Below are 226236 nucleotides of genomic sequence, written 5' to 3'. Positions count from 1 at the left end.
TGGTGCCACGCCGTTGTCGGCGGCCGTCAGCATGCGCCAGGTCGATATCGTGTCGGCCCTGCTCGATGCCGGTGCGCAGCTGGAACACCGCCTGCCCGGCGGCGTAACCGTACTGATGCTGGCCTCGGCGCTGGGTCTGCCGGACATCGTGGCGCGCCTGCTGACCGCCGGCGCCGACGTACATGCCGGCGATGCCCAGCAGTTGGGGCCGCTGCACTGCGCGGCGCTGTACGGTTTCAGTGCACGCGATCGTTCGCGCCTGCTGGCCCTGCTGGATACGCTGCTGCTGGCCGGTGCCGAGCCGGACCAAGCCGCTGCCGGTTCGGTCACCCCGCTGCTGCTGCTGCTGGGCGCGCGCGCCGAGCCGGGCACGGCCTGCGACGAACAGGTGGTGATGGCTGCCGTGGAGCGCCTGCTGGATGAAGAGGTGAGCCTGGACGTGCGCGATCCGCGTGGTTTCGGCCCGCTGCATCTGGCCGCCCTGCACGGCCTGCCGCTGCTGGTGCAGCGCCTGCTGCGCGCAGGCGCCGACCCCGAAGCCCGCGACAGCTTGAACCGCAGCCCGCGCGAGATCGCGGTCATGCGCGGCTTCATCGACGTGGCCGGCGAATTCGAACCGCGCGTCCCCGGTGTGTCCTCCATGGCCCGCTTCCTGCGCGACAACGGCTGAGGCACTACGGTAGCGCCGGGCCACGCCCGGCGGCATCGCATGTGGGTGCCGACCGTTGGTCGGCACGTGGGGTCGGCCGACCCCAGTAGATCCACGCCATGCGTGGATGACCGCATCCGCAGCCAACAGCATCCACGCATGGCGTGGATCTACTTGTCGCGCTCGGCGTCGGCTTCGAACAGGTGCATCAGGTCGTTGGCTGAAGCGCGGGGTCGGATCCCTTTCCGCAGGAAAGGGCTCTGACCCCTGCATGGCGGCATGTCCGCTCATCCACGCATGGCGTGGATCTACTTGTCGCGCTCGGCGTCGGCTTCGAACATATGCATCAGGTCGTTGGCTGAAGCGCGGGGTCGGATCCCTTTCCGCAGGAAAGGGCTCTGACCCCTGCATGGCCGCATGCATGCTCATCCACGCATGGCGTGGATCTACTTGTCGCGCTCGGCGTCGGCTTCGAACATATGCATCAGGTCGTTGGCTGAAGCGCGGGGTCGGATCCCTTTTCGCAGGAAAGGGCTCTGACCCCTGCATGGCCGCATGCATGCTCATCCACGCATGGCGTGGATCTACTTGTCGCGCTCGGCGTCGGCTACGAACAGATGCATCAGGTCGTTGGCTGAAGCGCGGGGTCGGATCCTTTTCCGCAGGAAAGGGCTCTGACCCCTGCATGGCGGCATGCACGCTCATCCACGCATGGCGTGGATCTACTTGTCGCGCTCGGCGTCGGCTTCGAACAGGTGCATCAGGTCGTTGCGGGCATCGCGTGAGGTCTGGATCACCGCGGCTTCGTCGTCGTAAACCAGATACTGGTCACGCAGCAGCTGTTCGTCGTGCTCGCGGAAGCGCTGCACATGGCGCTCGGCCACATCCGGCGCCACGCCCAGCGCGGTCAGCACGCGGCCGCTCATCTCCAGGCTGGTGCCGAACACTTCGCGGAACGGCTCGGCCGACATGTCCATCAAGCGCCACGCATGCTGGCGGTTGCGCGCACGCGCCAGCACCTTCGCTTCCGGGTACAGGCGGCGCACCATGCGCACCGCGCGCAGGTTGGTTTCCGGATCGTCCACGGTGATCACGAACACATCGATGCGCTCGCCACCGGCCGCGCGCAGCATTTCCGGCCGGGTCGGGTCGCCGTAGTACAGCTGGTTGCCGAAGCGGCGCAGGTCGGCCACGGTGTCCGGGTTCGCTTCCAGCGCCACGAACGGCACCTTCTGCGCGGTCAGCAGGCGCGCGATCACCTGGCCGAAGCGGCCCATGCCGGCAATCAGCACCTTGGGCTGGTTGTCCGGCGCCACCTTGTCGGCCGGCGCGGCATCACGCGGCGCCACGCGCTCGCGTCCCAGCAGTTTCAACAGCGCAATCATCAACAGCGGGGTGATGGCCATCGACAGACCGACCACCGCCACCAGCCGGTCGTGGTTGGCATTGCCCAGCAGGTGCGCGCGCTGCGCTTCGTTGAACACCACGAAGGCGAACTCGCCGCCCAGCCACAGCACACTGCCCAGCAGCAGCGACTGCCGCGACGTCAGCCGGGCAACCCGGCCGATCGCATACAGCACGCTGAACTTCACCAGCAGCAGCGCGCCCACGCCGGTGGCGATCAGCCAGGGCTCGGCGGCAATGCGGTCCAGGTCGATGCCCATGCCCACGGCAATGAAGAACAGCCCCAGCAGCAGGCCCTTGAACGGCTCGATCTGCGCTTCCAGTTCATGGCGGAATTCCGAATCGGACAGCAGCACACCGGCCAGGAACGCGCCCAGGCTGGGGCTCAGCCCGGCTTCCTGCATGAACCAGGCGGTGCCCAGTACCACCAGCAGGGCGGTGGCGGTGAACACTTCGGGGCTGCGCGTGCGCGCGATGACGCCAAACACCCGCCGCAGCACCGGGCGCCCGCACAGGATCACCACCGCCAGCGCACCCAGCGCCACTGCCACATCTTCCCAGCGCAGGGTCTGGTTGCGCGCCCCGCCCAGCAGCGGAATGGCGGCCAGCAGCGGAATGGCGATCAGGTCCTGGAACAGCAGGATCGCAAACCCCAGCCGCCCATGGTCGCTGTTCAGCGCCTTGTGTTCGGACAGCAGCTGCAGGCCCACCGCCGTGGACGACAGGGCCAGCGCGATGCCCACCACCAGCGCGCTCTTCCACTGGAAATGGTCCAGCAGCAACAGCCCGCCCAGCAGCAGGCCGGACACGGCCACCTGGGCCGCACCGGCACCGAACACCGAGCGCCGCATCACCTTCAGGCGCGAGGGTGACAGTTCCAGCCCGATCACGAACAGCAGCATCACCACGCCGATCTCGGCCGCGCCCAGGATCCGGTCGGCATCCTGCACGAAGCCCAGCCCGTCCGGGCCCAGCACCACGCCGGCGGCCAGGTAGCCCAGCACCGCGCCGAAGCCGAACTTCTTGAACACCGGCACGGCGATCACCGCGGCCAGCAGCAGCACCAGTGCCAGTTCCAGACCACCGCTATGCATGGGAATACCTGGTCATCGCAGTGGCCGGGGCGCGTCCGTTCGGTTGGGGGAAGGGCGATGGAGTGCCCTGCGCGCATTATGCGCGCCTGCCCGTGCACGAACGACAACGGCACCGCAACCGGCAACCGGCCAGCGCCGCAACCGGGGTTGACCGCGGCAGTGGGCAGGTCCAGACTGCCCGCCGCTGCCGGTGTCTTGCGGCAGTACACCCATCCGGAGTCCCCAACCCATGTCCAGCGACAGTAGAAGTCGACCTCGTTCGACGCCAGCAATGGCAACCGCCTGACATCGGGACGGTCTGCCTGCGTTGGCGTTGCGCGAGGTCGCACCCACGAAAGGCAGATCCATGAACCAGAAGCAATTGCTGCGTCCGGTGGCCGATGCCGCCGCACTGGCCGCCCCCCTGGCCGACTACAACACCGCCGACGCGGTGGAATTCCTCAACACCCTGGAGCTCGAGCGCGCCGCAGACACGCTGGCGGCACTGCCGCTGCCGCGCGCGGTGAAGATGCTGGAAGCACCGGAACTGCACCGCAGCGGTGAACTGGTGGCCGCACTGCCGCCGGCGCGAGCAGCCGCGCTGCTGGGCCTGATGGCCGACGACCGTGCCACCGACATCGTGCACGAGCTGGACGAGGACGAGCGCGCCCGGCTGATTCCGCTGCTCGGCAGCGAAGCCCGCCAGGCCATCCAGACCCTGCTCAGCTACCCGCCGAACACGGCCGGTGCGCTGATGACCACCGAATTCGTGGCGGTGCCGGCCAGCTGGACCGTGGCCCAGACCCTGCAGCACATCCGCCAGGTCGAGCGCACCCGCGAAACCGTGTACGCCATCTATGTGCTGGACCCGGCCAGCCAGCAGCTGCAGCAGGTGGTGACGATGCGCCGGCTGATCACCGGCCTGCCGGAGGAATCGATCCTGGACGTGGCCCAGGTCAACCCGCCGGTCACCGTCGATGCCCTGCTGGACCAGGAAGAAGTGGCGCGGCTGATCCGCCGCCACGACCTGCTGGCCATTCCGGTGGTCGATACGCAGCAGCACCTGCTGGGCATCGTCACCGTCGATGACGTGCTGGACGCCCTGATTGAAGAGTCGACCGAGGACGCGCACAAGTTCGGCGGCATGGAAGCGCTGGACAAGCCGTACATGCAGATCGGCTTCTTCGAGATGCTGCGCAAGCGCGCCGGCTGGCTCAGCGTGCTGTTCCTGGGCGAAATGCTGACCGCCAGCGCGATGCAGCACTACGAGGACGAACTGGCGCGCGCAGTGGTGCTGACCCTGTTCATTCCGCTCATCATGAGCTCGGGCGGCAACTCCGGTTCGCAGGCCACCTCGCTGCTGATCCGCAGCCTGGCCCTGCGCGAGCTGCGCCTGCGCGACTGGTGGAAGGTGGCCCTGCGCGAAGTGCCCACCGGCATGGTGCTGGGCGCGATCCTGGGCTGCCTGGCGATCGTGCGCATCGTCATCTGGCAGCTGGGCGGCCTGCACGACTACGGCGAGCACTGGGTGCTGCTGGCCATCACCATCGGTGCGGCGCTGGTGGGCATCGTCACCTTTGGTTCGCTGTCCGGTTCCATGCTGCCCTTCATCCTCAAGCGCCTGGGCTTCGACCCGGCCAGCGCGTCGGCCCCGTTCGTGGCCACCCTGGTGGATGTAACCGGCCTGGTCATCTACTTCAGCATCGCCGCGATGATCCTGCACGGCACCCTGCTGTAGCTGCTCTGGTAGGTGCCCACCTTGGTGGGCACGCAAGGCTCTGGTAGGTGCCCACCTTGGTGGGCACGCAACGGTCACGCCGGGGTCAGAGCCCTTTCCTGCGGAAAGGGATCCGACCCCTTCACCACGGAATTTCGGTACCGTAGGCGCATGAGTACCTACCATCTGCAGTCCGTGTTCCGCCCGCAGTCGGTTGCGGTGATCGGCGGCAGCCCGCGCGAACGCTCGGCCGGCCGCGCGGTGATGCGCAACCTGCGTGGCACCGGCTTCCCCGGCAAGGTGGCGTGGATCAACCCGCGCCATGCCGAGATCGATGGCATCCGCACGGTGAAGCGGCTGAAGGACCTGGACTGGGTACCCGACCTGGTGGTGATCACCGCACCGGCGGCCATCGTGCCGCAGGTGGTGCGTACCGCCGCCGAGCGCGGCGTGCAGGCGGCCATCATCCTCACCGCGCACCTGGGCGAGGGCCCGGGCTCGCTGTCCGAACAGGTGGAAACGGTGGCGCGCAAGCACGGCCTGCGCATCCTCGGCCCGCACTGCCTGGGCGTGATCGCGCCGCACGCGCGGCTCAATGCCAGCATCGCCGCGCATTTCCCGCAGGCCGGCGACCTCGCGTTGATTTCCGAATCTTCGGCGATTGCCGCGGCGCTGGTGGAGTGGGGCGTGGCACGTTCGGTCGGCTTCTCCGCCGTGGTATCGCTGGGCGACACCCTGGACGTCGACTTCGGTGACCTGCTCGATTACTTCGCCACCGACTACCGCACCCGCGCCATCCTGCTGTACGTCGAACACATCAAGGACGCGCGCAAGTTCATGTCGGCCGCGCGTGCCGCTGCGCGTGCCAAGCCGGTGGTGGTGGTGAAGTCCGGCCGCGCCGAGCGCGTGCAGCCTGGCAGCGCCGATACCCACGTGCAGGCACTGGCACGCGCCGATGATGTCTACGGCGCCGCCTTCAACCGCGCCGGGCTGCTGCGCGTCAGTGCGCTGGACGAGCTGTTCACCGCTGCCGAAACCCTCGGCCGCCTCGGCACGTTCCCGGGCCGCCGGCTGGCCGTGCTCAGCAACGGTGGCGGCGTCGGCCGGTTGGCCGTGGACCAGCTGGTCGCCCTGCGCGGCACCCTGGCACAGCTGTCCGACAGCACGGTCGAAACGCTGGACAAGGTGCTGCCGCAGGGCTGGTCGCGCAGCAACCCGGTGGACATCGTGGTGGACGCCGATGGTGACCGCTACGCCGCCGCCATCGAGGCGCTGCTGGCCGACAGCGAAAACGATGCGGTGATGGTGGTCAACGTGCCCACCGCGTTCACCTCGTCGGCCGATGCAGCGCAGGCACTGACCCGCACCCTCGGCCTGCGCCCGCGCCACCACCGCGACAAGCCGGTGTTCGCCGTATGGCTGGGCAACGATGACCAGGCTACCGCCACGCTCAACGCCGCGCGCGTGCCGACCTACCCGACCGAAGCCGAAGCCGTGCGTGGTTTCCAGCACCTGGTGCGCTACCGCGAAGCGCAGAACGCGCTGATGGAAACGCCCCCCAGCCTGCCGCAGGATTTCAGCGTGGACACCGCGCGGGCGCGCGCCCTGGTCGAATCTGCACTGGGCAACGGCCAGCAGTGGCTCGATCCGCTGGCCACCCATGAACTGCTGAAGGCCTACGGCATTCCGTCGGCGCCGGTGCTGCATGCCCGCGATGCGCACGAGGCGATGGATCTGGCGCAGCCGCTGCTGGAGCGCGGCGCCACGGTAGCCCTGAAGATTCTTTCGCCGGATATCCCGCACAAATCGGAAGTGGATGGCGTGCGCCTGAACCTGGCCACGCTGCCGGCGGTGCAGAGCGCGGCCAACGCGATTCTTGCCCGCGCGCGCCAGCTGCGCCCCGATGCGCGCATTGACGGTCTGCTGGTGCAGCCCACCATCGTGCGGCCGAAGGCGCGCGAGATCATCGTCGGCATTGCCGATGATGCAACCTTCGGGCCGGTGATCGTGGTCGGGCGCGGGGGCACCGCCGTGGAAGTGATCAACGACAAGGCGCTGGCGCTGCCACCGCTGGATCTGCGCCTGGCGCACGAACTGATCGGCCAGACCCGCGCCTCGCGCATCCTGAAGGCCTATGGCGATGTGCCCGCGGCCGACGAACGCGCGCTGGCGCTGGCCCTGGTAAAGCTGGCACAACTGGCCGCCGACATTCCCGAAGTGCGCACGCTGGACATCAACCCCTTGCTGGTGGACAGCAAGGGCATCCTCGCCCTCGATGCGCGCGTGGCCATCGCACCCTCGCGCATCCTGCACAAGGGCCGTGGCCATCCGCGCTTCTCGGTGTTCCCGTACCCGAAGGAGTGGGAGCGCACCATCGATCTGTCCGATGGTGGCCGCGCCTTCGTGCGCCCGGTGCGGCCGGAAGACGACGCGCTGTTCCGCGCGTTCTTCGCCCGGGTCAGCGATGAAGACCTGCGCCTGCGCTTCTTCCAGTCGGTGAAGCATTTCAGCCACGAGTTCATCGCGCGCCTGACCCAGCTCGACTACGCGCGCTCGATCGCGCTGGTGGCCATCGACCCACGCAGCGGCGACATGCTGGGCGCGGTGCGCCTGCATGCCGATGCCGATTACCATCGCGGCGAGTACGGCATCCTGATCCGCTCGGACCTGAAAGGCCACGGCATTGGCTGGCGCCTGATGGCGATCATGATCGAGTACGCCAAATGGCTGGGCCTGGACGTAGTGGAAGGGCAGGTGCTGCGCGAAAACAGCACCATGCTGGCGATGTGCCAGAGCCTGGGCTTCAAGGCAAAGCTGGACCCGGATGACCCTACCGTGATGGTGGTGACCCTGCCGGTGCAGCAGGTTGAGATCGCAGCAGCCCCCCCGTAGCGTGGAGCAAGCTCGACTGCTCTGGATCTTCGTAGAGGCGAGCTTGCTCGACTGCTTTGGATCTTCGTAGAGTCGAGCTTGCTCGACTGCTTTGGATCTTCGTAGAGTCGAGCTTGCTCGACTGCTTTGCGCACAGCAGTCGAGCAAGCTCGACTCTACGACAGAGCGCAGTCGAGCAAGCTCGACTCTACCGTGCAATCGCCCGTTCCGGCATGGCCACGTCACCCAACCGGCGCGACAATACCCCCATGACCGAACGCATTCCCCTGCTGCTGTTGCCCGGCCTGCTCAACGATGCCGAGCTGTGGCGCGCGCAGCTGGCCGATCTGGCCGACATCGCCGACTGCACGGTGGGCGACCAGACCCGTGGTGAAACCCTGCAGGCGGTGGCCGAGGACGTGCTGGCGCAGGCGCCCGAGCGCTTCGCCTTGGCCGGCTTCTCCCTGGGCGGCTTCGTCGCCCAGCAGATCCTGCGCATCGCGCCCGAGCGCGTGCTGCGGCTGGCGCTGGTCGATACCTCGATCCATGCCGATTCGCCGGAGCGCGCCGAACAACGCCGCAGCCAGCGCGCCAGCGTACGCCTGCCGGGCAAGTTCCATGGGTTTGGCGATGCGCTGATGCGCAGCTACATCGATGCCTCGCGGTTGGATGACTACGTGCTGGTGCAGCGCGTACGTGACATGACCGCACGCCTGGGCGCCGAGGTATTCCTGCGCCAGAGCGGGCTGGAACGCCGCGATGGCCATGACGTGCTGGCCGCCTACCGCGATCCGCTGCTGATCGTCTGCGGTGCCAACGACCGCATCACGCCGTTGGCGGTGAGCGAGGAAATGCACGCGCTGGTGCCGCAGTCGCAGCTGGTGGTGGTGCCCGATTGCGGGCACCTGGCACCCATGGAAAGGCCGGACGAAGTGAGCGCGGCAATGCGCGGCTGGTTGCTGCAGAGCAGGGGCTGAACCCCGCTTCTGGTAGGTGCCGACCTTGGTCGGCACGCTGTTTCAGCTCAAGCGAGAATCCTGCCCGCCAGCCCCGTAATGCCGATAAAACTCGCGATCTTCCCAGTCGTCGCGGAAGGCTGCGGGAATGCGTGACGCGATGTCACTCACGGCCAACGCGCGATCCCCACTGAAGAAGCTCTGCATTCGGTCGTCTGCAATCTGCAGCAATTCGGGCCAACGCACTTCATGTGCGACGAGTTCAATCAGCTCGATCGGCAGGCTGCCAGAATCCAGCCGTTCCGGAGAGCGGAGAGACAGTGCAGAACGAACCTTTGAAACAAACACACTTCTCAAGCCGGGCTCTTCTCTCAAGATTCGAACGACCTCGAAGAACGACGCTTCCGCGGAGTTCACGCCAAAGCCAGCGGCCAGAATACGAAGAGCGTTCTCAATCAAGATGTCGAGAAGTTGAGATGACTTGAGTGGATTCATTGGAAAGCGTTCTCCGCTTTTTTCCAGTTGCGTCTGGCCCTTGGGCGGACCGGCCAATTATCACCTCGCCGGAGGTCTTGGCGACATAAGCGCGCTTTGGACCGCCACGGTGCACCGCTTCCGGTAGGTGCCGACCTTGGTCGGCACGCAGTTTCGTCGACCGACCAACGGCCAGTGCCGACCAAGGTCGGCACCTACCAATTCCAGTCCCTGACCGCAGTCGGGATCAATCCAGTGCGGCAATGCGCGGCTGGCTGTTGCAGAGCAGGGGCTGAACCCCGCTTCTGGTAGGTGCCGACCTTGGTCGGCACGCAGTTTCATCGACCGACCAACGGCCAGTGCCGACCAAGGTCGGCACCTACCGGTTCCGGTCTCCAACCGCAGTCGGGATCAATCCCAGGCCGGTGCAATGCCTTCGGGGTTGGCCAAGCGATGGCCGCGGTCCAGCTTGGCGATCTGCGCCATGTCATCGTCGGTCAGGCGGATCGCGGCGGCTTCCAGGTTGCCGGCCAGGTTCTCGCGCTTGGTCGATGAGGGAATGACCGCAAAGCCCTGCTGCAGCGCCCAGGCCAGCGCAACCTGGGCCGGGGTGGCCTGGTGGCGGCCGGCAATGGCCTGGATCACCGGGTCCTTCAGCACTTCGCCATAGGCCAGGCTCATGTAGGCGGTAATGCGGATGCCGTTGTCCTGCAGGAACTTCACCAGCAGGCGGTTCTGCAGGTACGGGTGGATCTCGATCTGGTTGGTGGCGATGGCATCGGCGCCCAGGATCTCGATCGCCTTGCGGGTCTGGGCGATGGTGAAGTTGGAAATGCCGATCTCGCGGGTCAGGCCCTGCGCCTTGGCCTCGGCCAGTGCCGGCAGGTATTCCTCCATCGGCACATCCACCTTGTCGTTCGGCGAAGGCCAGTGGATCAGTGCCAGATCCACATGGTCGGTGCGCAGCTTCTGCAGGCTGGTGCGCAGGCTGGCCAGCAGCGCGTCGTGCTTGAACTCGCTGATCCACACCTTGGTGGTCAGGTAGATTTCCTCGCGCGGCACGCCGGATTCGGCGATCGCCTGGCCGACTTCGGCCTCGTTGTCATAGATCTGCGCGGTATCCACGGCGCGGTAGCCGACGTCCAGTGCGTTGCGCACCGAATCGATCACGGTCTGGTCTTTCAGGCGGAAGGTGCCAAGGCCAAAGGCGGGGACAGTCATGGGAAGCTCCAACGGGGGGAAAGGAGTGAACAGGAAGGGTAGGGCAGCGGCCGTATGCATGCCGGCAACGGTGCATTGCATCGCCGGTCAATGTGCGGCGGCGGTAATGCCTTCGGCGCGGTGGTCTACGCCATCGCGGCGGTCCAGGCGGCCGCTGAGTGCGGTCAGTGCATAGGCGGCCATCACCACCAGCGCACCCAGCCACGGCGTGTGCATCAGGCCGATGTGCTCCACCACCAGGCCACCCAGCGAAGCGCCCAGGGCGATGCCGATGTTGAACGCGGCGATGTTCAGGCCCGAGGCCACGTCGGTCGCCTGCGGTGCATAGCGCTGCGCCTGCTTGACCACGTACACCTGCAGGCCCGGCACGTTGCCGAAGGCGACTGCACCCAGCGCCAGCACGGTCAGCAGCATCAACCAGGTGTTGTGGGCGGTGAAGGTCAGCACGAACAGCACCAGCGCCAGCAGGGCGAAGATGCGCTTCAGTGCGGGCACCGGGCCCAGCCGGTCGGCCAGGCGGCCGCCCCACAGGTTGCCGATCGCCACCGACACGCCGTACACCAGCAGCACCAGGCTGACCGCGTTGGCCGAAAAGCCGGTCACGTCTTGCAGGATCGGCGCCAGGTAGGTGAAGGCCAGGAAGGTGCCGCCGTAACCCAGTGCAGTCATCGCATAGACCAGCAGCAGGCGCGGCTGCGCCAGCACGCCCAGTTGCTGGCGGAAGCTGGCCGGCGCGCTCTGCGGCACCGTGCGCGGCACGAACAGCAGCGCGCCCAGCAGGGCGACCACGCCCAGTGCGGCCACGGCCAGGAAGGTGGCACGCCAGCCCAGGTGCTGGCCGATGAAGGTGCCCAGCGGCACACCGGTCACCAGCGCCACGGTCAGGCCGGTGAACATGATGGCGATGGCACTGGCGGCCTTTTCCTTCGGCACCACCGCGGTGGCGATGATCGAGCCGATGGAGAAGAACACGCCATGGGCCAGGCCGGTGAGGATGCGCGCGGCGATCAGCGAGGTGTAGCCCGGTGCCATCCAGGCAATCACGTTGCCCAGGGTGAACAGCACCATCAGCGCCACCAGCAGCTGCTTGCGCGGTACGCGCCCGGTCAGCGCAGTCAGCACCGGCGCGCCGATGGCCACGCCCAGCGCGTACAGGGAAACCAGCAGGCCGGCCGAGGGCAGGCTGACCTGCAGGTCGGCGGCAATGGTCGGAATGAGGCCGACGATGACGAATTCGGTGGTGCCGATGGCGAACGCGCCGAGCGTCAGCGCCAGCAGGGCCAGGGGAATGCCACGGGTCATGACAGGGTCCAGAGGAGGAGAAGGCGGGCAGTGTGCGCGGCCCACCTTTGCTGAAAAACCGGTCTTCACGCCAATCACTCTTGCCTGCTGGTCAATAATGGCGGCATGAAGACCACCCTCGACGAAATGCAGGCCTTCCTGGCGGTGATCGACAGCGGTTCGATCAGCGCCGCCGCCGAGCAGCTGGGGCAGACCCCTTCGGGGGTCAGCCGCGCGCTGGGCCGCTTGGAAGAAAAGCTGGGGACCACCCTGCTGACCCGCACCACGCGCCGGCTGCACCTGACCGCCGAAGGCGAGGCCTACCTGCGCCACGCGCGGGCGATCATCGATGCGGTGGAATCGGCCGAGGAGCAGATGGCCGCTCGCCGCGAGCGCCCGGTCGGGCGGCTGCGGGTGGATGCGGCGATGCCCTTCGTGCTGCACGTGGTTGCACCGCTGGTGGCCGGCTATCGTGCGCGCTATCCCGAGGTGCAGCTGGAGCTCAACAGTTCCGAGCGCTATATCGATCTGCTGGAGCGGCGCACCGACCTGGCCATCCGCATCGGCCCGCTGGCCGATTCAACCCTGCATGCGCGGCCGCTGGGCCGCTATCGGTTGCAGCTGGTGGCCAGCCCGGCCTACCTGGCCGCCCACGGCGAGCCCAGCAGCGTGGCGGCGTTGGGGCAGCACACGCTGCTGAGCTTCAACGAACCGGAGTCGCTGAATCGCTGGCCGCTGCCGGGCGATGCCGACGGGCAGTTGCTGGTGCGCCCGGACGTGGCCGTTTCCAGCGGTGAAACGCTGCGCCGTCTGGCGGTCGAAGGCGTGGGCATCACCTGCCTGTCCGACTTCGTGACCGCACGCGACCGCGCCGCCGGCACGCTGGTGCCGGTGCTGTCCGCGCAGACGCTGGATGTGTACCAGCCGATCCACGCGGTGTACTACCGCAACACCGCCGTATCGGCGCGCATCAGTTCGTTCCTGGATTACCTGGGCGAGGCGATGGCGCAGGGCCAGGACCCGCGCTGGTAGCGCCGGGCCATGCCCGGCGGAACCCTCACGCCGCGCGCGCCAACGCTTCCTTCGTCGCAGCGTCGCTCGACAGATCGAACACATCCACCGCGTCGATCAAGCGGTCGGCCTGCTGTTCCAGGCTGCGTGCTGCGGCACTGGCTTCTTCCACCAGCGCCGCGTTCTGCTGGGTGGTGCCATCCATCTGGATCACCGTCTGGCTGACCTGTTCGATGCCCGCGCTCTGTTCCTGCGACGCGGCGGAAATCTCGGCCATGATGTCGGTCACCCGCTGCACCGACGCCACGATTTCGGCCATCGTGTTGCCGGCCTGGCGCACGTGCTGCGTGCCCTGGCCGACCTGTTCCACCGATGCTTCGATCAGCGCCTTGATCTCCTTGGCGGCGCCGGCCGAGCGCTGTGCCAGCGTACGTACTTCACTGGCCACCACCGCAAAGCCACGGCCCTGGTCGCCCGCGCGCGCCGCTTCCACCGCTGCGTTCAGCGCCAGGATATTGGTCTGGAACGCAATGCCGTCGATCACGCTGATGATCTCGGCGATCTGCCGTGACGACGCTTCGATTGCATCCATGGTTGCCACCACCTGGCCGACCACCGCGCCGCCCTGCGAGGCCACGCCATGTGCGCCGATCGCCAGTTGATTGGCCTGGCGTGCGTGTTCGGCGTTCTGCCGCACGGTCGAGGTCAGTTCTTCCATCGAGGCAGCGGTCTCTTCAAGGTTCGCAGCCTGCTGCTCGGTGCGCCGTGACAGATCGTTGTTGCCTGCGGCAATTTCCGCCGCCGCGCTGTGAATGCTGCCCGAGGTGTGCTTGATGGCGGTGACGATGGTGGCCAGCTGTGCGGCGGTGGTATTGGCATCGCCGGCAATGCGGGCGAACACGCCCTGGAAATCGCCGTGCATGCGCGCACCCAGGCGACCATCGGCGATGGCGCGCAGCATGCTGGAGACCTCGCCCAGGTTGTGCTCGGTGGTCTGCATCAGGCGGTTCAGGCCTTCCACCATGCTGCGGAAGTCGTGCTGGAAACGGCTGCTGTCGCCGCGCTGGCTGAAATCACCTGCCGCCGCAGCTTCGGCCAGGCCGCGGATCTGCCCGTTGATCGCGCCCAGGTTCGCTTTCACTGCATCCAGGGCCTGGGTGATCACCACCTTTTCGCCCGGCAGGCGTTCCATGTCCTGGCTCAGGTCGCCAATGGCATAGCGCCCCATGATGGCGATGGCTCGCATCTTTACCTGGATGTGTGCGTCCACCAGTGCATTGGTGTCGGCCACCATGCGCCCGTAAGCGCCAGGGAAAGCGCTGGCATCCATGCGGTGGCTGATGGTGCCGGCCTCGTGCTGCTCGGCCATGCCGGCCTGCGCGGCCAGCACGCCACGCAGGGTGTTCTGCACGGCCTGCATGGCCTGCGCCAGGCGACCGATTTCGTCGCGGCTGCGGACCTGCACCGCGTGGTCCAGATCGCCAGCGGCGACCGCGCGTGCGGCGGCTTCCACCGCCAGCACCGGTTGCACCACCGCGCGTCGCAGCCACCAGCCCAGGGCCAGCAGCAGGGCGATGGCAGCGCCAATCGTCAGGCCACCGCTGACCACCAGCATGTGCCGCGCCGCCTGCGAACGCGCGGCCACCGCGGCCTCGGCTACCTTGGCCGTGTGGTCACCCAGCGCATCCAGCGCGGCGGCGACCGGGCGGTCCTTGCCGCGCACCAGAGTGTCACCGGCGGCCGGGTCGTACTGGGCCTCGGCAAAGGCCTGCAGCGCACCGTGGTAGGCCTGCTGCAGCTGCGTGTGCTGCGCGCTGAAGGCCTGCGCCAACGTGCGCGTACGCGCATCGGGGCTGGCCGCCACACGCTGCGCCAGCTCGGCCACCACGCGGCCCTCGCTGTCGAAGGCATCCAGATGGCGCTGCCGCAGCGCGTCGTCGTGGCCGCGCAGCAGCACGTTCTTCCACTCCTGCACCTGGCTGCGGAACTCGCGTTGCAGGCGCTCGGCATCGCGGCTGAGCGCGACCTCCGGCGGCACTTCGGTGGACAACTTCAGCCAGGCCGTGGCCAGACCGGCCAGGGCACACAGCAGTACGACAGCCAGACCAACAGAGACGGCACCGAGCAACTTGGACTGCAGTCGCGGCGCAGCGGACGACACGTTCATGGAAGGGGCTCACGGATGAATGGCGATGCGGTATCGACCGTTCTTGAGTCCCCTGAAGTGCGATTCAGATCACATTACCGTTCCGTTTAGGGAGGTGAAGATTGTGTTTCATAGGACAGATGTGTCCAGACGAGACGAAAGCGGACAGCAGACGGGCGGTTTAAATGTAACTATGGTTGTTACATGAAATCCGCCAATCCATTGTCCGACGCACTGCATGTCATGGCCCACCTGGTCGGCCAGCCGGGCCCGCGTACCTCCGAACAACTGGCCGCGTGCCTGCCCACCCACCCGGTGGTGATCCGCCGCCTGCTGGCGCAGCTGCACAAGGCTGGCCTGGTGCACAGCAGCCGCGGCCACGGCGGTGGCAGCCAGTTGGCCCGCGACGCGGCCGCGATCACCCTGCACGACGTCTACGTGGCGGTGGGCTCACCGCCACTGGTGCAGGTCGGTACGCGTGACAGCGGCGGCGGCTGCCCGATCCAGCAGCTGGTCAACCAGGCGCTGCTGGACGGCGCGCGCGAGGCCCAGCGCCTGCTGGAAGCCCGGCTGCAGGCCAGCACGCTGGACCAGCTGGGCGCCGACTTTGCCCGTCACCTTGCCCATCACCGTTCCCTGGAAGGCTCCCATGAATCCTGATGTCATCATCGTCGGCGGCAGCTACGCCGGCATCGCCGCCGGCCTGATCCTGGCGCGCGCACGGCGCCCGATCACCGTCATCGACAGCGGCCTGCCGCGCAACCGCTTCGCCAGCCACTCGCACGGCGTGCCGGGGCAGGACGGCATCAGCGGTGCCGAGCTGCTGAAGAACGCGCGCCAGCAGCTGCTGGATTACCCCACCGTGCGCTGGCTGCAGGGTGAAGCGGTGGATGCGCAGGCCGGCGCCGATGGCGTGCAGGTGCGCACTGCCGATGGACAGGTACTGGCCGCGCGCAAGCTGCTGCTGGCCACCGGCATCGCCGACCAGGTGCCGGATCTACCGGGCCTGGCCGAGCGCTGGGGCAGCACCGTGCTGCACTGCCCGTACTGCCATGGCTACGAGGTGGGCGGCGGCGCCATCGGCGTGCTGGGTGGCCATCCGCTGTCGGCAGGCAAGGCGCCGCTGTTCGCCGAATGGGGCAACGTGACCTTCTACAGCCAGGGCCTGCCGATCAGCGACGACGAGCGCGCGGCCATGCAGCAGCGCAACGTGCAGGTGGAAGACACGCCGGTGTTGGGCGTGCGCGGCGATCAGGACACGTGGCTGGAAGTGGAGCTGGCCGATGGCCGCCGCATTGCCCAGCGTGCGCTGTTCGTGGCCGCACCGCAGGCGATGGCGACGCCGCTGGTCCAGCAGCTGGGCTGCGCGCTGGTGGAACACCCGATGGGCGTGCTGGTGCAGGTGGATGCGATGAAGCAGACCAGCGTGGCGAACGTGTACGCCGCCGGCGATGCCACCACGGTGGGCAACATCACCCTGGCGATGGCCGAAGGCGTGCGCGCCGGCATCGGCGTCCACCACGCCTTGGTGGGCGAAGACAGCAGTGGGGTCGGAGCCGGGGTCGGATCCCTTTCGCAGAAAGGGCTCTGACCCCCGCATCCACACATGGCGTGGATCTACCAGCCCCGCATCCACGCATGGCGTGGATCTACCAGCCCCGCATCCACGCATGGCGTGGATCTACCAGCCCCGCATCCACGCATGGCGTGGATCTACCAGCCCCGCATCCACGCATGGCGTGGATCTACCACCCCCCGCATCCACGCATGGCGTGGATCTACCACCGTGCAGGGCGTGGATTCGATGTGCCGACCAAGGTCGGCACCCACCAGAGCGGTGGGAACCCTCAGCCCTTCACGCACAGCACCTGGCGCAGCGTGTGCACCACTTCCACCAGGTCCCGCTGCGCGGCCATCACATCATCGATCGACTTGTACGCCGCCGGTGATTCATCCAGCACGCCGCTGTCCTTGCGGCACTCCACGTGCGCGGTGGCTTCGCGGTGCTGGGCCAGGGTGATCTGCTGGCGCGCCGCACCCCGGCTCATCACCCGGCCGGCACCGTGGCTGCAGCTGTGGAAGCTGTCCGCGTTGCCCTTGCCGCGCACGATGTAGCTGCGCGTGCCCATGCTGCCTGGAATGATGCCCAGTTCGCCGGCACGGGCGCTGACGGCACCCTTGCGCGTCACCAGCAGTTCCTGCCCGGCGTGCGATTCCTTCTGCACGTAGTTGTGGTGGCAGTTCACCGCCATCGCCGCCAGCTTGAACTTCGGCAGACGCTGGCGCATCTCGGCCAGCACGCGCGCCATCATCGCCTCGCGGTTCTGCCGTGCGTAGTCCTGCGCCCACGACACCGCCTGCACGTAATCATCGAACAGCGGTTCGCCTTCCATGAAGAACGCCAGGTCCTTGTCGGGCAGATGGAAGCCGAGCACGCGGCGTTCCAGTTCACGCCGCGCCTGTTCGATGAAGTAGGTGCCGATCAGGTTGCCGGTGCCGCGCGAGCCGCTGTGCAGCATCACCCACACCGCATCGGTTTCATCGAGGCAGAGTTCGATGAAATGGTTGCCACCGCCCAGCGTGCCCAGCTGGCAATCCAGCTTGTCGGTACGGATCTTCCGGTGCTTTTCCTTGATGCGCTCCAGCCCCGCGGCCAGCCCCGACTGCACCAGCCGGGTGCCGATGCTGTCGGGCAGCCGCTGGTGTTCGCCGCCACGGCCGTTGCCGACCGGCACACTGCGCTCGATGCCGCTGCGCAGTTGGCGCAGGTCATCGGGCAGTTCGTTGGCGCGCAGCGTGGTGCGTACCGCCGCCATGCCACAGCCGATGTCCACGCCCACCGCGGCGGGAATGATCGCGCCCCGGGTAGGGATGACCGAGCCGACCGTTGCGCCCTTGCCCAGGTGAACGTCGGGCATGACCGCCACCCACGGCCCGACGAACGGGATCGCGGCGATGTTGCGCAGCTGCGCGTGGGCCTCGGCTTCCAGCGGAACGCCGTCCACCCAGCCCTTGATCGGCGTGCTGCCTTCGGCATGCAGCCATTGATAATTGTGTTGAATGTCCATGTCGTGATGAATGTCCTGCACAGGCCCGCACCACGGCGCGGCCGTGGGCATTTCCCTGTGGTTGCAGTGCGGGCACGAAGGCGTGCGCGGCGCAATGCCGATACGTGTGACGACGCAAACGAAAACGCCCCCGGAACTGCATTCCGAGGGCGTCGCCAAGCCTCGGAGATCGGGGCGACCGATCTCCGCAGCGCGGGTATCAGGCCGTTGTCAGCGGGAATTCCTTCACCGACGCACGGATCGCCACGTCCATGCGCAGGCATGGCAGCAGGTTGGCGATGGCGACGGCGGGTGTGTTCAAGGAAGGAATCCGGTAGCTGTTGAAACGTGGCGCGCACCATAAACCACGAACCCGTGGTGCGCAACCACGCAATGCACGGCGATTGGTCCGTTGCCTCAGCCTTCCGCGCTGGCGGCATCCAGCTGCGCAATGTCCTGCACGCTCAGGCCAAGGTTGGCCGCGGCCAGCAGATCGTGCAGCTGTTCAACGCTGGTGGCGCTGACAATCGGCGCGGTGATCGACGGCCGTGCGATCTGCCAGGCCAGTGCAATCTGTGCGGCACTGGCGTTGTGCTTGCTGGCCACATCATCCAGCGCCTGCAGGATGCGCAGGCCGCGCGGGTTCAGATAGCGCTTGACCACCATCTCGCCACGCGCCGGGCTCTTGGCCGCATCGGCGGCGGTGCGGTACTTGCCGCTCAGGAAGCCGCTGGCCAGCGCGTAGTAGCCGATCACGCCGATCTGTTCGCGCTGCACCAGCGGCTCCAGTTCGGTTTCATAGCCGGCGCGGTCGTACAGGTTGTATTCCGGCTGCAGGGTTTCGTAGCGCGGCAGCTTGTAATCGCTGGATACCTTCAGCGCATCGGCCAGGCGCGTGGCGCTGTAGTTGGACGCACCGATGGCGCGCACCTTGCCGGCCTCGATCAGCCGGCCGAACGCGGCCAGGGTGGCTTCCAGCGGGGTGGATTCATCGTCTTCGTGGGCCTGGTACAGATCGATCACATCGGTCTGCAGGCGGCGCAGCGAATCTTCCACCGCCGCGTTGATGTTGTCCGGGGTCAGGCCCGGGCGCTCGGCCCACTTGGCCACCTTGGTCGCCAGGATGACCTTGTCACGCTTGCCGCTGCGCGCGAACCACTTGCCGATCAGCGTTTCCGATTCACCGCCCTGGTTGCCCGGTACCCACGCCGAATACACATCGGCGGTATCGACCAGGTTGAAGCCGGCATCGACGAAGGCATCGAGCAGGGCGAAGCTGGCCTTTTCATCGGCGCTCCAACCGAACACATTGCCGCCGAAGGCGAGCGGACGTACATGCAGGCCGGAACGGCCGAGTTCGCGGGTTGCCGTCATGGACACGGACTCCTTGGGGGAAGTCCTCCAGCATAGAGCGCCACCTGTGACCGTGCTGCGGCGGTGACCACAAAACAGTGTTCCGCAACGCGCACGCCGCTAACGTTTTGTGAACACCTGCGGCGCGGCGACTGCTAGTCTCGCCGCATCTTCCGCTGGAGTCGTCCCGATGAATGCTGTTTCGTCCCTGCGTGGTTGCCGCCTGCTGCTTGCTTCGGCGCTGCTGGTAGCGGTTCCCGCCATCGCCGCGCCCGCTGCCGTCGTGGCGCCGGCCAAGATCCAGGTATCGCCGGCACTGGAAGCTGCGATCAAGGCGCCTACCCGCGATGCCAACAACGTAAAGCGTGACGGATACCGTCATCCTGCGCAGACGCTGGCGTTCTTCACCGTGGCACCGGAAAAGACCGTCATCGAAATCACCCCCGGCAACGGCTGGTACTCGGAAATCCTGGCGCCGCTGCTGCGCGACAAGGGCCATTACATTGCCGCGGTGGTCGATCCGCAGGCGGTGGCTGAAGGGCGTGGCCGCGATTACCAGCAGCGCAGCCGTGACGGCCTGGAAAAGAAGTTCGCCGGTGCCCCGGCGCAGTTCGACAAGACCGCCGTGGTGGCCTACGACCCGGCCAAGCCGGTGTTCGGCCCGGCCGCTTCGGCCGATGTGGTGCTGACCTTCCGCAACGTGCACAACTGGCGCAAGGCCGGCCAGGCGCAGGGCATGTTCCAGGGCTTCTTCAACGTGCTCAAGCCGGGCGGCGTGCTGGGCGTGGTCGAGCACCGTGCCAAGGCCGACGTGGCCGACGACGATGACACCGGCTATGTGGGCCAGCAGCAGGTGATCGCCATGGCCGAGGCCGCCGGCTTCAAGCTGGACGCGCGTACCGAAGTGAATGCGAACCCGCGCGATACCAAGGACCACCCCAATGGCGTGTGGACCCTGCCGCCGACCAACCAGCATGACAAGGCCGACGACGCCAAGTACCAGGCCATCGGTGAAAGCGACCGCATGACCCTGCGCTTCGTGAAGCCGTAAGAGGGTAGCGCCGGGCCACGCCCGGCGAGCGCGCAGTGCGGCGTGGGACAATAGCCCATCGCCGCCTGCCGCCCCCTGCAATGCTGATCGCCTTCAACAAGCCCTTCAACGTGCTCTGCCAGTTCACCGACCGCAGCGTGCCGCCGCGGCCGACCCTGGCCGGGTTCGGCCTGCCGCCGCGCGTGTATGCCGCCGGCCGCCTGGACCATGACAGCGAGGGCCTGCTGCTGCTGACCGACAACGGCACGCTGGCACACAAGCTCACCGACCCGCGGCACAAGGCCGACAAGACCTACTGGGTGCAGGTGGAAGGCACGCCCAGCGACGAGCAGCTGCAGCAGCTGCGTGACGGCGTGGTACTGAATGACGGGCCGACTCTGCCGGCGAAGATCGAGCGCCTCGATCCGGCGCCGGCGCTGTGGCTGCGCGATCCGCCGGTGCGGTTCCGCAAGACCGTGCCCGACAGCTGGCTGGCCATCACCATTCGCGAGGGCCGCAACCGCCAGGTGCGGCGCATGACGGCCGCGGTGAACCTGCCGACCCTGCGCCTGGTGCGCGTGGCGATGGGCCCGTACCGGCTGGACGACCTGCAGCCGGGGCAGTGGCGGCAGATCGGCTGAAACAAGAAGGGTCGGAGCCCTTCCTTGCGGAAGGGATCCGACCCTTGATCGGGGTCAGACCCCTTCCGCAGGAAGGGCTCTGACCCCTCTGATGGGGCTCAGGTATCGCTGCCGATGTCGCTGTGCTCGTCCACCACGGTGTCATTGCGGCGGTCACGCGCGTGGATGCGCTGCGCCTGGCCATTCACCACATGGCCATTGGCCGCCTTCTTCTTCTGCTGCTTGCGGTACAGCGCGTAGCCCAGCAGGCCCACGCCCACCGCTGCGGCGGCAATGGTCACCGCCGGGTTGCGGCGGGCGAACTTGGTGGCCACCTTGCCCCCGGTCTTCACCGCACCCAGCGCAGCGCCGGTCTTGATCCAGTCGCTGGCCTGCGGGCCCAGGTGGCGCAGGCTGCCGCCGGCACTCTTCAGGCCATCGCCAGCGCTGTGGGCCAGGTCCAGGGCGCGCTCCAGGGCGCGGTCGGTGATTACGGTCAACTTGCTCATGCGGGGGTCCTTTGCCTCGGGTCGAAGTCCAGTGTGTCGTGCTGCCTGTAAACGGTATGTCAGGCAGGCGGGCATGCGCCTTGACGCGACCGCCGCCGTTCAGCATCCGGCAGGCCGGGGTCGGATCCCTTTCCCTTGGGAAAGGGCTCTGACCCCGCTCGGTGAATATGGGGTCAGAGCCCTTTGCGTTGCAAAGGGATCCGACCCCGTCACTCAGGTACCGCGCGGTTTGGCGCGGTGGGTCGCGGTGGCCGTCCACGGGTCATCCGGCCACGGGTGGCGCGGATAGCGCCCCTTCATTTCCTTCTTCACCTCGGCATAGGTGTTTTCCCAGAAGTTGCGCAGGTCCTGGGTGACCTGCAGCGGGCGGCCGCCGGGCGACAGCAGGTGCAGGGTCAGCGGCACCCGGCCATCGGCAATGCGCGGGGTGTCGGCCAGGCCGAACAGCTCCTGCAGCTTCACCGCCAGCACCGGCGGCTGCGGCTCGCCGGTTTCACTGTCCAGGCCATAGGTGATCGCCCGCTCCAGCCCCGAAGGCACGCTGATGCGGGTGGGCGCATGGCGTTCCACCAGTTGCCGTTGCGCCCATTCCAGCGGCGATTTCAGCGCTTCGCCGAAACTGCTCTCGTCCAGCGCATCCAGCCGCGTCTTGCCGGCAAAGGCCGGTTGCAGCCATTGCGCGCGGCTGGCCAGCAGGGCCGCATCACTGCAGTCGGGCAGGCCCAGGTCGGGCATCCAGCGGCGCAGCGACTCCACCCGTGCCTGCCATTGGCGCAGGCCCTCGGTCCACGGCAATGCCTGCAGGCCCAGTTCGGCCACGGCATCGGTCAGCGCCTGCGCGGCGTGCTGCGGGTCCACCCGCCCGGCCGAACGGCTGTCCAGCACGATGCGGTCGAAGCGGGTCTCGCGCAGCGCCACCAGGGCACGCCGTTCGCTGTCCCAGCGTACGGTGTCCTCGGTCACGAAGCGCTGCGGCCAGGTGGCACGCAGATAGCCTTCGTCCACCGGCGCGGCGCGCAGCAGCAGTGCGTCGCGGGCCTCGAAGCGCAGTTCGCTGGCCACCAGCCACGGTTCACCGCGCAGGTCGCTCAGCTCGTGCAGGCGCGCGCTGCGGCCGTTGGCCAGCAGGTAGCGCAGCGGGTCGGACGGATGCTGGAACGCGATGCGGTCGGGGAAGGCGTGAGCCAGCAGATCGCCCAGTTCGTGCGCTTCGATGCTGGCCGGTGGCAGCGCATCGCAGCGCAGGCGTCGGCGCCACTGCTTGGCCGCTGCATCGATCGCGGCCAGGCCGCTGCGGTTGGCATCGGCCGGTGCACGGCCATTGCGGAACGCGGCCAGTGCGCGCCAGCGCGCCGCCAGCGCATCGCCGCCCTGGCGCAGCGGATCGCGTGCTTCCAGCAGGGCGGCCAGATCGGCGGCCAGCGCCTGCGCGCGCGCATCCGCGGCGGCCAGCAGCATCGCCGCCAGCCGCGGGTGGGTGCCCAGCGCCAGCACGCGCCGGCCCAGCGCGGTGATCGCCCCGCTGCTGCTGAGTGCGCCCAGCCGTTGCAGCAGCTCGCGCGCGGCGGCCATCGGCCCGCTCGGCGGGGTATCGACGAAGCGCAGATCGCTGCTGCCCCAGGCGGCCAGCTCCAGCGCCAGCCCGGCTAGTTCCACCTGTTCGATTTCCGCACGCCGCTGCGGCTCCAGCCGTTGCGACTGCGGCCACAGCCGCCAGGCCACGCCTTCGGCCACGCGGCCGGCGCGGCCGGCACGCTGGTCGGCCGAGGCCTGCGCGATCGCCACCACGTCCAGCCGGGTGAAGCCGCTGTTGGGGTCGTAGCGCGGTTCCCGGGCCTGGCCACTGTCGATCACCACGCGCACGCCGGGCAGGGTCACCGACGATTCGGCCACGTTGGTGGCCAGCACCACGCGGCGTCGGCCATCGCTGGCCGCCTGCAGCACGCGCGCCTGCTGTTCCACCGGCAGTTCACCATGCAGGGCCAGCACCTCCACGCTGCTGTCCAGCGCGTCCTGCAGGCCGGCTTGTACGCGCGCGATCTCGCGCTGGCCGGGCAGGAACACCAGCGCGTCGCCGGGGTGTTCGGCCAGGGCCTGCTGCACCGCGCGGCGCACCTGCAGTTCCAGGGTCTCGTCGCGCCGGGCCGGGAAGTGGCTGATCGCCACCGGGTAGCTGCGGCCTTCGCTGCTCAGTCGTGGTGCATCCAGGAAGCGCGCCAGGCGCTCACCGTCCAGGGTGGCCGACATCACCAGCAGGCGCAGGTCCTCGCGCAGCTGCGCCTGCACGTCCAGCGCCAGTGCCAGCCCCAGGTCGCCGCTCAGATGGCGTTCGTGGAATTCATCGAACAGGATCGCGCCCACTGTCTCCAGCATCGGGTCGTCCTGCAGCATGCGGGTCAGGATGCCCTCGGTGACCACCTCGATGCGGGTGCGCGCCGAAACCTTGTTCTCGAAGCGGATGCGGTAGCCCACCGTGCCACCCACGTCCTCGCCCAGTTGCCGGGCCATGAACAGCGCCGCGCTGCGTGCGGCCACCCGGCGCGGTTCCAGCAGGATGATCCTGCGGCCCTGCAGCCACGGTGCATCCAGCAGGGCCAACGGCACCTGGGTGGTCTTGCCGGCGCCGGGCGGGGCTTCCAGCACCAGGCGCGGGTGGTCGGCCAGGTGCTGCTGGATCTGCGGCAGCAGCGGCGAAATCGGGAAGAGCGGGGCATTCATGTGCAAAGGATAAGGGGCGCAGCGCGGCGCAGGTACAATGCGCGGGTTTTCCTGTCTCTGCTGCCCCCATGCACCTGATCGATATCGGCGCCAACCTCACCCACGATTCCTTCGATCGCGACCGCGATGCCGTACTGGACCGCGCACGCCAGGCCGGGGTGGTGCAGATGGTGATCACCGGCGCCAGCCGCGAGCATTCGCCGCTGGCCTTGCAGCTGGCGCAGCAGCATCCGGGCTTCCTGTACGCCACCGCCGGCGTGCACCCGCACCACGCGGTGGAATACACCGACGAATGCGATGCGGAAATGCGCGCGCTGCATGCGCATGCCGAAGTGGTGGCCGTGGGCGAATGCGGGCTGGATTACTTCCGTGATTTCTCGCCGCGCCCGGCGCAGCACCGTGCGTTCGAGCGCCAGCTGCAGCTGGCGGCCGACAATGGCAAGCCGTTGTTCCTGCACCAGCGCGACGCGCACGCCGATTTCATGGCGCAGATGAAGAACTTCGACGGCCGCCTGGGCCCGGCGGTGGTGCATTGCTTCACCGGCGAGCGTGACGAACTGTTCGATTACCTGGACCAGGATTGGTACATCGGCATCACCGGCTGGTTGTGCGATGAACGCCGCGGCGCGCACCTGCGCGAGCTGGTGAAGAACATTCCGGCCAACCGCCTGATGATCGAGACCGACGCGCCGTACCTGCTGCCGCGCACCCTGAAGCCGATGCCGAAGGACCGCCGCAACGAACCGATGTTCCTGTCGCACATCGTGGAAGAACTGGCCCGCGATCGTGGCGAAGACGTGGCGGTGACCGCAGCCAACGCCACCGCAGCCACGCGCACGTTCTTCCGGTTGCCCGACGCGGGTTGACCGCGAGGGTGGCGTGGCGAAACGCCACGCGTCGCGATGTCGAACGGACCGACATTGCGTCGTGATATCGAACCAATCGACCTTGCATCGTGATGTCGAACGAACCGACGTTTCGCCGTGATGTCGAACGCATCGATCATGCGCCGTAATGTCGAACGAACCGACATTGCGCCGTAGAGTCGAGCTTGCTCGACTGCTTCTGCCAACAGCAGTCGAGCAAGCTCGACTCTACGACCCTGGCAATCCGCGCATGCGTGCCATGAAAAAAACGCCGGGTCGTGCGGGCAATCCGCGCGCGCGTGCCATGAAACAACGCCGGGTCATGCGGGCAATCCGCGAATGCCTGGATCAATCAACGCCGGCAGCAGGTAGCGCCGGGCCATGCCCGGCGAGCGCAGCGGCCAGATCCTCCAGCCCCTGCCGGTAGGTGGCAAACCGCGGTGCCCACCCCAGCGCTTCGCGCGTGCCACGGCTGTCGATGCGCTTGTTGCTGGCATAGAAGCGGCGCAGCGTCGGGCTCACCGCCGGGTCGTCCCAGGCCACCGCCGGGGGCAGGGCGAAGCCCCCCAACTGCGCGGCATACGCCAGCACGTCCTGCGGCGGCGCCGGTTCGTCGTCGGCGGGCAGGTACAACCCCCCCGGCGTGGGCCGTCGCATCGCCGCGATGACCACCGCGGCCAGATCCTCCACGTGCAGCCGGTTGAACACCAGCCCGGGCCGCAGCACGTGGCGGGCGCGGCCTTGCGCCAACTGCAGCAGCGCATTGCGGCCAGCGCCATACAGGCCCGGCAGGCGGAACACCGCCGAATCGATGCCGCGCTCCCTCGCCAGCGCCTGCCATTGCGCTTCCGCACGCAGACGCTGCACACCCGCCGCCTCGGTGCTGTCGGCCACGCTGTGTGCATCCACCCAGCCACCGTCGCGGTCGGCATACACCGAGGTGGACGACAGATAGCCTACCCAGCGCAGCGCCGGGCTGGCCAGCAACGCCGGCTGCAGCACGCGCAGCGCCGGATCTCCGTCGGCATCGGGCGGCACGCTGCACAGCACGGCCTGCGCCTGCGAAACGGCCTCCAGCAGGGCCGCTGGCGGCGCCGCATCGGCATGCAGTGCGAACCGCTGCAGTCCGTCAGCGGGCGCGGCGGTGGGGTCACGCACCGTGCCTGCCACTGGCACCCCCAGCGCCTGCAGGCGGGCGGCCAGCACGCGGCCGCTCCAGCCCAGGCCCAGGATCAGTACTGGTGCGGGCACCGCCGTGTTCACGCCGCGCGCTGTGCCTGGTAGGCCTGCAGGCTGCTGTAGGCCACCTGCAGCAGCAAGGCTTCCTGGCCGGCGGTGCGTGCACGGGCCAGCATGTCGCCCACGATCTGCGCGGCCTCGACCTGCTGGCCGGCCTCCAGATCGCGCAGCATCGAGGCCTTCAGCGCCGAGCCGGCCTGGGTCAGGGTGCTGCGGGCAACGTCCTGTGCATCGTCGGGAATCGGTTCGCCCGCGGCTTCGGCCACGGCCAGGCATTCGTCGTACAGGCCGCGCACGATGGCCTGGCCATCGTCGGTGGCCACGATGGTGCCGATGTCCGCGCGCAGCAGGCAGGTGGCGGCGGCCAGCGCGGTCAGGAAGGTGTACTTGATCCACTGCTCCTGGCCGATCTGGCCGCTGGCCAGGTGGTCCACGCCGGCCTGCACGCAGGCGGCAGCGAAGGCCTGCACGCGCGGCGACAGGGCGCCGCCATCACGCTCACCGAAGGTCAGCTTGGCCGGCCGGCCCAGGTGCAGCACCGCGCCGTCGGCGGCCTTGGTGGCACTGATGAAACACAGCCCACCCAGTACCGCTTCGCGGCCGAAGCGCGCGTCCAGCGCACCGTAGTGGTGCAGTCCATTGAGGATCGGCAGCACTGTGGTACCGGCACCCACGGCCGGGGCGATGGCATCGATCGAACTGTCCAGGTCGTAGGCCTTGCAGCTCAGCATCACCAGGTCGAACGGCTGCGCGGTGGCCAGCGCGGGCAGGGCATCGGCGGTGACATGCTGCACCGGGAAGCGCGCATCGCCCAGCGGGCTCTGGATCACCAGCCCGTCGCGGTCGAGCTGGGCGGCGCGCGCGGGGCGCACCAGGAAGGTCACATCCACGCCGGACTGGGCCAGGCGGCCGCCGAAGTAACCGCCGGTGCCACCGGCACCAAGAATCAGGATACGCATCACACCTTCACCGCAGTTGGGGGGTCACCTGCAGATTGTGCCGGAGATCGCATTCCGTGGCCGTGCAGCCGGTGGCGGGTGAGGGGGAAAGACATCGCCGCTGACGGTGGTGGCCACTGCCACGCTCGGTGCAGCAGCAGAAAGAAAAGCCGGGCATGCGCCCGGCTCTTCAGCTGACGGCATCCACGCAGGGCGTGGATGATCCGCCACGGTTCAATTGATCGCGGTGATGAAGGCCGGATCCTTGATGGTCTGTTCGATGTTGAGCTTGATGGTCTCGTTCAACGAACCAAAGATGTTCACGAACTTGGACGTGTTGCGCTGCACGTTCTTCACCTGGTCGTAGACCACCTGGCCCTGCGGGTCGGTCACCACGTAGCGCACGCGCAGGGTCCAGTCCACGCTGTAGCCCAGATCGTCGATCAGGAACTCTTCCACCTTGCCGCTCAGGACATTGCCTTCCTTGTCCATCTTGATGCCGACCAGGCGCAGCTCGGAAAACACCGCATCGCGCATGATCGCATCCACGTTCTTTTCGAACAGGATGTTGCCCATGGCGGTGTTGCGCACCTGGTTGGGCTTGATCTCCCCGCCCTTGGCCGGCAGGTACTCGAACGCGGTCACATCCACCCGGCCTTCGGCGCTCAGCACCGAACTGGGGGCGTAGTTCAACGGAATGGGCCGGGAAGCGCAGCCGGCCAGAACGAGCAGGAACAGCGATGCAGCGACGAGCCGGGCAGGGCCGGCAGTACGACGGGTGAACATCTGGTTGGGTCCCCTGGTGCGTCCATGACATATGAAAAACCAGCCGGCCCGGGGGCCCGCTGGTCGGTCTGGTGAAGCGCACCGATTAGACGACCGAACCGGGCGCCAGGCAAGTGCCCTGGCGCCACCGGAACCGGTCCCCCCACGCAGGGGGGGGATTACCTCAGCTGCGCATGCCCACGCCGCGGCGCAGCAGCCACAGCGCAAGCGCGGTCAGCACCACCACGAACCCGATCATCAGGGCATAGGCCACCCACACCGGCACATCGCTGCTGCCCAGCAGGCCGTAGCGGAACGCGTTGACCATGTAGAAGATCGGGTTGGCATGGGTGGCCGCTTCGGCCCAGGTCGGCAGCAGCTTCACTGAATAGAACACGCCACCCAGGTAGGTCAGCGGGGTCAGGATGAAGGTCGGCACGATCGCCACGTCATCGAACTTCTTGGCGTACACCGCGTTGATGAAGCCGGCCAGCGAGAAGATGGTCGCGCCCAGGATCACCGTGCTCAGCGTCACCAGCGGGTGCGGGATGCGCACCGGGGTGAAGAACATGGCGATGATCAGCACGATCACGCCAACCATCAGGCCGCGCAGCACCGCACCGGCCACGTAGCCCCACAGGATCACCCAGTTCGGCATCGGGCTGACCAGCAGCTCTTCCACGTGGCGGCCGAACTTGGCGCCGAAGAACGAGGAACTGATGTTGCCGTAGCTGTTCTGGATCACGCTCATCATCACCAGGCCCGGCACGATGAACTCCATGTAGCTGTATTCGCCCATGTCGCCCACCCGCGAGCCGATCAGGCGGCCGAAGATGAGGAAGTACAGGGTCATGGTGATCGCCGGCGGCACCAGGGTCTGGCCCCAGATGCGCAGGATGCGCGCGACTTCCCGGCGCACGATGGTCATCAGCGCAATGCGGTTGCGCTGGCCGTCGGTCAGCTCGGTGGTGCTCATGCAGACGTCTCCTGGTTGCCGGTGAGGCGCACGAACAGCTCCTCCAGGCGGTTGCTCTTGGTGCGCATCGAACGTACGCGGATGCCGGCCTCGTTCAGCGTGGCGAACACGCGGTTGAGGTCCATGGCGCGCGGCATGTCGATGTCCAGCGTGTGCGCATCGGGTGCGGTCAGGGTCGCGCCCTCGATCACCGGCAGCTGCGCCGGCAGGTCACCGTCGATGTCCAGCAGGAAGCCTTCCACATCAAGTTTGGCCAGCAGGGTGCGCATTGGCCCCTGCTCCACGATCTGGCCGTGGTTGATGATGGCCAGGTTGCGGCACAGGTACTCGGCCTCTTCCAGGTAATGGGTGGTCAGGATGATCGTGGTGCCGGCGGCATTGATCTCCTTCAGCACCCGCCACATGTCGCGGCGGATCTCGATGTCCACGCCGGCGGTGGGTTCGTCCAGGATCAGCAGGCGCGGCCGGGTCATCATCGCGCGGGCGATCATCAGCCGGCGCTTCATGCCGCCGGACAGGGTGCGGCTCATCACCTGCGCCTTTTCCCACAGGTGGGCACGCTTCAGCTCCTCTTCGGCGCGCTGCTCGGCTTCCTCGCGGGCCACGCCGTAGAAACCGGCGTAGTTCACCAGGATATCGAAGGGCTTCTCGAACAGGTTGAAGTTGATTTCCTGCGGCACCAGCCCGATCAGGCGCATGGTGGCGCTGCGGTGCTGCACCAGGTCGCTGCCGAACACTTCCACCTTGCCCTGGCTCAGGTTGACCAGGGAGCTGATGATGCCGATCAGGGTCGATTTGCCGGCGCCATTGGGGCCCAGCAGGGCGAAGAAGTCGCCCGGGGCGACCTCCAGCGAGACCCCCTTCAGGGCCTGGGTGCCGTTGTCGTAGGTCTTGCGCAGGTCGCGCACGCGCAGGGCGGGCGCCGTTTCGTTCAGGGAAGCCAAGCTTGCAGCCTTCGCGCCCATGGGCTGGCGCAGGAGAGGGGCGGGGAGGGTCTATTATAGAAGACCCCGAGGGCTTGCCCCGGCTACACACTGTCCCGAAAAGTCGTGCCTGTCCAATTCCCCATCAAGCTGGTCGGCCGCCGCATGCTGGCGCCGACCATCGGCCACTACCAGTTCGTGCGTGATGACGGCCAGCCGCTGGATTTCCAGCCCGGCCAGTTCATCCAGGTCCATTTCGCCTACGCCGACGGCACCGAAACCAAGCGCAGCTACTCGCTGGCAACCATCCATGACCACGCCCTGGGCCCCGGCGAAGCGGTCGACATCGCCGTCAGCTTCGTGCCCGGCGGCGCCGCCACGGCGCTGTTCGAGGCGCTGGACATCGGCGGCCAGGTCAGCGCGTCCGGCCCGTATGGCCGCTTCTGCCTGCAGCCCGGCGACCACAATGCCCGCTACCTGCTGATCGCCACCGGCACCGGCGTCACCCCGTACCGGTCGATGCTGCCGCTGCTGGCAACGGCCATGGCCGAGCGCGGCGTGCAGGTGGTGCTGCTGCAGGGCGCACGCAGCCCCGGCGAACTGCTGTACAGCGATGATTTCTACAGCTTCGCCGAAAAGCACCCGAACTTCCGCTATGTGCCGTGCCTGTCGCGCGAACTGCCGGCCGAGCCGCACCCGGACGTGCACCACGGCTACGTGCAGCAGGCCCTGGCCAGCATCCAGCCGGACCCGGCCACCGACATCGCCTACCTGTGCGGCAACCCGGACATGGTCGATGCCTGCGCCGAGGCGCTGAAGGCCGCCGGCCTGGGCAACCCGCAGGTGCGGCGCGAGAAGTACGTCAGCAGCAAGTAAGGCAGCTGGAGGGCGCCCGGTTTTTCGACCGGCGCCCATCGCCGCCAGCAGCGTGCCCGTGTAAGTTGTCCCCTGCAGTTGGTCACATCCGCCGCGACCGCGCGTCGTGGTCGACAGGAACGTCCTCCAGGGGAAACACGCACGATGCAAAAGCACCCACTTGTACTGGCCGGGGTACTGGCCAGCCTGCTTGCCGCCGGCTGCAGCGCGCCGCCTTCCGCCGGCACCGCCGATGCCGGCGACAGTCCCAGCCGCCGTTACGGCCAGATCGATTTCCGTCCCTGCACGCTGTCCACCGTGGGCGCCAGCGCCAACGTGGAAGCACAGTGCGCCACCTTCAAGGTGCCCGAGGACCGCGCCAACCCGGCCGGCCGCAGCATCGACCTGCGCATTGCCCTGCTGGAAGCGGGCAACAGCGGTGCCGGTGCGCCGGACCCGGTGTTCTTCCTGGCCGGTGGGCCGGGCCAGGCCGCCAGCGAAGTGGCCGTCATTGTCGATACCGCCCTGCGCCAGGTGCGCAAGCAGCGCGACATCTTCCTGATCGACCAGCGCGGCACCGGCGGTTCCAACCCGCTCAGCTGCCTGGGTGCCGATGGCAAGGAACTGCAGCTGGACGAAGACGCTGCGCCCACCGAAGCGGTGATGCGCGACTTCGCCACGCAGTGCCTGGCCTCGCTGAAGGGCCGTGCCGACCCGCGCTTCTACACCACCACCGAAGCCATTGCCGACCTGGACGCCGTGCGCCAGGCGCTGGGCGCGGAAAAGCTGAACCTGGTGGGCGGCTCGTATGGCACGCGCGTGGCCCAGCGCTATGCCATGGCCTACCCGCAGCACACCCGCAGCATCGTCATTGACGGCGTGGTGCCCAACGACCTGGTGGTGGGCGGCGAGTTCGCCAAGACCTTCGACAACGCCATCACCCTGCAGTCGGCGCAGTGCCGCAAGGATGCCGCCTGCAGCAAGCGCTTCCCGGTCGATACCCGCGAACAGCTGCGCAGCGTGGCCGACACCCTGCGCCGTGCGCCGGTCACCGTGGATTACCGCGACCCCGGCACCAATGCGCCGCGCCAGGACGTGCTGTCCCCGGACAGCGTGGTCGGCCTGGCGTTCGCCTTCTCCTACGTGCCCGAATATTCATCGCTGCTGCCGCTGGTGCTGGATGAAGCGGCCCAGGGCCGTTACGCGCCGCTGGCCTCGCTGGTACGCGGTGCCACCCGCAGCATGGATTTCCAGATCAACCGCGGCATGCAGTGGTCGGTCATCTGCAGCGAAGACGCGCCGCGCTTCCAGGCGCCGCCGGAAAGCGATGACGCCCTGTTCGGTGCCGAAGCGGCACGCGCGTTCTTCGCCGCCTGCCCGGTGTGGCCGCACCAGCCGGCGCCGGCAGCGACCACCGCCGCGCTGAAGGGCGATCTGCCGGTGCTGCTGCTGTCCGGCGAACTGGACCCGGTCACCCCGCCGCGTTACGCCGACCAGGTGGTCAAGGGCCTGCCCAACGGGCGCGCCCTGGTCGCCCGCGGCCAGGGCCACGGCACCCTCAGCGCCGGCTGCATGCCGCGCCTGCTCGGCCAGTTCATCGACACCACCGACGCCAAGGCACTGGATGCCAGCTGCCTGGACACGCTGAGCTACGTGCCGGCATTCACCTCGTTCAACGGATGGGCCCCATGATCGTCGCCGAGAACCTGCACAAGGGTTTCGACACCCGCACCGGCCGCATCCAGGCCGTGGCCAACGTCGGCTTCACCGCTGCTGATGGTCGCATCACCGGCCTGCTGGGCCCCAACGGCGCCGGCAAGACCACCACCATGCGCATGCTGTACACGCTGATGACCCCCGACCAGGGCAGCATCACCGTCGATGGCATCGACGCGGCGCGCGATCCGGTGGAAGTGCGCCGCCACCTGGGCGTGCTGCCCGACGCCCGCGGCGTCTACAAGCGGCTGACCGCGCGCGAGAACATCGCCTACTTCGGCGAACTGCACGGCCTGTCGGCGCAGCAGATCCGCGAACGCACCGAGGTGCTGTCGCATGCGCTGGACATGGGCGACATCCTGGACCGGCAGACCGATGGCTTCTCGCAGGGCCAGCGCACCAAGACCGCCATCGCGCGCGCGCTGGTGCACGACCCGCGCAACGTCATCCTGGACGAACCCACCAACGGCCTGGACGTGATGACCACCCGCGCACTGCGCCGGTTCCTGCTGGGCCTGCGCGAAGAAGGGCGCTGCGTCATCCTGTCCAGCCACATCATGCAGGAGGTGGGCGCGCTGTGTGACCACATCGTCATCATCGCCAAGGGCACCGTGATGGCCGCCGGCAGCAGCGATGAACTGCGTGCGCAGGCGGGCGAAACCAATCTGGAAGATGCGTTCGTGAAACTGATCGGCAGCGAAGAGGGCCTGCACGCATGAGCATGATGTCGACCCTGATGACGGTGATGCGCAAGGAACTGCGCGATCTGTCGCGTGACCGCCGCACGCTGGCGCTGACCCTGCTGTTCGGGCCGCTGCTGTACCCGCTGCTGATCCTGGGCATGGGCAAGCTGTCGGAAAGCCGGGTGCGCACGCAGATTGAACAGCCGCTGCAGATTCCCACCATCGGCGCCGAACACGCGCCCAACCTGGTGCGCTTCCTGGCCGCACAGGGCCTGAATGCCACCACCGCACCGGCCGATCTGGCCGAGGCCATCCGTTCGCAGGAAATCGACGTTGCCCTGCGCATCAGTGCCGATTTCGGCAAGGACTGGGCCGACGGCAAGCCGGCGCTGGTGGAAGTGATCCGTGACAGCACCCGGCGCGCCGCCGAAGTGCCCAGTGCGCGGTTGCAGGCGGCGCTGGCCACCTACAACGGCCAAGTGGGGGCACTGCGGCTGATGGCACGCGGCGTGGATGCCCAGGTGGCACGCCCGCTGGATGTGGCCCAGCAGGACATGGCCAGCGCCGAAGCCAAGCGCGGCATGATGCTGTCCATGCTGCTGCCGGTGCTGCTCACGCTTACCTCGTTCATTGGTGGCGCCTACCTGGTGATGGATTCCACCGCCGGCGAGCGTGAGCGGCAGTCGCTGGAGCCGCTGCTGGCCACGCCCGGTTCGCGCAGTGCGATTGTCAGCGGCAAGATCGCCGCGGCCTGCGTGGTTGGCTTTGCCTCGCTGCTGCTCACGCTGGTGGCCTTCAAACTGAGCGCGCAGATCGCCCCCGGCAACGTCGGCCGGCAGTTGAACATGAACATCGTGTCCATGCTGCAGATGCTGCTGGTCATGCTGCCCATGCTGCTGATCGGTACTTCGCTGCTGACCTACCTGTCGGCGGCCGCCAAGAGCATGAAGGAAGCGCAGAGCCACATGACCTGGCTGGTGCTGCTGCCCATGCTGCCGGGCTATGCGCTGATGGCCTACCCGGTGAAGAGCGAGCTGTGGCAGTACGCGGTGCCGTTCCTGTCGCAGAACCAGATGCTGTTGAAGGTGATCCGCCACGAAGCGATCTCGCCGACGGTGTGGGGCATCTATCTGGGCGCCAGCCTGGGCCTGGCCGCGGTGCTGTGGTTCGCTGCCGTGCGCCGCTACCACAACGAGCGCCTGGCTATTTCCGGCTGAGCCGGGGCGCGCGCAGGGTGACCGCCGCCCCAAGGGTAGGCGGTCGCCGTGCCAGGGCCTCGATCGCGATGGCATCGGCATGCGCGGTGCCATCGCACAGGAAGGCGGCGTAGCGCAGCGCACGCTCCTGCGCATCTGCGCCCAGCGCCAGGTACTGCGGGTGCGCTGTCAGCAGCGCATCCTCGCGCAGCCCCAGGTTGCCGTGGATGCTGGACCAGGCGTGCTGTTCGGGGTGTTCCACCGCACGCGCATGCACCGGTCCCCGTTCCACATGGCGGTGCGCCCCCAGCAGATACGCCGGGTCCTGCACGGGCAGGCACTGCAGCCCGGTCTGCCACTGCGGCGGCGCGTGCCCATGCCGTTGGCTGAAGGCCCGGCTGTAGGCGGCGCAGCACGCGCGCAGCGCACGCACCACGCCATCACCTGTGCGCGGCGTGGCCAGCAGGTGCAGGTGGTCATCCATCACCACGTAGGCATGCAGCAGCAGCCCGTGCTTCAGCAGCGCGCTGTGCAGCAGGGCCAGCAGCTGGCGCCGGTCGTCATCGTCGACGAACAAGGTGGCCGGGTGGCGCGCGCGCTGCCGCACCAGGCAGGGCGGGTAGGGGGACAGTGGCGGATGGCGCATCGCGCGTGCCTGGCGCAGGGAATCCCCCAGCCTGCACGGCCCGCAACGGCGGCGCGAGCGGGTAACAGGCCAGCAAGGCCTGCGGCATGCCGACGGCGGCCGCCTCGCAGCCAGACGCGACAGGTTCCCTACCCACGGCAAGACACCCGCAACGCAACAGGGCCCGGATTGCTCCGGGCCCTGCAGGCAGCATGCCGTCGTGGCGGGTGGATCAACCGCCCGGAGCGAACACCAGCGTGCGGCGGGTGGTGACCGGTGCCCCCACCGGCTCGAAGCGCCAGCGCTTCACCGCGTTCAGTGCCTCGCGGTCGAACACGCGCGACGGCGTGGCGCGCAGCACGCGTGCATTGGTCACCGAACCGTCGGTGCCCACGGTGATTTCCACCAGCACTTCGCCAGACGTACCCGAGCGCAGCGCCTCAGACGGATAGCGCGGCGCCGGCGTGCTGACCGGGCGCAGGCTCGGTGCCGCGGTGGCAGCGGCCTGGCGCGCGGCCGTCGCGGCCTGGGCAGCCGCCTGCTGTTGCTTCTGCTCGGCCTCGCGGCGTGCGGCGGCCTGGCGTTCGGCATCCTGGCGTTCGCTGTCGCGGCGCGCCGCGTCCTGCTGGGCGGCAATCTGCTTGGCGGCCTCGGCTTCCTTCACCCGCTGGTCGGCCAGGCGCTGCTGTTCCACCAGCTGCTTGGCGCGGTCCTCGGCGTCCTTCTTGACCTTGGCGGTCTCGTCTTCGGTGCGCTTGGCGGCCACCTGCACGCCCTTGGTCATGCCTTCCTTCAGGCGCGGCAGGGCCGGGGCGGACGGGTCCACCTTCTCGATCAGCGCCACCAGCCGCTGGGCTTCGCTGAAGTCCTCGCGGCCCAGGTGCTGTTCGGCGGCAATCAGCGTGTACGGCAGCAGGTCGGTCAGCGCGCTCTTCACCGAGGCGTCGTCCGGGGTCTTGTCACGCAGGGCCAGGTAGTACTCGATGGCGTTGTCGCCGGCCGGCGCGTACATGCGGTTCTCGCGCAGGGCCTGGCTGGCGGCCTCGCGCAGCTGTTCGGTGCCCATCGACTGCACCTTGGCGGCGACCGCCGGTGCGGCGGCATCGGCCGGGGCCGTTGCGGCGGGCGCGGCGGCGCCGGGTGCGGCAGCGGCGGGTGTTTCTTCCTTGCCCGAGCAGGCCGCCAGGGCCAGCACCAGGGCAACCGGCATCCACCGGCGCGCGGCAGCGATCGTAGAGACGTGCGACATCCTGCTCCCCTTTAGAAGACGACGTTACGTAGTGCGTGTGGCTGCAGCGCCGGGATCGGGATCCGGGCGTGGTCGCCGGCGTTTCCCGACGCCGGCGCCGACTGCGGCGAGGGTGCAATCTAGCATCCCCGCCGCCATCGCGTACAAGGGCAGTGGCCGTGGCCGGCAGCAGCACGGGGCGGCTGCCGGCCCGCAGGGCTCAGTGCGCGCCGCTCTTGCCGTGGTTGTCGGCCTTGTCGTGGCCGTTGGACATCAGCTTGTCGGTCCAGGCAATGCCGATGGCCGACAGGATGAACACGCAGTGGATGATGGTCTGCCAGAGCACGCCATCGGCGGTCAGCATCGAGCACTTGGCGGCGCCGATGTTGGCGGCGGCCACGTTCATCTGTTCCGGGGTGCACAGCGGAATGCCGCCCAGCGCGCCGGTGGCGATGAAGGTCTTCAGCAGGTGGATGGAGGAAATGCCGATGATCGCCATCGCCAGCTTCACCTTCAGCACGCTGGCATTGACGTGGCTCAGCCATTCCGGCTGGTCCGGGTGGCCTTCCAGGCGCAGGCGCGACACGAAGGTTTCATAGCCACCCACGATCACCATCACCAGCAGGTTGGAAATCATCACCACGTCGATCAGGCCCAGCACGATCAGCATGATCTGCTGCTCGCCCATCGAGGCCGAGTGGGAAATCAGGTGCCACAGCTCCTTGCCGAACAGGAACACGTAGACGCACTGCGCCACGATCAGGCCCAGGTACAGCGGCAGCTGCAGCCAGCGCGAGGCGAAGATCAGCGAGGACAGCGGGGACAGGGGGCGTTGGGGGCTCATGCAGGACAGTGCGTTGCGGGGAAGCGGCGAGGTTACCGGCCCACCATGACGGTGCCAAGCCAACCAACGCACTAGACTGGCACTTTCCTGAACGACGCCGAGCCGACGCCATGATCGACCTGTATTACTGGCCCACCCCGAACGGCCACAAAGTGACCCTGCTGCTGGAAGAAACCGGACTGGATTACCGCGTACACCCGGTCAACATCGGCGCCGGCGACCAGTTCAAGCCCGATTTCCTGGCCATTTCGCCCAACAACAAGATGCCGGCCATCGTCGACCATGCCCCGGCCGACGGCGGCGCCGCGCAGAGCGTGTTCGAATCCGGCGCGATCCTGCTGTACCTGGCCGAAAAGACCGGCCAGTTCCTGCCCGCCGACCCGCGCGGGCGCATCGCCACCCTGGAATGGCTGTTCTGGCAGATGGCCGGACTGGGCCCCATGAGCGGGCAGATGGGCCATTTCAACGTGTATGCGCCGGAAAAGATCGGCTACGCCATCGAGCGCTACGACAACGAAGTGCGCCGCCTGCACGGGGTGATGGACAAGCGCCTGGCCGAGCACGCCTACCTGGGCGGTGCCGAGTACAGCATTGCCGACATGGCCAGCTACCCGTGGATTGGCGCCTACGACAAGATTCCGGTCGACTTTGCCGCGTTCCCGAACCTGAAGCGCTGGCACGAAGCCATCGCCGCACGCCCGGCCACCCAGCGCGCCTACGCCCTGCGCGACAAGGTGAACCCCAACGCCGGCAAGCCGCTGAGCGACGAAGAGCGCAAGCAGCTGTTCGGCCAGCGCTGAAGCTTGGCGAAACCGGGGTCAGATCCCTTTGCGCCGCAAAGGGCTCTGACCCCCGCTGGCCATGGGCAGAAGGTCATGCTGCCTTCGCGCACCGGCTTGGTTAGGATGGACACTGACGTTGCCCGGGATGTCCCATGCGCCACCTGTTCGCCTCGCTTGCCCTCATGATCGCCACCAGCACTGTTGCCCACGCCGAAAAGCTCACCCTGGAAGCCATCACCGGCCCGCTGCCGCTGTCCGGCCCCACGCTGATGAAGCCCAAGGTAGCCCCGGACGGTTCGCGCGTCACCTTCCTGCGTGGCAAGGACACCGACCGCAACCAGCTGGACCTGTGGAGCTATGACATCGGCAGCGGCCAGACCCGCCTGCTGGTGGATTCGAAGGTGGTGCTGCCCGGCACCGAAACCCTGAGCGACGAAGAAAAGGCCCGCCGCGAGCGCCAGCGCATCGCCGCCATGACCGGCATCGTCGATTACCAGTGGGCACCGGACGCGCAGCGCCTGCTGTTCCCGCTGGGCGGCGAACTGTATCTGTACGACCTGAAGCAGCAGGGTGCCGCTGCCGTGCGCCAGCTCACCCACGGCGAAGGCTTCGCCACCGACGCCAAGCTGTCGCCCAAGGGCGGTTTCGTCAGCTTCATCCGCGGCCGCAACCTGTGGGTGATCGACCTGGCCAGCGGCAAGGCCGTGCAGCTCACCCACGATGGCAGCGCGACCATCGGCAATGGCGTGGCCGAATTCGTGGCCGACGAGGAAATGGACCGCCATACCGGCTACTGGTGGGCGCCGGATGATTCGGCCATCGCCTTCGCCCGCATCGATGAAAGCCCGGTGCCGGTGCAGAAGCGCTACGAGGTCTACGCCGACCGCACCGATGTAATCGAGCAGCGCTACCCGGCCGCTGGCGATGCCAACGTGACCGTGAAGCTGGGCGTGATCGCGCCGGCCGCCGCTGCCGCGCCGCGCTGGATCGACCTGGGCAAGGAACAGGACATCTACCTGGCGCGCGTGGACTGGCGCGATGGCCAGCACCTGACCTACCAGCGCCAGTCGCGCGACCAGAAGCAGCTGGACCTGGTGGAAGTGGACCTGGCCGGCAAGGGCACGCGCACGCTGGCCCATGAAACCAGCCCGACCTGGGTGCCGCTGCACAACAGCCTGCGCTTCCTGCAGGACGGCAGCCTGCTGTGGTCGTCCGAACGCAGCGGTTTCCAGCACCTGTACCGCATTGGCAACGACGGCAAGACCACCGCACTCACCCAGGGCAACTGGCCGGTGGACGAACTGCTGGCCGTGGACGAAACGGCGGGCAAGGTCTATTTCCGCGCCGGCATCGACTCGGCACGCGAAAGCCAGATCTACGCCGTATCGCTGCAGGGTGGCGCGCCGCAGCGTCTGTCGCAGGCCCCGGGCATGCACAGCGCCAGCTTCGCCCGCAACGCCAGCGTGTATGTAGACACCTGGTCCAACAGCAACACCCCGCCGCAGATCGAGCTGTACCGCGCCAATGGCGAGAAGATCGCCACCCTGCTGCAGAACGATCTGGCCGACCCCAAGCATCCCTACGCGCGCTACCGCGACGCGCAGCGGCCGATCGAGTTCGGCACGCTTACCGCCGCCGACGGCAAGACCGCGCTGAACTACAGCATCATCAAGCCGACCGGCTTCGACCCGTCCAAGCGCTACCCGGTGGCCGTGTACGTGTATGGCGGCCCGGCCAGCCAGACCGTCACCGACAGCTGGCCCGGCCGTGGCGACCATCTGTTCAACCAGTACCTGGCCCAGCAGGGCTACGTGGTGTTTTCGCTGGACAACCGCGGTACCCCGCGTCGCGGCCGTGATTTCGGCGGCGCGCTATACGGCAAGCAGGGCACGGTGGAAGTGGCCGACCAGCTGCGCGGCGTGGCGTGGCTGAAGCAGCAGCCCTGGGTAGACCCGGCGCGCATTGGCGTGCAGGGCTGGTCCAACGGCGGCTACATGACCCTGATGCTGCTGGCCAAGGCATCGGACAGCTATGCCTGCGGCGTGGCCGGCGCACCGGTCACCGACTGGGGCCTGTACGACAGCCATTACACCGAACGCTACATGGACCTGCCCAAGCGCAACGACGCCGGCTACCGCGAAGCGCGCGTGCTGACCCACATCGATGGCCTGCGCTCGCCGCTGCTGCTGATCCACGGCATGGCCGACGACAACGTGCTGTTCACCAATTCCACCAGCTTGATGAGCGCGCTGCAGAAGCGTGGCCAGCCGTTCGAACTGATGACCTACCCGGGCGCCAAGCACGGCCTGTCCGGCGCCGATGCGCTGCACCGCTACCGCGTGGCCGAAGCCTTCCTGGAGCGCTGCCTGAAGCCCTGATCGCGACTGGGAAGGAGCCCGCCGATGCCGCTGCCACCGCCCGTCCCCGCACATGCCGCCCCCGCCACCGGCTGGTGGCGGCGCCACTGGCGCTGGGCCATGCCGCTGGCCGTGGTGCTGCTGCTGGCCAGCCTGGGCGGCGCCACCGCGTGGAGCCTGCTGCGCTGGAGCGAGGCCGCGCGTGACAGCGCACCCATGCGCGAGGCCATGCGCCGCGCCGGGTGCAGCATTGAACTGGTGCAGGCCTTCGGCGAACCGCTGCAGGCCGACGCAATGCCGGTGGGCAGCATGCAGACCGCAATCGACGGCCAGCGCAATGTTGGCCTGATCGTCGGCCTGCAGGGACCAGACGCGCGCGGGCGACTGTTCGTACAGGGCAGCCGTCGTGATGACGTCTGGGATTACCCGGTGATGTACGTGCTGGGCGAGGACGAACAGACCTTCGACCTGAGCGCGCTGGACGATTCGGAAGCCGCAGAGGAGTGTGCGCTGCGGGAGTGCCGTGCGCGGGGCGGCTGTGGGGTGGGGTTGGCGTTGTGATGGGGTGTCGCCAGGTCGCCCAAGATGCGCTAGATCTGCTCGAACACTCGCTACACCCGTAGAGTCGAGCTTGCTCGACTGAATCCAGCAGCATCCCATCACCAGAACCGATCCCGCTAAACCAACGCGCTCAACATCGAACGCACGGCACGGTACCAGTCCATCAGCCGGCCGCCAGATGACAACGCACACCGCTCATCCTTCGGCACCCGTGGCCCCGCCCGCCACCACGGGCGGGCCCGTCCATCAGGAATGCTGACACCCTCAATCTGGTTGAGCGCCATCAACTGCTGCAGATCCAGATACAGCGCCTCAGATTCCGGCGCACGCTGTAGAGCGTCTGCCGGCAGACGCAGCGCGACCGTCGGTTTTGTGCGCTCCACCCTCAGCACGGGAAAGCCTTTGCAGCGCACCTGGAAAGAGGGCGCAACGGCATCCGCCGGGTAGATCGTGAAGCCCGTTGCTCGGCGCGTGGAAACAAACTCGTGCGCACTGCCATAGAGCTTCTCGAACTCCGCGAATCCCATCTTCGGATAGACCCACTTCTGTTCGGCTGCGCTCTGCGGCCATGGCAGGCAGGCAATAGCGGCCAGCGCGGTGATGACCATCAGGCCAGACGCCAGGAACGACCTCACTCATGCCCCCGCGCCGAGCGGCCGCACGCGTTCCTGGATGAAGACATTGAGCGCGAGGCAGGCCATCGCCAAGCCTTCCATCACGCGGTCGCCCACGTCTTGGTCAGGATCTCCGTTCTGGCGGGCGCGCTCGGCGGCCAGCAGCAGTTCCTGCACCACGCGCTGGCCAGCCAAGGCGCAATCGGCATCGGCCAAGGCAATCTGCCGACTGCGAAGTGGATGGCGTTCCGGCCAGGGCTGGCCGTCGGCGGCGGCACCGGCGCCAATACTGCGCAGCAGATGGGTGAGCGTGTTGGGGTCTGGCGCGGGATCGGCTGCCGGCGGTTCCTGGATGGAATGCGGGGCAGGGGAGTAGGGTGCGGTCACGGCGGGCTCCTTGCGTGCAGGCAGAAGCCGCCACCGATTAAGGTGGCGGACGATGCGTGGTTCGAAACCCGGCGTTCGCGAAACCGGCAGGCACAAGGCCTCCACGCACCGCCCGCCATAGCCGGCCGACGGATTGCCAGCCGGCATCACACAGGGTGATGCCGGCTGGCAAGCGTTTACTTCTACGAACTAGCGGGGTTTCGAATCCCGGCCACCGATGCACGGTGGCATCGAAAGGAATACGCCCGGTCGTACGCGATGCCAAGGCAGTAGGGCCGATGCCGTCACTGCATTCAACATTTTCAGAATCGTTGCAAATTCCGCCGTGCGGCTGAGGCCTTGGTATGCAAGGCTATCGGCGGCATTGGTGGCTCAGACGCGTTTGCAGTTGCAGAGGTGCCTGAGGGGCCAAGGGCAGGGCAGATGCGACACCCCGATGCCCCGCCAGCGGATGCCAGCGGCCCTGCATCGCGACCCTGGTCTGTTCAATCCGGAGGGAAGTGTGGCTGCGCGCGCGGATGGTGCGATTGCTCTTGAACATGCTTTCCAGCTCTGAGCGTGGCTCATGACAGAGGGATGGACGATGAGGAAATCTGGTTTACTGCTGCTGATCGTTCCGGCCGTGTATCTTGTGGCGTGTTCGGGACTATCTGCAGTCAAGTCGCGTGCGTTTGACTCCATCAAACCAGGGGACAGTCGCACAGCCGTCGTGGAAGCTTTGGGTGATCCGGATGTGCGGGAACTGCCGGAGAGGCGCTTCGCACGTTATGCGAGCAAGCCGTGCAGTGGTGCGTGCAGGGAACGCCTGTGGTTCGAGAACACGCTGAGCTTGGACATTGAGGCCTGGTCTGTTGAACTGGATGAGAATGGCCACGTCATCAGTAAGGCGCATTGGCATTCGCCGTAACCCAAGGTGCCGCGCGATGACCGAAACCCGCGTGCGGTTGGGTGCATTGATCAGGCTTGGATGTCGAATCGATACATTTCGCCTCAGCGGCTGAGGGGGGCTGGTGCAAAGGCAAACAATGAAAAGCACAACGCGACGTTTGAACACATGCTTCGTCTGGGCTGCGCTCAATTTCATGACGTTGCTGTTGCCGCCACTTACAGGTTCGAATTTCTACCTCTTCATCACCACTGGGTTGATGCTGAACGCGGTAGTGGCGTGTATGGTCTTGAAGGGAGTTGCCCCCCTGAAGAATGCGGTCCAGCACGAAGTAAACGTCGCACTGATAAAGCGCTGGGTCACTGTTATCAGCGTAACTGGAACCCTGGCTGTTCTTGTGGCTGGATTTCAGGGCGCCTTGGAGAGGCAATCCATACCATTTGTTCTGAGTGGGTACGTGCTGCTGATGATCGTTCCTGGGAAGATCATGAGCTTGGCCGTTGCACGTGGAATGGACGAGGTTGAGGGCAAGTGAATCGAATCAAGTAACGTTGTCTGCGCCAAGTAATGCCAAGCCTCATGGCTGCCGGAACGCGCCGTCCGCATCTGTGAGGTGCATGGTATGGGCGCCAACGAGTCGTGGCAGACCTTCGTCCGAACCGTGTAGAAAGTTGATGGAAGACGATCCACTCGCTTCGGGCGGCTCGCACCGATGTCGGGATGGCTATGATCAGCGTGGGAACTGCGGCACGGAGGCACCATGGCAGCATCTGACCCTGCAACAGCGCCGTTCCACGGCCGCGTATGTCTTCGGGACTACGAGCATATCGGCAAGCTGAGTGTTGCCGAGATCACCCCGAGTGGCACGCTTCTCGTCTGCCGGGCCGGCGCGGATGCCCGCTTGGAACCGGTGCGGGGTGTCTTGGGGCAGGGCAGGTCCAACAAGGACGTCGTACCCATGGCTTACCTGTCTTGCGAAATCAATGATGCGCACGGCACGCCGGATTACGCCACGAATCTCATCTTGATGATTGATGGAAAAATGATGGGAGATGGCTTCTGCGCACCGAGAATTTCCTGGTCACGCACCCTTTTCCGTGGGTCCTTCAAGGTTCTGCTCGACGATGGCTGGTGCTTCGAGTCGAGATATCGCCGGCAAGTCCTGCGTGAAATGTGGTGGCGGCTCAATGTCGGTGGCACGTTGGACGACCAGCCCGTGGATTTCATCGAAAAACTGGTAACGATCGTGTCCGAAACACGGCCGCAATGGATCGCGGTAGACCCGTAAACGTTCCTGCTGGGCGACACCCGTAAAACCCACCCAGCAAGGCGCCCCCCATTGGCGCTCCCCCCCCCCACGCCCAGCCGTGACCTCCAGCCGATTGTCGCCATCGCCCCAACCGCGTAAGTTGCGGGCAACCCTTTGCTGGAGTGTCCCATGAAGCCCATCGCGCTGGCCGTTGCCCTGGCCCTGAGTGCCGCCCCGCTGCTGTCCGCACCGTCGGCCCTGGCCGCACCCGCCGCCAAGGCGGCTACCCCGGCCAGCCCGGCCTGGGTGGCGCGCAGCAACGCGCTGGCGCAGATCCTGCTGGACGCGCAGGGGCCGTTCCAGCCCGAGGAAACCGGCTTCTTCGGCGTGCCCGGCTATGACGATAAGGTGGCCGACCTGGGCCCGGACAACGGCCAGCGCTACCGCGCCGCCATGGCCAAGGCCCGCGACGAACTGAAGGCCAAGCTGGCCAGCGAGAAGGACCCCAACGTCCGCCAGGACCTGGAGATCATGATCGCTGCGGCCAACCAGAACATCGAAGGCAGCGAACTGAACGACAAGTACCTGCTGCCGTGGCGCGATGCGCCGCAGACGGTGTTCAGTGGCCTGAACCTGCTGCTGTCCGACCAGGTACCCGCCGAGCGCCGCGGCAAGGCGCTGGATCGCCTGAAGGCCTATGCCGGCCTGCAGCCGGGCAGCACCGCCTTCACCACCCTGGCCCGCCAGCGCTACGAAGAGCGCCTGAAGGACAGCAGCCTGCTGCAGCCGACCACGATTGAAGTGCAGCAGTCGCTGGACAACGTGCAGACCTACATCACCGGCATCGAGTCGCTGCTGAAGAAGTACCAGATTGCCGGTGCCGATGAAGCCATGCAGGCCCTGGCCGGGCAGATGAAGGACTACGCCGAATGGACCCGCAAGGAAGTGCTGCCCAAGGCCCGCACTGACGCGCGCCTGCCGGCGCCGCTGTATGCCTACCAGCTCAAGCAGGTGGGCATCGATATCGACCCGAAGCTGCTGATGCAGCGTGCCCAGTTGGAATTCATGGAAACCCGCTCGGCGATGCAGCAGCTCGCCCCGCTGGTGGCCAAGGAGAAGGGCCTGAAGGTGGCCGACCCGAGCGACCCGGTAGCGGTCATCCGTGCACTGAAGGCCAACAAGATTGCCAATGACCAGTTGGAAGGCCATTACCGCAAGGTGATCGATGCGATCGATCCGCTCATCCGCGAACACGCCATTGTCGATGTGCCCAAGCGCGCCATGCAGATGCGCCTGGGCTCGGCGGCGGAAAGCGCGGCCAGCCCGGCCCCGCACTTCCTGCCGGCGCCGCTGGTGAACAACACCGGGCAGCAGGGCACCTTCGTGCTGCCGCTGGGCAACCCGGCCGCTGGCGAGGGCGCGCAGTACGACGATTTCAACTTCGGTTCGGCCGCATGGACCCTGAGCGCGCATGAGGGCCGCCCCGGCCACGAGCTGCAGTTCACCGCCATGGTCGAGCGCGGTGTGTCGCTGGCGCGCACCATGTTCGCGTTCAATTCGGTGAACGTGGAAGGCTGGGCGCTGTATGCCGAGGCCGAGATGGTGCCGTACGAGCCGCTGGACGGGCAGATGATCGCCCTGCAGTTCCGCCTGCTGCGCGCGGCGCGCGCGATGCTCGACCCGATGCTCAACCTGGGCCTGACCGACCGTGCCACCGGCGAGCGCGTGCTGATCGATCAGGTGGGCCTGTCCAAGGCCATGGCCACGCAGGAGCTGGACCGTTACATGGTGCGCATGCCCGGCCAGGCCGGCAGCTACTTCTACGGTTACACCCGCATCCTGGAACTGCGCATGCAGACCGAACTGGCACTGGGCGCGAAGTTCGACCGCCTGGCGTTCAACAACTTCCTGCTCGACCAGGGCCTGCTGCCGCCGGACCAGCTGGCCGAAGCCGTGCAGCAGCAGTTCGTGCCGAAGTACCGGTAACGCCAGACCCGGGGTCGGATCCCTTTCCGCAGGAAAGGGCTCTGACCCCAGGGGTTATCGGGAAAGCCCATCCACGCATGGCGTGGATCTACCAGCCACCGGACCGGTAGCGCCGGGCCATGCCGGGCGAGCGCAGCGGAAAAGCCGCCGATTGGGCCAGGTAGCGCCGGGCCATGCCCGGCGCGCGCAGGAGCAACGCCGCCGGGCATGGCCCGGCGCTACCGTCGCATCAGCGTTGCGGGGTAATGGTCTGCGTCGGCAGGCGTGCCGGCGGTTCGGGGTTGGGCACCCAGATCGCCACGCCGGCCGCGCGCTTCTGCGTGGTGGGAATGCCGATGCCCACGCCGCCGCCCACGTGCGAGCCGTAGCTGCCGGCGCCCACCGACATGCCCACCGGCGAACCGCTGCTGCCCACGCCCATCAGGATCACGCCGTTGGCGCCCAGCGCGGCGGCTTCGCGCTTCAGCCGCGCCACCGCTGCATCGGTCTGGCCCTGGGTCCCGAAGCCCACCGCCGAAGACGATTCCAGCTGGGCGATTTCCAGCGAACCGGCCGGCGGGGTGGAATAGATCTGCACCAGGGCCGGGTCGATCGGCGCCCGCGCCCGGCCCAGCATGACTTTGGAGGTGCTGGCGCACCCGGCAGCGGCCAGCAGCATGGCCGCCAATGCGACCCAACGGATGTTCATGGCGTATACCCCTGTGGATTGCCTCGGATCATCGGACCGGCACTCTGAATAAGCGCCAACACCGGCATGCTGGCCCTGGCCGCATGCTGGCACGGCGGCGGTGATGCTGTCGCCAACACCGGTAGGCGGCCGCCCCGGGAACGGCTATGGTGGCGGCAACCAAGCACGGAGCGTGGCATGGGCGTTATCAGTCTGTTGTGGGGTGTGGTGGCGCTGCTGTGGATGATCCTGGCGCTGATCCCCCTTCTGGGGTGGGGCAACTGGTTCCTCATTCCCTTTGCGGCCGTCGGCGCGATCATCGCCGCCATCGGCATCCTGTTCACCCACCCCAGCAAGCGCGGCCGCGCCTGGGCCGGCCTGGTGCTGAACGGCATCGTGGTGGTGGTGGGCATCTTCCGCCTGGGCCTGGGCGGCGGGGTGATCTGAACACCCCGGGCGGGTGCGACCGGGCGTCGCAGGTGCGCGGTCGCGGCGCGGGCAGGGGCGTAGAATGGGCGGCTGCGCGAGCCCCCCGCGTGCCTGCAGGACCGCGTCCGCCGCGGTAGCCCCGATGATCATTCGCCCCCGGCCGCACGGCTGGCAATTGCTGTACATCCTGCGCGGTTCCATCGTTCCGGCGGTGGCGCCCAAGGTGCTGGCCATCCTGGTGCTGGCCATCGCCGTTGCCGCGGTGGTGGAACTGGCGCAGCCGCCCGGCATCGAGCGCGTCTCGGCCGCACCGTTCACCCTGCTGGGCCTGGTGCTGTCGATCTTCCTCAGCTTCCGCAACAGCGCCTGCTACGACCGCTGGTGGGAAGGCCGCAAGCTGTGGGGCCAACTGGTCTACGAATCGCGCTCGCTGGCGCGCCAGCTGCACCTGCTGCTGGCCGACGATGCGCCGCGCCGGCAGCGCGTCAGCTACCTCACCATTGCCTTCGCCGCCGCCCTGGCCGCGCGCCTGCGCCGCCGTGAGGTGGCCCTTGCGGCCGTGCCGTGGCTGGACGATGACCAGCGCACGCAGCTGGCCCAGCGCGAGAACGTGCCCGATGCGCTGCTGGCGATGATCGCCGCCGAACTGGCCCAGGCCCTGCGCGCCGGCACCCTCGATTCGATCCTGTACACGCAGCTGGAAGAACGCCTGCACGCCATGTCGTCCATCCAGGCCGGCTGCGAGCGCATTCTCACCACGCCGTTGCCGTTCGCCTACACCCTGCTGCTGCACCGCTGCGCGTGGATGTTCTGCGTGCTGCTGCCGTTCGGCCTGGCCAGTTCGCTGGGCTGGGCCACGCCGGTGCTGTCGGCGGTGCTGGCCTATGCGTTCTTCGGCCTGGACCAGTTGGGCGAAGAGATGGAAGACCCGTTCGGCCTGGAGCCGAACGATCTGCCGCTGGACGCCCTGGTGCGCACCATCGAAATCGACCAGCTGGATGCGCTGGGCGAACGCCCCCTGCCCGAACCCCTGCTGCCGCAGGGCTACCTGTTGCAATAGCCACTCCTCGGAGCCTGCCATGCCTCACCCCCATTACCGCCCACGGCGCATGCGCCATGACGAATTCTCGCGCCGCCTGATGCGCGAGAACACGCTGACCACCGACGACCTGATCTACCCGGTGTTCGTGCACGAGCCGGCCGGTCGCGTGGCCGTGCCGTCGATGCCCGGCGTGGAGCGGCTGTCGATCGAAGAGCTGCTGAAGGTGGCCGAAGAAGCACTGGAGCTGGGCATTCCGGTCATCGACCTGTTCCCGGTCATCGATGCCTCGCAGAAGACGCTGGACGCTTCGGCGGCCTGGGCCGAGGACGGCCTGGCACAGCGGGCGATCCGTGCGCTGAAGACCCGCTTCCCGGAACTGGGGGTGATGACCGACGTGGCCCTGGACCCGTACACCACCCACGGCCAGGACGGGATCATCGACGACAAGGGCTACGTGCTGAACGACATCACCGTGGAAGCCCTGGTGAAGCAGTCGCTGTCGCACGCCGAGGCCGGCGCCGACATCATCTCGCCGTCGGACATGATGGACGGCCGCATCGGCGCCATCCGCCGTGCGCTGGATGCCGACCACCACGTCAACGTGCGCATCATGGCCTACTCGGCCAAGTACGCCTCGGCCTTCTACGGCCCGTTCCGTGATGCGGTGGGCAGCGCCGGCAACCTCGGCAAGGCCGACAAGAAGACCTACCAGATGGACCCGGCCAACGGTGACGAGGCGCTGCGCGAGATCGCGCTGGATCTGGAAGAAGGCGCCGACATGGTGATGGTCAAGCCGGGCATGCCCTACCTGGACCTGGTGCGCCGGGTGAAGGAGAAGTTCGGCGTGCCGACTTTTGCTTACCAGGTCAGCGGCGAGTACGCGATGATGAAGGCCGCCTTCGCCAATGGCTGGCTGGACGAACGCGCCTGCGTGCTGGAATCGCTGCTGGGCTTCAAGCGCGCCGGCGCCGATGGCGTGCTGACCTATTTCGCCCCGCAGGTAGCGCGCTGGCTGCGCGAGCGCTGACAATAGCGCCCACGAACGCGTTCACGAACTAGGGAGACACAGGCGATGGCACCGGAACTGGGATGGATGCAGTGGTTGATCTGGATCGTGGGCACCACGATCTTCGGCGCCATCATCGTGTTCGTGTTCCTGGCCGCCCGCCGTGCCGCCCGGCGCGCGCCGGAACAGCCGTCCGCCGCGCGCCACGTGGCCCGCAGCCAGGCCCTGCCGGATGCGGTGGAAGCCGAGCTGGCCGCGTTGAACCAGCGCAAGGACAGCGGCCAGATCAGCGAAGCCGAGTACGAACAGCAGCGGGCCAAGGTGTTGTCGCGCTGAGCGGCGTGACCCGGGGTCGGATCCCTTTCCGCAGGAAAGGGCTCTGACCCCTTCGCGAGTGTGCCAACCAAGGTTGGCACCTACCGTGAGGTTCATCCACGCATGGCGTGGATCTACTTTACGCACCCGGCCACGGCCGCGATCTTCGGCACCGCCAACCGGTACACATCCACGCCACCGGCACGCGGCGCGCGTGCGGCGCTGCTGGCCACCAGCATCTCGCCGGGCTTGGCGTTGTCGATCACCGGTGCCGCGGTCCAGCCGCCGTTCTGGTTGAACGACAGCCCCAAGGGCTGCAGCGCCGCCCCGGTCCACGCGCAGCGGCTGGTCATCACCTGCGCCGCGGTGGCGCCCACGCGGCTGAACACCACCGCGCCATCCTGGCCCAGCCAGTCACCATCGGTCTCGTCGCCCGCGCTGTTCAGCGCATCCAGCGCCACCGCCGCGCCACGCGCGCCCTGCGCATCCAGCGGTGCCACGAACAGATCCCAGCCCGTCCCCCGGCCCTGGTGGCGTGCGAACAGCAGCCGGCGGCCATCGGCGCTCAGCGCCGGGCCACGCTCGGGGCGGGTCTTGCCGGTGCCGGCCAGCGCCTGCGCAGGGCCCAGGCTGCCATCGGCCGCCAGCGGCGCGCGGTACAGCGCCAGCGCGTCCTCGCGGCCGGCGGCAAACAGCAGCCAGCGCCCATCGCGGCTGAAGTACGGATCGACCACCTCGCCGGGCACCGCCACCGGCAGGGCCTGCGCCTGCTGCCAGCGCCCGTCCACCACCCGTGCCTGCCACAGCCCCCAGCCCGCTTCGCCGCGGCGGGCGAAGACGATGCGCTGGCCATCGGCACTGATCGTCGCGCGCCCTTCATCGGCCCGGGTCGATACCACCCCCATGCCTTCAATGCCGTACTCGTTCAACGCCATCGCCACGGGGGCAGAGAGTAGACTGGCGGCGAGCACCAGCAGGGTCGGGGTGATGCGCATCATCCAGGTCCGTGCACGAAAGAGCATCAGTCTAGCCAGCTTGAGGATTCCATGACCGACCGTTACGCCGTCTTCGGACACCCCGTCGCCCACTCGAAGTCGCCGCAGATCCACGCGACGTTCGGTCGCCAGGAAGGCATCAGCGTGGACTACCGCGCCATCGACCTGGCCCCGGACGCTTTCCTGGCCGGGCTGGAAGCCTTCGCTGCCGAAGGCGGCGTGGGTGCCAATGTCACCTCGCCGCACAAGGAAGCCGCGTTTTCCGTGTGCACCACCCTGACCGCACGTGCGCGCCGCGCCGGCTCGGTCAACACGCTGCTGCGCAAGGGCGACCGCTGGCACGGCGACACCACCGATGGCATCGGCCTGGTGCGTGACCTGACCGACCGCCACAGCCTGGACCTGCGCGGCCGCCGCGTGCTGCTGATCGGCGCCGGTGGTTCGGCGCGCAGCGTGGCACCGGCACTGCTGGATGCCGGTATCACCGAACTGGTGGTGGTGAACCGCACGCCGGAACGTGCCGACGAACTGATCGACGCGATGGGTGAACCCGGCCGCGCCATCAGCCGCTACTGGGAAGACCTGCGCGAGCTGGGCGATTTCGAACTGATCCTCAACGCCACCTCGGCCGGCCGCGACCGCGACGTCGAGTTCAAGCTGCCGCTGTCGCTGGTCAATTCGATGACCACCGCGGTGGACCTGAACTACGGCGAGGCCGCCATCGCCTTCCTGGCCTGGGCGCGCTCGGCCAACTGCCGCAACACCGTTGATGGCCTGGGCATGCTGGTCGAGCAGGCCGCCGAAAGCTTCCTGCAGTGGCATGGCGTGCGCCCGCAGACCGACGAGGTCTACCAGCAGCTGCGCGCCGGTGCCGGCACCTTCGCCGGGCAGGACTGAACCATGGATGCATCGGCCATGCTGATGAGCGTGCTCAGCCTGCTGGGCGTGCGCCTGCCGGTGCTGATCGCACTGTGCGTGGGCCTGGTGTGGGTGCTGGGCGCGCCGCGTGATGCGGCCCGCAGCGGCGCGCTGGCCGGCCTGCTGCTGTTGCTGGCCGCCAACCTGGGCAGCCTGGGTGCCAGCGTGGTGCCGCTGTGGCTGGTCAGCAGCGGCGATTTCAGCGCCGTTTCGGCGATGAGCGCGGTGCTGGGCGGGGTGCACTTCGTGCTGGCCCTGCTGGATGCCTTCGGCATCGTGCTGCTGGTCTGGGCGCTGGTGCGGCTGCTGCGCGCCCGCCCGGCGGCGTCGGCGCCGTAACGCTGGGCCACCGCGGCTGTTGGTAGTCGCCGACCTTGGTCGGCGCTGTGGGGGTGTGCCAACCAAGGTTGGCACCTACCAGAGCTGTGCCAACCAAGGTTGGCACCTACCAGGGCGGTGTGCCGGTGGCGCCATCTGCCTTGGCCGCAGGGCTGCGCCCGGCCCATGGCCGCCAACGGCCGACGCCGCTGACCCCGTTCAGCGCCGCCGCGCCGGTCCCGTCGGCCGGCCATGCGACAATGACCGGCCTGATCCAGCCACGGTAACTTCCGGCGTGACCGAAACTGTCGCCGCCCCCCGCAAGCTCGATGACGCCTTGAAGGACGCGATCCGCAAGGCCTATACGACGCTGCAGGCCAACACCCCCGGCTTCTCCACCCGCCGCTCGCAGAGCCAGATGATCGGCGTGGTGTCGCGCGCGCTGTCCACCAGCGGCGGCGTGGGCGTGGTCGAAGCGCCCACCGGCGTCGGCAAGAGTCTGGGCTACCTGACCGCAGGCGTGCCGATCGCGCTGGCCAGCAAGAAGAAGCTGGTCATCAGCACCGGTACCGTGGCGCTGCAGTCGCAGTTGGTCGAGCGCGACATTCCCAATTTCCTCAAGGCCACCGGCCTGGAAGCGACCGTGGCGCTGGCCAAGGGCCGCACCCGCTACCTGTGCACGCGCAACGCCGCCGAAGCGCAGGGCGAGGGCGCCCAGGGCGGCATGTTCGAAGACGAGGCGCCGCTGTACGACCGGCCGCTGGCGCCCATCGAAATGGATATCGCCAAGCGCCTGTCCGATGCCTTCACCAGCGGCAGCTGGGACGGCGACATCGACAACGCGCCGGAAACCATCAGCCCTGGCCTGCGCAGCCGCATCACCACCCCGGCCTCGGCCTGTGCCGGCCGTCGCTGCGCGTATTCGGCGCAGTGCGCGGTGCTGCGCTCACGCAACACCGTGCGCGATGCGCAGATCGTGGTGACCAACCACGCGCTGCTGCTGTCGGCCCTGTCCATTGGTGACAGCGACAACGGCCAGCCGATGATCGCCGCGCCGTCGGACATGCTGCTGGTGCTGGACGAAGGCCACCACATCGGCAACGTGGCCATCGACCAGGGCGCGGCCAGCCTGGCCCTGGACGACATGGCCAAGCGCGTCGGTCGCCTGCAGATCCTGATTGCCGGTGCGTACCGCGCGGTCGACAAGGACCGCCTGGGCAACCTGCTGCCGAACGAGGCCATCGACGTGGCCAGCAACGTGGCCAAGCAGCTGCGCGCCTTCCGTGACCACGTGGAAGCGGTGTGGATGCCGGCGCCGGCCGACGAAGAGCCGATGTGGCGCGCGGCCAACGGGCGCCTGCCCGAGGCCTGGCGCGAACCCATCGAAGCGCTGGCCGACGACACCCGCAGCCTCTACAACTGGGCCCACGCCGCCACCGCACAGGTGGCCAAGGGCAAGCCGGACGACGCTGCGCGCGAGCGCCTGCAGCGCAACCTGGGCATGGCCCTGGAAATGATCGAGCAGCAGTACAACCTGTGGCAGGCCTGGCGCCGCGAGGACAAGGACGGCGCGCCGCCCACCGCGCGCTGGGTCACCGCCACCCGCGATGGCGACCTGGTGCTGCACGGCTCACCGGTGTCGGCCGCGCACGTGCTGCGCAAGCTGCTGTGGGATGAAGTGGATTCGGTGGTGATGACCTCGGCCACCCTGACCGGCGGCGGTGATTTCCAGTCGCTGGCCATCGACAACGGCATTCCGCCGGAAGCGGAAATGGTCTCGCTGGCCTCGCCGTTCGACCTGCCCAACCAGGCCGAACTGATCGTGCCGAAGTTCCCGGTCACCCCCGACGACCGCGACGGCCACCCGCGCGAAGTCGCCCGTTACCTGGATACCGAGCTGGACTGGGCCAAGGGCTCGATGGTGCTGTTCACTTCGCGCTGGAAGATGGAAAAGGTGGCCGGCCTGATGTCGGCCGCGCGCCGCAAGCAGGTGCTGGTGCAGGGCGAAATGTCCAAGACCCGGCTGATTGACGAACACCTGCGCCGCGTGGCCGCCGGCGAAGGCTCGGTGCTGTTCGGTCTGAACTCGTTCGGCGAAGGCCTGGACCTGCCAGGCGAAGCCTGCACCACGGTGGTCATCACCCAGGTGCCGTTCGCCGTGCCCACCGACCCGCAGACCGCCACCCTGAGCGAATGGGTGGAAGCGCGGGGCATGAACGCCTTCAACCTGATCGCCATTCCGCATGCGCTGCGCACGCTCACCCAGTTTGCCGGCCGCCTGATCCGCACCTCCACCGACACCGGCCGGGTGATCATTCTCGACTCGCGCCTGCTGACCCGCCGCTACGGCAAGCGCATCATCGACGCACTGCCGCCGTTCAAGCGCGTGATCGGCTGAGTCGGGGTCAGAGCCGGGGTCAGATCCCTTCCGCAGGAAGGGCTCTGACCCCAGCCCGCCCTCAACCGCCTTCCGGGTTCCGGCAGGATTGGCTGCCCATCGCATCGTGGTAGTCGCGGTCAAAGCAGCGCAGGAAGCCATCCAGCACGTCCAGGTTGGGCGGCCACGGCGCATCCACCTGCTGCCCGCCGGCGGTGGTGAAGTGATAGCGCCCATCCTTCAGCGCCCCGGCGATCTGCTCGGGGGTGGGAATCGCGATCAGCGCTGCGCGCGCTTCTTCCAGCGCCGCACGGTCGCGCTGCAGGAAGGCGATCGTGCCGTCCACGTAGGCGTTCCAGTAGCCCGGATCGGTGTCCTTGGGCGCGTAGGTGCGTTGCATCAGCGCAATCGCCTGCGGGTACTGGCCTGCCTCGGCACGCATCTGGCCGGCGTGCCAGAGAATGATGTTCCTGCCAGCGGCTTTGGGCTGCGCGGCGTAGGCAGTCAGCAGGTCCGCCGCCTCGCGCTGGCAGCCGCGGTCGGCCAGCGGGCGCCAGCCACCTTCCAGGTCCTGGTCGAACGCATCCGGCTCCATCGCCAGCATGGCATCGCGGTCGTAGCTGCAATCCGGCGCGTTCGGCGGTTCCGGTGCCGCGCCCAGCGCAGCGGCAAGGGCAATGGAAAGCAACGTCATCACAACCTCCGTGTTGGTGTTGCGTCCTACCTTACCGGGGTCAGAGCCCTTTCTGCGAAAGGGATCCGACCCCCTGCCGCGATCCGGGGTCAGATCCCTTCCGCAGGAAGGGCTCTGACCCCCACGCAACTCAATCGCCCAGCAGGGCGGTGTTGCGCACGGCGCCCTTGTCGGCGCTGGTAGCCAGCAGGGCGTAGGCCTTCAAGGCGCTGGTGACCTTGCGCGGGCGTGCTTCGCGCGGCTTCCAGCCACGCGCGTCGGCATCGTTGCGGCGCTGGGCCAGGGTGGCTTCGTCCAGCAGCAGGTCGATGCGGCGGGCCGGAATGTCGATGCGGATGCGGTCGCCATCTTCCACCAGGCCAATCGTGCCGCCGCTGGCCGCTTCCGGTGAAACGTGGCCGATCGACAGGCCCGAGGTGCCGCCGGAGAAACGGCCATCGGTCAACAGCGCGCACTGCTTGCCCAGCCCCTTCGATTTCAGATAGCTGGTCGGGTACAGCATTTCCTGCATGCCAGGGCCGCCCTTCGGGCCTTCGTAGCGGATCACCACCACGTCGCCCGGCTTCACCTCATCGGCCAGGATGCCGGCAACGGCCGCGTCCTGGCTCTCGAATACGCGCGCCGTACCTTCGAACACGTGGATCGACTCATCCACGCCGGCGGTCTTCACTACGCAGCCATCGATGGCCAGATTGCCGCGCAGCACGGCCAGGCCGCCCTCGGCCGAGTAGGCGTGCTCGACGCTGCGGATGCAGCCTTCGGCGCGGTCCACGTCCAGCGTGGGCCAGCGCGTGGCCTGGCTGAAAGCCACCTGGGTGGGAATGCCGGCCGGGCCGGCGCGGAAGAAATCGTGCACGCTCGATTCGCCGCTGACTGCCACGTCCCAGCGTTCGATGGCGTCGGCCAGGGTGCGGCTGTGCACGGTCGGCACCGTGGTGTCGAGCAGGCCGCCACGCGCCAGTTCGCCCAGGATGCCGTACACGCCGCCGGCGCGGTGTACGTCTTCCATGTGGTACTTGGGCGTGTTCGGCGCCACCTTGCACAGCTGCGGCACGCGCCGCGACAGCGCATCGATGTGGGTCAGGTCGAAGTCCACCTCGGCTTCCTGTGCGGCCGCCAGCAGGTGCAGGATGGTGTTGGTGGAACCGCCCATGGCGATATCGAGGGTCATTGCATTGGCGAATGCGGCCTGGGTGGCGATGCCGCGCGGCAGCGCGCTCGCTTCCTCGCCGCCGTACCAGCGGTGGCACAGTTCGACGATCAGGCGGCCGGCGCGCAGGAACAGCTGTTCGCGGTCGGCGTGGGTGGCCAGGGTGGAGCCGTTGCCGGGCAGCGACAGGCCCAGCGCTTCGGTCAGGCAGTTCATCGAGTTGGCGGTGAACATGCCCGAACAGGAACCGCAGGTGGGGCAGGCGCTGCGCTCGAACTCGGCGACCTTTTCATCGCTGGCGCTTTCGTCGGCGGCGATCACCATCGCATCGACCAGGTCCAGCTTGTGCTCGGACAGCTTGGTCTTGCCGGCTTCCATCGGCCCGCCGGACACGAACACCACCGGGATGTTGAGGCGCAGCGCGGCCATCAGCATGCCGGGGGTGATCTTGTCGCAGTTGGAAATGCACACCAGCGCATCGGCGCAGTGCGCGTTGACCATGTATTCGACCGAGTCGGCGATGATCTCGCGGCTGGGCAGCGAGTACAGCATGCCGTCGTGGCCCATGGCGATGCCGTCGTCCACGGCGATGGTGTTGAATTCCTTGGCGACGCCGCCGACCTTTTCGATCTCGCGCGCGACCAGCTGGCCGAGGTCCTTCAGGTGCACGTGGCCGGGCACGAACTGGGTGAAGGAGTTGGCGATGGCGATGATCGGCTTGTGGAAGTCGCCGTCCTTCATGCCGGTGGCGCGCCACAGGGCGCGGGCGCCGGCCATGTTGCGACCGGCGGTGGAGGTGCGGGAGCGGTATTCAGGCATGGCTGGCGGAACGGGCGGGCCGTACAACGTGGGGGTTGCCCGATCATGGCGGAGTTTTTCGGTTGCTGCTGCAACCACCTTCGCCGCCTGCAGCGGCTTGGTGGTCCGCGCATTTCTCCTTATCCCCGCGCCTTCGGCGCGCCCCCTTGAACAACAAGGGGGCTCCTCGCCTGAGACGTGGGAGCGCTCGCCGGGCAGGGCCGGGCGCTGCGGCATGTGTGCCAACCAAGGTTGGCACCTACCGGAAAGGTGTGCCGGCCCGGCGAAAATGAAAACCCGTTCATCTTTCCTACTTTGCCGATTCCGGTTGTTGGTGTGAATTTGGCATCATTGGGGCATTGATCCGATTCCGAGGCATGACGCCATGAAGCGTTCCCGCACCACCGCGCTGCTGTTGATGAGCGCTGCACCCCTGCTGTTCACCGCTTGCCAGAAGGATGAACAGGTGCAGGTGCAGGAAGGCCTGTACACATCGGTGGAGGCCTGCACCGAGGCCACCGGCGACCCGTCGTCGTGCCGCAACGCCTTTGCCGAAGCGCAGCAGAAGGCGGCCGATGCGGCGCCCAAGTACGCCAGCAAGGAAGCCTGCGAGCAGGACTACAAGCCGGAACAGTGCGTGCAGCAGCACACCTCGGCCGGTACGTCGTTCATCGGCCCGATGATGATGGGCTTCTTCATGTCGCAGATGCTGAGCAACCGCGGCGGCCTGGCCCCGCAGGCGCCGGCGTCGGCACCGGCCTACCAGGACAAGAACGCGGGCTGGGCGCGCCCGGCACCGGGCGGCACCGGTGGCATGAACACCGCCAGCGGCATCGGTGGCGGCAAGGCCGGTCTGGCTCCGGTGACCAGCGAACCGAACCGCGCCGTGACCGCCAGCCGCAGTGGCTTTGGCAGCACCAGCGCGCGCCGCAGCGGCAGCAGCTTCGGCGGCTGATCGATCCATGCAGCGTATCCAGATTGCCGAGCGCGCCCACTGGCGGGCGCGCGCGGAGGAAGCCGGTTTCCGCTTCCACACCATCGACGGCCAGCCGTACTGGGACGAGCGCGCGTACTACGCCTTCACCCTGCGCCAGATCGAACAGGACATCGAAGACCCCAGCGCCGAACTGCACCAGATGGCGCTGGACCTCGTGGGCGATGTGATCGCCAGCGAGCGCCTGATGGACCAGTTGGCCATTCCGGCGCACTACCGCGACTGGATCGCCGAGAGCTGGCGCCAGCGCCAGCCGCACCTGTACGGGCGCCTGGACCTGGCCTACGACGGCACCGGCCCGGCCAAGCTGTACGAACTGAACTACGACACGCCCACCTCGCTGTTCGAGGCCAGCTTCTTCCAGTGGCAGTGGCTGGAAGACCAGCGCAATGCCGGCCGCCTGCCGCAGCACGCCGACCAGTTCAATGGCATGCACGAGGCACTGGTCGAGCGTTTCGGCGCACTGGCCGGGCAGTTGCCGCCGCCGTTGTTCTTCAGCGCGGTGGGCAGTTCCGAAGAAGACCGCGGCACGGTCGATTACCTGCGCGATTGCGCGTCGCAGGCCGGCCTGCATGGCCAGGCCATCGCCATTGAAGATATCGGCCTGTCCGAGGACGGTCGCTTCACCGCGCTGGATGACACGGTGATCGGCACGCTGTTCAAGCTGTACCCGCTGGAAGACCTGATGGCCGAGGAATTCGGCCGCGCGCTGCCCGGTTCGGGCATCCAGCTGCTGGAACCGGCGTGGAAGGCGGTGCTGAGCAACAAGGGCATCCTGCCGCTGCTGTGGCAGCGCAACGTGGGCCACCCGAACCTGCTGGAAGCGCATTTCGACGATGGCAGCGCGCTGGCCTCGGGCTGGGTGCGCAAGCCGCTGTTCTCGCGCGAAGGCGCCAACATCGAAATGCACCTGGCCGATGGCAGCACCCAGCGCAGCGACGGTCCGTACGAAGGGCCGGCGATCATCCAGCGTGCGCATCCGCTTACCCGTTTCGACGGCGGTTACCCGCTGATCGGCAGCTGGGTGATCGGCGACCACGCCTGCGGCATCGGCATCCGCGAGGATGACAGCGCGATTACCCGCGACAGTGCGCGCTTCGTGCCGCATGCGATCGTGGACGAGGCGCCGACGCGGATCTACGTCTGATGGCGGTGCGGCGCAACCGCGATCTGCGGCCGGCGCCGCTGCCCGGTCGCCACCTGGACGATGGCCATGGCCTGTGGCGGTATGCAGACCGCGTGGCCGTGCGCTGCCATCGTTGCGATACCCCGGGCTGGGTGGTGGGGCGGTCTGCAGCAGCGCGTTTCCGCTGCCTGGGCTGCAGCCTGGCGCTGGACGGTGGCAGCGGCAACGCCGGTGCCTGCACCTGTGGTCGCTGCAGCGCGGGCGATTGGGTTGGGCCGGTGCGCTACAGCGGGCATCGCGCCTGCGGCCACTGTGGGCACAAGTGGGTGAGCGCCGCGTTGTATCGCGCGCGTGCCGCAGCGCCGGTGCGCACCTTGATGGGGGATTGCGGCCAGTGTGGGCGCAGCAGTGAAGTGACGGTGAGCGTGTCGCGGGTGCGTGCGCACGAGGCCATCGACCCGCATCTGGGACTGCCGCTGCGGTTGGTGGAAAAGACGGCTGCCGGGGTGCTGTGGGCGTACAACGAAGCCCACCTGCAGGCCTTGCATGCATTTGCCGTGGCGCCGCTGCGCGAGCGCGCGGGCGTGGCCAATGCCTCGATGTTTTCACGCCTTCCGCAGTGGATGAAGCTGGCCCGTAACCGCGTGCTGCTGCAGCGCGCGGTGGAGCGGTTGCAACGGCGATTGCTGCAGGGGTGATGCCAAGCTTGGTCGGCGCTGTGGGTTTTGTGCCGACCAAGGTTGGCACCTACCGGGGCGTGAAGGGTGGTAGATGCCGACCTTGGTCGGCATTGTGGGTGTCGTGCCAACCAAGGTTGGCACCTACCGGGGCGGTGTGGCGGTTACAGCAGGCCTTCGCGCTTCACCGACAGGTAGCGTTCCACCAGGGCGGCGGGCAGGGCGTCGGCAGTGACGTCCAGCACCATTACTTTTTCGGCACGCAGGGCGTCGTGGGCCTGCGCGCGCTGTTGCAGGTACAGCGCGGTGGCGCCGGCCTGGGCGGCTTCTTCCAGCGTGTTCACTTCGCCGTCCAGCACCGCTTCCAGCTCGCGTTCGCGCAGGCTGGCCACGCACACCAGGTGGCGGCGCTGCAGCAGGCGCACGGCGGCCAGCAGGTCTTCGATATCTTCATCGCGCACATTGCTGACCAGCATCACCAGTGCGCGCCGCTGCTGGCGCAGCGATACCTCGGTGGCGCCGGCCAGGTAGTCGGTGGCCACCGGCTGCGGCTGCAGGTCGTAGCTGGCGCGCAGCAGGTGCTGCACCGTGCCCATGCCACGCTGCGGGGCCACCCAGCGGCGCTCGCCGCCAGCGGCGAACAGGCCCACCGCATCGCCCTGGCGCAGGGCCAGGTAGGCCACCACCAGCGATGCATTCAAGGCATGGTCGAAGTGCGAAAGCCCGCCCTCGCTGGCCAGCATGCGCCGGCCACTGTCCAGCATCAGCAGCAGCTGCTGGTTCTTCTCGTCCTGGTACTCGCGCGAGATCAGCTTGCGCGCGCGTGCGGTGGCCTTCCAGTCCAGCTGGCGCAGGCTGTCGCCGGTGCGGTACTCGCGCATCTGGTGGAAATCGGTGCCTTCGCCACGGCGGCGCTTCACGTGTGCGCCCACCAGCCGCGATGCCTGGTCGGCACTGAACAGGGCGAAGCGGGTGAGCGGCACGAAGTTCGGGTAGACCCGCACCTCCAGCGCCGGCGGCAGCGTGCGCTGCTGCCACCACAGTCGCCACGGTGAACGCAGTCGCAGGTGCACGCCATCGAAGCGGTAGCGCCCGCGCTGCGGCGGCTGCACGTGGTAGTGCAGGGTGCTGGCATGCCCAGCGCGAAGCTGCAGGCGCTGCGGCAGGTCTTCCACGGGCCAGCCGCCAGGCGCCAGGTCGAACACCTGCACGTACTGCGCGCGCGCGGCCTGCAGGCGCAGGCCCACCTGGCGGCGCACGCCCAGGGCCAGCGCTTCGGGCACCTGCCGTTGCACCTGCGGCGACGGCTGCCGGGCCACCCGCCAGGCATCCAGCAGGGCCAGCAGCAAAGCCGCCAGCCCCATCGCGGCCCAGCTCCAGCGCGGCAGCAGGCCGCCCAGCACCATGCCGCCCAGCGCAGCCCAGGCCAGCAGCACAGCCAGCAGCAGCGGCGCAGGCCTCATCGGCGCGGTGCTTCCACCTTGGCCAGCAGGGCGCCCAGCACGTCGTCCGGGCCCTGGCCTTCAATCTGCAGTTCCGGTGCCAGCGCAATGCGATGGCGCAGGGCAGGGCGTGCGATGTCGCGCACATCGTCGGGGGTGACGAAATCGCGCCCGGCCAGTACCGCCTGCGCGCGTGCGGCACGCACCAGGGCAATGCTGCCGCGCGGGCCGGCGCCAACCGCGATACCCGGCCAGGACCGGCTGGCGGCGACGATGCGCACGGCGTAATCAATCACTTCATCGTCCACGGTGATCGCCGCCGTGGCCTGCTGCAGCGCCAGCAGTTCGCCCGCGCCAAGGACGCGCGGCACCTGGCTCAGGTCGAAATCGCTGGCGGCACGGCCATGGGTGATCGCCGCCACCATGCGCTTTTCGTCGTCCAGCTGCGGGTAGTCGATCAGCACCTTCAGCAGGAAACGGTCCAGCTGCGCTTCCGGCAGCGGGTAGGTGCCTTCCTGTTCCAGCGGGTTCTGCGTGGCCAGCGCCATGAACGGCGGCGCCAGGGTGAACGCCTTGCCTTCGATGGTCACCTGGCCTTCCTGCATCACTTCCAGCAGGGCCGACTGGGTCTTGGCCGGCGCACGATTGATTTCGTCGGCCAGCAGCAGGTTGGTGAACACCGGGCCGCGACGGATCCGGAAGCTTTCGCTCTTGGGGTCGTACACCGCGTGGCCGCTTACGTCGCTGGGCATCAGGTCCGGGGTGAACTGCACGCGCCCGTAATCCAGTTCCAGCGCCTGTGCCAGGGCGCGCACCAGCAGGGTCTTGCCCAGCCCGGGCACGCCTTCGATCAGCACATGGCCGCCGGCCAGCAGGGCCACCAGGATCTGGTCCAGTACATCGCTCTGGCCGATGAAAGCGCGGCCTACCGCTTCGCGGATGGCATCGACGCGTTCAATCAGGCGGGCGGCGGCGGACGGAAGCTCAGGGGCATCGGTCATAGCAGGGATCTCATCTGGAGCAGCAAGCGGATGCGCTCGCGCAGGGCGGAGGAATCGTTGGCGGCAGGCACGGTCATCGCGCTGGCCACGCGTGTAACCGGCCAGCGCAGCAGTTCGGCAATGGCATGGTCGCGCGCGCTGCCGTCCAGCGCGGCGGCCACCGGCGCGCGCAGGCGCAGCCGGTGCAGGAACAGCGCCTGCACCGCGCGGTACAGGTGTGGCCCCTGGCCGAAGCGCAGCAGCAGTTCGCCGCTGGCGCGCACGTGTTCCAGCAGCGAGCGGCGTGCCACCACCGGCGAAGGTTGGGCACTGCCCAGGCGCTGCGAGCGCGCCCACAACCAGCCCAGGATCGCCAGCAGCAGCGGCAGCCACACCGGCCAGCCCTGCAGCACGATGCGTGCGAACAGCGTGGGCGGGCGCTTGCCGTAGACCAGCCAGACCGTGCCACGGCCGTAGTTCGGGTCCAGCAGGTAGCGGGTCAGGTCGCGGTGCGACAGGTCATGCAGGCCATCGCGCAGGCGTTCGCCGGCATTCAACACGCGACGTTCCGTGTTGGTGCCTGCGCCGGTGCCGCGCATGAATTCCATGTCGGCCAGCACATCGATGCGGCCCTTGCCGTGGCGCAGGCGCGCGAACACCAGGTCGCCGTCGTTGCCCCAGCGCCGTTCGGCAGTGGCGGCGGCGCGGAAGCCCAGCGAGAAACGGCGGCCTTTGCAGAACTCCACGTGGTCGGGATCATCGGCCACGTGGAAGCGCTGGCATCGGCTGTCGTGGAACAGGCTGTCCACGCCGATGCGGTCCAGCAGCGGACCTTGCGTGGTGCTGGTGGTGTCCTTGCGCCGGGCGGTGGCCGGTGGCGGCGTGCGCAGCAGCAGATGACCACCTTCGCCCACCCAGTCCAGCAGGGCCTGCGCGGTATGCGGCGCCAGATCGCGGGTGTCCTGCAGCAGCACCAGGGTATCGCCCGGGGCCAGCGCCATGTCGCGCAACCGCAGCTGCTGCCGTGTCTGCACCTGCAGGCCGTCGGCACGCAGCGCCTGGCCCAGCACGTACAGCGGGTTGAAGCTGGCCTCGCCCTGCGGCGGCAGCACCAGGGTCTGGCTCACTTTCTCGTGGGTGCGCAGGAACAGGATCGTCAGCGGCACGCCGAGCACGATCAGCGCGCCGAGCAACAGCGACCAGAACAGGCGCGGCTTCATGCCTGCCACCGGAACTGCTGCTGCAGGGCAGCCGACAGTGCGTCGAAATCACTGCGGGCGGGCAGGCGACCGCCGTAGGCGGCGAACTGCCACATGCGCACGATGCGCGCGAACAGCTCGCGGTCACTGGCTTCGGGCATGCGCCGCGAGGCGCGCAGGCACTGCGCTTCGGTGGCGCCGGGCGGCAGCACCACGCCGCTGCGGTCCACCACGGTGCCCACGCTGGCGCGATACAGGAGGGCCAGCGCCTGGCGCGGGCGGCCGTCGTCCCACAGCCGTGCGGCCTGGGTGGCCACGTCCGGCGGCAGGATGTCAGGCAGCACGATGCTGTCTTCGCGGATGGCCGGTGCCGTTCCACCCTTGCGCCGACCGCTGCCGCGCAGCCACGGCAGCCACAGCCGCGCGGTCAGCAGCAGCACCAGCACCAGCAATCCCAGGCCACCCCACAGGCCCCACTCGGCCACGCGCGCCACCCAGCGGCGTGCATCCTGGCGGGCCTTGCGCGCGCGCTCAGCGTCGGTGTCCGGCTGCAGTTCCTTCTTTTCCTTCTTTTCCGCGTCGTCGCGGTCGATCGGCTGCCATTGGCTGACCTCGCGCAGCGGCCGCTGCAGCGGATCTTCGTAGGCGCGGTTCACCGCCTGGCGGAAGCCGGCGGTGTCCACCGGCGCATCGCCGAAGATCACCGCCGGGGTGTTGGCCGGATCCTGCGCGGCGCTGGGGCGCTTGCGGGTGGGCTTGTCGCTCTGCTCCGTCGCGGCCGTGGCCGGGCGGGCATCGCTGTCCTGCGCGTGCGCCGGTGCCAGCGGCAACGCCAGGCACAGCAGCAGCACCAGCGACGACGCGGCCGGCAGCAGGCGCTCACGCAGCCGGCGCAGGGCCATTTCCACGTCCCAGGCTTCCATTTCCGTGCGCCGGTTCAGATACAGCCCGAAGCCGGCACCGACGTACAGCGGGCCGATCAGCGCCGACGCCAGCCAGCACAGCAGGTTGAACACCAGCAGCGCCCACGGCGGTGGCGCCACGCGCAGCATGTCCCACGCCGCACGCCACGAGTCGGGCAGCAGATCCAGCGGAATGAACAGGAATGCCGAGGCGATCGCGCCCAGCACCAGCACCAGTTCGAAGCCCAGGCACAGGCAGCACAGGATCAGGGCGGCGCCGCCCGCGCCGGACACCACCGCGCGCCGCCGTGGCCCGCGCTGTCCCGGTGCATTGCCTTCCAGCAGGTTCACCGGCAGGCACAGGCTGCGCAGCCCACTGAAGCGGCGCCAGCCCAGGTAACCCCAGAAGCCGCTGTTGCCCCACTGCCGCTGCGCACGCAGCGCCGCACGTGGCGCCACCTGTTCGCCGAAGATGCCGCGCGAGAGCACGTACAGCGGCGCGCGCTCGAACAGCGGCTTGCACCACCACATCAGCAGCCAGGCCCAGCCGAACGCATCCAGCCACCAGGCCAGCGCATTGAACAGCACGAACAGCGGTGCGCTGGCCAGCAGCCAGCTGCCCCACACGCTGCGTGCGTGGCGGCGGGCCAGGGCCATGCCCAGCTCCATCGCCTCCCAACTACTGCGGGCGCGCAGCGCGACGTTCAGATGTTCAATCCGCACGACTGCCCCCACGCCCACCGCGCCACAGCCACAGCAGCACGCCGGCCCACAACACGCCGGCCACGCTGAACTTCAGCCAGGCCGGAATGTCGGCAATGGACGACCAGAAGGCCTCCACGAAGGCGGCCAGCAGCAGCATGAAGGCCACGCCCAGGCACAGGCGTGCGCCGATGCGACCGCCTTCCACCAGCGCGTCCACGCGGCGCTGCCGGCCCGGTGCGAGCAGGCGCATGCCCAGCTGCAGGCCTGCACCGCCGGCAATCACGATGGCGGTCAGTTCGAAGGCGGCATGCCCGACCACGAAACGCCAGAACGGATCGCCATGGCCGATCTGTTGCAGGTGGCCGGCCACCGCACCGATGGTGACCCCGTTGAACAACAGCACCAGCAGCGTGCCCAGCCCGGCCAGCAGGCCGCTGGCGAAGGTGCGCAGGGCAATGCCGATGTTGTTCAGGATGTAGTAGCCGAACATCATCCAGTCGGTACCGCTGTCGCGGCCCAGGCGGTCGGCCGAGGGGTCGTACATGCGTTCCATGCTGGCGATCTGCGCGTTGTCCATCAGCAGGTACACGCTGTCCGGGTGCCACTGCACCAGCACGAAGCAGGCGATGGCCGGCACCGCGAACATGGCCAGTGCCGCCCACATGCTGCGCGCCTGGCTGCGCACCAGCAGCGGGAAGTCGGCCATCAGGAATTCCAGCGCACGCCGCCAGCGCGTGGGCGGCGTGCGGTACAGCACGTCGTGGCCCTGCTGCATCAGCCCCTGCAGGCGCTGAACCAGCTGCGGGCTGTAGCCGCGTTCGCGGGCAAGGGCCAGTTGCTGGCACAGCCGCCGGTAGCGCTGGGCGAAGGCGGTATCGCCGGGGTCTGCACTGCCCATGGCAGCGCGGCGCCGGCGCAGCAGACCCGCGCGCTGCTGCAGCCACTGTTCCAGCGCATGCCATTCCTGCTGGTGGCGGGCGACGAACTGTTCCTGCTTCATCGCCGGCCCAGCAGCCAGTTGGCCATGGCGTACAGGCGCAGCACACCTACCTGGCCGTTGGCGCCGGTAAGCGGCTGGGCCAACCCGGCCAGTTCCTGCTGGCGGGCCGGCGACAGCCGCGGCGCGCGTTCGGCGAAGGCCATCACGGCGGTCTGTTCTTCCGGCCGCAGCGGCTGCGCCGGGGCCAGCACGCTGTCGATGGTGACCGGCGGCGGCAGGTAGAACGGCGGCGCGTGCACCACCACGGTGCCGGCCACCAGATCGCCCAGGCGCCGCCCATGCGGATCGAACAGGCAGCTGACCAGGCCCAGCGCGTAGGCGAAGGGCAGCATGTCCACGGTGCGCAGCAGGTTGCGGGTGACCGCGCCGGCCCAGCCCAGCGGCGCGCCATCGCGCATCACCACGCGCAGGCCCAGCGCACGCTTGCCGGGGGTGCGGCCCCACAGCGCTTCGCAGACGATGGGGTAGGCCCACATCAGCAGGAACATGATGGCCAGATAGATGCCGCGGCCGAACTCTTCCAGCAGCGCCAGCGGAATGGCCAGCACGAAGCCGGTGCCCACGCGGATGCCCAGGTCGATCAGCCAGGCCAGCGCACGCGGCATCGGCCCGGCGGCCGGCAACTGCAGCAGCACGCCTTCGGGCGTGACCACCTCGCGGTAGGTATCGAGCATGGGCGCGGCCATCAGGGCGACGGTCGCGGGTGTGGGCGCTGGAGTCCTCTCCGGCGTGCTGCCACGGGCATGGGCGGGGTCTCGACGGTTCCTGGTCGGGCCCCGACTTTAGCAGAGCGTGGTGGCCGGCGAGGGGCTCAGCCCAGGTATTCGTTCTTCAGGCGTACGTAGTGGTCGGCCGAGTAGTGCAGCGATTCGATTTCCTTGTCGCTGAGCGTGCGTGCCGGCCGCGCCGGGTTGCCCACCCACAGTTCGCCTTCGCCCACCACCTTGCCCGGGCCGACCACCGCGCCGGCGCCGACGAAGGCGTGGCGGGCGATCTGCGCGCCGTCCAGGATGCAGGCGCCCATGCCGATCAGGCTGTAATCGCCAATGCTGCAGGCGTGGATGATGCAGCCGTGGCCGACGGTCACGCCTTCGCCGATCAGGGTAGGGTAGCCGGCCTTGTTGTAGGGGCTGTGGTGGCTGACATGGATGATGGTGCCGTCCTGCACGTTGGTGCGCGCGCCAATGCGCACGTAATTCACGTCACCACGGATCACCGTGCCCGGCCAGATCGACACGTCGTCGGCCAGCTCCACATCGCCGATGAGGGTGCATGCCGGGTCGATGTACACGCGTTCGCCGAGTACGGGCATCTTGTCGCGGAAAGGGCGCAGCGGGTTCATCGGTGTCTCCAGCATTCGGGGCATTCGCGACGATGATACGCGCGCCGCGCCGCGCCGCTGCGCTCGCCGGGCATGGCCCGGCGCTACCGCCTATGCCGGCGCGTGCGCGGCCAGCATCTGCCGGAACAGATCGTCCAGCCACGCCGCATCCCCATGCCCTGCGGGCAGTCGTGGGCCTTCGGCGCGCGCAGCCAGTTCCGTATCGATGTAATCACTGATGGCGGCGATGCGCGGCCCGGCGGCGACTTCGGCGCTGGCGCGCTTCACCACCAGCAGCGCATCGATGGCCTCACGCACCGGGCCGTGCGGCAGCAGCCGGTCCAGCAGGTCCTCGAAGGCCATCGGCGGCGGCGTCTGCTCGTGCTCGATCCATTGGCAGGCCAGCAGCGGTCGCAGCACGTACAGGTACTTCTTGGTGCGCACCGTGTCGCCACGCAGATAGCCGCGATGGTTGGAACGGGCCATGTTGAAGTAGTGCCACCAGGTGCCCAGCGGCGAGTAGAAGCGTTCAGCGGCCTGCCACAGCTGGGCCACGGCAGCGGCATCCTGCTGGTAGATGATCGGCGAGCGCAGCCATTCGATCAGGGTCGGGTTGGACTTGGACACCAGCCGCAATGCCTTGCGCAGGTCCCAGCCGCTCACGTCCAGCTCGTCGTCGATGGGCAGCTCGATCACATCGCGCTGCGTCTCACCGGGGCCGGTGGCTTCATTGACGCTCAGGTACCACGGCTGGCGGTGCACGTAGATGAAGCGTGCATCGTAGTCGCTGTCCGGCGACGAGAAGCCCCAGCCGCGGCTGCCCGATTCGCAGGCCAGCAGCACGCGCACATCATGCGCGCGTTCGATGTCGGCCAGGGTGGAAAGGATGGCGGCGCGCTTGTCCGGCGCGATGGGGTGGATGTCGTCCATGCAGAGCAGATTCGTAGAGTCGAGCTTGCTCGACTGTAACGCACGCGTGGCACACGCATGCGTGTCGACCAAGGTCGACACCTACCCACCGGTCCCGGTAGGTGTCGACCTTGGTCGACACGATCCCCGCTCTGGTAGGTGTCGACCTTGGTCGACACGCAGGCAGGGGGGGTTACGCCACGCGGCCGCGGCGGGCGCGTTCCAGGTGCACCAGCAGCAGCGAGATCGCTGCCGGGGTCATGCCCGGAATACGCTGGGCCTGGCCGATGGTCTGCGGACGCACGCGTTCGAGCTTCTGCAGCGCTTCGGCCGACAGGCCGCGCACTATCCCATAGTCGAAATCCTGGGCGATCGGCGTGGCTTCATGCCGCTGCTGGCGCTCGATCTCCTCGCGCTGCCGGTCCAGGTAGCCGGCGTACTTCACGCCGATCTCGACCTGTTCGGCCACCTTGCCATCGGCCACGGCCGGGCCCAGCGACGGCACCTGCATCAACTGCGCGTAATCCAGCTCCGGGCGCTTGATCAGGTCCAGCACGTTGGTTTCGCGGCTGACGGCCACGCCCAGCGTTTCCTGCACCTCGCGGCCCAGCGCGTTGGCCGGGGTGGCCCACAGCGCGCCCAGTCGCGCGCGCTCGGCGCTGACGGCGGCCTGCTTGGTTTCAAACGCGCTCCAGCGGCGGTCGTCGACCAGGCCCATCTCGCGGCCGACCGGGGTAAGCCGCTGGTCGGCGTTGTCTTCGCGCAGCTGCAGGCGGTATTCGGCGCGGCTGGTGAACATGCGGTACGGCTCGTTGGTGCCATGGGTGATCAGGTCATCCACCAGCACGCCCAGGTAGGCCTCGTCGCGGCGCGGGCACCAGCCATCCAGCCCGCGCACCTGGCGCGCGGCGTTCAGGCCGGCCAGCAGACCCTGCGCGGCAGCTTCTTCATACCCGGTGGTGCCGTTGATCTGGCCGGCAAAGAACAGGCCGTTCACCAGCTTGGTTTCCAGCGAGGCCTTCAAGCCGCGCGGGTCGAAGAAGTCGTATTCGATGGCGTAGCCGGGGCGGGTGATGTGCGCGTTCTGGAAGCCGACGATGCTGCGCACCATCTCCAGCTGCACGTCGAACGGCAGCGAGGTGGAAATGCCGTTGGGGTAGATCTCGACGATGCCCAGGCCTTCGGGTTCCACGAAGATCTGGTGGCTGGCCTTTTCGGCGAAGCGCACCACCTTGTCTTCGATGGACGGGCAGTAGCGCGGCCCGATGCCTTCGATCTGGCCGCTGTACAGCGGCGAACGGTGCAGCGCGTCGCGGATGATCTGGTGGGTCTGTTCGGTGGTGTGGGTGATCCAGCAGCTGACCTGCTGCGGGTGCTCATCCACCGAACCGAGGAAGGACATGACCGGCCGCGGCGTGTCGCCGGGCTGTTCGTCCATCACGCTGTAATCGAGCGAACGGCCATCGATGCGCGGCGGCGTGCCGGTCTTCAGGCGGTCCACCTGGAACGGGCGTTCGCGCAGGCGCGCGGCCAGCGTGGTGGCCGGCGGGTCGCCCATGCGGCCGGCGGCGTACTGGGTGGGGCCCACGTGGATCTTGCCGGCCAGGAAGGTGCCGGCGGTGAGCACCACGGCCTCGGCGTCGAAACGCAGGCCGGTCTGGGTGATCACCCCGCGCACGACATCGCCTTCGATGACCAGGTCATCCACGGCGGCCTGGAACACGGTCAGGTTCGCCTGGCCTTCCACAATGGCGCGGATCGCCATGCGGTACAGGTTGCGGTCGGCCTGGCAGCGGGTGGCGCGCACGGCCGGGCCCTTGGAGGCGTTCAGGGTGCGCCACTGGATGCCGGCACGGTCGGCGGCATGGGCCATGGCCCCGCCCAGCGCGTCGATCTCCTTTACCAGGTGGCCCTTGCCGATGCCGCCGATGGCCGGGTTGCAGCTCATCGCGCCCACCGTTTCGATGTTGTGGGTCAGCAGCAGGGTGCGCACGCCGGTACGGGCCGCGGCCAGCGCGGCCTCGGTGCCGGCGTGGCCGCCGCCAATGACGATGACATCGTAACGATGGAAGGACGGGTTCATAGGGGGCAGGTCAGCAAAGGGGGCGGGCGCGCCGAAGGCGGCCAGGGTGGCGATTTTAGCGCCATTCGGCGGGGGGCGACGGGGGGCGCCCGCACGCTTGGGTGAAATCAACCCTAAAGTTGGCAGGAAAGTTGCAGATAACCCGATAGCACCCATCGTGGCTGGCGCTCATGGCGTTGGTGACCGGATTGGAACAGGGGCCGGTACAGGCGCACGATGGGGAAGCAGGGGGCCGGTGGTCGGGGGACTGCCGGCCCCGTTTTTTTTCGGCCAAGGGTGGCGCTAGCCACGCATGGCGTGGATCTACCGGCAGCATCAAAAACGAACGGCCCCGCAGTGCGGGGCCGTTTGTCTTGCAGAGGTGCCGACATCCGACAGGGCCGGAACAGGGGGGATCCAGATGTTCCTGTCGGATATCGACGTAGAGCGTTTGGTCACGGCCCTAACGTTTTTGTCACATTGTGACGCGGGCCGTCACCACCTGCGTAGAGTGAGGCTTGAACCGGGGGAAATGCAAGATGGTTCAGGGCTCAACTGTGCGCTGCGTCCCACGATCGAGATTGCGCCAAGGGGAACCGTTCATCCTGGGTGCGGCCGGACGCGGCGGCGGACCGGCCGGCCGCGCCGGGCGGGCTGCTGGTGCCGGACGCTGGACTGCCTGCGGCGGGCGCTGCATCGAATCCAGGTTGCGCCAGGGCGAGCCGCCGTTGTTCTCGCGGGGCGGCCGCGGCGGACGGTTCTCACCGCCATTGCCCGGGCGCGGCGGCGGGCGATGGTTGTGCGGCGGGCGGTAGATCGGCCGCGAATAGTACGGGTTGCCATAGCCGTAATAGCCATAGCCGCCGTAGCCGCCGTAGTACGGGTAGCCCGAATCGTAGGGATAGCCGTAGGGGTAGCGGTACTCCGTCGAGGGCGCACCGTGGTAGTAGCCGCCACCGCGGCCACCGCCAACGTAATCGTAGGTAGCGCAGCCGGTCAGGGCCAACATCAGGCCACCGGCAAGCAACAGGCGCAGTTTCATGTGGAGTCCCCCCAAGGACGGGTGTAGTGCCAGCTTCGGGCGCGAGCGTTGAATCGCCCCTTAATCCCGCCGGCCAGAATGAATGGCGGTGAAGGGCAGCATGCTGGCACGGCAGCCGGCATCGCCGCCAGCGCGGGGGCTTACGTTAACCTTGCGTCATGAGCGATTCACTGTTGCCTACCCCCGCCGATGTACTGGCCGCCGCAGCGCGCATCGCGCCGCATGCCCATGTGACCCCGGTGCTGCGTTCGCACGCGCTGGATGCGCTGGCCGGAGCGTCGTTGGCGTTCAAGGCCGAGCACCTGCAGCGCGGCGGTGCCTTCAAGTTCCGTGGGGCATGCAATGCGGTGTGGTCGCTGCCGGAAGATCGGGCGGCGGCGGGCGTGGTGACCCATTCGTCGGGCAACCACGGTGCCGCACTGGCGCTGGCGGCGCGCACCCGCGGCATTCCCTGCCACGTGGTGGTGCCCGAGGGCGCGGTGGCAGCCAAACTGGCCAACATCGCCCGCCACGGTGCCACGCTGTGGCGTTGCCCGCCCACCATTGCCGACCGCGAGGCCACCTGCGCGCAGGTGCAGGCCGATAGCGGCGCGACCTTGGTGCACCCGTATGCCGACCCAGCCGTGATGGCCGGGCAGGGCACCGCGGCGCTGGAACTGCTGCACAGCGATGGCCCGTTCGATGTGCTGGTGGTGCCGGTCGGCGGCGGTGGCCTGGCCTGCGGCACCGCGCTAGCCCTGCAGCACGCCAGCCCGCACACCCGCCTGGTGCTGGCCGAACCGGCCGGGGCCGACGACACCGCGCGCTCGCTGGCCGCCGGTACCCGCCAGGGCCCGTTCACCCCGGACACGTTCTGCGACGGCCTGCGCACCCTGGTCGGGGTGCCCAACTTCGCCCTGCTGCAGGCCGCCGGCGCCGAGGTGATCGTGGTGGATGATGCCGCCACGCTGGCCGCCATGCGCCTGCTGTGGGAGGTGCTGAAGCAGGTGGTCGAACCGTCTTCGGCCACGGTGCTGGCCGCGGTACTGGCGCAGCCGCAGCGGTTTGCCGGCCTGCGCGTGGGCCTGGTGCTGTCCGGTGGCAACGTGGACCTGCCGGCACTGCGCTGGGAGGCGGCGTGAGCCGCGGCCGGCACCGTGCCCGCACCGGCCTGCTGGGCTGGCTGTGGCGGCTGTTCGTACTGGTGGTGGTGTGGTTGCTGGGGGTGACGGCGTGGATCGTCTGGGTGGGCGAGCGCGACCAGGCGGCCAAGGCCGACGCGATCATCGTGCTGGGTGCTGCGGCGTACGACGCCAAGCCGTCGCCGGTGTTCGAAGAGCGCATCCGCCATGGCCTGGATCTGTACCAGGCCGGCTACGCGCCGTTGCTGATCTTCACCGGTGGCTATGGTGGCAGCGGCGCGCGCTTTTCCGAATCACAGGTGGCGCGCCGTTACGCACTGAAGCATGGCGTGCCCGACGACGCGATCCTGATTGAGACCGCCTCGCGCAATACCGTGCAGAACCTGGTGGAAGCCAAGCGCCTGATGGAGCAGCGGCACCTGCAGCGGGTCATCATTGTCAGCGACCCGCTGCACATGGCCCGCGCGCTGCGCCTGAGCCAGGCGATGGGGATCGAAGCGCTGGCCTCGTCCACGCCCAGTACGCGCTTCCGCAGCTTCCATACCAGCTGGCGTTTCCTGCTGCAGGAGATCTACTTCTTCCACCGCGACCTGGTGCGCCCGCCGTTGAGTTCGCCGGGCAACACCTGAGCGGTTGCCGCCCGCTTCTGGTAGGTGCCGACCTTGGTCGGCACGATGTTGGCCGCGTCGTGATGTGATCGGTTGTGCCAACCAAGGTTGGCACCTACCAGAGCGGGCTGCAGGTTGCCGCGGCGCGCGCCGGCCGATATCTGCATTTGGTAGGTGCCGACCTTGGTCGGCACGATGTTGGTCGCGTCGCGATGTGATCGATTGTGCCAACCAAGGTTGGCACCTACCAGAGCAGACCGCGGGCGGGCATCAGGGCTGCTTGCGGCGGATCGGGATGGCCGACACCGGTACCGATGCGATGTCGTGGCCACCTTCGCGGATCGGTGCGCCGGGGTCCGGTGCCCAGGCGTGGGCGTAGATCACTTCCCAGCTGCTGGGCAGCTTGCCATCGTCGCGGCGCAGGGGTTCGTAGGCCGCCGCAGCGGCGGCGAAGCGGCCGCGCCCGGTCAGGGTATGGCGACGGTCCACGCGGGCGTTGGTGGCGCCCATCGCGCGCAGCTCGCGCATCAGCGCGGGCAGGTCGTCGTAGGTCAGGGTGAACAGATCGCGGTCCAGCACCGGGTCGCGGAAGCCGGCCATCATCAGTGCATCGCCGAACTGGGCGATCTGCGCGAAGCGACTCACGTGCGGACGGTCATCGGCGGCGGCGAACGCTTCGTTGAGCTCGATCAGCGTTTCCGGGCCGAAGGTGGAACACAGCAGCAGGCCGCCGGGCTTGAGCACGCGGCGGAAACCGGCAAACACCGCCGGCAGGTCGTCCAGCCACTGCAGGCACAGGTTGCTGAAGATCACATCGACGCTGTTGTCGGCCAGCGGCAGCGCGGCGGCATCACCGCACAGGCGCTGGAACGGCTTCCACCAGCCGGCCTGGCGCTTGGCCTGGCCCAGCATCGGCAGGGCCACGTCCAGCGCGATCACCTGCGCCTTCGGCCAGCGCTTCTTCATCAGCGCACTGGCGTGGCCGGTGCCCGAGCCAATGTCCAGCACCACCGCCGGCGTGCGTGCTTCCAGGTAATCCAGCGATTCGATCAGCCGCGACTGCACTTCGCGCTGCAGGGCAGCGGCGGCGTCGTAACTGCTGGCGGCGCGGCCGAAGGCGCGGCGGACGTGGCGGGCATCGAAGTGGGACGGCATTGCAGAAGTCTCTTAGAACGTACCGGGGTAGGCGCCGCCGTCGATCAGCAGGTTCTGCCCGGTGAGGTAACCGGCCTGTGCGCTGCACAGGAAGGCGCAGGCCGCGCCGAATTCGTCCGGCGTGCCGAAGCGGCCGGCGGGGATCTGCTGGCGGCGGCGCTCGGCCACGGCCTGGGCGTCGCCGTCCTGGCCCGCTGCATGGGCGAAGTTGGCGCGCAGGCGGTCGGTGTCGAACTGGCCGGGCAGCAGGTTGTTGAGGGTGACGTTGTGGCCGACGGTGCGCCGGGCCAGGCCGGCGACGAAGCCGGTCAGGCCACTGCGCGCGCCGTTGGACAATGCCAGCGTGTCGATCGGTGCCTTCACCGATGAAGAGGTGATGTTGACGATGCGGCCGAAGCCGCGCGCGATCATCGCGTCCACCGTGGCGCGGATCAGCGCGATCGGCGCCAGCATGTTGGCGTCCAGCGCGGCGATCCAGTCGTCGCGTTCAAACGTGCGGAAATCGCCGGGCGGCGGGCCACCGGCGTTGGTCACCAGGATGTCCACCTGCGGGCAGGCGGCCAGCGCCTGGGCGCGGCCGGCGTCGGTGGTCACATCGGCGGCCACCGCGCGCACTTCGCCCGCACCGGGCAGGGCGCGCAGTTCGCCGGCGGCGGTCTGCAGGGCGGCTTCGCCACGGGCCACGATCACCACGTTCACGCCCTCGGCCACCAGCGCACGCGCGCAGCCCAGGCCCAGCCCCTTGCTTGCGCCACACACCAGTGCCCAGCGGCCGGAAATACCCAGATCCATATGTCAGCCCTGCATCGTTCGGAAGGCGCTCATTGTCCGCCATCGGCCGGTGACAGGCCGGCAACGAAGTGTTGCAGGGCGGCGGCCACCTGATCGGCATGGCCCAGGAACGGCGCATGGCCGCCGTGGGCGATGGTCAGTGCCTGCGCGTTCGGCGCCAGCGCCGCGGCGGCCTGCATGGCGGCCGGTGATACCAGGCGGTCGCGCTGGCCGGCGATCCACAGGCTGGGTCTGCCCAGCGCCGGCAGGGCGCCGCGCAGGTCGGTGCTTTCCAGCAGGCGCAGGCCTTCCAGCAGGGCGCGCTCGGTCGGCGCGCCACGTTCCACCAGGCGCTGGCGCAGGGTGCGCAGTTCCTCGCGGGCGTGCGCCGAGCCCATCACGTCCAAGGCCAGGAAGCGTTCCAAGGTGCCGGCGAAATCGGTCGCCAGGTCACGCCCGAACAGCTCGAACACCGCCGGTTCCACGGCATGCGGCCAGTCGTCGCCGCGGACGAAACGCGGAGTGGCCGCGATCATTGCCAGCCCGCGCACCTTGGGCAGCGTCGCTGCGGCATGCAGGGCGAACAGCCCGCCCAGTGACCAGCCGCACCACACCGCCGGCGGGGTAGCCGCGGCAATCGCGTTCACCACGTAGGGCAGGCGCAGCGGCGTGGCGTCGTCGCGGCTGTGGCCGTGGCCGGGCAGGTCCACCACGTGCAGGGTGAAGTGGTCGGCCAGGCGTTCCAGCAGCGGCGCGAACACGCCGCCCTGCAGGGCCCAGCCATGGATCAGCACCAGGTCCGGCCCGCGGCCGGTGACATCGATATGCATGCGGGGCCCTGCGTGTTTCAGGCGATGGCGCGGTCGAACGGCAGCGACGGCGGCAGCGGATCGGGGGCAAGGGCGGCGCGGCCGACCTGGTCGCGCGCACTGGCGATGGCGTCCACCAGACCACGCACCTGTTCGGGCGTGTGCAGCGCCGACAGGGTGACGCGCAGCCGCGCCTTGCCTTCGGGCACGGTGGGCGGGCGGATCGCACCGACCAGCCAGCCGGCCTGTTCCAGCGCCTGCGACATCGCCACGGCGGTGTGATCGTCGCCGCACAGCAGCGGCTGGATCGGCGTTTCCGAGGCCATTACATCCAGCCCGTGGCGGCGTGCTTCGCCGCGGAACAGGGCAATCAGATCGGTCAGGCGCTCACGCCGCCAGTGGTCACGGCGGGCCAGGCGCACCGCTTCCAGCGCGGCGGCGGCCAGGGCCGGTGGCAGCGCCGTGGTGTAGATGTAGGGGCGTGCGGTTTCGGCCAGGTGTTCAATCAGGTCGTCGCGACCCAGCACCAGCGCGCCGGCACCGCCCAGCGCCTTGCCCAACGTGACCAGCTGCAGCGGCACATCGTCCACGCCCAGCCCGGCGCTGGCCACGGCACCACGACCATCGCCCAGCACGCCCACGCCGTGCGCATCGTCCACGTAGAACAGCGCCTGCTGCAGGCGCGCCACCAGGGACAGCGCACGCAGCGGCGCGATATCGCCGTCCATGCTGAAGACACCGTCGGTGGCCAGCATGGCCGCGCCATCGGGCGCGTGCTTGAGCTGGCGCATGGCGCCTTCCGGGTCCAGGTGCGGGTAGCGGCGCAGGCGTGCGCCGGCCAGCCGGGTGGCATCGAGCAGGCTGGCGTGGTTCAACTTGTCCTGCACGCAGACATCGTTCTCTTCGCTCAGCAGTGCCTGCTGCACGGCCAGGTTGGCGGCGAAGCCACTGCCGAACAGCAGGGCGCGCGGGTAACCCAGCCAGTCGGCAACTTCGCGTTCCAGTGCGTCGTGCAGCGCGTGGTGGCCGCAGACCAGGTGCGAGGCACCGGCACCGGCGCCTTCGCGCGCGGCGGCGTCCTGCAGCGCGTTGACCACGCTGAACTGCTGGGCCAGGCCCAGGTAATCGTTGCTGCAGAAGCCGGTCAGCCAGCGCCCGTCAATTTCCAGGCGCACGCCATCGCGGCGCGACACCGTGCGCCGGGGGCGGCGACGGCCTTGGGCATCGCGCAACGCGCGCTGGGCTTGAAGGCGGGCGGACAGGTCGGGGCGGGCCATGGTGGCTACGGGCGACGACGGGGCGGCTAGGGTAGCGCGTTGCCGCGGCGGCCGCTTGTGCCCCGCATCACGCGGCGCCGGCAGCGGCACAGACAGCGATATCGGCGTGCACGGTGCCGCCGTGGTCATGGCCCGCGGCGCCCACCTGCACCGGCATCGGCTGCAGGCCCAGGCGCGCGAACAGGGCCAGGTCGCGTTTGCTTTCCGGGTTGCCGGTGGTCAGCAGTTTTTCCCCGTAGAAGATCGAGTTGGCGCCGGCCAGGAAACACAGCGCCTGCAGTTCATCGCTCATGGCTTCGCGGCCGGCCGACAGCCGCACCATCGAACGCGGCATGACGATGCGGGCCACGGCAATCATGCGCACGAACTCGAACGGGTCCAGTTCGGCGCTGCCATGCAGCGGTGTACCGGGCACCTGCACCAGCTGATTGATGGGTACCGAATCGGGGTGGGCCGGCAGCGTGGCCAGCGCCAGCAACAGGCCGATGCGCTGCGCGCGCGTTTCGCCCATGCCGACGATGCCGCCACAGCAGGTTTTCAGTCCCGCATCGCGCACGTGGCCCAGGGTATCCAGGCGGTCCTGGTACTGGCGGGTATGGATGATCGAATCGTAGTAATCCGGCGCGGTGTCCAGATTGTGGTTGTAGTAGTCCAGGCCGGCCGCTTTCAGGGCACGTGCCTGTTCGGCGCTGAGCATGCCCAGGGTGGCGCAGGTTTCCAGGCCGAGCGCCTTCACCCCGGCAATCATCGCGGCCACCTTCGGAATGTCGCGTTCCTTCGGCGAACGCCATGCGGCGCCCATGCAGAAGCGCGATGCACCGGCGGCCCTGGCCTGGCGCGCCTTGGCCAGCACCGCCTCGGTGTCCATCAGCTTCTGCGCGTTCACGCCGGTGTTGTAGCGCTGCGCCTGCGGGCAGTACGCGCAGTCTTCCGGACAGCCACCGGTCTTCACCGACAGCAGGGTAGACACCTGCACCTGCGCCGGATCGAAATGCGCGCGATGCACGCTGGCGGCGCGGAACAGCAGTTCCGGCAAGGGCAGGTCGAACAGCGCCTGCAGTTCGTCGTGCTGCCAGTCGTGGCGGATGGCATAGGCCATGGCGGGACCTTGGAAGGGGTGGAACGAGGGCGGCAGTGTGGGTGGGTGGGTGAAGACTGTCAACTTCATGGTTTATTTGTAGGTTTACAGGCGGGAGTGCAGCAAGCCGCCGCCGCGGTGTAAGTTCATGGCTGCATAGGGAGTCGCGAGCATCTGCCATGGACAGTTCCCAGACTTACCCGATCCGCCGCGATGCGGTGCTGTGCAGCCTGGCCGAACTGCCGGACGGCGGCCTGCGCGTGGTCTTGGATGATCTGCGCCAGACCGATCCGCCTGGGCACTGGAAGCACCACGTGCTGGTGATCTTCAAGGACTACCCGGCGGGGCAGCTCGATCCGTCGGCGCTGTCGAACGAGGAACTGCAGGCATTCGGCCATTACGTGCTGGTTCGCCTGCTGGCCATCAACGGTTGCCTGCCTGCCGAGGAAGGTGCTGCCGAACGCGATGCGCCGCTTGCCGGCCCGTAGCGGCCGCAGGCACGACCGCGCCGCTACACTGGCCCGCCCAGCAACGGACCTGCCATGGAACTGCCGCACTTCGCCTACCACCCCGACCCGCTGGCCACCGGCAGCGTGATCGCCGCCGATACCGCATGCGTTTGCTGCGGGCAGTCGCGCGGCTACGTCTATGCCGGGCCGGTCTACGCCGAAGACGAATACGAACAGGCGATCTGCCCCTGGTGCATCGCCGATGGTTCGGCGCATGCGCAGCTTGGGGCTACCTTCACCGATGAAGAAGGCGTGGGCGGTGGCGGTGAATGGGACGAGGTGGACGAGACGATCATCGATGAAGTGGCGCAGCGAACGCCGGGCTTCAACGGCTGGCAGCAGGAGCAGTGGTGGACACACTGCGGCGATGCCGCCCAGTTCATCGGCCGCGCCGGTCGCGCCGAGCTGGAAGCGCTGGGCCCGGCCGCGCTGGCCGCGATCCAGGACAGCACCGGCTTGGACGATGGCCCGCAGTGGCAGCACTTCCTGGCGGCGCTGGACAAAGATGGATCACCCACGGCCTACCTGTTCCGCTGCCGGCACTGCGGCGAAGTGGGCGGCTACCAGGACTGCGACTGACAAGAGCCACGCCTACATGCAGGCACGCCGATACGCTCGTGTTTCCCGATGTGCCACTGCGGTGGCAAGCGCGCTGGCCTGCCTGCTTCCGCTGCAGAGCGGGGCGCAGCAAGCGGCGGCTACCGACATTCCCTACGCCACGCCCGACGCGGCCTTGACTGCCCTGCGGGCGCTGCCGCAGGTACGCGAGCGCCAGGACAACGACTGGGTGGTGCTGCACGACCTGCAGGGCCAGGTGTTCTGGTCGGTCACCCTGCCGGGCAATGGCTGGCATCCGTCGATCGTCCGCCGGCAACTGCGCGAGCAGCAGGGCGAAGTCCGTGTCGACATGCAGGTGCGCTGCGGCGCACCCAAGGATGACTGCGACCGCTTGGTGCAGGTGTTCCAGGCCAGCAACGAACATCTGCGTGCGGCGGCCAGGGCGATGGCCGAAGTGCCGGACAAGGACTGAGCCCACGATGTACGAATGGCAGCCCAATCGCCTGGGGCTGTAAGCCACTACAGCCCCGGCGTGCAGCGCAGCAGCCTCAGGCCGCCTTTGCCTGCTGGCGGGCGCGTGCGCGGCGCTCGATACTGGCGGCGAACAGCGGGGTTTCGCGGCCATTGTGATTGCCGCCGTCGCGCTGGCGTGCTTCGGCCGCTTCTTCGAACGGGGTGCCGTGCTCGGCGATGAAATCCAGGAATTCCTGGGTGGGGTGGGCGACCACGCTGTTGGTGTACTCGCAGGTGTTTTCGTCGATCTTCTTCACGCTCAGCGTCCAGATCACCTGTACGCGGGTGCGCCCATTCGGGGTGAAGGCATCGGACGTGGACACCATGCGGCACAGGCTGGGCGTGGCCACTTCGGCCACGTAGTGCTGCACCATCAGGGTCTTGCCGATCATTTCCACGTTGATGGACATGCGCGTGCCATCGTCGGTGGTGGTGCTGCCAGCGGAAATATGGTCGGGCGGGCAGCAGCGCTGGTACTCGGCTTCGGGCAGGTTGAACAGCCATTCGGCGATGTCCACCTGTTCGATCGGCAGGTTGATGATGGCGCTGTAGGCCGAGGAAGACAGCTGCTTGTCGCTGATGATGATGTCGGACATGTGCGGGCTCCGCAGCGGTGGGGGTGTGACCACTATCGGTTGCCGCTGCGCGCAGGGCAGCCAGCCATCGGTATGGGCGCCGCCATCCATCGGGGCGGCCTGCTCATACGAAGGTAGGCGCAATGCTGCCGGCAGGCCTTCAGCGGTTGCCGGGTGCGCGAGGGGCCGCAGCGACTGCATGCCGGCGCGCAGCGCGTCTGAATCCTCCATGTCACCCAGGCCGGCCTTCGCCAGCAGGGTGATCGCCTGGCCTTGGCGGCGGGCCATGTCCTGCACGGATTCGCCACTGGAATCGTTGCGCCACACCGTCCACAGCGCGCCCAGCCGGTCGTCGATACGCACCACCGCGGTATGGAACTCGTCAACGTCGCCCCCAAAGACTCTGGCCGGGCACAGCAGGATCGCGCCCTCCTTCTCTGAGGGAAGCCGCTGCCGCGGTTCGCCTTCCAGGCAGTTTGGAACGACGCGGCCGTCATGGGCCTGCAGCGCCTGCAGATCGACCAGGGTGAACCGCGCAGGCACCGCGCGGGCCGTGGCATCGGTGCCGTCCAGGCACGCTGCCCGCGCCCAAGGGCGTGCAAGCCGCTGGCACCGCGCTGCGCGATTGAGGCTTTCAGTTGACAGCGCGGGACTGCTAACCGCTACCTCGGCAGAGTCGAAGCGGATGGGCGCCTTGCTCTGCAGGCTGCGACGCTGCAGCGCCGACCGAAGCCTGTTGTCCTGCAGGCTGTCATCACGCGGGCCCAGAGAGAACTGGCTGCCGCGCTCGCCGTAACCCTGCAGGGCAGCGATGGGCAGCTCAAGGGTGTGTTGGCCAATCTCGATGCGTACCTGCGTGGCCAGCGTCTCCACGTCATCGTCCTCGCCGCGTGTCTGGCAACTGGCGGTCAGCACGATGGCTGCCAGCCACAGAACGTGTCGGCGTCTGCGCAGGTGCTGCGGCCGCTGTGATGCAACGGGCGCGGAAGACCTGATGAAGGTGTGAGGGGGCATGTGCGCGTCGACCGGTTGGGAGTGGGACGCAGCATGCCGGGCCTGGATGGTGCCATTGCGGGGCGAATGTGAAGTGGTGATGGAGTGCTTCGGCGCTTGCCGACAGGCGACGCCGATCTGCAACCCTTGCTCGCGCAGCGGCGCCCTACCAAGGCAGGGCGCCTGCAGGCCGTTGCCCGGTTACACCTGGGCCATGCCACCGTCGACGAACAGCTCGACACCGTTGATGAAGCTGGCCGCATCCGAGGACAGGAAGGCCACGGCATTGGCCACCTCCTGCGGTTCGCCCAGGCGTGCCAGCGGCACCTGCGCGGCCAGGTGGTCGAACAGACCCTGGCGGGCTTCATCGGGCACCAGGTCGCCCAGACCAGGGGTGCGGATGGGGCCCGGGCTGACCACGTTCACGCGGATCTTCCGGTCCTTCAGGTCCAGCGACCACGAGCGGGCAAAGTTGCGCACCGCCGCCTTGCTGGCGCTGTACACGCTGAAGTTGGCGGTGCCCTGGATCGACACGGTCGAACCGGTCAGCACGATCGAGGCGCCATCGACCAGCAGCGGCAGCGCCTTCTGCACGGTGAACAGCACGCCGCGCACGTTGGTGGCGAAGATGCGGTCGAAGTGTTCTTCGGTGATCGCCCCCAGCGGCAGCATGTCACCGCCGCCGGCATTGGCGAACAGGATGTCCAGGCGGCCGGCCTGGCGGGCAATCTGCGCGTAGACCGCGTCCAGGTCACTCGGCTGCGAGGCGTCGGCACGGATGCCGGTGGCCTGCGCACCGATGCTGGCCACGGCCGCATCCAGTTCCGGCTGGCGGCGGCCGGTGATGTAGACCGTTGCGCCCAGGCGGGCCAGGTGCTGGGCGGTGGCCAGGCCGATGCCGGTGGTGCCGCCGGTGACCAGGGCGATCTTGCCGTTGAAATCAGTGCTCATGGTGTTCTCCTGTAAGGGCTGCCGGGAGGGAGGTGGCAGCGGGTGGGAGAATGATGGGCGGCCCCGGTTTGGCGATAAATAATGCGCAATGACAATGACTATGCACCTGAGTGCATAATCGGCCGTATGAACCAGCTCAACGCCATCCATGCCTTCGCCCGCGTGGTCGAGACCGGCAGCTTCACCCGCGCCGCCGATTCACTGGACATGCCCACCACCTCGCTGAGCAAACTGGTGCGCGAACTGGAGGCGCACCTGGGCGTGCGGCTGCTGCAGCGGACCACGCGCCGGGTGGCGGTGACCGCCGAAGGCCAGACGTACTACGAGAAGGCCGGCCGCCTGCTGCGCGACCTGCAGGATGTCGATGCCTCGTTCAGTGCGGCACGCGGGACGCCGCGCGGCATGCTGCGCGTGGACATCGGCGGTTCCACCGCGCGTGACGTGCTGATTCCGCTGCTGCCGGCGTTCATGGCGCGCTACCCGGACATCCGCATCGAGCTGGGCGTGTCCGACCGCACGGTGAATCTGATCGGCGAGAACGTGGACTGCGTGATCCGCGGCGGCGCGCTGGATGACTCGTCGCTGGTCGCACGGCATCTGGGCGACGCGCGCCTGATCACCTGCGCCAGCCCGGCCTATCTGAAGGCGCATGGGGTGCCGGCGTATCCGGAAGAACTGCGCAATGGCCACCGCTTGATCAGCTATCTGCTGCCGTCGAACGGGCGCGCCGTGCCGTTCCGGTTCCGTGGCCCTGACGGTGCCTTCGAGATCAAGGCCGAGCACCGCCTGGGCATCAACGAAAGCAATGGCCATCTGGCCGCCGCGCTGGCAGGCCTGGGCCTGGTGCAGACCTTCGGTTATGCCGCAGCTTCCGCGCTGCAGAGCAAGGCGCTGGTGGAGGTGCTGCAGCCGTGGCGGCCGGCGGCCTACCCCTTCCATGTGGTGTACCCCGACAACCGCCATGTCAGCCCGCGGCTGCGGGTGTTCATTGACTGGCTGGTGGAGGTGATGCCGCCGTTGTTGGGGGGCTAGTGACCCGCTATGCGGGCAGCGCAGCGTCAGCTGCGTCGCGGCCGCACGGACACGTGGGGGTGGTCAGGAACATGCCAGCGCCACGGGAAGTCCGCCGCGCGGCTGATGCCGATGCGCGGTCCCACCACGGGCGACGCCGGCGGTGGCGTGCCATCGGAGGCGATGACGATGCCGCGGTCGGCGCCGACCAGGTCTGCACCATCCAGATCGCGGGTAATGCCGAAGGCCTGGGAAAGCTTGCCGGGCCCACTGGCAAGATCGCGCTCGCGCCTGGCAGCAGGCCGCGCCGCCTGCATGGCGCCCACGCCGGCCACGGGTTCGGCCGCCCTCAGCAGTACGCCGACGCCTTCGCCGATTTCCCCACACACCGCGTTGCTGCCCCAGTGCATGCCATAGGTGAAGTAGACATAGAGATGACCGGCCTCGCCGAACATCGTGGCGTTGCGCGCAGTCTGCCCTCGATACGAGTGTGCGGCCGGGTCTTCGCTGCCGGCATAGGCTTCGACTTCCACGATGCGCGCGGCGCGCCCGTCATCACGCACGAGCAGCTTGTTCAACAACTGGGGTGCAACCAGGGTGGGATGGCGCCGATAGAAATCGCGCGGCAGCACGTGCCATTGGGCGGGAAGCCAACAGAGGGTTGTTCCCGGCTTTTGTGTTGGTGCTGACATGTCACTGCATACGTTGCGCGATGGCCATCAAGCTAATCCGTCGTATGTGCAGTGCACGTGTCGGCTTGAGTGCGGCGCAGCGGTCAATCCTTACCGGACGGTGCAGCAGCGACTGATAGCGGACTGACGGCGTTGCGAGCATGTTCAAGCGCATGCACCTACGACGATTCCACAACGTCCTTACCCGCGTTACAAGACAGACACTGCAGCTGCTGCTTCCGCTGCGCTGTCTGGTCTGCGGCGAGCCCGGCCATGATGGCCTGGATCTGTGCGGCGCCTGTCTTTCCGATATCCCCTGGTCAGCCCGTGCCTGCCACCGCTGCGCGCTGCCGCTGCCCGATATCGCGCTGCCGGTGTGCGGTACCTGTCGCGACGAACCACCGCCGCAGGCGGCCACGCACGCCAGCCTGTTGTACCTGCCGCCGGTGGACCAGTTGCTGCTGCGCTTCAAGTTTCACCACGACCTGGCGGCCGGGCGACTGCTGGCCCAGCTGATGCTGCGGCATCCACCGGCGTGGACCTGTCCGACGCTGGCACCGGTGCCGCTGCATCGCCGCCGCCTGCGCCAGCGCGGCTACAACCAGGCCGGGGAGCTGTGCAGGTTTCTGCAGCAGCCAGTGTGGCGCGGGCTGCACCGCCGCCGCCATACCGCGCCGCAGTCAGAGCGCAGTGCCGAACAGCGCAGGGACAACCTGTTCGATGCCTTCGACGTGCGCGGACCGGTGCCGCCGCGGGTGACGCTGGTGGATGACGTGATGACCACCGGCAGCACGGTGCTTGAGATTGCCGAAACGCTGAAGCTGGTGGGCGTGGGCGAAGTGCGCGCCTGGGTCTGCGCACGGGTGCCGTGAGCGTGCCCACAGTGATGGATGCCAGTAGAGTCGACTGTCAGTCGACTATCGCGCGCAGCGCGGGATTTTTCGCGATCTGAAGGAAGGGCAGTCGACTGACAGTCGACTCTACCCAGTCGACTCTACCCAGTCGATTTGCCCGGTCGAGTTGCCCGGTCGAGTTGCCCAGTCGGTGGCCACGCCAGCGGGTCAGTGCGCGGATGCCATGACAGTGTCGTCATCGGTTCTGGCGCTAGGATGCAGGTTGGATCCTGATCGAAGGAGTGGTCATGCTGTCTCCGGACTCGTCCCGCCCGTCGCTGGTATCGGCCATTGGCCGCAGCTGGCCGATCCTGCTGCTGTATGGCGTGGTTGCGCTGGGGTTCGGCATCACCGCAGTGGGCTGGCCACTGTCGGCGGCCACCGCACTGGCCTGGGTGCTGGGCGTGATGGCCATTGCCGAAGGTGTGATCAGTCTGCTGGCGCTTATCACTGGCGGCAGTGGCGCACCGCGCGGCTGGCTGTTGCTGTACGCGTTGGCGTCGCTTGGCTTCGGCGTACTGGCGATCATCAATCCGCTGGCCACGGCCAGCGTGCTGGTGCTGCTGCTGGCCGTGTGGCTGCTGGTGGCCGGGCTGTACCGCATCGTGTTCGCCATTCGCGTGCGCAAGCAGATCCAGGGTGAGTGGCTGCTGATACTCAGTGGCGTGGTGGCCGTGGTGCTGGGCGTGCTGCTGGCCGCCAACCCGGTGACAGGCCTGGCAGTCACCACACTGTGGATCGGCATTGGCAGCCTGGTGTATGGGGTGTTGCAGATCGTGGTGGCATTGAAGCTGCGCAAGCTTACGTAGCGTCGAGCTTGCTCGACCAGGCGGGACCCCAGGTAGAGTCGAGCTTGCTCGACTGCAGTTCGCGGCAAGCCCGCGCGGCGCGCGATGGTCGACCAAGGTCGACCGCTACCAAGCGAAGCGGGGCCCGGTAGAGTCGAGCTTGCTCGACTGCAGTTCGCGGCAAGCCCGCGCGGCGCGCGATGGTCGACCAAGGTCGACCGCTACCAAGCGAAGCGGTGCCCGGTAGAGTCGAGCTTGCTCGACTGCTGTTGAATGGTCGACCAAGGTCGACCGCTACCAGACAAAGCGGGGCCCGGTAGAGTCGAGCTCGCTCGACTGCTGTTCGCGGCAAGCCCGCGCTGCGCGCGACGGTCGACCAAGGTCGACCGCTACCAGGCAAAGGGTCCAACCGCTTACCGGAAGTGCGCTTCGATCTCTTCCAGCGATTTTCCCTTGGTTTCCGGCAGCCACAATGCGGCCACCAGGAAGAACACGAACGTGCAGCCGGCCCAGAACAGGAACATGCTGGCGTAGCCATAGTGGCCCACCGTGGGCAGGAACAATGCCGCAATCGTGGTCGACACGAACTGGTTGATCAGCAGGGCAATGCTCATGCCGTTGGAGCGGATGCGGTTGGGCATCAGCTCGGACAACGCCAGCCACACGCACACACCGGGGCCGACGGCGAAGAAGGCGACGAACACCAGGATGCAGGCGGCCACGGCCCAGCCATGGGCAGGCGGCGGCACCGGGCCGATGCGTGCCTGTTCGATGCGCAGCGGCGCCTGCGCGGCGCTGGCCGGGTCGGCGAAGGGATTCAGGTGCAGGCGGCGGAAGAACGTACCGATCACGCTGTCCGGCTGCACGGTGCCGGCACGCTCGATGCGCAGTTCGCGGTCACCCGGGTTGTCGCTGCGCAACGCGCGCACGTTGGTGAAATCGCCGTAGGCGTAGGACACGGTCAGTTGCAGCGGCCGCCCTTCGCGGTCGATGCCCGCGCCCAATTGCTGCCACTGCGCGTCATCCAGTACCAGGCGCAGGTCATCGCCTTGCACCGCTGCGTGCAACTGCGGCTGCACATCGGCACGGCCGCGCTCGGCCTGGAAGAACAGCGTGGCGGCCGCCAGCAGGGCCACGCAGATGCCACCACTGCCGAGCATCAGCAGGAACTTGCGGCCCTTACGATCGACCAGCAGCAGCGCAGCCACGGTCATCAGTGCGTTGAGCAGCTTGATGGCCACGTCGGCACCATTGGCCACCGAACCCGACAGACCGGCCTGGTTGAGGATGTTCACCGCATAGGCCAGCACCGAATTGATGCCGGTGGCCTGGGTGCAGGCCAGCACCACGCAGGCCAGCAGGAAGGGCTTCACGTAGCGGCGGCTGAGCAACGGCTCGCGCTTGCCGTCGGCACTGCGGGTATCCGGTGCCTGGATCTGCGCCAGCGTGGCCTCCACCTGGTCGGGCGCCAGCACGCGCTGCAGGCTGCGCCGCGCGTCGTCCACGCGCCCACGCTGGACCAGCCAGCGCGGTGACTCAGACAGCCAGAACAGACCCACGCAGAACACGATGCCCGGGGTCAGGCAGCTCCAGAAAATGGTGCGCCAGGCATGGTCCTTGGCCGCGAACAGTGCCTGCGCCTGCTGTGCGTCGGGCAGGCGCCGCGCCGCTTCGGTGGCCGCATCCACCGCATGGGCCTGGTACAGACCGATCAACGCGGCCAGCACCAGGCCAATGGTCAACAGCAGCTGGAACATGGCCGCGCCACGGCCGCGCCGTTCCGGGCTGAGTACCTCGGCCAGGTACAGCGGCACCACCACGCCGATCAGGCCGCCGCTGATGCCCTGCAGCAGGCGCCCCAGCAGCAGCGGCGTATAGCCGGAAGCGAGCGCCATGATCGGAATCGAGGCGGTGAACAACACACCGGCCAGCAGCATGGCGCCACGGCGGCCGATCAGGTCGGCCACCAGCCCGGCGAAGAGCGAAGAGAGCACGCTGCCCAGCAGCACCGCCGCCACTACGAAGCCGAGCTGCTGGCTGCTCAGGTGCCAGGCCTGGCTGGCGGTGGCTTCCAGGTAGGGCAGGGCGCCGGCAATGATGCCGATGTCGATGCCGTACAGCAGGCCCCCCAGGCCGCCAATGAACAGCAGATAGCGAACGGGCCAGCGCGGAGCGGTACGTGCAGTCATCGACAGGTTTCCTGTGCGGCAATTCGGTGCGGGTTGCTTTCGTAGCGTCGAGCTTGCTCGACTGAGCGCGCACGGCGGGGCAGAGCAGTCGAGCACGCTCGACTCTACGAGAGGCGGAGAGCAGTCGAGCAAGCTCGACTCTACGAGAGGCGGTACGTCAGGCGTTTTCGGGTGCTACGAACGTGGTGCGTCAGGCTGGTGCAGCGTTGAGCTCAACCACGTGCCCACCCACCACCACCTGCTGCAGGCGCAGGCTGGCGTCGAGCACCACCAGGTCGGCCAGGGTGTCGGGCGCAATGCGGCCGCGATCCTGCAGGCCCAGGTAATCGGCCGGGAAGGTGGATACGCGCTGTGCGGCGTCGGCCAGGTCCAGGCCTACCTGCACCAGGTTGCGCAGTGCCTGGTCCATGGTCAGTGCGCTGCCGGCCAGCGAACCGCTGGCCAGGCGTACGCAGCCGCCGCATTTGTGCACGCGCTGTTCGCCCAGCGCGTATTCGCCATCGGGCATGCCGGTGGCAGCGGTCGCATCGGTCACCGCGTACAGGCGCGGAATCGCGCGCGCGGCCAGGCGGATCACGCCGGGGTGGATGTGCTGCAGATCGGGAATGATTTCCGCGTACTGCGCATGCGCCAGTGCGGCGGCGGCAATGCCGGGTCGGTAGTGGTCGACGCCGGTCATGCCATTGAACAGATGGGTGAAGCCCGAGGCGCCGGCCTGCAGTGCGGCCACGCCTTCTTCGTAGCTGCCGGCACTGTGACCGAGCTGCACACGGATGCCCATCTCCGCCAGCGCGGGAATCAGCGCGGTGTGCTCGCCGATTTCCGGTGCCAGCGTCATCACCCGGATCGGCGCGAGCGCATGCAGCCGCTGCACCAGCGCCAGCGTGGCCTCGATGGTGCGGTTGGGCTGTGCGCCCAATCGCTGTGGGCTGATGAAGGGCCCTTCCAGGTGCACGCCGGCAATGCGCGCGGCATCGGCCTGCGGCGCGGCCTGGGCCGCGGCGACGCCACGCAAGGCGTGTTCGATCTCGTCCAGGCCGGCGGTCATGGTGGTAGCCAGCAGGGTGGTGGTGCCGAACCGGGTATGGGTGCGGGCGATGGTGCGCGCCACGTCGCCGCCCTGCATCAGGTCCACGCCCGCCGCACCGTGCACGTGCAGGTCGATGAAGCCGGGCAGGATCACCGGCAGTTGCAGATCATCCGCGCCGCTGTGGTCATCCACCTGCAGCTGGCGCACGTGTGAATCGAAGTCGACATGGCCGCGCCGCCAGCCCAGCGGGGTCAGGATGCGGCCGTACAGGGAGCGTGTCGGGTTCATGGCGGTGTCTCGGCGATGATCACTTCGATGCCCAGCCGCTGCAGCCCCTCGCGGGTGGCTTCGTCAATGCCGGAGTCGGTGATGACGGCGTGGATCTGGTCCAGGCGGGCGATGCGGTGCAGGCTGACGCGACCGAACTTGGACGCATCGGTGAGCACCACGATGCGCCGCGCGCGTTCCACCATGCGGTGGTTGAGGCGCGCTTCGGCTTCGTCGTGGGTGGTCAGGCCGAACTGCAGGTCCAGGCCATCCACGCCCAGGAACAGGGTGTCGAAGCTGTAGGAGTTGAGGCTGGCCTCGGCCTGGCTGCCCTGCAGCGACAGCGACTGCTGGCGCAGCAGGCCGCCGGTCAGCAGCACGTTGATGCCCGGCGCGTTGGCCAGTTCCCAGGCGATGTTCAGGCCGTTGGTCATCACCGTTACATCGCGGTGGCCGCGCAGGTGGCGGGCCAGGGTCATGGTCGTGGAGCCGGAGTCGATGATGATGTTGTCACCGCCCTGCACCAGCCGCGCGGCGCGCGCGCCGATCGATTCCTTCAGCGGCAGGTTCAGCGCATCCTTTTCATGGATGTCCTGTTCCTGCGGCGGGGTGCGCACCAGGGTGGCACCGCCGTGGGTGCGGTTGGCCAGGCCCTGGGCCTCGAAGTGGGTCAGGTCGGCGCGGATCGTCACCGCAGACACGCCATAGCGCTCCACCAGGTCGGCCACCTGCACGGTGCCGTGTTCGATCAGGCGCTGCAGGATTTGTTGGCGACGGGAGCGGGTGTTGCGCATGGCCATCTCTCGGTTTCGTGTGAAAGGTAGAGATTAGCCGTTCGCAAGAACGCTGGCAGCAGAACTTGCGTTCTGCTTGCGGGCCCCGGCCTGGTTGCCGCTGCACGCACGCGCATATTCGCCCAGGCACTGGCCCACCCGATGCTGCGCCAGCGCGGCCGGCGTGTTGGCCAGCGTGCCGTCGCGCACCGCACGGTACTGCTCGGGCAGGTACTGGCTGAGCAGCACCAGCGGCGGCGCGTACTGTTCCAGGTTGGCGAACAGGGTCTGCACCGCCTGCACCAGCGCCGGTTCGCCCCAGTAGTAGCGGCAGCGGTCGCTGAAGGAGAACGCGCGCAGCAGGCGCAGCGCGGCGTCGTCACCCTGGTAGTACGACTGCCAGTACTTCGGCTGCGCCACCATCACCGCGTCCAGCACCTGCGGCAGGCGCGAACACTGTGCAGCCGGCAGCAGCTCGGCCTCGATCGCGGCCAGTGCGAACAGTGCTTCGCGATAGGCGAAGGTCGCCGCCGGGCCCACCTTGAGGATGGCGAAGTGATCGCGCACCAGCGCGTGCAGGCCGCTTTCGCGCTGGTAATCGGTGGAATGCGCTTCGAAGACGATGCGCGGCTGCTGTTCCAGGAAGTCGGCCAGCGCGCTGGCTGCCGCCGGGTCGTATTCGTGCACGCTGCTGTGGTCGAAGTCCACGCCCGGCTGCACCACCATGGCGATCACCCGCTGCCAAGCATCGCGCAGCTGCGGCGTATCGAAGGCGTGCTGGTGGATGGCCAGGGTCTGCGCGGCGGCCGCCGGCGTGGTCACCTGCAGGCCTTCGGCCAGCGAGGCTTCGCCGCCGGGAATCGGCACTTCGGTACCGATCACGTAGACCGGTGGCGGCAGGCCGTGCTCGGCGGCGGTGCGTTCGGCAATCTCGGCCAGCTCGGCCGAACGCGCGACCACGATGGCGTCGGGCAGCGGCACCGGGTCGTCGGCGCAGGACATGCTGCAGTCCAGGTGGATCTTGTGGAAACCGGCGGCCACGTAGGCTTCGATCAGCACGCGTGCATGGGTCATGGCTTCGGCGGCGGGGCGCTTCTGCCAGGCATTGGGCCCCAAGTGGTCACCGCCCAGGATCAAGCGCTCGCGCGGGAAGCCTTCTTCATCGGCCAGGGTGCCCACGTAGTCGCGGTACTGCGGCGGCGTCATGCCGGTGTAGCCGCCGAACTGGTCCACCTGGTTGGAGGTGGCTTCGATCAGCAGCACCGTGCCATGCGCCAGGGCCACGTGCATGGCCGCGCGCAGCACCTGTTCGTTGCTGCAGCAGACGCTGTACAGGCCAACATTGGCACCGGCGCGGTGGGAAGCAAGCAGGGTCTGCAGCGGGGACATGGTCAGGCTCCGGTCGATCAGGAAAGCGAGGGATGGCAGGCCAGCAGGGCGGCGCCGCGTGCACCACCGGCATCGCCGAAGCGTGGCGGCACGATGGGCGGCACCTGCACGCCGTTGAACAGATGCGCGGCGACGGCGGCGGGCAGCTGCTGGTACAGCGGCGCGTACTGCGACAGGCCACCGCCGAGCACGATCACGTGCGGGTCCAGCGCCAGCACCAGGGCGGCCAGGCTGTGGCCCAGCAGGTCGCGGTGGATATCCAGCGCCTGCCGTGCACGCGCATCGCCGGCTTCGGCGTTGGCGATCACGGCGCTGGCATCGGCGGCGCTGCCGCCCAGGTGGCGTTCGATCATGGCCAGGCCGCTGCCGGACACGTAGCGCTCCACGCAGCCCTGCAGGCCACAGGCGCAGGCGATCAGCGGCAGGCCGTGGCGCTGCAGCAGGTGGCCCGGCACGCTCCAGTGGCCCCATTCGCCCGCCAGGCCGTTGAAGCCGGACAGCAGGCGACCGTGCAGGCAGAAGCCGCCGCCGGCCCCGGTGCCGAGGATTGCGCCGAACATGCTGGGGTAGCCTTCGGCAGCGCCGCCGTGTGCTTCCGAAAGTGCGAAACACTGCAGGTCGTTGCCGAAGTGCAGCGGGCGCTGCAGGCGCGCCTGCAGATCGGCGGCTACGGTCTGCCCGGTCAGCGCCGGCACGTTCGCACTCAGTTGCCGGCCACTGCGACGGTCGCGCACGCCAGGCAGGGCAATGCCGATGGCCGCGGCGGGGCTGCCGAGCGCGGTATCGGCCTCGGCCACCAGGGCCGCCACCGCCTGCAGGAAACCGGCGTAGTCGCCCTGCGGCGTGGCCACGCGGCGGCGCCAGCTGACCTGCAACGTCGTATCGCAGGCCACCAGTTCAATCTTGGTGCCGCCGATATCGATGCCGTAGCAGGCGTGGGCGATCAGCTCAGCCATGGTGGATGGTGACGCCCTGCACGACGCGGTTGACGGTGCCGTCGGGGAACGGGTTGTCCGGGGTCAGGCCCAGCGCGGCCGAGCGCTGCAGTGCGTACAGCTGGGCAAAACCCAGCCACACCGGCGCCAACCACGGGTCATCCAGGGCTGGCACGCTGAGGGTGTAGTCATCATCGGCACCGATATCGGCATGCGGGCCGATGGCCAGCACCTGCCCGGCCACGCCGTCGCGGCGCAGCTCTTCCAGCAGATCCTGTTCGTAGCGGCGGGCCAGCGCCTGGCCGCTGCGCAGCACCACCACCAGGGTCTGTGCATCCAGCGTCGATTTCGGGCCATGGCGGAAACCCAGCGGCGTGTTGGCCAGCGCCAGCACGCGGCCGGCGGTCAGCTCCAGCACCTTCAGCGCGCTTTCGCGGGCCAGTGCTTCCAGCGGGCCGCTGGCCAGGTAGATCACCCGGTTGAAGGGGCGCTGCGCCAGTGCCGCCACCGCTGCATCCCAGGCGGCCAGGCCTTCGCGGCCCAGCGCGGCAATCTGCTTCAGGCGCGCGACGCGGGCATCCCACGGCGCGCGATCAAACACGGTCAGTGCGGCCAGCAGCATGCAGGTCAGGCTGCTGGTCATCGCAAACGCGCGGTCGCAGCTGGCCGAGGGCATCAGCAGGGTGCAGGTGTCGGCACGACCGGCGCCACGCCGGGCCAGTTCGCCATCGGCATTGCAGGTGATGTCCAGGAAGCGTGCCTGCGCCACGTCGCTGCGCACGCGGTCGACCGCAGCCACGCTTTCCGGGCTGGAACCGCTGCGCCCGAACGACACCAGCAGGGTGGGGCGGTCGCGCTGCAGGTACAGCGCCGGGTGGGTCAGCAGGCTGGTGGTGTGCACCACGCGCACCTCGGCCGGCCACTGCGCATTGATCGCATCGGCCACCATTTCGGCAATGAAGCCGGAGCTGCCGGCGCCGGTGAACAGCACGCGCTGGTTCGGATCGTTGAGGCTGTCGCCAAGGAAGGCCTGCAGGCGGTCGCGGGCACGCGACAGGTCCTGCGCCAGGGTTTCCCACAGCGCCGGCTGCTGGGCGATCTCAGCAGCGGTGTCGGCTCCGCCAAGGCGCTGCCAGGCGGACACATCGGAAAGCAGGGTGACGTCCATTCAGAGGTTCCAGTTGGGCCAGCGCACCATCTGCGTTTTCTTTCGAAATGTCAAATATCGAAAGTAAAAGAAAAGAAAATGGAGCGACGGGTTTGCCCTGCCAGTGCGTGGCATGCAGACGAAAGAAACGGCGGAATGCCGTATCGCACAACGCTTAATAGGCGCCTGCAAGCGCTTACACAAAGTATTGCGGCGCATCATCTTTCGTTTGGTGGAAATAAATCTTCCTTTTTGCTTTCAATTTATTGACATCTTTCGAATCGCTGCCCTAGAGTCGGCCCAACCGCTTTCGAAACGCCCGGTGAACGGGTTGGGAGTCTGTGTGGAGAACTGCGTTCGTCGCTCGCCGCTGCTGCTGGCGCTGCTGCCGGCATTGATGCTGGCAGCGACATCGGCCCGCGCCGAACCCGTGGGCAACCTGCGTTCGATCACCGCCAGCGACGGCCGCGAGGGCCTGCGCGCGTGGGACCTGCAGACCGACAACGGCACCCGCCTGCGCATTGAACTGCCGGCCGCCGACATCATCCGCGTGCAGGCCGGCCGCAACGGCACGCTCACTGGCGCCGGCGACAAGGCCGCGCCGATCGTGCTGCCGCAGCCCAAGGCGAACGTGCAGGCGCAGCTGGAAGAAGACGCGCAGGAAATCCGTGTGCGTACCGATGCGCTGGTGCTGCATGTGCAGCGCCAGCCGCTGCGCCTGCGCCTGGAACGGCTGGACAACGGCCAGCCCACCGCGCTGTGGCAGGAACTGCAGCCGCTGGACCTGGATGCCACGCAGAGCGTGCAGGTGCTGTCATCGCAGGCCGATGAAGGCTATTACGGGGGCGGCCAGCAGAACGGCCGCTACCAGTTCAAGGGCCGCGAGCTGGAGGTGTCCTATTCCGGTGGCTGGGAAGAGGGTGACCGCCCCAGCCCGGCGCCGATGCTGTTGAGCAGCCGCGGCTGGGGCATGCTGCGCAACACCTGGAGCGATGGCAGCTACGACCTGCGCCAGGCCGACCAGGCCACCCTGCTGCATCGCGAAGACCGTTTCGATGCCTACTACTTCGTCGGCGCCGACCTGCCCCGGCTGATCGAGCGCTACACCCAGCTGACCGGCCGCCCGAACATGGTGGCGCGCTGGGCGCTGTCCTACGGCGATGCCGACTGCTACAACGACGGCGACAACAGCAAAAAGCCCGGCACGGTGCCCGAAGGCTGGAGCGATGGCCCCACCGGCACCACGCCCGATGTGATCGACAGCGTGGCCAGGCAGTACCGCGAGCACGACATGCCCGGCGGCTGGATCCTGCCCAACGATGGCTACGGCTGCGGCTACAAGCAGTTGCCGGAAACGGTGAAGGGGCTTGCCGGCTACGGGTTCCGCACCGGTCTGTGGACCGAGAACGGCGTGGACAAGATCGCCTGGGAAGTGGGCAAGGCCGGCAGCCGCGTGCAGAAGCTGGACGTGGCCTGGACCGGCAAGGGCTACCAGTTCGCGATGGATGCCAACCGCCAGGCCTTCAACGGCATCCTCGACAATTCCGATTCGCGCCCGTTCCTGTGGACGGTGATGGGCTGGGCCGGCATCCAGCGCTATGCGGTGGCCTGGACCGGCGACCAGAGCAGCAGTTGGGACTACATCCGCTGGCACGTGCCGACCCTGGTCGGCTCGGGCCTGTCCGGCATGGCCTACGCCAGCGGCGACGTGGATGCGATCTTCGGTGGCAGCGCCGAAACCTTCACCCGCGACCTGCAGTGGAAAGCGTTCACTCCGGTGCTGATGGGCATGAGCGGCTGGTCGTCGAACGCGCGCAAGCATCCGTGGTGGTTCGACGAGCCCTACCGCAGCATCAACCGCGATTACCTGAAGTTGAAGATGCGCCTGACCCCGTACATGTACGGGCTGGTGCACGAGGCTGCGCAGACTGGCGCGCCGCCGGTCCGCGGCCTGATGTGGGACCACCCGCGCGATCCGCACGCGCAGGATGAAACCTACAAGTACCAGTTCCTGCTCGGCCGCGATCTGCTGGTGGCGCCGGTGTACCGCAGCCAGGCCGCCAGCCGTGGCTGGCGTCGTGACATCCACCTGCCGGCCGGCGGCTGGATCGACTACTGGGATGGCCGCCGCGTGCAGGCCGGGGCCGAGGGTCGCCAGCTCGACCGCCAGGTGGACCTGGCCACGCTGCCGGTGTTCGTGCGTGCCGGTGCGATCCTGCCGATGTACCCGTCCATGCTGTTCGACGGCGAAAAGCCGCTCGATGAAGTGACCTTCGACCTGTATCCGCAGGGCGATGCGCAGTACACGCTGTACGAAGACGATGGCAACACCCGCCGCTACCAGCAGGGTGAATCGAGCACGCAGCGGGTGCGCGTGCAGGCCCCGGCGCAGGGCAGTGGCCCGGTGCAGGTGCAGATCGATGCAGTGCAGGGCCAGTACAACGGCCAGCTGGCACAGCGCCGCTACGGCCTGCGCGTGCTCAGCCGACAGGCGCCGCGCGCGGTGCAGGCCGCTGGGCGCACGCTGCCCGCGCTGGCCGATGCGGCTGCGTTCAAGGGTGCAGCCGAGGGTTGGTACTTCGATGCCAACGAGCGCCGTGGCACCCTGCACGTGCGCACCGCCGCGCAGGATATCCGCCAGCCGCTGCAGCTGCAGCTGGACTTCGCCGTAGCGGCGGCGCCCGCCGACGATGCCTTCCCGGCCGCACCGGTGCTGGGCCGCGAACTGCCGGCCGACAGCCTGCTGGTGGTCAACCGTCCGGCTGAAGAACCCGGCCATGCACTGGAAAATGCCTTCGATGATGATCCGGGCACCTGGTTCCGCAGCGTGCGCAACCAGGCCGTGCGCACCGGTGCCCACGAGTGGGTGATCGGCTTCGGCGAGCGGAAGATGATCGATGGCATCGATATCGCGCCGCGCAACGACAAGAACTGGAAGCACGGCCAGGTGCGCGACTACGAGGTCTACCTGGGCGACAGCAACGGCGAGTGGGGTGAGCCCATCGCCCGTGGCCGCCTGCAGCTGAAGGAAGGCGTGCAGCGCATCGACTTCCCCGCCCATGCCGGCCGCCTGCTGCGATTCCGCGTGCTGAGCGTGCAGAACCCGGAAGGCGACGGCGCCAGCAGCACCGATCCGATGGTCACCGCCGCACAGGGCAGCGCCCGCGCCTTCGATGCCCTGCAGCCGCGCGATGTAGGCCCGATAGCCCTGTCCACCTTCCACATTCTTGAACACCCGACACCAGAACGGCCGGCCCAGCAGCGCTTTCTCTCGGAACTGCCGGTGCCGGCCGCCCTGGCCCAGCAGGTGCGCGCCGACCACGCCTTCCGTGGCGACGCTGGCATGCGCATGAACGGCCTGCAGTTCCGCCGTGGCCTGGGCGTGGCTGCCAACAGCCGTATCGACCTGCGCCTGCAGGGTGGCTGGCAGCTGCTGCGCGCCGACCTGGGCATCGACGATGCCTGCCGCAGCGCCGGTGGCCTGCAGTTCCAGGTCTGGGGTGACAACCACCTGCTGTATGACAGTGGCCTGGTGAAGGCGCCCGGCGTGGTCAAGCCGGAACTGGATATCCGTGGCCTTTCCACCCTGAGCCTGCGCACGCTGGGTGCGCAGGGCAGCCAACCCACCCAGGTCTGTGCGAACTGGGCCAACGCCGTGCTGATCGGCCAGGAGGGCGACTCGGCCAGCATCGTCGCCCCATGACCCCCACGTAACACCGCTCCTCCCCCGCCCATTCCGACTACGGCTTCCGAGCCGTGGCCCGGGAGCGTTTTGCCCGCCAATCGCTTTCGCGCCGCCCACCCGCCGCGCACCCCTGCCAGGAGAGAACCCCGATGTTGCCCGCCCGCCATGCTCGTCCGCCCTGTCGTTCGCTCGCCCCGTTGTCGCTGGCCATTGCCGGCGTGCTGCTGTCCATCGCCCTGCCTGCTGCCGCCCAGGACAGCAAAGACGCCGCCACGGACCTGGCCCGCATCGAAGTCACCGGCTCCAACATCCGCCGCACCGACGTGGAAACCGCCTCGCCGGTGCAGGTGATCAGCAAGCAGGACATCCAGAACATGGGCGCGCGCACCCTGCTGCAGGTGCTGGACAACCTGCCCGCCGCACGCCCGGCGCAGCAGGATTCGCGCTCGCTGTTCACCGGCTCCGATGGCGCATCGCAGGCGAACCTGCGTGGCTTGGGCGCGCAGGGCACGCTGGTACTGCTGAACGGCCGTCGCCTGTCGTACTACGGCGCGCCGGCGGGCTTCCAGACCCAGTTCGTCAACATCGACGCCATTCCTGCCGCCGCCATCGAACGCATGGAAGTGCTGACCGACGGCGCCTCGGCGGTGTACGGCACTGACGCGGTGGCCGGTGTCATCAACGTGATCACCAAGCGCAATTTCCAGGGCGCGGAAATCACCTTCAGCAACGACACCTCCTCGCGCATCGACTCCTATGGCGAACGCCAGGCCAGCATCACCGCCGGTTTCGGTGACCTGACCGAAAACCGCTTCAATGTGTACGGCGCGGTGAACATGTACCGCCGCGATGCCATTCCGCTGGCCGACTTCTATGACAAGCGGCCGGACCAGTTCTACGTCAACAACCCCAACTACCTGACCAACCTGCGCCTGGGCGTGGGCAGCAAGCCGGGCCAGTTCAACCCGGGTACCTATTTCGCCTTCGATCCAGTGACCGGCCGCCGCGTGCAGGAAGCTGCACCGGGCTGCCAGAACGTGCTGCAGGGCCAGGCCGCGGGCCCCAGCTGCGTCTGGGAAACCTGGATGAACAACGAGATCGACGCCGGCGCCAAATCCGAGCGCAACACCGCCTACCTCAACGGCACCTTCCTGGTCGGCGACAACACCGAAATCTTCGCCGAAGCCACGTACACCGACATCGATCTGCGCGCCAACGGTGGCACCCCGCGCACCTACGGCACCACCACCGGCAACCCCAGCAGCTGGTTCTCGCGCGATACTGGCACCACGGTGAACCAGTTCCTGTACCCCTACCTGGGCCCGAACAACGAGTACAACCACGCCAGCCCGGAACTGAAGGCGCTGATGGGCGGCGTGGTGGGTCTGAACTACCTGCTGCAGGACGCCGGCCCGAACTACTTCGGCCAGCGCAACACCGACCAGAGCTACCGCGTGCTGACCGGCGCGCGTGGCAACGTGGGTGACTGGAACTGGGAAACCGCGTTCGCCACCGCCGGTACGCACTCGGTCACCTACCAGACCATCAACGTGAACCTGAAGGGCTTCGAGAAAGCCTTCGGCCCGTACTCGGTGGACCCGGGCACCGGCCGGGTGATCATTTCCGACCACCCCGCCTACAAGTTCGGTGAAATCAGCGAGGCCAACGCGGCACTCATCCGCGAAGCCTTCCCGACCTTCGACATCCAGTCGTGGACGCGCCTGCATACCCTGGACGGCAAGATCGAAGGTCCGCTGGCGCAGCTGCCGGCCGGTGAAATGCGCGCGGCGTTCGGCTTCAACGCCAGCCGCGAAACCTTCTACACCCCCGGTAACCCGGATGCCGCTGCGGGCCTGATCACCCAGCAGGGCGGCTCGTGGTTCGATGGCGCGCGCAATACCTATGCGCTGTTTGCCGAAACGGTGGCGCCGATCACCGACAAGTTGGAACTGGACGCCGCGCTGCGCGTGGACAAGTACCCGAACTTCAAGGCCAACGTGGCGCCGAAGATCGGCTTCAAGTACCAGGCGTTCGACCAGCTGATGCTGCGCGGTACCTATTCCACCGGCTTCCGCGCACCCAGCCTGGCCGAATCGGGCAGCGGCGGCGTGTTCGCCCAGCTGGGCGGCTACCGTGACGATGTGCGCTGCGACGAAACCAACGCGATCGCCAACCTGCTGCTGAAATCGCAGCGCCCCGGCGATGTCGACCTGGGCAAGGGCCTGCTGAACGTGGATTGCAGCCGTACCGTGGCCCGCATGACCCAGCCCAACCAGGACCTGAAGCCGGAAAAGGCGAAGATCGCCACCCTCGGCTTCGTCTACGAGCCGGCCAGCTGGCTGTCGGTGTCGGCCGACTACTGGTTCATCTACCGTGACAACGAAATCGTCGCGCCGGATTTCACCAGGGACACCGACATCATCGCCTCCACCCGCTCGCCGATCACCGACGCCGACCGCGCCAACGTGGCCCAGCTGGCCGCCATGTGTGCCGACCCGGCCAGCGGCGTGGCCTGCCCCGGCGTGCTGCCCGGCTACAGCATGGGCAACGTGGCCAGCGTGGTGGGCCAGTACAAGAACCGCGGCAAGACCCTGGTCGACGGCTTCGACGTGGATGCGCGCAGCCGCTTCTCGCTGGGCGAATGGGGCGGGCTGAACATCGGCCTGGCCGCCACCATCGCCAACCGCAACCGCTACTACATGGATGAAGAGAGCGGCTGGTACTACGGCGATGTGGTGGGCTACTACAACAACCCGCGCCTGCGTGCCACGCTCAATGCCGACTGGACCTACAAGCAGGTGACCACCAGCATGTTCGTGAACTACGTGGGCGGCACCAAGTGGGCACGCGACCGGGTGGACGAAGTGGACAACAATGCGCAGACCTGCACCGCCGGCTTCCTGGCCCTGGAAAAGAGCAAGTGTGACGGCGCACCGTCGTGGTGGACCGCCAACCTGAGCGTGACCTGGCGCCCGGACGATGCCTGGAACCTCAGCTTCACCGTCAAGAACCTGTTCGACCGCCTGCCGTTCTACGACCCGAACAGCTTCCTGGGCGATTCCAGCGATTACGCCACCATCTTCGGCCGCGGCTACAGTGTCACCGTGGGCTACAAGTTCCAGTAAACCGATCGTGTGACCCGGCGCGCCGGCTGCGGCTGGCGCGCCTTCAAGAGGAGAGTAAGAGCCATGCAACGTAGGGAATTCATTGCGGCCGGTGCCGCCATCGCCGCCAGCAGCCTGCTGCCGCAGACCCCCGCCTGGGCACGCGGGCGCAAGGTGCGCCTGGCCCTGATCGGCACCGGCATGCGTGGCTTGGTGCTGCTGAAAGAGCTGGTGCGCCGCGATGACGTGGAGGTCGTCGCCCTGTGCGACATCGAACCGATCATGCTGGGCCGCGCCATGGACATGGTGGCCAAGGCCAGCAAGCCCGCGCCGAAGACCTACGGCCAGGACCGCGACAGCAACGCGTGGAAGCGCCTGCTGGAACAGAAGGGCATCGACGGCGTGATCATCGCCACGCCCTGGGAATACCACGCGCCGATGGCGATTGCCGCCATGCAGGCCGGCGTGGCCGTGGGCTGCGAAGTGGTGGCCGGCATCACCCTGCAGGACCACTGGGATGTGCTGAAGACGCAGCTGAGCACCGGCACCCCGTACATGCTGCTGGAAAACGTCTGCTACCGCCGCGACGTGATGGCCGCGCTGCAGATGGTGCGGCAGGGCCTGTTCGGCGAACTGGTGCACCTGCAGGCCGGCTACCAGCACGACCTGCGCGGGGTGAAGTTCAATTCCGGCGATCCCAACCAGCCCTACGACAGCGGCGTGGAGTTCGGCCCCAAGGGCTGGAGCGAAGCGCGCTGGCGCACCGAACATTCGGTGCAGCGCAATGGCGAGCTCTACCCCAGCCACGGCATCGGCCCGTGCGCCATGTATACCGGCATCAACCGCGGCAACCGCTTCACCCACATCAACGCGTTCGCGACCAAGGCCCGTGGCCTGCATGACTACACGGTGGCCAAGAGTGGTGGCACCACCCATCCCAGCACGAAGGTGAAGTTCAAGCTGGGTGACATCGTGACCACCACGCTGGCCTGCGAGAACGGCGAAACCATCCTGCTGCAGCACGACACCTCGCTGCCGCGCCCGTATTCGATGGGTTTCCGCGTGCAGGGCACCAAGGGCCTGTGGATGGATGTGAACCATTCGATCCACATCGAAGGCCGCAGCCCGCCGCACCAGTGGGAAGAGTTCAAGAAGTACCAGGACCAGTACGAACACCCGCTGTGGAAGCAGAATGCCGATACCGCGGCCAGTGCCGGTCACGGTGGCATGGACTGGTTCGTCATCCACGCCTTCGTGGAAGCGCTGAAAGCCAAGGCACCGATGCCGATCGACATCTACGACGCGGTGACCTGGAGCGCGATCACCCCGCTGAGCGAACAGTCCATCGCCAACGGCTTCCAGACCCTGGAATTCCCCGACTTCACCGCCGGCACCTGGAAGCAGCGCAAGCCGATCTTCGCCTTCGACGGCAACTACTGACCCGCTCTTGTAGAGTCGAGCTTGCTCGACTGCTCTGCAGGTAGCGCCGGGCCATGCCCGGCGCTGCTGCTGGCGCCTGCGCTACTCTGCACGCAGAAACCCAGGACCCCTCATCCCCATGGCATGGCAGAAGATCAGCGACCTTCCTGACCAACGATTCGTAGGCCCCTACGGCATCGAATACTGGCGAATCCACGAAGGCCAGGTCTTCCACCAGGGTCGCCTGCTGCGCAAGGCCGATGCGGCCACGTTCGAGTTCATTCCCGCCCACTACTTCATCGCGCGCGACGCGCATGCCGTCTACCACGCCTGGACCCGGCTGCCCGCCATCGACCGCGATAGTTTCCGCCAGTGCGGCGATTACTGGCTGGACAACCGCCATGTGTACTGCGAGTACGAAACATCGCTGAAAGCGCTGGCAGAAGCCGATTGCACCACCTTCCGCAGTCTGGGCGGTGCCTACGGCGCCGATGACCATGGCGGCTGGTATGGCGGCCGGCGCATGAAGCACTGCCTGCGCGGCGACCTGCTGCAGATTTCACCGCTAGACCCGCTATTCGCACTGGACGACACACATGTCTACTGCGATGGAAAGCCGCTGCCCGGCGTGGATCGCGCATGCTGGCGACTGCTGAACGATGGGTTCTCCCGCGACGACAGCCGCATTTACTACCTGGAACGGAAACTGCCGCGCGTGGATGCGGCGTCGTGGCGGCAGCTGCAGGGCAGCTGGTCGCGGGACCACAAGCACCTGTTCCATATGTTCATGATCGAGACCGACCCGGCGCTGCGTGCGCAGCATGGTTTCAGCGATGACGCGGGGTGACGCTGCAGTCGGTTACCGCGATACCTTGATCTGGGTCAGGCGTCCCCCCGAGGCCCTGGCGTGCGGTACGCGGAACATCGCGCCGGGTTGCACGAGTTCGGCCTGCTGCATCATCTTCGGCCACCACTCCAGAAGCCGCGCTGCGCGCTCGTAGTGGTTGGACGTGCTCCATCCCTTGGCCAGTACGAACACGGTCAGACCGAGGCGTGCGATGGCCTCGCGTTCTGCAGGCTTGCGATGGTGATGATCCTGGGTGACTTGTACGCGGATGCCACGCTGGGTGGCCGCGTCGAAGAGCTCCAGGTCGGTCGTGCCAGGTTTCACGAACTGCCTTACGTGGAAGACTTCATGTTCGTCCGCACCTGCAATGGCGTCGATGGCCCGGGCCAGCGCGGGCGGAAGATTCTCATCGATCTGCGCCTTCAAGGCGCGGCTCGATTCTCGAACTGCAGTGCTTTCTTCACTGCAGCCAGAGGCAGGTCATACAGTCGTGCCACGCGACGCTCGTCGCCACCTTCGGCCTGCATTGCCTCGACAATGGCGATGGTGGGAACGCCCGATTCGGAGAGGATGGGCTGACCAAAACTGCGCTGGGGATCAAACACCACCGCGCGGGAGCCCTTCAGTGGGAACCATCGTTCGGCACGATCATCGATGCCCAGCTCAATGCCCTCACGCAGTGACGGTGCGATGACTTTGCGCATCACGTCCTGGCGCTTCACCACATCCACCAGTGCGGCATCGCCGCTGTCGCCCACCAGTTCCATGAAAATGCGGCGCCCGTCGGTCTTGAAGCTGGTGCTGGTGAAGGGATACTCCTTACCGAGCCGTTCGTTCAGTTCGACAATGGTTCGCCGCACCAGGTTGAGTGGCACGCCACAGGCGACGAACGTGCGGACGAAGCGCAGCTCGATCAGATCGCGGAAGCCAATGCCGTCGATCTCTGAATCGGCCCATTGCGACTTCCACAGGGGAGGGTGGACCTCAGGATTACCGTGCTTCCGGCCCTGGTAGCCCTTCAGCCACCGGCGCAGCTCCGACGAGCTGCCGCCAATGAAGCGCGCTGCATCGGCGTAGGAATAGAGGCCGACGCCAAGGTTGTCCTGTGCTGGCAAGGCAATACCCATGGCAGCGAGTCTACTCAATGCGAAGGGAGCAGGAGTGCAGAGCCACATTCTGCGCCCTGCCGGACGCATGAACTGAGACGGGAGACATGCGGGGGGCAAATCTGCCCGCTGTTTGGCAGGCCGTAGCCGACACGAAGATGGCGCGCCCGGAGGGATTCGAACCCCCGACCAATGGCTTCGGAAGCCACTACTCTATCCGGCTGAGCTACGGGCGCGTTGTAGAACCGCCACACCGTCGGCCAGTGCCGGGGCGGGCATCGCAGCGCCATGAAGACGGTGCGGGAGGGGCATTCTATCCAGTTTCGCCGCACAAATCTCCCCCCGGCTGCAAAGTCGGCCGCAGGGCACAGGAGTATCCTAGTGCGATGGCTGATACCCCCCTTTCCGCGCCGCATTCGGCGCCGACGCCGCGCTGGCGTCATTACTGGTCCCTGATGCGCGCTGATCGCCCGATCGGCACGCTGCTGCTGCTGTGGCCCACCTGGTGGGCGTTGTGGCTGGCCGCTGGCGGCCTGCCGCCGCTGTGGACCCTGTTCGTGTTCACCGCCGGCGTGTGGCTGACCCGCTCGGCCGGGTGTGTCATCAACGACTACGCCGACCGCTGGCTCGACCCGCACGTGGAACGCACCAAGGCCCGTCCGCTGGCCACCGGGGCGATCAGCGGCCGCGCGGCGCTGGTGCTGTTCGCGGTGCTGATGCTGGTGGCGTTCGCGCTGGTGCTGACCCTGAACGGCCTGACCATCGGCCTGAGCTTCATTGGCGTGTTCCTGGCCGCCAGCTACCCCTACCTGAAGCGCTACACCCATCTGCCGCAGGTGTACCTGGGCATGTCCTTCGGCTGGGGCATCCCCATGGCGTTTGCCGCCGTGCAGGGCGAAGTGCCCACGCTGGCGTGGTTGCTGTACGCGGGCAACATCCTGTGGTCCACCGCCTACGACACCTGGTACGCCATGGTCGACCGCGAGGACGACCTGAAAATGGGCTCGCATTCCACCGCGATCCTGTTCGGCGAACTGGACCTGGTCATCCAGGGCGTGCTGTACGCGCTGTTCCTGGCCACGATGGCGCTGGTGGGCGTGCGCGGCGGCCTGGGCGGGTACTACCTGGCGGGCGTGGCGGTGGCCGCGGTGCTGGTGGCGTATGAATTCTGGATCTGCCGCAACCGCGAACGCGGGCCGTGTTTCAAGGCCTTCCTGCACAACAACTGGGTGGGCGCGGCCTTGTTTGCGGGTATCGCCGCCGATCTGGCGCTGCGTTGATGCCGCCCGCCGGGCATGGCCCGGCGCTACCGGTGTGGGTTTGCGCGGATGGCGCACGGCGCCGGCTTTCGTAGAGTCGAGCTTGCTCGACTGCTCTTCGCGGCCAATCGAGGGCAGTCGAGCAAGCTCGACTCTACGACCTACGACCAATAGGTGGCTGACAGCCCGCACCCTACCGCCCAGAATCGGGCCATCGAACCTGGGAGGGTAGGCGATGGCCTCGACGGCAGCAGTACAGGACGGCTGGATGGCGCGCGCAGCGCTGCGTTCGGCCGCCTGGGCGGAAAAGTGGTTCCCCGATGCGTACGTGTTCGCGGTGCTGGGCGTAGTCATCGTCGCGCTGGCGGCACTGGGCTTCGGCTCGACCCCGCAGGCCACCGCCAGCGCCTTCGGCGATGGCTTCTGGAGCCTGATCCCCTTCACCATGCAGATGGCCTTCGTGGTCATCGGCGGCTATGCGGTGGCCACCGCCCCGGTCGTTGCCCGCTTCATCGACTTCCTGGCGCGGGTGCCGCGCACCGGCCGTGGTGCGGTGGTGTACGTGGGCCTGGTCAGCATGCTGGCCTCGCTGCTCAGCTGGGGCTTCTCGCTGGTGTTTGGCGGCCTGCTGGTGCGTGCGCTTGCCCGCCGCAGCGAACTGCGCATGGATTACCGCGCCGCAGGTGCGTCGGCCTACCTGGGCCTGGGCGCGGTGTGGGCGATGGGCCTCAGCTCGTCGGCGGCGCAGTTGCAGGCCAACCCGGCCAGCATGCCGCCGGGGCTGGTGGAAATCACCGGCGTGCTGCCGTTCACCGAAACCATCTTCCTGTGGCAGTCGATCGCGCTGACCGCGGTGCTTATCCTGGTTTCGCTGCTGATCGCCTGGCTGACCGCACCGGCTGCCGGCAGTGCACGTACCGCCGAAGATTTCCCCGGCGCCGCGCAGGCCGAGCCGGAACCGCTGCAGCAGCGCACCCGCCCCGGTGAATGGCTGGAATACAGCCCGCTGCTGACCGTGCTGCTTTCGCTGCTGGCCTTCGGGTGGCTGTTCAACGAATTCGCCAGCAAGCCGGTGGTCACCGCCATCGCCAACCTCAACACCTACAACTTCCTGTTCATTTCGCTGGGCCTGCTGCTGCACTGGCGGCCGCGCAGCTTCCTCAACGCGGTGGCCAAGGCGGTGCCCAGCACCACCGGCGTGCTCATCCAGTTCCCGCTGTACGGCGGCATCGCGATGATCCTCACCCATGCTGCCGGCGGCGATGGGCAGACGCTGGCGCATCGCCTGTCCAGCCTGTTCGTGCACGTGGCCAGCACCGATACCTTCGCCCTGGTGATGGGCGTGTACTCGGCCGTGCTGGGCTTCTTCGTGCCCTCCGGTGGCGGCAAGTGGATCATCGAGGCGCCGTATGTCATGCAGGCGGCCAACGAACTGAAGGCACACCTGGGCTGGGCGGTGCAGGTCTACAACGCTGCCGAAGCGCTGCCGAACCTGATCAACCCGTTCTGGATGCTGCCGCTGCTGGGCGTGCTGGGGCTGAAGGCGCGCGATATCGTGGGCTTCACCTTCATCCAGCTGCTGGTGCACATCCCGCTGGTGCTGGGCCTGCTGTGGCTGCTGGGCATGACCCTGACCTACGCGCCGCCAGTGATGCCGTAGCAAGCCCGGGGTCAGATCCCCGCCGCAGGCGGGGCTCTGACCCCAACAACCCCCCGTAGAGTCGAGCCTGCTCGACTGCTTTGCGATCCTGCCCTTGTAGAGTCGAGCTTGCTCGACTGCTTTACGCGACCAAGCCAGAGCAGTCGAGCAAGCTCGACTCTACGACCGCGCCGCTTGCTTCTCGATCTCTGCCTTGCGCAGCAGGAAGCGCTGCACCTTGCCGCTGGGTGTCTTCGGTACCTGCGCCACGAACTCCACCTGGCGCGGGTAGGCGTGGGCAGACAGGCGCGAACGCACGTGCTGCTGCAGCTCCGTGGCCAGCCCTTCATCGCCGCTGTGGCCATCGCGCAGGATCACGAACGCCTTCACGATCTCGGTGCGCTCCGGATCGGGCACGCCGATCACCGCGGCCTCGGCCACGGCGGCGTGTTCCATCAGAACGCTCTCCACGTCGAACGGCCCGATGCGGTAGCCCGACGAGGTGATCAGATCATCAGAGCGGCCGATGAAACTGATCGAACCATCATCCTCCCACTCCACCGAATCGCCCGTGCGGTACCAGCCATCGCGCAGCGCCGGGGTCTCGGTGCCGTAGTAGCCGGTGAACCAGAGAATGGGCGACTGCTGCACATCCACCGCCAGGATGCCCGGCGTGCGCGGCGGCAGTACGTTGTCGTGCTCATCCAGCACCGCCACCCGGTAGCCGGGCATGGCAAAGCCGGACGACCCGGGCCGCACCGCGTGGGCCAGCGCGTGGTGGTTGTTCACCACCATGCCGGTTTCGGTCTGCCCGTAGTGGTCCAGCACCGTGGTCCCCAGGTGTTCGCGGAACCAGCGGGCGATTTCGGGATTCAACGGCTCGCCCGCACTGCTGACCACGCGCAGTTGCCCCTTGATGCCGGCGCTGGCCGCAGGGCCGGCACCGATGATCTGCCGGTAGGCGGTGGGCGAGCCCGCCAGGTTGGTTACCCCCAGCTGCTGGATGATCTGGTTCAGCCCGGCCACGCTGAAGCCGGCTTCGCTGAAGGTGGTGGCATGGCCCAGCAGCAGCGGGCCGGTAACCCCGTAGTAAAGCCCGTAGGCCCAACCGGGATCGGCAATGTTCCAGAACACATCGTCGGCGCGCAGATCCACCGCCAGTTCCATGTAACTGGCAAAGGCCAGCAAGGCGCGCAGCGGCACCGGCACGCCCTTGGGGCTGCCGGTGGTGCCCGAGGTGGACAGCAGGGCCATCAGGTCGTCACCGCGCAGCATCACCGGGGCCCGCTCGGCCGGTGCCTGGCGGGTGCGCGCCCGCCAGTCGATATCGCCGTCGGCCACGCGCTGCCCGGCGCTGGCGATGGTGGCTACGGTCGGGCAGCCGCCCACCCCGTCCAGCTTGCTGCGGTTGGCCAGGTCGGTCACCACCAGCGCGGTGCGCCCGGTGGCCAGCCGCGTTTCAATGGCCTTGGGCCCGAACGCGGTGAACAGCGGCTGGTAGATTGCGCCCAACCGCCAGGTGCCCAGGATCACCGCCAGCAGATCGGGCGTGCGCGGCAGCAGGCCGGCCACCACATCGCCACGGGCGGTGCCAGCGTCGGCCAGTACGTTCGCGGCGCGCGCAGCCGCCTCGCGCAGGTGTTCGAAGGTGTAGGTGTGCAGGTGCCCCTGCGCATCCACCCAGCGCAGCGCGGTGGCATTGCGCCCGCAGTGGCGGTCGCAGCATTCCACGCAGGCATTCACACCGGTCTGCAGATCGCCCTGCAGTCGCGCTTCCCACTGCGCCAGATCGAAGTCGGCCAGGGCCTGGTCGTAGGAAGGCCGTGCTGTGCTGTCGGGGGCCATGCGTGTCTCCGCCAAGGGTCTTCCCGACGATAGGCGCGGCCGGGGGCGGCTGCAAATCGGACCAAAGGCGTAGGCGGTCAGCCGGCGTCGTCTTCGCCGAAGCGCACGCCGTTGAAGGTATGCGTGCAGCAGGTGCACGAGGGCAGCATGTCCTTCGCCGTCAGCGCCGGTGCCACCCGCTGCAGCAGACCGGCCTCATCCACGTACAGCCCGCTGAAGTACGAGGCCTCGCCCACGCGCACCTGGTCGCGGCGCGGGGCATTGCCGGTGGCCGCGATCCAGGCGATGGGTTCGGGCGTATCCAGCCGCGCGCAGGCTTCCGAATGCACCGGCACCCAGGGCTGGCCCACCTTGGACAGCAGGAAGCGGAACAGCGGTGTGTAATCGCGGCCGTGGCGGTGCCCGCCATGCATCGAACCGCGCGTGGCCTCACTGGCCAGCGTGCCTTTGCGATGGCGCTCGTGGCGGTAGTCGCCGCCGTGCTCGCCGTGGCGGCTGTTGCGTGCTCGTGCATTCACCCGGCGGAACAAAGGGGCGGAACGGTCCATCGTTCACTCGGTGTAGAGAAGGGCATCGATTGTCGGGCGGCCCCGCGCAGCCAGCAAGCGCCGGCCCACCTTAATGGGCGCGGCACGCGGCCGGCATAAGCACATGCGCAACCCGCATGAATCCTTCATGCGCTTGCGGCACAAGGGCCTGCGCGTGTTCATTCACCGCCGTGCACGCGCCCGTAGCCGCGCTGCAACGCGTGGTTAACCTTCGGCTGCAGACCATGCGCACGTCCACCGCATTCCGCGCGTGGCATTTGGAGATCGGACATGGCACAGCAGAACCAGAACCCGAACCAGAAGCAGCAGGGCCAGCAGAACCAGCAGGATCAGCAGCAGGGGCGTGGCCGCGACCAGCAGCAGCAACAGCAGCAGGAACAGCAGCAGCGCAACCAGCGCAACCAGCAGCAGGGCGGCCATGACGAAGAAGAATGACCCGCGTGCAGCCCACGCGTGAACGGTGAAGCCCCGCCTGGTGCGGGGCTTCGCTTGTTACAACGGGCGTGTTTACAGCAGGCGTGTTTACAGCACGCCTATACGCTGCAGCGCGGGGGTGGCCGCCATGTCGTTGGGGTTGGTGCCGGGAAGATCCTGCGGCACCGCCATGCCCATGCCGGCATACAGATCCACCCAGTGCTGGGAAATCTGCCCCGTCTTTGGATTGCGGAAGTTCATCGGCTGCAGCGCGAACACATGGTGGGTGCGGAACGCGCGCTCAATGAAATCCGAACAGTAGTAGCTGTCCTCGTTCAACACATAGGCCGTGTTGTACGGCTTGCCCAGCATGGTGCGCGCCGTGGCGATGGCATCGGCCAGCACCTGCGGTGGCGCCGCGCGCAGGCGGTACACCACGATCTGCCGCTGCCTGTCCCGCGCATCCTGGCGGAATTCCGCCAGCGTCTGCTGCCGCGAGCCCTTTTCATCGGCGTGCAGCACCTGCAGTTCACCCGGCCCATCGGCCACCAGGGCCACGTGGTCGAAGCGGGTGCCGCCTTCGCGCGCGGTGGCATCATCAATGGCGGCGCTCAGGCCAGTCTGGCCGGCGCTGACGAACAGCAGATCGCCGGGCCGCGCTTCCACGGCCAGCGCAACGGCCGGCCACAGCGCGGGCAGCAACAGGCCAATCAACAGGAACAGGGCGCGCATGGCAGGGCCGGGGTCGGGAAAAACGCGATTGTACGGCGCAGGGTAGGATGGTGCGACCGAACCGGAATCAGGATGATCCCATGCGCTGCCGCCGTTCCCTTGTGCTGCTGGCCCCTGTCTTCAGTCTTGCCCTGGCCGCCTGCACCCAGGCCCCGCAGGCTTCGCAGCCGCAGCCGCAGCCCGCAGAAGCGGCGGCCCCTGCTGCACAGGCTGCCGCAGCCGCAGCCGCTACGCCCGCCGCTCCAGCCTGCCCGCACGAGCAGTTCGATACCTTCCTGAAGCACTTCGGCAATGAGATTGCGCTGCAGGAAACGGCCACTGCCGATCCGCTGCGCGACAGCTACGTCGATGCCGGTGCCGAGCCCGAGCCGAAGACCGTGGAAAAGCAGCTGCCGCTGGCCGAGGTGGAATGGCCGGTGATGCCGGATCCGGCCACGCTGGCCGGCCGTGGCCGCGAGATGACCGTCACCGCGCAGGCCGATGGCCAGATGCAGGTGCTGATGCGCACCCCCGATACCAGCGACCAGCAGGTCTACACCTTCGCCCGCACCCCGTGCTGGACGCTGGTGAGCCGGGCCGATGAATCGATCTGAGCCGGTGCGGAGGTCGGTGCATCTGGGGCGCGGCCTGTTGATGCTCCTGCTGCTGTGGCCCCTGCTGGCCTGGGCGCAGGTGCAGGTGCCGCCGCTGGATGGCCCGGTGGTCGACCCGGCCGGTGCACTGCGCCCGGCCACACGTGCCACGTTGGAACAGAAGGCGCGCGCGCTGCAGGCCCGCAAGGGCGGCGCGCAACTGCAGGTGCTGCTGGTGCGCAGTACCGGCCAGGAAAGCATCGAGGCCTACGCGCAGCGCGTGTTCGACCAGTGGCAGTTGGGTCGCAAGGGCGTGGATGACGGCGTGCTGCTGCTGGTGGCCGTGCAGGACCGGCACGTGCGCATCCAGCCCGGCTATGGGCTGGAAAGCGCCATTCCCGATGCCTACGCCAAGCGCATCATCGAAGACGCCATCCTGCCGCGCTTCCGCGAAGGCGATCTGGACCAGGGCGTGCTGGACGGCAGCGCGCTGCTGGCGGGGCTGGTGGACGGCGAGCCGTTGCCACCGCCGCGCAGCAACCATCTGCTGGATCTGGCCTGGCAGGGCATGGATACGATCCTGCTGCTGGCGTTGATGGCCGGGTTCGCGCTGGGCCGCTGGCAGGGGCGTGCGGCAGCCGTGCCGGTGCGACGGTGGTGGTACCGCCCGCTGCACTGGCTGGCGCTGATCGCGCTGGCCGGGCTGGCAACCGCGGCGTGGGCGCCGCGGCAGATCGTGCCGATGCTGTTCTTGCTGGCAATGGCCGTGCCACTGGCGTGGGTCTGCGGGCACCGGTGGCGGCGCAGCTCGTCGCTGCGGCGCACGCTGTGGGGCCTGCTGGTCGCCAGCATCGGTATCAGCGTGGCCGTGCTCGCCACGCGCGGGGTGTTCCCCGGGCTGTTCGTGCATGTGGCCCTGTACTTCCTGGCAGGCATCGCCGCAGTGGTGCTGTGGTTCCCGCTGACCCTGGGTCGCGACCGCTGGCAGGAAAGCCGGCGTGGCTTCGCCCTGCGTGTGCTGCTGCTTGGCACGGTAATGGGCGCGGGCCTGGTGTGGGCACTGCTGCAGCCGGACCGGTTGGATACCGAAGCGCTGCTGCTGGTGTTCGGCGCCGTGGGCTACATGGGCTGGGCCGTGGCCATGCTGGTGGGCACCGGCACACGCAGTGACGACGATGATGACGACCGCCGCGGTGGCTGGGGCAGCTCGTCGTCCAGTTCGTCCTCGTCCAGCGACTGGAGCGGTGGTGGTGGGCGCAGTGGCGGCGGTGGTGCCTCGGGTAGCTGGTAGATCAGACGGTGTGCACGCGCCATCCGCGCGCGTCGTCGTGCAGTTCGCCGTTGCCGGCCACCCCACCGATCTGCAGCACCAGGCCCTGTGCATTGGGCAGGTCTTTCTGTTCGGGGAACCAGCGGCGGTCGGCGGCCACCACGATCAGCAGGCCCTCGTCATCACCCATCGGCGCGAACTGCGCCGACGGCGGACTGAGCGGCTGTAGGCCGAAACGTGCACTGGCGTCGGCGCGTACCGCATCCACATCATCGCTGGCCAGGCCTACCTCGCTCAGGCACTGCAGTTCACTGCCGTGGAAGGCGCCGGTATGCGTACCGGCCGGCAGGCGCTTGCGCCCAATCAGTTCCAGGATCAGGCCGTCGGGCCCGGTGAAATACACCGACTGCGACTGCCAGTTGCTTTCCAGTGCGAAGTAATCGATGCCCTCGGGATTGCGCTGCAGCGGCGTGCGTTCGCGCAGCCACGCCATCGCTTCGGCGAAGCGGTTGTCGGGCACGTTGAAGGCCAGGTGCACGCCGCCCGTGGCGTGGCTACCCGCTTGTTGCAGGTCGATCGTGCTCCAGCCGATATGCACATGGTGCCCGACCACGCGCTGCTGCAGCACATCGCGGAAATAGTCCGCCACGGTTTCGACGTTCGAGACCGGCAGGGTGAGATGCAGCAGGCGCATGCGTGATCCTCCATGAAGCACTGGGGCGAGTGTAGCGCCGCGCACCTTTCGCCAGCGTCATCGCCCGCGCAACGAATCGTTACGCCGCCACCGCACGCTCTGGTAGGTGCCAACCTTGGTTGGCACTCTCCGTCCACAACCGCGCCCCGCCGCACGCTCTGGTAGGTGCCAACCTTGGTTGGCACAAGCCGTCCGCAGCCACGCGTTGCGACAGGGGCTTGCACTGGCGGCCACAACCGCAACAATGCACCGCTCAAGGACGTCTACAGGAGAAGCGCATGCAGGGTCTTATGGCAGAACACCGCGCCGCGGGTGAAACCGCATGGCCATGATCCTGGCGCTGGTGCTGCTGGCACCGCTGCTGCCATTGGCCCTGCTGGTGCTGATGTGGCGGCGTGCGCCGCGCTGGCAGGGCAACCCGTGGTTGTATCGGGCGGGCTTCGCCTTCCTGGCCGCGCTGCTGTCACCCACGCTGCTGATGGCCGGCCACGGCGGCCTGCCGTGCCCCACCTTCGGCGGCCTGATACTGGTGTTCATGCGGCTGGAATGGATTGGCGACCTGCACCTGAACCTGATCGCGTTCGGCAGCAACGATGCCGCGATCCTGTCCGCACCGTTCCTGGTGGTGTTCGCCGCCGCACTGTTCATCCCGCTGCGCACCGCCCGCCGCGCCAGCCTGACGTTCGATTGATCGCGCCCCCATCGGGCGCCCATCAGCCTGGTAGGTGCCAACCTTGGTTGGCACGAACCGTCCGCGCCAAACATGCGATCTGCCTCTGAAGGACTACAGATGGTCAGCAAAGACCCAACCAGCGAAGGCCCCGTGGATGCGGCATTCCGCCCCGTCCTGACCTGGATGGCCAACGAAATCGCAGCCGGCCGCCCGCCGCAGACGGCAAACGTGTACCTGCGCACCGCCGATACGTGGGAGGCCATCACCGGCATCCTTCAGGACTACGGCGAAACCCTGGTGCCGCTGCCGGAGACGAGCTGGGAATCCTCGGTGTGCCAGTGGTATGGGAAGCACTGGCAGGTCCTTGTCGATCTGTACACGGAGGGAGAGGGGCGAAGCGATCTGGTGATGCATGTCGACATCACCGAAGCCGAAGGCGGCTTCGCGTACACCCTGCACCTGGTCTATGTTCCCTGATCACACGCAGCCGTAGAGTCGAGCTTGCTCGACTGCTCCGGCCCTTCGTAGAGTCGAGCTTGCTCGACTGCCGTAGCCAAGAGCAGTCGAGCAAGCTCGACTCTACCAAAGCCAAGCAGCCACGCATCGCCCGGCATTCCAAGCCAAGCACCCACGCAGCGCCCGGCATGCCAAGGCCAAGCAGCCCCGCACCGCCCGGCTCGGCCCATGCACGCATGGCGTGGATCCACCGGTGTGCGCCGGGCCTGTCCCGGCACATCCATCCAAGCGCGGCGTGGCCCCAGCCGCCATCATCGCGTTGCCTCCCGGCCGCTTGTGCTACTACGGCCCGTGCAGTCCTTCCCCCTTCGGAGCACGACCATGGTCAACCCCGTCGCCCAGGCCCATCGCGGCCCGGGCACCACGCTTTTCAGCCTGCTGAATCCCATACCGTTCGGCTTCTTCGTTGCCGCGCTGATCTTCGACATCCTCTACCTCAACACCGCCGAGGTGATGTGGGGCAAGTCCGCCGCCTGGCTGATCACCTTCGGCCTGCTGATCGCCATCATTCCGCGCCTGATCAACCTGTTCGCGGTGTGGCGCCGCAACGGCACCGCCACCGGCGTGGACCGTGTGGATTTCGTGCTGAACCTGCTGGCCATCGTGCTGGCCATCTGGAACGCCTTCGTGCACAGCCGCGACGCCTATGCGGTGGCCGTGCCGGGCACCGTGCTGTCCGCGCTGACCGTGGCCCTGATCGCGATCGGCTACATCCTGTTGTCACTGCAGGCCCCGGTGCTGCAGGGAGGTCGTCATGGCTGAGCGCATCCTGCCCACGCTGGGCATCCTTTCCCTGGCCGTCATGCTCGCCGCCTGCGCCGGCAAGGCCGAATATCACCCGGCCGACCAGTCCGGTCCGCAGCCGCCGCTGCCCAAGCCGGCCAACTTCCTCATGCCGCCCATGCAGGTGCCCAAGGGCGTGGGTTGGGCCGAAGGCCAGGCGCCGGCCGTGGCCGAAGGCCTGAAGATCGAGCGCATTGCCGCCAACCTGCAGCACCCGCGCCGCCTGCTGACCCTGCCCAATGGCGATGTGCTGGTGGTGGAAGGCAATGGCCCCGGCGAAGAACCGGTCACCACGCCCAAGCAGTGGATTGCCGGCAAGGTGAAGGCGCGCTCGGGCAAGGCCGGCAAGGGCGGCAACCGGGTCACCCTGCTGCGGCGCACGCCGGGCACCGATACCTGGACCCAGCACGTCTACATCGAAGGCCTGCATTCGCCGTTCGGCATCCAGTTGATCGGCAACACGCTGTACGTGGCCAACACCGGCAACATCATGCAGTACCAGTACGTGCCGGGCGCCACCCGCATGGCCGACAAGGGCCATGAGTTCACCGATCTGCCCAGCACCATCAACCACCACTGGACCAAGGAACTGCTGGCCAGCCGCGATGGCGGCAAGCTGTACGTGGGCGTGGGGTCCAACAGCAACATCACCGAAAATGGCCTGGCCGTTGAATACCGCCGCGCCGTGGTGCTGGAAGTGGACGTGGCCACCCGTGGCAGCCGCATCTACGCATCGGGCATCCGCAACCCCACCGGCCTGGACTGGGAGCCGAGCACCGGCGCGCTGTGGGCGGTGGCCAACGAGCGCGATGAAATCGGCGCCGACCTGGTGCCCGATTACCTCACCTCGGTGAAGGAAGACGGCTTCTACGGCTGGCCCTACAGCTATTACGGCCAGCACGTGGACGAGCGCGTGCAACCGCAGCGGCCCGATCTGGTGGCCAAGGCGATCAAGCCCGACTACGCCATCGGCTCGCACGTGGCGCCGCTGGGCCTGCTGTTCTACACCGGCCAGTCGCTGCCCGCGAAGTACCACGGCGGCGCCTTCATCGGCGAACACGGCAGCTGGGATCGTTCACCGCTGAGCGGCTACGAAGTGGTGTACGTACCGTTCAAGGACGGCAAGCCGACCGGCCGCCCGCAACCGGTGGTGACCGGGTTTGCATCGAAGGATGAAAAGACCCTGATGGGCGCCCCGGTGGGCATGGCGATGGACGCCGACGGCGCCCTGCTGGTGGCGGATGACGTAGGCGACGTCGTCTGGCGGGTCTCGGCAAAGTAACGGAATTGTAGAGTCGAGCCATGCTCGACTGCTTTGGCCGTGGCCGTGGCCGTGGCCGTGGCCGTGGCTGTGGCTGTGGCCGTGGCTGTGGCTGTGGCTGTGGCTGTGGCTGTGGCTGTGGCTCTGGCTCTGGCTGTGGCTGTGGCTGTGGCTGTGGCTGTGGCTCTGGCTGTGGCTCTGGCTGTGGCTCTGGCTGTGGCTGTGGCCGTGGCTCTGGCTGTGGCTCTGGCTGTGGCTCTCGCTCTGGCTCTGGCTCTGGCTCTGGCTCTGGCGTTTGTAGAGTCGAGCTTGCTCGACTGCTTCTGCCAACAGCAGTCGAGCAAGCTCGACTCTACGAAAAGCGAAAGGCGAAGCGCAGCCAAGCATGGCTTGGCTCTACAGTTCGGCGGCGCTCGCGCGCAGCCCGCTGAACACCGATTCGGCGGCAAACCCCACGCCGCCCAGCAGTACGCCGAAGTACACCATCGTGGCCACCACGAAGGCATACCCGGCCGCCACCGCGGCGCCATCGCGCTGGATGAAGCCAATCGCAAACGACATCAGTGCCAGCGCGGGCAGCGTATTGCTGAAGGGAATCGGCCCGGCCGGGGCCATCAGCAGCAGCGTGGCCACCACCAGCGCCACGTTGTTCACGCGCATCATCTTCTTCGAGCGCACCATCACCGCCAGCCGCATCGGCTGCGACAGGCGCTCCATGCGATGCACCCACTTCAGGGCCCGGCCCAGATTGGCGCGCAGCTTTTCAGTGGCCACTTCCTTCTGCGCCAGGCGCTGCGGCACCCACAGCGGCCGGTCGCGCACGCGGCTCAGGCCAATCAACAGAATGGACGCACCAAACACCGTGCTCAGGCCGGGAATGGATACCGGAATCAGGAAAATGGCCGACAGCAGGATCACGATCAACATCAGCCCCTCATCGCCCAGGGCCTGCAGCAGGGTGCCCACGCGGATGTGCTGGCCGGGCAGGCCGTCAATCAGGTCTTCAATCTGCTGTGCCAGCGGGGCGGTGTCGGTGGCCTCGGGGGCGCGGTAGGTCATGCGTCTGGATCTCCAGGGTAGGGCGGTCAGGGGGCCGTCCTGCGGTGGGGCGCACAGGCTTGCCGAGTATGGCCGCCAACGGCTGCGCGCGGCTGAACCGCACATGAGAACGGCAGCCGCCGCCGGCCTGGCCTAAAATGGAGGGCCCCGCGCTGGAAATGAAACTGATGGACATGGGCCGCAGGCAATCGACCATCCAACTGGTCGCCATCGATATGGATGGCACCCTGCTGGACCCGGCGCACAAGCTGACCGCGCGCGCCAAGCAGGCCATTGCGCAGGCGCGCGCGCTGGGCGTGCATATCGTGCTGACCAGCGGCCGCCCGGTGTCCGGGCTGGCGCCGTTCCTGCAGGAACTGGGCATCACCGGCAATGACGATTACTGCATTGCCTGCAACGGCGGCCTGGTGCAGCGCATCGGCACGCGCGAAACAGTGGTGGAGTTCCCGCTCAGCTTCGATGACTTCGTGTACTGCGAACAGGTTTCGCGGCAGCTGGGCGTGCATTTCCAGGCGCTGGACGGCCAGCGGCTGTACACCACCAACCAGGACATCAGCCGCTACACCGTCATCGATTCGCACCTGTCCCACGTGCCGCTGTCGTACCGCCGCGTGCAGGACATGGAGCCGTCAATGTCCTTCATCAAACTGATGATGATCGACGAACCCGACGTGCTGGATGCAGCCATCACCCGCCTGCCGGCCGAACTGACCGAACGCTTCGCCGTGTTGAAGAGCGCACCGTTCTTCCTGGAAGTGTTCGACCACCGCGCTGGCAAGGGGCCCAGCCTGCAGCGCCTGGCCGAACACCTGGGCATCGACCGCGCCAACGTGATGGCCATTGGCGATCAGGAAAACGACCTGACCATGCTGCAGTTCGCCGGCACCAGCGTGGCCATGGGCAACGCCATCGACGCAGTGAAGGCGGTGGCGCGTTTTGAAACCGCACCGAACACCGACGAAGGCGTGGCCCGCGCGATCGAGCGCTTCGTGCTGCAGTAATCACGCGCCCCGGCTCTGGTAGGTGCCAACCTTGGTTGGCACATGGCCCGGGGTCAGATCCCTTCCGCAGGAAGGGCTCTGACCCCACGGGCAATGTTCCCGGTACCTAAAAGCATGCCAACCAAGGTTGGCATCTACCAGATCGCGGGGCCGGCAGTAGATCCACGCCATGCGTGGATGCCGTTCGCAACCGGGGTCAGAGCCCTTTGCTCCGCAAAGGGATCCGACCCCTTTACGCGTCGCCACCAACCACGCGGCTATCCCCGCGTATATCGCCGCTGTACCACGGCGCGATGGCAACCGCGGGCCACCGATGCAAGAATTTCGCACGTCGAAATCACGCCCTTGAACCCCGCCGCAGATGATCGTCCTTCTCTGCAGCTGACCGGCGCGCACAGCGCCTGAACCCCCAAACGCAACCGCACCGCCAGCCAGGTCGTCGCCCGCCGCGCCGCACCGTGCTGGACGTGCGCCTGCGCCATTTTCCCAACGCAGCTGGATTCGCCCATGAACACGCCACCCACGCAGCGCCTTGCGCTGGCCATTGCCCTGTCCATTGTTTCGTCGGCGCACGCCATCGAAGCCCCCGACACCGCCCACGACACCCCGGTAACCCTCAATGCTCTGCAGGTGATCGCCACGCCCCGCGGCGCCGCCACTGCACCCACGCAGGTGGTCGGCCCCAACCGCTACGTCATCAACGCCAGCGATCTCGATGCCATGGTGACCGGCAACAACGGCCTGGCCATGCTCAAGCAGGTGCCCGGTGCCAGCTACACCGCCACCGACGGCCTGGGCCTGGATATTTCCGCCACCAGCCTGTTCGTGCGCGGCTTCCGCATGAATGAAATGGGCATCACCTTCGAAGGCGTGCCACTGAACGACAGCGGCTTTCTCTCGCTTACCGGCACAAGTGTGGTGAACGTAGGCGTGCCCGATGGCATCGGCGCCATCACCGTCAGCCCGGGTGGCGCACCGGTGCACGTGTTTTCCAGCAGCGCCAACGGCGGCAGCCTGGAATACCGCCTGCGCGATCTGCAGGACACCGCCAGCCTGCGGGTGAAGCAGGGCGTGGGCAGCAACCGCACCTTCGTTACCACGGTTTCCGCGCAGAGCGGGCAACTGGGCGAGCACGGCCCCAAGCTGATGGTGGACCTGCAGCGTGTGTCGGCCGACAAGTACCAGGGCGCCGGCACGCAGGATTTCCTGCGCGGCAATCTGAAGGCACAGCAGGACGTGGCCTGGGGTGACGTCACCCTGTTCGTGTCAGACAGCAGGGCCAAGGTCTGGGGCTACAACAACATTTCCTTCGACATGATCCGCAAGCTGGGCTGGAAGGCCGACAGCTTCTACCCCGATTACGCCTGGGCGTACCGCGTGGCCTCGCCGGAAAACGCGGAAGCATCCTGCGGCGCCTATACCTGCGGCGAACTGTCCGAACTGATTCCCTACGACACCGGCCAGATCACCCGCGACCGCATTGCGTCCATCAACCACCGTTTCCAGATCACCCCGGCACTCAGCGGCAACGTGCAGCTGTACAACGCCAACAGCCATACCCAGGCCACCCTGGCCGACCCCACCGTGCCTTCGCCCAATGGCGCGCCGTTCTCCGAGCAGGTGCAGACCCCGCGGGTAAACCGTCTGGGCGGCATGGCCAATCTGCAGCTTGAAGCCGGCGCACACACGTTCACCGCTGGCGTCTGGCAGGAACAGAGCAAGGCCGCGGCCCGCACCGATTGGTACCAGCAGCCGCTGCTGGGGCAGGGCGCACCGCTGAAGGCGACCGGCCCGTTCGATGTGTACGGCCCCGCATTCCAGACCGACAACGCCTCGCGCTGGGTCACCCGTTCGCGGCAGCTCTACCTGCACGATGACATCGCGCTGCGCGACACCTTGAGGCTGGGCGTGGGATTCAAGGCGGTGGATTTCCGCACCGAAGGCGGTGGCCTGGGTGACGCCCCGGACCGCCCGGTGTACGGCGCGCTGCGCGCCAAGAGCAACTTCCTGCCGCATGTCTCGCTGTTCTGGAGCCCCAGCGCAGCAACCGACGCGTTCATCGATCTGGCCAGCGGCATGAACGGCTACCGCGTGGCCCAGCGCGGCAACATCGGCTACACCGCCTCGGCATGGACCGTGACCGACCAGGAAGAATTCGACCGCATTGCTGGCAGCCTGCGGCCGGAAAAGAACTGGAACCTGACCGTGGGCGCCACCCATCGCTTCGAGCGGCTCACGCTCAACGGCGATGTGTTCTACAGCGATATCCGCAACCGGCTGCTGTCTGCGGCCGTCGGCACCCAGTTCGCGCAGATCAACACCGTGCGGCTGATGCCGAAGATGCACGTGATCGGCGCGGGCCTGGGCATCACCGCCGATCTGGGCGATCACCTGCAGTTCTACCAGGGCGTGGCGGTGGCCCGTTCGTACTACGACAGCGATTTCGTGGTGGGCGATACCGTGTATCCCATCAAGGGCAATGCGCAGCCCGGTTACCCGCAGGTGTCGCTGGTAAGCGATCTGTCGGCGCACTTTGGTGACTGGCGCGTGGGTGCTACCAGCACCTCGTACCTGCGCCAGCCTTTCACGTACCAGAACGATATCCGCGTGCCCACCTTCTGGCAGGTAAACACCTATGCCGCCTACACGCTGGGGCAGGGCAGCGTGCTGCCCGGTCTGGAACTGCGCGTGGACATCAGCAACCTGTTCAACCGCAACAACATCGGCACCGCCACCATCGCCGGCTCGTCGTTCTCGGGCGATTACCAGACCCTGCAGCGCAGCGCCCCCCGGCAGGTGATGTTCAGCACCGCCATCGCGTTCTGAACGGACGGGGTCAGATCCCTTCCGCAGGAAGGGCTCTGACCCCACGCGCAATGTTCCCTGCACCGAAAAGCATGCCAACCAAGGTTGGCATCTACCAGATTGCGGCGCCGGCAGTAGATCCACGCCATGCGTGGATGCTCTTCGCAACCGGGGTCAGAGCCCTTTGCTCCGCAAAGGGATCCGACCCCTCACGCGTCGAATCGCGGGCAGTAGATCCACGCCACGCGTGGATGCTCTTCGCGACCGGGGTCGACCGGGGTCAGAGCCCTTTGCTCCGCAAAGGGATCCGACCCCTCACGCGATCGGCCGCACCCACGCAAGGTTCCCACAATGTTGCCGGCGCATGCTGTCCGCATGGCCCAGCCCGACCCCGTGTTCCTGCCCACCCGCCCGCGCGCCCACGGACGCCCGCGTCCGGTGCCTTATGCAGCCCCGCAGGTCGATCTGCAGACCGAGTACCAGTTCTGGCAGGCCTACGAGCGCCTGGTGCGGCCCTTGCCCGGCGGCGGCCTGCGCCTGGCCTGGCTGGTGTTCCAGCAGGTCTACCGCGCCCGCCAGCGCCACCCCCACGACAGCCACGCCAACGCCCTGGGCCGCGTGCTGTTCGGCAGCAACATGACCGCCGAACGCGCCGCAGAACTGCAGGACTTATACGGCCTGGTCAGCCGCCGCCTGGCCGCGCTCGCCAGCCGGGGCGCCACCCGGGGTCAGATCCCTTTTCGCAGAAAAGGGCTCTGACCCCGAAGCGCCGACATCCACCCCAAACACACACCGCGCATCATCCGGCACCCCTCGCTGCATGCGCAGAATCCGCGCCTGCACCCACGAGGGCTCGCCAGCGCCCACCACATCACCCGGCGCGATCCCCAGCCACCGTTGGAAACGCCGATGCAGCTGCGCGATATCCGGCGCGCGCCACAGCGCATCGGCTGGCATGCGAATCAGCACCAGCGGCGGGGCATTCTGCACATCCATCACCACCACGCCCTTGCAGCGCACCTGGAAAGCCGCAGCGCCACCATCCTCGGTATGGAAGTCGAACCCCTGCCGGCCCTTCGCCGTGGCCAGGCCGCGTGCATCGCCTTCCAGCAGCGAGTAATCGAAGTCCTGCAAGGTGGTGTAGGCGTGCACCTGGTCCTCGGGCGGCGCGGGCCACTGCCACCACACCGTGGCCGCCACCACGCCGCACGCGGCCACCGCGGCAAGCAGGCGCGCCCTCATTGCGGCCGCACCCGCTCCTGGATGAAGCTGTTCAACGCCAGCGCTGCCATCGCCAGACCTTCCATCACGCGGTCGCCCACGTATTGGTCAGGATCTCCGTTCTGGCGTGCGCGCTCGGCGGCCAACAGCAGTTGCTGCACCACGCGTTGCCCGGCCAGGGCGCAGTCGGCGTCGCACAGGGCGATCTGCCGGCTGCGCAGCGGGTGGCGCTCCGGCCACGGCTGGCCGTCAGCGGCAACGCCGCCGTCCACGCTGCGCAGGATGGCCAGCAGGCTGGTGGGGTCCGGGGCGGGTTCGGCCGCTTCCTGGATAGGGCGCGGGGGAGGGCAGTGCGGTGTGGTCATGGCAGGCTCCGTGCAAGCAGGCAGAAGCCGCCACCGATAAAGGTGGCGGACGATGCGTGGCTCGAAAACCGGACTAGGGACGCAACCGGCGGGTACATGACCCCCACGCACCGTCCGCCATAGCCGGCAGACGGATTGCCAGCCGGCACCACGCGCGGTGATGCCGGCTGACAAGCGTAAACAACGTCCCTAGAACTCGGGTTTTCGACGCCCGGCCACCCGTTGTCGGTGGCGCTACCAGAGTTGCCTGATGCTGTTGGGAATGCCAAGGGCTGCGGGGCAAACCCGCCAATGGCAGAGACGTTTTCAGAATTGTTGCATAGTGCGATTGCGCGGTGAGAAGTTTGGGGCGCAAGGCTTTCAGCGGTTCATCGGGAAACTGGAGCGCTTCACGATTTGAACGTTCTTTCCGTGGCATTCGCGACATTGCCTCGCAAGCGGTAACGCAAGCGCCTAACGACCTAGGCGCTGCCTCGCAATGATCGGTCTATCGACGACACCAACTTTCAGCAGTGTTGCCGGGGAGGCACGAAGTGCGAGCCAAGTCACAGCGGGTATTTGAACCCGCAGACATCATCTGGGGCATGCAAATGCCGTGCTAGATTCGGGAGACGTTGGACTTGTGCCCGACGCACTTTCATGGATACATGGCTCGAGAAGTGCTCTGTTAATCAACGGGCGGAACTATGAATCACATCTGGACCGCAGCGGGTCGCTGCTACTTCGTGGCTTCATCGGTCGTGGCATTGGCAGCCTGCTCAACCGGCATGACTCCGGCCTCAACGGATCATCCGAATCAATGGCAATCTGTCGAATCAAGGAGTGAATTGGGAATGGATCGATTCAAGCACGACATCGAGCGGTTGTCTGCCACGCGCCTTGACGATTTCGAGGCGTTGGGCAAGCAGCTTCAAACGAAGCTGGGAGATGTGAGGCGTGAGGGTCTAAGGGATGAGCGAACAGCAGAGCGTGGAGCGCTGGGCACGCTCGAAATCCGGAACATCTCACTGCGAAGCGCAACTGATGAACCTAGCCATGCGAACCTCACGTTCGACGTCGCGCTGCCGAGCATTGTCCTGGATGGCCCCCTGTGGGATGGCTTCACAATGTATCCGGCCCGCCCTGATGCGCCCGATTCGCGACCCTACTGGTCAGCAAATGTGAGTGGTGCGAAGGTAGTTCTTGGTCTCGCGTCCGACCATAAGACGGTGACCTATGTGTCGGTCAGCAGGCGCTGAACCACTTTCTTCCATGGCGAAGGAATCGCAGCATGAATCGTAGTGAAGAATTTGGACTGCCGCAGCAGCAGGAAGACGGTCGCCCGGAAGCCGCATCCCGCCCGGCATCTCCTCTCGCTGATCCCTCGTTGGTGTCGCTACTGGCCAAATCAGCGACCCTTAGAGAAGGTCTCGCGCAGGTCGAACGCGACGGTTTGGAAGTCGTTTGGGGACGTTCCGGTGGCGGTACCTACCTGGTGCCTGGTGAGAAGATTGTCATTGATGAGGATGCAATCGGACAGGGCAACAGAATTGCCCGCTCTCTTTCTCATGAAGTCGGACACCATAACTTTTCCGAGCATCTCGATCCAACTTCCAAGCGGGCCTACGTGAATACCCTGTTGCGGGGCGAGGCTGCTGCAACTCTCAGCAATGTGCAAGTTCAGCGGGAGATTGTCGCAGCCGGCGGCGCCGACATTGGCGTGTCAGGCACCGGAGATAGGCCTCGGCAATACGGGGCCATCGCCGCAGAGCTGCAGGCTGGGCGGATCAATCGTAACGAAGCGCTTGATCAGATCGCTCAGGTGTTCAAGACCGAGGTGCCATCTGTGGGCCCTCATGCGAACTATGAGCTTTACTACGGTGCGCACTATGATCAACACGTGGCGCCAAGGCAGCGTCGCAGACCGGAGCCGGAGCCGGACATCGGACGTGGTGAAGTCGCGGAAGGAGCTGGCACTGTCACCGAGGGAATCGGTTCACGCCAACAGGGAATTGCTTCAGTGAAGGAACTTGGGTCCGCGGATAAAGCTCTGTATCTGCAGATCAAAGAGGGTGTGGAACGCCTGGATGCAGAACATGGAAAATCATGGGACGAGTCGAGTCAGCGAATGTCAGCGAGTCTTCTAGTGCTCGCTAAGGAAGAGGGTCTTTCTCGGGTTGACCATGTCGCGCTGAACAACCCAACAGAAAGCATGGCGCGCGGTGAGCGGGTGTTCGTAGTGGAAGGCACAATGAATGATCCCTCCCATCGTCGCGCCGGAATGAGTACGTTGGATGCGCTTCGCGCACCTGAAGCTGAGTCGCTTCTTCGGGTTGATGGGTTAAGTCAATCTCAATCTACGCGAATCGAACAACAGCCGGAGCGACAGGTTCAGGGGCAAGACGGGCCATCGCTCTCTCGATAGTTCCTACCTAGGGTCCAACTCGTCCGTCAAGCAAGCGCTGCAATGCAGTTGGGAGACGTTCCCGAACCAGGCCGCAGCTGATGCAGACCCAATGACTGAGCTTACATTCCGCATGCTCAGCCTGCTGACCCTGATTGCCACCGTGGGCGGCATCGTGTTCAATGAGATTGGTGCCAGACAGCTACCGAAGGTGTTGCAGGAAGAGCGGCTCAGAATCAAGAATCGAGTGGTTGCGTACAGCAAGGCGCACCCCATGTGTGGGCTCCTGCGTATCCTGCTGGTCACTGGCTACCTAGCCTCTCTCATCGCGATTGCATTCTTTGTGCCGTTCGCCCCTTGGTGGTTCCTGGCATTCACGGTGGGATGGAGCGCACTCACGGTGATTGATGCGCCTCATGTCATTTCGCGCCCGGCATCGCTGTTCTACGAGGCATCGCTGGTTCTGAACGGCGTCATCCTGGCGCTTTGCTTCTTCTCGTCCCTGTCGGGCAGATTCAGCTCGGGCTTTGCTGGCTGAAGGCAGGACCATCCTCCAGGGCAATGCTGTTTCGTTACGAATCAATGACGCAGCAGTCTCGCTTGCCGGTACAGACAAAGCGCCATAGGATCATCGCTCTCGTGTACATGGATGGTGCCGATGCCACGCATGGCTTTTCTGTTTCTGGCAGTGATCTTCAGTGCTTCCGCGCAGGGCGAAACCGCGTGGAAGGGGACCAGCGCACAGTCGGTGGTCGATGGCACCGGCGACGTCCTGGATAAGGACGGCGCTGCGATTGAGCTGTCTGCCGAATCCACCGGCGAGGCGAGTTTCGTTGGTGCGATCACATCCCTGGATGCCAGTTCGTTCAGGGGCAGGAACGTGCGGCTTGCCGGGCGGCTGCGCGTGGATGACGGGACTGGCGCCGGTGCGCTCTGGCTTCGTGCTGATGGCCCGAAGGGACGGCTCGCCTTTGCCAGCTCCGGCGGCGTGCCTGTGCGTGCCGGTGAGGGGCCAGGTGAACGCGACCTGCTGCTGTATGTTCCGGAAGCCAGCACCAGCATCAAGTTTGGGGTCACTTTGGGCAGTGCAGGCGCGCTGCACGCCGAACAGCTCACGCTGACGTCGGCGGCGGTGGAAGCGACTGGCGTATCCGCCTACGCCATGCTGGCGCATGCGCTGCCCCTCATTCGCGCGAAGGCGTTGAACACAGACAACGTGAACTGGCCTGCCGAAGAAGCGGCGCTACTCACGGACGATCAGAAGAAGCTTCCCGCGCAGGAGGCATATGCGGGACTGCGTAGGGTGCTTGACGCGCTTGCTGACCGTCACAGCCTGCTTCAAACACCGAAGGAAGCCTCGACGCATCGCGCGCAGGCCGTTCGCAGCCGACCGATGGAGTCCCGATCCATTGCGGACATCGGATACATACTGGTGCCGGGGTTGCGCGGTATAGGCAAGGACGACAGGGGCGCGTTCACTGCGGAGCTCTGCAACCGTATCGCCACCTTGGCGCCGACCTCAACCAAGGGCTGGATCGTTGATCTCCGCCAGGACAACGGGGGCAACATGTGGCCCATGCTCAATGGGCTGCACTCCCTGCTGGGCGATCGCGATGCAGGCGGCTTCCGCGATCGGCACGGAAAGACCAGGACATGGCGCTCACGCGCCAGCCCGGAATGCCAGGCTGATCTGTCCAACAGTCGCGTAGCCGTGCTGGTGGGGCCGAGGACGGCCAGTTCCGGTGAGGCCGTGGCCGTTGCATTCAGGGCGCGACCCGGAACCCGGTTCTTCGGACAGCCAACCGCAGGGCTTGCGACGGCCAACACCACCTTTCCGCTTCCCGATGGTGGGGCGCTGTTGCTGACGACCGCAGCCATGGCTGACCGGGAGGGTACTGAGTATCCCAAGGGGATCGTGCCGGAAAGCATTGTGAGCGGGGATCAGGATGCCATCGAGATGGCCGTGGACTGGCTTCGTTCGGCGCCGTAGGCTTGGTATTGCCTCGTGATTCGATGTCCGCTTTTGGCCGAAAGCAGACATGCCAGCGCCAGACAACGCGACCAAGAATGCTAGAGTCCGATATCGACCAAAACGGACATCTGCAGTTCTACCAGAACCGCCTTGCGGTGGTGACTGAGCCCTCTGCTCGGTCCGGCTATACGCTGGCTTCTTAGCCGGACCCCGCCACCCTAAGATCGAGCTGGAAAAAGGGAAAGGCCCGTCATACGGTGCTTTGTGGGTAGGTTGCATAACCGGGCCTAGGGGTCCGTCTATTAGGTAGTTAGACGACAGGAGTTTCCATGCCAAAGACCAAAAATCACCTGGATGCATTTGTCATCGCGAACTGGGGGCTCTCAGGATCGGCAACCGCCGGTCAATCCGGTTACCGCTCGCAAAACCCTTGGCAAGCGCTAGAGCGCTACATGGAGGGATTGAGGGGAAATGGCGCGCATTTTCTCGCTAGCCATGGCGCAACAGTAGCAAGAATTGACTCGGGCGGCTCCGTCTGGAAGATTAAGCTTGTAAATTCACCTACACCCCAAGGGGCTGATGCCAGTCAGTTCTCCGAACAGCTTCTGGATAACCTGGTTACCCAAAATACAAAGCCTAACCCAGGCGATTATATTTGCATCACATACTTTGACGGAGCCGGTAGCGGCACATGGGAGTGGACTCCGTAATGTCGTCCAACAATTCATTCAAGCCGACGCCGCTTTGCGGCGCGGCTTAATTCAAGGTGTTAGGGCATACAAATGACTTCTCACCATCCCGACACGTGTGCCGTTATATTCAATCCGGTGAACAGCCGGCTTCTGGAAATTCGAAATACCGTGCTAATCAATCAAATTACTCGGGATGCCGAGAAGATCGCCGCGTCGTTTGATGCCCTGCATCACGACAACATGCGAGCAATTAGCAAGCAGTTTGCCCACTGTTTCGGACTGCTCACCTCGGGGATGATCAAAGCTTCGCAAGAGGAAGATGATCTGAGAGTTGCGTGTGCCGAGCTTCTATCGAACGCTCTGAACTCCATCGCCGCTGCGGCGTACCTCCTGCGGGGCGGCTTCGTCCTACAACCGGGCCCAGTCATCCGCTCATCTATAGAGTCTTTGGCGGTTGTGCTTCATCTGATCCAGTTCCAAGACGACTTAAAGGCGCATAGAGAGCATGCGTTCGAGTCCACACGAGCGATTGCCAGTGCCAAGAAGGTATTTCCGCCATTCGGCAGAATGTACGGCCTACTAAGCAAAGAGTTCACTCACATTGGAACTTTGCACAAACAATTCACTCCGATACGTGCGTACGAAAAAGGCTACGAGCCTTTGGATCTAAGCATGCAGTTCATAACTAGCGCAGTGTGGATGTGCTACGTGACATGTGAGCTGGCGTTCTTGAATACGGTTGCAACACCACGGTATTGGGAAGAAGTTTCGGCGCCCTCTGCCGAGCAAGTCGCTTATGCGTACAACCCGAGCGTCGCCGAGAAAACGTGGATGGAAACGTTTCTGGGGCTGGCGGGTGCGCCCTAGCAATTCGTTCAAGCCGACGCCGCTTCGCGGCGCGGCTTAATTCTGGCGTTGAACGTCCGCTCCTGGCCGAAAGCAGACATGCCGGCGCCAGACAACGCGACCAGGAATCCCGAGCGCGCCCTCGATCCATAGCGGTCATTCGTGCCACCGCCGATCCTACTGCTGGTCCCGGCTACACGCTGGCTTGTTAGCTGGACTCAGGCGCCCTAGGATCGAGCCGTACTCGCGCGAAAGTTAGTCAAACGTTGCTTTGACGGCAAGTCGAATAGGCGGACCCACGGGTCCGGCTATCAGGTAGTTGGATGGTCTTGAGAACTTCAGGGGTGTGTGACGAATGCCAGAGAAATTCCTTCATGCCGCACTCGGGGCGCTGATAGCGGCACCGGGATTTCTCGTGCGGCGTCCCATCGAGTAGACGGCATGGAAGATTCCAGGATTCACCAAATCTGGGTTGATCTCGTATGCGGCGATCATCACTGCTGCTTCTGTGGAGCATGGATAGAGCAGGACCTGCAATCAATCCTGCTTCCGCTCGCTGGAGACGCCATTCAAGCCCTCAGCGCTCACGGCTCCTGCTTCAAGCAGCGCCTTGATAAAGCTGTTCCGTACCTGGCCCCCGGCGAGGCGTGCGAGTGATGATCCCCAACAGAGCAATCAAGCCGACGCCGCTATCTAGCACGGTCCAATTGCAGAGCTCGACGTCCCCGTCTGGCCGAACGCCAACGGCCCGCTGTGGCAGGGTTGTTTCGTCCGTTCCAATGTCCCCCTAGAATCCACGGGAGTCGCTTTCCGGATTGTTCATTTCTGGTTTGCAAGTCCATCCTGGAGGCACCATGGGTCGTGAAGTTGTGAGGGTTCCCCCCGGGTTTGAGCATCCGCTGGATGAAGAGGGGAACTACATCGCAGGTAGCCACCACGAGTTGCTATACAACGCAGATCCTGTCTCTCGTACGGCCTTTCAGATCTATGAGAATGTCAGCGAGGGCACTCCGGTCACTCCCGTTTTTGAGACCGCTGAAGCACTTGCCCAATGGCTGCGACATGAAGGCTGGCAACAGGAAGCCATTGATTCTCTACTCGAGGCCGGGCACGCACCATCCTTCATCGTCCGGTCCTGACTCCGCTTCTTGCCGCTTGTCGACCCTGTCAGGTCGAGCAGCGGGCACGTCCGCCTGCTCAGCGATCTTCAGTGCGTCATCAACTCCGATGCCCTGCGCAGAACGAACAACCCCATCACCCCACCGAAGCCGACGGCGCACACCCCATCACCCGCCGATACGCCGCCGAAAACTTGCTCGCATTCGCATACCCCACCGACTGCGCAACCCGCATCACACTCACCCCACGCTCCAGCTCTCCACGCGCCCAATGCATGCGCCGGTGCACCAGGAACTGGTACGGCGACATCCCCGCCGCCGCCTGCAGCCCACGGCTCAACCGCGTGTCATCCACTCCAAGCGCATCGGCCATCATCGGCACGGTCAGGCGCACGTCGCGCGCCGCATCGATGTACTCGGTCAGCCGCTTCATCTGCACTGCCGACAGCACCCGCGCCCCCGCAGGAAGCACGCCGGGCTGCTGCGCCATCTGCAACAGCCGATCCACCACCGCGTTGCCACACGCGTGCAGCAGTTCATCGGACAGCACGCCCGAACGCGATGCCGCCCATAGCGCATGCAGCAGCGCGCTCACCGTGGCGTCGCGGTGCAGCGTGCCGGTCAGTGGCGCCAGGGTCGTCAGGCTGACTGCCGGTGCGCCCAGTGCAGGCCAATCGATTGCCAGCCCCAGCACTTCCACCTCCGGGCTGCTGTAGGTACCGGTCTGCCCGGGCAGCACCACGTTGAACTGGCCGATGTGCCAATGCGCATCCAGCGCTACTCGCCGTGGGCAGATCTGCTGCAGCCGGCCGCCGCCCTTGATCACCAGCGCCAGCCGCAGCTGCGTGGGGTGGCCCATCGCGCCGGCGCTGGCGGGGAAGTGGTGGTGAATGAAGGCCAGGTTGCCTGCACCGTTCGACCCGAGCACCGGCGTGGTGGCCGCCAGTTGCTGGGCCACCGTCACCTTGCTGCCGGAAATGGAGCGGTGCGCAGGCATACGGAGTAGCGCTGTTATGGAATTGTTACATCATAACATTGATGGCCCCTGCGGCCGCTGAATCCGTTCAAGAGGTTCCCGTGCGTTCCCCCACCCCGTTGGCCGCTGCGATCACGGCCCTTCTGCTTGCCCCATCGTTGCCCGCGCTCGCCCAGGATGCCGTCAGCCCCACCACGCTGGACGGGGTGCGGGTCACCGGCTCCAAGCGCGATACCCCGTACCTGAAAAGCGATCTGTCGGTCACCGTGCTCAACCGCGAGGCACTGAAAGAGGCCGGCGTGGTCGAATTCCGCGATCTGGACAAGCTGGCCCCCAACGTGAAATTCAACGCGATGGGCCAGCTCAGTGACATGTACATCTCCATACGCGGCATCGAATCCAACCCGTTCCTGGTCAACCGCGCGTCGGTCTACATCGATGGCATTCCGTTCAAGGAACTGAGCAACGCGGTGCTGAACCAGGTGGAATCGGTGGAGGTGCTGCGCGGCCCACAGGGCACGCTGTACGGTGCCAACAGTGAATCGGGTCTGGTGCTGGTCAAGACCAAGGGCCCGACCGATGCCATGGAAGGCGAGGTGAACCTGCGCAGCACGTGGTTCAGCAACGGCAATGGCAACAGCCTGGACGGCTTCGTGTCCGGGCCGCTGGGCAAGCGCGGCAACCTCTCTGGTTCGGTCGCCTTCATGGCGTCAGACGAAGACAGCTTCCTGCGCAACCTCACGCCGTTCAATGGCACCGAAGGCAAGGTGCGCGAGCAGTACCTGCAGGGCAAGCTACGCTGGCAGCCCAGCGATTTCGTTACCATGAATGCCTTGGCCTACCACCTGCGCACGCGCGCGCCGGGCATGTTCGAGTACGAATACCTGCCGCTGGACGTGGGCCTGTACAACCGCACCTACGGCACGCGCCTCAACGGCGGGCGCCAGGCCGGTGACTTCACCTATATCAACGATGCACCCAAGCGCACCGAGAAAGATGAGACGGTGGCGGGCCTGAGTGCGCAGTGGCAGTTGGAAGCCGGTACGTTCGATGTGGCCGCGTCCTACCGCACGCACGAGGACGTTTCGGCGGGCTACGACTTCGACATGACCGAGAGTGCGGCACTGGCCGGGCGCACCTATGACAAGCAGGACGCCTGGAACGCGGAGGCGCGCTTCAGCTCGCCGGATGACCAGGCACTGACCTGGATGGCCGGTGTTTCCACCTACCGCACCGACAAGGATTCGATCCTGGGCACCTTCGTCGGGCCGATCACCCGTGGCTTGAACAGCTACAACCTGGCACCCCGGCAGACCGCCAAGGGCCAGGACTACAGCGTGTTCGCCACGGCCAGCTACACCTTCCCCGCCGTGCCGAAGCTGACCGCCAGCCTGGGCCTGCGCCACGAGCAGGCGCGCCGTTCCACCGAACAGCGTGCCGGTTCGCTGGACCTGGCCGAAGGTGGACTGGTGCTGTACCGCGACGCCGCACTGGAACACACCTTCCATGCCACCCTGCCGCGCGTGTCATTGCGCTACGACGCCACCGACAACCTCTCGTTCTACGCGGCCTCGGCCAAGGGCTATATCCCCGGCGGTTTCAATCTGGCTGCGGCGCAGAGCGATGTAGTGAATGACAAGGTGCTGCGCTACGAATCGGAAATGATGTGGAGCCACGAACTGGGCTTCAAGATGAACGTCGGCGGCGGCCGCGGCCATATCGGTGGTGCGCTGTTCCACATCACCTCGGACAACTGGCAGGAAATCCAGGTGGCCACCGATGCCAACGGGCGCCCGATCTCGTCGGATTACGTGGGCTCGGACGCATCGATCCGCTCGCGCGGTGCCGAACTGGAAGGCGCCTATGAGCTGGCGCCGGGCTTCACCCTGACCGCCAACGTGGGCTATGTGGATGCGAAGTACACCAAGCTCTGGGCCACGGTGGACGAAAACCTGGCCGGCAACCGGGTGAAGCTGACGCCGCATTACACCGGCTATCTGGCGGCACGCTACCAGCACCCGTCCGGTGTCTTCGGGCGGGTGGAATCGGCGTTCACCGGGTCCAGCGCGCTGGATGAGCGCAACCGTGCCTACCAGCCGGCCGTGGCCATCATCGGGCTGCAGGTGGGCTACGAACAGGGCCCGTGGACTGGCCGCTTGTTCGTGCAGAACCTGACCAACAAGCGGCGCGCGAACGGGTTGATCTTCGACAACCTGGCCTTCGGGCGCGACGGCAATTACTACGGGCCGATTGATAGCCCGCGCATTGTGGGTGCCGAAGTGAGCATGAGTTTCTAGGCCGCACGCGCAAACGGCGGTGCAGTAAAAAGCTGCACCGCCGCTGGCTATCGAAGGATGCGGGACACCCTCAGCGAATACCCGCAAGCTCCTCACGCACGATCTGCGCACCGGCACTCAGCGCCCGCAGCTTGCCGCGCGCCACCTCACGCGGCAGCGGGGCCATGCCGCAGTTGGTGCAGGGGTACAGCTTGTCGGCATCCACGAACTGCAGTGCCTTGCGCAGGGTGTTGGCCACTTCTTCCGGCGTTTCCACCGTGCTGGACGCCACGTCGATCGCGCCCACCATCACTTTCTTGCCGCGCACCAGTTCAATCAGGTCGATGGGCACATGCGAGTTGTGGCATTCCAGCGAGATCAGATCGATGCTGGATTTCTGCAGTTTGGGGAACGATTCTTCGTACTGCCGCCATTCCGAACCCAGCGTCTGCTTCCAATCGGTGTTGGCCTTGATGCCGTAGCCGTAGCAGATGTGCACGGCGGTCTGGCACTTCAGCCCTTCAATGGCGCGCTCCAACGTGGCCACGCCCCAGTCGTTCACTTCGTCGAAGAACACGTTGAAGGCCGGTTCGTCGAACTGGATGATGTCCACGCCGGCCGCTTCCAGTTCCTTCGCTTCCTCGTTGAGGATCTTCGCGAATTCCCAGGCCAGCTTCTCGCGGCTCTTGTAGTGCGCGTCGTACAGCGTGTCGATCATGGTCATCGGGCCGGGCAGGGCCCACTTGATCGGCTGTGCGGTCTGCCGGCGCAGGAACTTGGCGTCTTCCACGAACACCGCCTTCGGGCGGCTGACCGCTCCCACCACGGTGGGTACGCTGGCGTCGTAACGGTTGCGGATGCGCACGGTTTCGCGCTTGTCGAAATCCACGCCGTCCAGGTGTTCGATGAAGGTGGTGACGAAGTGCTGCCGGGTCTGCTCGCCGTCGCTCACGATATCGATGCCGGCGTGCTGCTGTTCCTGCAGGGACAGGCGCAGCGCGTCCTGCTTGCCCTCGGTCAGCGCGTCATCCTGCAGTTTCCAGGGCGACCAGAGCTTTTCAGGCTCGGCAAGCCACGACGGCTTGGGCAGGCTTCCGGCGGTAGAGGTCGGCAGTAGTTTCTTCATCGGTATGGGGGGTCTTGTGTCCTGGGGAGGGGAATCGAGTGAACAGCGGTCAGCGCGCAGCCCACTGCTCAAGCACGCTGCGGTAGGGCTTGATGAAGTGTTCTTCGGTGAAGCGGCCCTGCTTCACGGCCAGTTGGCTGCGCTCTTCGCGGTCATAGACGATGCGGGTGGACGAATAGTCCTGGTGCTTCAGGCTGGGCTGGTAGACCTTGCCGGCCACCGAATTGGCGTTGTAGATCTCCGGGCGGTAGATCTTCTGGAAGGCCTCCATCACGCTGATGGTGCCGATCAGTTCCAGGTTCGAGTAATCGCCCAGCAGGTCGCCCTGGAAATAGAACGCCAGCGGCGCAACGCTGCCCGGCGGCATGAAATAGCGCACCTGCAGGCCCATCTTGTCGAAGTACTGGTCGGTGGGCGAGAACTCACCCTGGCGGTATTCCACGCCCAGGATGGGGTGGTGGTTCTCGGTGCGGTGGTAGGTCTTGCTGCTGGAAACGCTGATGCAGATGACCGGCGCCTTGCTGAACTGCGCGCGGTAGGCGTCGGACTGCAGGAAGTGCTTGAACAGCTTGCCGTGCAGATCGCCGAAGTCTTCGGGAATGGCGAAGCTGTCCTTGCCCTCGTTGCTGGCCGGCAGCACCACGCTGAAATCGTAGTCACGCACATACGAGGAGAAATTGTTGCCGACGATGCCCTCGGTGCGCGCGCCGGTGTGCGTATCCACCAGGGTGGGGCGCAGCACTTCGATCAGCGGGAACGGGTCGCTGCCATCGCTGCCGTCGATGTGCATTTCCACCGAGATGATGTCCAGCTCCACCACGTAGCGATCGGCGTTGGGGTTGTCCCAGTGCGCAAGATCGTTGCAGCGGTTGTTGATCATGCTCAGCGTGTTGCGCAGGTTCTGCTGCCGCGCCGCGCCGCGTGCCAGGTTGGCGAAGTTGGTGGTGATGCGGGTGCCGTCGGCCGGCTGGTAATCCTCGTTGAACGGGATGCGCGTGATGCTGAAGGTAAAGGTGTCTGTGCTCATGGGCGGCATTCCGGTTCAGAGGGTTGCAAGGGTGGCGGCGGGCTGCGGCGCGGGGCGGTGGGACAGCGCCAGCAGCGGCAGGGCGCGCTGCACGGCCAGTTCTGCGCGCTGCAGCAGGGCCGGGTCGTGTACGCGGCCGTCGGCGAAGTCCTTGTCGGTGGCGTACACCCCCAGCGGCAGGGTGCGGGCCTGGAAGAAGCTGAAAAGCGGCCGCAACTGGTGGTCGATCATCAGCGCGTGGCGCTCGCTGCCGCCGGTGGCGGCCAGCAGGATGGGGGTGTCGACCAGCGCGTCCTGCTGGATGAAATCGAAGAAATGCTTGAACAGGCCGGTGTACGAGCCGCGGTAGACGGGCGTGGCGACCACCAGCACGTCGGCCTGTTCAACCGCAGCCAGTGCCTGTTCGGCGCTGTCGGGCAGTTGCGAACGCCACAGCGCGCCAGCCAGTTGCGGGGCCAGCTCCCCCAGTTCAATCAGCTGCGGCTGGCTGGGCAGGTGGTCGCCCAGCAGGTCCAGCAGGTGTTCGCACAGGGTGGCCGCCCGCGAGGGGCGCTGCAGGCCGCCGGACACGGCGACGATTCGGAGGGGGCGGTGGGGAGAAAGCATGACCCGATGCTAGTCAGGGCGTTCCATGACGTAAAATGGTTTTACTTCACACATCCATGAGCGGGGCTCATAGACATGCTGGAACGCATCCACCTCAGCATCGTCCAGCAGGTTGAACTGCAGGGCTCGCTCACCGCCGCCGCCGGGGTGCTGAACCTGACCCAGTCGGCGCTGAGCCACAGCATGAAGAAGCTGGAACAGCAGCTGGGCACCGATGTCTGGCTGCGCGAGGGCCGCAACCTGCGCCTGACCCAGGCCGGCCAGTACCTGTTGGCGGTGGCCAACCGCGTGCTGCCCCAGCTGGACCTGGCCGAAGAGCGGCTGGGCCAGTTCGCCCAGGGCGAGCGCGGCTCGCTGCGCATCGGCATGGAATGCCACCCCTGCTACCAGTGGCTGCTGAAGATCGTGTCGCCCTACCTGGCCGCCTGGCCCGACGTGGACGTGGACGTGAAGCAGAAATTCCAGTTCGGCGGCATCGGCGCGCTGTTCGGCTACGAGATCGACCTGCTGGTCACCCCCGACCCGCTGCTGAAACCGGGCCTGACCTTCGTGCCGGTGTTCGATTACGAGCAGGTGCTGGTCGTGGCCAGCAACCACCCGCTGGCCAAGGTGGACCATGTAAAGCCGCGCCAGCTGACCCAGGAAGTGCTGATCAGCTACCCGGTGCCGTTCGAGCGGTTGGATATCTACAACCAGTTCCTGCTGCCGGCCGGGGTGACCCCGCGCCGCCACAAGGCGATTGAAACCACCGACATCATGATGCAGATGGTGGCCAGCGGCCGTGGCGTGGCGGCCATGCCGCGCTGGCTGGTGGAAGAGTACGCCGCGCGCATGGACGTGGTGCCTGTGCGCCTGGGCGCGAAGGGCATTCCCAAGCAGATCTACCTGGGCGCGCGCGAATCGGATACCGCCATCGATTATCTGCGGGCCTTCGTGGACCTGGCTCGCGGCAGTTCGGCGGTCGCGCGCGCACACGGGGCCAGCTGATGTCCATGGAAACCGGGGCCAGGGCGCGGGCCTTCCTGGATGCGTGTTCGTGGGAAGTGAGCGCGAAGGCCGTGCAGGCCTTGCGCGCCGAGGCCGCACGCATCGCGCCGGGCACCACCATCTCCATTCCCTACTTGGCCAGCGAAGACGACCAGGCGCGGCTGGCCGCGGCACGCGCCATTCGTGAGCTGGGCTTCCAGCCGATGCCGCACCTGTCTGCACGGCGTATCGGCACCCAGGCCGCGCTTGAACACTTCATCCAGCGCGCAGTGGGCGAGGCCGGCGTGGAGCGCTGCCTGGTGATTGCCGGCGATCTGGCGGCGCCGGCCGGGCCCTTCGCCGACAGCACGGCCATCATCGAAACCGGTCTGCTGGAACGCGCCGGCATCAAGGTGGTGGCAGTGGGCGGGCACCCGGAAACCCACCCGGTCATGGCCGCCGCGCAGTGCTGGCAGGTGCTGCAGAACAAGTGCCAGCGCATTGAAGCGCACGGCATGGCGCCGTGGATCATTACCCAGTTCGCCTTCGACGCCGAAATAGTGCTGGCCTGGTTGAATGCACTGCGCACACGCGGCGTGGCGCACCCGGTGCTGGTGGGCATTCCCGGGCCGGCCAGCGTGACGCGGCTGGTGCGCTATGCGGCCATGTGCGGGGTTGGCGCGAGCACGGCCATGCTGGCCCGCTACGGCATTTCCCTGGGCCGCCTGCTGGGCTCGGCAGGGCCGGACCGGTTCGTGGACAAACTGCTGGCCGGAATGGGCGACGAGCTTGGCCCGGTCAGCCCGCACCTGTTTCCCTTCGGCGGCATCGCGCCGTCGCTGGACTGGGTGCAGCAGTACCGGCGCAACGCCCGGTCAGGGTAAGCGGCTGACACCTGTCACTTGTGGCGGTTTCGTGCAGGACCATAATCGAGGCGTCAGATAACCGCAGCACGCCCTCAACCTGCCGACAAGGAATGCCCCGCAATGATCATGCAGATCCTCTCGCACACCCCGCTCTGGGTCTGGGCCCTGCTGGCCTTCCTGGTGTACCGCGGCATCGCCGCCATGAAGCCGGGCGAGAGCTCGCTGGTACGGCTGGCGATCGTGCCGGCCTTGTTCCTTGTCTGGGGCGCATGGTCGATCAGCCATCGCTACGGTGGCTCGCTGCAGGCCTGGGGTGAATGGCTGGTCGGCATTGCTGCCGGCGCGGCCATCGGCTGGCTGCTGCTGCGCCGTGCGACGCTGGCGCTGAACCCGGCCACCGGCAAGCTGCGCCGCAGCCCGGACTACAGCCTGCTGCCGCTGCTGCTGGTCACCTTCCTGGTGAAGTATGGGTTTGAAGTGGCCTTCGCGGTGTCGCCGGCGCTGGCGGGAAATGACGGCTTCACTGCGGCGTACCTGCTGACCTCGGGTGGGTTTGCCGGCATTTTCCTGGGCAAGTTCTGCCGGTACGTGGTGGCAGTGCGGCGCGGTGCAGGTGGTGGCGCGCTGGGTGTGGCGGGTTGATTCGACGCTGGCCACGACTTCGCTCGCCCTCTACGCATGTTGAAACTCATCGACTCCTCGCCGCTGGTGGATGACGCGACCCTCGCGCGTTTCAATGCCTACTTCGGCAACAAGCTTCCCCCGGCCATGCTCGCCTTCTACCGCAGCGCCAACGGTGGCTACCTGCGGGGCGAAGACGAGGATACCGACCCTACCGGCGTGGCTTCCTTGATTGCCGTGGGTGACGGCCGCACCTGCATCGAAAACCTGCACCGGGATTACATCCAAGGGTTTCCGCATCTGGCCGAGTACGTGCCATTCGCCGAAGACAATTTCGGGAACTGCTACGTGCTGTCACTGCGTGATGAGGACTACGGACACATCTATCTTCACCTGCTGGAAGACGATGAGCTGATGCCGATTGAAGACTCCTTCGAGGAACTGATGGAGGGAATCGAGCAGCGGCAGCATAAGGCGCATGAATCGCGCGCAGGCGCCAGTGGGTAGTTGTAAGCCGTAGCCTGTTTCTACAGCGGTACACTCAAAGGACGAAGATTCAATCAGGAGCAACACTGCATGGATAACAGCAGGCCCTATGTTCGATTCGTCCTCGTGCTTTTCCTGGTGCTGCCCTTCCACGCGCTGGCCACCACGCAACGCGGCAGCTCGGCGCCCCCCAAGGCAGTAACAGCGTGTGCTGATTGGATGGCCACACGCAGCTCGGCAGACGGCGCGCAGGTGCGACGCATTGGCAGCAGCACGTTGTGCGCCGACATCCCCTCGCTGTCGGAAGCGGCCGTCGAGGATTTTGTGAGAGAACTTTCGTTTCTGTCTGGCGACACCCCGCCCGATATCGTGATCAGGTCAGCCGGGGGCAGGGTTGATCTGGGGCTGACGATGGGCGAGGAACTTCAGCGCCGGCGCGCTGCCGTGTACGCGTATGGGTTCTGCGGTTCGTCCTGCGCGAACTACGTATTCCTTCCCGCGGCGCGAAGGGTGATTCTCAACGACACACTGCTGGTGTTCCATGGTGGCTTGTACCGGTCAATGCTGACCCAGGCCGGCCTGACCGAAGAGGGAAAGGCCAAGATGGATGCCCAGCTTTCGCGTCAGCACGCGTTGCTGCAGAAGGCAGGCGTGGAGCCCGCCATCTTTGAGCGGATGGAAGCCCTGAACCACGATGGTCGCCAGCTATCCGAAAAATGTAGCGACGTAACGCCCATCCGTAGCATCGTCTTCTCGGCCAAGGAACTGGCGGCGTTCGGTGCAGGGGTTGATCAGGACCTTGGGCCGCAGACGACGGCCGAGGTCGAATTCCTTACGCGCAAGTATGGAATCGCCCAGGGTACCTGCTACTGGCACTGATGGGCTGCCGTTCGATGCGCGGCACGGTCGTCCCGGTCACCGCGCAGTGATCACGAACAGCCGAAAGTCTGCATGCTCAGGCCCCGAGGGAACCCGGTGTGTCATTCCCTTCTTCGCCAGATTACGGTCCCAATAGGCGAGCGCGGCCTTGTCTTTCCAGAACGTAGCCAGAAGCCAATCGCCGGTTTCCGGGCGCACCAGCGCCTTTACTACTGCGGTGGCTATGCCCTTGCCGCGATGCTTGGGCAGGATAAACAGATCGGCCAGTTCGGGCAGGCGCCGCCCTTCAATCTCCACATTATCGACCTGCACGAACCCGCACAGCACCCCGTCAAGCCAGAGAAGCCGTGTCCATTCCGGCTCATCCCGCAGGCGCAACTGCACGTCGAGCAAGGTGGAGTCATACAAACCGCTGGGAAGAATCTCTTCACCGCTCCACGCTGAAGATTCGAAGTAATACAGCTGCATCAATTGGAAAACCACCTCCGCATCCTGCACGGTGGCGGTGACAAGGCGCAGTCCATCCACATCAACTGCGCGCATCGGTACCCTCTCCCATTACCCGCGCAACGGCACGGCTCAACAGGGCATGCAGGGCGTCCGGCTGCAGATCGGGGTCGCGCACGGCGCGCATCGCCAGGCCTTCCACCAGCAGTCGCAACAGCAGCGTGCGCTGCTCGATTGCTTCTTCCTCAACCGCCACGCCGCGGGCGCGATCATGCTCGCGCAGCCAGGCATGGATGGCTGCAGTGGTCTGCTTGTCGTGCCGACGCAGCACCTCGGCCACTACCGGGTCGCGGTGCGCTTCGGCGTTGATTTCCGCATACAGCGCAACGCTGGCGATGGCATTGGCGTGGGTGTCCAGCACCTCGCCGCGTGCCCAGTGCTGGTAGCAGGCCAACAGGCCGTCGGCCAGGTCGGCCGAGGTGGGCATGTGCCGGATCGACACCTGGTCGTGGGCCAGCTGGCGCTCGATCAGGGCCAGGATCAGCGCACGCTTGTTGTCGAAATAGCGGTACATCAGCCCTTGGCTGATCTCCGCTGCGGCCGCGATTTCGCTGATCGAACCGGCGTGGAAACCGCGGGTGATGAAGCAGCGTTGCGCCGCATCCAGGATCTTCCGGCGCTGGGCGTCGGCATGGGCGGTGGCGGTGTCGTCGGCGCTGGCAAGCGGTGTGTCGGTCGGCGTCATTGCGTGATCTGAAAGCGTCCAATGGCCCGATCTTACGTTATCGAATGTGTGAATGAACGGTCATTCACCTGTCATTTCACGCACCCAGACTGCGGCCGCCTCCTCCCTTCCGCGACCGACATCGATGCGCTCCCCCACGTTGCCCCGTCAGCTGTTGACCCTCGCTATTGCCGCCACGCTCGCCGGCGTGGCCCACGCCGAAGACCTTCCCACTACCGATGCCAACGCGGCGGCCAGCGCCGGTGGCAACCACGATGTGGTGGCCCTGGACCAGGTGGTGGTGACCGCGCAGAAGCGCGCCACCAACCTGCAGGAAACGCCCATCTCGGTTTCCGTGGTCGATGCCGAGGCGCTGAAGGATCGCAGCGCGATCTCGCTGGGCAGCCTGTCCGATGGCTCCATTCCCTCGCTGCGGGTCACCCCGTTTGCCACGCGCAGTTCGGCGCTGAACATCGGCATCCGTGGCATCGGCGCCTCGGGTGATGCCAACCAGCCGGCGCGCGATGCCGGCGTGGGCATCTACGTGGACGGCGTGTTTATGGGCCGCGCGCAGGGCCTGGGCAGCATGCTGTACGACGTGGAGCGCATCGAAGTGCTGAAGGGCCCCCAGGGCACGCTGTTCGGGCGCAATACCGAAGGCGGTGCGGTCAGCATCGTGACCAAGGCGCCCACCGGCGAGTTCGGCGGCACCGTCAGTGCGGGCGTGTCCAACTTCAGCGGCTACAACAGCGCGCTGCACCTGGACCTGCCCAAGGTGGGCGACGTCAGCTTCAAGATCGACGCGGTGCAGGCCCGCCGTGGCGGCACCACCGATAACCCGATGCGCGGTGAGCGCGACTTCAACAGCTATGACAAGCGCGGTGCGCGCCTGAGTGCGCTGTGGCAGCCCAGCGATGATTTCTCCGCACTGTATGCCTTCGACCGTTCCTACGACGCCACCACGCCGTACCACACGCAGGTGCTGGTGCCGGGCGCGTACCTCAGCCCGCTGCAGATTGCCGGTGCCAGCCAGGACCGGCGTGACAGCGCGATCCTGGGCGGACCGCAGGAAGACAACGTGGGCCGCACCAGTGGCCACCTGCTCAACCTGTCGTGGACGCTGAGCGATGCGCTGGAACTGAAATCGATCAGTTCGTACCGCGAACTGACCCAGGGCCAGTTCGACATGGGCCTGGTCGATGCGATTTCCGCATACGGCGGTGCCGGCACGGCCTTCGGTCGCTACAGCCTGGCCCAGGTCTACCAGCACCAGTACAGCCAGGAATTCCAGCTGATCGGCAATACCTCACAGGTGCAGTTCCTGGGTGGCGCGTTCTATTACCACGAGACCGCCGGTGACAACGCGCAGACCCCGAACATGCTGGTCTGGGGCCCGGGTGGAAACAGCTACACAGTGAACCCGGCCACCAATCCGCTGGACCTTTCCAAGGTGCGCATCGACCGCGCCAGCAAGGCGTGGACCGACAGCCTGGGCGTGTTCGGCCAGGCCACCTGGACGCCGGCCGCGCTGGAGCGCCTGCACTTGACCGCCGGTGGCCGCTACACGCGCGACGACAAGAAGGGCAGCCTGTACATCGTCAATGGAGCGGCCACCCAGCTGGCATTCGACGATTCCTGGAGCCGTTTCGACCCGATGGTCAACATCGCCTATGACATCGGCGAGCAGGCCATGGTCTATGCCAAGTACAGCACCGGCTTCAAGGCAGGCGGCGCGAACTCGCGGTCCACCACCTACACCGCCTTCGCGCCGGAAGAAGTGACCGCCTACGAACTGGGTTTCAAATCGCAGTTCTGGGATAACCGCGCACGCCTGAACCTGGCGCTGTTCGATTCGAAGATCGCGCACAAGCAGATGGATTTCTCGCTGCCGTTCGATCCCAACAGCGGCGAAACCCGCACCACCATGGTGACCACCAACGCGCTGAGCGATGGCAAGTCACGCGGCGCCGAGCTGGAATTCAGCGTGATGCCGATCGAGAACCTGACCGTCGGCTTGAACTACGCCTACACGAAGATCGACGCGCAGACGGCGGTCGACCCGTTCGGCGCAGGCGTGGCAGTTACCGTGCAGCCGCTGCTGGCACCGGAGAATGCCGGCAGCCTGTCGCTGGATTATCTGGTGCCGTTCGCCAACTTCGCCGCGCTGAAGTTCCACCTGGACGGCAACTGGTCCGATGGCTTCTACACCAGCGAATACGACCAGATGCTGACCGACAGCTCGTTCGTGGTGAACGCACGCGTAGCGCTGGTGGATGTGCCGCTGAACGACACCGGCACCACCATGTCGTTCTCGCTGTGGGCTCGCAACCTGCTGGATGAAGAGCACCTGTTCTACAAGCTCAACAGCCCTGCGCTGGGCCAGACCGGCATCTTCAACGATCCGCGCACCTTCGGCCTGGACGTGGCCGTCAACTTCTGAATTCACTGGAGACCGACATGAACCGCAGCACCGAACTGACCCTGGCCCTGATGCTGGCCCTGCCGCTGGCCGCGCCTGCCTTCGCCGCCGATGCCTCGCGCCCCGTGACCGCCAGCGCCAGCGCCGCGGCGGCCTCCGCCAATGTGGCGCCCACCGCCGACGACGCGCAGCGCGTCATTCCGCTGCAAGGGGCATGGAACGTGCGCAGCTTTGCCGGCCTGCAGGGCCGCAACGGCCCGATTCCGGCCACGGCCTTCGTGCGCACCGCCGATCTGGGCCGCCTGACCGCAGCCGACCGCGACGCACTGGCCGCCGCCGGGGTGACGCTGGACATCGACCTGCGCACCGCCGACGAGCAGAGCCAGTCGCCGGACCTGCTGGCCGATGACGCGCGCTTCGCCTACCAGCGCATTTCGCTGATGGGCACCGAGAAGATGGATCTGCAGAAGATGATGACCACCTTCCCCGATTCGCTGGGCGAAGCCTATGTGCAGTGGCTGGGCCACAGCCAGCCGCAGTTCAAGCAGGTGTTCCAGCGCATTGCCGCGCAGCAGGATGGCACCGTGCTGTTCCACTGCACGGCGGGCAAGGACCGTACCGGCATCATCGCCGGCCTGCTGCTGGACCTGGCCGGTGTGCCGAAGGCGCAGATCGTGCACAACTACGCCATTTCCGCGCACTACCTGGAAGGGCAGCCGAAGGACAGCGCGATGAACGCGCAGATCAAGGCGATGCTGGAGCAGCACCCGGAGATCGCGCGCAAGATGGCTGGCATGTCCGGCACCGCGCCGCAGAACATGGAGCAGTTCCTGGCCGCGCTGCACAGCCAGTACGGCGGCGCCGAGGGCTACCTGAAGTCGATTGGCGTGAGCGCGCGGGAAATCCAGCAGTTGAGGGTGCGCTTGGGCCAAGCGGGCTGAGTGGGGTGGCGGGCGCCGGGTAGTGCCGGCGCCCGCTTGCTGTCAGCTGCTGGCCTTGCCGCGATCCAGTTGCCGGTAGCCGATGGCCTCGGCCAGATGCGCGGTCTGGATGGTCTCGCTGCCGGCCAGATCGGCAATGGTGCGCGCGACACGCAGAATGCGGTGCATCGCCCGCGCTGATAGCTGCAGTCGTTCGATGGCTTGTTCCAGCAGATCCTGGTCGGCTTCGCTCAGCCGCGTGCAGGTGCGCAGCGTGGCGGGTGGCACATGGGCATTCAGCCCGCCGCGTTCCCGCTGCTTGGCGTGGGCTGCTTCCACCCGTGCGCGTACCGTGGCGCTGGGTTCGCCCAGTGGCGTGCTCTCGCGCAGTTCCACCGCATCCAGCCGTGACACGCTGATATGCAGGTCGATGCGATCCAGCAGCGGGCCCGACACGCGCGCGCGATAGCGGGTGATGCGCTCATCGGTGCACAGGCAACGGTTACTGCGGTCGCCGGCCCAGCCACACGGGCACGGGTTCATCGCGGCCACCAGTTGGAATCGCGCGGGGTACTGCACGCTGCGCGCCGCACGCGCGATGCGGATATGACCCGATTCCAGCGGTTCGCGCAGGGTTTCCAAAGCGCTACGGTTCCACTCGGGCAGTTCGTCCAGGAACAGCACGCCGTGATGGGCCAGGGATATCTCGCCGGGGCAGGGGGGATTGCCGCCACCCACCAGCGCGGCGGCGCTGGCGCTGTGGTGCGGGGCTCGAAACGGCCGCTGCCGCCAACGCCGGGGGTCCAGGCCTTCGCCACTGACCGAGGCAATGGCAGCCAACTGCAGCGCTTCGGCCTCGTCGGTATCGGGCAGCAGGCTGGGCAGGCGCGAGGCCAGCAGGGTCTTGCCGCAGCCGGGGCTTCCGATCAGCAGCAGATGATGGCCGCCAGCGGCCGCTACTTCCAACGCGCGCCGTGCATGCGCCTGCCCACGCACGTCGGCCAGATCGGGCAGCGGCAGTGGCGTGGTGTCCACGCGCTGCACCGGTGGCAGCAGGCGCGGGTTGCTCAGGCCCGCACAGCATTCCAGCAGGGTGCGGGCCACGCGCACATCGGCATGTTCGGCCAGCGCGGCCTCGGCGGCGTTGCCGGGTGGCACCACCAGGATGCGCCCCGCTTCGGCGGCGGCAATCGCGGCAGGCAGCGCACCACTCACCGGACGCAGCTCACCGGTCAGGCCAAGCTCGCCAAGGAATTCGTACTGAAGCAGCGCTTGCGGATCGACCTGACCGCTGGCGGCCAGGATGCCCAGCGCGATGGCAAGATCGTAGCGGCCGCCTTCCTTGGGCAGATCGGCCGGGGCCAGGTTCAAGGTGATGCGCCGTTGCGGAAAGTCGAACCGCGCGCAGAGCAGGGCCGCACGCACGCGTTCGCGCGACTCGCGCACGCTGGCTTCGGCCAGGCCGACAATCTGGGTGACCGGCAGGCCGCCGGACAGATGCACTTCCACCCGCACCAGCGGCGCATCGACCCCGGCGCGGGCGCGGCTGTGGACCAGTGCCAGGCTCATGTGTGGTTTCCTGCGGGGGAGCGCTTGATGGTGGGGGAAGCGCTGGGTGGGAAACCATCGGGGATTGCGGGTGGAGGGGATAGGGGGATTCTGGGTGTCGACGGTACGGGTACCGATCGCTCGGTCTGGTCGCACCATGACAGTGGAGTCGGTGGTCCCCTTCTCCTACAGAGCCTTCAGACAGATCGTATTGCTCGGCAAAACCGAACGGAGGCCTACACGCCTGTGTCGATGTGAACTTGAAGTCGGGAGCCGCTGGTCTGACGGCAGCGGAAACTCGCAACTACTACAAGCATCTGCCACGAGGGACTATTCTTTGCCGTATTATGGAAAGGTGAGTGCCCTGGCATGAAATCCATAGCACTTTGGAGAATGAAGCGCCAAGCGAAGAGTAGTGGTCTGCGCGTCGTTGGCAACTTCTTGATCGCATTTCATACGCCGGATGTCATCTCAGGATTCGCGCTGGATCCTGCTCCATCCTCCACCTACATATGGACCTTTGTAGTTCCGACCTATGATGATTTGTCCTTCCTCCACATGTCTCTAGGTCAGCGAATTGCAAACGCGGAAGTGGATAAAGATTTCTTCTGCGGGATGCATAAGGCGCACGCCAATAACCTTGAGGTGGTGAGGACGGCGGCAGATCTGTTGGTCCATGTCGACGGCCTTGACTTCACCAGCGACTACTCGGAGTGGATAAGATACATATCCGCCATCCGGCTTGGCGATTTCGTTGCGGCAGATGCCACGCTGAAGAGACTTTTGAATTCGCCAATCTCCGATCTGGTCCAGCGTAAATTGGATGCAGTTCTTTCTTCTTTGAGGGATGGTGGCGAGTCCGGCGCACAGCATCTCCTGGGAAGTTGGTCTCGTCAGACGGCGCGCTTGGTGGGCTTTGGCGACCGTTAGGATCAAACGGCAATGAGTGGATTCGTTGCGATTGGTTTGCTGGAGTGTCTCCGAGGCGGCAAATGACGCGGGCAAGGTGCCGGCTTCCTTTGCCTGAGCCGGGCTGCGCTCTGGAATGATAGCCGTGGGGCTTTCATGGGAAGGCAAGTCATGTAGACGGTTCCGGGGAAGCACCTTCTCTTGAAAGGTCTTTGCGTGGACCGCGGGATCCAGTTGACCGTCAGTAGTGCTCATGAACGGAACTTCCCTGGTGCCCGGAAGTATTCTGAAAGCTCTCGGTCTCCCACCCACACAGTCTTTGATGCAGCACGGAACATCAATGATTCTCTCGCCGTGGCCTGTTCAACGGCCAGCGGATCGCCGCCGGCTTCGGCCGCTTTGGTTTCCTTGCCTGCGTCCAGCGCAAACATCTCGAGCGCATCCTCCAGCGCCCAGATTGCCTGCTCGATTACGGGTATGCCCGTAGACGGCTTTTCGGCTACGTGGTTCAACGCGGCCTGCAATTTTTGAATATGCTCCGGGTAGTCCTTGAGCATCTCGCGCAGCCGCTGGGGAACGGGAGGTGGTGTGGCGTTCCGCATGGCAGCTCCCTTGTGTGTTCAGGCGTTTACGTTCAGCGAAACGTACTGCTTGGGCTGAGTATATGCACGAGTGCTGAACTCCAGCCGCGACGCTGGTCACGTCGTGTGACAAGCTCACTCCGGCAGTGACGCCTACGGAGTCGGTCCCACTACTGCGTGAGAAGGTTTTGGGTGAGGGCTGTCCCCTTCGGACTTGGTGCCGAGCTGCTGACGGACTGTTGGCCGATTGCGACAGCATGGCGGGCGATGCGATTGTTCCCATCACTCCCGCCAAGCCTCTGTGCCGCTGGTTCGCAAGATGCTCAAAATGGCGCGCTTTCTGTTGGCCGAGACGGCTGGCCGGCATGATGCGATTGGTCTCCGGCATTGACGGGCACACGCCTAACCAGCCTCCAAATGCCTCCCAACCAGACAACGCTCATTCTCAGCCACCGACCCACCCGGCTCCATCCGCTTCTCGATCCATGACGGCCCCGCCCGCTCCGTCAGCAACCAGCTGTCGTTCTGATAGATCGTCATCCAACGCACGAAACTGGCGCGCAGGTTCTCGATATCCGGCGCGCGCATCTGCGCATCCCCCGGCATACGAATCACCACGTGCGAGGCCGTGCTTTCCACGTCCAACACCTGCACGCCTCTGCACAAAATCTCGAATGACACCGGACCCGCACGATCATCGCGCGCACGCAACTCAAACCCCTGTCGCCTCTTCACCGTAACGAAGGCGAGCGCATTGCTGTGCAGTTGCCGGTAGTCCACCGGCTGCAGCTTCTGGTACGACCACACCTGTTCGCTGGCCGGCGCGGGCCAGGCGGCCCACACGGTGCCGAACAGCGCGATGCAGGCCGCAACAGCGGTAAACACGTTCCTCTTCATGCGCTTACTCCCGTGGCCGCAGGCGTTCGTGGATGAACGCCGTCAGCGCGACATCGGCCATCACCAGGCCCTCCATCACGCGGTCGCCCACGTACTGATCGGGCTCGCCGTTCTGCCGCGTGCGCTCGGCGGCCAGCAGCAGTTCCTGCACGATGCGCTGGCCGGTCAGGGCGCAGTCGGCGTCGGCCAGGGCGATCTGCCGGCTGCGCAGCGGGTGGCGTTCGGGCCAGGGCTGGCCGTCGGCGGCAGCACCGGCGCCGATGCTGTGCAGCACGGCAATCAGGCTGTTGGGGTCACGCGCCGGGGTGGGCGAGGGCGCTTCCTGGATTGGGCGCGGTGGCGGGGAGTGTGGCGTGGTCATGGCTGGCTCCGTGCATGCAGGCAGAAGCCGCCACCGATAAAGGTGGCGGACGATGCGTGGCTCGAAAACCGGTTGCTGTTGAGGCCGGCGGGTACAAGACCCCCACGCACCGCCCGCCATAGCCGGCAGACGGATTGCCAGCCGGCACCACGCGCGGTGGTGCCGACTGACAAGCGTAAACAACAACAGCAAACCGGGTTTTCGACGCCCGACCACCCGTTTTCGGTGGCCCTACCAGAGTTGCCAGATGTTGTTGGAGATGCCAAGGGGATGGGGTCAAAGACGCCAAAGCCCTGGTCGCTTTCGGCATTGTGGCACAGCGTGGAATGGCGGCGAGAGCCTTGCAGGGCAGCGTTTCTGCAAGGATTGGACGTTATGTGCCGGGTTTTCCACTATGGGGTAGCTGGCTGTGGCAAATGCGACATCGACCGCGCTGCTACCGGCGGTAGCCATGGCCCAAAGTAACGGCGGCATTGCACCGCCGCCTCGTTTACTCCGCGCTGCCGCGCCCTTCCAGTTCGCGCACCGTGGCTTCAAGCGCATCCAGCTTTTCGCGGGTCTTCAACAGCACCGCACGCTGCACTTCAAACTCTTCGCGGGTAACCAGGTCCAGCTTGGCCAGGCCGGCCTGCAGCGCGCTCTTGAAGGTGGCCTGCAGTTCCTCGCGCGATTCGCGCAGGCCCGGCGGCACCAGGTCGCTCAGGCGGCGGGCAAGGTCATCCAGTTGGTTCAGGTCGATCATGGGGGTACTCCGGGGTGCGGGCGGGCCGTGCAGGCCACAAGGATACTGCCGGGCCGGTCGCCCGCACAGGCGTGGGCGGTTTCGCACCGGGCGCGTTCAGGCGCTATCCTCCACGCCGGAATACAGGAGATTGGCGATGAAGATGGTCATGGCGGTAATCAAGCCGTTCAAGCTCGACGACGTGCGCGAAGCGCTGGCCGAGCGCGGGGTGACCGGCATTACGGTAACCGAGGTGAAGGGCTTTGGTCGGCAGAAGGGCCATACCGAGCTGTACCGCGGCGCCGAGTACGTGGTCGATTTCCTGCCGAAGGTGAAGCTGGAAGTGGCCGTGACCGACGACCAGGTGGAGGCCGTGGTGGAATCGATCGTGAAGGCCGCAGGCACCGGCAAGATCGGCGACGGCAAGGTGTTCGTGTACGACCTGGGCAGCGTGGTGCGTATTCGTACGGGTGAACTGGACGCTGACGCGCTGTAAGGGGGGCCTGGGGCGTGGGCGGCTATCTGCTGCAGTCGAGCAAGCTCGACTCTACGTATCGGCGCCCGGATGCATGACTGCTCTGCCGTAGAGTCGAGCTTGCTCGACTGCTCTTTGCTTCAGTCGAGCAAGCTCGACTCTACGGGGCGGTGCGCAGCACGCGGTCGATCCAGTCGGCATAGCGCGAAATGCGCACGTTGTGCACCACCTGCCCGTAGTAGCCGGCTTCAAGCGCATGCTCGGGCACTGCGGTGATCCACGAACCCAAGCCGATCAGCTGCCAGCCATGAGCGTGGCGGATCATCAATGGCCCGCCGCTGTCACCGCTGCCGAGCACGCCTTCCAGCGGCAGGCCGCCGCCGGGGCCGTCGAATCGATACCAGAGATAACGATCATTGCCGCCGGTCACCGCGTTTTCCGCGCGGCGCAGTACGCCGCGGTGCAATCCACCCGGCGCCAGCCCGGTCATGCCGGTGCCCGTGGCGCCCTTGCCGACCAGGGTAGCGATCTTTCCCGCTTCGTCGTGCCCGCGATAGAGGCGAACCGGCGCAACGTCGCTGACCGGTGCGGCCAGCTGGATCAGGGCGATGTCATCGGAGGCGGCGAGGAAAGCATGGATGGGGCCTGGGTTGCCTGACGCCAGCGCCGCCTGGCCAAGCGCATCGGGCATGCGCCGGTACCCGGGATGCACGAACACACGCTCGACACGGTACGGGTGACCGTTGATCTGCACTTCGGCGTCCATGCCTTCCATGGGCGCGGCGTGTGCGGCGGTCACCACCCAGCGTGGCTCGATCAGGACGCCGTGGCCCTCGCCGGGCAGGTCGGCCAGGGCCGGGAATTCGGAGGCCGGTACGCGGTAGGCGCTGTCATCCACATCGCTGCGGATGACGATGGCGCCGGCGGTGAAGGGCAGGGTAGCCAGGGCGAGTAGGAGCCAGCGGCGCATGGTTCGGTGCAGTCCTGTGCATGGAAGGCGATGACCCTAGCCGGGATTGGCTGGCGCGAACACCCATGTGCGACGAAGTGCCCTTCCGGCGTGATCAACCCGGCGGAATGAGGGGTGGCGACTGCCACTCCGGTAGACGGAGTGCGCGGCGGGTGCGCTTCACGATGGCGGCGATAGCGCGATGGGATGCCGGAACGCGACGGGATGCCGGAATGCGACGGGATGTTGGAACGCGCCGGGATGTCGGAATGCGTCGGGGCGCCGGAACGCGACGGGATGTCGGAACGGGACGGGGTAGAGTCGACTGTTGGTCGACTAACGCGCGCAGCGCGGGCATTTCGGTCACGGACGGGAAGAGCAGTCGACTAACTGTGTAAACCCACTACGTTATTCAGCGGCACTCTGGAGATAGGTGGCTGGCCGCCGATCCCCATATGGGGACGGTGCCAGTTGTAGTGGTGCAGCCATTGGGTCAGCACGGAATTGCGTTGGTCCGAAGAGGCGTACTCGCAAGCGTAGGCCCACTCGCGCAAGCTGGTCTGGATGAAGCGCTCCGCCTTGCCGTTGGTGCGCGGTGTGTAGGGCTTGGTCCGGATGTGCTTGATTCCAAGGGATTTGAGCAGCTTGGCAAAGGCGGTGGAGCGATAGCAGGCGCCGTTGTCGGTCAGGATCCGCTTGAAGGTGATTCCCAAGCTGGCGTAGTACTCCAGAGCGCTCAGCAGCGCTTGGCAGGCCGTTTCTCCCTGTTCGTTGGGGTGAACGCTGCTGTAGGCGAGCCGGGAATGATCGTCGATGGCCACGTGGACGTACCCCCAGCCGCCGCCGGCAGCGTTTCCCCGGCGTTTGGCATCGGTTCTGTGCCCAGGCCTCTGGAAGTTGCCCAGTTTCTTGATATCCAGGTGCAGCAGTCCTCCGGGCTGATCGTATTCGTATCGGATGACCGCTTTGGGCGGATCCAGCCGGCACAGCCGGTTGAGGCCGTGAACACGCATCAACCGGGAAATGGTGCTGTGGCCGATCCCCAAGGCCTTGGAAATGGTCAGGTAGGTGTGCCGTTTACGGCGGCGCTCCTTGATCTGCTCGACGACCGACGCAGGCGTGGCATGCGGCGTCTGGTGCGGGCGAGAGCTGCGGTTTTCCAGCCCCGACGCCCCGAACTCCCGGAATCGGGCCAGCCACTTGTAGGCCGTACGCACACTTACGCCACACGCTTGTGCTGCCTCCTCCGGCCGCAGGCCCTCGTGGAGGATGCGACGGACAAGAAGTTCTCGACTAAACGGCGTTAAACGGGCATTTTTATGGTTGTTCATCCGGGCTCTTTGGGATCTGGAGAGGTGTGGTAACCACCATTTTCCAGAGATGTCCCGGATGAACAACGTACAGAGAGATCACAACTAACAGTCGACTCTACCCCGCCAGGCATTCCATCCCCGCCAGGCATTCCATCCCGTCAAACATTCAATGCCGCCAAGCCATCCACCCACCCGGCCGCCAAAAGCGCTTAACGCTGCTTCGCCCACTTGTAGAACCGCTTCCAGCTCTGGCGCACGGCGGACACCCAGCCCGGGTCGGCCACCAGGGCAGCCTGGGCGGCGCTCGGGGCCTGGCCGGTCACGCGCTGGCGCATCTTCAGCAGGTTCTTCATGTCGCTGCGGCTCAGCTGGCGGCTGAGCGGGTTGCGGCGCAGCCAGCGCGGTACGCGCCAGGCTGAGGTGAAATCCAGCAGCACCGGCACGCCGGCGCTCACAACTACATTCGTGCCGTGCAGGTCGTTGTGGGTGATACCGGCGGCGTGCAGGCGGCTGAGGGCGTGCTGCAGTTGTTCGAACACGTCGTTGCCCACCGCCTGGGCGGTGCTCAGGGTCTGGCCGGGAATGAATTCCATGCCCAGCGCCAGGCCACCCAGGGTGCCCAGCAGGGCCGGGGCGTGCTTCCAGCCACCCAGGCGCTGCAGCATGCGCGCTTCGCGGCGCACCATCAGGCGCGCGATCAGCGAAACCGGCGTGCCACGGTAGCGGGAATAGTCCTTCACTACGGCCGGACGGCCGTCCATGCAGGTGCGGTAGACGTCCGGGGCCAGGAAACGATCGCCGCGCTTGAGCAGCAGCGGGGCCACGGCGTCATCGCCGCAGGACGGGGAGGGGGAGGCAGAGAGGGTCATGTGCGGGGTCTCGGACGACCCGGTGGGCGGCGCTGAGCGTCAAGCGAACCGGTACGACTGGGGGGATTAGCTAAACTTTCGTTAAGTGCAATTTTAGTACCGCCGAGTTCGCTATTCCACGGTTTGTCGTAGAAATGTCGGGGTCGTGGCTGGAACAGTTCGTCGCGCAGGCTCGGACAATTCCGTCTCAGTTATCCAATATGTCTTTACCTATCAATACGTTGCAGGAACGGCAACAGCGCATCGCGCAGCTGGTCCAGCCCCGGTTGTTCCACCGGGAAGTGGCCGCAGCCGTCCAACAGCACGCGCTGCTTGGGCGCGGCCAGTCGCTGGTAGAAGCGGTCGCTGATGGCCACCGGGGTCCAGTCGTCGCAGGCCGGGTGCAGCATCAGCACGGGGCAGCGCTGGAACTGCTCGGGTTCCAGTGCCGGGGCGGTGCCGAACAGCGAGGCCAGCAGGCCGACCGGCACCCGGTTGCCGCCGCCCAGCGGATCGGTGCAGACCAGGGCAGTCAGGGCGGGGTCGCGCGACATGCGCTGCATGTGGGTGAACCAGCGCACCGGTACCCGCAGGCCACGGGTCAGCCGGCTGAGAGGCCGCAGGGTAGGCAGCAGGGCGCGCATCCACGGCTGCCGCACCAGCGCGGCCTGCACCACCGGGTCGCGCGGGTCGGCCAGCGTGGTGGCGGCAAGACCGCGCACCCACGGCGATTCGGCCGCCACCAGATACGCCAGATAGCCGCCGATGCTGGCGCCCAGCAGTGCGATCGGGCGCGCGCGCTGGGTGTGCTCGGCGTCGATCAGCGCCAGCAGGGCGCGCTTCCAGGCCGCGTAGTCCACCTGTGCCCAGTGCGCCGGGCTCAAGCCGTAGCCGGGCAGATCCGGCGCCAGCACTTCATGGCCGGCGTCGGCCAGTGCGGCGGCCAGCGGCGCGAACATGCGGCCATAGCCGCCGGCGCCATGTACCAGCACCACCGTCAGCGGCGCCTGGCGCGGGCCGTGACGGTCCAGGCGCAGCGTGCCACCGGCCCAGCGGAAGGCTTCCCTGCGCGGTGTGGCAGTCGGCTGGCCGGGGAAGAAATCCGCGTAGCGGGCACTCAGGGCGGGGTAATCGGGGGGCGCAACGGCAGGCATGCGGGAAGTGTAGGCCAGCCGTTCAGCCACGTGATGCTGAACCGGACGCACGGGCAACTTGACCACGGCCCACCGGCTGCCGACCATAAGCTGTTAATCCGCGACATCGGCGGCCGCTCCCACCCGGCACGTCACCGTCCCCTGCCGCGTCCCCAACCTGGTGCTGGCCGCGCGGCCGCATCGTTCGTTTCCCTGTCCGGCACCCGCTGGAGGAAAGTGTTTTGATCATCAAGATTGTCCTGGCAGCGCTGTTCGTGGCCTGCGTGCTGTACATCCATTTCCGCGGCAAGGTCCGCGCGCGCTGGTCGCGCCAGTTGCTGGACCATTCCAGCTTCATGGCCCCGATCAACGTGATCATGTACCTGTTCTCGAAGGTGCCGACCACGCCGTTCCTGGACCCGGGCAAGGAGCTGCCGCAGCTGGAACCGCTGCGCCAGAACTGGCAGGTGATCCGCGATGAGGCGCTGGCGCTGCGCGATGCGCAGAAGATCGCCGCCTCCAGCAGCTACAACGATGCCGGCTTCAATTCGTTCTTCCGCCGTGGCTGGAAGCGCTTCTACCTGAAGTGGTACGGCCCGTCGCACCCGTCGGCCAAGGCCATGTGCCCGAAGACCGTGGCGCTGATCGAATCGATTCCCGATGTGCGTGCGGCGATGTTCGCGCAGCTGCCGCCGGGCAGCGAACTGCGCCCGCACCGCGACCCGTTCGCCGGTTCGCTGCGCCTGCACCTGGGCCTGAGCACACCCAACGACGATGGCTGCTACATCGTGGTGGACGGGGTGAAGAAGAGCTGGCGCGATGGCGAGTGGATGATGTTCGACGAGACCTACATCCACCATGCGCACAACGAGACCGACCAGGACCGCGTGATTCTGTTCTGCGATATCGCCCGCCCGCTGCGCTTCGGCCTGCCGGGCCTGTTCAACCGCGCCGTGGCGGCTACCCTGCTGGCCGGCGGTGCATCGCCGAACCTGCCCGGCGACCCGACCGGTGGCGTGAACAAGGCCTTCGGTGGCCTGTACAAGGTGCGCCTGAAGGCCAAGGCACTGCGCGAACGCAGCGTGGTGGCCTACCAGGTAATCAAGTGGGGCCTGGTGGTGGCGGTGATTGCCGGTATCTGGGCGATCTGACCGCCGGTTTCACGGAAACGAAAAACCCGCGCTGTCGCCAGCGCGGGTTTTTTGTTGGGTAGGTGCCAACCTTGGTTGGCACGCTTTCCAATCAACCCTTCAGTGCGGCCTGCACGAACGGCGGGGTCACCAGCACGCCGGTGTGCAGCGCGGCGGTGTAGTACAGGGTGTTGAAGGTCTTGGCGGCCGAATCGGCCTGGCGGAAGTCGAAGCCACTCTCGCCCTTGCGGGCCATGGTCACGCTCCACCAGCCGGTGGGGTAGCACGGCTGCGGGAACGGCAGGGTCTTGAACGAGCCGAAGCCGGCCTTGCCCATTTCCGTGCGCATTTCGTTGATCAGCTCCAGCTGCATCAGCGGCGATTCGGACTGCTGCACCAGGATGCCGTCGTCCTTCAGGGCCTTGAAGCAGCTTTCGTAGAAGGCCTTGTTGAACAGACCTTCGCCCGGGCCCACCGGGTCGGTGGAATCGACGATCACCACGTCCACGCTGCCGGCCGGGCAGTTGGCCATGTAGGCCACGCCGTCGTCGAACAGCAGTTCGGCACGGGCGTCATCGTTGGAATCGCACAGTTCCGGGAAGTGCTTGCGCGCCATCACGGTGACCTGCTCGTCGATATCGCACTGGGTCACGCTCTCCACGCCGCTGTGCTTGAGCACTTCGCGCAGGGTGCCGCAGTCGCCGCCACCGATGATGACCACGCGCTTGGGCGCGGCGTGGGTGAACAGCACCGGGTGGCTGATCATCTCGTGGTAGAAGAAATTGTCCTTGCTGGTCAGCATGATGGCCCCGTCGATGGTCATCAGGTTGCCCCAGTCGGTGGTCTGGAAGATTTCGATCTTCTGGAACGGCGACTGCACTTCGTCCAGCTTGCCGGTGATGCGGTAGCCGATGGCCGAGCCAGTGCGTTCGAAGTGTTCGATGTACCAGTTGCTGCTGTCAGTCATGGAGATACGGTCCTGTTCGGAGGGGATGGAGCCGGGCTGACGGCGGGGTGCCTCGCTTCCGGACGGATCGGCCCGTTCAGGTTCAGACCTGCCACGGGCGCGGGCGCGCATGATAACGAACCTGTGGGCATATAGGCGTTATCATGCCCCCCCTTTTATTGCCAACAAGGCCGACTGCAATGACCGATTGGTCCCTCGACCAAGCCCGCAAGACCTACTCGATCCCGCATTGGGCGGATGGTTACTTCGATGTGGATCAGGCCGGGCACATGGTGGTGAGACCGACCGGGGCGGACGGCCCGGTGGTATCGCTGCCCAAGGTGGTGGACGCCGCGCGTGAAGGCGGCGCCAAGCTGCCGCTGCTGGTGCGCTTCCCGGACATCCTGGGCCAGCGCCTGGGCAAGCTGCAGGCGGCCTTCGCCCAGGCCCAGCAGGACTGGGACTACACCGGCGGCTACACCGCCGTGTACCCGATCAAGGTGAACCAGCACCGCGGCGTGGCCGGTACCCTGGCCAGCCACCACGGTGAAGGCTTCGGCCTGGAAGCGGGCAGCAAGCCCGAACTGATGGCCGTGCTGGCGCTGTCGCGCCCGGGTGGCCTGATCGTCTGCAACGGCTACAAGGACCGCGAGTACATCCGCCTGGCTCTGATCGGCCGCAAGCTGGGCCTGCAGACCTTCATCGTGATCGAGAAGCCGTCCGAGCTGAAGCTGGTGCTGGAGGAATCCAAGGCACTGGACGTGAAGCCGGGCCTGGGCGTGCGCATGCGCCTGGCCTCGCTGGGCGCCGGCAAGTGGCAGAACAGCGGTGGCGACAAGGCCAAGTTCGGCCTGTCCCCGCGCCAGCTGCTGGACCTGTGGAAGTCGCTGCGCGATACCGAATACGCCGACTGCCTGAGCCTGCTGCACTTCCACATGGGCTCGCAGATTTCCAACGTGCGCGACATCGCCAACGGCATGCGCGAAGCCACCCGCTACTTCGTCGAGCTGTCGCAGCTGGGCGCGAAGATCACCCACGTGGACGTGGGTGGCGGCCTGGGCGTGGATTACGAAGGCACCCGTTCGCGCAGCTTCTGCTCGATCAACTACGGCCTGCATTCCTACGCCAGCAACATCGTGCAGCCGCTGGCCAATGCCTGCGAAGAACACGGCCTGACCCCGCCGCGCATCGTGACCGAGTGCGGCCGCGCGATGACCGCGCACCACGCGGTGCTGATCGCCAACGTGTCTGAAGTGGAGCAGGCGCAGGAAGGCCGCGTGCCCGACGCACACGACGACGAGCCGGCCTCGATCCGCCACCTGCGCGAGATCCACGAGGAACTGGACGTGCGCCCGGCGGTGGAACTGTTCCAGGAAGCGCAGCATTTCCATGCCGAAGGCCTGGCCAGCTACGCGCTGGGCCAGATCGACCTGCCGCAGCGTGCGCGCATCGACGATCTGTTCTACGCCATCGCCCATGGCGTGCGTGCGCGCCTGAGCTACGACGAAAAGAGCCATCGCCCGGCGCTGGATGAACTGAACGAGCGGCTGGTGGACAAGTACTTCGTCAACTTCAGCGTGTTCGAATCGATTCCCGATGCCTGGGCGATCGACCAGGTGTTCCCGATCGTGCCGATCGAGCGCCTGGACGAAACCCCGGACCGCCGCGGCATCATCGCCGACATGACCTGCGATTCGGACGGCATGGTGAAGACCTATGTTGAGAACGAAAGCCTGGACACCTCGCTGCCGCTGCACGCGATCAAGCACGGCGAAAGCTATCGCATCGGTTTCTTCATGGTGGGTGCCTACCAGGAAATCCTGGGCGACATCCACAACCTGTTCGGCGATACCGACGCGGTGGAAGTGGTGGCCGATGCCGATGGCTACGCGATCACCCAGCAGCGCCGCGGTGATACCACCGACGTGATGCTGGACTACGTCGGCTACAAGCTGGACGACCTGCGTGCGGCCTACGCCCAGCGCGTGGCTGCGGCCGATCTGTCGCCGGAGCGTGCGCAGGAACTGTCCGAAGCGCTGGAAGCGGGCCTGACCGGCTACACCTACCTGTCCGACGAACCGCTGGTCTGATGTTCACGGGAACGCCGGGCCTGGCCCGGCGCTACCGGTCTTGATGAGCCTCGCCGGATGAGCGCGCGCGCGATCTTCCACCTGTTCCTGCATGCCGCCGTGCCAGCCCTGCTGGCATGGCTGTTCTGGCGCAAGCGCTTCGCCTCGGCGTGGCTGTTGATGCTGCTGGGCTGGATCATTGATCTGGACCATCTGTTGGCCGACCCGATCTACGCGCCGAACCGCTGCAGCATTGGTTTCCACCCGCTGCACACTGCACCGGCCATTGCGGTGTATGCCGGGCTGTGCGTGCCGAAGAAAACCCGGCTGGTGGGTATCGGGTTGGTGATCCACATCGTGCTGGACGCCATTGATTGCTGGTGGATGCACCACCGCTGACGGCCAACGCGGTTCCATGCGTTGGCGGGGCCGTCGCATTGCCTTGGTAGATGCCGACCTTGGTCGGCATGGCGTGGCCGGGACCGTTGGATTGCTTTGGTAGATGCCGACCTTGGTCGGCATGGCGTGTCGACCAAGGTCGACACCTACCGGTCGTGGCCGGGCCGTTGCGCTGCTTTGGTAGATGCCGACCTTGGTCGGCATGGTATGTCGACCAAGGTCGACACCTACCGGTCGTGGCGGGGCCGTTGCATTGCTTTGGTAGATGCCGACCTTGGTCGGCATGGCGTGGCCGGGACCGTTGGATTGCTTTGGTAGATGCCGACCTTGGTCGGCATGGTGTGTCGACCAAGGTCGACACCAACCGGTCGTGGGCCGGGCCGTTGCGCTGCTTTGGTAGATGCCGACCTTGGTCGGCATGGCGTGTCGACCAAGGTCGACACCTACCGGGCGTGGGCCGGGCCGTTGCGCTGCTTTGGTAGATGCCGACCTTGGTCGGCATGGTGTGTCGACCAAGGTCGACACCTACCGGTCGTGGGCGGGGTAGGCGCAGCGGGGTGTTACCCCGCCGGCAACCACAACGTGGCCCGCAACCCCGGCTGTGCGTTCTGCAACGCCAATCGCCCGCCATAACTGGCGGCAATATCGCCCACGATCGCCAGCCCCAGGCCGCTGCTGCCGGCGCGCTCATCCAGGCGCACGCCGCGCTCGGTCACCCGCGCCAGCGCCTCGGCGGTCAAGCCCGGGCCGTCGTCGCGTACGTCGATGCGCAGCTGCCCGTCTTCGGCCACCGCGGTAACGCGCACCTGCTGCGTGGCCCACTTGCCCGCGTTGTCCAGCAGGTTGCCCAGCATTTCTTCCAGGTCTTCGCCCGCTCCTGCGAAGCGCAGTGCCGGTGCCATCGCCTCTGCAACGAAGGTCACCCCACGGTCCCCGTGTACGCGCGCCATCAGGCCGCACAGCGCCTGCGCCGCCGGTTCCACCTCGGTGCGTTGGCGGTGGTCGGCACTGATGCCCGCGGCCAGGTAGCGGTCCACGCTGGCCTGCATGCGTGCGCCCTGTTCGCGCAGGGTGCGGCGCCAGTCGTGGCCGTCGCCGTCCGCTTCGGCTGCCAGCACGCTCAGCGGTGTCTTCAGTGCGTGCGCCAGATCCTGCGCGCTGGTGCGCGCGCGCGCCACCATGCGTTGCTGGTGGTCCAGCAGGGTGTTCAGTTCTTCGCCCAGCGGCGCGATCTCCGCACCCAGGCCGGTGGTATCGATCTGCTGCGCCTGGCCGCGGCGCACGCGTTCCAGTTGCGCGCCCAGCCGCTGCAGCGGGCGCAGGCCGAAGTGCACTTGGCTGGCCAGCACGGCCAGCCACGCCGCCACCAGGATGGCCAGTGCGATGGCCGTGCGCTGGCGGAAGGTCGCCACGTCGGCGTCCAGTGCGCTGCGATCGGTGGCCACCACGGCCAGGTACGGGCCACTGGCGCGCGGCAGCCGCACCTGCTGCACGCGTGCGCGCAGCGACTGCTGCAACGGCCCGGGCAGGTCGCGCGTGGCCGGGCCGTTGCCGGCAACCGGCAGCGTTTCGTCCCACAGCGAGCGCGACTGCAGCAGCACCGTGCCGGCTTCATCGGCCACCTGCCAGTAGGCGCCGGAAAACACCCGCTGGAAGCGCGCATCGTTGGGTTCCTGGCGCAGGTGCAGTTGGCCGTCGGCGCCGATTTCTGCCTGCGCCAGCAGGGTCAGCATGTCCTGCTGCAGTTCCTGGTCCAGCCGGTCGCGCGCGCTGCGCTGGTACAGCTCGCCCAGCAGCGCGCTGGCCAGCACCGACACCAGCAGCAGGCCCACGCCGCCGGCCAGCAGCAGGCGGCGGCGCAGCGAGGGCTGCGCGCTCACGGCGGGGCCAGCCGCCAGCCCTGGCCGCGCACGGTCTGGATCAAATCCACCCCCAGCTTGCGCCGCACCCGGCCCAGCAGCACGTCCAGCGCGTTGGAATCGGGGTCCAGCCCGCCGTCGAACACGTGTTCGCCCAGGCGGTCGCGGCCGATCACCTGGCCGCTGTGGTGGATGAAGCAGCTCAGCAGACGGAATTCCTGCGGGCTCAGCGCCAGCGCCTCACCGTCCAGCTCGAAGCGCCCGGCATTGACGTCCAGCTGCAGCGGGCCGCACTGCAGGCGCGGGCTGGCGTGGCCGTGGCTGCGGCGGATCAGCGCCCGCAGGCGCAGGATCAGTTCGTCGGCCTGGAAGGGTTTGGTCAGGTAGTCGTCGGCACCGGCGTCGAACCCGGCCAGCTTGTCGTGCCAGCGCCCGCGCGCGGTCAGCACCAGCACCGGAAACGCGCGGCCGTTGCTGCGCCAGCGTTCGATCACGCTCAGACCGTCCAGGCCGGGCAGGCCCAGATCGACGATGGCGGCCTGCAGATCTTCGATCTGCCCGATATCTTCGGCCTGGCGGCCATCGGCCACCACCTGCACCACGTAGCCGGCCTGTTCCAGCAGCGGCTGCAGGCGGTGTGCCAGGGCCTCATCGTCCTCGGCCAGCAGGATGCGCATCAGTCGTCCAGCTCCGTCTTCAGCAGCTTGCCGGTGCGCGCATCATAGTCCAGCTCCACCACCACGCCGTCGGCACGCAGGATCTCGACTTCGTACACGCCGTCGTCCAGCTCCACTTCCAGCAGTTGCCCGGCGTGGCGTTTCAGTGCATCACGCACCACGCTCTCCAGCGGCACATAGCGGCCCTGCTGCACCGCGCGGCGCGCCACCTGCTGTTCCGGGTCCTGGCTGTGCCCGGCGGCAACGGGGGCGCTGGCCAGGGCCAGCAGCAGGGACAGGGCAGGGAAGACGTTCACGGCGTGATGCGATGGATGGAGAACGGGAGATGGCGCGAGTGTGCCAGCGCTGGCTAACCATCGACTAACAGGCGCGGCTAAGGGCCTGTTAGGCGGCGTGGGCAAGCTGGTGTTGCCGGGCTGGTCCGGCCCCAACAGGAGAACCCCCATGCTGAAGTCCCTCGCCCTGGCCACCGTGGCCGCACTCGCCCTGGCCCCCGCCGCACAGGCCGCCCCGCTGGGCATCGCCCAAGTGGAACAGACCCTGCGCAAGGCCGGCTACACCCAGATTCACGAGATCGAGCGCGATGACGGCCTGTGGGAGGCCGACGTCAGCCGCGCCGATGGCCGTTTCAGCGAGGTCTACGTGGACCCCAAGACCGGTGAGATCTTCGATGAGCACAACGGCCGCGCGCTGCTGGGCACCGAACAGGTGCTGGCCAAGGCGCAGGCGCAGGGCCTGCGCGAGATCCATTCGCTGGAACGTGATGGCGCGACCTGGTCGCTGGAAGCGCGCAATGCCCGCAACCAGAAGGTGGAAGTGCGCATGAGCGGTTACGACGGCCGCATCCTGCACAGCGAGCGCGACGGCTGGCTGGATTGACGCCGGGTAGCGCCGGGCCATGCCCGGCGACCAAAGCGTGTCGACCCAGGTCGACACCTACCGGGCAATCGGCTTTGGTAGCTGCCGACCTTGGTCGGCAGAGCGTGTCGACCCAGGTCGACACCTACCGGGCAATCGGCTTTGGTAGCTGCCGACCTTGGTCGGCAGAGCGTGTCGACCAAGGTTGACACCTACCGGGCAATCGGCTTTGGTAGCTGCCGACCTTGGTCGGCAGAGCGTGTCGACCCAGGTCGACACCTACCGGGTCATTGGCTTACCAGCCGTACGGCGGCGGGTAATCCCAATACCCCGGACCGCCGCCGTAGTAACCGCCACCGTAGGGCCCAAAGTACCCCGGGCCCTTGCCTTCGCTCACGTGGATGTTGACGTTGACCCCGCGGGTCTTGCCCTCATCGGTGGTGTAGTTCTTGCTCAGGTTCAGGGTAGCGGCGTTGTAGTGGCTGTTGCCGGTGTTCTTCGAATAGCCGATGCCGGTGGTGAAGCTGCCGGAGACCTTTAGCTTGTCGTCCTGCACGTCGGCGATCTTTGCATCGTCACGCACGCGCGGGCCGCTCTTGTCACCGTAGTAGGTGCCGGGCGGGTCCTGCGGCAGGGACGGGTCGTTCAGGTAGCGCATCGGCGCCTGCGGCACCGACAGGTCCAGGCCGTTGGACTGCGGCGCGGTGGCACCGGCGGCGGACTGGGCAAGCGCGGCGCCCGGTAAGGCGGCCAGGCACAGCAGCAGGGACAGGGGGCGGATCATCACGACGCTCCAACGCAAGGGGCCGCGCAACACGCGGCGGTACAGGCCGACGCTAGCAGGCGTTGCTTGAATGATGCCTGTAGCCGGCCCGTAGAGTCGAGCTTGCTCGACTGCCGCTCTGCCGCCCTTGTAGAGTCGAGCTTGCTCGACTGCCGTTGGCAGAAGCAGTCGAGCAAGCTCGACTCTACCGGGCCTCAGGCGCAGTCGAGCAAGCTCGACTCTACGCAAGGCGGGCGTCACGCCCGCCGTTCAAACCCGAACAGGCCCTGCAGCGGGTGCCGCCGCCGCTCCAGGCCGGCGCGCAGCAACCCGGCGCCGATCATCGAATAGGTAATGCCGTTACCACCGTAGGCCATGGCGAAATGCACCCGTGGCCCCCACTGCGCGTGCGGGCCGAAGAACGGCAGGCCGTCGGCGGTCTCGGCAAAGGTGCCCGCCCACGAGAACGCCGGGGTGGGCTGCAACTGCGGGAACCAGTGCAGCAGCTGCTTCATCAGCTGCTTGGCCTTGCCCTGCACGCGGCGGTCGCGGCGCGCAGGCACGTCGATGGCATCGTCCATCCCGCCCACCAGCAGGCGCCCTTCGCCGGTGGCGCGCAGGTACAGATACGGCCGCGCGCTTTCCCACACCATGGTCTGCTGCAGGGGACCCAGCAGCTGCGCATCGATGGGGTCGGTGATGAAGGCGTAGCTGCTGCGGTTGCGGGCCACACGTGGCTTCAGCCAGTGCTGGGTGGCGTAGCCCATGGCCAGCACCACATGACGCGCCTTGATGACCGCGCCGGCGGCGGTGCGTGCGGTCACGCCGCGTGGGCCGGGCTGCAGGGCCTCCAGCACGGTGCGGTCGTACACACCGCAGCCGCGCCGCTGCAGGCGCTGCAGCAGCCCATAGGTCAGCGCGTAGGGGTCCACGCGCGCGGCCTGCCGGGTCAGCAAGGCGCCGCCGGCGTCCACGCCAAAGCGTTCGCGCAGGCGCTGCGGGGTCTGCCAGCGCGCATCCAGGCCGGCGCGGCGGCGTGCATCGCCCTCGGCCATCAGGCGCGGTACGTCGCGGCTGCGGCTGGCCAGGTACAGGCTGTCCATGCGCTGGAAATCCACGCCACGCAGGCCGCGGGCGGCGTCGCGCAGGGCAGGCAGCGCTTCGGCACAGGCCCGGTAGGCCAGGGTGGCCGCGTCCGCACCGTACTGCTCGGCCAGTTCCAGCAGATGGGTATCGATCTCGTACTGCAGCAGCGCGGTGCTGGCCGAGGTGCTGCCCCAGCCGATGTCGCGCTGCTCGATCACGGCCACATCGTGGCCATGGCCGCACAATTCATCGGCGATCAGCGCACCGGTCACACCGCCGCCCACCACCAGCACATCGCACTGCAGGTCCTGTTGCAGCGGCGGGAACGCATGCAGCAGACCGTTGCGCACCGCCCACCACGGGTAGCCACTTTTCAGGTCCATGGGGGCAGGGGCTCAGGCAGTGGGGTGGCCGGTGTGCGGGGTGTGGATCAGTTCGGACAGATCGAAGCCCTGCTGCTGCGCGGTGGCCAGATAATGGTCGCGCACGGTGGCATCGAGCTGCGGCTGCCGGGACAGCAGCCACAGGTAGTTGCGGTCGGGGCTGCCGACCAGGGCCACGCTGTAGTCCGGGGCGACCTGGATCACCCAGTAGTCGCCCTTGGCGAACGGCAGCCAGCGCAGCCCCTTGGGCAGGAAGCTGACTTCCAGGCGCGCGCTGTCGTTGTCCACGGCGCTGGCTTCACCGGTGGCTTCCTCTACTTCGCCGTCCATGCGGCAGCGGTTTGTCACGCCCACGTTGCCGTTGTCCAGCAGCCGGTAGTGCGCCGAGACATCGGTGCAGCCCTCGGGTTCGTGGCGCATGGGCAGGCGGGCGATCTCGTACCAGGTGCCCAGGTAGCGGGGCAGCTTGAGGTCGGTAACGGTCTTCAGCGGCGGCAGGTCGGTCATGGTCGTGCGGGGTTGCGGGCGGTTCCCCACCTTGCCCACGCGGCTGCCATGGCCGGGTGAAGCCCGGGCGAGGGTGGTGTCCAGAACATTGCGTCGCCGTGGCGGTGCAGGTGCGGTGCCGGTCGCGGCGGTATGCTGCGGCCAGCGCCGGGTTTTTCCGATTCCAAGGCAGTGGAGGTGCCGATGTACCAGGTGATTCTGTTGAAGAGTGAAACCGCGTTCGCGCGCGAGCAGTGGCCGCAGGTCGATGATCTGGTGGACTACCAGGGCGTGAGCTACAGCCTGCGTGCGGGCCCAAGGCAGCCGCTGCCCACCGACCACCCCTGGCACCCGATCGCGGTGTATGCGCCGGATGAGATTACCGAGGAAGAATTCCAGGACTGGTATGCCGCGCAGCAGCCACAGGTGGAAGAGCTGCGGTTGAAGTACTGAAGGCGCGGGCGCCCGGCCCGGGCTGCGGGTTGCGGTAGAGTCAAGCTTGCTCGACTGCTCTTCGCGCGGTGCCGAACATTCCGACAGTCGAGCAAGCTCGACTCTACGACAGAGCGGGCTGCAGGCTACGGTAGAGTCGAGCTTGCTCGACTGCTTTTCTCGACTCTACGCGGGCGTTACCCCCTGTGCCGTATAGTCGCGCGCAGGCGCGGTGGTCCGCGCGAACCGGTGTGGCTGGCTTGCTTTCCTTCTTCCGAACGATCCTGAAACGTGGCCCGTCGCTGGCGCTGCTGTTGTGTGGTGCGCTGCTGCTGGCCGCGCCGGTGCTGGCCCAGGATGACGACCCCACGCCGAAGCAGCAGCTGGCCAGCATCGAGGCCAGCCTGAAGGATGTGGAGCGCAAGCGCGACGCCGCCGACGCCATCGAAACGCTGGCGATGCTGTCCGAAACCGCTTCGCAGGCGCGCCGTGATGCCGAGGCGCTGGACAAGAGTCTGCAGCCGCAGCTGGATCAGTTGAACGAGCAGCTGAGCCAGCTTGGTCCGGCGCCCGACGGCAGCACCGAGCTGCCCGAGCTGGCGGCACAGCGCCGTAACCTGACCCGCCAGCGCGATGCGCTTGCCGCGTCCATCGCCCAGGCCAAGGCCAGCGCCGTGCGCGCCGGCCAGTTGGCCACCGATATCGACAAGCAGCGCACCGCCCAGCGCACCGAGGAGCTGGGCCAGAAGGTGGATTCGCCGTTGTCGCCCTCGCTGTGGCGCAAGGTCGCCAAGCAGCTACCGATCGACGTTGCCCGGGTGATGCCGTTGGCCGAGCAGGGCCGTGATGCCCTGGGTGCTGCCCTGCGCAAGGAAGGCTGGAGCACGCCGCTGCTGGGCCTGCTGGCCGCGCTGGTGATGATGTTCCCGCTGCGCCTGTGGCTGCGTTCGCTCGGTCGACGTTTCGCCGCTTCCGAACGCGCCCCGGACGGGCGCCTGCGCCGTTCCGGCCTGGCCATGTGGTTGCTGCTGGTGGGCACCCTGTTGCCGGGCTACGCGGTGGTGGTGTTCATCGCTTCGTTGAACGCCATCGGCGCCATCGCCCCGCGACTGCAGACCGTGGCCGAAGGCGTGCAGCAGGCCACCTTCGCCGCCGCCTTCATTGCCGCGCTCAGTGCCTGCCTGCTGGTGCCCACGCGGCCCTCGTGGCGCTTGTTGAACCTGGATGACACCGCGGCGCTGAAACTGCGCAAGTACGCCTGGGGTGCGGCAGCGCTGGCCTGGCTGAGCACGGTGCTGGTGGCCATCGACCGCGCCACGCGCACCAGCGATGTGACCACGGTGGCGCTGGACGGTGTGATCGCGCTGACCTACCTGGGCCTGATCATGGCCATGCTGGTGACCTTGGCGCGCCTGCACCGCCGGCAGACCGCCGAAGCCGAAGCGAAGCTGGAAGCGCAGGCCGACGGCCAAACCGTGGCCACCCCGGTGCGGCGTGGCAGCTGGCTGGTGCTGGCCCGCGTGGCCGGCAACGCAGCGGTGGTGGCAGCGATCATCGCCACCCTGCTGGGCTACGTGAACTTCGCCAAGTTCGTGAACCAGCAACTGATCGGCGGCACCATCGTGGTGATGGCCGCCATGCTGCTGTTCAAGTTCGTCGATGACTTCTGCACCTGGCTGCTGAACGCCGACAGCAAGGTGGGCCAGACCATCCTGCTCAGCACCGGCCTGAGCGTGTCGCGGCTGGAGCAGGCCGGCGTGCTGCTGTCGGCGATGCTGCGTACCCTGGTGGTGCTGATCGCACTGCTGGCGCTGGCTGCGCCGTTCGGCAACATCGGCACGATCGTCGAGCGCATCGGCTCGCTGGCCAACGGCATCGTGATCAACAAGGACCTGACGCTGCAGCCGGGCCGCATCGTCACCGGTGTGCTGGTGCTGCTGGTGGGCATCGGCCTGACCCAGCTGATGCAGCGCTGGCTGACCGACACCTACCTGCCCAAGACCGAGCTGGACCTGGGCGCGCGCAATTCGATCAGCACGATTGCCGGCTACGTGGGCATCATCCTGGTGGGCCTGTGGGCGCTGACCGCAATGGGCCTGAACCTGAAGAACCTGGCGCTGCTGGTCAGCGCGCTGTCGGTGGGTATTGGTTTCGGCCTGCAGGCGATCATCCAGAACTTCGTTTCCGGTCTGATCCTGCTGGCCGAGCGGCCGGTGAAGATTGGCGACTGGGTGAAGCTGGGTGACCAGGAAGGCGACATCCGCCGCATCAACGTGCGTTCGACCGAGATCCAGGTGGGTGACAAGTCCACGTTGATCGTGCCGAATTCGGAACTGATCACCAAGACGATCCGCAACATGACGATGGGCAACAACCAGGGCCGGATCCAGATCCAGTTCGCGGTGCCCACCAGTACCGATGTGGCGGGGCTGCGGCAGGCGCTGCTGGATGCCTATGGGGCGCACACGTCGGTGCTGCAGCAGCCGGCGCCGTCGGTGTATATCGACAGCATTGCCGGTGGCCAGATCACGTTCAACAGCTTCGCTTACGTGGCCAGCCCGCGACAGGTCTACGGCACGCGCAGCGATCTGTATTTCAGCCTGCTGCAGATCCTGTCCGAACGGGATATTCCGCTGTCCACCCCGACCGACATCCACCTGGTACGCGACACCCCGGCGGAGTAAGGGAGTTTTTGTGTGCAGGGCTTGCAGCCCTGCACCCGCCGTAGAGTCGAGCCATGCTCGACTGAAGCAACGTCAAAGGCGGGTGGGCTGAGGGTTGGCGGGGTGGGTCCGGTTGAGGGGGACGCCGCAACCGGACCCACCCCGCCTTCGACAGTTGGCCGCGATCTGTGGGGAGTGCGCTTGGGGTCAGATCCGTTTTCCGTAGGAAAACGGATCTGACCCCAGAAACAATTCGATATCTGACAGATGTGTCGACCAAGGTCGACACCTACCCACAGCCGCGGGGCACTATCAGAGGTGGGGCGGTGTCGGATTGCGGGGTGTCCGCCGCATGGATGCGGCGGCCAAGCCTACAGGGACGTACTTGCGGCGTCCCCGCAATCCGACACCGCCCCACCATCCCACGTAATACACGCTTCTGCCGTTGCCGTTGCCGTTGCATCGAGCGGGTGCAGGGCGCAGCCCTGCCGAACCCCCCCTTACCCCCGCGGTCTGCCGCGCGAGGGCACCAGGGCGAAGGTATCCACGGCCAGCTTCTCGGCATGGTTCAACCACGCGCGGATTTCCAGATCGTCCACTTCGTGGTCCAGACCGAACGAGACGTTGATCTTGCCGTCGGCATCAGGCTGCACCCACTGCTGGGCCAGCACCACCTTGCGCTGCGACGACACCGCTTCGATCCAGAAACCACGGTCCGGGCGCGTGCTGGCCACCAGCTGCAGCATGTACTGGCCGGCGCGGGTGCGGCGGCCCTTCTGGGTGATCATGTGCGCCTGGCGCACGCTGGGGCGCGGTCCCTGGAAGGCTTCCAGCGGCGCGTCCACGGCAATGCCACCGCGCAGATCGTCGTCGCGGTACAGCTTGATGCCGTTGTCGCGGTTCACCAGCAGCGCGCACCAGTCGCCGTCGGCCGAACCGTCCTCGAACGCCGTGCAGCGGTCCACGTAGGCCAGGGTGTTGTCCGGGTCGGCATCGTCGAACTGGCGCGAGGTGTTTTCCAGGTACACCGATTTCAGCGCCCAGTCCTTGTCGTACTCCAGCAGCACCGGCGGCTGCACCTGCTGCAGACCCACCACCACCTGGTCATCGCCATCGATCTTCAGTTCGCGGGTTGGCTCGCCCAGCCACAACGAACGGGCGAAGGCCAGGTACTGCGGGTAATCGCGGCCGCCATCGCGGCGGGTGGCTACGCTGGCGCTCGGCGCGCGGTCGGTGTCGATCAGCGAGCGGCCAAAGCCCATGGTCTTCAGGTTCGGGTCCAGCAGGCTGAGCAGGGTGGCGCCCGAATCCAGCGTGGTGCCGGCCTCGGTGGTCAGCTGGCGCGGGGCAATGCCATCGCCCAGGAACAGCAGCAGGTTCTCGCGCTTCTGCCGGGTCAGGATGTGGCTCAGGTCGTTGGGCATGGCCAGGTGATCGGAGGCGATCACGATCAGCGTGTCCTTGCCGTACGGACTGGCTTGGATGCGCTGCACCAGCTGCGAGATCAACCGGTCGCTGCACTTGAGCGCATTGAGCATGTTGATGTTGCCGTACTGGCTGTCGTAACGCTGGCCCTTGCAGGCCACCGGCAGGTGCCCGGCCGGGTGATGGGTATCCATGGTCAGCGTGGTCAGCATGAAAGGCTCGCCCTTGCGCGAGAGCTGTTCGAAACGCTGGTAGGCGGTATCCAGCAGCACGTCGTCATGCACGCCCCACGGCGAGTAATGCACGCGGCCGATCTTCTTCTGCTGCTTGAACCAGTCCAGATCGTGTACTTCGTCGAAGCCGTGGCTGGCCAGGAACTGGCCCTTGCCGGCGAAGCGGCCGTTGGCACCGCCCAGGTAGTGGTTGGTGTAGCCCTGCTGCTTCAGGTAATCGCCCAGGCACACGGCCTTGGGCAGGAAGCTGCCCATGCGGTCCATGCTGTTTTCATCACCGGGCGAGGTGGTCAGCGGCACGCCGCACATCGACGACACCAGGCCGGCAATGGTCCAGCCGCTGCCTTCGGCCGAGGCAAGGCCGCGCACATCCAGCGACTGGCTGGCAAGGCGATTGATGTTGGGCATCAGCCCCGGGAACACGTTCTCGTCCAGGTAGGTGCGTTCCAGGCTCTCGCCGTAGATCCAGACCACGTTGCGCGGGCGCTGCAGCGGCTGCGTGGGCACCTGGTATTCGGGGGCGATGCGCGCGAAATCGACCGGGCGCAACTGCTGGTACAGACGTTGGCCATCGCGCGCCAGCGGGCTGATGAAGATCGTTGCCATCCACACCACGGCGAAGCCTGCGAACCAGGCTGCGCCACGGCCGGGGCGGCGCCAGCGCTTCACCCGGGTGGCGAACAGCGGCAGCAGCGACACCAGTGCCAGCACCACGAAGCCAGCGATATAGCCCTTGAAGTCGGCTACGCCGGCGCCTTCCATGTCGGCACCCAGGTGGTACAGGGTGGCCGCATTCAGGCCATCGCCAGAGAGCTTGTCGATCAGCCACCAGGCACTGAGCGACAGCAGCAGCAGCGAGAACAAGGCAGCCTTCGACCACACCCACTTATCGGACGCGAGGAACAACCAGGCCAGCAGCAACAGCGACAGCAGCAGAATCCAGAGCATAGGCAGCTTCGGCAGTGACGGGGTGGTGGTGATGGACGTCGTACCGACGCGTGTCCATCCAACCGACGCTGCCGCAAGCACACACACATGACAGGTCGATGACCCGATCATGCCTGCGCGAACCTGACTGAAATGTTTGTTCGTTACATGATGTGAAATCGCGCCGCATTGGTAAAACCAGCGTGAAAACAGCTACGCGATTTCATTAAGACGGTGCACGCACTGCCCGCTTCAGCGATGCCCGCGTTCTTCGCGTGCGCGTGCACGGCGATCAAACAGCAGTGCGCTGGTAACGATGCCCAAGCCCAATACCACACCGATCAGCATCAACAGAAGCGCGATGGCGGGGTAGCCGAACACATGCCAGCCGGTCTCCAGCTTCATCATCAGCGATGCGGCCATGATCAGTGCCGCACTGATGATGCCCGCCGCCACGCGGTTGGCGATCTTCTGCAGGTTTTCCATCAGCCGCGATTCTTCCAGCCCGGTCACCTTCATCTGCAGGCGGTTCTCGGCCAGAAGCGCCATGATGTCCGACAGCTTGCGCGGCCCGTCGCGCAGCAGCTGCTGCAGCTCCATCGCTTCGCTGGCCAGGTTGGCAGCCGAAAGCGACTTCTTCAGGCGCGCACGCATCACGTGCTGAAGCTGGCGTTCGACGATGCGTCGGGTATCCAGGTCCGGTGCCAGCAGGCGGCACACCGTTTCCAGGTTCAGCAGCGCCTTGCCCAGCAGGCTCAGTTCCGGCGGTGTGCGCAACCCGCATGAGGTGGCGATGCGCACCATGTCCAGCACCACGCGGCCTTCGGAGAAATTGCCGTTGGCCGCATAGCGCGCGATCAACTGGCCGGTCTCGCGCAGGTAGCGTTCCTCGTCGAAGGCTTCCAGCCGCGTGCTGATGCTGATCAGATCGTCGGCCACTTCCTCGCCGCGGCCATCGACGGCGGCGAACAGGATCTTCAGCAGGCGCTCGCGCAGCCGCGGTGGCATGTGCGCCACCATGCCCAGGTCGAAGATGGCCAAGCGCCCATCCGGGGTGACGCGCAGATTGCCCGGGTGCGGATCGGCGTGGATTTCGCCATGCACGAAGATCTGGTCCAGGTAGCCGCGGATCAGCGCGGCGGCCAGCGGGTCCATCGCCTGTTCGGTGCGACGCACACCGGGAATCGCGTCCACGCGCACGCCAGTGGCCAGTTCCATGGTCAGCACGCGCTGGCTGCTGAAATCCCACAGCGGCTGCGGCACCCACAGGCGCCGGAACGGCTTCAGGTGACGACCGAAGCGCGCCAGGTTCTCGGCCTCGGCGTGGTAATCCAGTTCCTGCATCAGGGTCTTGGCGAACTCGTTCAACCAGTCGCGCAGGCGCACGCGGCGGCCCACCTGGGTCAGGTGATCGGCGGCCAGGGCGAAGCTGCGCAGCGCTTCCAGGTCCGAGCGCAGTTGCGCGGCCACTTCCGGCTTCTGCACCTTCACCGCCACCTGGCGGCCGTCGCGCAGCACGGCGCGATGCACCTGGGCAATGGAGGCGCAGCCCAGCGGTTCCGGGTCGAACGAGGCGAACAGCTTGTTCACCGGTGCGCCCAGCTCCTGTTCCACGATCGCGTGGATGCGCTGCACCGGAATGGCGGCCACCTTTTCCTGCATGCGCTCCAGCGCGGTGGCGAATTCCACCGGCACCATGTCCGGGCGGGTGGACAGCATCTGCCCCAGTTTGACGAAGGTGGGGCCCAGCGCTTCCAGGTCGCTGACGAACTGTTCGGGATTGCCGTCGGGCGGCACGTCGGTATGGCTGCCCGCCGCATCCAGGTTCATGCCGGAAAACACGCCGGAATGGCGATAGCGCATCAGCAGGCGCAGGATCTGGCTGCGCCGGTTCATGCCTGTGACCAGCGGGGGATTGCCCGGGGCGGTGGACGGATTGCTCAAACGACACTCCTTGAAAGCGACGGCACCCTGTTGGTAGCGCCGGGCCACGCCCGGCGGACACCCTGTGCAGGTAGCGCCGGGCCATGCCCGGCGGACACCCTGTGTAGGTAGCGCCGGGCCATGCCCGGCGGATTTGGCAACGCCCCCAGTGTCCCCGCAGCGCGGTAGGCGCGCGGTGAACCCGCTACCGCCGTTGCCCCTGATCGGTCAGAATCCGTCCATTCCCTCTCTGGAAGTGCCATGGCCGGTGCCAGTCTGTTTGCCCTGCTCGACGATATCGCCACCCTGCTGGACGACGTCTCGATCCTCACCAAGGTTGCCGCGAAGAAGACCGCCGGCGTGCTGGGCGACGATCTGGCCCTGAACGCGCAGCAGGTGACCGGCGTGAACGCCAACCGCGAACTGCCGGTGGTGTGGGCCGTGGCCAAGGGCTCGCTGGTGAACAAGGTGATCCTGGTGCCGGCGGCGCTGGCGATCAGCGCGCTGGAAGCCTGGCTGCACAGCCGTGGCTGGAACGTGCCGCTGATCGTGCCGCTGATGATGATCGGCGGCGCCTTCCTGTGCTTTGAAGGCGTGGAAAAGCTGGCGCACCGCTTCCTGCATTCCGCCGACGAGGACGCCGAGCACCAGGCCGAACGCCGCAAGGCGCTGGCCGATGAGCAGGTGGACATGGTGGCGTGGGAAAAGGACAAGGTGAAGGGCGCGGTCCGCACCGACTTCATCCTGTCGGCCGAGATCATCGTGCTGACCCTGGGCGTGGTGGCGGTGGCCTCGTTCACCCAGCAGGTGCTGACCCTGACCGTGGTGGCGCTGGCGATGACGGTGTTCGTCTATGGCCTGGTGGCCGGCATCGTGAAGCTGGACGACGTGGGCCTGTATCTGTCGCGCAAGGGCGGGGCGGTGGCCGCGTTCGGGCGGGGCCTGGTGCGCTCGGCGCCGTGGCTGATGAAGTTCCTGTCGGTGGCCGGCACCATCGCCATGTTCCTGGTGGGCGGCGGCATCCTGGTGCACAACATCCCGGCGCTGCACCACGCGGTGCAGGCGATGGGCGGGGAAGGGCAGTGGGGCTGGCTGATCAGCGCAGCGGCGAACATGGTGGTGGGTATCGTGGCTGGCGCCATCGTGCTGGCCGCCGTGACCGGCGTTCAGAAGCTGCGCGGGCGGTAGCAGCGGCTGCTCATGCCAACCAAGGTTGGCATCTACCAGAGCAGGTTTTCCGCCAGGCGCTGCGGCTCTGGTAGTGGCCGACCTTGGTCGGCCCCGTGATCCATGCATGCCAACCAAGGTTGGCATCTACCAAAGCGGGTTTTCCGCGGGAATCGGCCCGGCGGATCGCATCAACCCGCCTGTACGCGATTCTTGCCGTGGCGCTTCGCCTCGTACAGCGCATCATCGGCACGCCGCAGCAGGCTCTGTGCATCGTCGCCGGGCTGCCACTGCGCCAAGCCAGCGCTGAAATGCACCGGCACGCGCTGGTCGCGCACGGTCAGCACACGGTGCGCCAGTGAACGCTGCAGACGCTGGACCGTGGCCATGCTGTCTGCGCCCTGTGCATCGGGCAGCACCAGCACGAATTCATCGCCACCCAGGCGGGCCACGCCATCGGTGGCACGCAGCAGCAGCCGGCACACCGACACCAGGTGCTGCAGCAGCGCATCGCCACCGGCGTGCCCGTGGGCCTCGTTGGTCTGGTGGAAGTCGTCCAGATCAATCACCGCCAGCCCCAGCGGCGTGTTGTTGCGCGCGGCACGGGCCAGCTCGCGCTGCAGCAGTTCGTCCAGGCCGCGGCGGTTCAGGGCCTGGGTCAGCGGATCGATGCGGGCCAGGTCTCCGGCCTCGCGCAGTTCCTGTTCCAGTTCGGTGATGCGCTGTTCGGCGCGTTCCACTTCGGCGCGCGCGCTGGCCAGATGGTCGCGTGCCTGCGCGGCCTGCTGCTGCACCTTGCCGGTGTCATGCATCACTTCCTGCAGCAGCTGGTTCAGATCGGCGATGCTGCGTGCTTCGCGCAGCTGCAGCGCATAGCTGCCGATACGGTCGTGGTATTCGCCGGTGCTGGTGGCCATGCCATCCATGCGTTCGATGAACTCGCCCATCAGCCCGCGCATGGCGGCCTTGGATTCATCGATGCCCTGGCGCAGCAGCCCCTGCTTGTAGATCACTTCGCGCAGTTCGGCGCGGGTGCGTTCCACCGCTTCGGTGTCCAGCGGGCCGGTCAGCAGCTGCTGCACGGCGGTGATCTGGCCCTGCAGCCAGCTGCGGTCGTCCAGCAGCTCGCTTACGTTTTCCAGCAGCAGGGCAAACAGTTCCAGCAGCAGGGCCTGCTGTTCCTGCCAGCTTTCCGCGCGCACGCCCACCTGGTGGCCGAGTTCGCGCACGCCCTGTTCGATGGGTTCCAGCGCCACGCCGGGCTGCCACTGGCGCAGGCGCGTTGCCAGCGCCTGGGCCTGCTCGCGCAGGTCGGGGTCGTGCTGCAGCAGGGCCACCACCGCACCGCCCAGCAGCAGCCGCAACTGTTCGGACAGGCGCAGGCTTTCGGGCTGGCCATCGGGGGAGTGCTGTTCGATGGTGCGGATGTACTTGTCGATCAGCTGGCGCATGGCCCGGCCATAGCGCGGCCAATCGGCGCTGGCCTGGGCCGACTGCAGGCGGTCGCCCATGTCGCCCAGCTCGCCGGGCAGGGTGGCCATGCCGTTGGCGAAGGCGGCCAGCAGCGGCTCGGGCGCATCGGCGCCGGCGAACAGCTGCTGCAGGGCCACGCCGCCGCCGCCCTGCAGCACCACCCGGTCGGCCCGGCCATCGTCCACCACCGCGCGGACGCGCGCCGGCGGCCCAAGGGCGGTGCCGGGGGCAGGGCGGTGGTCTGGCTGGTCCGTCATGGAGCGAATCCCGGGGGTGGCAGGGGCTGGTTCCAGCATATCGGCGCGGCCGCGCACGGCTTGAACGGATAGCATGGGGCCACAGAATGCAGCAGTGGGGGTGGGTATGCGTGTGATGTTGCTGGGGGCGACCGGGCTGGTCGGTGGTCTGGCGCTGCCGATGCTGCTGGACGACCCGCGCTGCCGCGCCGTGGTGGCACCCACGCGGCGGCCGCTGGACCTGCGTGATGCCAAGCTGCACGCGCCGGTGCTGTCCTTCGACGCAGTGCCCGAGGCGCCGGACTGGGCGCAGGTGGACGCGGTGATCTGCGCCCTGGGCAGCACCATGGCCCAGGCCGGCAGCCGCGAGGCGTTCTACCGGATCGACCACGACTACCCGCTGGCCTTCGCCAATGCGGCCCGCACCCAGGGCGCCCGCGCCTTCGTGCTGAATTCCGCGGCCGGGGCCAACCCGCGTTCGGCGGTGTTCTACCGCCGGGTGAAAGGCGAGCTGGAGCGCGACCTGCGGGCGCTGGAGTTCGCCTCGCTCACCCTGGTGCGGCCCGGCTTGATTGGCGGCCATCGCCAGCAGGTGCGCCGCGGCGAAGCGTTCGCGCTGAAGGTGCTGGGCGCGTTGGATCCGGTGCTGCCACGGGCCTGGCGGATCAACCCGGCCGAGCGTATTGCCAAAGCACTGGTGGATGCCGCGCTCGCCCCGGCGCCGGGCGAGCACATCGTGCCATCGCGGGATCTGGTGGGCTGAGCGGTAGAGTCGAGCTTGCTCGACTGCCTTTGCTCTTCGCTCTTCGCTTTCCGTAGAGTCGAGCTTGCTCGACTGCTCTTCGCGAACAGCAGTCGAGCAAGCTCGACTCTACCAAGGCAAATGCCAAGGCAAATGCCAAGGCAAATGCCAAGGCAAATACCAAGGCAAATACCAAGGCATTTGCCAAGGCAGTGGATCGCCGCATTGCGCCCACAAAAAAACGCCGGGCATTGCCCGGCGTTTCTCCAACCCATGTGCCAACCAAGGTTGGCACCTACCATTCAGTTCATGTGCGAACCCAGGTTGGCACCCACCCATCAATGGGTCGATCAGCTGGCCAGTGCCAGGTCGTCCATCATCGCGCGCAGGAAGCGGGCCGCTTCGCCGCCGGTCGCCGCGCGGTGGTCGAAGGTGACCGACAGCGGGATGACCTTGTGCGCTTCCACGCCGCCCATCACCGGGGTCATCTGGTGGCGGGCACGGCCGGCACCGACGATGGCCACGCACGGCGGCACGACCACCGGGGTGGCGTAGCGGCCGGCGAACATGCCGAAGTTGGACAGCGAGATGGTGTAGCCACTCAGTTCCGAGGCGGCGATGGAACGCGATTCCACCTGCTCGCGCAGACGGTTCACGCCTTCGCGGATGCCGCGGGCGTCGAGCATGTCGGCATTGCGCAGGGCCGGCACGAACAGGCCGTCGTCGGTGTCCACGGCAATGCCGATGTCCACCTGCGCGTGCAGGGTGCGGGTCAGTGCCTCACCGTCGAACCAGGCGTTCATGGCCGGCACCTTCTGCGCGGCCACCACGATCGAACGCACCAGGCGCGCGGTCACATCGTTGCCCGGCAGCCAAGCGTGGATGTCGGCGTCGTCGTTCAGCGTGGTCGGCACGACCTTGCTGTGCGCGTCGGCCATCACCCGCGCCATGTTGCGGCGTACGCCCTTCAGCGGTTCCGGCTGGCCCTTGGCGACCACGCCCGGCGGCTGGGTGCGCATGGGCTTGCCGGCGGCCGACAGCGGGGTGCGGGCTTCGTTCTGCACCGGCGCCGACACCTGCGCCGGAGCCGGCGCTGCATAAGCAGCGGCAGCCACCGGTGCCGGGGCGGCGCCCAGCTTGGCGGTGCCGTTGGCAGCGGCCTGCTTCACGTCGGCCATGGTCACCGCGCCATCGGCGCCGGTGGCACGCACGCGCGACAGGTCCACGCCCAGCTTGCGCGCGGTGGCACGCACGGCCGGCACGGCCTTGACGCCACCAACGGCCAGCGCCTGTTCGGTATGTACGGCGTTGGAGCTCTGCATGGCGCCGACCACGGTGCCAGCGTCATCGCGCTCGGCCTTGGCTTCTTCGGCCACGGCCGGGGCCGGGGCTGCAGTCGGAATGGGCGGCGGGGTCGGTGCGGCGGCAGCCGGTGCCGGCGCATGGCCGTGGCTGTGGCCGGTGTCCTGGCCATCGGCGCGCTGCGGCAGGTTCGGGTCGATCTCGAAGCTGGCCAGCACCGAACCGGTGGGAATGATGTCGCCGGCCGCGCCGGACAGCTTCAGTACCTTGCCGGACACCGGCGAGGGTACTTCCACCACGGCCTTGGCCGTTTCCATCGACACCAGCGGTTCGTCCAGCTTGATCACATCGCCTTCCTTCACGAACCATTCCACGATGGTTGCGTCCGGCAGGCCTTCGCCCAGGTCGGGCAGGTTGAAGTTCTTGGTCTGGCTCATGTGCAGTTCTCTTCCAGCAGTTCCAGTTCGCGGGCCGGCAGCCAGCCCGTCGCGCCGTTGGCGCGCTCGGACCACCACCACCCACCATGTTCGTGATGCAGCTTCACCATCTCGCCGCTTTCCACATCCAGCTCGCGGGCGTCGTAGTCGCGCAGGGCTTCGGCGCGACCTTCGTCCAGCGGCTGCAGCCAGGCGACGGGCGCCCAACCGGCGCGCCCATCGTTGCTGCGTACCCAGGCAAACGCCGGCCATTCTTCGTCACGTACACCCACTTCGACGATCTGGCCGGTGCGGAACCGGAGCGGATTGGAATATTGGCTGCGGTAAGCCCCCAGCAGGCGGGCCCGCATGTCAGCCCGCCGCCACCGCGCGCTTGGCCGCGGTCACGATCCGGTCCACGCTGGGCAGGTACTTCATTTCCAGGCGGAACAGCGGAATGTGGGTGTCGTAGCCGGTAACGCGTTCGACCGGGGCCAGCAGGTCATACAGCGATTCTTCGGCCAGGCGGGCGGCAATCTCGGCACCGAAACCAGCGGTCTTCGGCGCTTCCTGCACGACCACGCAGCGGCCGGTCTTGGCCACCGATTCGGCGATGGTGGCAAAGTCCAGCGGGCGCAGGGTGGCCACGTCGATGACTTCAGCACTGATGCCTTCGCCGGCCAGCTTGTCGGCCGCTTCCAGCGCTTCCTTCACCTGTGCGCCCCAGGCAACCAGGGTCACGTCGGTGCCGTCGCGCAGCACGAAGCAGACGTCCAGCGGCAGCGCTTCGCCGTCGTTGACGACCACTTCCTTGTACTGGCGGTAGATGCGCTTGGGTTCCATGTAGATCACCGGATCGGGATCGCGCATGGCGGCCAGCAGCAGGCCATAGGCACGCTGCGGGCTGGACGGCAGCACCACGCGCAGGCCCGGCACGTTGGTGAAGATCGATTCGTTGGCTTCGCTGTGGTGTTCCGGCGCGCGGATGCCACCGCCCCACGGCACGCGCAGCACCATCGGGCAGTGCAGGCGGCCACGGGTGCGGGTACGCAGGCGTGCGGCGTGGCAGATGATGTGGTCCACCATCGGGTAGACGAAGCCGTCGAACTGGGCTTCGGCCACCGGCTTCATGCCCTGTGCGGCCAGGCCGACGGTCAGGCCGGCAATGGTGGTTTCATCCAGCGGGGTGTCGAGGATGCGCTGCGAACCGAAGCGCTGCTGCAGGCCGGCGGTGGCGCGGAACACGCCACCGTTCACGCCCACGTCCTCGCCCAGCACCAGCACCGACGGGTCGTGTTCCAGCTCCCAGGCAAGCGCCTGGGTGATGGCTTCGATCAGGGTGATGGGGGTAGCGGTCATTGCGATGTCTCCACCGGCGACAGCGGCGCTGTCGGCGGCATTGGCCTGGGAAGCGGAAGCGCCGTGCTTGATCTCATCCATGGCGCTGCTCCAGGGCAATGGCAGCCGCGCGCTGGGCCAGCAGGTCCGCCGGCGGGTCGGCATACAGGTAGTCGAACATGGCCTCGACCGGCTGCACCGGGGTGTTGAGGTACTGGTTCACTTCCTCGTCCACCTTGGCCGCGCACTGCTCGACCCAGGTCTTCTCTTCTTCTTCGCTCCACACGCCGTGGGCGACCAGGTACTTGCGCAGGCGCAGCATCGGCTCGCGGGTCCAGGCGTCCTTCACTTCGGCGTCGTCGCGGTAGCGGCGGGCGTCGTCGGCGGTGGTGTGGTCGGACAGGCGGTAGGTCAGCAGTTCCAGCACCGTGCCGCCTTCGCCGGCCAGGCCGCGTTCGCGCGCCTGTTCCATCGCGGCCAGCACTGCAATCAGGTCGTTGCCGTCCACCTGCAGGCAGTGCAGGCCGCCGGCCAGACCCTTCTGCGCCAGCGTTTCGGCACCGGTCTGGGCCGAGCGCGGCACCGAGATGGCCCAACCGTTGTTGACGATGCACAGGATCAGCGGCAGCTTGTAGGCACCGGCCGAATTGAGTGCAGCGTAGAAGTCGGTCTTGGAGCTGCCGCCATCGCCGCACACCGCCACCGCGATCTGCGCTTCGTTGTTCAACTTGAACTTCAGCGCAGCGCCGGCGGCATGCAGGCACTGGGTGGAAATCGGCACGCAGAACGGGAAGTCCTTCACCGCGTTGCCGGTGTAGTCGTTGCCGCGCTCGTCGCCGCCCCAGTACATCAGCACGTCGTATGGGCGCACGCCACGCATGAACATGGCGCCGTACTCGCGGTAGCTGGGGGCGAACACGTCACCCTGCTTCATCGCGGCGCCAATGCCCACGTGCGCGGCCTCGTGGCCCAGGCAGGCGGCATAGGTGCCCAGCTTGCCGGTGCGCTGCAGCGCGATGGATTTGCTGTCGAACGTGCGCACGTACAGCATCTGCTTGAACAGCGGCACCAGGACAGCCGGATCCTTCAGGGATTCGGGCAGGTCGTTGCGGACGAGCTTGCCGTCCGCGTCCAGGTACTGCAGGTATTCGATCTTGAACTCGGCGGCTACCGTCATTGCGTACTGCACCTTCGACAGAGAAGTTACAAATGATATGAATCGCCATGTTAAGGAAGGCGTACGAAATAGCCTTCCTGCGGCGCAACACGGCGATTCCCCGTTGTACCCCTGCCGACGGGTGGGGGGCCAATAACAACAACGTATTCAGTCGTTGCTGCAAAGCATCAGAATACGCCTTTGGCTGACTGCTGGCGCAACGGCGCAAACGGTTCCACGCGCAGCGGGGCGCTCGCGGCTGGCTCCACGGGCCACCGCACGCCCCGGTACGGTGGGCGCCGCTGCCAGCGCGGCGGCAACGCGCTACCCTTGCCGCCCCTGATCTGGTCCCGCCCATGTCCGTCGACAACAACCAACGCGATCTCGAAGCTGGCATCCACACCGATCTGCAGGGGCGCCTGACCTATGGCGGCTACCTGCGGCTGGACCAGCTGCTGAGCGCGCAGCAGCCGCTGTCCAACCCGCCGCACCACGACGAGATGCTGTTCATCATCCAGCACCAGACCTCGGAGCTGTGGCTGAAGCTGCTGGGCCACGAGCTGCGTGCGGCGATCGGCTTCCTGCAGCGCGACGAGGTCTGGCAGTGCCGCAAGGTGCTGGCCCGCAGCAAGCAGGTGCTGCGCCAGCTGACCGAACAGTGGTCGGTGCTGGAAACCCTGACCCCGTCCGAGTACATGGGCTTCCGCGACGTGCTGGGCCCGTCCTCGGGCTTCCAGTCGCTGCAGTACCGCTACATCGAGTTCCTGCTGGGCAACAAGAACGCGCAGATGCTGCAGGTGTTCGAGCATGACCCGGCTGGGCAGGCGCAGCTGCGCACCGTGCTGGAAGCGCCCAGCCTGTACGAGGAATTCCTGAAGTACCTGGCCCGCTTCGGCCACGCCGTGCCGGCGCTGTACGACAGCCACGACTGGACCCAGCCGCACGTGGCCGACGACACCCTGCAGCCGGTGTTCGAACGCATCTACCAGGACACCGACCGCTACTGGCGCGAGTATTCGCTGTGCGAGGACCTGGTGGACCTGGAAACCGCGTTCCAGCTCTGGCGCTTCCGCCACATGCGCACGGTGATGCGGGTGATCGGCTTCAAGCGCGGCACCGGTGGCTCGTCCGGCGTGGGCTTCCTGCGGCAGGCGCTGGAGCTGACCTTCTTCCCCGAACTGTTCCAGGTGCGCAGCACCCTGCAGGCCGGGCCCCCGGCAGATCAGGCCTGATCCCCATTCAGCTTGGCCTGCCGCGAGCGGCTGGATCGTTTCAGATGCAAGTTCAGCGAGCAGGTCGTGACCTGCCTCAAACGGCGTGTATTTGACGTGAACGCCACAAGTCGGTGATCCTCGCGCGTTGCTCCAGCGCACAGCGGATGTGCCGTCCATCCACCGAACCAGGAAACCCGCATGAGCCTAGACGCCACTGCGAACACCCCAGAACCGGCGCTGCCGGACTTCAAGACCACGCTGGGCCACCCGCGCCCGCTGTGGATGCTGTTCATGACCGAATTCTGGGAACGCTTTGCGTTCTACGGCATCCGCTGGGCCTTGGTGCTGTACATCGTCTCGCAGTTCTACAGCGGCAATGCCGCCGGTGAAGGCGATGCCAGCCGCATCTACGGCGCCTACCTGGCGCTGGTCTACGCCGCGGCGATCTTCGGTGGCTACGTGGCCGACCGGGTGCTGGGCTACCAGCGTTCGATCCTGACCGGCGCGGTCATCATGGCCGCCGGCCTGTTCATGATCTCGCTGCCGCAGGAGCACATCTTCAAGCTCGGCCTGGCCACGATCATCGTCGGCAATGGGCTGTTCAAGCCGAACATCTCCACCATGGTGGGCAAGCTGTACGGCCTGAAGGACGAACGCCGCGACTCCGGCTTCACCATCTTCTACATGGGCATCAACATCGGCGCGATGATCGCCCCGGTGCTGACCGAATGGCTGGCACGCAAGGTGTTCGGCACCTCGGAAATGCCGTCGTACAAGGTCGTGTTCATCGCCTCGGGCGTGGGCATGCTGATCTCGCTGGTGTGGTTCTACATCGGTCGTGCCGGCCTGAAGGGCATTGGCGCACCGCCGGCCGGTGCCGAAGGCTTCGGTCGCATCGTGATGGTGCTGGCCGGTGCCGTGGTCGCCATTCCGGTGGCCTACTTCCTGCTGGCCACCGGCGCCACCGCGCTGGCCTGGATCCTGGGCGCCATGTTCACCGCCCTGGCCATCCTGCTGCTGGTGGAAGGCATCCGCGAGGGCAAGGTGCAGCGCGACCGCGTGATCGCCATGCTGATCATCTTCGCCTTCAACGTGATGTTCTGGATGTTCTTCGAACAGGCCGGCAGCTCGTTCACCTTCCTGGCCGAAAACATCGTCAACCGCCAGTTCGGTGACTGGACCTTCCCGACCGCGTGGTTCCAGTCGGTGAACTCGGTGGCCATCATCACCCTGGCCCCGATCATTGCCTGGATCTGGGTGGCCATGGGCCGCGCCAATCCGTCCATCCCGCGCAAGTTCGGCCTGGGCCTGCTGTTCAACGGCGCCGCCTTCGCCCTGCTGATGTTCGCCCTGTCGCAGATGGTCGTGGACGGCAAGATCCCGTTCTGGACCCTGTTCATGGTCTACGTCATCCAGTCGGTGGGTGAGCTGTGCCTGTCGCCCATCGGCCTGTCGATGGTGACCAAGCTGGCCCCGGTGCGCCTGGTCGGCTTCGGCATGGGCGGCTGGTTCCTGTCCACCGGCATCGGCAACAACCTGTCGGGCATCTTCGCCGGTGCGGTCAGCGGTGAAGGCGGCATGACGATCGAATCGGCACTGAAGGGGTATACCTTCGGGTTCTGGGCGTTGATCGGTTCGGGCGTGGTCCTGTTCCTGATCGCGCCGCTGATCAACAAGCTGATGCACGGCGTCAAGTAATCGCGAGGGCAGTGGGCATGGGTACAACGTTCGGCAGGGCCGTGGTGGCCGTGATGTGTGCAGCGCTGATCAGCGCCTGTTCCCAGCAACCGCCGCCGGCACCGGCCGAACCCACCCAGCCCCTGGATACCCGCCCCACCGAGCCACCGGCCGCTGACCCCAGCGTGCCGGTGGCCTCGGGCAACACTCCGGCGGCGGCTGATATCGCCGCCATTGCCGGCCTCAACGCCAGCTTCGACCCGGCCCGCGACCCGCAGGCCGATCTGGAAACGGCCAAGGTGGAAGCGCAGCGCGGCAACAAGCGCATCATCCTGGACGTGGGCGGCGAGTGGTGTTCGTGGTGCCACCTCATGGACAAGTTCATCGAGGGCGATGCCGAAGTGCGCCGCCTGCGCGATGCGAACTTCGTCTGGATGAAGGTGAACTACAGCGAAGACAACGAGAACACCGCGTTCCTGTCGCAGTACCCGCAGGTGAAGGGCTACCCGCACCTGTTCGTGCTGGACGCCGACGGCACCCTGCTGCAGTCGCAGTTCACCGGCGAACTGGAAAAGCCCAAGGGCGAAGGCAAGGGCTACCAGCGCGCCCGCTTCATCGCCTTCCTGGAAAAGTGGGCGCCCCCGCGCTGACCCCGCCCCCCTTGTAGAGTCGAGCCATGCTCGACTGCTCTGCCTGCTCGACTGCCGTGCACGCTCGACTGCCAAGCGGTTACAGAAATCCCCCCCATGGCCGCTAACGGCAAGGACCTCAGTCGAATCGACTGCGGCCCCCACCCGCAGGAGCGCCCATGCACAGCGACCACGCCGACCGATCGCCCGACCCCGCCAGCACACCGGCCGACGGCGCGGCCCCCGAAGGCGTAGGCCTGCCCGCGCAGGAAACCCTGCTGGACGATGCCGGTACCGGCGAAGACACGCTGGACCTGGCGCCGCCGCGCTACCGCCTGCCGCAGATCGCGCTGCCCGACAACGTGGTGCTGAAGGGCGCCGTGCAGAAACTGGTCGAGCAGAAGGCCCGCCTGGACCGGCTGGCCGCCGAAGGCCAGTTGACCGGCCTGCTGCCCGCCGAATGGCAGGGCAGTGGCCTGCGTGCCATCGATCTGTCCAGCTTCATCCAGGGCGTGCTGCCGTTCCTGCAGACCGGCGAACGCGGCGAGACCGCGCCCGCCCGCCTGCCGGTGCGCCACGTGCTGGGCGATGACAGCCGCTGGGGCGTGCAGGACGTGGCCGAACCGAAATCGCTGGCCTGGTACCTGGCCAGCGACGAGCGCGCCAGCGCCGGCAGCAAGGACGTGGCCGAAGCGTGGCTGGTGGGCGCGCTGGGCCTGGCCTGGATGCAGGAAGGGCGCAGCCGCCCCGGTTTCCTGCGTGCCATGGACCAGGACAGCCTGGCCGCACGGGTGACCATGCTGGGCTATCCGCCGCCGGGCGAACTGGCGTTGTACAGCGTGACCGCCCACGGCCAGCCGCAGATCTGGTGCGTGTACGGCCGGCGCAAGCTGCGGCCGTTGCTGGCCCCGTGGCTGAGCGTGCCGCTGCTGACCGCCTATGGCGTAGCGGCGCCGGCGGCGTGGCCGGCCAGTTTCCCGCCGGTGGACGCAGTGGCCGACGCTATTGCCGCAGCCCGCCCGGGCAAGCTGGTGCCGGAAGTGGACCTGGCCAAGGTGGTGGCGAAGATTGCCGAAGACACGGCGGGGGACGCCTGGCAGCCGGTCAGCCTGTTGCAGCTCAACACCTGGTCGCCGCGCTGGACCTTCTTCCTGGGCACCTTCGTCGGCCTGCCTTCGCTGCTGCTGGTCACCGCCGCGCTGGCCCTGCCGGGCGCGGTGGAAGCGGCCACCGTGGCCGCCTCGCTGGGGTTTGCCGGCGGCGCCATCGCCGCCCTGGCCGTGCCGTGGATCCATGCCCGGCGCAAGCACCTGAGCTGACCCCGCTCGGGGTCGGATCCCTTTCCGCAGGAAAGGGCTCTGACCCCACCAAACCCACCGAAGCCTTGGGGTCGGATCCCTTTCCGCAGGAAACGGCTCTGACCCCGGAACAACGCCAAGGTAGGCGCGGTTACACCCCTTCGCCCATCCGCTCCAGCCCATCGCCGGCCAGCCGCAGGATCAGCTTTTCCAGCAGCTGCTCCTCTTCCTCGCTCAGCACCGACATCAGCTTGCGGGTGATCTCGATCACCAGCGGCGCAATGGTTTCGTACACCTCGAAGCCGGCCGCCGACAGCGCCAGCACCGAGCGGCGGCGGTCGTCGCCATGGGTTTCGCGCTTGATGAAGCCGCGCTCCAGCAGCCGCGCCACGGCCCGGCTGACGGCCACCTTGTCCATGGCCGTGCGGTCGGACACCTCGCTGGCCGACGAGCCCGGGTACAGCGCCAGGATGGTGATCACCCGCCACTCGGGAATGGCCAGGCCATAGCGGTCGCCGTACAGCTTGGCGATGTTGCCGCTGACCCGGTTGGACAGCACGCTCAGCCGGTAAGGCAGGAACTGTTCCAGGTCGAGCAGGACGTGCGAGGCGCGCACGCGGGTGGAGGCGGGATCGGCTGGGTTCATGCTGCGGTGCACCTTGCTGGTGGTTTCAGTTGTAACTATAAAGGTTGGGTCCGTACCCTGCATTCTCGCCGGGTCCAACCCCGCCCGCACCTGGTTTGTGCCGATGCGGCACCGATTCGGAGCCACGCCATGAATACCGCCGTCCCGACCGCCTCGCACCCGAACCCCGGCATGCAGGTCACCACCTTCGAAAACCCGATGGGCATCGATGGTTTCGAGTTCGTCGAATTCGCCGCCCCGGCCGGCCGTGGCCAGGAACTGCACGACTACTTCCGCAAGATGGGCTTCAGCGCGGTGCTCAAGCACAAGCAGCGCCCGATTACCGTCTATCGCCAGGGCGACGTCAACTTCCTGGTCAACGAAGACCCCGACTCGTTCGCCGCCGACTTCGCCGAAAAGCACGGCCCCTGCGCCTGCGGCTTCGCCATCCGCTTCCAGAAGCCGGGCGCCGAGGTCTACCAGACCGCGCTGGGCAACGGCGCCGAAGCGGTGGCCTTCAAGCCGGACAGCAAGGCCGTCAACGCGCCGGTCATCAAGGGCATCGGCGATTGCATGCTGTACCTGGTGGACCGCTACGGCGCCGCCGGCAGCATCTTCGATGGCGACTACGAAGCCGTGCCCGGTGCGGACCTGCACCCGTTCGGCTTCGGCCTGACCTTCATCGACCACCTGACCCACAACCTGTACTTCGGCAACATGCAGCAGTGGTCGGATTACTACGAGCGCCTGTTCAACTTCCGCGAGATCCGCTACTTCGACATCAAGGGCCTGAAGACCGGCCTGGTGTCCAAGGCGATGACCGCACCGGACGGCATCGTGCGCATTCCGCTGAACGAATCGTCCGATCCGAAGAGCCAGATCAACGAATACCTGGACGCGTACAAGGGCGAGGGCATCCAGCACATCGCCTGCTTCACCGACAACATCTATGAAACCGTCGAAGCCATGCGCGCGCAGGGCGTGGATTTCCTGGATACGCCGGACACCTATTTCGATGTGATCGACCAGCGCGTGCCCAACCATGGTGAAGACGTGGCGCGCCTGGCCAGGAACAAGATCCTGATCGACGCCGACCCGGAAACCCACCAGCGCAAGCTGCTGCAGATCTTCACCCAGAACTGCATCGGCCCGATCTTCTTCGAGATCATCCAGCGCAAGGGCAACGAAGGCTTCGGCGAAGGCAACTTCACCGCGCTGTTCGAAAGCATCGAGCGCGACCAGATCCGCCGCGGCGTGCTGTAAGGTCAGCGCACGCACCACCCTCGGTAGCGCCGGGCCATGCCCGGCGGCTTTCCGTTCCGGCATCGCTGTTCTCTGGAGCTCCCCATGTCCACCGCCCTCACCGCCCGCGGCTACCAGTCCGGCTTCGGCAACGAATTCGCCACCGAGGCCGTGCCCGGCGCGCTGCCGGTTGGGCAGAACTCGCCGCAGAAGGTGGCCCATGGCCTCTACGCCGAACAGCTGTCGGGTACCGCGTTCACCGCGCCGCGCGGCAGCAACCGCCGCAGCTGGCTGTACCGCATCCGCCCGGCGGTGACCCACGGCGAGTTCACCCCGTTCGCGCAATCGCGGCTGCAATGCGATTACAACGCGCAACCAGCATCGCCGAACCAGCTGCGCTGGAGCCCGCTGCCGCTGCCGGAACTGCCGACCGATTTCGTCGAAGGCCTGTACACGATGGGTGGCAACGGTTCGCCCGATGCGCACGCCGGCGTGGGCATCCACCTGTATGCCGCCAACCGTGACATGGTGGGCCGCTACTTCTACAGCGCCGATGGCGAACTGCTGATCGTGCCGCAGCTGGGCGCGCTGCGCCTGCTGACCGAGCTGGGCGTGGTCGAGATCGAGCCGCAGCAGATCGCGGTGATTCCGCGCGGCGTGCGCTTCCGCGTCGAGCTGCCCGACGGCCCCAGCCGCGGCTATGTGTGCGAAAACCATGGCGCATTGCTGAAGCTGCCCGACCTGGGCCCGATCGGTGCCAACGGCCTGGCCAACCCGCGCGACTTCGAAACCCCGCATGCCGCCTTCGAAGACATCGACGGCGACTTCGAGCTGATCGCCAAGTTCGACGGCCGCCTGTGGCGCGCGCCCATCGACCATTCACCGCTGGACGTGGTGGCCTGGCACGGCAACTACGCGCCGTACCGCTACGACCTGCGCCGCTTCAACACCATCGGCTCGATCAGCTACGACCACCCGGACCCGTCCATCTTCCTGGTGCTGCATTCGCCCAGCGACACACCCGGCACCAGCAACATGGATTTCGCCATCTTCCCGCCGCGCTGGCTGGTGGCGCAGAACACCTTCCGCCCGCCGTGGTTCCACCGCAACATCGCCAGCGAATTCATGGGCCTGGTGCACGGCGCCTATGACGCGAAGGCCGAAGGTTTCGTGCCCGGCGGTGCGTCGCTGCACAACTGCATGAGCGGGCATGGCCCAGATGCGCCGACCTTCGACAAGGCGTCCAACGCCGACCTGTCCAAGGCCGATGTCATCAAGGACACCATGGCCTTCATGTTCGAAACCCGCGCGGTGATTCGTCCCAGCGCGCAGGCGCTGGCTGCATCGCACCGCCAGGGTGATTACCAGCAGTGCTGGAACGGGTTGCGCAACAATTTCCGGTGAATGAGCGGATCCACGCATGGCGTGGATCTACCGTGGTGCGTCGCATCCACGCATGGCGTGGATCTACCGTGGTGCGTCGCATCCACGCATGGCGTGGATCTACCGTGGTGCATCGTATCCACGCATGGCGTGGATTTGCCGGCCGATGGTGCATCGTATCCACGCATGGCGTGGATCTACCGGGCGGTGCGTAGTAGATCCACGCCATGCGTGGATGCCGTTCGCCGCATCACGCGCCGACCGCAAACCCGTCGCAATGCTCCAACGGCAACGCCTCCAACAACCGCTGCCGCACCCGCTGGCAATAGCCTTCCGAGGTCATGCCGGGTAGCACGCCCAGCGCCGCACGCAGCACGGCCAGCACCTGGTCTTCTGCGCGCGCCTGCTGCAGGTCGCGGAACAACGCTGCGGCCTGTGCATTGCGCTGCATTTCCAGAATGCCCAGCAGGTAGATGCGCGCGGCCGCCAGCGAGCGGCGGCGCTCGACCCCGGCCGGGACCGGTGCAGGGTCCCGCGCGACCGGTACCGCTGGAGGTGCAGCGATTGTCGTTTCCGGCCCGGTCTGCAGATAGCCGCCCTGGATCAGCTGGATCACCATCGCCGGTGCCTCCTGGCCGATCAGGCCGGTCAGATCGGCAATGCTGCGCTGGCCATCGCACAGGATCAGCAGCCGGCGCTGGCGCATGTCCAGCGGCGCGCGGTGGGCCTGCAGCGCGGTTCGGGCGAGGTCGGTCTTGCGCGGTTGCATGGAAGGACAGCCAAGTCGGTGCACGCCGAGCCTGAACGGGCGGCATGAAACGGCGATGACAATGCAGCGCCTGCACGCGCGCTGCGCTAGCGTGCCTGCACACCTTGCCCAGGAAACCACCCATGAAACACCTGCCCCTGGCTGGCCTGCTGCTGTTGTCGCTGGCCGCCTGCAACCGCACGCCGGAGCCGGCCGCACCTTCCGAGCCTGCCGCCACCGCTCCGGCCAAGGACGCCTCGGTGCCCGCCGATGCCGACCTGGCCACGGCTTCGCCGGTGGACCCGCGCAGTGACAGCCCGGCGCGGCTGGACGGCTTTGGCGGCGTGATGCTGGGCGCCGGCATTGCCGAGGTGCGCAGCGGCTATGGCAGCCCCCTGCAGGGACTAGGCACCGATGCCGCCGGCAAGCCGCTGCCGGCCGATGACAGCAATGACGGCTGCTACTTCCTGCGCCCGCAGGATGCCGAAGACCCGCGCCTGATGATCGAAGGCCGCACGCTGGTGCGCTACGACGTGCGCAGCAGCACCATCGTGGCCCCCGGCGGTGGCCGGGTGGGCATGACCCTGGGCGAGCTGCAGACCCTGTACCCGGATCGCGGCGACGTGGTGCCGGACAAGTACGACGACAAGGCCCAGCACCTGCGGGTGCGCCCGGCGCAGGAGGGCGGGGCGGTGGTCGACTTCGCGCTGGGCGCCGACGGCAAGGTGGGCGGCTGGCGGGTGGGCAAGACGCCGCAGGTGGATTACGCCGAAGGCTGCGGCTGAACCTTGATCCGCGGCGCCCCGGTGACGGGGCGCCGCGCGTAGAATCGCGCCACGACCGCTGGGGAGTGCTCGATGATCGTCATAGCCATTGCCTGGTTCCTGCTTGGCCTGCTGTTGCTGGCCCTGGGTGGGGACTCCATCGTCAAGGCCGTCTCCGGCCTGGCCCAGCGCTTCGGCGCCAGTGCCTTCACCGCTGGCCTGCTGTTGTTGGGCGTGGCCACTTCGCTGCCGGAGCTGGCGGTCAACGCGCGCGCGCTGCTGGTCGGCCAGCCGGAACTGGCGCTGGGCAACGCGGTGGGCAGCAGCATCGCCAACCTGGGCCTGACCCTGGCCGTGGCCGCCATTGCCGCGCCCTTGCTGCTGCGCGCGCGCCTGCAGACTGTGCTGTGGTGGTCACTGCTGGCCGCTGCGCTGCTGCTGATCGTGTTCGGCCTGGATGGTGGCCTGCAGCGCTGGGAGGCCGCTGTTCTGGTAGCCGGCTTCGTCGTCGTGCAGGCCGTGCTGCTGCGCCGTGGGCGCCTGGAAGGCCCTGAGGTGCAGGCGGTCATCGCCGAATCGGCGCTCAGCCGCACCAGCCTGCCGTTGAACGTGCTGCGGGTGCTGATCGCCGCGCTGACACTGTACTGGGGCGCGCGCCTGGTGGTTGGTGCGGCGGCGGACTTCGGCACCGCCCTGGGCTGGTCCCCGTTGCTGGTGGGCCTGCTGCCGGTGGCAATCGGCACCGCACTGCCGGAGGTGGCCGTAGCCATCGCCGCCGCGCGTCGTGGCCACGGCGACATGGTGCTGGGCCACGTGCTGGGTTCCAGCGTGGTGAACCTGCTGCTGGTGATCGGCGCGATGGGCCTGCTGCAGCCGCTGGCCCTGCCGGCCTCGTTCGTGCGCCTGGAACTGCCGGCGCTGCTGGCTTTCGCCCTGGTGCTGTACCCGATGCTGCGCGGCGATCTGAAGATCAGCCGCGTGGAAGGTGCGATCCTGCTGGGCGCGTTCGTGGCGTGGGTGGGGTTGGAGATCGCCTTGACCAGCGCGTGATCCAGGACCGTGCCGGGCAACGGTCGGTACCCACCATCGAACCGTGCCGACCAACGGTCGGCACCTACCGCACCCACCGCACCCACCCTCAACGCGCGGTGGTTTCCTCTTCCCGCTCCGGTTCCGGCGGCGGCAACTGCTCTTCGGCGGCGCGTTCGTTGCCCGGCAGGCTGGGCCGGGTTTCCATCAGCAGCGACAGCGCGGCCTTGGCCATCAGGTGCGCGCTGATCGGCGCGGTGATGAACAGGAACACGGTAATCAGCAGCTCGCGCGGCTGCGGGTCCTGGCCCAGGAAGATGTGGTAGCACACCGAACACACCAGCACGCAGCCCACGCCCAGCGTGCTGGCCTTGGTCGGCGCATGCAGGCGCTTGAAGAAGGTGGACAGCTTCACCAGCCCCAGCGCGCCCACCAGGATGAAGAAGCAGCCGAACAGCAGCAGCACCGACAGCGCAATCTGGATGAAGGTGATCATTCGACGATGTCCCGCCGCAGCACGAACTTGCTCAGCACCACCGTGCTGCCGAAGCCCAGCATGGCGATCACCAGCGCCGCTTCGAAGTAGATGGCCGAGTTCAGGTACATGCCGAACAGCATCAGTTCGGCGATGGCGGTCACCGACAGGGTGTCCAGCGCCAGGATGCGGTCGGGCACGGTGGGCCCGCGCAGCAGGCGCCAGGTAGCCAGCAGCATGGCCAGGCCGACCACGTGCATGCACACCACCAGGGTGGTCTGGATGATCTGGAATCCAGTCATGGGAAGATCTCCATCAACGGGGCTTCGTAACGGCGCTTGATCGTGTCGATCAGCTCCTGCGGGTCGTCCAGGTGCAGCACGTGCACCAGCAGGAAACGGCGGTCGTCGCTCAACGCAGCCGACACCGTGCCGGGGGTCAGGGTGATCATGCTGGTCAGCGCGGCGATGCCGTGGATGTTGGCGATATCCAGCGGCAACCAGATGAAACCGGGGTGGATGTTCTTCTCCGGCCCCAGCACCTGGATCGCCACCCGGATGTTGGACACCAGGATGTCCCACAGGGTGACGAACAGCAGCTTGGGCACCGGCCGCAGCGTGCCGATGCGGGCGAATTCGCGGTCCAGGCGCGCGGCGAACAGTGGTACCACCACGCCCAGCACCAGGCCCAGCACGATCTGGCCCAGGGTGAAGCTGTCGGACATCAGCACCCAGAACGCCACCACCATGATGCTCAGGGCGGGCGAAGGGATGATGCGGCGGAACAACGAGCGCTGCGCGTTCATGGCTGGCGGATCTCCGGCGTGGTCGCACGCAGTTGCTGCACGTACTCGCCCGGCTGCAGCAGCTGCGCAGCGATGGCATCGGTGTGGCGCATCAGCGGGGCAGCGCCCAGGGTCATGGCGATGCCATAGGCCAGCAGCAGGCAGGCGGCATACAGCTCGACGCGGCGCAGCGGCGCCTTGCGCGGCGGAGGCAGCGCCGGGTCCGGTGCCGGCACGCGCCAGAACAGGCGGATGCCACCGCGGGTCAGGCCCATGATCACCAGCAGGCTGCTGACCAGCACCGCCGTCCACACCACGCCGGTGTACTGCGCCGGCATGCCGGCCAGCAGTGCGGCCTTGGCCAGGAAGCCGGACAGCGGCGGCAGGCCGGCCACCGACACCGCGCCGATCAGGAACAGCACCGCCGGCGTTTCCTTGCCCGGCATCGGCGCCACCACTTCCTTGCGATCGCTGGCACCGCCGCGGCGGCGCCGGATCAGATCGGCCACCAGGAACAGTGCTGCGGCCACGAAGCTGCTGTGCGGCAGGTAGTACAGGCCGGCGGACAGCACCCGCGGCGTGCCCACCGCAAAGGCAATGAACAGCGTGGCCGCCGAGACGATCACCAGGTAGGAGATCAGCACGCGTAGGCGGGTGGCGGCCAATGCGCCCAGGCCACCCAGCACCAGGGTGGCCACGCCGGCCCACAGCAGCCACTCGCGGCCGTAGCCGGCCATCGCTCCGGCATCCTCACCGAACCACAGCATCTGGATGCGCAGCACCGCGTACAGGCCGACCTTGGTCATGATCGCAAACAGTGCGGCCACCGCTGCCGGCGCGCGCGAATATGCCTCGGGCAGCCACAGGTACAGCGGCATCAGCGCGGCCTTGGCGCAGAACACCAGCAGCAACAGGCCCATGGTGGCCTTCACCAGGGTCAGCTGCGCCGGCGGCACCTGCGCGATGCGCTGCGACAGCTCGGCCATGTTCAGCGAGCCCAGCGAGGCGTACAGCAGGCCCAGGGCAATCAGGAACAGGGTGGAAGCGGTGACGTTGAACACCACGTAGTGCAGGCCGATGCGCATGCGCAGGCCGCGGCCGCCACTCAGCAGCAAACCGTAGGAGGCGATCAGCATCACCTCGAAGAACACGAACAGATTGAAGATGTCGCCGGTCAGGAACGCACCGTTCAGGCCCACCAGCTGGAACTGGAACAGCGCATGGAAGTGCGGTGCGCGCCGGTCCCAGCCCGAGCACGCATGCAGCAGGCAGGGAATGGCCAGCAGCAGGGTGGTCAGCAGCATCCACGCCGACAGTCGGTCGGCCACCAGCGCGATGCCCAGCCGCGCCGGCCAGTCGCCCAGCAGATAGACCTGGATATCACCGCCGGCGGTGGCGGCAAACAGCAGGCCCACCACCAGCGCCAGCGCGCCCAGTGCGGTCCACGCGACCGCGCGCTGCACCTTCGGGCCGTAGCGGCGGTGTTCGACGAACAACGAAAGCGCAGCGCCCAGCAGCGGAACCAGGATCGGCAGGATCACCAGATGGTTCATGCCTGGTCCTCGCCCCGGCGCGGCGGTGCGTCGTCATCGGGTTCGTGGGCGTCCACATGGTCACTGTGGTTGTCGCTGCGGCTGCGCATGGCCAGCACGATGCTGACCGCGGTCATCGCAAAGGCGATCACGATGGCCGTCAGCACCAGCGCCTGTGGCAGCGGGTCGGTGTAGTTGCCCAGGTGGCTGTCCATGCCTTCCTGCAGCACCGGCGCCTTGCCCTGCACCACGCGACCACCGGCGAAGATCAGCAGGTTGGTGGCGTAGGACAGGAAGGTCATGCCCAGGATCACATCGAAGCTGCGCGCGCGCAGCAGCAGGTAGATACCGATGGCGGTCAGTACGCCGATCGCGGTGGCCAAGGCCAGTTCCATCAGTGCATCTCCCCGGTCAGGGCCGAACGGCGTTGCAGATCGATCTCGCCCTTGCGCGCAGTGCGGGTGCGCGAGGGTTTGATCGTGCCCATCATCGACAGCATCAGCATGGCGCCGCCGAACACCACCAGGTACACGCCGATATCGAAACCGATCGCGCTGGCCAGCGGCACCTCGCCAATCAGCGGCAGGTGCAGGTCGATATGCCCGCTGGTCAGGAACGGCACGCCGAACAACATGGAGGCGCAGCCGCTGAGCAGGGCGATCAGCAGGCCGGCACCGATGCAGCGGATGTAGTCGAAGCCGAAGCGCGATTCCACCGACGCCGAGCCCTGGATCACGTACTGGATCAGCAGCGGCACCGCCAGCACCAGGCCGGCAATGAAGCCGCCGCCGGGCGCGTTGTGGCCGCGCAGGAACAGGAAGATCGACACCGTCAGGGTGAGCGGGAACATGATCTGGGCCAGGTCGGCCGGCACCGGCAGCTTGATCGGCGGGCCCGGCATGATCTGTTCCGGCGCCATGCGGGTACGCCGCAGCAGGGCGTGCACCACCAGCGCGGCGATGCCGAACACGGTGATCTCGCCGAAGGTATCGAAACCGCGGAAGTCCACCAGGATCACGTTCACCACGTTCTGGCCGTAGGCCTCGGGCAGCGAGCGCGCCAGCATTTCGCCGGCCATGGTGTTCGGCGGCAGGGTCATGGCGGTGTAGGCCAGCGCACCCAGGCCGGCACCGGCGATGATGGCGATCACCGCATCGCGCCGCTTGCGCCAGCGCGGCCGCTCGGGGCCGGATTGTGCAGGCAGGTAGTTCATGCCCAGCAGCATCAGCACCAGGGTCACCATCTCCACCAGCAGCTGGGTCAGGGCCAGGTCCGGTGCGGACAGGAACACGAAGGTCAGCGCGACCATCAGGCCCACGCCGCCCACCAGCAGCACCGCCAGCAGGCGCTGCTTGTAGATGCGCAGGGTGGCCACCGCGCAGCCCATCATCACCAGCCACAGCGCCCAGCCCAGCAGCGGAATGGGCTGCGGCTTGGTCCAACTGGGCGAGCCCGGGTTGGCCACGAACGGCGCCGCGCCCACCACCACCGCCACCAGCACCAAGCCCAGCAGCATGCGCTGCAGGCTGCCGTTGGCAATGCCGTTGGTCAGGCGCATGGCCAGCGCGGAAAGCGCATCCAGCTGCGCATGGAACACGTTGCGGCCGGTGGCGGTGTTCTGCACGCCGTGCAGGTTGATCAGCCTGCGCAGGCCGAAGTACAGCGCCACGCCGCCCACCACGCCCACCGCGCTCATCGCCAGCGGCAGGTTGAACCCATGCCAGACCGACAGGCTGTAGTCGGGCATGGCCGGGCCCAGGATGGCCGCCGCACCGGCGTGCAGCACCGGGGCGATGGTCAGCGCCGGGGCAATGCCCACCGCCACGCAGATCACCACCAGGATCTCCACCGGCACCTTCATCCAGCGCGGCGGCTCATGCGGCACGTGGTCCAGGTCGTGCGGGCCGTCGCCGAAGAAGGTGTCGTGCACGAAGCGCAGGCTGTAGGCCACGCCGAACACGCCGGCCAGCAGCGCGGCGATCGACACCGCCATGCGCATGGTGCCCGGGCCGCCAGCGGTGAGCGCCTCGGCAAACAGCATTTCCTTGGACAGGAAGCCATTGAGCAGCGGAATGCCGGCCATCGCCAGCGAGGCAATGATGGCCAGCGCACTGGTGAACGGCATCAACCTGCGCAGGCCGCCCAGGCGGCGCATGTCGCGGGTGCCGGTCTCGTGGTCGATGATGCCGGCGGCCATGAACAACGACGCCTTGAACGTGGCGTGGTTGAGGATATGGAACACGCCGGCCACCACCGCCATCGGCGTGGACAGGCCGAACAGCAGGGTGATCAGGCCCAGGTGGGAAATGGTCGAATAGGCCAGCAGGCCCTTCAGATCGTGCTGGAAGATCGCGTTCCAGGCGCCGATCAGCAGGGTGAGCGCACCAATGCCACTGACCGTATAGAAGAACAGATCGCTGCCGGCCAGCGCCGGGTGCAGGCGCGCCAGCAGGAACACGCCGGCCTTCACCATGGTGGCCGAATGCAGGTACGCCGACACCGGGGTGGGGGCGGCCATCGCGTGCGGCAGCCAGAAATGGAACGGGAACTGCGCGCTCTTGGTGAAGATGCCGGCCAGCACCAGGAACAGCGCATACGGGTACAGCGCACTGGCGCGGATCTGCTCGCCGGCGGCCAGCACCGCGTCCAGGTCGAAGCTGCCGACGATGCGGCCGATCAGCAGCACGCCACCAAGCAGGGCCAGGCCACCGCCACCGGTGATCACCAGCGCCATGCGCGCGCCCTCGCGGGCGTCCTGCCGGTGTGACCAGAAGCCGATCAGCAGGAACGAGCTGATGCTGGTCATTTCCCAGAAGATCATCAGCAACAGCAGGTTGCCGGAGATCACCATGCCCAGCATGGCGCCCATGAACAGCAGCAGGTAGCAGTAGAAGCGGTGGGCGTTGTCCTGGCTGCTCAGGTAGTAGCGCGCATACAGCACCACCAGCGCGCCGATGCCCAGCACCATGCCGGCGAACATCCAGGCCAGCCCATCCAGGCGCAGGGCGAAGTCCAGCCCGATCTGCGGCAGCCAGGGCACCACGCTGCGCACCACCTGGCCATCCATCACCGCTGGGGTCAGCCAGCCAAGAATGGCCAGCCCGCCCAACGGCGCCAGCGCCGCCAGCCAGGCAGCAGTGGTGCGCGAACTACGGGGGAAGGCGGCAACGGCCGCTGCCATCAGGAACGGCAGGGCCAGCAGCAGGGGCAGGCTGGGGAGCATGCAGGGAATCCATGATTCACGAGCAGGTCAGTGAGTCTAACAGTCAGTCAAATGTCGCCGAAACCCATGTAACGGCGACAAACAGCATGTAACGTGCGGTATTCATGTTTTTTGCAGCGCAATATGGGGCGTTTGCGGCCTTGCCGGGTACGTGTGGCGGCTTTGCCGAATCGGCCCCTACGCCCGCGCACGGAAGGGCGCAGGCCCTGCACCGCAGGGGCTGCGGGTTCACGTGGGTCGGCAACGGATGGGATCAGCCACGGCCTGGCCGGCAGCGTGGCAGGCACGGCGTACAGCCACAGTGAGCGCGCGGCCCCGTTCAGGAAAGCCGCCCGGCGATCAGTAGCGCCAGTCCAGCTTGCGGTACAGCTTGGCCATCACCCAGGCCGGGCCGATCAGCAGGTAGGTCAGATCGGTCAGGAAGCTGGGCTTGCGGCCCTCGAACTTGTGGCCGATGAACTGGGCGATCCAGGCCACCACGAACACGCCCAGCGCCAGCCAGCGCAGCGCATGCAGGCCGATTTCGGCTTCCAGCAGGCGGCACAGGCAGCCGAACACGAAGAACTGGATGAGCATGCCGATGCCCAGGGGGCGCGACAGCTTGTTGTAGAAGCACCAGGCGCTGAACATCGCAAACGCCGCCCAGATGCCGTACTGGAACCAGGTGATCAGCGGCGGCACGCACCACAGCAGGGCCACCACCGACCACAGGATAGCCGGTACGGCGACCACATGGATGGCCTGGTTGATCGGGTTCTGGTGGTCGTCGGAATAGCTGGCGAAGTAGCGATCGACGGGGCGTGCAAGCTGGGTGGTGGTCTGCATGCGGCCAGCATACTCCCGCAGCGCCGCGCGGTGATGGGGGGCGTGGAATGGTGGGGGCGACCGGGTGGGGCCGACTGTGTGGAAACGACGGGGTCGGACCGACCGGGTAGAGTCGACCGTTGGTCGACTATCGCGCGCAGCGCGGCGATTTCCGCGGTTTGAACGGAGAGCAGTCGACCAACGGTCGACTCTACCGGAACGCCCCCAGCCGCGCGGGCCGGGGGCGCAGGGGCATCAGTCGACGCTGATGCCGGCCAGGCGCTGCAGCGCCTCGGCGTACTTGGCGCGGGTGCGCTCGATGATCTCGGCCGGGATGGTCGGGCCCGGGGCGGTCTTGCCCCAGTCCAGCGTCTCCAGGTAATCGCGCACGAACTGCTTGTCGTAGCTCGGCGGGCTGGTGCCCACTTCGTACTCGTCGGCCGGCCAGTAACGCGAGGAATCCGGGGTCAGCATCTCGTCCATGATGTACAGACGGCCATCGGCATCGGTACCGAACTCGAACTTGGTATCGGCCAGGATGATGCCGCGTTCGCGGGCGTAATCGGCGGCGAACTTGTAGATGCGCAGGGTGGCATCGCGCACGCGCTCGGCCAGGTCCGCACCCACCTGCTTGACCATCGCATCGAAATCGATGTTCTCGTCATGGTCGCCCACGGCGGCCTTGGTCGAAGGGGTGAAGATCGGTTCGGGCAGCTGCTCGGCCTGGCGCAGGCCGTCGGGCAGGTCGATGCCGCTCACCTTGCCGGTGCGCTGGTAGTCCTTCCAGCCGCTGCCGATCAGGTAGCCGCGGGCGATCGCTTCCACCGGCACCGGCTTCAGCTTGCGGGTCACCACCGCGCGCTTGGCATACAGGGCCGGGTCCACACCCTCGGGCAGCACGCTGGCCACATCGATGCCGGTCAGGTGGTTGGGCATCAGGTGCGCGGTCTTGGCGAACCAGAAATTGGACACCTGGCAGAGCATCTCGCCCTTGCCCGGAATCGGGTCGGGCAGCACCACGTCGAACGCCGACAGGCGATCGGTGGCCACCATCAGCAGGTAATCGCCCGGCGGGGTCCCTGCCGGCAGCCGCTCGCGCGGAATATCGAACACATCACGCACCTTGCCGCGATGGCGCAAGGGCAGGCCGGGGAGATCGGATTGCAACAGCGTGGTCGGCACGGGCACTCCTGGGGCTTTGTCGATACGGCTGCCCAACGGACCCGGCGGGCCCGCTGACCAGCGGGCGGCCTAGTGTAAAGCGGTCCGGGCCCGCTGTGACGTAAAATGATCGTCCATTTCGTCGGTCACCCCCGGAACGCCATGCGCTGGTACGGAAAACTGCTCGGATTCATCGCCGGGGCCCTGCTGTTCCGGCCCAATCCGCTGTTCGGGGCGGTGGTGGGCCTGCTGCTGGGCCACGCCTTCGACAGCGACTGGTTCCGCCTGAACAAGGAAAACCCGTACCGGGAGCTGGGGCTGACCTCCGAGGCCACCGACGCCGAGATCGAGCGCGCCTACCGCAAGCTGATTTCCCAGTACCACCCCGACAAGCTGGGTGGCGCCGCCCCCGAGCTGCAGCAGCAGGCCGAACAGAAGTCGCGGCGCATCAATGCCGCCTACGACCGCATCAAGACCCTGCGCAAGCGCTGAACCCCTTTCCCCTCGTGCCCAAGGCCCCGGCCATGTCCAACTGCCTCATCGCCCCGTCCATCCTGTCCGCCGATTTCGCCCGCCTGGGCGAGGAAGTGGACAACGTCCTGGCCGCCGGTGCGGACTGGGTCCATTTCGATGTGATGGACAACCACTACGTGCCGAACCTGACCATCGGCCCGATGGTCTGCCAGGCGCTGCGCAAGCACGGCGTCACCGCGCCGATCGACGTGCACCTGATGGTCGAGCCGGTGGACCGCATCATTCCCGATTTCGCCGAGGCCGGTGCCACCTACATCAGCTTCCACCCGGAAGCGAGCCGCCACGTGCACCGCACCATCCAGCTGATCCGCTCGCTGCGCTGCAAGCCGGGCATCGTGCTGAACCCGGCTACCCCGGTGGACATCCTGGATTGGGTGCTGGATGACCTTGACCTGGTGCTGCTGATGTCGGTCAACCCGGGCTTCGGCGGCCAGGCCTTCATTCCCTCGGCGCTGGACAAGCTGCGCGTGGTGCGCCGGAAGATCGATGCCAGCGGCAAGGACATCCGCCTGGAGATCGACGGTGGCGTGAAGGCCGACAACATCGGTGCGATCGCCGCCGCCGGCGCCGACACCTTCGTTGCCGGTTCGGCCATCTTCAACGCCAAGACCAGCTACCAGGACGTGATCGCGCAGATGCGCGCGAATGTCGCTGCGGCGCGGGGCTGAGCCATGGGCACGGCGGCCGTGTTGAACATCCGCGCGGCCACCGTGGCCGACGCCGGCCTGATCCTGCGCTTCATCCGCGAACTGGCCATCTACGAGAAGGCCGAGCACGCGGTGCAGACCGATGAGATCGGCATTGCCGAGAGCCTGTTCGGCGCCGATGCCAGCGCCCGCGCGCTGATCTGTGAAGCCGACGGCGAAGCCATCGGCTACGCGGTGTACTTCTACAACTATTCCACCTGGCTGGGCCGCAAGGGCATCTACCTGGAAGACCTGTACATCAGCCCGGAAAAGCGCGGCGGCGGTGCCGGCAAGGCACTGCTGAAGTACATCGCGCGCCAGGCCGTGGCCGAAGGCTGCGGTCGTTTCGAATGGTCGGTACTGGACTGGAACACCCCGGCCATCGCGTTCTACACCGCCGCCGGCGCAAAGCCGCAGGACGAGTGGACCGTGTACCGGCTGCAGGGCCAGGCCCTGCACGATTTCGCCAACGGTTGATGCGTAGGGCAGCCACGCATGGCGTGGCTCTACCGGGCCGGCGCCTCAACCCGGGTGTGGTGGGTGCGAACCGCCACCCGGTAGGTGCGAACCTTGGTTCGCACTGCTCGAGCCTGAAAAAAAAAGCCGCGCCAACCCCCGGCGCGGCTTCGCTGCATGCGTGGGAGGCTGATCCTGCCTCCATCCATCATCCCTGCTATGGCCTTCCATTCTCCGGGCCATCCATGACACCTGAATGACATTCACCGCGGGCAAACGCGGCGTTGCTAGCCTGTGCCACCCCCCTCCCGGAAGCACTGCATGAGCACCCCGCGCTGGCGCCTGATCCTCAACGGCAAATCCGCAGGCGACGACGACCTGCGCAGTGCCGTCGGCCATTGGCGGCAGCAGGGCGTACAGCTGGAAGTGCGGGTGACCTGGGAAGAGGGCGACGCCGAGCGTTACGTGGCCGAGGCCATCGACCACGGCGTGGACGTGATCGTGGCCGCCGGCGGCGATGGCACGCTCAGCGCCGTGGCCGAAACCCTGGCCCACCGCGATGAACCGGCCGAGGCGCTGCCCTCGCTGGCGCTGGTGCCGATGGGCACGGCCAATGATTTCGCCACTTCCGCCGGCATTCCCACCGAACCCCAGCAGGCCTTTGCATTGATCGGGCAGGCCCGCGCGCGCGCTGTGGACCTGCTGCGCGTGGACGCCGACGGGCGGACCTGGTGGTGCGCCAACCTGGCCAGCGGTGGCTTCGGCACCCAGGTGACCGTGGAAACCGATGCAGGTTTGAAAAAGATGCTGGGTGGGCTGGCCTACGTCATCACCGGCATCGCCAAACTGGGCCGCATCGAGCCGATCACCGCGCGCCTGTCCGGCCCGGATTTCGCATGGGAAGGCGGCTTCATCGCCCTGGGCATCGGCAATGGCCGCCAGGCCGGTGGCGGCCAGCAGCTGTGCCCGCAGGCATTGATCGATGACGGCCTGCTGGACGTGACCGTGGTGCCCGAACTGGAAGGCGAGGTGGCCGCCACGATCGGCCAGATGCTGACCGGTGGCAAGGAAGCCGCGCTGGAGCGCGTGGCAACGCGCGCACAGTTGCCGTGGTTGCAGATCGAGGCCCCGCAGGCGCTGACCTTGAACCTGGACGGCGAGCCGGTGCAGGCCCGCCGCTTCCGTATCGACTGCGTGCCGGGCCGGGTGCGCATGCACCTGCCGGCTGGCTGCGAGCTGCTTTCCGGGGCTTGAGCTACGGGCTACAGCAGGGGGATGTCTTGTTCCCGGCTGGGGAACTTGAAGGCCTCCCGCTTTCTGCGGATGTGCTCGGGCATCGGCGGGCGTGGGATGTTGCGGTCAGCCAACCATTGCTGGCACTTCTTCTGCCACGGCAGGTTGTCGGGCGTGGTGATTTCCCAGTAGATGTCTTCGACCATCAGCTGACGCGCAGTCTTGCCCGATCCTTCCTGGACAGGTTGGGAGATGGTGGGATCTGCTCCGTGCTCCAGCAGCCAGTAGGCATAGTCGAATCCACCTCTTCCTGTGTACCAGCTCAGGACGGTGTCGTCACCCAAGCTGCGGCGATTGGATTCATTTACATCTGCGCCGTTTTTCACCAGCGTCTGGACATTCTTCCATTGATTTCCGCTGATGAACGCCTGGTAGAGAAGCGTCTCATTGTTGACGTTGCGCGTATCGGGATTTCCGCCATGCTTAAGCAGAAGATCCAGATAGCGCGCGTCGTCCATCTTCGCCGCGTAGACCATCGCGTTGTCGAAGTTGATCAACTGCCCGTTCATCTGCTTGGACTCGCGGGCATTGGGGTCTGCACCGGCATCGAGCAAGGCTTTCAGTCCCTCGATGCTGCGGGCTCGCAGCGGCCATGCGATCAGGGGAATTCCGTCGCGCGATGAAAACGTCTTGTCCGGGTCGACGCCCTCGTCTTTGACAAGGTGACGTATGGCATCGGAGTCGCCGCCTTCGGCGGCAATCGCCAGCTGTAAAGCCTTGCCTTCAAAGTAACCCTCAGCGCCATGCATCGACTGCGACGTGCATGCTGAAAGCAGAGTCAACGCTGCCGCCAATACGGCGGAACCGAAGATGGGATTACGAAAGCGAGAGTCCATTTCATCTGTCCTTACAGAAGTGGGATGTCTTCCTCCCTGCTCGGGAAATTGAAGGCCTCCCGCTTCCTGCGGATGTGCTCGGGCATCGGCGGGCGTGGGATGTTGCGGTCAGCCAACCATTGCTGGCACTTCTTCTGCCACGGCAGGTTGTCGGGCGTGGTGATTTCCCAGTAGATGTCTTCGACCATCAGCTGACGGGCAGTCTTACCCGATCCTTCCTGTACAGGCTGGGAGATGGTGGGATCTGCACCGTGCTCCAGCAGCCAGTAGGCATAGTCGAACCCACCTCTTCCTGTGTACCAGCTCAGGACGGTGTCGCTCCCAAGGCTCTTCAAGTTGGATTCGTTTATGTCGGCCCCGTTCTCGACCAGAACTTGCACGTTCTTCCACTGATTTCCGCTGAGAAACGCCTGCAGCAGCAACGTCTCATTGTTGATGTTCCGCGTATTGGGATCGCCACCGTGTTTCAGTAGAAGATCCAGATAACGCGGGTCGTCCATCTTTGCCGCGTAGACCATCGCGTTGTCGAAGTTGATCAACTCCCCGTTCATCTCCTTCGACTCGCGGGCGTTGGGGTCTGCACCGGCATCGAGCAAGGCTTTCAGTCCCTCGATGCTGCGGGCTCGCAGCGGCCATGCGATCAGGGGAATTCCGTCGCGCGATGAAAACGTCTTGTCCGGGTCGACGCCCTCGTCTTTGACAAGGTGACGTATGGCATCGGAGTCGCCGCCTTCGGCGGCAATCGCCAGCTGTAAAGCCTTGCCTTCAAAGTAACCCTCAGCGTCATGGGCAGAAGTTGCCGTGGTCGCAGAGCACCCCGTTGCAAGAAAAAGTGTGATCCATGCCGCGCCTGCGAGGAATCTTGTCGTCAAATTGTGAAGAGTGACGTTCATTTTTCCCTTTTGGTCCGTTCCTGGCGTGACAGTAGCAAAGGGTTCTGGTAATCCATAGTTACCGCAGAACAAGCGGCATTTCAAAGTGCAATGGAGTTTGCCATGAGCGATCAGGACAATGAGGTGCGCGGCCGCGTAGTCCGTGAGCAGAACTTGCTCGTCCAGCAGTTGCGCGATAGTGGAAATGAAGGTGAGGCAGATCGTCTAAAAGAAACGTACCACGCTCGCGAAATGTCGGGGCTGGCGGCCGATGTGTACCAGTCTGCGAAGCATGAAGGGACCCCGCCAGCAGGATGGACGCGCGCAAGCAGCGATCCAGCTGCACTTCGCAAGGCTGGGTTTGATATCTCCGACGCTGACCTCAAAGAGCTGTTGGAGCCCACGCGTTCGGGGTTCCGGGCAGAAATATATCTTCCCGACAAGCATGTTCTGGGCGAGGACGCCAAGCCGGTAATCGTCTACAAAGGCTCCACCGGTGAAATTGTTGATCCGTCTTCACCTGATGGCCGCCGCCAGTCCGGGAGCGAGGACTTCCTCAACAACGGTCAGCAGGGTATCGGCATGCGCAGCGATTACTATGATCGCGCCATGCGCCTTGCATCTGTCATGAATCAGCAGATCCCGGGCGGCTTCGAAATAGCCGGCCACTCTCTCGGCGGCGGCATGGCCTCCGCCGCTTCCGCCGTCACCGGCGCGCGCGCCACGACCTTCAACGCCGCTGGCCTGCATCCGGCAACCGCATCGCGTTACGCCAAGGACAACGGCCTGCCGACGTTCGACACCGGGCAGACCGTGCACACCTACCAGACCACGGGTGAGGTGCTGAATGATGTGCAGAACGGCATGCACCGCCTGAGCGAGCATCAGCGCCGCGGCTATGGTGTGCTCGCCAACGAGCTGGGCATGGTGCTGAAGGACCCGGTCATGCAGAAGGTTGTCGGTGAGCAGCTGCGCGAGAGTCTGCCGCCGGGCGCGCAGACCGCCGCTGCACAGTTCATCGAACAGCTGGCGACCCAGCCGGGTCAGCAGGCGCTGCGTGATATTCCGCTTGCGGCAGGGCGTCTTGAGCTGCTGCTGGAGCCAAAGACGCGCGATGCGCAGGGCGCGCTGATTGATCGCCCGCAGGTGGCCGCGCCCAGCCAGGTGGCCGAACTGGCGGGCCCGCTGTCCACCGTGCTGCACGCCACGGCACATGGCATGCGCAACGGTCGCTTGATCGGCGAGCAGGTGGAAAAGGCAGGCGCTGTCACTGCCCATGTGCTGGACAGAACCGGCGATGGCGTCGAGCGCGTGCTGAAGACCGAAGGCATGGCCATCGGCCAGGTGGTGAACATGGGCTCGGCCAGCCTGCAGGTGGGGACGCGCGCGGCAAGCACGGTGATTGCTTCCGGGCGTGAACTGACCGGCAGCATCGAAGCCACGGTGCATCGCGTGCAGTCGCAGGCCGGCGCCCGTGGGCTGTCCGCGCTGTCGTGGGTAGCGGGCAGCGTGGGCATGGACAACGTGGCCGACAGGCTGTCCCGGCAGGGCGACGCCATTCGTGATCTCGGCGAGCAACGTGCGCAGCACGCGAAAAAGCAGGCCCATGCCGAAGCTGTGGGCGCTCGCGCGACGGGCGAGCGCGTGGCCGCCGCCATCAACCATGATGGGCAGTGGGTGGCGGGCAAGCTGCAGAACGGCTTTGCCACGGCCGGTGCCCATGTGGAACGTGGCTACGATCTGGTGGCATCCCACATGAGGGGCATTACCGCGACCGCACCGGTTGCCCTGGCCACCGTTGGCGGGGCAAAAGCTGGCCTTGAGGCGGCCGCCGCCACGCATCTGCCCAGCGGAAACCTGCCAATGGTCGCGGTGAAGCTGCACAACCTGGACCAGTCCGCCCGCGTGATTCGTGGCATCGGGGCAGCCTTCGGCGAGGCGACCGCCCGCCACGGCATGGACCCGACCGTAATCCCCAGCCTGGATTCCGCGCTGATCACGCAGGAGGCCGCCGCGCGCAAGCTGATCGAACAACAGCCGGGCATCGTGCCTGCCGCGGGTGGCCGGACCACGGGACCCAGCGCGCAGGCGATCGGCATCGATCACCCCTCCCATGTGGCCAATCCGCTGTTCCTCGGCGCCCAGTCCGGCGTCCACGCCCTGGACCGGGCCCACAACCGCGTGCCCGACCTGCAAAGCGACCAGCTGGCCGGCGCGCTGGCGGCCCAGGCCAAGCGCGAAGGGCTCGAGACCATTTCCCATGTGGTCCTCAGCGACGACCGCGCCCGGGCCTTCGCCGTCGATACCGCCGACCTCAATGCCCCGCACCGGCGCCATGCCCATGTGGAGGTGGCCCAGGGCATGGCCCAGCCCCTCAGCGTCAGCACGGCCCAGGTCGATGCCGTCACGGCCAGCCGGTCCGCGTCTGTGGAGGCCGGTCTGGCCCAGCAGCAGGTGCAGGAGTCGCAGGAACTTGCGCGACGCATGGGCTAGGGCCGCAGGGTTTCCCTGCCGCCGAACCTGCGCTACAGTCAACGGGTGTCCAGCCTGACGACCCCGCATACCCTTTCTTCCGCACGCCGTTGGTGGCGATGGTGGCCCGTTGCCGTCGTCCGCCCCCATAACGCTGTGTCCCGGAAGGAAAGTCGTCTTGAACTCGCACGCTCAGTTTCAGCAGCAGGCCGCTGAAGGCCACACCCATATCCCCGTTGTCCGCGAAGTGCTGTCCGACCTGGACACGCCGCTTTCGGTCTATCTGAAGCTCGCCGACGGCCCCAATACCTACCTGTTTGAATCCGTCGAAGGCGGCGAGCGCTTTGGTCGTTACTCGATCATCGGCCTGCCGGCACGCCGCGTGTACGCCTTCCACGGCCACACCCTGACCGTGCGCGAGGATGGCCAGGTGGTGGATACCCGCGAGGTGGCCGACCCCTTCGCCGAGGTCGAGGCGCTGCGCAGCGCCCACTCGGTGCCCAAGCTGGACGGCCTGCCGGGCTTCACCGGTGGCCTGGTCGGCTGGTTCGGCTTTGAATGCATCGGCTACATCGAACCGCGCCTGGCCCCGCCGGCCGGCCGTGATGAGCTGGGCACGCCGGACATCCTGCTGCTGGATTCCAACGAACTGGCGGTGTTCGACAACCTGAAGGGCCGGCTGTACCTGATCGTGCATGCCGACCCGCGGGTCGACGGCGCGTTCGAGCAGGCGCAGGCGCGCCTGGATGCGCTGACCACCAAGCTGCGCGCACCGGGCGCGGGCTACCCGGCACCGCTGAACAGCGATGTGCTGGACGAGTCCGATTTCGTTTCCGGTTTCACCCGCGAAGGCTTCGTCGATGCGGTCCAGCGCAGCAAGGAGTACATCCGCGCCGGTGACATCTTCCAGGTAGTGCTGAGCCAGCGCTTGAGCGTGCCGTTCAAGGCGCGCCCGGTGGATGTGTACCGCGCGCTGCGTGCGCTGAACCCGTCGCCGTACATGTATTTCCTGGATGTGGGCGACCTGCAGGTGGTCGGTTCGTCGCCGGAAATCCTGGTGCGCCTGAAGGATGGCGAAGTGACCGTGCGCCCGATCGCCGGCACCCGCCCGCGCGGGGCCACCGTCGAACAGGACCTGGCGCTGGAAGCCGAGCTGCTGGCCGATCCGAAGGAACGCGCCGAGCACCTGATGCTGATCGACCTGGGCCGCAATGATGCTGGCCGTGTTTCGAAGGCCGGCACCGTGGAAGTGGGCGAGCAGTTCGTGATCGAACGCTACAGCCACGTCATGCACATCGTCAGCGAAGTGACCGGCCAGCTGCAGCCGGGCCTGAGCTACGCCGACGTGCTGCGTGCCACCTTCCCGGCCGGCACTGTCAGCGGCGCGCCGAAGATCCGCGCGCTGGAAGTGATCCGCGAACTGGAACCGATCAAGCGCAATGTCTACGCCGGCAGCATCGGCTACATCGGCTGGCACGGCGATGCCGATACCGCGATCGCGATCCGCACCGCGGTCATCAAGGATGGCCGCCTGTACGTGCAGGCCGGCGCCGGCATCGTCTACGACTCGGACCCGGACAAGGAATGGGACGAGACGATGAACAAGGGCCGTGCGCTGTTCCGCGCCGTCGCCCAGGCCGCCAAGGGCCTGTGAGTTTCCCCGTGCCGTGGCCTGCGCCGCGGCACCTTCCGCTGTTCCGACCCAAGACAAGGAGTACCGCATGAAGCTGCTGAGCGCATTGCTGTGGTCGTCGCTGCTGGCCACGATGGCCCCGTCCGCGTGGGCGCAGGCCAATACCATTCCCTCGCAGCCGCATCTGCTGGTGAAGGGGCAGGGCACCCGCACGGTGATGCCCGACCGCTTCGGCCTGCAGTTGAACATCGAAGAGACCGACATGGACGCCGATGCGGCGCGCCGCCGCGTGCAGGACAACGTGGCGCGCGCGCTGGCGCTGTTCAAGCAGCACAAGGCGGTGGACGGCAGCGTGCGCGCGGACAACCTGCGCATCGGCCCCGCCACGCGCTATGAGGACAGCCGACAGGTGTTCATTGGTACCCGCGTGTCGCGCCAGCTGCGTGCCAGCTTTGCCAGCGTGAAGCAGATGCAGGACGTGCTGGCCGCGCTGAAAGCCAACGAGCATGTACAGGTCAGCAGCATGGCCCCGACCTACTCGGGCGAGGTTGCACTGCGCCGCGCGCTGAAGACTGAAGCAGCGGCCCAGACCCGTGAATCGGCGCAGGGCCTGGCCAAGGCCTATGGAACGTCGCTGCGCGGCCTGTACAGCATTTCCGATGTGGCACCGGATTTCGCCTACGGCATCCAGGCCGGGCAGTGGCCCCAGCTGGACGAGGATGGCCAGAACCTGGACCGGATCTCGGTGACCGGCAGTCACGGCTACGCCGCAGCGCCTGAGCCCGGCACGCGCGAATCCATCGAAGCCGGCCCCATCACCTACACCGAAAGCGTGTACGCCATTTTCCTGATAAGCGACGGAACCTGACCATGTTGTGGATGATCGACAACTACGACAGCTTCACCTACAACCTCGTGCAGTACCTGCAGACGCTGGGCGCCGAAGTGAAGGTGGTGCGCAACGATGCGATGAGCGTGGACGAGATCGCCGCGCAGAAACCCGAGCGCATCGTCATTTCGCCCGGCCCGTGCACGCCCAATGAAGCAGGCGTGTCGCTGGAGCTGATCCAGCGGCTGGGCCCGACCACGCCGATCCTCGGCGTGTGCCTGGGCCACCAGAGCATCGGCCAGGTCTACGGCGGCACGGTCATCCGCGCCGGCAACATCATGCACGGCAAGACCTCGCCCATCCGCCATGAAGGCAAGGGCGTGTTTGCCGGGCTGCCGGACCGCTACCAGGCCACCCGCTACCACTCGCTGGTGGTGGACAAGACCAGCCTGCCCGACGCGCTGGAAGTGACCGCCTGGACCGAGAACGAGGACGGCTCGATCGAAGAGATCATGGGCCTGCGCCATCGCCAGTTCCCGGTGGAAGGCGTGCAGTTCCACCCCGAATCCATCCTCACCGAACACGGCCACGCCCTGCTGCGCAATTTCCTGCAGCGCCCGGCGGCCTGATCCAAGGAGCATTCCGATGAGCTTCTCCCCCCAGGAAGCCCTGCAACGCACCATCGAACACCGCGAAATCTTCTTCGACGAAATGGTCGACCTGATGCGGCAGATCATGCGCGGCGATGTCTCGCCGATGATGACCGCCGCCATCCTCACCGGCCTGCGGGTGAAGAAGGAAACCATCGACGAGATCGCTGCGGCCGCCACGGTCATGCGCGAATTCGCGCTGGCGGTGCCGGTGGCCGATACCACCCACCTGGTCGATATCGTCGGCACCGGTGGCGATGGTTCGCACACCTTCAACATTTCCACCTGCGCGATGTTCGTGGCGGCCGCCGCCGGCGCGCGCGTGGCCAAGCACGGCAACCGCAGCGTGTCGTCCAAGTCCGGCAGCGCCGATGCGGTGGAAGCGCTGGGCGCGGCCATCGAGCTGCAGCCGGCGCAGGTGGCCGCGGCGATCGAGCAGACCGGCATCGGCTTCATGTTCGCGCCGATCCATCACCCGTCGATGAAGGTGGTCGCGCCGGTCCGCCGCGAGATGGGCGTGCGCACCATCTTCAACATCCTCGGCCCGCTGACCAACCCGGCCAGCGCACCGTCGGTGCTGATGGGCGTGTTCCATCCCGATCTGGTGGGTATCCAGGCGCGCGTGCTGCGCGAGCTGGGCACCGAGCGCGCCATGGTGGTCTGGGGCCGCGACAACATGGACGAGATCTCGCTGGGCGCCGGCACCCTGGTGGGCGAGCTGCGCGACGGCAAGGTGCGCGAATACGAGATCCACCCCGAAGACTTCGGCATTGCCATGTCGGCCAGCCGCAACCTGCGCGTGGACAGCCCGGAGCAGTCGATCCAGATGCTGCGCGCGGTGCTGGACAACCAGGCCGGCCCGGCGCTGGACATCGTGGCGCTCAATGCCGGCGCAGCGCTGTACGTGGCCGGCGTGGCCAGCGACATCGGCGACGGCCTGGCCCGTGCCCGTGCCGCCATCGCCGACGGCAGTGCCCGCCAGCGCCTGCAGCAGTACGTTGATACCACCCGCGCGCTGGTTGCCTGAGCGCGCGGTTCAGCCTGACCCACCCGATGGCCGATAATGGCCGTCCTCACCGCCCCAGTACTGAAGCGACGACGATGAGCGACATCCTGCAGACGATCCTGGCCCGCAAGGCCGAAGAAGTGGCCCAGCGCCGCGCCCAGCGCCCGCTGGAGGCGCTGCAGGCGGCCGTGGCCAGTGCCCCCCCGGTGCGCGGATTCGTGCGCGCGCTGCAGGCGGCGGTGGCCAACGGCGACCCGGCGGTGATTGCCGAGGTGAAGAAGGCCAGCCCGTCCAAGGGCGTGATCCGCCCCGACTTCCGCCCGGCCGACATCGCCGTCAGCTACGAGTTCGGCGGCGCCAGCTGCCTGTCGGTGCTGACCGACGTGGACTTCTTCCAGGGCGCCGATGCCTACCTGCAGCAGGCCCGCGAAGCCTGCACGCTGCCGGTGCTGCGCAAGGACTTCGTGATCGACGCCTACCAGGTGTACGAGGCCCGTGTGCTGGGCGCCGACTGCATCCTGCTGATCGTGGCCGCGCTGGACGACACCCAGCTGGCCACCCTGTCCGAACTGGCGCTGTCGCTGGGCATGGACGTGCTGGTGGAAGTGCACGACATCGACGAACTGGAGCGCGCCCTGCAGGTGCCGGCGCCGATGATCGGCATCAACAACCGCAACCTGCGCACCTTCGAGGTCTCGCTGCAGACCACCCTGGACATGCAGCAGGCGGTGCCGCGCGACCGCCTGCTGGTGACCGAGAGCGGCATCCTGGGCCCGCAGGACGTGGCCCTGATGCGCGACGCCGGCATCCATGCGTTCCTGGTGGGCGAGGCCTTCATGCGCGTGGAAGAGCCGGGTGAGGGCCTGCGTCAGCTATTCTTCGGGGCATGACAACGCACTATCCAACGCCGCGCGAGGATGCGCCGCTGGTCGTTTTCGACTTCGACCACACTCTCTACGACGGTGATTCGGGCACCCACCTGTTCGCCTCGCTGATCAAGCGCAATCCGCTGCGCATGCTGGCCGCGCTGCTGGTCACGCCGATCGCCGGGCCGCTGGTGGCGATGCTGCCGACCCGCCGTACCGGCATTTCGGTCTACGTGTGGATCGGCAGTTTTGGCCTGCATCGGGCGCGCGAGTTCAACCGGGTGATCGACGCCTACGTGATCCGCAACGAGCAGCAGATGCGCGCCAAGCTGCTGCCGCAGGCGCTGGAAGTATTCGCCGCACACCGCGCCAAGGGCGACCGGGTAGTGGTGGCCACCGGCGCACCGCCGGAGCTGGCCCGTGCCATCCTGGCCTTCGTGGCGCACCAGGATGTGCCGGTGATCGGCACCGAAGTGGGCCCGCGCCTGGGCGGGGTCGGCCCGACCCGACACTGCCACAACGAAGAAAAGATGCGCATGCTGCGCGAGCGCGGCTATGGCGACATCGACATCGCCTATTCGGACAGCACCGCCGACCTGCCGCTGCTGCTGGCCGCCAAGGCGCCGGTGGTGGTGAACCCGAAGCGCTCCAAGGTCGACTTCTTCCGCAGCGTGCTGCCCGCCGGTACCCGCATCCTCAACTGGGGCTGCGTCGACCGCGGCGGCGACAAGGCCTGACCCGGGGTCAGATCCCCGCAGGGGCTCTGACCCCATCGCACGGTGAATGATCCGCCGGGCATGGCCCGGCGCTACCGGAACAGGCGCGGGCCGTCAGCGCCCCAGATAACCGCCCAGCGCGTGGCCGATCTGGAACAGGCTGATGCCCAGCACCAGCACGCCCACCGCCACCAGCACCCAGCGTTCCTTCACCCGCTTGACCAGGATCGCCGCCACCGGCGCGGCCATCATGCCGCCGATCAACAGGCCGGCGACGATCTGCAGGTGCTGCAGGCCCATCGACAGCAGGAAGGTGGCCGAAATAGTCACCGTCACCACGAATTCGGCGGCATTGACCGTGCCGATGGTGGTGCGCGCCTGGCCGCCGCGGGCCAGCAGGGTGGACGTGGCCACCGGGCCCCAGCCACCGCCGCCGCTGGCGTCCAGCAGGCCGGCGAAGAAGCCCAGCACCGGAACCCGACGGATCTCGCCCCGGGGCATCCAGCGCCCGGCTGCACGCGCCAGGATGAGGATGGCCAGCACCAGCAGGTACAGGTAGATGAGCGGGCGGATGATGTCGCCCGGCAGTTGGGTCAGCACATAGGCGCCCACCGCGCCGCCCAGGGCACCGGGCAGGGCCAGACGGAAGAACAGGCGTTTATCGACATTGCCGGCGACCAGATGCGACACGCCGGACGCGCCGGTGGTGAACACTTCGGCGGTGTGGATAGCGGCGCTGGCCTGCGCCGGCGGGATGCCCATGGCCAGCAGCACCGACGATGACACCAGGCCAAAGGCCATGCCCAGCGCACCATCGACCAGCTGTGCGCCCAGGCCGATGAGGATGAACCACCAGAATTCGCTGCTCAGTTCCATGCACCGAGCCTAGCGGATGCGCATGTGCGGGGCGTGCGATGGTGTGCGGACCAAGGTCCGCACCCACCGGGCGTGCTCAACGGGTGCCGTACAGCACCACGGTCTTGCCGCGGGCATGCAGCAGGCCGTCGGTCTGCAGCTTCTTCAGCACGCGGCCGGCCATTTCACGCGAGCAGCCGACCAGGCGGGCCAGTTCCTGGCGCGAAACGCGCAGCTGGCTGCCCTGCGGGTGGCTCATTGCTTCCGGTTCCTGGGCCAGATCGTGCAGGGTGCGCACGATGCGGTCGGTCACGTCCAGGAACGCCAGGCGGCTGGCCTTGCGGCTGGTATCGAGCAGGCGCTTGGAGATCTGCTGGCCCAGCGCGTACAGCAGGCGCGGGGCGTCGGCCGACAGCGGGCCCAGGAACAGCTGGTGCAGGCGTTCGTAGCTGATCTCGGCCAGTTCACAGGCCGTGCGGGTGCGCAGGATCACCTCGCGGCGGTCCGATTCCACGAACAGGCCCATTTCGCCCACGAACTCGCCGGCACCGAAGTAGCCCAGCACCAGTTCGCGGTCGTCGTCCTCCTCGGCCATGATCGAGACAGAGCCGCTGATGACGTAATACAGCGTTCCCGCCGGGTCCCCGGGGCGGAAAACGTCGGTACGGGTGGGGTAACGCCGCCGATGGCTGTGCGCCAAGAAGCGATCGATGGTGGCGATATCCAAGGCCAATGGGCTGCTAGCTAGGCGCACGGTTGACACGATAGGGGCGCTCCCTCTGCGCATGAACGGATTCACGGGTTCGATGGCGGAGCTTAACCAGCGCACCTGTTAAGGGCAAATAGTGTGCCAGATGCGTGAGCCCTTCACGTTCCCCCGGCGGGCAGTTTGCCCCATAATTCCCCCTTTCCCATCTCACACAGGAATCGACCGCCGTGGTCAAGCCGTTGCCTCGCCTGAGGTTGCAGGGTTTCAACAACCTCACCAAGGCGCTGAGCTTCAACATCTATGACGTGTGTTACGCGCGCACCGAAGAGGAGCGTCAGCGTTACATTGAATACATCGATGAAGAGTACAACGCCGACAGGCTGACTCAAATCTTGACCGATGTCGCCGAGATCATCGGCGCGAACATCCTGAACGTGGCCCGCCAGGACTACGATCCGCAGGGTGCCTCGGTGACCATCCTGATCTCCGAAGAACCGGTGATCGACAAGAAGCAGGCCGGCAAGGAGCTGATCTCCGACGCCGTGGTCGCGCACATGGACAAGTCGCACATCACCGTGCACACCTATCCGGAAACGCACCCGCAGGAAGGCATCGCCACCTTCCGCGCCGACATCGACGTGGCTACCTGTGGCGTCATTTCGCCGCTGAAGGCGTTGAACTACCTGATCGAGAGCCTGGAATCGGACATCGTGATCATGGACTACCGCGTCCGTGGCTTCACCCGCGATGTGAAGGGCAAGAAGCACTACATCGATCACAAGATCAACTCGATCCAGAACTTCCTGGCCAAGAACATCAAGTCGCGTTACGAGATGTTCGACGTCAACGTCTACCAGGAAAACATCTTCCACACGAAGATGCACCTGAAGGACTTCGACCTGGACCAGTACCTGTTCGAGGAAAAGGCCAAGAACCTGTCGTTCAAGGAACGCATGAAGATCGAAGCGCTGCTCAAGCGCGAGATCGAAGAGCTGTTCCACGGCCGCAATCTGTCCGAGTAACACCCGTGCGCGATGCCCCTTGGCATCGCCCACCCAGGCGGGACGACCCGCCCCGTGGAACCGAATGCTGCGCAATCAGTGGTTCCACGGCGATGTACCGACCTACGGCCCGGTGTGAAAACACCGGGCCGTTTCGTTTTTGTTCAACAAGGTAAGGACCCCACCCATGCCCTGGATCTATCTGCTGCTGGCCGGCCTGTTCGAAATCGGCTTCGCCATTGGAATGAAGTACTCCGAAGGCTTCAGCAAGCCCCTGCCCACCGCCGCCACCGTCGTCTCGGCGCTGATCAGCCTGTACCTGATGAGCCAGGCGATGAAGAGCATTCCGGTGGGCACGGCCTACGCCATCTGGACCGGTATCGGCGCGCTGGGCGTGGCGGTGCTGGGCATCTTCCTGTTCAACGACAGCGCCTCGCCGGCGCGGCTGGGCTGCGTGGCCCTGATCGTGGCCGGCGTGATCGGCCTGAAGCTGGTGTCGCCCAATTGATTGACGGGGTCGGATCCCTTTTCCACGGGAAAAGGGCTCTGACCCCATCATGGATCACGGACCGTCAGGGGTCAGAGCCCTTTCCCCTTGGGAAAGGGATCCGACCCCGGCGGGTTCCCTACAGCCGGTAGGCGATGGTCTTCATCACCTTCGATGCCAGCGCCATCGCGCCTGGAATCGGGAACGGCAGGCGGCGGGCGCCGGCCTGTTCGGCGTGCTCGGCGTGCCGGGCTTCGTCTTCCTTCATCACCTGGATGACCGCGCGGCTGCGCAGGTCGCCCGGCGGCAGGTCCACCAGGTGCTCGTCCAAGTGGGCTTCCACCTGGCGCTCGGTTTCCACCACGAAGCCCAGGTTCCAGCCATCACCGCGCAACCCGGCCAGGGTGCCGATGGTGTAGCTGCCGGCGTACCACAGCGGATTGAACAGGCTGGGCCGGCTGTCCAGCTCGCCCAGGCGGGTGGCGCACCAGGCCAGGTGGTCGGTCTCTTCCTGCGCCGCTTCCAGCAGGTGTTCGCGGGTGGCCGGGTCGCGGGCCACGGCGGCCTGTCCGAAGTACAGGCCCTGCGCGCAGACCTCGCCCACGTGGTTGATGCGCATCAGGCCGGCGGCATGGCGCCGCTGTGCGCGGTCCATGCCCGGTTCGTCGGTGTCCGCGGCCGGGTAGGGGCGGGCGGCCGGCGGGTTGCCGAACACCGTGTCCAGGGCGCGCTGCGCCTCGGTCAGCAGGTGGTCCAGCGGGGTGGTCTGGCGGAGCGCGGTCATGGCAGCACGGGTGGGGCGGGGAGACCTGCGATTCTCGCCCGGCGCCCGGGCCCTGCCAACCCAGGGCAGGGGGCGCTTGCACCGGGCAGGCCGGGTGCGTACAATCCCGCCTCTTACGCTTCACCTTTTCACAACGCGTGGCAGAGTTCCGGCGAGCCTTTCGCCGCAATGAGCCCGACCTAACCTAGAGTTCTTCATGAGCACTTTCACTGCCAAGAACGAGACCGTCCAGCGCGACTGGTACCTCGTCGACGCCGAGGGCAAGACCCTGGGCCGTCTCGCCACCGAGCTGGCCCGCCGTCTGCGCGGCAAGCACAAGCCGGTCTACACCCCCCACGTTGATACCGGCGACTACCTGGTCGTCATCAATGCAGAAAAGATTGCCGTCACCGGCAAGAAGCTGCAGGACAAGATGTATCACCGTTTCACCGGCTACATCGGCAACCTGAAGACCGAATCCCTGGCACAGGCGCTGGAGCGCCACCCGGAGCGCGTGATCGAGATCGCCGTGAAGGGCATGCTGCCGAAGGGCCCGCTGGGTCGCCAGATGTACCGCAAGCTCAAGGTCTACGCCGGCACTGAGCATCCGCACGCCGCACAGCAGCCGCAGGTTCTGGATATCTAATCATGGCTATCACTCAAAACTACGGCACTGGCCGCCGCAAGTCCTCCACCGCTCGCGTGTTCCTGCGCAAGGGTTCGGGCAACATCACCGTCAATGGCCGTCCGCTGGACGAGTTCTTCGGTCGTGAGACCGCGCGCATGATCGTGCGCCAGCCGCTCGAGCTGACCAAGAACACCGAAAGCTTCGACATCCTGGTCACCGCCGCTGGCGGCGGCACCACCGGCCAGGCCGGTGCGATCCGTCTGGGCATCGCCCGTGCACTGGTCGAGTACGACGAAACCCTGAAGTCCGAGCTGCGCAAGGCTGGCTTCATGACCCGTGACGCCCGTGAAGTCGAGCGTAAGAAGGTCGGTCTGCACAAGGCCCGTCGCGCCACCCAGTTCTCCAAGCGCTGATCCACTGCGCCTGGTTGGGCTCCTTCGGGAGCCCGCTGGTTGGAAACGCAAAAGCCCGGCTTCGGCCGGGCTTTTGTCGTTCTGGGGATTGGGGATCGGATCCTTTTCCGCAGGAAAAGGCGTTGACCCCCCAGTGATGCGCACACAAAGAAAAAGGCCAGATCTTTCGATCTGGCCTTTCTTGAATTTGGCTGCCCCGGATGGATTCGAACCACCGAATGCCTGAGTCAGAGTCAGGTGCCTTACCGCTTGGCGACGGGGCAATGTCGCGAACTGCTATTCTCACATTTTTCACATTGAAAAACAACTTCAATGTGGTGGCTATGGGTGGACTCGAACCACCGACCCCAGCATTATGAGTGCTGTGCTCTAACCGGCTGAGCTACATAGCCTTGGTGAGCCCGCTATTCTGCGCATGTGTACTGGGCCTGTCAACACCTTTGTAACGTGCTTGTGGCCTGACAGGCGTCATGGGATAGTCCCAGCCAGTAGATTTTCTTAGGAGTCCGCATCGTGATCGATCCGGACGGCTATCGACCGAACGTCGGCATTGTGCTGATGCGGCAGGACGGGCAGGTATTCTGGGCACGACGTGTGCGCCGGGATGGCTGGCAGTTCCCGCAGGGCGGAATGAACACCGACGAGACCCCCGTCGAAGCCATGTATCGTGAACTGCAGGAAGAAACCGGACTGCTGCCCGAGCACGTGGAAGTGCTGGGCGCGACACCGGGCTGGCTGCGCTACAAGCTGCCGGCGCGGGCCATCCGCCGCAATGAACGGCAGGTCTGCATCGGCCAGAAGCAGGTCTGGTTCCTGCTGCGCCTGACCGGCGATGAATCGCACGTGCGCTTGGACCACACCGACTCCCCCGAGTTCGACCACTGGCGCTGGGTCGATTTCTGGTACCCGGTGGAACACGTGGTCATGTTCAAGCGTGGCGTCTATGCCCGTGCCCTGCGCCATCTGGCGCCGCTCGCACGCGGGGTGGCGGGGCAGGGGGTCACCTCCATGCCCAAGAGCGCGGCCGAGGCCTGGATGCCCGGCCAGGCTGCCGGCCATGACCGCCCACGCAAGCGCCCGCGCAGCCGCGGGTACTGGCCAAAAAAGGCCCAGGGTGACGGTCCGGCCACCTAGTGGCCTGAACGGTAGCGAGAATGGTTCAGGTCATTGATTGACAACCATTCTCGTTTGCATTGGAATAGCGACCAGGCCGCTTCCGGCCTGTCAGCCTGGTTCCTGCCCGTGTACGTCTGCATCTGCAATGGTGTTACCGACCACCAGATCCGTGAAGCCGCCTCGCAGGGCGTCACGTCGGTGGGCGAGCTGACCATGCGTACCGGTTGCGGCGCCACCTGCGGTTCCTGCCTGGACATGGCCGGCGACCTGCTGGCCAAGGCGCTGGCCACGCACGACCTGCCGCTGCCCGTGCTGGGCCTGCAGGCGGCCTGATCCGCCTTCGCGCGGCATTGACGCCGCGCCCACTTCTGCTTCGCTGCTGGCTGCACTGGCCAATGCGCACGATTCGCGTTCCTTCACGCTCGCGCGCAAGGGGTTACAGTGCCCGCGTTTTCAGCGTGCAGGAGCATCCCCATGAAGGGCGACACCAAGGTCATCGAATTCCTCAACAAGGTCCTCTACAACGAGCTGACCGCGATCAACCAGTACTTCCTGCACGCCAAGATGCTCAAGAACTGGGGCATCAAGGAACTGGCCGAGCATGAGTACAAGGAATCGATCGACGAGATGAAGCATGCCGACATGCTGGCCGACCGCATCCTGTTCCTGGAAGGTCTGCCGAACTTCCAGGCACTGGGCAAGCTGCGCATTGGCGAAAACCCGACCGAGATCCTGCAGTGCGACCTGTCGCTGGAACGCGACGGCGTGGTCACCCTGCGCGACGCCGTGGCCTATGCCGATTCGGTCGGTGACTACGTCAGCCGCCAGCTGTTCGTGAAGATCCTGGATTCGGAAGAAGAGCACATCGACTGGCTGGAAACCCAGCTGGACCTGATCGAGCGCATCGGCGAGCCGAAGTACCTGCTGAGCAAGCTGGAAGAGTGATGTAACCCGCAGCGTAGAGTCGAGCTTGCTCGACTGCTCTACCCGCGGTTTGTAGAGTCGAGCTTGCTCGACTGTTTTTGCCTGAAGCAGTCGAGCAAGCTCGACTCTACCGAGGGGCCACGGCAGTCGAGCAAGCTCGACTCTACCGGTTACCGTTGCTGCCCCAGATAGCCGGTCAGCGCCACGCGCGCACGGGCGAATTCAGCCACCAGCAGCGCCACCGCCACGGCGGGGCGCTGCAGCGTGCCGCCGCGGGCTTCGCGCTCGATGCGCGTGGCCACGGCCGACAGCGACAGCGCACCCACATTCGCGCTGGATGATTTGAGGCTGTGCGACAGTGCCTGCAGGCGCTCGATGTCTTCGCCCTGTGCGGCCTGCTGCAACTGCTGCACCAGCAGCGGCGCATCTTCCAGGAATACGGCCACGATCTGCAGCGCGGCCGGACCGATCACGCTCTGCAGTTCTTCCAGCACGCTGCGGTCGAGCACCGGCTGCGGCTGAGTGTCTTTGTCGGGCGCTGGTAGAGTCGAGCTTGCTCGACTGTCGCCATGCTTATCGCAGTCGAGCAAGCTCGACTCTACGGGGGGCGGGCAGTCGAGCAAGCTCGACTCTACCGGGGCGGGTGCGCCGCCCCAGCGCTGCAGCAGCGTGTGCAGGGCTTCGCGGTCGATCGGCTTGGACAGGTAATCATCCATGCCCGCCTGCAGGCAGCGCTCGCGATCGCCGGCCATGGCGTTGGCGGTCATCGCGATGATCGGCAGGCGGGCCTGGCCGGTCTGCGCTTCTTCATGCCGCCAGTGGCGGGTGGCGCTGTAGCCGTCCAGCACCGGCATCTGGCAATCCATCAGCACCACGTCGATGCCACCGGCGCGCATGGCCGCCAGCGCCTGTTCGCCGTCGGCCGCATTGCGTACCTGGCACTGGAAGACCTTCAGCAGCTGCTCGGCCACCATGCGGTTCACCGCGTTGTCTTCCACCAGCAGTACCTGCAGCCCCAGCGCAGGCAGCGTGGGCAGCGGCGCGCCGGCGTCGGCCGCCAGCAGCGGGGCGGGCCGCGCACTGGCCATGGGCGCGCCCAGCAGGGTGTGCAGGGCGGCGTCGGTGAAGGCGGCGGGCAGCTGCTGCTGGCGCGGCCGCGCGGGCGCGGCGTCATCCTGCAGCCACAGCACCTGCAGCGCGTCGTCGTCGCCGCGCTCGGCCAGGGCCCGTTGCAGCGTGGCCTCGCCCTGGCGGCGCTGGCGTGCATCCACCAGCAGCCATGCCGGCGCCGGCTGGCCGGGCCGCGGCGCACTTCGCAGGCGCTGCACCAGTGCCTCCAGATCGGACAGCGCCTGCGCCTGCAGGCCGTGGTGCACGGCAATGCGTTCCACCCGGGCCTGCAGCAGCGGGTCGGCGCTGTACAGCAGCAGCGCGGCCGGGCCGCGGGTCGATGCCGGCAGGTCGCCGGGCACCTTCAACAGCGGGATCTCGAACCAGAACGTGGCGCCATGGCCGGGCGTGGACTGCACGCCGATCTGGCCGTGCATCAGGTCGATGATGCGCTTGCAGATGGCCAGGCCCAGGCCGGTGCCGCCATACAGGCGGGTGGTCGACGCATCGGCCTGGCTGAAGGACTGGAACAGACGCGCCTGCAGCGCCTGGTCGATGCCGATGCCGGTATCGATCACGTCAAACCGCAGCTGGTGTTGGGCCGGGCCTTCGCCCAGCCGCTGCACGCGCAGCTGCACGTGGCCGCGCGCGGTGAACTTGATGGCATTGGCCAGCAGGTTGCTGAGCACCTGGCGCAGCCGCACCGGATCGCCACGCACCGACAGGCGCACCGCTGGGTCCAGCTGCAGGCTTACGGAAAGCCCCTTCGATTCGGCGGCGCGCTGCATCAGCTGCACCACGCCATCGAGCAGTTCGCGCAGATTGAACGTGGTGATTTCCAGTTCCAGCGCCTGCGCTTCCAGCCGCGAGTAATCCAGGATGTCATCGACGATGCGCAGCAGCTGCTGCGAACTGGCCGATGCGGTGGCCAGCATCTGCCGCTGGTCCTCGCCCAGCGGCCCACGCGCGATCAGTTCCAGCATCGGCAGGATGCCGTTGAGCGGGGTGCGGATTTCGTGGCTCATGGTGGCCAGGAATTCACCCTTGGCCAGCACCGCGGCTTCGGCGGCCTGCTTGGCCTGCAGCAGCTGGTGTTCCAGCTGCCCCTGGCGTTCGGTGGTGCGCCGCAGCTGGTCGCGTTCGCTGGCCAGCACGGTGCGTTCGCGCTGGCTGGCAGCCAGTTGCCGGCCGCGCGCCCGCAGGCGCAGGCCCAGCACTGCCAGAGCCACGGCGGCCAGGCACAGCGCCGCCAGCAGCGCGACCGTCAGCGGCACTCAGAGCACCGCGTTCTGGAAGTCGAAGTTCAGGTCGCTGCCGGCCGACTGCACCATGTTGCCCTGGATGTAATCGACACCGCCCACCCACATGGCCGCCGCGGCCTGCGGGTCTTCGATCTGCTGGCCGATGATCTGCAGGCCAGCGGCATGCGCCTGTTCGATCGCACGGCGCAGTTCCTCGCGCGTGCCCGGGTTGGAATGGCTGCTGGAAAAACGCGCGGCCATGCGCACGAAGGCCAGCGGCAGCTGGGTCAGCAGGGCATCGGCTTCGCTGCCGGGTTCGAACTGGCTCAGGCAGAAGCGCACGCCGGCGCTGGCCATGCGCTGGCAGAACTGCTGCAGCGGCACCGTGTGGATGAGCGCATCGGGCAGGCGCACGTCGATCACCAGCGCACTGCCCGGCAGGTCGCGCTGCTGCAGCGATTCCAGCAGCCAATCGGCGAAGGCATCGCGCTGCAGGGTGCGCAGCGACTGCGAGACGAACAGGTTCAACGGGTGGGTGGCGTGGCGGTATAGATCCAGCAGGCCCATGGCATGTTCCAGCACCTGCTGGTCCAGGTCGGCAATGCGCCCGGCCGCTTCGGCAGCGGGAATCACCTGGCCGGCAGTCAGCACGGTGCCGTCTTCCTGGCGCAGGCGCAGCAGCAGCTGGTACTGCGCACTGCCGCCACCGGCCACCGCCACGATCGGCTGGTAGGCCAGTTCCAGCTGGCCTTCCAGCAAGGCCAGGTGCTCTTCCTCGTTCACCGTGGGGCGGTGCACGTGGCCGGCCACGCCGGAGCTGAGCAGTCGTGCCTGCAGGGTGGTGCGTTCCACCGCTTCCAGTGCGCTGGTGGCATCGTCGAAGCCGGGCGACAGCGGCGCATAGCCGACCACGCCGCGCAGATGCACCGATTCGTCGTCGCGGATCACGAAGGCGCGCGCGGACAGCTGTTCGCGCAGGTTGGCGGCCAGGGTTTCCAGATGGTCTTCGTGGGCATCGCGGGCCAGCAGCAGGAAGCTGTTGTCGTTCAGGCGCGCCAGCAGATGCGGATGGCCTGCTTCGGCCAGACGCTGCCCGGCCTGCACCATCAGCCGTTCGAATGCGGCGTAGCCATAGCGTTCGCGCAGGCCCAGCGCGCTGGAAATCTCGATGAAGAACACGCCGCCATGGCCGTGGTGGGCCAGGCTGGCGCTCAGCTGCTGCAGCACGTGGTGGCGGGTGGGCAGGCCGGTTTCCGGGTTGCTGGTGGCCGGTGCACCGTTGGCGCCGGGCAGGGTGGCGGCCTGCGCACGGGCGCGGCGGATGCGGTTGGCCACGGCAGCAATCAGGTGGCGCGGCCGGATCGGCTTGCTCAGGTAGTCGTCGGCGCCGCAGTCCAGCACTTCGAACTGACGTTCCGGGTCCGGATCGCCGCTGAGGAACACGATCGGCAGCAGCTGCATGCCCGGCTGCTGGCGGATCATCGCGGTCAGCCGCATGCCATCCACGCCCGGCAGGTGCAGGTCCATCAGGATCAGGTCGGGGCGCTGTTCGCGGATCGCCTGCGGTACGGCATCCGGGTCGCCCAGCACCACCGCCTGCATGCCGGCGCCGTGCAGCACGCTCTGTGCGAACAGGGCCTGCGCGCGGTCGTCTTCGACGATCAGCACGCGATATGGCGAATCGGCCGGGGGCGGTGCGGCGTCGCTGTTGCCGGCTTCGCCCTGCGGCGGCGGGAACGGCAGCGGCGGCGGTGCCGGCAGCTCGCTGCCAGCGGCGTGTTCGGTAGTGGCCTGCACCAGGCTCAGGGGCGCCGGAGCGGCCACCGCCACGGCAGGCGCGGCGTCGGGCGTGGCCCAGCGCTGCCAGTGGTCGGCAGGTGGGGTTTCAGCGCGTCCTTGGCGGGCGCCCGCGGGAAATTCATTTGCGGCCATGGGGGCTCCTGATGTTCACGGCCATTATGCGGCAAGGCCAGCCGTCATCCTGCGCGGGCGGGCCCGCTGCCGGCGCTGCCGCCAGCACGGGCAAGCCAGCGCACGCCGTTCCACAGCGTGCGCCACACCAGCCACACCAGCAGGGCACCGGCCAGGCTGCAGGCCAGCGCCACGATCAACGCGATCCACGGGTGGGCCAGGGCAAGCGCGAGGCCGCCGATCACCACGGTGTCTTCGGCGGCCGAGGCAATCCAGTTGCTGGCCGGTTCCGGCGAGGTGTTCAACAGGGCGCGGGTGCCGGCCTTCAGGCCATGGCTGGCCAGGGCCACGCCGGCGCCGGCCACCAGCGCACCGGTGCCCAGATCGCCGTCGGGCGACAGCGTGGCGGCGGCCAGGAAGGCGCCCGCCGGCACACGGGCCAGGGTCTGCAGCAGGTCCCAGATCGAATCGACGCCGGGGATCTTGTCGGCGACGAATTCGGCCGCGGCCAGCGCCGCCGAGGTGCCCAGCACCCACCATGATTCGGTGGCCTGCAGCGCAGGGGGCAGGTCCACCCAGCCCAGCAGGCCGGCCAGGCCAACGCCAAACACGGTGAGGTAGACGCGGATGCCGGCCAGCCAGGCCAGCAGGATGCCGATCACGAACAGGTGGGCTTCGGTCATGGCGGACTCCGGCGGCGGAACTGTGCGGGGTGCCACACTATCGGCGATGGCGTGCCTGAACACCACTGGCCGCTGGCGGCCGCCCCCGGGGAAACCCGCCGTTCCTGACTTACACTAGCCCGTCGTTTGCCACAGGGGCCGTGACGGTGTTGCCAATGCGATGCCCCGGAGACTACCCATGAACAACCGCCCTCCCATGCGTGTGCAGGTTCGCCTGCCGGGTGCATCACAACCGCCGCTCGATCGCCGTCGCCTGCTGATACTGGCCGGTATCTGGCTGCTGAGCCTGGTGCTGGCCGTGCTGGGTGGCTGCTGGCTGGGCGCGCCGCGCGATGCCCAGGGCCAGCGCCTGCAGGCCGCCGAAAAGCGCGCCGAGACCCTGCAGGCCCAGTTGACCGAGGTGCGCCAGAAGCAGGCCACCCTGGAAGCGTCGGACCGGATCAGTCGCGCGGCCAACACCGAGGTGCAGTCGTCGCTGGCCGAGCGCGATGAAGAGATCGCCGGGCTGCGCGCCGACGTGGCGTTCTACGAGCGCCTGGTGGGTTCCACCAGCCAGCGCAAGGGCCTGAACACCCATTCCATCGAGTTCAGCCCGGAATCGGCCGGCACCTGGCAGTACACCGCCGTGCTGACCCAGAACCTCAACCGTGGCGCGATCAGCCAGGGGCAGATGCGCTTCACGGTGGAAGGTGTGAAGAACGGCAAGCTGGCCACGATCAGCTGGGATGAGCTGCACCAGCGCAACAAGGTACCGGGGCAGGATTACTCGTTCCGGTACTTCCAGCAGCTCAGCGGCAGCGTCATGCTGCCGACAGACTTCACCCCGCAACGCGTGCGGGTGACATTGGGTGGGGGTGCGGGGGGCACGACCCAGGTATTTGACTGGAAACAGGCCGGTGCACCGGCCAGCAATGGGGAGTAGGCAGATGTTCGGAAACAGCAAGTCGAGCCGTGATGGCCAGCTGGTGGTGGATGCCCTGATCGGCAACCAGGTGGTGATCCGTGGTGATGTGGAATTCAGTGGGGGCCTGTATGTGGAAGGCCGCATCCACGGCAAGGTGATCGCCCAGGAAGGCGCCAGCGGTGCCACCCTGACGGTGGCCGAGCATGGCGTGATCGAAGGGGAGATCCGCGCCCAGGTGGTGGTCATCAGCGGCCGCATGGATGGCGACGTGCATGCCACCGAGAAGGTGGAACTGACCCCCAGCGCCCGGGTGAACGGCAACGTGCATTACCAGGTGGTGGAAATGAACGCCGGCGCGCAGCTGAACGGCCGCCTGATCCACGCCAGCAGCCCGGTTGCCGCGCTGCCCGCCCCGGAAGGCGAGGAGACCGCCGGCAAGGGCAAGGGCGGCGATGCCGCGCGTCGCAAGCTGGCCGAGGCCATGGCTTGAAAGCCACGCCCGGCGCCCCCATGCTGGGGCCATGAGCACGCTAGTTTCCCTGCCCGGCGCCACGCCGGCCGCCGCTCCCGACTACCAGTCGCTGGAGCGGCCGCTGAACTTCACCGAATCCGCTGCGGCCAAGGTGAAGGAACTGATCCAGGACGAGGGCAACCCCGACCTGGCCCTGCGCGTGTACATCGAAGGCGGTGGCTGTTCCGGCTTCCAGTACGGCTTCGAGTTCGACGAGAACCGCGCCGAGGATGATCTGGCGGTACAGACCAGCGGGGTTACCCTGCTGGTCGATCCGCTCAGCCTGCAGTACCTGATGGGCGCCGAGGTGGATTACACCGAGAGCCTGACCGGTGCGCAGTTCGTGATCCGCAACCCGAACGCGAAGACCACCTGCGGCTGCGGCAGCAGCTTCAGCATGTAACCACCGGCACGCGCGGCGGGTAACGCCGACCTTGCCACCTGCGGCGAATGGCGGCAGGCTTGTGGAATGCTTACGACTCCTTCGCCGCTTTCCGGTTTCGCCTTCGTGGACGAACCGCTGGAGCGCGCCGATGCCCTGCGCGCCGATGCCGATGCACTGGCGCGCCTGTGGCCGGATGCGCGCATTCTTGTGCTGGACCAGGACGGCACGGCCTTCACCGATGAGGATGACCAGCCCCTGGCGCTGACCGGCGCCGCACTGGGCGGCGGGCCGGGTGCGGCGATCTTCCTTGGCCTGCGCGAGGGCCAGGCGTGGTTCGGCGTGGATGCCGCGCAGGTCAGCGTGACCGCGCCGCGGCGGCTGGACCTGCGACAGGCGGCGTTGTTGTGGACGGTGGCCGATGCCACGGCCTTCAGCTACGCGCGCGGCATGTCGTACTGGCAGTCGCGCACGCGCTTCTGCGGTGTCTGCGGCAGTGCGGTGGCCTTCGCCCGCGGTGGCTTCGTCGGCCGTTGCCCGCAGTGCGCCACCGAACACTACCCACGGGTGGACCCGGCGGTGATCGTGGCCGTGGAAAACCAGGGCCGGCTGCTGCTGGGTCGGCAGGCCAACTGGGCGCCGCGCCGCTATTCGGTGCTGGCCGGGTTCGTCGAGCCGGGCGAAACGTTTGAACAGACCGTGGCCCGTGAAGTGCACGAGGAGAGCAAGGTGCGGGTGATCGCCGCGCAGTACCTGGGCTCGCAGCCGTGGCCGTTCCCCGGCGCGCTGATGGTTGGCTTCCGCGCGCAGGCGCACGACGATGTGCCCACCGTGGATGGCGAGCTGGAGGATGCGCGCTGGTTCACGGTCGATGAAGTGGGCGCGGCACTGGCGCGCGACGTGGAAGACGACGGCCAGGGCATCCGTCTTTCGCCGCCGATCTCGATCTCGCGTGGCCTGATCGAACACTGGTACCGACAGCAGCGCGGCTGAGCATTGCCGCCACCTGAACACGCGACGGGTTACAGTGGAATCCGTCGCTGAAGGCGCGGCTGCGGCAGGTAAGGTAGCGGCGCCGAACGCTTGTTCATCGGGAGACCCGCCATGTTCACCACCCTGGTTGCCGTGCTGGTGGCGCTGGCCCTGGGCCATGTTGCCCCGGCCGCTGCCGCTTCACTGCGCCGTTTCGAGGGTTTCCGGCGTTGGCTGGGCTGGTTGGACGCGCATGGCGGGCGGGCCTGGCAGGGGCCGGTCGGGGTGGTGGTGGCATTGCTGCCGCCGCTGCTGCTGATGGGGCTGCTGGTGTGGCTGCTGAGCGGGGTGCTGTTCGGGCTGCCCGCGCTGTTGCTGGGCGTGGCGGTGCTGGCCTGGTGCTGGGGTCCGCGCGATCTGGACCGTGATGTTGAAGCGGTGATCGATGCCGACGAGGCCAGTGCCCGCCAGGCGGCGGTGCGGCACCTGCAGGCCGCTGGTGGCAGCCTGCGCGAGGATGTTCCGTCGCTGGTGGAAGCGACCGTGTTGAATGCACTGCGGCGCTGGTTCGCGGTGCTGTTCTGGTTCCTGTTGCTGGGCCCGGTCGGGGCGTTGGCCTACCGACTGTTGGCGCTGATGGCCGAGAGCCCGATGCGGGCGCGGGTGCCGGTGGAACCGCTGGCCTTGGCGCAGCGCGTGCTGTCGTGGATTGAGTGGCCGGTGGCCCAACTGATGGCGTTTTCGATGGCGCTGGTGGGCAACTTCGATACCGCGTGGAAGGCCTGGCGGCAGGCCCATGGCGAGCGGCTGGCCGGCGGCATCGGTTTCCTGGGCGCGGTGGCGCGTGCCAGCGTGAACGCGGAGCTGCGCGAGGACGCGCACGATTACACCGAAGCGGGGCTGTTGCCGGTGTGGCAGCGGCTGCCGGACCTGCGCGATGCGATGAGTCTGGTGTGGCGCATGCTGCTGCTGTGGCTGGCGGTGCTGGCCCTGCTGGTGATTGCCGGCTGGGTAACGTAGGTGTTCGGGCAGGGCTTGCAGCCCTGCACCCCTGTAGAGTCGAGCCATGCTCGACTGAAGCAACGTCAACGTCAAAAGCTGGGTATCCGCGGGATGGCGGGGCGGTGTGGGTGGGCAGGACACGCCGTAAACCCGTCCATGGGGGCTCGTAGGCGCCATCCATGGCGCCTGCGGTCCTGCCCACCCACACCGCCCCGCCTCTGACAATTCCCCGCGGCTGTGGGTATCGACGACTGTTCGAACGCCCGGCTGTTGGTAGGTGTCGACCTTGGTCGACACAGTAGATCCACGCCATGCGTGGATACCGAGCGCAGCGACCCGCTGTGGCTTTTGATCTTCTTT

Annotated in this window: 214 protein-coding genes and 3 tRNA genes (1 of these 217 only partly in view); 111 read left to right on the top strand and 106 right to left on the bottom strand. The window is 67.0% G+C overall.

Annotated elements, in window-relative coordinates:
- A protein-coding gene (locus C1931_RS19500) for an ankyrin repeat domain-containing protein (RefSeq protein ID WP_108757513.1) crosses the window boundary here: on the top strand, positions 1-670 show its 3' portion. It extends 2669 nt beyond the left edge of the window; 670 of the gene's 3339 nt are visible here — the last part of the coding sequence; its start codon lies off the left edge, out of view; its stop codon occupies positions 668-670.
- Positions 671-1371: 701 nt separating this feature from the next.
- On the opposite strand, the gene C1931_RS19495 is transcribed toward C1931_RS19500, so the two are convergent.
- Entirely contained in the window at positions 1372-3147 is a 1776-nt protein-coding gene (locus C1931_RS19495) for a monovalent cation:proton antiporter-2 (CPA2) family protein (protein ID WP_108757512.1), read from the bottom strand.
- A gap of 346 nt (positions 3148-3493) precedes the next feature.
- Between C1931_RS19495 and mgtE the strand changes: the two genes are divergently transcribed.
- The 3 genes from mgtE (at position 3494) to C1931_RS19475 (ending at position 8691) form a co-directional block, all read left to right on the top strand.
- Positions 3494-4864 carry a magnesium transporter gene (gene mgtE / locus C1931_RS19485; protein WP_108757511.1) on the top strand — a complete coding sequence of 457 codons (1371 nt, stop codon included), beginning with the start codon at positions 3494-3496 and terminating at the stop codon, positions 4862-4864.
- Between the two features lie 150 nt (positions 4865-5014).
- Positions 5015-7735 carry a bifunctional acetate--CoA ligase family protein/GNAT family N-acetyltransferase gene (locus C1931_RS19480; RefSeq protein WP_108757510.1) on the top strand — a complete coding sequence of 907 codons (2721 nt, stop codon included), beginning with the start codon at positions 5015-5017 and terminating at the stop codon, positions 7733-7735.
- Positions 7736-7983: 248 nt separating this feature from the next.
- Positions 7984-8691: an alpha/beta hydrolase gene (locus tag C1931_RS19475; protein ID WP_108757818.1), complete on the top strand. Its 708-nt coding sequence runs from the start codon at positions 7984-7986 to the stop codon at positions 8689-8691.
- A 42-nt stretch (positions 8692-8733) separates the two neighbouring features.
- Here the strand turns inward: C1931_RS19475 and C1931_RS19470 are convergent, their stop codons facing one another.
- The 3 genes from C1931_RS19470 to C1931_RS19460 form a co-directional block, all read right to left on the bottom strand.
- A complete protein-coding gene (locus C1931_RS19470; protein ID WP_108757509.1) occupies positions 8734-9165 on the bottom strand; it encodes a hypothetical protein in 432 nt (143 codons plus the stop codon).
- A 390-nt stretch (positions 9166-9555) separates the two neighbouring features.
- Positions 9556-10365, bottom strand: a complete 810-nt coding sequence (gene dkgB / locus C1931_RS19465; RefSeq protein WP_108757508.1) for a 2,5-didehydrogluconate reductase DkgB — start codon at positions 10363-10365, stop codon at positions 9556-9558.
- An 87-nt stretch (positions 10366-10452) separates the two neighbouring features.
- Entirely contained in the window at positions 10453-11667 is a 1215-nt protein-coding gene (locus tag C1931_RS19460; RefSeq protein ID WP_108757507.1) for an MFS transporter, read from the bottom strand.
- Positions 11668-11772: 105 nt separating this feature from the next.
- Here C1931_RS19460 and C1931_RS19455 point away from each other — a divergent pair, with 105 nt between their 5' ends.
- On the top strand, positions 11773-12678 hold the full coding sequence (locus C1931_RS19455; protein ID WP_108757506.1) for a LysR family transcriptional regulator: 906 nt from the start codon (positions 11773-11775) through the stop codon (positions 12676-12678).
- A 25-nt stretch (positions 12679-12703) separates the two neighbouring features.
- Here C1931_RS19455 and C1931_RS19450 read toward each other — a convergent pair whose 3' ends face one another.
- Complete coding sequence (locus C1931_RS19450; RefSeq protein WP_108757505.1) at positions 12704-14824, bottom strand: methyl-accepting chemotaxis protein; 2121 nt, start codon at positions 14822-14824, stop codon at positions 12704-12706.
- A 183-nt stretch (positions 14825-15007) separates the two neighbouring features.
- Here C1931_RS19450 and C1931_RS19445 point away from each other — a divergent pair, with 183 nt between their 5' ends.
- Both C1931_RS19445 and C1931_RS19440 read left to right on the top strand, forming a co-directional pair.
- Positions 15008-15463, top strand: a complete 456-nt coding sequence (locus C1931_RS19445; protein WP_108757504.1) for an Rrf2 family transcriptional regulator — start codon at positions 15008-15010, stop codon at positions 15461-15463.
- Entirely contained in the window at positions 15453-16394 is a 942-nt protein-coding gene (locus C1931_RS19440) for an NAD(P)/FAD-dependent oxidoreductase (protein ID WP_108757503.1), read from the top strand. The genes C1931_RS19445 and C1931_RS19440 overlap by 11 nt, the downstream gene beginning before the upstream one ends.
- Positions 16395-16650: 256 nt before the next feature.
- Here C1931_RS19440 and C1931_RS19435 read toward each other — a convergent pair whose 3' ends face one another.
- Both C1931_RS19435 and C1931_RS19425 read right to left on the bottom strand, forming a co-directional pair.
- On the bottom strand, positions 16651-17871 hold the full coding sequence (locus C1931_RS19435) for an RtcB family protein (RefSeq protein WP_108757502.1): 1221 nt from the start codon (positions 17869-17871) through the stop codon (positions 16651-16653).
- Positions 17872-18267: 396 nt separating this feature from the next.
- Positions 18268-19224, bottom strand: coding sequence for an aldo/keto reductase (locus C1931_RS19425; RefSeq protein ID WP_108754548.1), 957 nt, complete (start codon positions 19222-19224; stop codon positions 18268-18270).
- A gap of 169 nt (positions 19225-19393) precedes the next feature.
- Between C1931_RS19425 and C1931_RS19420 the strand changes: the two genes are divergently transcribed.
- Together C1931_RS19420 and C1931_RS19415 are read left to right on the top strand one after the other, a co-directional pair.
- A complete protein-coding gene (locus tag C1931_RS19420; RefSeq protein WP_108754547.1) occupies positions 19394-20254 on the top strand; it encodes a class I SAM-dependent methyltransferase in 861 nt (286 codons plus the stop codon).
- Positions 20255-20334: 80 nt separating this feature from the next.
- On the top strand, positions 20335-20874 hold the full coding sequence (locus C1931_RS19415; RefSeq protein ID WP_108757501.1) for a pseudouridine synthase: 540 nt from the start codon (positions 20335-20337) through the stop codon (positions 20872-20874).
- 98 nt (positions 20875-20972) lie between these two features.
- On the opposite strand, the gene C1931_RS19410 is transcribed toward C1931_RS19415, so the two are convergent.
- Positions 20973-21362, bottom strand: a complete 390-nt coding sequence (locus C1931_RS19410) for a hypothetical protein (RefSeq protein ID WP_108751293.1) — start codon at positions 21360-21362, stop codon at positions 20973-20975.
- A 213-nt stretch (positions 21363-21575) separates the two neighbouring features.
- Positions 21576-24080, bottom strand: a complete 2505-nt coding sequence (hrpB, locus tag C1931_RS19405; RefSeq protein ID WP_108757500.1) for an ATP-dependent helicase HrpB — start codon at positions 24078-24080, stop codon at positions 21576-21578.
- A gap of 68 nt (positions 24081-24148) precedes the next feature.
- Here hrpB and C1931_RS19400 point away from each other — a divergent pair, with 68 nt between their 5' ends.
- A complete protein-coding gene (locus C1931_RS19400) occupies positions 24149-24946 on the top strand; it encodes a TatD family hydrolase (RefSeq protein WP_108754544.1) in 798 nt (265 codons plus the stop codon).
- Between the two features lie 348 nt (positions 24947-25294).
- On the opposite strand, the gene C1931_RS19395 is transcribed toward C1931_RS19400, so the two are convergent.
- From C1931_RS19395 to C1931_RS19375, 5 genes are all read right to left on the bottom strand, one after another.
- A complete protein-coding gene (locus C1931_RS19395; RefSeq protein ID WP_234412703.1) occupies positions 25295-26197 on the bottom strand; it encodes an NAD-dependent epimerase/dehydratase family protein in 903 nt (300 codons plus the stop codon).
- Between the two features lie 8 nt (positions 26198-26205).
- Entirely contained in the window at positions 26206-27144 is a 939-nt protein-coding gene (panE, locus tag C1931_RS19390) for a 2-dehydropantoate 2-reductase (protein ID WP_108757498.1), read from the bottom strand.
- A 213-nt stretch (positions 27145-27357) separates the two neighbouring features.
- Positions 27358-27909 carry a hypothetical protein gene (locus tag C1931_RS19385; RefSeq protein ID WP_159094025.1) on the bottom strand — a complete coding sequence of 184 codons (552 nt, stop codon included), beginning with the start codon at positions 27907-27909 and terminating at the stop codon, positions 27358-27360.
- A 163-nt stretch (positions 27910-28072) separates the two neighbouring features.
- Complete coding sequence (locus C1931_RS19380) at positions 28073-28864, bottom strand: ABC transporter permease (RefSeq protein ID WP_108751287.1); 792 nt, start codon at positions 28862-28864, stop codon at positions 28073-28075.
- A complete protein-coding gene (locus C1931_RS19375) occupies positions 28861-29829 on the bottom strand; it encodes an ABC transporter ATP-binding protein (RefSeq protein ID WP_164274990.1) in 969 nt (322 codons plus the stop codon). The genes C1931_RS19380 and C1931_RS19375 overlap by 4 nt, the downstream gene beginning before the upstream one ends.
- An 84-nt stretch (positions 29830-29913) precedes the next feature.
- On the opposite strand from C1931_RS19375, the gene C1931_RS19370 reads away from it, so the two are divergent.
- The 4 genes from C1931_RS19370 (at position 29914) to C1931_RS19355 (ending at position 34258) form a co-directional block, all read left to right on the top strand.
- On the top strand, positions 29914-30663 hold the full coding sequence (locus tag C1931_RS19370) for a ferredoxin--NADP reductase (RefSeq protein WP_108757497.1): 750 nt from the start codon (positions 29914-29916) through the stop codon (positions 30661-30663).
- Between the two features lie 144 nt (positions 30664-30807).
- A complete protein-coding gene (locus tag C1931_RS19365) occupies positions 30808-32334 on the top strand; it encodes an alpha/beta fold hydrolase (RefSeq protein WP_108757496.1) in 1527 nt (508 codons plus the stop codon).
- On the top strand, positions 32331-33077 hold the full coding sequence (locus tag C1931_RS19360; protein WP_108751282.1) for an ATP-binding cassette domain-containing protein: 747 nt from the start codon (positions 32331-32333) through the stop codon (positions 33075-33077). Before C1931_RS19365 ends, C1931_RS19360 begins: the two co-directional genes overlap by 4 nt.
- Positions 33074-34258 carry an ABC transporter permease gene (locus C1931_RS19355; protein WP_108757495.1) on the top strand — a complete coding sequence of 395 codons (1185 nt, stop codon included), beginning with the start codon at positions 33074-33076 and terminating at the stop codon, positions 34256-34258. The genes C1931_RS19360 and C1931_RS19355 overlap by 4 nt, the downstream gene beginning before the upstream one ends.
- Here C1931_RS19355 and C1931_RS19350 read toward each other — a convergent pair.
- The 3 genes from C1931_RS19350 to C1931_RS19340 form a co-directional block, all read right to left on the bottom strand.
- On the bottom strand, positions 34245-34883 hold the full coding sequence (locus C1931_RS19350; protein ID WP_108757494.1) for a transposase: 639 nt from the start codon (positions 34881-34883) through the stop codon (positions 34245-34247). The two genes, C1931_RS19355 and C1931_RS19350, sit on opposite strands and share 14 nt — an antisense overlap.
- A 211-nt stretch (positions 34884-35094) precedes the next feature.
- The gene (locus C1931_RS19345) at positions 35095-36111 is read right to left on the bottom strand and encodes a TonB family protein (protein ID WP_108754535.1); all 1017 of its coding nucleotides are present in this window, start codon (positions 36109-36111) and stop codon (positions 35095-35097) included.
- A gap of 199 nt (positions 36112-36310) precedes the next feature.
- Complete coding sequence (locus C1931_RS19340; protein ID WP_108757493.1) at positions 36311-36934, bottom strand: TIGR00645 family protein; 624 nt, start codon at positions 36932-36934, stop codon at positions 36311-36313.
- A 110-nt stretch (positions 36935-37044) separates the two neighbouring features.
- Between C1931_RS19340 and C1931_RS19335 the strand changes: the two genes are divergently transcribed.
- The 3 genes from C1931_RS19335 to C1931_RS19325 all read left to right on the top strand — a co-directional run bounded on the left by C1931_RS19335 (position 37045) and on the right by C1931_RS19325 (position 40634).
- Complete coding sequence (locus tag C1931_RS19335; protein WP_108757492.1) at positions 37045-37734, top strand: glutathione S-transferase N-terminal domain-containing protein; 690 nt, start codon at positions 37045-37047, stop codon at positions 37732-37734.
- A gap of 134 nt (positions 37735-37868) precedes the next feature.
- Complete coding sequence (locus C1931_RS19330; RefSeq protein WP_108757491.1) at positions 37869-40094, top strand: S9 family peptidase; 2226 nt, start codon at positions 37869-37871, stop codon at positions 40092-40094.
- Positions 40095-40118: 24 nt separating this feature from the next.
- Positions 40119-40634: a cytochrome c oxidase assembly factor Coa1 family protein gene (locus C1931_RS19325; RefSeq protein ID WP_108757490.1), complete on the top strand. Its 516-nt coding sequence runs from the start codon at positions 40119-40121 to the stop codon at positions 40632-40634.
- A gap of 116 nt (positions 40635-40750) precedes the next feature.
- On the opposite strand, the gene C1931_RS19320 is transcribed toward C1931_RS19325, so the two are convergent.
- On the bottom strand, positions 40751-41242 hold the full coding sequence (locus tag C1931_RS19320) for a hypothetical protein (protein WP_159095526.1): 492 nt from the start codon (positions 41240-41242) through the stop codon (positions 40751-40753).
- Positions 41243-41269: 27 nt separating this feature from the next.
- Positions 41270-41635 carry a hypothetical protein gene (locus C1931_RS19315; protein ID WP_108757488.1) on the bottom strand — a complete coding sequence of 122 codons (366 nt, stop codon included), beginning with the start codon at positions 41633-41635 and terminating at the stop codon, positions 41270-41272.
- A 583-nt stretch (positions 41636-42218) separates the two neighbouring features.
- On the opposite strand from C1931_RS19315, the gene C1931_RS20390 reads away from it, so the two are divergent.
- From C1931_RS20390 to C1931_RS19300, 4 genes are all read left to right on the top strand, one after another.
- Positions 42219-42542: a hypothetical protein gene (locus C1931_RS20390; protein WP_159095525.1), complete on the top strand. Its 324-nt coding sequence runs from the start codon at positions 42219-42221 to the stop codon at positions 42540-42542.
- 175 nt (positions 42543-42717) lie between these two features.
- The gene (locus tag C1931_RS19310; RefSeq protein ID WP_108757487.1) at positions 42718-43056 is read left to right on the top strand and encodes a hypothetical protein; all 339 of its coding nucleotides are present in this window, start codon (positions 42718-42720) and stop codon (positions 43054-43056) included.
- 225 nt (positions 43057-43281) lie between these two features.
- A complete protein-coding gene (locus C1931_RS19305; protein WP_108757486.1) occupies positions 43282-43809 on the top strand; it encodes a hypothetical protein in 528 nt (175 codons plus the stop codon).
- A gap of 150 nt (positions 43810-43959) precedes the next feature.
- The gene (locus C1931_RS19300; protein WP_108754524.1) at positions 43960-45756 is read left to right on the top strand and encodes a DUF885 domain-containing protein; all 1797 of its coding nucleotides are present in this window, start codon (positions 43960-43962) and stop codon (positions 45754-45756) included.
- A 229-nt stretch (positions 45757-45985) separates the two neighbouring features.
- On the opposite strand, the gene C1931_RS19295 is transcribed toward C1931_RS19300, so the two are convergent.
- Complete coding sequence (locus C1931_RS19295) at positions 45986-46444, bottom strand: hypothetical protein (RefSeq protein WP_108757485.1); 459 nt, start codon at positions 46442-46444, stop codon at positions 45986-45988.
- Positions 46445-46621: 177 nt separating this feature from the next.
- Between C1931_RS19295 and C1931_RS19290 the strand changes: the two genes are divergently transcribed.
- From C1931_RS19290 to C1931_RS19275, 4 genes are all read left to right on the top strand, one after another.
- On the top strand, positions 46622-46870 hold the full coding sequence (locus tag C1931_RS19290; protein WP_108754522.1) for a hypothetical protein: 249 nt from the start codon (positions 46622-46624) through the stop codon (positions 46868-46870).
- 124 nt (positions 46871-46994) lie between these two features.
- Positions 46995-47912: a bestrophin family ion channel gene (locus tag C1931_RS19285; protein ID WP_108757484.1), complete on the top strand. Its 918-nt coding sequence runs from the start codon at positions 46995-46997 to the stop codon at positions 47910-47912.
- Positions 47913-47931: 19 nt separating this feature from the next.
- Positions 47932-48921: a porphobilinogen synthase gene (gene hemB, locus C1931_RS19280; RefSeq protein ID WP_108751261.1), complete on the top strand. Its 990-nt coding sequence runs from the start codon at positions 47932-47934 to the stop codon at positions 48919-48921.
- Between the two features lie 45 nt (positions 48922-48966).
- On the top strand, positions 48967-49236 hold the full coding sequence (locus tag C1931_RS19275; protein ID WP_108757483.1) for an SHOCT domain-containing protein: 270 nt from the start codon (positions 48967-48969) through the stop codon (positions 49234-49236).
- Between the two features lie 113 nt (positions 49237-49349).
- Here C1931_RS19275 and C1931_RS19270 read toward each other — a convergent pair whose 3' ends face one another.
- Positions 49350-50213: a PD40 domain-containing protein gene (locus C1931_RS19270; protein ID WP_108757482.1), complete on the bottom strand. Its 864-nt coding sequence runs from the start codon at positions 50211-50213 to the stop codon at positions 49350-49352.
- Positions 50214-50261: 48 nt separating this feature from the next.
- Between C1931_RS19270 and aroE the strand changes: the two genes are divergently transcribed.
- The 3 genes from aroE to dinG all read left to right on the top strand — a co-directional run bounded on the left by aroE (position 50262) and on the right by dinG (position 53844).
- On the top strand, positions 50262-51107 hold the full coding sequence (gene aroE, locus C1931_RS19265; protein ID WP_108751258.1) for a shikimate dehydrogenase: 846 nt from the start codon (positions 50262-50264) through the stop codon (positions 51105-51107).
- Positions 51108-51110: 3 nt separating this feature from the next.
- Positions 51111-51467 (top strand): hypothetical protein, encoded by a 357-nt coding sequence (locus C1931_RS19260; protein ID WP_108751257.1) that lies wholly within the window; start codon positions 51111-51113, stop codon positions 51465-51467.
- A 274-nt stretch (positions 51468-51741) separates the two neighbouring features.
- On the top strand, positions 51742-53844 hold the full coding sequence (dinG, locus tag C1931_RS19255; protein ID WP_108754518.1) for an ATP-dependent DNA helicase DinG: 2103 nt from the start codon (positions 51742-51744) through the stop codon (positions 53842-53844).
- Positions 53845-53905: 61 nt separating this feature from the next.
- Here the strand turns inward: dinG and C1931_RS19250 are convergent, their stop codons facing one another.
- Together C1931_RS19250 and ilvD are read right to left on the bottom strand one after the other, a co-directional pair.
- Positions 53906-54517 (bottom strand): hypothetical protein, encoded by a 612-nt coding sequence (locus tag C1931_RS19250; protein ID WP_108757481.1) that lies wholly within the window; start codon positions 54515-54517, stop codon positions 53906-53908.
- Positions 54518-54647: 130 nt separating this feature from the next.
- Positions 54648-56486, bottom strand: coding sequence for a dihydroxy-acid dehydratase (gene ilvD / locus C1931_RS19245; RefSeq protein WP_108757480.1), 1839 nt, complete (start codon positions 56484-56486; stop codon positions 54648-54650).
- A gap of 364 nt (positions 56487-56850) precedes the next feature.
- On the opposite strand from ilvD, the gene C1931_RS19235 reads away from it, so the two are divergent.
- From C1931_RS19235 to C1931_RS19225, 3 genes are read left to right on the top strand one after another with little or no spacing between them, the layout of a single operon-like run.
- Positions 56851-57420 (top strand): DUF1190 domain-containing protein, encoded by a 570-nt coding sequence (locus tag C1931_RS19235; protein WP_108757478.1) that lies wholly within the window; start codon positions 56851-56853, stop codon positions 57418-57420.
- A gap of 7 nt (positions 57421-57427) precedes the next feature.
- Complete coding sequence (locus C1931_RS19230; protein WP_108757477.1) at positions 57428-58606, top strand: glutathionylspermidine synthase family protein; 1179 nt, start codon at positions 57428-57430, stop codon at positions 58604-58606.
- On the top strand, positions 58606-59283 hold the full coding sequence (locus C1931_RS19225) for a hypothetical protein (protein ID WP_108757476.1): 678 nt from the start codon (positions 58606-58608) through the stop codon (positions 59281-59283). Before C1931_RS19230 ends, C1931_RS19225 begins: the two co-directional genes overlap by 1 nt.
- Before the next feature lie 143 nt (positions 59284-59426).
- Here C1931_RS19225 and C1931_RS19220 read toward each other — a convergent pair whose 3' ends face one another.
- From C1931_RS19220 to C1931_RS19170, 10 genes are all read right to left on the bottom strand, one after another.
- Positions 59427-60725 (bottom strand): DUF58 domain-containing protein, encoded by a 1299-nt coding sequence (locus C1931_RS19220; protein ID WP_108757475.1) that lies wholly within the window; start codon positions 60723-60725, stop codon positions 59427-59429.
- Positions 60722-61705: a MoxR family ATPase gene (locus C1931_RS19215; protein WP_108757474.1), complete on the bottom strand. Its 984-nt coding sequence runs from the start codon at positions 61703-61705 to the stop codon at positions 60722-60724. The genes C1931_RS19220 and C1931_RS19215 overlap by 4 nt, the downstream gene beginning before the upstream one ends.
- Positions 61702-62904 (bottom strand): DUF4350 domain-containing protein, encoded by a 1203-nt coding sequence (locus tag C1931_RS19210; RefSeq protein ID WP_108757473.1) that lies wholly within the window; start codon positions 62902-62904, stop codon positions 61702-61704. Before C1931_RS19210 ends, C1931_RS19215 begins: the two co-directional genes overlap by 4 nt.
- Entirely contained in the window at positions 62901-64508 is a 1608-nt protein-coding gene (locus C1931_RS19205) for a DUF4129 domain-containing protein (RefSeq protein WP_108757817.1), read from the bottom strand. The genes C1931_RS19210 and C1931_RS19205 overlap by 4 nt, the downstream gene beginning before the upstream one ends.
- Positions 64498-65490, bottom strand: coding sequence for a stage II sporulation protein M (locus C1931_RS19200; protein ID WP_108757472.1), 993 nt, complete (start codon positions 65488-65490; stop codon positions 64498-64500). The genes C1931_RS19205 and C1931_RS19200 overlap by 11 nt, the downstream gene beginning before the upstream one ends.
- Positions 65487-66176: an RDD family protein gene (locus tag C1931_RS19195; protein WP_108757471.1), complete on the bottom strand. Its 690-nt coding sequence runs from the start codon at positions 66174-66176 to the stop codon at positions 65487-65489. Before C1931_RS19195 ends, C1931_RS19200 begins: the two co-directional genes overlap by 4 nt.
- A 125-nt stretch (positions 66177-66301) precedes the next feature.
- Positions 66302-66832 carry a gamma carbonic anhydrase family protein gene (locus tag C1931_RS19190; protein ID WP_108757816.1) on the bottom strand — a complete coding sequence of 177 codons (531 nt, stop codon included), beginning with the start codon at positions 66830-66832 and terminating at the stop codon, positions 66302-66304.
- 90 nt (positions 66833-66922) lie between these two features.
- Positions 66923-67741 (bottom strand): nucleotidyltransferase domain-containing protein, encoded by an 819-nt coding sequence (locus tag C1931_RS19185; protein WP_108757470.1) that lies wholly within the window; start codon positions 67739-67741, stop codon positions 66923-66925.
- Between the two features lie 172 nt (positions 67742-67913).
- Positions 67914-69803: a tRNA uridine-5-carboxymethylaminomethyl(34) synthesis enzyme MnmG gene (mnmG, locus tag C1931_RS19180; RefSeq protein ID WP_108757469.1), complete on the bottom strand. Its 1890-nt coding sequence runs from the start codon at positions 69801-69803 to the stop codon at positions 67914-67916.
- Between the two features lie 523 nt (positions 69804-70326).
- A complete protein-coding gene (locus C1931_RS19170) occupies positions 70327-70824 on the bottom strand; it encodes a hypothetical protein (RefSeq protein ID WP_108754504.1) in 498 nt (165 codons plus the stop codon).
- A gap of 158 nt (positions 70825-70982) precedes the next feature.
- On the opposite strand from C1931_RS19170, the gene C1931_RS19165 reads away from it, so the two are divergent.
- Both C1931_RS19165 and C1931_RS19160 read left to right on the top strand, forming a co-directional pair.
- Complete coding sequence (locus tag C1931_RS19165; RefSeq protein ID WP_108757468.1) at positions 70983-71945, top strand: pyridoxal-phosphate dependent enzyme; 963 nt, start codon at positions 70983-70985, stop codon at positions 71943-71945.
- A complete protein-coding gene (locus C1931_RS19160) occupies positions 71930-72574 on the top strand; it encodes a YdcF family protein (RefSeq protein ID WP_164275080.1) in 645 nt (214 codons plus the stop codon). Before C1931_RS19165 ends, C1931_RS19160 begins: the two co-directional genes overlap by 16 nt.
- Before the next feature lie 249 nt (positions 72575-72823).
- On the opposite strand, the gene bioC is transcribed toward C1931_RS19160, so the two are convergent.
- The 5 genes from bioC to bioB all read right to left on the bottom strand — a co-directional run bounded on the left by bioC (position 72824) and on the right by bioB (position 77664).
- Positions 72824-73708 (bottom strand): malonyl-ACP O-methyltransferase BioC, encoded by an 885-nt coding sequence (bioC, locus tag C1931_RS19155; RefSeq protein ID WP_108754501.1) that lies wholly within the window; start codon positions 73706-73708, stop codon positions 72824-72826.
- A 12-nt stretch (positions 73709-73720) separates the two neighbouring features.
- Positions 73721-74500 carry an SDR family oxidoreductase gene (locus tag C1931_RS19150; protein ID WP_108757467.1) on the bottom strand — a complete coding sequence of 260 codons (780 nt, stop codon included), beginning with the start codon at positions 74498-74500 and terminating at the stop codon, positions 73721-73723.
- A gap of 29 nt (positions 74501-74529) precedes the next feature.
- Complete coding sequence (gene bioH, locus C1931_RS19145; RefSeq protein WP_108757466.1) at positions 74530-75309, bottom strand: pimeloyl-ACP methyl ester esterase BioH; 780 nt, start codon at positions 75307-75309, stop codon at positions 74530-74532.
- A 17-nt stretch (positions 75310-75326) separates the two neighbouring features.
- The gene (bioF, locus tag C1931_RS19140; protein WP_108757465.1) at positions 75327-76565 is read right to left on the bottom strand and encodes an 8-amino-7-oxononanoate synthase; all 1239 of its coding nucleotides are present in this window, start codon (positions 76563-76565) and stop codon (positions 75327-75329) included.
- A gap of 67 nt (positions 76566-76632) precedes the next feature.
- Entirely contained in the window at positions 76633-77664 is a 1032-nt protein-coding gene (bioB, locus tag C1931_RS19135) for a biotin synthase BioB (RefSeq protein ID WP_108757464.1), read from the bottom strand.
- A gap of 158 nt (positions 77665-77822) precedes the next feature.
- Between bioB and C1931_RS19130 the strand changes: the two genes are divergently transcribed.
- The 3 genes from C1931_RS19130 (at position 77823) to C1931_RS19120 (ending at position 79182) form a co-directional block, all read left to right on the top strand.
- Positions 77823-78131 carry a hypothetical protein gene (locus C1931_RS19130; RefSeq protein WP_108757463.1) on the top strand — a complete coding sequence of 103 codons (309 nt, stop codon included), beginning with the start codon at positions 77823-77825 and terminating at the stop codon, positions 78129-78131.
- A 54-nt stretch (positions 78132-78185) separates the two neighbouring features.
- A complete protein-coding gene (locus C1931_RS19125) occupies positions 78186-78731 on the top strand; it encodes a CbrC family protein (protein WP_108757462.1) in 546 nt (181 codons plus the stop codon).
- Between the two features lie 61 nt (positions 78732-78792).
- Positions 78793-79182 carry a hypothetical protein gene (locus C1931_RS19120; protein ID WP_108757461.1) on the top strand — a complete coding sequence of 130 codons (390 nt, stop codon included), beginning with the start codon at positions 78793-78795 and terminating at the stop codon, positions 79180-79182.
- 76 nt (positions 79183-79258) lie between these two features.
- Here C1931_RS19120 and C1931_RS20460 read toward each other — a convergent pair whose 3' ends face one another.
- A complete protein-coding gene (locus tag C1931_RS20460) occupies positions 79259-80713 on the bottom strand; it encodes a hypothetical protein (protein WP_199913896.1) in 1455 nt (484 codons plus the stop codon).
- A gap of 279 nt (positions 80714-80992) precedes the next feature.
- Positions 80993-81742 (bottom strand): glucose 1-dehydrogenase, encoded by a 750-nt coding sequence (locus C1931_RS19110; protein WP_108757460.1) that lies wholly within the window; start codon positions 81740-81742, stop codon positions 80993-80995.
- Between the two features lie 126 nt (positions 81743-81868).
- Here C1931_RS19110 and C1931_RS19105 point away from each other — a divergent pair, with 126 nt between their 5' ends.
- A complete protein-coding gene (locus C1931_RS19105; RefSeq protein ID WP_108757459.1) occupies positions 81869-82774 on the top strand; it encodes a LysR family transcriptional regulator in 906 nt (301 codons plus the stop codon).
- Between the two features lie 26 nt (positions 82775-82800).
- On the opposite strand, the gene C1931_RS19100 is transcribed toward C1931_RS19105, so the two are convergent.
- Entirely contained in the window at positions 82801-83445 is a 645-nt protein-coding gene (locus tag C1931_RS19100) for a DNA-3-methyladenine glycosylase (protein ID WP_108757458.1), read from the bottom strand.
- A gap of 152 nt (positions 83446-83597) precedes the next feature.
- On the opposite strand from C1931_RS19100, the gene C1931_RS19095 reads away from it, so the two are divergent.
- Both C1931_RS19095 and C1931_RS19090 read left to right on the top strand, forming a co-directional pair.
- Positions 83598-84296 (top strand): ComF family protein, encoded by a 699-nt coding sequence (locus C1931_RS19095; protein ID WP_108757815.1) that lies wholly within the window; start codon positions 83598-83600, stop codon positions 84294-84296.
- A 269-nt stretch (positions 84297-84565) separates the two neighbouring features.
- Entirely contained in the window at positions 84566-85126 is a 561-nt protein-coding gene (locus C1931_RS19090; protein WP_108757457.1) for a DUF308 domain-containing protein, read from the top strand.
- Between the two features lie 392 nt (positions 85127-85518).
- Here C1931_RS19090 and C1931_RS19085 read toward each other — a convergent pair whose 3' ends face one another.
- The 6 genes from C1931_RS19085 to C1931_RS19060 all read right to left on the bottom strand — a co-directional run bounded on the left by C1931_RS19085 (position 85519) and on the right by C1931_RS19060 (position 92856).
- The gene (locus C1931_RS19085; RefSeq protein WP_108757456.1) at positions 85519-87294 is read right to left on the bottom strand and encodes an MFS transporter; all 1776 of its coding nucleotides are present in this window, start codon (positions 87292-87294) and stop codon (positions 85519-85521) included.
- Between the two features lie 190 nt (positions 87295-87484).
- Positions 87485-88612 carry an N-acetylglucosamine-6-phosphate deacetylase gene (gene nagA / locus C1931_RS19080; protein ID WP_108757455.1) on the bottom strand — a complete coding sequence of 376 codons (1128 nt, stop codon included), beginning with the start codon at positions 88610-88612 and terminating at the stop codon, positions 87485-87487.
- A complete protein-coding gene (locus tag C1931_RS19075) occupies positions 88609-89385 on the bottom strand; it encodes a DeoR family transcriptional regulator (RefSeq protein WP_108757814.1) in 777 nt (258 codons plus the stop codon). Before C1931_RS19075 ends, nagA begins: the two co-directional genes overlap by 4 nt.
- Positions 89386-89418: 33 nt before the next feature.
- Positions 89419-90753: a D-tagatose-bisphosphate aldolase, class II, non-catalytic subunit gene (locus C1931_RS19070; RefSeq protein ID WP_108757454.1), complete on the bottom strand. Its 1335-nt coding sequence runs from the start codon at positions 90751-90753 to the stop codon at positions 89419-89421.
- A gap of 17 nt (positions 90754-90770) precedes the next feature.
- Positions 90771-91709, bottom strand: coding sequence for an ROK family protein (locus C1931_RS19065; protein WP_108757453.1), 939 nt, complete (start codon positions 91707-91709; stop codon positions 90771-90773).
- On the bottom strand, positions 91702-92856 hold the full coding sequence (locus tag C1931_RS19060) for an SIS domain-containing protein (RefSeq protein WP_108757452.1): 1155 nt from the start codon (positions 92854-92856) through the stop codon (positions 91702-91704). The genes C1931_RS19065 and C1931_RS19060 overlap by 8 nt, the downstream gene beginning before the upstream one ends.
- 322 nt (positions 92857-93178) lie before the next feature.
- Here C1931_RS19060 and C1931_RS19055 point away from each other — a divergent pair, with 322 nt between their 5' ends.
- The 4 genes from C1931_RS19055 (at position 93179) to C1931_RS19040 (ending at position 101890) form a co-directional block, all read left to right on the top strand.
- Complete coding sequence (locus C1931_RS19055; RefSeq protein ID WP_108757451.1) at positions 93179-96538, top strand: TIM-barrel domain-containing protein; 3360 nt, start codon at positions 93179-93181, stop codon at positions 96536-96538.
- Positions 96539-96669: 131 nt separating this feature from the next.
- Positions 96670-99645 carry a TonB-dependent receptor gene (locus C1931_RS19050; protein ID WP_108757450.1) on the top strand — a complete coding sequence of 992 codons (2976 nt, stop codon included), beginning with the start codon at positions 96670-96672 and terminating at the stop codon, positions 99643-99645.
- Between the two features lie 63 nt (positions 99646-99708).
- The gene (locus C1931_RS19045; RefSeq protein WP_108757449.1) at positions 99709-101064 is read left to right on the top strand and encodes a Gfo/Idh/MocA family oxidoreductase; all 1356 of its coding nucleotides are present in this window, start codon (positions 99709-99711) and stop codon (positions 101062-101064) included.
- A gap of 118 nt (positions 101065-101182) precedes the next feature.
- Positions 101183-101890 (top strand): DKNYY domain-containing protein, encoded by a 708-nt coding sequence (locus C1931_RS19040; RefSeq protein WP_108757448.1) that lies wholly within the window; start codon positions 101183-101185, stop codon positions 101888-101890.
- Positions 101891-101902: 12 nt separating this feature from the next.
- Here the strand turns inward: C1931_RS19040 and C1931_RS19035 are convergent, their stop codons facing one another.
- From C1931_RS19035 to C1931_RS19025, 3 genes are all read right to left on the bottom strand, one after another.
- The gene (locus tag C1931_RS19035) at positions 101903-102316 is read right to left on the bottom strand and encodes a DUF5615 family PIN-like protein (RefSeq protein ID WP_108757447.1); all 414 of its coding nucleotides are present in this window, start codon (positions 102314-102316) and stop codon (positions 101903-101905) included.
- Positions 102313-103017, bottom strand: a complete 705-nt coding sequence (locus tag C1931_RS19030; protein WP_108757446.1) for a DUF433 domain-containing protein — start codon at positions 103015-103017, stop codon at positions 102313-102315. The genes C1931_RS19035 and C1931_RS19030 overlap by 4 nt, the downstream gene beginning before the upstream one ends.
- A gap of 138 nt (positions 103018-103155) precedes the next feature.
- Positions 103156-103232 (bottom strand) — tRNA-Arg (locus tag C1931_RS19025).
- A gap of 150 nt (positions 103233-103382) precedes the next feature.
- Here C1931_RS19025 and ubiA point away from each other — a divergent pair.
- A complete protein-coding gene (gene ubiA / locus C1931_RS19020) occupies positions 103383-104276 on the top strand; it encodes a 4-hydroxybenzoate octaprenyltransferase (RefSeq protein ID WP_108757445.1) in 894 nt (297 codons plus the stop codon).
- A gap of 214 nt (positions 104277-104490) precedes the next feature.
- A complete protein-coding gene (locus C1931_RS19015) occupies positions 104491-105915 on the top strand; it encodes a TIGR00366 family protein (protein ID WP_199913895.1) in 1425 nt (474 codons plus the stop codon).
- A 159-nt stretch (positions 105916-106074) separates the two neighbouring features.
- On the opposite strand, the gene C1931_RS19010 is transcribed toward C1931_RS19015, so the two are convergent.
- Together C1931_RS19010 and C1931_RS19005 are read right to left on the bottom strand one after the other, a co-directional pair.
- Positions 106075-107739 (bottom strand): AMP-binding protein, encoded by a 1665-nt coding sequence (locus tag C1931_RS19010; RefSeq protein WP_108757443.1) that lies wholly within the window; start codon positions 107737-107739, stop codon positions 106075-106077.
- Positions 107740-107816: 77 nt separating this feature from the next.
- Positions 107817-108287: a hypothetical protein gene (locus C1931_RS19005; RefSeq protein ID WP_108757442.1), complete on the bottom strand. Its 471-nt coding sequence runs from the start codon at positions 108285-108287 to the stop codon at positions 107817-107819.
- 270 nt (positions 108288-108557) lie between these two features.
- Here C1931_RS19005 and C1931_RS20455 point away from each other — a divergent pair, with 270 nt between their 5' ends.
- Positions 108558-108722 carry a hypothetical protein gene (locus C1931_RS20455; RefSeq protein ID WP_180886923.1) on the top strand — a complete coding sequence of 55 codons (165 nt, stop codon included), beginning with the start codon at positions 108558-108560 and terminating at the stop codon, positions 108720-108722.
- Positions 108723-108809: 87 nt separating this feature from the next.
- Here C1931_RS20455 and C1931_RS19000 read toward each other — a convergent pair whose 3' ends face one another.
- Complete coding sequence (locus C1931_RS19000) at positions 108810-109433, bottom strand: YiiX/YebB-like N1pC/P60 family cysteine hydrolase (protein WP_108757441.1); 624 nt, start codon at positions 109431-109433, stop codon at positions 108810-108812.
- A gap of 80 nt (positions 109434-109513) precedes the next feature.
- On the opposite strand from C1931_RS19000, the gene C1931_RS18995 reads away from it, so the two are divergent.
- Both C1931_RS18995 and C1931_RS18990 read left to right on the top strand, forming a co-directional pair.
- The gene (locus tag C1931_RS18995) at positions 109514-110026 is read left to right on the top strand and encodes a hypothetical protein (RefSeq protein WP_108757440.1); all 513 of its coding nucleotides are present in this window, start codon (positions 109514-109516) and stop codon (positions 110024-110026) included.
- A gap of 40 nt (positions 110027-110066) precedes the next feature.
- On the top strand, positions 110067-111296 hold the full coding sequence (locus tag C1931_RS18990; protein ID WP_108757813.1) for a TPM domain-containing protein: 1230 nt from the start codon (positions 110067-110069) through the stop codon (positions 111294-111296).
- A 1-nt stretch (position 111297) separates the two neighbouring features.
- On the opposite strand, the gene C1931_RS18985 is transcribed toward C1931_RS18990, so the two are convergent.
- The gene (locus C1931_RS18985) at positions 111298-111969 is read right to left on the bottom strand and encodes a VOC family protein (RefSeq protein WP_108757439.1); all 672 of its coding nucleotides are present in this window, start codon (positions 111967-111969) and stop codon (positions 111298-111300) included.
- Positions 111970-112291: 322 nt separating this feature from the next.
- On the opposite strand from C1931_RS18985, the gene C1931_RS18980 reads away from it, so the two are divergent.
- The 4 genes from C1931_RS18980 to C1931_RS18965 all read left to right on the top strand — a co-directional run bounded on the left by C1931_RS18980 (position 112292) and on the right by C1931_RS18965 (position 115223).
- Positions 112292-112660: a hypothetical protein gene (locus C1931_RS18980; protein WP_108757438.1), complete on the top strand. Its 369-nt coding sequence runs from the start codon at positions 112292-112294 to the stop codon at positions 112658-112660.
- 99 nt (positions 112661-112759) lie between these two features.
- Positions 112760-113119 (top strand): hypothetical protein, encoded by a 360-nt coding sequence (locus C1931_RS18975; protein WP_108757437.1) that lies wholly within the window; start codon positions 112760-112762, stop codon positions 113117-113119.
- Positions 113120-113479: 360 nt separating this feature from the next.
- On the top strand, positions 113480-113920 hold the full coding sequence (locus tag C1931_RS18970) for a DUF2231 domain-containing protein (protein ID WP_108757436.1): 441 nt from the start codon (positions 113480-113482) through the stop codon (positions 113918-113920).
- On the top strand, positions 113913-115223 hold the full coding sequence (locus tag C1931_RS18965; RefSeq protein WP_108757435.1) for a sorbosone dehydrogenase family protein: 1311 nt from the start codon (positions 113913-113915) through the stop codon (positions 115221-115223). Before C1931_RS18970 ends, C1931_RS18965 begins: the two co-directional genes overlap by 8 nt.
- A 375-nt stretch (positions 115224-115598) precedes the next feature.
- Here C1931_RS18965 and C1931_RS18955 read toward each other — a convergent pair whose 3' ends face one another.
- Positions 115599-116261 carry an exopolysaccharide biosynthesis protein gene (locus C1931_RS18955; RefSeq protein WP_108757434.1) on the bottom strand — a complete coding sequence of 221 codons (663 nt, stop codon included), beginning with the start codon at positions 116259-116261 and terminating at the stop codon, positions 115599-115601.
- A 167-nt stretch (positions 116262-116428) separates the two neighbouring features.
- Between C1931_RS18955 and yidA the strand changes: the two genes are divergently transcribed.
- The 3 genes from yidA to C1931_RS18940 all read left to right on the top strand — a co-directional run bounded on the left by yidA (position 116429) and on the right by C1931_RS18940 (position 120826).
- Positions 116429-117262, top strand: a complete 834-nt coding sequence (yidA, locus tag C1931_RS18950) for a sugar-phosphatase (RefSeq protein ID WP_108757812.1) — start codon at positions 116429-116431, stop codon at positions 117260-117262.
- 507 nt (positions 117263-117769) lie between these two features.
- Positions 117770-120088 carry a TonB-dependent receptor gene (locus tag C1931_RS18945; RefSeq protein ID WP_108757433.1) on the top strand — a complete coding sequence of 773 codons (2319 nt, stop codon included), beginning with the start codon at positions 117770-117772 and terminating at the stop codon, positions 120086-120088.
- Between the two features lie 354 nt (positions 120089-120442).
- On the top strand, positions 120443-120826 hold the full coding sequence (locus C1931_RS18940; protein ID WP_343125575.1) for a hypothetical protein: 384 nt from the start codon (positions 120443-120445) through the stop codon (positions 120824-120826).
- On the opposite strand, the gene C1931_RS18935 is transcribed toward C1931_RS18940, so the two are convergent.
- Both C1931_RS18935 and C1931_RS18930 read right to left on the bottom strand, forming a co-directional pair.
- Positions 120737-121219, bottom strand: a complete 483-nt coding sequence (locus C1931_RS18935; RefSeq protein ID WP_199913894.1) for a cold-shock protein — start codon at positions 121217-121219, stop codon at positions 120737-120739. The genes C1931_RS18940 and C1931_RS18935 overlap by 90 nt on opposite strands.
- 86 nt (positions 121220-121305) lie before the next feature.
- Positions 121306-121653, bottom strand: coding sequence for a hypothetical protein (locus C1931_RS18930; RefSeq protein WP_108757431.1), 348 nt, complete (start codon positions 121651-121653; stop codon positions 121306-121308).
- A gap of 833 nt (positions 121654-122486) precedes the next feature.
- Between C1931_RS18930 and C1931_RS18925 the strand changes: the two genes are divergently transcribed.
- The 7 genes from C1931_RS18925 to C1931_RS20380 all read left to right on the top strand — a co-directional run bounded on the left by C1931_RS18925 (position 122487) and on the right by C1931_RS20380 (position 128685).
- A complete protein-coding gene (locus C1931_RS18925; protein WP_108757430.1) occupies positions 122487-122891 on the top strand; it encodes a hypothetical protein in 405 nt (134 codons plus the stop codon).
- A gap of 32 nt (positions 122892-122923) precedes the next feature.
- Positions 122924-124057, top strand: coding sequence for an XVIPCD domain-containing protein (locus C1931_RS18915; RefSeq protein WP_234412849.1), 1134 nt, complete (start codon positions 122924-122926; stop codon positions 124055-124057).
- Positions 124058-124169: 112 nt separating this feature from the next.
- Positions 124170-124574, top strand: a complete 405-nt coding sequence (locus C1931_RS18910; protein ID WP_159095524.1) for a hypothetical protein — start codon at positions 124170-124172, stop codon at positions 124572-124574.
- Positions 124575-124703: 129 nt separating this feature from the next.
- Complete coding sequence (locus C1931_RS18905; RefSeq protein WP_234412848.1) at positions 124704-126026, top strand: S41 family peptidase; 1323 nt, start codon at positions 124704-124706, stop codon at positions 126024-126026.
- 311 nt (positions 126027-126337) lie between these two features.
- Entirely contained in the window at positions 126338-126718 is a 381-nt protein-coding gene (locus tag C1931_RS20385) for a hypothetical protein (RefSeq protein WP_159095523.1), read from the top strand.
- 72 nt (positions 126719-126790) lie between these two features.
- Positions 126791-127567, top strand: coding sequence for a hypothetical protein (locus C1931_RS18900; protein WP_108757427.1), 777 nt, complete (start codon positions 126791-126793; stop codon positions 127565-127567).
- 833 nt (positions 127568-128400) lie between these two features.
- Positions 128401-128685, top strand: coding sequence for a hypothetical protein (locus C1931_RS20380; RefSeq protein WP_159095522.1), 285 nt, complete (start codon positions 128401-128403; stop codon positions 128683-128685).
- Positions 128686-128800: 115 nt separating this feature from the next.
- On the opposite strand, the gene C1931_RS18895 is transcribed toward C1931_RS20380, so the two are convergent.
- Positions 128801-129661, bottom strand: a complete 861-nt coding sequence (locus C1931_RS18895; protein WP_108757426.1) for a helix-turn-helix transcriptional regulator — start codon at positions 129659-129661, stop codon at positions 128801-128803.
- A gap of 80 nt (positions 129662-129741) precedes the next feature.
- On the opposite strand from C1931_RS18895, the gene C1931_RS18890 reads away from it, so the two are divergent.
- Positions 129742-131937, top strand: coding sequence for a TonB-dependent receptor (locus tag C1931_RS18890; RefSeq protein WP_234412847.1), 2196 nt, complete (start codon positions 129742-129744; stop codon positions 131935-131937).
- A gap of 70 nt (positions 131938-132007) precedes the next feature.
- Here C1931_RS18890 and C1931_RS18885 read toward each other — a convergent pair whose 3' ends face one another.
- The 3 genes from C1931_RS18885 to msuE are packed head-to-tail and all read right to left on the bottom strand — an operon-like array spanning position 132008 to position 134675.
- Positions 132008-133042 carry a methionine synthase gene (locus C1931_RS18885; protein WP_108751186.1) on the bottom strand — a complete coding sequence of 345 codons (1035 nt, stop codon included), beginning with the start codon at positions 133040-133042 and terminating at the stop codon, positions 132008-132010.
- Between the two features lie 49 nt (positions 133043-133091).
- The gene (locus C1931_RS18880) at positions 133092-134069 is read right to left on the bottom strand and encodes a DUF1852 domain-containing protein (RefSeq protein WP_108754448.1); all 978 of its coding nucleotides are present in this window, start codon (positions 134067-134069) and stop codon (positions 133092-133094) included.
- Between the two features lie 15 nt (positions 134070-134084).
- Entirely contained in the window at positions 134085-134675 is a 591-nt protein-coding gene (gene msuE, locus C1931_RS18875; protein ID WP_108757424.1) for an FMN reductase, read from the bottom strand.
- Positions 134676-134750: 75 nt separating this feature from the next.
- On the opposite strand from msuE, the gene C1931_RS18870 reads away from it, so the two are divergent.
- The 5 genes from C1931_RS18870 (at position 134751) to C1931_RS18850 (ending at position 138493) form a co-directional block, all read left to right on the top strand.
- Positions 134751-135662: a LysR family transcriptional regulator gene (locus C1931_RS18870; protein ID WP_108757423.1), complete on the top strand. Its 912-nt coding sequence runs from the start codon at positions 134751-134753 to the stop codon at positions 135660-135662.
- The gene (locus tag C1931_RS18865; protein ID WP_108757422.1) at positions 135662-136525 is read left to right on the top strand and encodes a methylenetetrahydrofolate reductase; all 864 of its coding nucleotides are present in this window, start codon (positions 135662-135664) and stop codon (positions 136523-136525) included. Before C1931_RS18870 ends, C1931_RS18865 begins: the two co-directional genes overlap by 1 nt.
- Positions 136526-136627: 102 nt before the next feature.
- The gene (locus C1931_RS18860; protein ID WP_108757421.1) at positions 136628-137149 is read left to right on the top strand and encodes a DUF6622 family protein; all 522 of its coding nucleotides are present in this window, start codon (positions 136628-136630) and stop codon (positions 137147-137149) included.
- 36 nt (positions 137150-137185) lie between these two features.
- Positions 137186-137635 (top strand): SMI1/KNR4 family protein, encoded by a 450-nt coding sequence (locus tag C1931_RS18855; RefSeq protein ID WP_108757420.1) that lies wholly within the window; start codon positions 137186-137188, stop codon positions 137633-137635.
- 69 nt (positions 137636-137704) lie between these two features.
- Positions 137705-138493 carry a hypothetical protein gene (locus tag C1931_RS18850; RefSeq protein ID WP_108757419.1) on the top strand — a complete coding sequence of 263 codons (789 nt, stop codon included), beginning with the start codon at positions 137705-137707 and terminating at the stop codon, positions 138491-138493.
- 36 nt (positions 138494-138529) lie between these two features.
- Here the strand turns inward: C1931_RS18850 and C1931_RS18845 are convergent, their stop codons facing one another.
- Complete coding sequence (locus C1931_RS18845; RefSeq protein ID WP_108757418.1) at positions 138530-139036, bottom strand: GNAT family N-acetyltransferase; 507 nt, start codon at positions 139034-139036, stop codon at positions 138530-138532.
- Positions 139023-139685 (bottom strand): TetR/AcrR family transcriptional regulator, encoded by a 663-nt coding sequence (locus C1931_RS18840; protein WP_108757417.1) that lies wholly within the window; start codon positions 139683-139685, stop codon positions 139023-139025. The genes C1931_RS18845 and C1931_RS18840 overlap by 14 nt, the downstream gene beginning before the upstream one ends.
- Before the next feature lie 154 nt (positions 139686-139839).
- On the opposite strand from C1931_RS18840, the gene C1931_RS18835 reads away from it, so the two are divergent.
- Positions 139840-142104, top strand: coding sequence for a TonB-dependent receptor (locus C1931_RS18835; RefSeq protein WP_234412846.1), 2265 nt, complete (start codon positions 139840-139842; stop codon positions 142102-142104).
- Between the two features lie 17 nt (positions 142105-142121).
- Positions 142122-143024, top strand: coding sequence for a tyrosine-protein phosphatase (locus C1931_RS18830; RefSeq protein WP_108757415.1), 903 nt, complete (start codon positions 142122-142124; stop codon positions 143022-143024).
- A 42-nt stretch (positions 143025-143066) separates the two neighbouring features.
- Here the strand turns inward: C1931_RS18830 and C1931_RS18825 are convergent, their stop codons facing one another.
- Positions 143067-144572: a YifB family Mg chelatase-like AAA ATPase gene (locus C1931_RS18825; protein ID WP_108757414.1), complete on the bottom strand. Its 1506-nt coding sequence runs from the start codon at positions 144570-144572 to the stop codon at positions 143067-143069.
- Positions 144573-144920: 348 nt separating this feature from the next.
- On the opposite strand from C1931_RS18825, the gene C1931_RS18820 reads away from it, so the two are divergent.
- The gene (locus C1931_RS18820) at positions 144921-145481 is read left to right on the top strand and encodes a hypothetical protein (protein WP_159095521.1); all 561 of its coding nucleotides are present in this window, start codon (positions 144921-144923) and stop codon (positions 145479-145481) included.
- Positions 145482-145711: 230 nt separating this feature from the next.
- Here C1931_RS18820 and C1931_RS18815 read toward each other — a convergent pair whose 3' ends face one another.
- From C1931_RS18815 to C1931_RS18800, 4 genes are all read right to left on the bottom strand, one after another.
- Positions 145712-146062, bottom strand: coding sequence for a hypothetical protein (locus tag C1931_RS18815; RefSeq protein ID WP_159095520.1), 351 nt, complete (start codon positions 146060-146062; stop codon positions 145712-145714).
- 381 nt (positions 146063-146443) lie between these two features.
- The gene (locus tag C1931_RS18810; RefSeq protein WP_108757411.1) at positions 146444-146938 is read right to left on the bottom strand and encodes a cold-shock protein; all 495 of its coding nucleotides are present in this window, start codon (positions 146936-146938) and stop codon (positions 146444-146446) included.
- Between the two features lie 4 nt (positions 146939-146942).
- Complete coding sequence (locus tag C1931_RS18805; RefSeq protein ID WP_108757410.1) at positions 146943-147299, bottom strand: hypothetical protein; 357 nt, start codon at positions 147297-147299, stop codon at positions 146943-146945.
- A 490-nt stretch (positions 147300-147789) separates the two neighbouring features.
- Positions 147790-148041: an accessory factor UbiK family protein gene (locus C1931_RS18800; protein WP_108754433.1), complete on the bottom strand. Its 252-nt coding sequence runs from the start codon at positions 148039-148041 to the stop codon at positions 147790-147792.
- 136 nt (positions 148042-148177) lie between these two features.
- Between C1931_RS18800 and C1931_RS18795 the strand changes: the two genes are divergently transcribed.
- Complete coding sequence (locus C1931_RS18795; protein WP_108751139.1) at positions 148178-148516, top strand: P-II family nitrogen regulator; 339 nt, start codon at positions 148178-148180, stop codon at positions 148514-148516.
- A 139-nt stretch (positions 148517-148655) separates the two neighbouring features.
- On the opposite strand, the gene C1931_RS18790 is transcribed toward C1931_RS18795, so the two are convergent.
- The 4 genes from C1931_RS18790 to C1931_RS18770 form a co-directional block, all read right to left on the bottom strand.
- Entirely contained in the window at positions 148656-149465 is an 810-nt protein-coding gene (locus tag C1931_RS18790) for a trypsin-like serine protease (protein WP_108757409.1), read from the bottom strand.
- 365 nt (positions 149466-149830) lie between these two features.
- Positions 149831-150775 carry an IS481 family transposase gene (locus tag C1931_RS18780; protein ID WP_108757407.1) on the bottom strand — a complete coding sequence of 315 codons (945 nt, stop codon included), beginning with the start codon at positions 150773-150775 and terminating at the stop codon, positions 149831-149833.
- A 191-nt stretch (positions 150776-150966) separates the two neighbouring features.
- Positions 150967-151626, bottom strand: a complete 660-nt coding sequence (locus C1931_RS18775; RefSeq protein ID WP_108757406.1) for an RIO1 family regulatory kinase/ATPase — start codon at positions 151624-151626, stop codon at positions 150967-150969.
- 206 nt (positions 151627-151832) lie between these two features.
- Positions 151833-152759 carry an alpha/beta hydrolase gene (locus tag C1931_RS18770; RefSeq protein WP_159093635.1) on the bottom strand — a complete coding sequence of 309 codons (927 nt, stop codon included), beginning with the start codon at positions 152757-152759 and terminating at the stop codon, positions 151833-151835.
- A 224-nt stretch (positions 152760-152983) separates the two neighbouring features.
- Between C1931_RS18770 and C1931_RS18765 the strand changes: the two genes are divergently transcribed.
- Positions 152984-153889: an aspartyl/asparaginyl beta-hydroxylase domain-containing protein gene (locus C1931_RS18765; RefSeq protein ID WP_199911456.1), complete on the top strand. Its 906-nt coding sequence runs from the start codon at positions 152984-152986 to the stop codon at positions 153887-153889.
- 91 nt (positions 153890-153980) lie between these two features.
- Here C1931_RS18765 and speE read toward each other — a convergent pair whose 3' ends face one another.
- Positions 153981-154835 carry a polyamine aminopropyltransferase gene (gene speE / locus C1931_RS18760; RefSeq protein ID WP_108751135.1) on the bottom strand — a complete coding sequence of 285 codons (855 nt, stop codon included), beginning with the start codon at positions 154833-154835 and terminating at the stop codon, positions 153981-153983.
- A 179-nt stretch (positions 154836-155014) separates the two neighbouring features.
- On the opposite strand from speE, the gene speA reads away from it, so the two are divergent.
- Together speA and C1931_RS18750 are read left to right on the top strand one after the other, a co-directional pair.
- Positions 155015-156904 (top strand): arginine decarboxylase, encoded by a 1890-nt coding sequence (speA, locus tag C1931_RS18755; RefSeq protein WP_108757404.1) that lies wholly within the window; start codon positions 155015-155017, stop codon positions 156902-156904.
- A gap of 57 nt (positions 156905-156961) precedes the next feature.
- Positions 156962-157282: a DUF6122 family protein gene (locus tag C1931_RS18750; RefSeq protein WP_065174355.1), complete on the top strand. Its 321-nt coding sequence runs from the start codon at positions 156962-156964 to the stop codon at positions 157280-157282.
- 560 nt (positions 157283-157842) lie between these two features.
- On the opposite strand, the gene C1931_RS18745 is transcribed toward C1931_RS18750, so the two are convergent.
- The 3 genes from C1931_RS18745 to C1931_RS18735 are packed head-to-tail and all read right to left on the bottom strand — an operon-like array spanning position 157843 to position 160114.
- The gene (locus tag C1931_RS18745) at positions 157843-159162 is read right to left on the bottom strand and encodes a sensor histidine kinase (RefSeq protein ID WP_108757403.1); all 1320 of its coding nucleotides are present in this window, start codon (positions 159160-159162) and stop codon (positions 157843-157845) included.
- Positions 159159-159818, bottom strand: a complete 660-nt coding sequence (locus tag C1931_RS18740; RefSeq protein ID WP_108757402.1) for a response regulator transcription factor — start codon at positions 159816-159818, stop codon at positions 159159-159161. Before C1931_RS18740 ends, C1931_RS18745 begins: the two co-directional genes overlap by 4 nt.
- On the bottom strand, positions 159818-160114 hold the full coding sequence (locus C1931_RS18735) for a PepSY domain-containing protein (protein WP_234412845.1): 297 nt from the start codon (positions 160112-160114) through the stop codon (positions 159818-159820). Before C1931_RS18735 ends, C1931_RS18740 begins: the two co-directional genes overlap by 1 nt.
- Before the next feature lie 148 nt (positions 160115-160262).
- On the opposite strand from C1931_RS18735, the gene C1931_RS18730 reads away from it, so the two are divergent.
- Positions 160263-160697 carry a PepSY domain-containing protein gene (locus C1931_RS18730; protein WP_108757400.1) on the top strand — a complete coding sequence of 145 codons (435 nt, stop codon included), beginning with the start codon at positions 160263-160265 and terminating at the stop codon, positions 160695-160697.
- Between the two features lie 274 nt (positions 160698-160971).
- Here the strand turns inward: C1931_RS18730 and C1931_RS18725 are convergent, their stop codons facing one another.
- The 3 genes from C1931_RS18725 to C1931_RS18715 all read right to left on the bottom strand — a co-directional run bounded on the left by C1931_RS18725 (position 160972) and on the right by C1931_RS18715 (position 163415).
- The gene (locus tag C1931_RS18725) at positions 160972-161460 is read right to left on the bottom strand and encodes a hypothetical protein (RefSeq protein WP_108757399.1); all 489 of its coding nucleotides are present in this window, start codon (positions 161458-161460) and stop codon (positions 160972-160974) included.
- A 236-nt stretch (positions 161461-161696) separates the two neighbouring features.
- On the bottom strand, positions 161697-162908 hold the full coding sequence (locus tag C1931_RS18720; RefSeq protein ID WP_108757398.1) for an FAD-dependent oxidoreductase: 1212 nt from the start codon (positions 162906-162908) through the stop codon (positions 161697-161699).
- A gap of 12 nt (positions 162909-162920) precedes the next feature.
- Positions 162921-163415, bottom strand: coding sequence for a lipocalin family protein (locus C1931_RS18715; protein ID WP_108757809.1), 495 nt, complete (start codon positions 163413-163415; stop codon positions 162921-162923).
- A 183-nt stretch (positions 163416-163598) separates the two neighbouring features.
- Between C1931_RS18715 and C1931_RS18710 the strand changes: the two genes are divergently transcribed.
- Both C1931_RS18710 and C1931_RS18705 read left to right on the top strand, forming a co-directional pair.
- Positions 163599-163847, top strand: a complete 249-nt coding sequence (locus C1931_RS18710) for a hypothetical protein (RefSeq protein ID WP_108751125.1) — start codon at positions 163599-163601, stop codon at positions 163845-163847.
- 230 nt (positions 163848-164077) lie between these two features.
- Positions 164078-166510 (top strand): DUF3772 domain-containing protein, encoded by a 2433-nt coding sequence (locus C1931_RS18705; RefSeq protein WP_199913893.1) that lies wholly within the window; start codon positions 164078-164080, stop codon positions 166508-166510.
- A gap of 479 nt (positions 166511-166989) precedes the next feature.
- Here C1931_RS18705 and C1931_RS18695 read toward each other — a convergent pair whose 3' ends face one another.
- Positions 166990-169095 carry a phosphoglycerol transferase I gene (locus tag C1931_RS18695; protein WP_108757396.1) on the bottom strand — a complete coding sequence of 702 codons (2106 nt, stop codon included), beginning with the start codon at positions 169093-169095 and terminating at the stop codon, positions 166990-166992.
- Positions 169096-169326: 231 nt separating this feature from the next.
- The gene (locus C1931_RS18690) at positions 169327-170970 is read right to left on the bottom strand and encodes an AarF/UbiB family protein (protein ID WP_234412399.1); all 1644 of its coding nucleotides are present in this window, start codon (positions 170968-170970) and stop codon (positions 169327-169329) included.
- A 288-nt stretch (positions 170971-171258) separates the two neighbouring features.
- Here C1931_RS18690 and C1931_RS18685 point away from each other — a divergent pair, with 288 nt between their 5' ends.
- Positions 171259-172185 (top strand): DUF808 domain-containing protein, encoded by a 927-nt coding sequence (locus C1931_RS18685; protein ID WP_108757394.1) that lies wholly within the window; start codon positions 171259-171261, stop codon positions 172183-172185.
- A 170-nt stretch (positions 172186-172355) separates the two neighbouring features.
- Here the strand turns inward: C1931_RS18685 and C1931_RS18680 are convergent, their stop codons facing one another.
- Positions 172356-173894, bottom strand: coding sequence for a GGDEF domain-containing protein (locus C1931_RS18680; protein WP_108751120.1), 1539 nt, complete (start codon positions 173892-173894; stop codon positions 172356-172358).
- A 106-nt stretch (positions 173895-174000) separates the two neighbouring features.
- On the opposite strand from C1931_RS18680, the gene C1931_RS18675 reads away from it, so the two are divergent.
- Positions 174001-174636, top strand: coding sequence for an NAD(P)H-binding protein (locus C1931_RS18675; RefSeq protein WP_108757393.1), 636 nt, complete (start codon positions 174001-174003; stop codon positions 174634-174636).
- 329 nt (positions 174637-174965) lie between these two features.
- On the opposite strand, the gene C1931_RS18670 is transcribed toward C1931_RS18675, so the two are convergent.
- Genes C1931_RS18670 through pdhA form a run of 4 tightly spaced genes read right to left on the bottom strand, consistent with a single transcriptional unit; the run spans position 174966 to position 178848 of the window.
- Positions 174966-176354, bottom strand: coding sequence for a dihydrolipoamide acetyltransferase family protein (locus C1931_RS18670; protein ID WP_108757392.1), 1389 nt, complete (start codon positions 176352-176354; stop codon positions 174966-174968).
- On the bottom strand, positions 176351-176704 hold the full coding sequence (locus tag C1931_RS18665; RefSeq protein WP_108751116.1) for an SH3 domain-containing protein: 354 nt from the start codon (positions 176702-176704) through the stop codon (positions 176351-176353). The genes C1931_RS18670 and C1931_RS18665 overlap by 4 nt, the downstream gene beginning before the upstream one ends.
- 1 nt (position 176705) lies before the next feature.
- Positions 176706-177773, bottom strand: coding sequence for an alpha-ketoacid dehydrogenase subunit beta (locus C1931_RS18660; RefSeq protein ID WP_108751115.1), 1068 nt, complete (start codon positions 177771-177773; stop codon positions 176706-176708).
- On the bottom strand, positions 177766-178848 hold the full coding sequence (gene pdhA, locus C1931_RS18655; RefSeq protein WP_108757391.1) for a pyruvate dehydrogenase (acetyl-transferring) E1 component subunit alpha: 1083 nt from the start codon (positions 178846-178848) through the stop codon (positions 177766-177768). The genes C1931_RS18660 and pdhA overlap by 8 nt, the downstream gene beginning before the upstream one ends.
- A 335-nt stretch (positions 178849-179183) precedes the next feature.
- Between pdhA and C1931_RS18650 the strand changes: the two genes are divergently transcribed.
- The 4 genes from C1931_RS18650 to C1931_RS18635 all read left to right on the top strand — a co-directional run bounded on the left by C1931_RS18650 (position 179184) and on the right by C1931_RS18635 (position 183666).
- A complete protein-coding gene (locus C1931_RS18650; protein ID WP_108757390.1) occupies positions 179184-180059 on the top strand; it encodes a tryptophan 2,3-dioxygenase family protein in 876 nt (291 codons plus the stop codon).
- Positions 180060-180239: 180 nt separating this feature from the next.
- Complete coding sequence (locus tag C1931_RS18645; RefSeq protein WP_108757389.1) at positions 180240-181739, top strand: oligopeptide:H+ symporter; 1500 nt, start codon at positions 180240-180242, stop codon at positions 181737-181739.
- Between the two features lie 17 nt (positions 181740-181756).
- Positions 181757-182368 carry a thioredoxin family protein gene (locus tag C1931_RS18640; protein ID WP_108757388.1) on the top strand — a complete coding sequence of 204 codons (612 nt, stop codon included), beginning with the start codon at positions 181757-181759 and terminating at the stop codon, positions 182366-182368.
- A 158-nt stretch (positions 182369-182526) separates the two neighbouring features.
- On the top strand, positions 182527-183666 hold the full coding sequence (locus tag C1931_RS18635) for a hypothetical protein (protein WP_108757387.1): 1140 nt from the start codon (positions 182527-182529) through the stop codon (positions 183664-183666).
- Between the two features lie 130 nt (positions 183667-183796).
- Here the strand turns inward: C1931_RS18635 and C1931_RS18630 are convergent, their stop codons facing one another.
- Positions 183797-184291: a MarR family transcriptional regulator gene (locus C1931_RS18630; RefSeq protein WP_108754407.1), complete on the bottom strand. Its 495-nt coding sequence runs from the start codon at positions 184289-184291 to the stop codon at positions 183797-183799.
- 129 nt (positions 184292-184420) lie between these two features.
- Here C1931_RS18630 and hppD point away from each other — a divergent pair, with 129 nt between their 5' ends.
- Both hppD and hmgA read left to right on the top strand, forming a co-directional pair.
- Entirely contained in the window at positions 184421-185533 is a 1113-nt protein-coding gene (gene hppD / locus C1931_RS18625) for a 4-hydroxyphenylpyruvate dioxygenase (protein ID WP_199911386.1), read from the top strand.
- 84 nt (positions 185534-185617) lie between these two features.
- Positions 185618-186916 carry a homogentisate 1,2-dioxygenase gene (gene hmgA, locus C1931_RS18620; protein ID WP_108757386.1) on the top strand — a complete coding sequence of 433 codons (1299 nt, stop codon included), beginning with the start codon at positions 185618-185620 and terminating at the stop codon, positions 186914-186916.
- Positions 186917-187145: 229 nt separating this feature from the next.
- Here the strand turns inward: hmgA and C1931_RS18615 are convergent, their stop codons facing one another.
- Positions 187146-187664, bottom strand: coding sequence for a hypothetical protein (locus C1931_RS18615; protein WP_108757385.1), 519 nt, complete (start codon positions 187662-187664; stop codon positions 187146-187148).
- Positions 187665-187786: 122 nt separating this feature from the next.
- Here C1931_RS18615 and C1931_RS18610 point away from each other — a divergent pair, with 122 nt between their 5' ends.
- Positions 187787-188428: a hypothetical protein gene (locus C1931_RS18610; protein ID WP_108757384.1), complete on the top strand. Its 642-nt coding sequence runs from the start codon at positions 187787-187789 to the stop codon at positions 188426-188428.
- Between the two features lie 72 nt (positions 188429-188500).
- Complete coding sequence (locus C1931_RS18605) at positions 188501-189457, top strand: sodium:calcium antiporter (protein WP_108757383.1); 957 nt, start codon at positions 188501-188503, stop codon at positions 189455-189457.
- Positions 189458-189545: 88 nt separating this feature from the next.
- Here C1931_RS18605 and C1931_RS18600 read toward each other — a convergent pair whose 3' ends face one another.
- The 8 genes from C1931_RS18600 to C1931_RS18565 all read right to left on the bottom strand — a co-directional run bounded on the left by C1931_RS18600 (position 189546) and on the right by C1931_RS18565 (position 197436).
- Positions 189546-189932, bottom strand: coding sequence for a Na+/H+ antiporter subunit G (locus tag C1931_RS18600; protein WP_108751104.1), 387 nt, complete (start codon positions 189930-189932; stop codon positions 189546-189548).
- Positions 189929-190213 carry a K+/H+ antiporter subunit F gene (locus C1931_RS18595; RefSeq protein ID WP_006399171.1) on the bottom strand — a complete coding sequence of 95 codons (285 nt, stop codon included), beginning with the start codon at positions 190211-190213 and terminating at the stop codon, positions 189929-189931. The genes C1931_RS18600 and C1931_RS18595 overlap by 4 nt, the downstream gene beginning before the upstream one ends.
- The gene (locus C1931_RS18590) at positions 190210-190716 is read right to left on the bottom strand and encodes a Na+/H+ antiporter subunit E (protein ID WP_108751103.1); all 507 of its coding nucleotides are present in this window, start codon (positions 190714-190716) and stop codon (positions 190210-190212) included. Before C1931_RS18590 ends, C1931_RS18595 begins: the two co-directional genes overlap by 4 nt.
- Complete coding sequence (locus C1931_RS18585) at positions 190713-192248, bottom strand: monovalent cation/H+ antiporter subunit D (RefSeq protein WP_108757382.1); 1536 nt, start codon at positions 192246-192248, stop codon at positions 190713-190715. Before C1931_RS18585 ends, C1931_RS18590 begins: the two co-directional genes overlap by 4 nt.
- Complete coding sequence (locus tag C1931_RS18580; RefSeq protein WP_108754400.1) at positions 192245-192622, bottom strand: Na+/H+ antiporter subunit C; 378 nt, start codon at positions 192620-192622, stop codon at positions 192245-192247. The genes C1931_RS18585 and C1931_RS18580 overlap by 4 nt, the downstream gene beginning before the upstream one ends.
- Positions 192622-195450, bottom strand: a complete 2829-nt coding sequence (locus C1931_RS18575; RefSeq protein ID WP_108757381.1) for a monovalent cation/H+ antiporter subunit A — start codon at positions 195448-195450, stop codon at positions 192622-192624. The genes C1931_RS18580 and C1931_RS18575 overlap by 1 nt, the downstream gene beginning before the upstream one ends.
- 339 nt (positions 195451-195789) lie before the next feature.
- Entirely contained in the window at positions 195790-196275 is a 486-nt protein-coding gene (locus C1931_RS18570; RefSeq protein ID WP_108757380.1) for an Mpo1-like protein, read from the bottom strand.
- Positions 196276-196509: 234 nt separating this feature from the next.
- Complete coding sequence (locus C1931_RS18565; protein ID WP_029379835.1) at positions 196510-197436, bottom strand: phosphoribosylaminoimidazolesuccinocarboxamide synthase; 927 nt, start codon at positions 197434-197436, stop codon at positions 196510-196512.
- Between the two features lie 141 nt (positions 197437-197577).
- Between C1931_RS18565 and C1931_RS18560 the strand changes: the two genes are divergently transcribed.
- The 4 genes from C1931_RS18560 (at position 197578) to yegS (ending at position 200345) form a co-directional block, all read left to right on the top strand.
- Positions 197578-197907 (top strand): DnaJ domain-containing protein, encoded by a 330-nt coding sequence (locus C1931_RS18560; RefSeq protein ID WP_107232903.1) that lies wholly within the window; start codon positions 197578-197580, stop codon positions 197905-197907.
- A gap of 32 nt (positions 197908-197939) precedes the next feature.
- Positions 197940-198617 carry a ribulose-phosphate 3-epimerase gene (gene rpe, locus C1931_RS18555; protein WP_108757808.1) on the top strand — a complete coding sequence of 226 codons (678 nt, stop codon included), beginning with the start codon at positions 197940-197942 and terminating at the stop codon, positions 198615-198617.
- Positions 198618-198620: 3 nt separating this feature from the next.
- The gene (locus C1931_RS18550) at positions 198621-199112 is read left to right on the top strand and encodes a GNAT family N-acetyltransferase (RefSeq protein ID WP_108757379.1); all 492 of its coding nucleotides are present in this window, start codon (positions 198621-198623) and stop codon (positions 199110-199112) included.
- A gap of 300 nt (positions 199113-199412) precedes the next feature.
- On the top strand, positions 199413-200345 hold the full coding sequence (yegS, locus tag C1931_RS18545) for a lipid kinase YegS (protein ID WP_108757378.1): 933 nt from the start codon (positions 199413-199415) through the stop codon (positions 200343-200345).
- Positions 200346-200353: 8 nt separating this feature from the next.
- Here yegS and C1931_RS18540 read toward each other — a convergent pair whose 3' ends face one another.
- Positions 200354-201220: an ankyrin repeat domain-containing protein gene (locus C1931_RS18540; protein WP_108757377.1), complete on the bottom strand. Its 867-nt coding sequence runs from the start codon at positions 201218-201220 to the stop codon at positions 200354-200356.
- An 11-nt stretch (positions 201221-201231) separates the two neighbouring features.
- A complete protein-coding gene (locus C1931_RS18535) occupies positions 201232-202113 on the bottom strand; it encodes an ankyrin repeat domain-containing protein (protein ID WP_234412697.1) in 882 nt (293 codons plus the stop codon).
- Positions 202114-202215: 102 nt separating this feature from the next.
- Here C1931_RS18535 and C1931_RS18530 point away from each other — a divergent pair, with 102 nt between their 5' ends.
- From C1931_RS18530 to C1931_RS18500, 7 genes are all read left to right on the top strand, one after another.
- Positions 202216-204585: an XVIPCD domain-containing protein gene (locus C1931_RS18530; protein ID WP_234412844.1), complete on the top strand. Its 2370-nt coding sequence runs from the start codon at positions 202216-202218 to the stop codon at positions 204583-204585.
- Between the two features lie 157 nt (positions 204586-204742).
- A complete protein-coding gene (gene trpE, locus C1931_RS18525) occupies positions 204743-206218 on the top strand; it encodes an anthranilate synthase component I (RefSeq protein ID WP_108757375.1) in 1476 nt (491 codons plus the stop codon).
- Between the two features lie 67 nt (positions 206219-206285).
- Entirely contained in the window at positions 206286-207065 is a 780-nt protein-coding gene (locus C1931_RS18520; protein WP_108757374.1) for an SIMPL domain-containing protein, read from the top strand.
- A 2-nt stretch (positions 207066-207067) separates the two neighbouring features.
- Complete coding sequence (locus C1931_RS18515; protein ID WP_108754392.1) at positions 207068-207655, top strand: aminodeoxychorismate/anthranilate synthase component II; 588 nt, start codon at positions 207068-207070, stop codon at positions 207653-207655.
- Positions 207656-207671: 16 nt separating this feature from the next.
- Entirely contained in the window at positions 207672-208703 is a 1032-nt protein-coding gene (trpD, locus tag C1931_RS18510) for an anthranilate phosphoribosyltransferase (RefSeq protein WP_108754391.1), read from the top strand.
- A gap of 74 nt (positions 208704-208777) precedes the next feature.
- Positions 208778-209572, top strand: coding sequence for an indole-3-glycerol phosphate synthase TrpC (gene trpC, locus C1931_RS18505; protein ID WP_108757373.1), 795 nt, complete (start codon positions 208778-208780; stop codon positions 209570-209572).
- Complete coding sequence (locus C1931_RS18500; protein WP_108754389.1) at positions 209569-210285, top strand: haloacid dehalogenase-like hydrolase; 717 nt, start codon at positions 209569-209571, stop codon at positions 210283-210285. Before trpC ends, C1931_RS18500 begins: the two co-directional genes overlap by 4 nt.
- Positions 210286-210378: 93 nt before the next feature.
- On the opposite strand, the gene C1931_RS18495 is transcribed toward C1931_RS18500, so the two are convergent.
- Both C1931_RS18495 and crp read right to left on the bottom strand, forming a co-directional pair.
- Entirely contained in the window at positions 210379-211140 is a 762-nt protein-coding gene (locus C1931_RS18495; RefSeq protein WP_108757372.1) for a sulfite exporter TauE/SafE family protein, read from the bottom strand.
- 76 nt (positions 211141-211216) lie between these two features.
- A complete protein-coding gene (gene crp / locus C1931_RS18490; protein WP_010482649.1) occupies positions 211217-211906 on the bottom strand; it encodes a cAMP-activated global transcriptional regulator CRP in 690 nt (229 codons plus the stop codon).
- Between the two features lie 149 nt (positions 211907-212055).
- Here crp and speD point away from each other — a divergent pair, with 149 nt between their 5' ends.
- On the top strand, positions 212056-212850 hold the full coding sequence (gene speD, locus C1931_RS18485; RefSeq protein WP_006473908.1) for an adenosylmethionine decarboxylase: 795 nt from the start codon (positions 212056-212058) through the stop codon (positions 212848-212850).
- A gap of 166 nt (positions 212851-213016) precedes the next feature.
- Positions 213017-213337: a quaternary ammonium compound efflux SMR transporter SugE gene (sugE, locus tag C1931_RS18480; RefSeq protein ID WP_108751088.1), complete on the top strand. Its 321-nt coding sequence runs from the start codon at positions 213017-213019 to the stop codon at positions 213335-213337.
- A gap of 118 nt (positions 213338-213455) precedes the next feature.
- On the opposite strand, the gene coq7 is transcribed toward sugE, so the two are convergent.
- Positions 213456-214100 carry a 2-polyprenyl-3-methyl-6-methoxy-1,4-benzoquinone monooxygenase gene (gene coq7 / locus C1931_RS18475; protein ID WP_108754387.1) on the bottom strand — a complete coding sequence of 215 codons (645 nt, stop codon included), beginning with the start codon at positions 214098-214100 and terminating at the stop codon, positions 213456-213458.
- A gap of 196 nt (positions 214101-214296) precedes the next feature.
- Here coq7 and rplM point away from each other — a divergent pair, with 196 nt between their 5' ends.
- Positions 214297-214725: a 50S ribosomal protein L13 gene (rplM, locus tag C1931_RS18470; RefSeq protein ID WP_005414692.1), complete on the top strand. Its 429-nt coding sequence runs from the start codon at positions 214297-214299 to the stop codon at positions 214723-214725.
- A gap of 2 nt (positions 214726-214727) precedes the next feature.
- Positions 214728-215120 (top strand): 30S ribosomal protein S9, encoded by a 393-nt coding sequence (rpsI, locus tag C1931_RS18465; RefSeq protein ID WP_005411311.1) that lies wholly within the window; start codon positions 214728-214730, stop codon positions 215118-215120.
- 188 nt (positions 215121-215308) lie between these two features.
- On the opposite strand, the gene C1931_RS18460 is transcribed toward rpsI, so the two are convergent.
- Both C1931_RS18460 and C1931_RS18455 read right to left on the bottom strand, forming a co-directional pair.
- Positions 215309-215383 (bottom strand) — tRNA-Gln (locus C1931_RS18460).
- A 52-nt stretch (positions 215384-215435) separates the two neighbouring features.
- Positions 215436-215512 (bottom strand) — tRNA-Met (locus C1931_RS18455).
- A gap of 121 nt (positions 215513-215633) precedes the next feature.
- On the opposite strand from C1931_RS18455, the gene C1931_RS18450 reads away from it, so the two are divergent.
- The 3 genes from C1931_RS18450 (at position 215634) to bfr (ending at position 217181) form a co-directional block, all read left to right on the top strand.
- On the top strand, positions 215634-216254 hold the full coding sequence (locus C1931_RS18450) for an RNA pyrophosphohydrolase (RefSeq protein ID WP_108751086.1): 621 nt from the start codon (positions 215634-215636) through the stop codon (positions 216252-216254).
- Between the two features lie 108 nt (positions 216255-216362).
- Positions 216363-216569 carry a (2Fe-2S)-binding protein gene (locus C1931_RS18445; RefSeq protein WP_057497541.1) on the top strand — a complete coding sequence of 69 codons (207 nt, stop codon included), beginning with the start codon at positions 216363-216365 and terminating at the stop codon, positions 216567-216569.
- A gap of 141 nt (positions 216570-216710) precedes the next feature.
- Positions 216711-217181 carry a bacterioferritin gene (gene bfr, locus C1931_RS18440; RefSeq protein ID WP_108754386.1) on the top strand — a complete coding sequence of 157 codons (471 nt, stop codon included), beginning with the start codon at positions 216711-216713 and terminating at the stop codon, positions 217179-217181.
- 149 nt (positions 217182-217330) lie between these two features.
- On the opposite strand, the gene C1931_RS18435 is transcribed toward bfr, so the two are convergent.
- From C1931_RS18435 to C1931_RS18425, 3 genes are read right to left on the bottom strand one after another with little or no spacing between them, the layout of a single operon-like run.
- Positions 217331-219544, bottom strand: a complete 2214-nt coding sequence (locus C1931_RS18435; RefSeq protein WP_108757371.1) for a hybrid sensor histidine kinase/response regulator — start codon at positions 219542-219544, stop codon at positions 217331-217333.
- Positions 219545-221443 (bottom strand): EAL domain-containing protein, encoded by a 1899-nt coding sequence (locus C1931_RS18430; protein ID WP_108757370.1) that lies wholly within the window; start codon positions 221441-221443, stop codon positions 219545-219547. It lies immediately after the preceding gene.
- A 44-nt stretch (positions 221444-221487) separates the two neighbouring features.
- Complete coding sequence (locus tag C1931_RS18425) at positions 221488-222105, bottom strand: DUF4126 domain-containing protein (RefSeq protein ID WP_108757369.1); 618 nt, start codon at positions 222103-222105, stop codon at positions 221488-221490.
- A 178-nt stretch (positions 222106-222283) separates the two neighbouring features.
- Between C1931_RS18425 and C1931_RS18420 the strand changes: the two genes are divergently transcribed.
- The 5 genes from C1931_RS18420 to ampE all read left to right on the top strand — a co-directional run bounded on the left by C1931_RS18420 (position 222284) and on the right by ampE (position 225894).
- Positions 222284-223027, top strand: coding sequence for a DUF6776 family protein (locus tag C1931_RS18420; protein ID WP_108757368.1), 744 nt, complete (start codon positions 222284-222286; stop codon positions 223025-223027).
- Positions 223028-223031: 4 nt separating this feature from the next.
- Complete coding sequence (locus tag C1931_RS18415) at positions 223032-223499, top strand: polymer-forming cytoskeletal protein (RefSeq protein WP_108757367.1); 468 nt, start codon at positions 223032-223034, stop codon at positions 223497-223499.
- 31 nt (positions 223500-223530) lie between these two features.
- The gene (gene erpA, locus C1931_RS18410) at positions 223531-223923 is read left to right on the top strand and encodes an iron-sulfur cluster insertion protein ErpA (RefSeq protein ID WP_108747525.1); all 393 of its coding nucleotides are present in this window, start codon (positions 223531-223533) and stop codon (positions 223921-223923) included.
- A 66-nt stretch (positions 223924-223989) separates the two neighbouring features.
- Positions 223990-224895 carry an NAD(+) diphosphatase gene (gene nudC, locus C1931_RS18405; protein WP_108757366.1) on the top strand — a complete coding sequence of 302 codons (906 nt, stop codon included), beginning with the start codon at positions 223990-223992 and terminating at the stop codon, positions 224893-224895.
- Between the two features lie 111 nt (positions 224896-225006).
- Positions 225007-225894: a regulatory signaling modulator protein AmpE gene (gene ampE, locus C1931_RS18400; protein ID WP_108757365.1), complete on the top strand. Its 888-nt coding sequence runs from the start codon at positions 225007-225009 to the stop codon at positions 225892-225894.
- Positions 225895-226236 lie beyond the last annotated feature (342 nt).

This window comes from Stenotrophomonas sp. YAU14A_MKIMI4_1 (assembly GCF_003086855.1).
Classification (GTDB): domain Bacteria; phylum Pseudomonadota; class Gammaproteobacteria; order Xanthomonadales; family Xanthomonadaceae; genus Stenotrophomonas.
Note: the sequence above shows the minus strand (reverse complement) of the source record. Positions and strands in the feature narration are given on the sequence as shown.

Coding starts and splice junctions, on each gene's coding strand:
- C1931_RS19495 (WP_108757512.1), bottom strand. CDS start 3,147: ATGCATAGCGGTGGTCTGGAACTGGCACTGGTGCTGCTGCTGGCCGCG.
- mgtE (WP_108757511.1), top strand. CDS start 3,494: ATGAACCAGAAGCAATTGCTGCGTCCGGTGGCCGATGCCGCCGCACTG.
- C1931_RS19480 (WP_108757510.1), top strand. CDS start 5,015: ATGAGTACCTACCATCTGCAGTCCGTGTTCCGCCCGCAGTCGGTTGCG.
- C1931_RS19475 (WP_108757818.1), top strand. CDS start 7,984: ATGACCGAACGCATTCCCCTGCTGCTGTTGCCCGGCCTGCTCAACGAT.
- C1931_RS19470 (WP_108757509.1), bottom strand. CDS start 9,165: ATGAATCCACTCAAGTCATCTCAACTTCTCGACATCTTGATTGAGAAC.
- dkgB (WP_108757508.1), bottom strand. CDS start 10,365: ATGACTGTCCCCGCCTTTGGCCTTGGCACCTTCCGCCTGAAAGACCAG.
- C1931_RS19460 (WP_108757507.1), bottom strand. CDS start 11,667: ATGACCCGTGGCATTCCCCTGGCCCTGCTGGCGCTGACGCTCGGCGCG.
- C1931_RS19455 (WP_108757506.1), top strand. CDS start 11,773: ATGAAGACCACCCTCGACGAAATGCAGGCCTTCCTGGCGGTGATCGAC.
- C1931_RS19450 (WP_108757505.1), bottom strand. CDS start 14,824: ATGAACGTGTCGTCCGCTGCGCCGCGACTGCAGTCCAAGTTGCTCGGT.
- C1931_RS19445 (WP_108757504.1), top strand. CDS start 15,008: ATGAAATCCGCCAATCCATTGTCCGACGCACTGCATGTCATGGCCCAC.
- C1931_RS19440 (WP_108757503.1), top strand. CDS start 15,453: ATGAATCCTGATGTCATCATCGTCGGCGGCAGCTACGCCGGCATCGCC.
- C1931_RS19435 (WP_108757502.1), bottom strand. CDS start 17,871: ATGGACATTCAACACAATTATCAATGGCTGCATGCCGAAGGCAGCACG.
- C1931_RS19425 (WP_108754548.1), bottom strand. CDS start 19,224: ATGACGGCAACCCGCGAACTCGGCCGTTCCGGCCTGCATGTACGTCCG.
- C1931_RS19420 (WP_108754547.1), top strand. CDS start 19,394: ATGAATGCTGTTTCGTCCCTGCGTGGTTGCCGCCTGCTGCTTGCTTCG.
- C1931_RS19415 (WP_108757501.1), top strand. CDS start 20,335: ATGCTGATCGCCTTCAACAAGCCCTTCAACGTGCTCTGCCAGTTCACC.
- C1931_RS19410 (WP_108751293.1), bottom strand. CDS start 21,362: ATGAGCAAGTTGACCGTAATCACCGACCGCGCCCTGGAGCGCGCCCTG.
- hrpB (WP_108757500.1), bottom strand. CDS start 24,080: ATGAATGCCCCGCTCTTCCCGATTTCGCCGCTGCTGCCGCAGATCCAG.
- C1931_RS19400 (WP_108754544.1), top strand. CDS start 24,149: ATGCACCTGATCGATATCGGCGCCAACCTCACCCACGATTCCTTCGAT.
- panE (WP_108757498.1), bottom strand. CDS start 27,144: ATGCGTATCCTGATTCTTGGTGCCGGTGGCACCGGCGGTTACTTCGGC.
- C1931_RS19385 (WP_159094025.1), bottom strand. CDS start 27,909: ATGTTCACCCGTCGTACTGCCGGCCCTGCCCGGCTCGTCGCTGCATCG.
- C1931_RS19380 (WP_108751287.1), bottom strand. CDS start 28,864: ATGAGCACCACCGAGCTGACCGACGGCCAGCGCAACCGCATTGCGCTG.
- C1931_RS19375 (WP_164274990.1), bottom strand. CDS start 29,829: ATGGGCGCGAAGGCTGCAAGCTTGGCTTCCCTGAACGAAACGGCGCCC.
- C1931_RS19365 (WP_108757496.1), top strand. CDS start 30,808: ATGCAAAAGCACCCACTTGTACTGGCCGGGGTACTGGCCAGCCTGCTT.
- C1931_RS19360 (WP_108751282.1), top strand. CDS start 32,331: ATGATCGTCGCCGAGAACCTGCACAAGGGTTTCGACACCCGCACCGGC.
- C1931_RS19355 (WP_108757495.1), top strand. CDS start 33,074: ATGAGCATGATGTCGACCCTGATGACGGTGATGCGCAAGGAACTGCGC.
- C1931_RS19350 (WP_108757494.1), bottom strand. CDS start 34,883: ATGCGCCATCCGCCACTGTCCCCCTACCCGCCCTGCCTGGTGCGGCAG.
- C1931_RS19345 (WP_108754535.1), bottom strand. CDS start 36,111: ATGTCGCACGTCTCTACGATCGCTGCCGCGCGCCGGTGGATGCCGGTT.
- C1931_RS19340 (WP_108757493.1), bottom strand. CDS start 36,934: ATGAGCCCCCAACGCCCCCTGTCCCCGCTGTCCTCGCTGATCTTCGCC.
- C1931_RS19335 (WP_108757492.1), top strand. CDS start 37,045: ATGATCGACCTGTATTACTGGCCCACCCCGAACGGCCACAAAGTGACC.
- C1931_RS19330 (WP_108757491.1), top strand. CDS start 37,869: ATGCGCCACCTGTTCGCCTCGCTTGCCCTCATGATCGCCACCAGCACT.
- C1931_RS19325 (WP_108757490.1), top strand. CDS start 40,119: ATGCCGCTGCCACCGCCCGTCCCCGCACATGCCGCCCCCGCCACCGGC.
- C1931_RS19320 (WP_159095526.1), bottom strand. CDS start 41,242: ATGGTCATCACCGCGCTGGCCGCTATTGCCTGCCTGCCATGGCCGCAG.
- C1931_RS20390 (WP_159095525.1), top strand. CDS start 42,219: ATGAGGAAATCTGGTTTACTGCTGCTGATCGTTCCGGCCGTGTATCTT.
- C1931_RS19310 (WP_108757487.1), top strand. CDS start 42,718: ATGACGTTGCTGTTGCCGCCACTTACAGGTTCGAATTTCTACCTCTTC.
- C1931_RS19305 (WP_108757486.1), top strand. CDS start 43,282: ATGGCAGCATCTGACCCTGCAACAGCGCCGTTCCACGGCCGCGTATGT.
- C1931_RS19300 (WP_108754524.1), top strand. CDS start 43,960: ATGAAGCCCATCGCGCTGGCCGTTGCCCTGGCCCTGAGTGCCGCCCCG.
- C1931_RS19295 (WP_108757485.1), bottom strand. CDS start 46,444: ATGAACATCCGTTGGGTCGCATTGGCGGCCATGCTGCTGGCCGCTGCC.
- C1931_RS19290 (WP_108754522.1), top strand. CDS start 46,622: ATGGGCGTTATCAGTCTGTTGTGGGGTGTGGTGGCGCTGCTGTGGATG.
- C1931_RS19285 (WP_108757484.1), top strand. CDS start 46,995: ATGATCATTCGCCCCCGGCCGCACGGCTGGCAATTGCTGTACATCCTG.
- hemB (WP_108751261.1), top strand. CDS start 47,932: ATGCCTCACCCCCATTACCGCCCACGGCGCATGCGCCATGACGAATTC.
- C1931_RS19275 (WP_108757483.1), top strand. CDS start 48,967: ATGGCACCGGAACTGGGATGGATGCAGTGGTTGATCTGGATCGTGGGC.
- C1931_RS19270 (WP_108757482.1), bottom strand. CDS start 50,213: ATGATGCGCATCACCCCGACCCTGCTGGTGCTCGCCGCCAGTCTACTC.
- aroE (WP_108751258.1), top strand. CDS start 50,262: ATGACCGACCGTTACGCCGTCTTCGGACACCCCGTCGCCCACTCGAAG.
- C1931_RS19260 (WP_108751257.1), top strand. CDS start 51,111: ATGGATGCATCGGCCATGCTGATGAGCGTGCTCAGCCTGCTGGGCGTG.
- C1931_RS19250 (WP_108757481.1), bottom strand. CDS start 54,517: ATGACGTTGCTTTCCATTGCCCTTGCCGCTGCGCTGGGCGCGGCACCG.
- ilvD (WP_108757480.1), bottom strand. CDS start 56,486: ATGCCTGAATACCGCTCCCGCACCTCCACCGCCGGTCGCAACATGGCC.
- C1931_RS19235 (WP_108757478.1), top strand. CDS start 56,851: ATGAAGCGTTCCCGCACCACCGCGCTGCTGTTGATGAGCGCTGCACCC.
- C1931_RS19230 (WP_108757477.1), top strand. CDS start 57,428: ATGCAGCGTATCCAGATTGCCGAGCGCGCCCACTGGCGGGCGCGCGCG.
- C1931_RS19225 (WP_108757476.1), top strand. CDS start 58,606: ATGGCGGTGCGGCGCAACCGCGATCTGCGGCCGGCGCCGCTGCCCGGT.
- C1931_RS19220 (WP_108757475.1), bottom strand. CDS start 60,725: ATGAGGCCTGCGCCGCTGCTGCTGGCTGTGCTGCTGGCCTGGGCTGCG.
- C1931_RS19215 (WP_108757474.1), bottom strand. CDS start 61,705: ATGACCGATGCCCCTGAGCTTCCGTCCGCCGCCGCCCGCCTGATTGAA.
- C1931_RS19210 (WP_108757473.1), bottom strand. CDS start 62,904: ATGAAGCCGCGCCTGTTCTGGTCGCTGTTGCTCGGCGCGCTGATCGTG.
- C1931_RS19200 (WP_108757472.1), bottom strand. CDS start 65,490: ATGAAGCAGGAACAGTTCGTCGCCCGCCACCAGCAGGAATGGCATGCG.
- C1931_RS19195 (WP_108757471.1), bottom strand. CDS start 66,176: ATGGCCGCGCCCATGCTCGATACCTACCGCGAGGTGGTCACGCCCGAA.
- C1931_RS19190 (WP_108757816.1), bottom strand. CDS start 66,832: ATGAACCCGCTGCGCCCTTTCCGCGACAAGATGCCCGTACTCGGCGAA.
- C1931_RS19185 (WP_108757470.1), bottom strand. CDS start 67,741: ATGGACGACATCCACCCCATCGCGCCGGACAAGCGCGCCGCCATCCTT.
- mnmG (WP_108757469.1), bottom strand. CDS start 69,803: ATGAACCCGTCCTTCCATCGTTACGATGTCATCGTCATTGGCGGCGGC.
- C1931_RS19170 (WP_108754504.1), bottom strand. CDS start 70,824: ATGAAACTGCGCCTGTTGCTTGCCGGTGGCCTGATGTTGGCCCTGACC.
- C1931_RS19165 (WP_108757468.1), top strand. CDS start 70,983: ATGAGCGATTCACTGTTGCCTACCCCCGCCGATGTACTGGCCGCCGCA.
- bioC (WP_108754501.1), bottom strand. CDS start 73,708: ATGCCGTCCCACTTCGATGCCCGCCACGTCCGCCGCGCCTTCGGCCGC.
- C1931_RS19150 (WP_108757467.1), bottom strand. CDS start 74,500: ATGGATCTGGGTATTTCCGGCCGCTGGGCACTGGTGTGTGGCGCAAGC.
- bioH (WP_108757466.1), bottom strand. CDS start 75,309: ATGCATATCGATGTCACCGGCCGCGGGCCGGACCTGGTGCTGATCCAT.
- bioF (WP_108757465.1), bottom strand. CDS start 76,565: ATGGCCCGCCCCGACCTGTCCGCCCGCCTTCAAGCCCAGCGCGCGTTG.
- bioB (WP_108757464.1), bottom strand. CDS start 77,664: ATGGCCTATGCCATCCGCCACGACTGGCAGCACGACGAACTGCAGGCG.
- C1931_RS19130 (WP_108757463.1), top strand. CDS start 77,823: ATGGACAGTTCCCAGACTTACCCGATCCGCCGCGATGCGGTGCTGTGC.
- C1931_RS19125 (WP_108757462.1), top strand. CDS start 78,186: ATGGAACTGCCGCACTTCGCCTACCACCCCGACCCGCTGGCCACCGGC.
- C1931_RS19110 (WP_108757460.1), bottom strand. CDS start 81,742: ATGAGCACTGATTTCAACGGCAAGATCGCCCTGGTCACCGGCGGCACC.
- C1931_RS19105 (WP_108757459.1), top strand. CDS start 81,869: ATGAACCAGCTCAACGCCATCCATGCCTTCGCCCGCGTGGTCGAGACC.
- C1931_RS19100 (WP_108757458.1), bottom strand. CDS start 83,445: ATGTCAGCACCAACACAAAAGCCGGGAACAACCCTCTGTTGGCTTCCC.
- C1931_RS19095 (WP_108757815.1), top strand. CDS start 83,598: ATGCACCTACGACGATTCCACAACGTCCTTACCCGCGTTACAAGACAG.
- C1931_RS19090 (WP_108757457.1), top strand. CDS start 84,566: ATGCTGTCTCCGGACTCGTCCCGCCCGTCGCTGGTATCGGCCATTGGC.
- C1931_RS19085 (WP_108757456.1), bottom strand. CDS start 87,294: ATGACTGCACGTACCGCTCCGCGCTGGCCCGTTCGCTATCTGCTGTTC.
- nagA (WP_108757455.1), bottom strand. CDS start 88,612: ATGAACCCGACACGCTCCCTGTACGGCCGCATCCTGACCCCGCTGGGC.
- C1931_RS19075 (WP_108757814.1), bottom strand. CDS start 89,385: ATGCGCAACACCCGCTCCCGTCGCCAACAAATCCTGCAGCGCCTGATC.
- C1931_RS19070 (WP_108757454.1), bottom strand. CDS start 90,753: ATGTCCCCGCTGCAGACCCTGCTTGCTTCCCACCGCGCCGGTGCCAAT.
- C1931_RS19065 (WP_108757453.1), bottom strand. CDS start 91,709: ATGGCTGAGCTGATCGCCCACGCCTGCTACGGCATCGATATCGGCGGC.
- C1931_RS19060 (WP_108757452.1), bottom strand. CDS start 92,856: ATGGACGTCACCCTGCTTTCCGATGTGTCCGCCTGGCAGCGCCTTGGC.
- C1931_RS19050 (WP_108757450.1), top strand. CDS start 96,670: ATGTTGCCCGCCCGCCATGCTCGTCCGCCCTGTCGTTCGCTCGCCCCG.
- C1931_RS19045 (WP_108757449.1), top strand. CDS start 99,709: ATGCAACGTAGGGAATTCATTGCGGCCGGTGCCGCCATCGCCGCCAGC.
- C1931_RS19040 (WP_108757448.1), top strand. CDS start 101,183: ATGGCATGGCAGAAGATCAGCGACCTTCCTGACCAACGATTCGTAGGC.
- C1931_RS19030 (WP_108757446.1), bottom strand. CDS start 103,017: ATGGGTATTGCCTTGCCAGCACAGGACAACCTTGGCGTCGGCCTCTAT.
- ubiA (WP_108757445.1), top strand. CDS start 103,383: ATGGCTGATACCCCCCTTTCCGCGCCGCATTCGGCGCCGACGCCGCGC.
- C1931_RS19015 (WP_199913895.1), top strand. CDS start 104,491: ATGGCCTCGACGGCAGCAGTACAGGACGGCTGGATGGCGCGCGCAGCG.
- C1931_RS19010 (WP_108757443.1), bottom strand. CDS start 107,739: ATGGCCCCCGACAGCACAGCACGGCCTTCCTACGACCAGGCCCTGGCC.
- C1931_RS19005 (WP_108757442.1), bottom strand. CDS start 108,287: ATGGACCGTTCCGCCCCTTTGTTCCGCCGGGTGAATGCACGAGCACGC.
- C1931_RS20455 (WP_180886923.1), top strand. CDS start 108,558: ATGGCACAGCAGAACCAGAACCCGAACCAGAAGCAGCAGGGCCAGCAG.
- C1931_RS19000 (WP_108757441.1), bottom strand. CDS start 109,433: ATGCGCGCCCTGTTCCTGTTGATTGGCCTGTTGCTGCCCGCGCTGTGG.
- C1931_RS18995 (WP_108757440.1), top strand. CDS start 109,514: ATGCGCTGCCGCCGTTCCCTTGTGCTGCTGGCCCCTGTCTTCAGTCTT.
- C1931_RS18990 (WP_108757813.1), top strand. CDS start 110,067: ATGCTCCTGCTGCTGTGGCCCCTGCTGGCCTGGGCGCAGGTGCAGGTG.
- C1931_RS18985 (WP_108757439.1), bottom strand. CDS start 111,969: ATGCGCCTGCTGCATCTCACCCTGCCGGTCTCGAACGTCGAAACCGTG.
- C1931_RS18980 (WP_108757438.1), top strand. CDS start 112,292: ATGGCCATGATCCTGGCGCTGGTGCTGCTGGCACCGCTGCTGCCATTG.
- C1931_RS18975 (WP_108757437.1), top strand. CDS start 112,760: ATGGTCAGCAAAGACCCAACCAGCGAAGGCCCCGTGGATGCGGCATTC.
- C1931_RS18970 (WP_108757436.1), top strand. CDS start 113,480: ATGGTCAACCCCGTCGCCCAGGCCCATCGCGGCCCGGGCACCACGCTT.
- C1931_RS18965 (WP_108757435.1), top strand. CDS start 113,913: ATGGCTGAGCGCATCCTGCCCACGCTGGGCATCCTTTCCCTGGCCGTC.
- C1931_RS18955 (WP_108757434.1), bottom strand. CDS start 116,261: ATGACCTACCGCGCCCCCGAGGCCACCGACACCGCCCCGCTGGCACAG.
- yidA (WP_108757812.1), top strand. CDS start 116,429: ATGGACATGGGCCGCAGGCAATCGACCATCCAACTGGTCGCCATCGAT.
- C1931_RS18945 (WP_108757433.1), top strand. CDS start 117,770: ATGAACACGCCACCCACGCAGCGCCTTGCGCTGGCCATTGCCCTGTCC.
- C1931_RS18940 (WP_343125575.1), top strand. CDS start 120,443: ATGGCCCAGCCCGACCCCGTGTTCCTGCCCACCCGCCCGCGCGCCCAC.
- C1931_RS18930 (WP_108757431.1), bottom strand. CDS start 121,653: ATGACCACACCGCACTGCCCTCCCCCGCGCCCTATCCAGGAAGCGGCC.
- C1931_RS18925 (WP_108757430.1), top strand. CDS start 122,487: ATGGATCGATTCAAGCACGACATCGAGCGGTTGTCTGCCACGCGCCTT.
- C1931_RS18915 (WP_234412849.1), top strand. CDS start 122,924: ATGAATCGTAGTGAAGAATTTGGACTGCCGCAGCAGCAGGAAGACGGT.
- C1931_RS18910 (WP_159095524.1), top strand. CDS start 124,170: ATGCTCAGCCTGCTGACCCTGATTGCCACCGTGGGCGGCATCGTGTTC.
- C1931_RS18905 (WP_234412848.1), top strand. CDS start 124,704: ATGGCTTTTCTGTTTCTGGCAGTGATCTTCAGTGCTTCCGCGCAGGGC.
- C1931_RS20385 (WP_159095523.1), top strand. CDS start 126,338: ATGCCAAAGACCAAAAATCACCTGGATGCATTTGTCATCGCGAACTGG.
- C1931_RS18900 (WP_108757427.1), top strand. CDS start 126,791: ATGACTTCTCACCATCCCGACACGTGTGCCGTTATATTCAATCCGGTG.
- C1931_RS20380 (WP_159095522.1), top strand. CDS start 128,401: ATGGGTCGTGAAGTTGTGAGGGTTCCCCCCGGGTTTGAGCATCCGCTG.
- C1931_RS18895 (WP_108757426.1), bottom strand. CDS start 129,661: ATGCCTGCGCACCGCTCCATTTCCGGCAGCAAGGTGACGGTGGCCCAG.
- C1931_RS18885 (WP_108751186.1), bottom strand. CDS start 133,042: ATGAAGAAACTACTGCCGACCTCTACCGCCGGAAGCCTGCCCAAGCCG.
- C1931_RS18880 (WP_108754448.1), bottom strand. CDS start 134,069: ATGAGCACAGACACCTTTACCTTCAGCATCACGCGCATCCCGTTCAAC.
- msuE (WP_108757424.1), bottom strand. CDS start 134,675: ATGCTTTCTCCCCACCGCCCCCTCCGAATCGTCGCCGTGTCCGGCGGC.
- C1931_RS18870 (WP_108757423.1), top strand. CDS start 134,751: ATGCTGGAACGCATCCACCTCAGCATCGTCCAGCAGGTTGAACTGCAG.
- C1931_RS18865 (WP_108757422.1), top strand. CDS start 135,662: ATGTCCATGGAAACCGGGGCCAGGGCGCGGGCCTTCCTGGATGCGTGT.
- C1931_RS18860 (WP_108757421.1), top strand. CDS start 136,628: ATGATCATGCAGATCCTCTCGCACACCCCGCTCTGGGTCTGGGCCCTG.
- C1931_RS18855 (WP_108757420.1), top strand. CDS start 137,186: ATGTTGAAACTCATCGACTCCTCGCCGCTGGTGGATGACGCGACCCTC.
- C1931_RS18850 (WP_108757419.1), top strand. CDS start 137,705: ATGGATAACAGCAGGCCCTATGTTCGATTCGTCCTCGTGCTTTTCCTG.
- C1931_RS18845 (WP_108757418.1), bottom strand. CDS start 139,036: ATGCGCGCAGTTGATGTGGATGGACTGCGCCTTGTCACCGCCACCGTG.
- C1931_RS18840 (WP_108757417.1), bottom strand. CDS start 139,685: ATGACGCCGACCGACACACCGCTTGCCAGCGCCGACGACACCGCCACC.
- C1931_RS18830 (WP_108757415.1), top strand. CDS start 142,122: ATGAACCGCAGCACCGAACTGACCCTGGCCCTGATGCTGGCCCTGCCG.
- C1931_RS18825 (WP_108757414.1), bottom strand. CDS start 144,572: ATGAGCCTGGCACTGGTCCACAGCCGCGCCCGCGCCGGGGTCGATGCG.
- C1931_RS18820 (WP_159095521.1), top strand. CDS start 144,921: ATGAAATCCATAGCACTTTGGAGAATGAAGCGCCAAGCGAAGAGTAGT.
- C1931_RS18815 (WP_159095520.1), bottom strand. CDS start 146,062: ATGCGGAACGCCACACCACCTCCCGTTCCCCAGCGGCTGCGCGAGATG.
- C1931_RS18810 (WP_108757411.1), bottom strand. CDS start 146,938: ATGAAGAGGAACGTGTTTACCGCTGTTGCGGCCTGCATCGCGCTGTTC.
- C1931_RS18805 (WP_108757410.1), bottom strand. CDS start 147,299: ATGACCACGCCACACTCCCCGCCACCGCGCCCAATCCAGGAAGCGCCC.
- C1931_RS18800 (WP_108754433.1), bottom strand. CDS start 148,041: ATGATCGACCTGAACCAACTGGATGACCTTGCCCGCCGCCTGAGCGAC.
- C1931_RS18795 (WP_108751139.1), top strand. CDS start 148,178: ATGAAGATGGTCATGGCGGTAATCAAGCCGTTCAAGCTCGACGACGTG.
- C1931_RS18790 (WP_108757409.1), bottom strand. CDS start 149,465: ATGCGCCGCTGGCTCCTACTCGCCCTGGCTACCCTGCCCTTCACCGCC.
- C1931_RS18780 (WP_108757407.1), bottom strand. CDS start 150,775: ATGAACAACCATAAAAATGCCCGTTTAACGCCGTTTAGTCGAGAACTT.
- C1931_RS18775 (WP_108757406.1), bottom strand. CDS start 151,626: ATGACCCTCTCTGCCTCCCCCTCCCCGTCCTGCGGCGATGACGCCGTG.
- C1931_RS18770 (WP_159093635.1), bottom strand. CDS start 152,759: ATGCCTGCCGTTGCGCCCCCCGATTACCCCGCCCTGAGTGCCCGCTAC.
- speE (WP_108751135.1), bottom strand. CDS start 154,835: ATGACTGACAGCAGCAACTGGTACATCGAACACTTCGAACGCACTGGC.
- speA (WP_108757404.1), top strand. CDS start 155,015: ATGACCGATTGGTCCCTCGACCAAGCCCGCAAGACCTACTCGATCCCG.
- C1931_RS18750 (WP_065174355.1), top strand. CDS start 156,962: ATGAGCGCGCGCGCGATCTTCCACCTGTTCCTGCATGCCGCCGTGCCA.
- C1931_RS18740 (WP_108757402.1), bottom strand. CDS start 159,818: ATGCGCATCCTGCTGGCCGAGGACGATGAGGCCCTGGCACACCGCCTG.
- C1931_RS18730 (WP_108757400.1), top strand. CDS start 160,263: ATGCTGAAGTCCCTCGCCCTGGCCACCGTGGCCGCACTCGCCCTGGCC.
- C1931_RS18725 (WP_108757399.1), bottom strand. CDS start 161,460: ATGATCCGCCCCCTGTCCCTGCTGCTGTGCCTGGCCGCCTTACCGGGC.
- C1931_RS18720 (WP_108757398.1), bottom strand. CDS start 162,908: ATGGACCTGAAAAGTGGCTACCCGTGGTGGGCGGTGCGCAACGGTCTG.
- C1931_RS18715 (WP_108757809.1), bottom strand. CDS start 163,415: ATGACCGACCTGCCGCCGCTGAAGACCGTTACCGACCTCAAGCTGCCC.
- C1931_RS18710 (WP_108751125.1), top strand. CDS start 163,599: ATGTACCAGGTGATTCTGTTGAAGAGTGAAACCGCGTTCGCGCGCGAG.
- C1931_RS18695 (WP_108757396.1), bottom strand. CDS start 169,095: ATGCTCTGGATTCTGCTGCTGTCGCTGTTGCTGCTGGCCTGGTTGTTC.
- C1931_RS18690 (WP_234412399.1), bottom strand. CDS start 170,970: ATGAACCGGCGCAGCCAGATCCTGCGCCTGCTGATGCGCTATCGCCAT.
- C1931_RS18685 (WP_108757394.1), top strand. CDS start 171,259: ATGGCCGGTGCCAGTCTGTTTGCCCTGCTCGACGATATCGCCACCCTG.
- C1931_RS18680 (WP_108751120.1), bottom strand. CDS start 173,894: ATGACGGACCAGCCAGACCACCGCCCTGCCCCCGGCACCGCCCTTGGG.
- C1931_RS18675 (WP_108757393.1), top strand. CDS start 174,001: ATGCGTGTGATGTTGCTGGGGGCGACCGGGCTGGTCGGTGGTCTGGCG.
- C1931_RS18670 (WP_108757392.1), bottom strand. CDS start 176,354: ATGAGCCAGACCAAGAACTTCAACCTGCCCGACCTGGGCGAAGGCCTG.
- C1931_RS18665 (WP_108751116.1), bottom strand. CDS start 176,704: ATGCGGGCCCGCCTGCTGGGGGCTTACCGCAGCCAATATTCCAATCCG.
- C1931_RS18660 (WP_108751115.1), bottom strand. CDS start 177,773: ATGGATGAGATCAAGCACGGCGCTTCCGCTTCCCAGGCCAATGCCGCC.
- pdhA (WP_108757391.1), bottom strand. CDS start 178,848: ATGACGGTAGCCGCCGAGTTCAAGATCGAATACCTGCAGTACCTGGAC.
- C1931_RS18650 (WP_108757390.1), top strand. CDS start 179,184: ATGTCCGTCGACAACAACCAACGCGATCTCGAAGCTGGCATCCACACC.
- C1931_RS18645 (WP_108757389.1), top strand. CDS start 180,240: ATGAGCCTAGACGCCACTGCGAACACCCCAGAACCGGCGCTGCCGGAC.
- C1931_RS18640 (WP_108757388.1), top strand. CDS start 181,757: ATGGGTACAACGTTCGGCAGGGCCGTGGTGGCCGTGATGTGTGCAGCG.
- C1931_RS18635 (WP_108757387.1), top strand. CDS start 182,527: ATGCACAGCGACCACGCCGACCGATCGCCCGACCCCGCCAGCACACCG.
- C1931_RS18630 (WP_108754407.1), bottom strand. CDS start 184,291: ATGAACCCAGCCGATCCCGCCTCCACCCGCGTGCGCGCCTCGCACGTC.
- hppD (WP_199911386.1), top strand. CDS start 184,421: ATGAATACCGCCGTCCCGACCGCCTCGCACCCGAACCCCGGCATGCAG.
- hmgA (WP_108757386.1), top strand. CDS start 185,618: ATGTCCACCGCCCTCACCGCCCGCGGCTACCAGTCCGGCTTCGGCAAC.
- C1931_RS18615 (WP_108757385.1), bottom strand. CDS start 187,664: ATGCAACCGCGCAAGACCGACCTCGCCCGAACCGCGCTGCAGGCCCAC.
- C1931_RS18610 (WP_108757384.1), top strand. CDS start 187,787: ATGAAACACCTGCCCCTGGCTGGCCTGCTGCTGTTGTCGCTGGCCGCC.
- C1931_RS18605 (WP_108757383.1), top strand. CDS start 188,501: ATGATCGTCATAGCCATTGCCTGGTTCCTGCTTGGCCTGCTGTTGCTG.
- C1931_RS18600 (WP_108751104.1), bottom strand. CDS start 189,932: ATGATCACCTTCATCCAGATTGCGCTGTCGGTGCTGCTGCTGTTCGGC.
- C1931_RS18595 (WP_006399171.1), bottom strand. CDS start 190,213: ATGACTGGATTCCAGATCATCCAGACCACCCTGGTGGTGTGCATGCAC.
- C1931_RS18590 (WP_108751103.1), bottom strand. CDS start 190,716: ATGAACGCGCAGCGCTCGTTGTTCCGCCGCATCATCCCTTCGCCCGCC.
- C1931_RS18585 (WP_108757382.1), bottom strand. CDS start 192,248: ATGAACCATCTGGTGATCCTGCCGATCCTGGTTCCGCTGCTGGGCGCT.
- C1931_RS18580 (WP_108754400.1), bottom strand. CDS start 192,622: ATGGAACTGGCCTTGGCCACCGCGATCGGCGTACTGACCGCCATCGGT.
- C1931_RS18575 (WP_108757381.1), bottom strand. CDS start 195,450: ATGCTCCCCAGCCTGCCCCTGCTGCTGGCCCTGCCGTTCCTGATGGCA.
- C1931_RS18570 (WP_108757380.1), bottom strand. CDS start 196,275: ATGCAGACCACCACCCAGCTTGCACGCCCCGTCGATCGCTACTTCGCC.
- C1931_RS18560 (WP_107232903.1), top strand. CDS start 197,578: ATGCGCTGGTACGGAAAACTGCTCGGATTCATCGCCGGGGCCCTGCTG.
- rpe (WP_108757808.1), top strand. CDS start 197,940: ATGTCCAACTGCCTCATCGCCCCGTCCATCCTGTCCGCCGATTTCGCC.
- C1931_RS18550 (WP_108757379.1), top strand. CDS start 198,621: ATGGGCACGGCGGCCGTGTTGAACATCCGCGCGGCCACCGTGGCCGAC.
- yegS (WP_108757378.1), top strand. CDS start 199,413: ATGAGCACCCCGCGCTGGCGCCTGATCCTCAACGGCAAATCCGCAGGC.
- C1931_RS18540 (WP_108757377.1), bottom strand. CDS start 201,220: ATGGACTCTCGCTTTCGTAATCCCATCTTCGGTTCCGCCGTATTGGCG.
- C1931_RS18535 (WP_234412697.1), bottom strand. CDS start 202,113: ATGAACGTCACTCTTCACAATTTGACGACAAGATTCCTCGCAGGCGCG.
- C1931_RS18530 (WP_234412844.1), top strand. CDS start 202,216: ATGAGCGATCAGGACAATGAGGTGCGCGGCCGCGTAGTCCGTGAGCAG.
- C1931_RS18520 (WP_108757374.1), top strand. CDS start 206,286: ATGAAGCTGCTGAGCGCATTGCTGTGGTCGTCGCTGCTGGCCACGATG.
- C1931_RS18515 (WP_108754392.1), top strand. CDS start 207,068: ATGTTGTGGATGATCGACAACTACGACAGCTTCACCTACAACCTCGTG.
- trpD (WP_108754391.1), top strand. CDS start 207,672: ATGAGCTTCTCCCCCCAGGAAGCCCTGCAACGCACCATCGAACACCGC.
- trpC (WP_108757373.1), top strand. CDS start 208,778: ATGAGCGACATCCTGCAGACGATCCTGGCCCGCAAGGCCGAAGAAGTG.
- C1931_RS18500 (WP_108754389.1), top strand. CDS start 209,569: ATGACAACGCACTATCCAACGCCGCGCGAGGATGCGCCGCTGGTCGTT.
- C1931_RS18495 (WP_108757372.1), bottom strand. CDS start 211,140: ATGGAACTGAGCAGCGAATTCTGGTGGTTCATCCTCATCGGCCTGGGC.
- crp (WP_010482649.1), bottom strand. CDS start 211,906: ATGCGCAGAGGGAGCGCCCCTATCGTGTCAACCGTGCGCCTAGCTAGC.
- sugE (WP_108751088.1), top strand. CDS start 213,017: ATGCCCTGGATCTATCTGCTGCTGGCCGGCCTGTTCGAAATCGGCTTC.
- coq7 (WP_108754387.1), bottom strand. CDS start 214,100: ATGACCGCGCTCCGCCAGACCACCCCGCTGGACCACCTGCTGACCGAG.
- rplM (WP_005414692.1), top strand. CDS start 214,297: ATGAGCACTTTCACTGCCAAGAACGAGACCGTCCAGCGCGACTGGTAC.
- rpsI (WP_005411311.1), top strand. CDS start 214,728: ATGGCTATCACTCAAAACTACGGCACTGGCCGCCGCAAGTCCTCCACC.
- bfr (WP_108754386.1), top strand. CDS start 216,711: ATGAAGGGCGACACCAAGGTCATCGAATTCCTCAACAAGGTCCTCTAC.
- C1931_RS18430 (WP_108757370.1), bottom strand. CDS start 221,443: ATGGCCGCAAATGAATTTCCCGCGGGCGCCCGCCAAGGACGCGCTGAA.
- C1931_RS18425 (WP_108757369.1), bottom strand. CDS start 222,105: ATGACCGAAGCCCACCTGTTCGTGATCGGCATCCTGCTGGCCTGGCTG.
- C1931_RS18420 (WP_108757368.1), top strand. CDS start 222,284: ATGAACAACCGCCCTCCCATGCGTGTGCAGGTTCGCCTGCCGGGTGCA.
- C1931_RS18415 (WP_108757367.1), top strand. CDS start 223,032: ATGTTCGGAAACAGCAAGTCGAGCCGTGATGGCCAGCTGGTGGTGGAT.
- erpA (WP_108747525.1), top strand. CDS start 223,531: ATGAGCACGCTAGTTTCCCTGCCCGGCGCCACGCCGGCCGCCGCTCCC.
- nudC (WP_108757366.1), top strand. CDS start 223,990: ATGCTTACGACTCCTTCGCCGCTTTCCGGTTTCGCCTTCGTGGACGAA.
- ampE (WP_108757365.1), top strand. CDS start 225,007: ATGTTCACCACCCTGGTTGCCGTGCTGGTGGCGCTGGCCCTGGGCCAT.